Origin of the sequence: Kribbella sp. NPDC051586 (assembly GCF_044453965.1) — a bacterium.
GTDB lineage: Bacteria > Actinomycetota > Actinomycetes > Propionibacteriales > Kribbellaceae > Kribbella.
In genome coordinates, this window is sequence record NZ_JBITDF010000002.1 from 335894 (window position 1) to 564617 (window position 228724).

A 228724-nucleotide genomic window follows, 5' to 3' on the forward strand; every position below is an offset into this window, starting at 1 on the left:
CCGCAGGTGTGGAAGGTGACCGGCGACTCGCTGGCCGGCTCGCAGGCGTGTATCGAGGGCCCGATCACGACCGCGCTCGACGGGCTCGGTCCCGATGACCTGACCGAGGCGCTGCGCCGGGTGCAAGGCGCGGCCGTCGGCAACTTCGGCGCGAAGGACGCGGTCGACGTCGCGCTGCACGACCTCGCGGCGCGTCGGCGGGGTCAGACGCTGCACGGGTTCCTCGGCTCGACCGTCGACGTCGTACGCACCGATGTGACCCTGTCCGTCGGCGATGCGTCGGCGCTGGCGGACGCCGGGCGCGGCAGGATCGCGGACGGGTTCGACGTACTCAAGATCAAGGTCGGCACCGACGCGGTCGGCGACATCGAGCGGGTCCGCCGGGTCCGCGACGCGATCGGGCCGGAGCCGCGGTTGCGGCTGGACGCCAACCAGGGCTGGACGCGGCGCGACGCGGTCACGGTGATCCGGGCCCTGGAGGACGCCGGCTGCGCGATCGAGTTGGTCGAGCAGCCGGTCGCCGCGGCCGACCTCGACGGGATGGCGTGGGTGACCGACCGGGTCAGTACGCCGATCCTCGCCGACGAGTCCGTGTACGGCGTACGCGATCTGGTCGCCGTGATCCGGCAGGGCGCGGCCGACCTGGTGAACGTGAAGCTGGCCAAGTGCGGCGGCCTGGCGACGGCGCGGACACTGCTCGAACTGGCCCGGGAGCACGGGCTGGGCGCGATCGTCGGCTGCATGATGGAGAGCCACGTCGGCGTCGGCGCGGCGGCCGCGCTGGTGTCGGCGTACCCGACGACGACGGTCAACGACCTGGACGCCGCCTGGTGGCTGCGCGAGGCTCCGGTGACCGGCGGGATCCGGTACGACGGCTCGCTGATCCACCTGCCTTCTGCTCCTGGACTCGGCGTGACAGGCTTGAGCGCATGAGGTTAGCCGCTAGCAAGGTCCCGATCAGCACCGTCTGGACCGCGCCGGACGCGCCGCGTGACATCGACGCGCCGGCGACCGCCGCACAACCCGACGTGGCCGGTTGGGCCAAGTCGATGGACACCGAGACCCGGCTGGGCCTGCACGGCCGGACGTTGACGCAACTGCTGTTCGCCGAGCCTGTGCTGGTGCGCACGGAGCGGGACGGCTGGTCCGAGATCCTCGCACCGTGGCAGCCGTCGTCCCAGGACGAGCTCGGGTACCCGGGCTGGGTCCCGTCGAGTCATCTGGGCGAGCTGCCCCAGAGCGCGTCCGACCCGGTCGCCGTCACCGTACCGACCGCGTCGCTGCTGGCCGAGCCTGGTGGCCAGCCGGTGGCGGAGCTGTCGTTTGCCACGGTGCTGGCGTCGGTGGAGCACGCGGACGGGCACACGCGGGTCGCGACGCCCGACGGTGGGTCCGGCTGGCTCGCGGACGGCGCACTGCGGTCTGCGCTGGAGCCGTCGGACGCCGACGAGCGGCTGCGCCTCGGGGGGCTCTTCCTCGGTCTGGAGTACCTGTGGGGCGGTACGTCGGCGCATGGGCTGGACTGCTCCGGGCTGATCCACACGGTCAGCCGGGTCCTCGGCATGCGGACCCCGCGAGACGCCCACGACCAGGCGGACACCCTGCCGAACATCCCCATCGACGAGGCCCAGCCCGGCGACCTCTACTTCTTCGGCCGCCCCGGCCAACAGGTCCACCACGTAGGCTTCGTCTCCCCCGCCGGCATGCTCCACGCCTCCGAAACCGGCAAACGCCTGGAAGACGGCGCGCTCACCGACGAACGCCGCGCCACCCTGGTCACTGCAGCCCGCTTCTGAAGGACCGAGTGGTAACCGGAGCCCCAGCCCGGTGACCTGAGACCTGAAATAGCAGGTCTCAGGTCACAACATCCCGTCTCAGGACTCCTTGTGGTGCAGCTCCGGCTGCTCCGCTGGCTCCTCCGCCTTGATGGTGCGCGACTTGCGGAGGCTCAGGATCGTGGTGATGCCCAGCGTCACGATGATGAAGCCGAGGGAGAACCAGATCGGGATCTCGGGGGCCCAGTCGATGTGGTGGCCGCCGTTGATGAACGGCAACTCGTTCACGTGCATGGCGTGCAGGACCAGCTTCACGCCGATGAAGGCGAGCACGACCGACAGCCCGAGCGACAGGTACACCAGCCGCTTCAGCAGGTCGCCGAGCAAGAAGTACAGCTGGCGCAGACCCATCAGCGCGAAGACGTTCGCGGTGAAGACCAGGAACGGCTCCTGCGTCAGCCCGTAGATCGCCGGGATCGAGTCGAGCGCGAACAGCAGATCAGTGGTGCCGAGGGCAATGATCACGATCGCCATCGGCGTGACGAACCGCTTGCCGTTCTTCTTCAGGCTGAGCTTGACGCCGTTGTACTCGTCGGTGGCGTTCAGCCGCTTCTTCGCGAACCGGATGACGGCGTTCTCCTTGAAGTCGTCATCGTCGTTCTCACCCTGCTTGGCCAGGTGGACCGCGGTGTAGACCAGGAACGCGCCGAAGATGTAGAAGACCCAGGAGAACTGGTTGATCGCCGCCGCGCCGACCGCGATGAAGACGCCGCGGAACACCAGCGCCAGGATGATCCCGACCAGCAGTGCCGTCTGCTGGTACTGCCTCGGCACCGCGAATCTCGACATGATGATCAAGAAGATGAACAGGTTGTCGACGCTCAGGCTGTACTCCGTGAGCCAGCCGGCGAAGAACTCCCCGGCGTACTGCCCGCCGGAGAAGAACCAGACCCCGAGGCCGAAGACCACCGCGAGGCCGATGTAGAACGCGATCGCCCTCGCCGACTCGCGGGTGCTCGGCTCGTGCGGACGACGGCCGATGACGAAGACGTCGAACGCCAGCAGCGCGAGAAGCACGCCGACGGTGATGTACCAGACATAGTCAGCTACGTGCACAGAATCCTCCGGAGCTCAGACGAAAAATCGACTCCGAAGGTCTCTTCCGCCGGACTCGCCGAGCGAGCCTGGCCGGGGGCACCGGGCGCGGGACACAAGCCCTTGACCGTGATGACGATGCCACCGCGAAGGAATACTCCCCTTCTCCACCATCATTGTGACGGGTGAACGTCCCAGTCTCCAAATCCGGAACGCCGTGTCGCCTGTCGAAATGATCACAGCCAGTTCAGGCCATAGTTGCAGCGAGTGATCATCTGCCGGCGGCAGGACGCTTGCTCCGCGGGAGCTTCGCGACGATCGTCTCGTACGACGTGTCGACCAGCTCGAGGATCTCGTCGTCGGGCACCGCTCCCCCGAGCTGCACCGTGTTCCAGCCGGATCGCCCGATGTACGGCATCTTGCTGACGTCGTCCGGGTAGGTGCCCACCAGGTCGTCGGCTTCCTCGCGGTTCGCGCCGCACTTCAGCCCGACCGAACTACCTCCGCCGAGGAACGCGAAGATCTTGTCGCCGACCTTCGCCACGACGTCGCCGTCCCACGGCTCGTCCTGCCACGCGCCGGGCTTGCCCAGGCAGTACTCGAGGAGGTCGTCCCCGCTCATCCGCGCCATCAGCTGTGCGACACAACCTCGACGTTGTTGCCGTCGGGGTCGCGCATGAACACGGCGTAGTACCCCGGGTGGTACTCCGGCCACTCCTTGGGCTCGTGCAGCACCTCCGCACCGAGCTTCCTCACCGCACGGTGCACGGTGTCGACGATCGACCGGTCCGCCGCGGTGAACGCGAGGTGAATCTCCCGCTGCACCCCGCCCGTGGTCTGCTTCCCCAGCCAGAACTTCGGTACGCCGTCCGGGCCGGACATTCCGAGCACATCACCGAAGTCCATGCTCACAGTGATCCCGAGCGGCCCCAGCACCGTCTCGTAGAACTCCCGGGCAGCCCCGAGATCGTCACACTGCAACGACACGTGGTCCAGCATGCTTCCTCCCCTGTTTCTCCGCACCGCACAGTACCGCCGTCGTACGCTGCTCGGCATGGCTTCTGTTGTGGTTGCTGCGGTCCAGGCCGGGTCCACGCTCTTCGACACGCCCGCGACGCTCGCCAAGGCGGAGCGGTACCTCCGGGAGGCTGCCGCCGCCGGGGCGCGGTTGATCGTGCTGCCGGAGGCGTTGCTCGGCGGCTACCCGAAGGGCTTCGACTTCGGAATCACCGTCGGGTCGCGGTCCCCGGAGGGTCGTGAGCTGTTCCGGCGGTACCGCGAAGCCGCGGTACAACTGCACGGACCGGAGATCGCGCGGCTGGCTGAGGTGGCCGCGGAGCTCGAGGTCTACCTGGTCGCGGGCGTGATCGAGCGCGATGGCGGGACGCTCTACTGCACGGCAGTGTTCATCGACCCGCGTGACGGGTTGGTGGCGCATCACCGGAAGCTGATGCCGACCGCGGCCGAGCGATATCTGTGGGGGCAGGGCGACGGGTCGACGATGCCTGCGGTGCAGACAGACCTCGGGGTCCTCGGTGCGGCGATCTGCTGGGAGAACTACATGCCGCTCTTCCGGCAGTCCATGTACGCCAAGGGGGTGCAGATCTGGTGTGCGCCCACGGTCGACGACCGCGATCAGTGGCAGGCGACCATGCGGCACATCGCGCTCGAAGGCCGGTGCTTCGTCATCAGCGCCAACCAGTACCTGACCGACGGCGACACCGTCCTGATCAACGGCGGCAGCACGATCATCTCTCCGCTGGGCAACATCCTCGCCGGCCCGCTGCGCGGCGAGGAAGGCGTCCTCGTCGCGGAACTGGACCTCGACGACCTCGATCGCGGGTACTTCGACTTCGACTCGGTCGGGCACTACGCGCGGCCGGACATCTTCACCCTGACCGTCGACGAGACGCCACGCCACACCGTCGTACGCCGGGGCTGAGAGACCCGGCGTACGACGAGGTGGACTACTTGGCGCCGGCGTTGGTCATCTGGCGGAGCTCCTTCTTCAGCTCGGAGATCTCGTCGCGGTAGCGGGCGGCGACCTCGAACTGGAGCTCGGCGGCGGCGTTGTGCATCTGGTCGGTGAGCTGCTGGATCAGGTCGGCCAGGTCGGACGACGGCAGGCCACCGGCCAGCTCCTTCGCCTTCTCGCCGGCCTTCGCCTTGCCGCCACCGGGGACCGGCGCCTTGCCGCGGGACTGCGTGCGGCCGGAGCCGAGCAGCTCGGCGGTGTCGGCGTCCTCGCGGGCCAGCATGTCGGTGATGTCGGCGATCCGCTTCCGCAGGGGTTGCGGGTCGACGCCGTTCGCCTCGTTGTAGGCGTTCTGCTTCGCGCGGCGGCGGTTGGTCTCGTCGATCGCCTGCTCCATCGACGGGGTGATCTTGTCGGCGTACATGAACACCTGGCCGGATACGTTACGCGCGGCACGGCCGATGGTCTGGATCAGCGATCGGCCCGACCGCAGGAAGCCTTCCTTGTCCGCGTCGAGGATCGCGACCAGCGACACCTCCGGCAGGTCGAGGCCCTCACGGAGCAGGTTGATGCCGACGAGCACGTCGTACTCACCCATGCGCAGCTCACGCAGCAGCTCGACCCGGCGGAGGGTGTCGACCTCGCTGTGCAGGTATCTCGTCCGGATGCCCATCTCGAGCAGGTAGTCGGTGAGGTCCTCGGACATCTTCTTGGTCAGGGTGGTGACCAGGACCCGCTCGTTCCGCTCGACGCGGAGCCGGATCTCGTGGATCAGGTCGTCGATCTGGCCCTTGGTCGGCTTCACGATCACCTCGGGGTCGACCAGACCGGTCGGGCGGATGATCTGCTCGACGAACCCGTCGGACTTGTCCTGCTCGTACTGCCCCGGGGTCGCGGACAGGTAGACGGTCTGGCCGATCCGCTCCAGGAACTCCTCCCAGCGCAGCGGCCGGTTGTCCATCGCCGACGGCAGCCGGAACCCGTGCTCGACCAGGGTCCGCTTGCGCGACATGTCGCCCTCGTACATCCCGCCGATCTGCGGGACGGTCACGTGCGACTCGTCGATGACCAGCAGGAAGTCCTCGGGGAAGTAGTCCAGCAGACAGTGCGGCGCGGTCCCGGGCTCGCGCCCGTCGGTGTGCCGCGAGTAGTTCTCGATGCCCGAGCAGGTCCCGATCTGCCGCATCATCTCGATGTCGTACGTCGTACGCATCCGGAGCCGCTGGGCCTCCAGCAGCTGTCCGTTGCGCTCGAGCTCGGCCAGCCGCTCCTCCAGCTCGGCCTCGATCGAGGTGATCGCCCGCTCCATCCGCTCCGGCGCGGTCACGTAGTGCGTGGCGGCGCCGATGTAGACCTCGTCCTCCTCGCTGATGACCTCGCCCGTCAGCGGGTGCAGCGTCATCACGCGCTCGATCTCGTCGCCGAAGAACTCCACCCGGACGGCGAGCTCCTGGTACACCGGGAACACCTCGAGGGTGTCGCCGCGGACCCGGAACGTGCCACGGGTGCCGGCCAGGTCGTTGCGCGCGTACTGAACGCCGACGAGTTTGCGGAGCAGGCCGTCGCGGTCCATCTCGGCGCCGACCTTCACGTGGATCATCCGGTTCAGGTACTCGTCGGCGGAGCCCAGGCCGTAGATGCAGGACACGGTCGCGACCACGACCACGTCGCGGCGGGTCAGCAGCGACCAGGTCGCGGAGTGGCGGAGGCGCTCGACCTCCTCGTTGATCGAGGAGTCCTTCTCGATGTAGGTGTCCGTCTGCGGGACATACGCCTCGGGCTGGTAGTAGTCGTAGTACGACACGAAGTACTCGACGGCGTTGGCGGGGAAGAACTGGCGCAACTCGTTCGCGAACTGGGCGGCGAGGGTCTTGTTCGGCTGGAGGATCAGCATCGGGCGCTGAACCTTCTCGGCCAGCCAGGCGATCGTCGCGGTCTTGCCCGTGCCGGTGGCGCCGAGCAGCACGACGTCCTGCTCGCCGGCGTTGATCCGCCGCTCGAGGTCCGCGATCGCGGCCGGCTGGTCACCCGCCGGATCGAAATCCGACACCACCTTCAGCGGGGCGACCATACGCTGGAGATCCGAGACCTGTCTCATGCCCTCCACCGTACGGCCCCGCTCCGACAGTTTCTAAAAACCCCAAAAACACACCCACCTCGCTCCGCTCGGCGGGTGGTGGATGGTGCACCCCCACCCGGGGCGGAGGCAGCCGACCCGGGGTGGGGCAGGCCGCCCCGTCGTGTGGGCGGTTACCCCAGGGGGTCAGAAGCTTTTGATGACGCTGTTGTTCATGTAGACGAGTTCGTTGACGCGGCGGGCGTAGACACGGGATTCGAGGGCGGCGTCGGTGGCGGTTACTCGGTCGAACTTGTCCTGGTAGGCGGTGACGAAGCCCTTCATCGCGACCTTCGCGCCGTTCTTGCCGACCCAGACGCCCGTGTACGACAGGGCGTAGCAGGCCTTGATGTTCGGGTTGGCCGGCTTGCAGGCGACGCCGCTGCCGATCCGGACCCCCTGCATGCCGTTCGACTCGACGTCGACCAGGTGCTCGGCGAACGTCTTGGCGTCGTACAGCTCGGTCTGGCGGACCCAGTAGTACCCGTCGATCAGCCCGCGCGCGCTGAACTGCTGCAGGATGTAGTTCTTCCCGCCCTTCGACTTGTCCCAGTCCGGCAGCCACCCCTTGGACGGGATCAACCAGACGCCCCAGCCGACCTCGACACCGGCGTCGTTCGGTCCTTTGGAGTCGTTCGGCGTCGGAGTCGGCGACGGCGTGTACAGCGTGCCGACCGGATCCGGCGTCTGCTGACTCGCCGGCTTGTCCTTACCGCCGCCGTTCACCAGCAGCACCACGCCGGTCGCGACCAGCAGTACGGCGACGATGGCGCCGGCCATGATGATCCACTGCGTCCGGTTCGACTTCGGCGGGTGGTTGGGCCGCGCCGGCCCCGGACCCCAGCCACCGGGCCCACCAGCACCACCGGGACCACCTGGCCCGGACGAGCCCCAGCCACCAGCCGCGGGACCACCCTGGCGACCCGGCTGGCCCTGCTGACCCTGAGGCGCGGAGCCCCAGCCGCCAGGAGCGGGCGCGGGCGGCGGGCCCGGGGGCGGACCGTACTGCTGACTCATAGCGTTCCCTCGCGGTAGTTCCGGTGGTTCGTCACAGGCTGTCGATCACGGACTTCTTCATGATCGCGGCGTCGGCCTCGGCCTTCTGGGCGAAGTCGACGCGGGTCCGGAAGTCCAGGGCGGTGACCACCTTGTCCTTGCGCCGGTACACCTCGACCGTGCCCTTGACCTTCACGTCCCCGCCGGCCTTGTCCTTGGCCGTGGAGGTGTAGTCGATCGCGACGCACTCCACCAAGACGTCCTTGGGGCACGGCAGGTTCCGCACGTTGCCGAGCTGGGCGACCTCTTCCTCGGTCTCGCCCTCGACGATCCCGAGCAGGTAGGCCTGCGCGGTGACGTTCTGCTTCTGGCGGACCCAGAAGAACCCGCGCGGCTCCCCGTCCGGGGCGTACGTCGCGACCTCCTTGCCCTGGGTCTCCTGCGTGTAGAGGCTCCAGCCCGCGACCGGCACGAGCGACACCCCGAACCCGACCGCGATCGCGTTCGGCGGCGGCTGGTACGACGACTTCGGCGCGGTCGGCGTACCTGCCGGCGTACTCGGCGTCGGGTCGGCCTTGTCGTCACCGCCGCCGGACAGCAGCACCAGCGCTACAGCCACCAGCGCGACCACGATCAGGCCGGCACCGACCGGGATCAGCAGCGGCGGGATCCGGAAGCCGCTCTTCTTCTGCGGCGGGGGCCGGCGCAGCGACGGCGGTCCGACCTTGTCACCCCACGCCGACGACGTCTCCGTCGCCGGACCCGGGCCGGGACCGGGTCCCGGTCCCGGTCCGTGCGCGCCACCGTCGCCCCAGGGCGACGGTGGCGGTGGCACCTCGAGGTCCCACGGCGACGGCGGGAGCTGCTCCTCCTGCTCGGCGTCGTCCGGCTCCGGGGGCTGGTTGACCCAGGGGTTGCCGCTGGAACCCTTGTCGCGTTTTCCGCTCACTGACTCTTGACCACCGACAGCAGCATCGCGTCCGAGTCCTTCTGGATCGTCGCCACCTTGTCCTTGCGCCCGTACACCCGGATGATCGTGATCACGCCGTCGTTGCGCTCGATCACGCCGACGAAGCCGACCACCGGGATGCTGCCGTTCTGGCTGCTCGAGATGGCGTTGAAGCTCTGCGTGGTGACGACCTTGACCGGGGTCTTGTCGTCCGGACCAGGCTTGGTCACCCTCGGGTCGTTGGTCTTGACCGAGGACAGGTCCTTGGTCTCGGCGGTCAGCAGCTTGGGCAGCACGGTGTCGGTGGTCTCACCGGCCTCGGCCTTCCAGGCGTTCACCATGAAGTACGCCTCGCCCTGCTTCAGCAGGTACACCCCGTCGAACCCGTCCAGGCTCTTGCGGACGTAGCCCGGCTGGGGCTTCACGTACACGCCCTGGCCGACCTCGATGCCCTCGTCGACGTTGGTCGGCTGGGTGCTCTGGCCGGTGGTCGGCTGGGTGGTCGGTGTCGGGCTCGGGTCGGCCTTCTTGTCGTCGCCGCCCTTGAAGACGAGCGCCAGTACGACGCCGATCACGGCGACCACGGCGAACGCACCACCCGCGATCAGCAGGGTCCTGCTGCCACCGCCCTTGCGCGGCGGCTGCTGGCTGTACTGACTCCATGGCTGCTGGCCGCCGTACTGCGGCTGCTGGCCCGGGTACGCCTGCTGGTACTGCTGCTGGCCGGGGTAGCCCTGCTGCTGCGGGTACTGCTGCTGCCCCGGGAAGGTCCCCTGCTGCGGCTGACCCTGCTGCGGCTGACCAGGGTGACCCGGCTGGCCCGGCTGGGGCCGTGGGGGCTGCTGTTGCTGGGGCGGCTGCTGCGGTGGGTACGGCGCCTGCTGCGGACGGCCGTAGCCGGGCTGAGCCTGTGGCGGCTGCTGCTGCCCGTAGCCGGGCTGCCCTTGCGGCGGCTGCCCGTACCCGGGCTGCTGTCCGTACCCAGGCTGACCACCAGGCTGCTGACCACCCGGCCGGCCCGGCTGACCCGGCTGACCCGGCCGGCCGGCGTGCGGCTGCTGTCCGCCCTGGCCCCCGCCGTACGGCGGTTGCTGGTTGCTCATGCCTGCGTCTCCCCAGTCGTCGCCGCGGTCGGTGCCGCAGTCGGTGCGGCCATCCCGCGAGCGGACTTCGGCACGGATCGCACCGAGTTGCCACAGGCGGAGCAGAAGTCGGAGTGCGGAAGCAACGGCATCTCACAGCGCGAGCAGAACGCCAGGTCGCCCGACGCGTGGTTGGAGCCACCACGAGCGGCCGACTCCAGCGCCGCCTCGAGGAGTCCCTTGTGGAGCACGGTGCGCACCCGGATGATCAGTGCGCCGAGCAGGAGCAGGCCCCAGACCACACCGAGGATCGAGCCGATGGTCGAGCCGTGGCCGCCGACGAAACCGAGCAGGTAGACGCCGCCCTGGAAGAGCGCGTTCACCGCCATCGCTTGGATCAGTCCGGCCACCCAGCGCGGCGTGAACCCGTCGTACCCCTCGCCGAGGCCGGAGAACTCCGCGCCGGCGAGTCCCGTCGCCGAGCCGTACACCAGCGGCTTGATGAAGCCGTGCAGCAGCACGATCGAGATCCACGTCCCGGCACTGCTGCCCGGACCGGCGAAGCCGCCGCTGATCCAGCCCCAGTGCAGCACCAGCGTCTCGAAGCAGGCGTAGCCGACACCGGCCACCACACCGAACGTGAAGCCGTCCATCAGGTCGTCGTACCGCGGCCGCGAGGCCAGGTAGAGCGGGCCGATCTGCCGGATCAGCTCCGATACCACCGGCACGAGCAGAAGCAGGATCAGCAGGTCCCGCCCGGACGGACCGGCGCTGTTGCCGCCGATCGTGTCGAGCGAGAGAGCCAGCTTGTCCTTCCACAGCCAGGTGAAGACAGCCGCGAGTACGCCGGTCAGCACGAAGGCCGCGGCGACCACCGGGATCGGCTCGTCCTCCCAGAGGTTCACGTCGTACAGGTAGATGATGTAGACGATCGGGATGGCGAAGGCCGCGATCATGATCGACACCGGCAGCGCGCCGAGCGCGGCCGTCACCACGGTCAGCAGCAGGGCGATGCCGAGTGCGACCTTGTAGGTGTACGGCTGCTGGCCGGACCCCTGGGGCATGATCGTCGATACCAGTTTGAACGACGCCACCGGCTCATCCGGTCTGGCGGCGTACGCCTTCTTGCGCTCGGCATCCCCGGTACGCATGTCGTTGCCACAGTGGTGGCAGAAATGCGAGACCTCGGGGACGTCAGAGCTGCAGCGCGGACACACCACGCCATCCTCCCTACCTCGGACGTCCGGACCGGCGCGGGGCGCGCCGTCGGTGGCCGGCCGCAGGAGTCACCCCGGGCCGAACCGGGACAGATTCTCGTACAGCCGGTCCCGGATTCATCATTTACCGCGCAAGGGTCACCTTTTCGTGTCCGGACCGTGGCCTGTGAGTTGTTCCCACACCTGGTCGAGCCGGTGGTCCAGGTCGGCGAGATCGCCGGAGTTGTCCACGACGACATCCGCGGCCGCCAGCCGGTCCTCGCGGGACGCCTGGCTCGCGATCCGCTGTTTTGCTTCCGCGTCAGTCATCCCGCGCTGCGAGGTCAGCCGCTGCACCTGGACCTCCACGGGTACGTCGACCACAAGGACGACGTCGAACTGGTCGGCCTGACCGGTCTCCACCAGCAGCGGGATGTCGTGCACCACGATCGCGTCCGCCGGCGATCCGTGCTCGATCTCGGCGGCCCGGGCGCGGACCCGCGGATGGACGATCGCCTCCAGCTTGCGCCGGGCGTCCTCGTCGCCGAACACGATCTTGCCGAGCGCCGGCCGGTCCAGGTCGCCCTCGGCCATCAGCACACCGGGACCGAACGCCGCGACCACCTCCGCCAGCCCGTCGGTCCCCCGCGCAACCACCTCCCGAGCCAGCACGTCGGAGTCGATCACCACGGCACCCCGCTCAGCCAGCCGCGACGACACCGCACTCTTCCCAGCCCCGATCCCGCCAGTCAGTCCCACTCTCAGCACCCCAGCACCTTATCGGCGGGCGCACGGCGTTTCTCCCGATCCCACGCCGTCGCGAGTCCGTGCCGAGTGCCGCGCAGTACGCGTGGGATCGGGAGACACGCCCTACCATGGCTTATGGGGTGGTGGAGGCGGCGTCAGGACGGACCTGAGCTGAGGCACGTCCGGAGGATGGCCGAGGAGGATGTTGTTCAGTTCGGGGAGGAACTGACTCGGTTCGGTGAACTGCTGGAGGGCAGTGCGCTGGACGCGGAGGCCCGGCACGACTACCAGACCGCTCTCGACGCGTACGAGACTGCCGAGCGGCTGGTCGACCGGCTCGAGTCGATCGAGTCGATCAGCGCGATCGTCGACACCCTGACCGCGGGACGCTACGCGCTCGCCTGCGTCCGGGCCCGGGTCGCGGGCGATCCGCTGCCGGAGCGGCGTACGCCGTGCTTCTTCAACCCGCAGCACGGACCGGCCGCGCGGGACGTCGTCTGGACGCCACGCAGCGGCGGGACCCGGAAGGTGCCGGCCTGCGCCCAGGACGCCGCCCGGATCCAGGCGGGCGAGGACCCGCCGGTCCGCATGGTCCGGTACGGCGAGCAGCAGGTCCCCGCGTGGGAGGCCGGCGCCCCGAACGAGCCGTACCGCATCGGCTTCTTCTCCGCGAGCGGCGCCCGCGCCCACGTGATGGAACTCAAAATGCGCCTCAAAGGCGAAGGCCGCGGCCAATGGGGCACCGACCTGGGCAAACCCCGAATCCGCCGCCCCTACGACTGAAGACCAGACCCAAAGAACTGAAAACAAGAGCAAAGAAGAGAACAGAGATTTAGGGTGGCGGCCGGCTCCGGCGATCAGCCGCGACTTTGACCGTTCCCCCGGCGCGCAGCCTCGCCGAGTCGTGGCGAATGGTCCCGATCCCGAACGCCGAGTCGTGGATCAAGGCAGATTCTCAGAACCCCTCTCCACGACTCGGCGATCCTGAGACCCGCCGACTGCCACGACTCGGCGACGGTAGGGCGACCGCGGTCCTGACACACGCCCAGGCACAGCAAACCTGTGCGCGGCCAACGAAGCCGACCACCACCCCAAACCTCTGTTCTTCCTTTTCTTCTCATTCCTTGCTGTTCGGGAACGCGAGAACCCCCGCACCTGGAGGTGCGGGGGTTCTCGTTAGTACAGCCGGAGGAGCGCTCCGGTCAGGGGATCAGCCCTGGCCGGTCAGCTTCTCGCGGAGGGCCTGCAGCGCCTCGTCGGAAGCGAGCGCACCCTCGACGGGGGCGTCGTCCTTCGGGGCAGCGGCCGAGGAGTACGTCGAAGCCTCGCCGGCCTCCACGTCCGCCGTCTTGGCGTCCTCGATCTGCTTCTTGTGGGCCTCCCAGCGCGTGTGGGCCTCGGCGTACTGCCGCTCCCACTCCTCGCGCTGCGCGTCGAAGCCCTCGAGCCACTCGCCCGTCTCCGGGTCGAAGCCCTCCGGGTAGATGTAGTTGCCCTGGTCGTCGTACGTCGCCGTCATGCCGTAGAGCGTCGGGTCGAAGTCGTCCGAGACCGGGTCCAGACCCTCGTTCGCCTGCTTCAGCGACAGCGAGATCCGGCGACGCTCGAGGTCGATGTCGATGATCTTGACCATCGTGTCGTCGTTGACCTGGACGACCTGCTCCGGGATCTCGACGTGACGCTCGGCCAGCTCGGAGATGTGCACCAGACCCTCGATGCCCTCCTCCACGCGGACGAACGCACCGAACGGAACCAGCTTGGTGACCTTGCCGGGCACGATCTGGCCCATCTGGTGGGTCCGGGCGAACTGCTGCCACGGGTCTTCCTGGGTCGCCTTCAGCGACAGCGAGACGCGCTCGCGGTCCATGTCGACGTCCAGCACCTCGACGGTGACCTCCTGGCCGACCTCGACCACCTCGGTCGGGTGGTCGATGTGCTTCCAGGACAGCTCCGAGACGTGCACCAGACCGTCGACGCCACCGAGGTCCACGAAGGCACCGAAGTTGACGATCGAGGAGACGACACCCTTGCGGATCTGGCCCTTCTGCAGCTGGGTGAGGAAGTTCATCCGCACCTCGGACTGCGTCTGCTCCAGCCACGCCCGGCGGGACAGGACCACGTTGTTGCGGTTCTTGTCCAGCTCGATGATCTTGGCCTCGATCTCCTGGCCGACGTACGGCTGGAGGTCGCGGACACGACGCATCTCGACGAGCGAGGCCGGCAGGAAGCCGCGGAGGCCGATGTCCAGGATGAGTCCACCCTTGACGACCTCGATGACGGTGCCGGTGACGACGCCGTCCTCTTCCTTGATCTTCTCGATCGTGCCCCAGGCCTTCTCGTACTGGGCGCGCTTCTTCGAGAGGATCAGACGGCCTTCCTTGTCCTCCTTCTGGAGAACCAGGGCCTCGACGTGATCGCCGACGTTGACGACCTCGTTCGGGTCGACGTCGTGCTTGATCGACAGCTCGCGGGAGGGGATCACGCCTTCGGTCTTGTAACCGATGTCGAGCAGGACCTCGTCCCGGTCGACCTTGACGATGGTGCCCTCGACGATGTCGCCGTCGTTGAAGTACTTGATGGTCTGATCGATCGCCGCGAGGAAGTCTGCCTCCGACCCGATGTCATTGACCGCTACCTGCGGGGTGGTGCGTACTGCGGGGTCGAGGGGTGCCTCGATGCTGGCCGTCATGTGGTGGGTTGCTCCGTGGACTGGTGGTGTCGTGCGGTCGCGTCATGAACCTTTGGATCGCACCAAACCGCGGGATTGCCTGAAGACGACAGATTCACCACCGACTGCTGCGAGTCACGAGCCTGCTCGGTCCGAGGTCGCGCGGGCCCATAGCGCATCTGACAGAATACCGGTCTTCACGAAGGCAGCACAACCTGGGGCACCCGGTCCCTACCGAGCGCCCGTCGGGGTCTCTCGACGTGCCATTGACTTCAGAGTACGACGTCCAGCTCCGGACGGCCTGCGGACAGGTCTCCCGTGTCCGCCATCCGGATGACCAGCCGGTGCGCGGCCGCCGCGATTTCGTGCTGCGCGGACCGGCCCGCCAGGTCGAGGAGCGCCCACAGATCAGCCGCCCGGCCGAGGTCGACGAGCCGCTCGCCCAGCCCGGTCGCCCGCAGGAGCCCGCTCCCCCGGAGTACGTCGAGGACGGCCCGCGCCAGCACCTGGTCCGTGCAGAACCGGAAGAGATTCCCCAGGTCGGCGTACGGCGACCCGCTGTGGGCGAACTCCCAGTCGATCAGTCCGGTGATCCGGACCGTCTCCGGGTCCACCAGCAGGTTCTTCGGGTTGAAGTCGCTGTGCACGAGGCAGAAGCGCTCGACGCCCTCGGCCAGCAGGTCCTCGGCGTAGCCGAACACGCTGTCCAGACCGGTTCGCTGCGCCGGCGTCATCCCGAGATCGAGGCTGTCGACGTACTGGTCCAGGTCACCGCGGAGCGGCTCGATCCCGAGCTCCCCGTCACGGAACAGCCCGAACGAGCGGAACGGCATACCGCTCAGCCGCACGAGCAGCTCCCCCAACTGCTCCCCGACCTTCCGCCGCTCGTCCTCACCGGCGGTGGCCAGGTAGGTCTCCAGGTTCACCCCCGGCAGCCGCTCGGTCAGCAGGTACGGCGGATCGTCCGGCGCACCCTCGCGCTTCACGTCGAGCACCCGCGGCACCGGTAGCAGTCCTCGCACCAGCTGGAGCAGTGCCGCGTCCACAGCAGCCCGACCGGGGTCCTTCACATACAGCTTCAGTACTGCGTCCTCGCCACCCGCACTGACCGCATAGGTCTGGCCCTGGTAACCGCCTGGCAACGGAACAGCACTAGCGGCGAAGTCGCTCATGGTTTCGACACTAGAGTGTGCGGGGTGAACAGGCCGGTACGGGTGGATCTGACCGAGGTGGAGACCTCGCGGGCCAGTCGTACCTACTGGGACTCGGCAGCCGACGAGTACCTGAAGGAGCACGGCGACTTCCTCGGCGACGACCGGTTCATCTGGTCGCCGGAGGGCGTCGACGAGGAGGCTGCCCAGTTGCTCGGCCCGGTCCGCGGCAGGCGGGTCCTCGAGGTCGGCTGCGGCGCGGCCCAGTGCTCCCGGTGGCTGGTCGGCCAGGGCGCGGATGTGGTTGCCTTCGACATCTCTCTCGAGCAGCTCCGGATCGCCCGGGAGCTGGACGCACGGACCGGTACGACGGTCCGCACGGTCGCTGCGGACGCGGTAGCACTGCCGTACCGCGACGGCGCCTTCGACATCGCCTGCTCGGCGTTCGGCGCGCTCCCCTTCGTCGCAGACGTCGGTACGGCGTTCCGCGAGCTCCAGCGCGTACTGAAGCCAGGTGGTCTGCTGGTGTTCTCCGTCACCCACCCGTTCCGCTGGACCATGCCCGACGACCCGTCGCCGGACGGTCTGCGCATCACGCACTCGTACTTCGACCGGACGCCGTACGTCGAGGTCGACGAGTCCGGTACGCCGGTGTACGCCGAGCACCACCGGACGACGGGTGACTGGATCCGCGAGCTGACCGGCGCCGGGTTCGTCGTCGACGATCTGCTCGAGCCGGAATGGCCGGCGGGTCATGACCTGGTCTGGGGCGGTTGGGGTCCCGAGCGCGGGCCGTTTGTGCCTGGGACTGCCATCTGGACCGCACACAAGGATCCGAGCGCATGACCCGGTTCCCCGCGGTGGACGGGCTCCGGGCGATCGCCGCGCTTGCAGTGGTGATCGCGCAGGTCGGCCTGCACACGCATGCGCCGCTCGCCGGAGCCGTGTCCCGGCTGGACGTCGGCTGGGCGATCTTCTGCGCGATCTCCGGCTTCCTGCTCTACCGGCCGCATGTCTTGGCGTGGTTCTCGGCCACCGAACCACCGCTGACCCTGACGTACCTGCGTGGTCGAGCACTGCGCATTCTCCCTGCGCTGCTGCTCACCGTCGTCCTGACGGTCGTCTTGGTCCCACATCCCGCGACCACCTATCTGCGGTGGGCAGTCCTGACGCCGCTCCCCTTCTACTTGCTCCTGCCCGGCCTGGGCAGGCTCCTGACCGGCTACGAGCGGCCGACCCGCCGGAGTGTCCGCTGGCGACTCCTCGTCCTCGTGGCCCTGACCGTCCTCGGACCGGTGTGGATGGCAGCAGTCACAGCCACCGGTCACCCTGAAGCCGGTCTGTGGCTGCCCGGGTATCTCGGCTGGTTCGCAGTCGGTATGGGGCTGGCGCTCTGGCAGGTCGCCCGCGCCACAGGTCGACTCGGCCCGTCATCACTCGACGCGCTGACCAGAGTCCCCGGCACGCTCTGGGGAATCGCCGCAGCGCTCCTCCTGATCGCTGCGACCCCGCTGGCCGGGCCGTACGACCACTCCACTCCTACACCGGCGCAGGCGCTGCTCAAGAGCTTGCTCTACACAGTCGTGGTCGCGTGCGTGCTCTTCCCGATCCTGACGCCGAGCGCGAAGACAGTCCGCGTCCTGGGAGGTCGACCGGCACAGATCGGCGCTCGGCTCTCGTACGGTGTGGTGGCGTACCAGTTCGTCGTACTCGGCCTGATCCACGGGCCGTTCGCAGTACAGCTGCTGGTGACGCTTGTCGCATCGGTCGCGCTGGCGGCGGCGAGCTACCGCCTGGTCGAGCGGCCGGTCATGCGCTTCGGTGTGCGCCGGAAGAACACCGCAGTGGCCAGGACTGCGAGCAGCGCCACCAGTCCGAGCAGCAGTCCGGCGCGGTAGCTCCGAGCCGGCATGAAGCGCGCGGTGACGACCTGCTCGGGGCAGGCCGGCAGCACCCACCCTTGCTGCCACCCGCCGATCCGGATGGGCGTCAGCTTCCGGCCGGTGCTGTCGTACGCCTCCCAGCCGTCGTTGTAGTTCTGCGCGACCGCGAGCACGGACTGCTCGTCCGCATCCGGCACCTCGACAGTCAGCTCGGCCGGGTTCGGGCGCCACACGTCCACACCCTGCACCGGCGTCACGGACACGTCGCCGAACCCAGCCTTCACCAGCGTGGTCTCAACCGGCAGGAGTCCGCCGCCTGCCATCACCTCGACCCGGTGGCTCCCGGACCGCAGCGGCACCGCAGTCGCCCCACAGAGGCGGAACGACACTGGCCGGCGCTGCAGCAGGTCCCGCATGGTCGCTGCGACCTGCGTCGGCGCCGTAACGCCGTCGATCCGGACAGCCGGGCCGTTCCCGCAGTACGACGGGACGCGGCGATCCGGATCGACTGCCTTGCGCAGCTCGTCCGCACCGAGCACGACGACTTCCGTCACCCCGACCGGGCTTCGCTGGGCGTCCTGCAACGGCTTCGTCGCGGTGAAGTCGATCTGGATGGTCCGCACCTGCCGCGCCGCGAACTGGACGTACCCGTCGGTGTCGACCGTGGCCCGGATCGGCACACTGCCATCGAAGTGCAGCATCACCGCGGCCGGCCGGGACGCATCCAGGTACGTGTCGGACTGGAAGCGCAGCCCGCGCACATCTCTTGCCGCGGGCAACTTCAGCGTCAGGCTCGGAGCCGGGTCGTCCGGATCCGCGCGCCAGCCGGTGCCGGAATCGCGGTCGACAGCCGCACCCGGCCGGCCTTCCGGCGCCGGGACCGCTCGCGAGGACGCCGTCGCGGTGATCGCGCCAGGCACCGGCAAGAGCTTCTCGAGCGCGTCGCCGTCCTTCGGCAACGCCGTACCCCGCAGCTCGTACGACGCGGCCCGCGGCAGCTGCACGGTCTGGGAGAGGCCGTTCGGCTCGTCCGCGCCCTGGGCCTGGTCCTGGCTGCACACCGCCCGTACGCCGAGATGGAGACAGCTGGAGCGCCCGGTCTGCACACTCCTCAGCACCACTGCACTCGGCTGCCGATCGACAGCCTGATCATCGGTCGCGATCAGCGGCAGCCCGTCGAGCTTGTCCGCGGCGTCGGCCCGAAGTACAGCGCCCCCACTCCCACCGAGGGCAGTGACCACGGTCGGTACGTCGTCTGCGGTGCCGTCGACTGCCACGAGTCTGGACCGCGGGATCAGCCGCCCCGGTGTGGTCGCACCGACGTCGTAGATCTCCACGCTCGGGTACGCGATGCGAGTCTGCCCGGCAGGGCCGAAGTACGCGACTCGCCCGATGCCGGCGTCGGCCAGGCTCTCGTGGATCGCCAACGCCGGTGTGCCGTCCTCGAGGTCGTTGCGCACGACGACGTACCTGATGCCGTCGTGGTTGAGCTCCTGCCGTAGCGTCTGGTCGCCGACTCCGGAGTCGATGCGGCGCTTCACGTCATCCGTGAGTGCGGCCATCGGTCGCTTGACCAAGGCTGTGAGTGGTTCGGTCGTGCTGGACAGGAGCAGCACACTGCCCGGAGCCGTCTGCTCGTCCAGCCACGCTGCCGCTGCATTCCAATGTGCTGGGATCGCCGAGGACGCGCCGTCCGGTCGCAAGAGGACCACGGGCGCAGCGGCAGCCACAGCCAGGCAGGCGACCACGGCCGGTACGACGCGGCGGTTGACGCCGCGGGACACGGACAGAGTCGTCAGTCTGCGCAGGTAGTGAGCTGCGGCGAGCGCGAGCGGCAGTCCGATCACCACACCCACGACTGGCATCCGGCGCGGGCCTGGCGGCGCAGCGCCGTACTGGAGTAGCAGCGCGAGCGGTACCAACCACCAGATGGACGCAGCCACCACAAAGCCGAGCCAGCCCAGTAGGAGCTTCAGCTTCTGCTGACTGACCAGCCAGACCGCCGGTACGACCAGCGTCGCGACACCCGCAACCGGGTCAGCCCCTCCGATCAGCGCGAACGCTACAGCCGACCAGCTGGCGCGCCACCAGCCAGAGCGCGCCCGTGGCGAGACGAGAGGCAGCAGAACCCACGGAGCCATGGCCATCGGCCACACCTCGATCGGGAGCTCGCCGAACACCCGCGGCACCAGTGCGTAGAGCAGCGCGACGGCGAAGCGTGTCCAGGGGACGCCGTACTGCAGAACGTTGCACAGCTTCCAGATGCCGAAGAAGGCGACGCAGAGGACCAGCGACCACCAGAGGCGTTGGGTGATCCAGTCCGGTACGGACAGCGTGTCCAACAGCCAGTGGAACGGTCCCATCGGCCAGAGGTAGCCGAAGGCGTCGCTCTGCACCTGACCGGAGGCAGTGTGCGGGTCCCACACGTGCAGAGCTCGCGACAGGAACCTGCCGGGCGCCGCCGTCAGCTCGAGCTTGCTGTCCGCGAGGATCTTGCCGGGAGCCTGCTGGAAGCACAGGGCGACCAGAGCCAAGCAGCCCAGTACGAGCCGCGCCCGCCAGACCACCTGCTCCGAACTGCTTGCTTTCAGCCTCCTCACCGGCGGGACATTAACGGATCCGGCGGCTTCCCGGCGGCATCGTTGCCGTACCGTGAGGTCGGCAATCTCACCCCAGAGACCGTATGAGGGCAGGATGACGTCTGGCACCACCCCGGCGAGCGAACCGCAGGCTCCGCGCCGGGCCTTCCTGCGCAGCGCCACAGTGGTCGCCGTCGCGATGGCGATCATGAACGTGGCCGCCTACGGGTTCACGCTGATCGGCTCGCGCCGGCTGATGCCGGAGGAGTTCGGGGCGATCACAGCCCTGCTGGGTCTGCTGCTGATCGGCAACGTCGCCTCGCTCGGACTCCAGGCCGCCGGCGCTCGTCAGCTCGCCACGCACACCGGAGACGGCGCACCCGCACTGGCCGATGCGATGCTGCGCGCAGGCCGCCGGTCAGCTCTCGGTCTCACCGTCCTCTGCCTGCTGCTGACGCCACTGTTCATGTGGTTGCTCCACATCGACTCGGTCGTCGCGATCCTGCTACTCGCTCCGACCCTCGGCGGCCTCACGCTGATGGGCTCGCAGCTCGGCATCCTGCAGGGCAGCCAGCGCTGGACGGAGCTGGCCGCCGTCTACTTCTCCACCGGAGTAGGCCGGCTGGTGCTCGGCGGCGGCGCACTGCTCATCCACCCGTCTCTCGACTGGGCCATGGCCGGCCTCGCGCTCGGCGCCGCCGTACCAGCCTTGCTGGGCCAGTTCTTCCTCCGCGGATCGAGCGGCTCGACCAGCCAGCAGGTCAAGGACGTACTGCGGGAGTCGGTGCACGGGACACACACGCTGCTCGCGTTCTTCGCGCTTGCCAACGCGGACGTGCTCTTCGCCCGCGCCCTGCTCGACGAGAAGGACAGCGGGTACTACGCGGCCGGCCTGATCATCGCCAAGGCGTGTCTGTTCCTGCCGCAGTTCGTCATCGTGCTGGTGTTCCCGTCGCTGGCCAACTCCCCCGGCGACACCGTCCGGCTGCGACGCGCGATCATGGCCGTCGCGGGCCTCGGTGTGTGCGCTGTCGTCGGGACGCTGATCCTGCCCGGCATCGTGGTCGAGGTGATCGGCGGCAAGGAGAAGTACGCCCCGCTCGGCCCGTACACCTGGCTGTTCGCTGTCGCCGGCTCGGCGTACGCCGTACTGCAGCTGGTCGTGTACGCCGCGATCGCGCAACAGGAGAAGCGTGCCGCGCTCGGGATCTGGATCGGGCTGGTCGTACTCGCGGTGGCGGCCGGGATCGTGCTCGGCACCGACATCGCGACCGGTCTGAACGGCGTGAAGGTGCTGGTCGCAATGACCAGCACCTGCGCGCTTCTACTCTCCGTCGGCCTGGCGACCGGACTGCACCGCCAAGCCGGCTAGCTCACCACAGACTGGACTTGGCGAACCGGCGGGCGAAGGTGTTCGCCAGCACGAGCAACACCAGCCCGATCACCGATCTGAACAGCCCGATCGCCGTCGCGTAGCTGAACTGCGGCACCGGCGACGCGAGACCGATCTTGTAGACGTAGGTGTCGATCACCTCGGCGACATCGAGGTTCAGGCTGTTCTGCATCAGCAGCACCTTCTCGAACCCGACGGACAGGATCCGGCCGATGTCCAGGATCAGCAGGATCACCGCCACCGGCACGATCGCCGGCAGGTCGATGTGCCAGATCCGGCGCATCCGCGAGGCGCCGTCCACGATCGCCGCCTCGTGCAACTCCGGCGGCACGCTGGTCAGCGCGGCCAGGTAGATGATCGCGGCGAACCCCATCGTCTGCCACGCGCCGGACCAGACGTAGAGGTGCCGGAACATCCCGGAGTCCCCCATCAGGTTCTGCGGCCCGATGCCGAACAGGCCGATGAGCTTGTTCGTCACTCCGGTGTTCGGGCTGGTCAGCACGACGAGCAGACCCACCACGACCACCGTCGAGATGAAGTGCGGTGCGTAGGTGATCAGCTGCGTGGTCCGGCTGAACCACTTCTTCCGGATCGTGTTCAGGCAGAGCGCGAGGATGATCGGCAGCGGGAACGTCGCCACCAGCTCGTAGACGTGCAGGTACACGGTGTTCTTGATCAGCCGCCAGAACTGGTACGAGTCCACGAAGCGGTCGAAGTACTTCATCCCGACCCACGGGCTGCCCCAGATCCCGGACACCACGTTGTAGTCCTTGAACGCGATGATCACGCCGTACATCGGCCAGTACGCGAAGATCGCCAGCCAGAGCATCGGCAGCGCCAGCATGGCGTACAGCTGCCAGTTCCGGCGCATCCGCAATCCCAGTCCGACCGCGTTCTTCGCCGCCCGCGTCCGCTTGTGGCTCGCCGCCCGGACCGAGGGACGAGCTTGTGTCGAGGTCGTCATGTGCTCATCCCTTCAGGGAGCCGACCATGGCTCCCTTGACGAAGTGCTTCTGCACGAACGGGTAGATCAGCAACGGCGGAATCATGCCGATGACGATCAGCGAGTACTTCAGCTGTTGCTGCAGCTCCTGCATCTGCAACAGCTTGCTGGTGTCCTGCATCTGGGACGGGTCGACCTTCGACTGGATCAGGATCTGGCGCAGCACCACCTGCAACGGGAACAGATGCTCGTTGGTCAGGTAGATGAGCGCGTTGAAGAACGAGTTCCACTGCCCGACCGCGTAGAACAACAGGTTCACCGCGATGATCGGCTTGCTCAACGGGAGGACGACCCGCCAGAAGAAGCTGAAGTCGCTGCAGCCGTCGACCTTCCCGGCCTCGACCAGCTCCTCCGGGATCGTGACCATGAAGTAGGTCCGGGTGATGATCACGTTCCAGACCGCCATCGCGGTCGGCAGGATGATCGCCCAGCGCGTGTTCAGCAGTCCCAACTGGTCGACCACCAGGTACGTCGGGATCAGGCCGCCGTTGAACATCATCGTGAACACGAACGCGCCCATGATGAGTCCCTTGCCCGGCAACCCCTTCCGCGACAGCGGGTACGCCGCCAGCAGGGTGAGGATCGTGGCCACCACGGCCCCGACGACCGCGTAGTACACCGAGTTGCCGAAACTGCTGACGATCGACTTGTAGTCGAAGATCGCCCGGTAGGCATCCAGCGTGAAGCCGACCGGCCAGAGCCACACCTCGCCGGCGGACACCTTCCTGGTGTTGCTGACCGAGGCGCTGAGGACGTACACCAGCGGATACAGGATCGCGAGGCAGAACAGACCGAGCGCGGTGTAGACGCACGCCATCGCGATCTTGTCGCCGCGGGTGTCCTGGATCGACGCGCCGACCGCCAGTCGCTGCTCGTCCGGCGGCAGGGTCCCGGCGCTCATGAGTTGTAGGTCTCGTAAGCGGCCTGCTCCAGCTCCAGGTACGGCTTCACCCCGATCTTCTCGACCCGGCTCTTGTAGTCGTTCCAGGCGCCGTCGTCGTTCGGGTCGAGCTGGCCGGTCAGGAACTTCGCGAAGGACTGGTTCACCTCGCCCTTGAGGTTGGTCCTCAGCTCGGCCTCCTGCGCGGCCTGGTCCTGGTCCAGGGTGACCGGCGGGAACTGCATGTCCTGCGGCTGCTTGTGCGGGAAGTACTTCTCCTTGGTCTGCTCGTACAGCGGCTTCTCGAAGGTCAGGTCCTTCGGGTTCACCCGCTCACCCAGCCGGAAGTCCTGGGACCGGTACATCGGGTTGTCCTGGCTCCAGTTGATGTTCTTCTGCGAGTTCCAGGTCGCGTCGTACCCGTAGACCGCCTGCTTGCCGTTGATCCCGAGCTCACCCTTCTTCGCCCACGCGTAGCCCGGTCCGGCGTACCCGCGCAGGATCGCCTCCAGCTCGTACTGCGCGTCGGCCCACTGCACCAGCAGCTCCGGCTTGGCGCACTTCTTGGTGATCACCAGATGGGCCACCTCGACGCCGACGGTGAGGTAGTCCCAGGCGGCGTACTGGACGCCGTTCGGGCCCTTCAGCGGCGGACAGGCCTCGTACTGGCGCCACCGCGCCTCCGGGTCCTTCTGGTCGATGTCCAGGAAGTTGCCCCAGTAGTTCGTCCGGGCGCCCCCGATCAACGGCTTGCCCGGCGCGTTGCCGTAGCGGTGCAACTGGTCCTCGTCGGCGGTGAAGACGTCCCGGTTGATCAGCCCCTCGCCGTACAGGCTGTTCGCGAACTTCAGGCCCTCGCGCCACTCGTCCTTGTCGAACGCGACGTCGACCTTGCCGTCCTTGACCACCAGCCACGGCTCGCCCGGGTTGTAGATGAACGGGTTCATCAGGAACGGGTCGACCGGAGCGTCCTTGTAGCCCGCGAACGGGATGGTCTTGCCGTTCCCGGCCAGGTTCCCCTTCTTGAAGGCGCGCAGCACCTCGCGGAACTCGTCGGTGGTCTGCGGCATGGCCAGGCCGACCTGCTTGATCCAGTCGGTGTTCAGCCACGCCCGGCCGTCGCTGGCCCGGCAGTGGTAGCAGTCGTTGATACCCGGGAACGAGTAGATCTTCTTGTCCGGGGCCTGGATCAGCTTGCGCGCGTCCGGGTAGTCCTTCATCGCCTGCTGCAGATTCAGCGCGTACCCGTCAATGTACTGGTTCACGTCGGTGAACAGGCCCTGCGCGCCGTACAGGAACAGCTGCGAGCGGGTGAAACCGATCCCGAGGAACGCGTCCGGGATGTCGCCGGCCGCGATCATCGCGTTGACCTTGGTCATCACGTCGTCGTCGGTGCCGCCGATCTGGCTCCACTCGATGTGGATGCCGGTCTTGGACTCCAGCCACTTCGTGAAGGCGTTGGTCTTCCAGTCGCCGATCGTCACGTCCTGCTTGACGACGATCTTGAAGGTGGTCTTCTCGGTGGTGATGGGTTTCAGCGAGCGGGCGACCGGCCCGACGTACCCCTCCGGGTACTGCACGGTGGCCAGCTTCGGGCCGAGCGTGACGCTGGGGGCGCCCCCGCCGGCGCCCGCGGCCGCGCCGGTCGCGCTGCTCTTGTCACTGCACCCACTGAGCAGACCGCCGCCGGCGGTCGCGGCGGTCAGGCCGAGGGCCCCCGCGATCAGTGATCGACGGCTGACTCCAGGGCGTGAGTCGTCGTTCGGCATGGTTCCTCCTGGCGGCTGGTCGGAACGAAGACGAAATATCCGAGAGCGATATCCGATAGGATCTCGGATTCTTTGCCCCGGAGAATGACATAGAAAGCCTTGGTACGGAAGACCTCGCCGAGCACCGAACGATATCGATCAATCACTGTCGGCATCTTGCGCGGCAAGCGCTTACCGCTTGCTCTCGGCCGCTCAACTTTCTTGCGGAAAGAAACCCGCGGGTGCCGTGCCGACGGGTTCTATAGGGTGCTTTGCATGCCGACGCCGAAGTTCATCCTCGACCTGCGCGAGAAGATCGGGCACGACCCGCTGTGGCTGTCCGGCCTGACCGGAGTAGTGCTGAACGACCGCGACGAGGTGCTGCTGGTCCGGCGCGCCGACAACGGCCGCTGGAGCCTGGTCGCCGGCATCCTGGAGCCCGGCGAGCAACCGGCCGTCGGCCTGATCCGCGAGATCCAGGAGGAGACCGCCGTCGAGGCCGAGGTCGAGCGCCTGGTGAGCGTCGAGGCGCTGCCGCCGGCCAGCTATCCCAATGGCGACCAGGTCCAGTTCCTCGACCTGTGCTTCCGCTGCCGCCCGCTCCGCGGCGAGGCCCGCGTCAACGACGACGAGTCCCTCGACGTCCGCTGGTGGCCGCTCGACGCCCTGCCCGACCTGACGGATCGGGAGCTGGTCAGCATCCGCCGCGCCCTCTCCCCCGACCCGATGCCGCTCTACATCACCGGCGAAGACTGACCTGCAGGTCCCGCAGCCAACGCTCACTCATCGCCGGCTCCTTGGTCAGCAACCGCGCCAGCTGCCGCCGTACCTTCGGTGCCCTTCCTGCCGCCACCACCCGAACCGCCTCTGCCAGCGCGATCCGGCTCGCCTCGTCCCGGGGCGGATCCACCACCGCCGGATCCGCCCAGCGGGTACGGCGGAACGACGCGGTCGTCTTGCGCTGGTAGTCGCCGAAGTACGACCAGAGGCGGGCGTCGAGTGAGACGTTCCGGATCGCCGACGACGGGAGCTCCGCGGCGAAATCGGCGTGCTGCTGCCAGCGCCTCGTGTTCGGGCTGGTTTTCGTCCTGGCGGTGATCCCGACGAACCGGAACTGCCGCCGGATCACGTCCCACTGCGCGTGCTCGTCGTCGATCCATCGGCGGAGCACGGCGTACAGGTTCTCGAAGGTCGAGCCCTGGTGAACCAGGTCGACGAAGACCGTCGGCCGTCCGCGCATCAGCCCGGCGGGAGCAAGTCCGTCGGCCGTCAGGTTGGCGCGTAGCTGGCGCAGCTCCGTGCCGCTGAGGTCCTTGCCGTCGGTACCGAACAGCGAGAGCGGCAGCGGGTGCAGCCGGGAGCTCCAGGTCGTGTCGGCCAGCGCCCCGCTCAACAGGTCGAACAGGCTGTCCACCGAGCGACCGACGAAGTACAGGTCACCGTCGCCGCACTGCCCGAGGACCCGGGCGGCGCAGCGGACCAGGTCGTCCAGGAAAGACAGCTCCCAGCTCTGGACGTCGTCAAGCAGAGAGCCGAGTTGATCCGGCCGGATCAGATCCCACCGAAACGGCCGGTTCGAGTCCATCAGTCAGGCGTCAGGTCAGTGCGCGGCCTCGTGCCACGTGCGGCCGACGCCGACCGAGACGTCCAGCGGGACCGCCATGTCGACCGCGCGGCCCATGTCGTGGCGGACGAGCTGCTCGAGGGCCTCGCGCTCACCGGGGGCGATCTCGAAGACGAGCTCGTCGTGGACCTGGAGCAGCATCCGCGACTTGAGGCCGGACTCGCGCAAGGACGCGTCGACCTTCAGCATCGCCATCTTGATCACGTCGGCCGCCGAGCCCTGGATCGGCGCGTTCAGCGCCATCCGCTCGGCCATCTCGCGCCGCTGCCGGTTGTCGCTGGTCAGGTCCGGCAGGTAGCGGCGGCGGCCCAGGATCGTCTCGGTGTAGCCAGTCTTGCCGGCGTCGATCACGATCGACCGCAGGTAGTCCCGCACGCCGCCGAAGCCTTCGAAGTACTCGTCCATCAGGCCCTTGGCCTCGTCGACGCCGATCTTCAGCTGCTGACTCAACCCGTACGCCGACAGGCCGTACGCGAGGCCGTAGTTCATCGCCTTGATCTTGGCGCGCTGCTCCTGCGTCACGGCGGACGTCTCGACCGTGAAGACCCGGGACGCGGTGACGGAGTGGAAGTCCATCCCGGAGTTGAACGCGTCGATCAGGCCCTGGTCCTGGGACACGTGCGCCATGATCCGCATCTCGATCTGGCTGTAGTCCGCCGACATCAGCGACTCGTTGCCCTCGCCGACGACGAACGCCTGCCGGATCCGGCGGCCTTCCTCGGTCCGGATCGGGATGTTCTGCAGGTTCGGGTCGGTGGAGCTGAGCCGCCCGGTCGCCGCGATGGTCTGATTGAAGGTCGTGTGGATCCGGCCGTCGCGAGGGCTGATCGTCTTGAGCAGGCCCTCGACCGTCTGCCGCAGCCGGGTCGCGTCCCGGTGCGCCAGCAGGTACGCCAGGAACGGGTGCTCGGTCTTCTCGAACAACGCCTGCAGCGAGTCCGCGTCGGTGGTGTACCCGGTCTTGGTGCGCTTGGTCTTCGGCATCTGCAGCTCGTCGAACAGCACCACCTGCAGCTGCTTCGGCGACCCGAGATTGATCTCCTTGCCGATCACCTCGTACGCCGAGGTGGCGGCCTCCCGCACACCGGTGGCGAACCGCTCCTCGAGCTGCTCCAGGTACGGCCGGTCGACCGCGATGCCGTCCCGCTCCATGGCGGCGATCACCTGGATCAGCGGCAGCTCGACGTCCGCGAGCAGCGGCGTGCCGGCCTGCTTCTCGAGCTCGGCGTCGAGCGTGTCGGCGAGGTCCGCGATCGCGCGCGCCCGCAGCATCGTGTGGTCCGCGGCCGGGCCGCCCTCGACGTCGTCGAAACTGAGCTGCCCGTTCTCCGCCTCCTCGTTGCGGAGCTCGCGCTTGAGATACCGCACGGTCAGGTCGGCGAGGTCGTACGCCCGCTGATCAGGGCGGACCAGATACGCGCTCAGCTGGGTGTCCGAGCTCAGGCCGCCGAGCGTCCAGCCACGCTCCAGGAAGGCGAGGAGCGGACCGTTCACATCGTGTAACGCCTTCGGCTGCTTCTCGTCGGCGAGCCACGCCTGCCACGCCGACTCGTCGTCCGGCGTCAGCACGGTCGGGTCGAACCAGGCCGCCGCACCGGAGGTGTTCGCCAGCGCGAGCCCGGTCACCTCACCGGTCCCGCCGCCCCAGCTGCCCTGCACGGCGACGCCGACGCGCTCGCCCGTGCTCACGTGCTCCTTGAGCCAGGCAGCCACCTCGCCCGGCTTCAGCTGGGCGCCCTCGAGCTCGAACCCGTGGTCGACGGTCGCGTCGACCTCCTCGTGCTCGGCCACGAGCCGCTCGCGCAGCACCCGGAACTCCAGGCTGTCGAACAGGGTGTGCACCTTGTCGCGGTCCCACGGCGTCCGGGCCAGGTCGTCGACCACGACGTCCAGGCTCAGGTCGCGGACCAGCTCGTTGATCTGCCGGTTCCGGATGACGTCGGCGAGGTGCTCACGCAGCGACTCGCCGGCCTTGCCCTTGATCTCGTTCACCCGGTCGACCACGTCGTTCAGCGAGCCGAACTGGTTCAGCCACTTGGCCGCGGTCTTCGGGCCGACGCCGGGCACACCCGGCAGGTTGTCGCTCTGCTCCCCCACCAGCGCCGCGAGATCCGGATACAGCCGCGGGGGCACGCCGTACTTCTCCTCGACGGCGGCCGGGTCCATCCGGGCGATCTCGGAGACGCCGCGCTTCGGGTACAGCACCGTGACGTCGTCGCTGATCAGCTGGAACGCGTCCCGGTCGCCACTGCTGATCAGCACCTCGAAGCCCTGCTCGGAGGCCTGGGTGGCGAGCGTGGCGATGATGTCGTCGGCCTCCCACCCGTCGATCTCGGTGGTCGGGATCCGGAGCGCCTCCAGCACCTCCTTGACCAGCGAGACCTGTCCCTTGAACTCGTCCGGGGACTTCGAGCGACCCGCCTTGTACTCCGCGTACTGCTCCGAGCGGAAGGTCTTGCGGGACACGTCGAACGCCACGCAGATGTGCGTCGGCTGCTCGTCGCGGAGCATGTTGATGAGCATCGAGGTGAACCCGTACACCGCGTTGGTGTGCTGCCCGGTGGTGGTGGAGAAGTTCTCCACCGGGAGCGCGTAGAACGCCCGGTACGCCAGCGAGTGCCCGTCCAGCAGCAGGATCCGCGGTCGCCCGGTGGCCGGGGTCGCGGGGTCCTTGGTCATCGTCGAGGTGTCGGTATCTGGAGCCACACACAGACTCTAGTGGGTCCCGTGGACAGTTCTGACACACTGCTTCCGTGACAGATGAAACGAACCTCGGCCCGGGTATGGGCATGGAGGGCACACTCCTCCAGCTGATGGGAATCGTTGTCAGCGAAGCGTCCCCCGAGCGGGTGGTCGCGACGATGCCCGTCAAGGGCAACACCCAGCCGTACGGTCTGCTCCACGGCGGCGCGTCCTGCGTGCTGGCCGAGAGCCTCGGCTCGATCGGCTCCGCGCTGCACGCGGCGACGTACGGCAAGGTCGCGGTCGGTGTCGACATCAACGCCACCCATCACCGCGCGGTCCGCGAGGGAGTGGTCACCGGCGTCGCAACCCCGATCTACCTCGGCCGTACGACGACGTCGTACGAGGTGGTCGTCACCGACGAGCGGGCCAAGCGGGTCTGCACCGCGCGGATCACTTGCCAGCTGATTCAGGCTCCGCCGGGGAGCTGACGACAGCACCCCCGACCGCGCCACCGACCGCGCCACCCACCGTGCCACCGACTGGACCCCCGACCGCGCCGCCGAGCTGGGCGCGGCGGGCGAAGGCGGAGCGGCGGGACGAGAGCAGGGCGAGCAGGTTCGGCGCGTGCTCGGCGGCGAGCCGGCGACGCACTGTGTGCGTGTTCGCGAACCGCAGCACGCCGGCCTGGCCGAGACCGAGCCGGGCCAGGAAGCGGTTCGCCTCGCGGGCGATCGCGGGCGCTACCACGGCCAGGTGGGCGCAGCTCTCGTGCTCGGCCCAGGTGACGGCCTCCGCGATCAGGGCCTTGCCGAGACCGTGCCGACGGGCCGAGTCGCTGACGTGCAGGTACTCGACCGTGACCGTGGTGTCGTCGTGCAGCGGGCTGATCGCGGTCCGGCGCAGGTACGCCATACCGTGCACGGCGCCGTCCAGCTCGACCACCAGCAGCCGGCCGAACGGGTCGTCCAGATGCTTGCTGACGGCAACCTCCGCGGCGGCCGCCGACGGTGGGGCCGGCAACCGGGACGGCAGCCCGGCGGTGGTCAGCTCACGCCACAACGCGACCAGGGCGGCGGCGTCACCCACGCGCGCGTCCCTCACCTCGATGGCTGCCACCACAGCGACCTCCTGGGTCCGGTCCACCCCCGAGGTGAACGGACGGGCCGATACGCTCGTCCTCGCGCAACAGTAGGCCCTCGGGGGTCACATGCAAAGCTGACCTAGCTGTCCGGAGGGACGAGTTTGTTCATCGGAATCGGCACCGTCGTGAACGTCGCGACAGTGCTCGTCGGATCGGTACTCGGCGTACTCGTCGGACACCGGCTCAGTCACCGCACCAGGGATCTGGTCACGGACGCGATCGGCCTGGTCACGCTGCTGATCGCGATCTCATCGGCACTCACGGTCGGTGACAAGGCGCTCAGCGACGCGGTCGGCGACAGCGCCCCGGTGCTGATCGTGCTGGGCGCGATGCTGATCGGCGGGATCATCGGCTCGCTGCTGCACATCGAGGAACGGCTGGAAGGTTTCGGCGCGTGGATGCAGCGCCGGTTCGATCGCGGCGAGGGGCAGAGCACGTTCGTCGAAGGGTTCGTGTCGGCGTCGATGGTGTTCTGCGTCGGGCCGCTCACGTTCCTCGGCTCGCTGTCCGACGGCCTCGGGCGCGGCGCGGATCAGCTGTATTTGAAGGCGGTTCTGGACGGGTTCACGTCGATCGCGTTCGCCGCGTCCTTCGGTTGGGGCGTCGCGGCGTCCGCCCTGGTGGTGCTGATCGTCCAGGGTTCGATGACCGCCGTCGGCGCGGTGCTCGGCGACGTACTGCCGGATGCCCACGTCACCGCGCTCGGCGCCACTGGCGGCGTGATGCTGATCGGCGTGGCGCTCAGGCTGCTGAAGCTGAAGCAGGCTGCGGTCGCCGACCTGCTACCGGCGTTGATCGTCGCGCCGCTGCTGGTCCAGTTGCTCGTTGTCATCCGCAACTGAACCAGCAGCAACGATGTCTCAGTCCTCGCCGAGATAGGCCTTGCGGACCGAGTCGTTCACCAGCAGGTCGCTGCCCGAACCCGACAGCACGATCTTCCCGACCTCGAGCACGTACCCGTAGTCGGCCCGCTTCAGCGCCGCCTGCGCGTTCTGCTCGACCAGCAGGATCGTCGTGCCCTGCCGCTGCAACTCGGACACCGTCGACATGATCCGCTTCATCATGATCGGCGACAGACCCATCGACGGCTCGTCCAGCATCAGCAGCTTCGGCCGGCTCATCATCGCCCGGCCCATCGCCAGCATCTGCTGCTCACCGCCGGAGAACGTGCCGGCCGGCTGCTTGCGCCGCTCCCCCAGGATCGGGAACAGCTCGTACGCCGACTGCAGGTCGGTCCGTACCCCGCCCGGGTCCCGCCGCGAGAACGCGCCGAGCATCAGGTTCTCCTCGACCGACAGCCGCGGGAAGATCCGCCGGCCCTCGGGCGAGTGGGCCAGACCCCGGGTGACGATGTCGTGCGCCGCCACGTGGTCGATCCGCTCACCCTGGAACCAGATCTCGCCGCCGGTCGGCCGGAGCAGGCCGGAGATCGTCTTCAGCGTGGTCGTCTTGCCGGCGCCGTTGGTGCCGATCAGCGACACCACCTGCCCCTGCTCCACGCTGAAGCTGATCTTCTTCACCGCAAGGATCTTGCCGTAGGCAACTTCCAGGTCCTTGACCTCGAGCATCGCGCTCATCAGCGGTCCTCCTCGTCGGCCACCGTCGTGTCCTGGACGTGCGCGTCCGTGGCGTCGACCTCGTCCTCGTCGTCCTCACCGGTGCCGATGTAGGCCTCGATCACCCGCGGGTCGGACTGCACCTCGGCCGGTGTGCCTTCGATCAGCGCCTCCCCCTGCACCAGGCAGAGCACCCGATCGCAGAGGTTGAAGATGAACCGCATGTCGTGCTCGATCACGACCACCGACAGGCCCGAGTCCCGGATCTTGAAGATCAGGTCGCTGGCCTGGCGGGTCTCCTGCGGGTTCATACCCGCCGTCGGCTCGTCCAGCAGGATGAGCTTCGGGTCGGTGGCCAGCGCCCGGGCGATCTCGAGCCGGCGCTGGTCGCCGTACGGCATGTTCCGGGCCAGGTGCTCGGTCGACCGGCCGAGGCCGACGAACTCGAGCAGCTCCTGCGCCCGGGCCCGGGTGGCCTCCTCCTCGCGCCGGAACTTCGGCCCGCGCAGCACCGAAGTGAGTGCGCCCGCGCTGGTCCGGCAGTACCGGCCGACCATCACGTTCTCCAGGGCGGTCATGTTCGCGAACAGCCGGATGTTCTGGAACGTCCGGGCCATCCCCGCGCGGACGACCGCCCGCGGCTTCGGCGGCAGCGGCGTCAGCGCGGCGAGCTCCTGGACCGGCACGGCCTCCAGGTCGAGGCTCTCGCCCTTCTTCCGCTTCGGTGCCTTCGGCGCCTTCCGCGGCACACCGGCGAACCGGACCTGCCCGCTGGTCGGCTTGTACAGGCCGGTGAGGCAGTTGAAGAACGTCGTCTTGCCGGCCCCGTTCGGGCCGATCAGACCGACGATCTCGCCCTCGCGGACGGTCAGGTTGACGTCGTTGACCGCCAGCAGACCACCGAACCGCATGGTCACGCCGGAGGCTTCCAGGACCGGCTCGCCGATCGGCCGCTCGACCGCGGACCGGGTTTCGGTCACCGTCATTTCGCCTCCCCGACTGCCAGGCGTTCCTCTTCGACTTCGACGGCCAACCCTTCGTCCTCCTCGTGGAACTCGAGTTGCCGTCGTCTGCTCGCGACCAGACCCTCCGGCCGGAACCGCATCATCAGCACCAGCAGCAGACCGAACATCAGCAGCCGGTACTCCGAGAAGAACCGCAGCTTCTCCGGCAGCAGCTTCAGGATCGTTGCTCCCAGCAACACGCCGGCGATGGTGCCCATACCGCCGAGCACGATCGCGGCGAGCAGGAACGCCGACTCGATAAACTGGTACTGGTCCGGGCTGACCGCGGCGTCCTGGTGGGCCTTGATGGTGCCGGCCAGACCGGCCAGGAACGCACCGACCGCGAACGCGAGCAGCTTCAGCCCGAACACGTTCACGCCCATCGCCTCGGCCGCCTTCTCGTCCTCCCGGATCGCCACCCAGCCACGGCCGATCCGGCTGTTGTTCAGCCGGGCGAAGACCAGGATGACGAAGCCGATCAGGATCAGCAGGAGGAAGTAGTAGTTCGAGAAGCGGCCCAGCTCGATGCCGGCGACCGCATGCTCGTCACCGAAGTTGAACCCGCCGATCTGCAGGTCCGGGATGCCCGGGATGCCGTTCGGTCCGTTGGTCAGGTTCGGGCCGTTGTTGCCGTCCAGGTTGCCCATCGAGAACCGGAAGATCTCACCGAAGCCCAGCGTCACGATGGCCAGGTAGTCACCCGAGACCCGCAGCGTCGGCGTACCGATGATGAGACCCAGCGTCGCGGACACCGCCGCGCCGACCAGCATCACGACCAGGAACGGCGGCTTCCACCCGACAGTGGCGAACGCCGAGTTCGACAGCACCGCGGCCGTGTAGGACCCGGCCCCGAGGAACGCGATGTACCCGAGGTCGAGCAGACCGGCCAGACCGACCACGATGTTCAGGCCCATCGCGGTCGCGCCGAAGATCAGCACCTGGTTCGCGATCGACATGTTCGCGTCCGACCCGTTCTGCGTGAACGGGAAGAGGAACGCCACCACGAACGCGGCCAGCGTCAGCACGTTGCGGTGCCGCTGCCCCACGTGACCGACGAACGTCATCACACCGGTCCGGAACAACGCCGTCGCCACCACGGCGATGAACACCAGACAGAGGATGAACGACCACGCGTCCTGCAGGCCGAGCGCGTACGCCGCGGCGAACAGCACCGCGGCCATCAGCACGGCGATCGTCAGGATCTCCGCCCAGCCCGGCAGCCGCGCCTCACTCATGTCCCGCAACTGCCGCAACGGCAGCAGCCAGCCCGAGACCGCGATCAGCGCCGCGCCGACGAGCGAGATGTACGCGCCCGGGTTGACGTTGATCAGGCCGTCGGACTCGGTGCTGATCGCAACCAGGATCAACACCATGTAGAGCGTCAGACCGGCACCGAGCGTGCGGATGCCCAGCGTGGCGTCCAGCCAGGAGCCCAGCTTCGTCAGCGGGCCCTTCTCGGCCAGCAGCAGCACCAGCGAGAGGACCGCGCCGATGATCGTCAGGACCTGCAGGCCGCCCGGGTAGAAGTTGATCGACAGATCGTTCAGGATCTGGCCGTCGTAGCTCCAGGACAGGAACGATCCGACGATCAGCAGCGCCACCCCGGCCAGGCCCATCGGCCATGCGATCGGCTTGCCCGGCCCCGCGGCGGGCGCATCCGTTGCCTCCGGCACCGGAGTTTTCACATCCGTCATGCGCGGTCCACCACCCTCGCGCCGAGCAGGCCCTGCGGCCTGAAGACCAGAACCAGAATCAGAATGACGAAGGCCCAGACGTCCTTCCAGGTGCTACCACCGAACTGACCCGGGATGTACTGCGTGGCCATCGCCTCGACCACACCGAGCACGAGCCCGCCGACAACCGCGCCGTACACGTTGCCGATGCCGCCGAGCACAGCCGCGGTGAAGGCCTTCAGGCCCGCCAGGAAGCCCATCCGGAAGTCGATGTTGTTGTTCTGCAGACCCTGCGAGACACCCGCGATCGCGGCGAGCACCGCGCCGAGGGCGAACGCGACCACGATGATCCGGTCGACGTTGATACCCATCAGCCGGGCGGTGTCCGGGTCCTGTGACACGGCCTGCATGCCGCGGCCGAGCCGGGTCCGGTTGATGAAGAACCACAGCAGTACGGCGCAGGCCACGAGCGCCGCGACCGTGAAGATCGCGGACCGCTGGATGGTCACGCCGCCGACCTGCAGCGCCGTGCCGGTCACCACGTCGAGCTGCGGGAACGGGATGCGCTGCTTCGCGCTCGGCCACTCGACCTTGTTGATCAGCTCCTTGAAGATGATCCAGCCGATCTCCGCGGCCAGCGCGGACGCGACGGCCGTGGCAGCCACGGTCCGCACGCTGATCTCGACCCGGGCGCCCTTCTTCGCGGCACGACCGGCCAGCACGCCGACCGCCGTACCGACGAGTGCGCCGCCGACGACGGCCGCCACGACGTACAGGGCCGTCACATCCGGGCTGATCAGCCGGACGACGCCCCACACGGCGACCGCTCCGACCGCGCCGCCGATCAGCGGGGCCCGGTCGTTCCACTTGGACACCGGGTGGTCGAGGTTGACCTTGGCCTGCCGCGCGCCGACGACGTAGCCGACGGCGATCGCCAGACCGGCGAACACCACCACGGTCCACCCCGGACGCTCGTAGAACAGCCGGATGAACTCCTGGAGGAACACCGAGATACCGATCGCGGTGATCAGCGGCGCCAGGCGTGGCGCGTTCCGCAGGGGACGGTACGCGACACGTTCCATCAGCACCGCGGTGCCGACCGACGCGATGATGGCGCCGACGATCATCACCGGCAGGATCCACACGCTGGTATGACCGTTGAAGAACAACAGGTACGTCGACAGCGCGCCGAACGCACCGATCATGAAGACCTCGCCGTGGGCGAAGTTGATGAGCTGCACGATGCCGTAGACGACGGTGTAACCCACCGCGATCAGGGCGTACAGCGAGCCCAAGGTCAGCCCGTTGACGAGCTGCTGGAAGAACTGGTCCACGTCGACCTCCCATCTGCCTCAGTTATGACACGCCACGGGGGTGGGAGGATCGCTCCCACCCCCGAGACATGAGGTCGACTTCGCTTACTTGTCTTCGAACGCCTTGGTCTCGACGGTGGTCCACTTGCCGCCGGCAACCTTGTAGACGGTGAGCACCTTGGACGTGGTGTCGCCGTACTGGTCGAAGGAGACCTTGCCGGTCACGCCGTCGAACGAGACCTTGCTCATCGCGTCGACCGTCGCCTGACGCGCGGACTCAACGTCCTTGGCGTCCTTCAGCGAGGTCTTCAGCGCCGCGATGATCGCGTTGGCCGCGTCGAAGGAGTAACCGCCGTACGCCGCGTACGGCTCCTTGTAGTTCTGGGCGTTGTAGTCGGAAACGAACTTCTTCGCCGAGTCCAGCGACTCCACCGGCGCACCGACCGAGGTGGCCAGGTCGTTGTCGGAGGTCTTACCGGCCAGGGTGATGTACTTCGGGTCGAAGATGCCGTCGCCGCCCATCAGCGGGACGTTCAGACCGGCGGCCTTCATCTGCTGCGAGAGCGGACCGGCCTGCGGGTACTCACCACCGTAGTAGACCGCCTGCGGGGCGGACGGCTTGATCGCGGAGATCACGGCCTGGTAGTTCGAGTCGTCCGGGTTGATGGTCTGGGCCGCAACGACCTGACCGCCGAGCTTCTTGAACTCCTCGGTGAAGGTGCCGACCAGACCCTGGCCGTACGCCTTCTTGTCGTGGATCGTGGCGACCTTGGTGATCTTCGCGGTCTCGTACAGGTACCGCGCCGCGAACGGACCCTGGACGGCGTCCGTGGTGCAGGTGCGGAAGTACGTCGGGTACGGCCGCTTCGGCGCGGTCTGCCAGTTGGCGCCCTGGGTCAGGCCCGGGCCGGTGTTGGCCGGCGAGACCTGGACGATGTTCTTCGGCGCGAGCACCGGCTGGACCTGCTGGCTGGTGCTGGTGTTCAGCGTGCCGACCACGCCGATCACGTCGTTGTCGCCGGCGAGGGCGGTCGCGGCGTTCTTGCCGGTGTCCGGCTTCGCCTCGTCGTCCTTGGCCTCGACCTCGAGCTTCCAGCCCGGAATCGCGTTGGAGTCGTTGGCCTGCTTCACGGCCAGCTCGACGGAGTGCTGGATACCCAGACCCAGGGCCGACAAGTCTCCGGACAGCGGCGCGATGACGCCGATCTTGGCAGTCTTCGTCGAGCCCCCGGAGCTCCCCCCGGAGTCATTGCCACTGCGTGAGCCGCAGGCAGTCAGGGCCAACGACGCAACGATCAGCGACGCGCCGACCCTTACTACGGAACGCTGGTGCACTGTTCCTCCCATGTCTGGATAGTCCGGCAAAACCCCGGACTCCCGCGTTTGCCGCGAGCATCCGCAGGTTAGACCTCGCGTGGCTCTCCAGGCGATGTGACAGAGCGTGTGTTGTGAGGTCGTTACAGCGGTAAGCAGCATGGGTCCGAATGGTTGCTGTACCAGCGCTCAGGGCGGTGAGCGGAGAGTGATTCAGTCGCTACTGCCAGCCTCGTCAACGACCAACTGCGCGACCTGCCGCATCGAAACTCTTTTGTCCATTGCGGTTTTCTGGATCCACCGGAACGAGTCCGGCTCGGACAGCCCGAACTTGGTCTGCAGGACCGACTTGGCCCGGTCGACCAGCTTGCGGGTCTCCAGCCGCTCGGCCAGGTCCGCGACCTCCCGCTCCAGCTCGGCGAGCTCCACATACCGGGACGCGGCGATCTCGATCGCGGGCAGCAGGTCGGCCTTGGAGAACGGTTTCACCAGGTACGCCATCGCGCCGGCGTCCCGGGCCCGCTCGACCAGCTCGCGCTGCGAGAACGCGGTCAGCATCAGCACCGGCGCGATCCGCTCCCCCGCGATCTTCTCCGCGGCGCTCAAGCCGTCCAGCTTCGGCATCTTCACATCGAGGATCACCAGGTCCGGCCGCTGCTCCTCCGCCAGCCGGATCGCCTCTTCCCCGTCGCCCGCCTGCCCGACGACGTCGTACCCCTCGTCCGCGAGCATCTCGGCCAGATCCATCCGGATCAAAGCCTCGTCCTCAGCGATCACCACACGCTTAGCAGTCACACCGCACACCTTATCGACCTCACCCCGTCGCCCCCACGAACCCGTCCAACGCCGCGACCGCGTCCTTCCGGCTGACCGCGATCCCGTTCCGCCGTTCGAGCAACTTGTTCGGGGTACTTGGCAACTATCTCGAGCTGCCCGTCGTGTCGGTCACGCCGTTGTCGGACATCCTCAACGCCGGGTCGACTGTCTCCTGCGGTCTGACGTGCGCCGCACCTCATGCTCGGACAGCGCACCGACGGTTTCGTGGCGCCCCAGATTCACGTCCTATCGCCTGCGTGCGCTAGGCTTTTTGCCAGCTGGCCCTGGTACCCCAATTGGCAGAGGGAGCGGATTCAAAACCCGCACAGTGTGGGTTCGAGTCCCACCCAGGGCACACAATCTGTCGGCGGGGGCCGCGCGTGCGGTGGGCTGAGACAGGACGTGGTGGGTGGCCACCTGGTATTTCTTGTCGCCGGTCACGGTTTCTGGTCTCAGGTCCCGCTTCGGTGCACACACCTCACGCCTTTGTTGTTCTTGTTCTGCATGCGTCGAGGCGGGCGGTCAGGTGACCGCCCGCCTCGACGCATTTCTCTCAGTGTTCTTCGGTTGTTCCCGGAGAAGTTCTTCGGTTACGGGTTCTGGCTGCGGTAGGCGGGGGCTATGCCTTCGATGGCGTCGCCCATGCGGTGGACTCGGAGGGCGTTGGTAGAGCCGGGGATGCTGGGCGGGGAGCCGGCGACGATGACCACCAGGTCGCCCTTCTTGAGTTTGCCGAGCTCCAGGAGGCGCTGGTCTACCTGGCGGACCATCTCGTCGGTGTGTTCGACGGTGGGGACGATGTAGGTCTCGACGCCCCACACCACGCTCAGCCAGGAGCTGACCGACGGGACCGGCGTGAAGGCGAGCAGCGGTACCTCGGTGCGGTAGCGGGCCAGCCGCAGCGCGGTGTCGCCGGACTGGGTGAACGCGATCAGGTACTTCGCGTCCAGCCGCTCGGCAACGTCCGCGGCCGCGCGGGCGATGACGCCGCCCTTGGTCTTCGGCTCCCACTCGATCGCCTGGACCCGGCTGAGGCCGTGCTCCTCGGTCGACTCCACGATCCGCGCCATCGTCCTGACGGTCTCGATCGGGAACCGGCCGACGCTGGTCTCACCGGAGAGCATGACCGCGTCCGCACCGTCGAGTACGGCGTTCGCCACGTCGGACGCCTCCGCCCGCGTCGGGCGCGGCGCGGAGATCATCGACTCGAGCATCTGGGTGGCGACGATGACCGGCTTCGCGTTCAGGCGGGCCTGGTCGATGATCAGCTTCTGGACCAGCGGGACCTCCTCGAGCGGGAGTTCCACGCCGAGGTCGCCGCGGGCCACCATGAACCCGTCGAAGGCCTCGATGATCTCGTCCAGGTTGGCGACGGCCTGCGGCTTCTCGATCTTCGCGACGACCGGGACCCGCAGCCCCTCCTCGTCCATGATCTTGTGCACCAGCTGGATGTCGGCGGCGTCGCGAACGAACGACAGCGCGATCATGTCGGCCGGCAGGTGCAGCGCCCAGCGGAGGTCCTCGATGTCCTTCTCGGACAGCGCCGGCACGCTCACCGCGACACCCGGCAGGTTGATGCCCTTGTGGTTCGACACCGGGCCGCCGACGGTGACCCGGCAGACCACGTCGGTCTCGGACACCTCCTCGGCCACCAGCGCGATCCGGCCGTCGTCGATCAGCAGCTGGTCGCCGGGCTTCACGTCGCCGGGCAGGCCGTCGTACGTCGTTCCGCAGATGGTCTGATCGCCCGGCACCTCCCGGGTGGTGATCGTGAAGCGCTCGCCGTAGGTCAGGGTTGCCTTGCCCTCGGCGAATTCGGCCAGCCGGATCTTCGGACCCTGCAGGTCGACGAGGATGCCGACATTGCTACCGGTCTCCGCGGCCGCGGTGCGGATCCGCTGGTAGATGCGCTCATGCTCGGCATGGGCGCCGTGACTCAGGTTGAGTCTTGCGACGTCCATACCTGCTTGGACGAGTTCCAGGATGCGCTCCGGGGCGGCCGTAGCCGGGCCGAGCGTACAAACGATCTTTGCGCGACGCACGTCACAAAACCCTACTCCTGCAAACCACTGGCCCCGCTGGTCCACCCCCGTTACTGGGCAGTTAACAGCTGATGGCGATCGTCCGCGGAGGCTGAATCGTCAAGAACCCAAGGTGGTGTAGGCCCCGACCGTCACATCGCCGCCGGGTTGGGCGGTGACCGTCTGCAGGCCGACCGGCAACCCTTCCTGGTACGTGATGAGGGTGACCTCACCCGGCTTCCGCAACGTGTAGCCGAGGGCGAACGCGTACGCCGCTCCCCCGGTCGTGCCGTTCGTGTACGTCGTGACCGCGCGCTGGTCGACCACCCGGTGCTCGGGACCGACCTGGCGGTGCAGATGACCCGACAGCAGCAACGTCGCGCAGCCGCGCTCGGCGGTGTCGGCGAACGACGACGGGTCGTGCACCACCATGGTCGAGATCCGCTTGTCGTCCGGCTGGTCGCAGGCGACGTCCGCGAGCCGCTCCGACTGCTGCTGGACCGTCTCGTCGCCCGGCGTGTCGGCGCTGCCGAGCCCGGTCTTGGTCGGGTCGCTGTCGCCGAGGAACCGGATCCCCTCCACCTCGACCGGCTTGCTGTCGAGCACGGTGAACCCGGCTTTTCGCATGAAGTCCTCGACGTGCCCGCCGGCGTCGTGGTTGCCGGCCACCGCGACCACCTTGAAGTCCTTGAAGTGCTGCCGCAGCGAGTTGATGCTGAACGCTTCCCAGCTCTGCCCCGACGACGTGTCGTCACCGGCGTCGATCAGCAGCTTGGCGCCGCCGACCTTCGCCACCTCGGACGCGAATCCGTCGATCCCGATGTTGTCGTGCCGGTCCGACACGAGCAGGGCGACCTTCTCCTCCTTGCTCGGCTGGTGGATCTCCGGCGCGACGTCGGAGACCCGCTCCTTGAGCTGCCCGTACAGCTCGGTCGACTTCCGGTACGTCTCGACCAGCGTGCGGATCACCCCGACGCCGCCGGTGGTGGAGAACCCGGCCGCGACCTCGACCTTCTTCAGCCGGTCGTCGAACGACATCTCCGGCAGCAGCTTGAACAACGGCTGCCACTGCGTCGGCGGTACCTCGGCCGGCCGCATCCGTCCCGGACCGTAGATCGACGCGATCGTGATCAGCATCGCGACGAGTACGACGATGGCGCGGTGCTCGAACCGGCGCTCGTGGCGGTGGACCAGGTGCCACAGTTCGCGCCGGCGACGTACCCCGAGCGCTGTCCAGAGGGTCGCGACGACGACCACCACGAGCAGGCCCGAGCCTGCTCCGGCGACCGCGTTGTCGACGGCCATCTGCTGGATGACCTGCTTGATCCGCCCGATCTCACCGTCGGGCTGGGACGCGATCAGGGTGTCGCGGGTGAGCAGCTCGGTGAGGTTGTCGGCGTCGGTCTCCTGGACGTCGATGTTGACGCCGACCTTGCCCGGCGTGTTGGCCGGGATCCGCAATCGTGGCAGTACGGCGCCCAGGTCGAGCGTGGCGTACCCGTCGAAGGTGGGCGACACGGTCGCCGCGTGCGCGCCGATCGTGACCCGCTCGGAGTCGCTCACGAACCCGAACAGGCCGACCACGACCGACGTCACCACAAAGAGCAAGCTGAGCGCGGCCCATGGCGCTATCGCCCTGAGCCGCGCTTTCGTCACCAACCGCCTGACCACACCTACAACCTAGCGAAACTCACACGGCGAGCGGGCGCGCTGTCGGCGGGATCGGGGTGGGCAGGGTCGACGAACCGGTCAGCAGGGTGTCCACGCCGTTGGCACAGGAGCGGCCCTCGGCGATCGCCCAGACGATCAGGGACTGACCGCGCCCGGCGTCACCGCAGGCGAAGACGCCCTCGACCGTGGTCTGGTAGTCCTTGTCCCGCTTGACGTTGCCGCGCTCGTCGAGCTCGACGCCGAGCTGCTCGAGGAAACCCTCGCGCTCCGGGCCGAGGAAGCCCATCGCCAGCAGCACCAGCTGCGTCGGGATGGTCCGCTCGGTCCCCTCGACCGGGTTGAACCGGCCCTCGGAGAACTCGACCTCGACCAGCTTCAGCCCCGAGACGTTGCCCTCGGCATCGGCCTCGAAGTTCACCGTCGAGACGGCGTACACCCGGTCGCCGCCCTCCTCGTGCGCGGAGGCGACCCGGTAGATCATCGGGTACGTCGGCCACGGCTGGTGCCCCGGCCGGTCGTCACCCGGTCGCGGCATGATCTCCAGCTGGGTCACGGTGCGGGCGCCCTGCCGGTGCGCCGTACCCAGGCAGTCGGCGCCGGTGTCGCCGCCGCCGATGATCACCACGTCCTTGCCGGCCGCAACGATCTGGTCGTCGACGGTCTGGCCGAGGGCGACCCGGTTGGCCTGCGGGAGGTACTCCATCGCCTGGTGGATGCCGCCGTACTCGCGGCCCGGCACCGGCAGGTCGCGCGCCGCGGTCGACCCGGTCGCGATCACCACCGCGTCGTACCGCTGCTTGAGCTGGGTCCCGGTCACGTCCACGCCGACGTTCACGCCGGAGCGGAAGACCGTGCCCTCCTCCTTCATCTGCTGGATGCGGCGATCGACCTGCAGCTTCTCCATCTTGAACTCGGGAATGCCGTACCGCAGCAGGCCGCCAGGGGTGTCGGCGCGCTCGTACACCGCGACCGTGTGCCCCGCCCGGGTCAGCTGCTGCGCGGCGGCCAGGCCGGACGGACCGGACCCGACGACCGCGATCGTCTTGCCGGTCAGCCACTCCGGCGGCTGGGGCCGGACGTCACCGGTCTCCCAGGCCTTGTCGATGATCGCGACCTCGACGTTCTTGATCGTCACCGGGTCCTGGTTGATGCCCAGGACGCACGCGGTCTCGCACGGCGCCGGGCAGAGCCGGCCGGTGAACTCCGGGAAGTTGTTGGTCGCGTGCAACCGCTCGATCGCACTCGACCAGTCGTCCCGCCAGACCAGGTCGTTCCACTCCGGGATCAGGTTGCCCAGCGGGCAGCCGTTGTGGCAGAACGGGATGCCGCAGTCCATGCAGCGGCCGGCCTGCTTGGTGATGATCGGCAGCAGCGCCTTACCGGGCCCACCGGGGTAGACCTCTTTCCAGTCCTGCTTGCGTTCCTCCACCGGCCGCCGGTCGGCGACCTCGCGCGGGGTGGTCAGGAATCCCTTGGGATCAGCCATCAGATGGCCTCCATCATCGCTCGCGTGGTGGCGTCCTCGTCCAGCCCGTCGCGCTCGGCGGCCGCCTTGGCCGCCAGCACCCGGGCGTAGTCGCGGGGCATCACCGTGGTGAACCTGGCGGCCGCGGCGGGCCAGTCGGCGAGCAGCTTGGCCGCCCGTTCCGATCCGGTCTCCTCGAAGTGCCTGCGGACCAGGTCGTGAAGCAGTTCGGACTCGTCCGTGGTGACCGGGTGCAGATCCACCAGCTCGGGGTTCACCAGGGCGTGGTCCAGGTCGAGCACGTGGGCCACGCCGCCCGACATGCCCGCCGCGAAGTTCCGTCCGACGGCGCCCAGTACGACGACGCGCCCGCCGGTCATGTACTCGCAGGCGTGATCGCCGACCGACTCCACGATCGCGGTCGCACCCGAGTTCCGGACGCAGAACCGTTGCCCGACGCCACCGCTGATGAACAGTTCACCCGAGGTCGCGCCGTACGCGATCACGTTGCCGGCGATGATCTGGCCGGCCGCGTCGAACCGCGCGCGCCGGTCCGGGCGGATGACCACCCGGCCGCCGGACAGGCCCTTGCCGACGTAGTCGTTGGCGTCACCCTCGAGTCGCAGGGTGACTCCGCTCGGCACGAAGGCGGCGAACGAGTTGCCGGCCGACCCGGTGAAGGTCAGGTCGATGGTGCCGTCGGCCAGGCCGGCCGCTCGGTACCGCTTGGTGATCTCGTGGCCGAGCATCGTGCCGACGGTCCGGTTGACGTTCCGGATCGCGAGCTGTGCCCGGACCGGTTCGCCGTTGTCCAAGGCCGGCCGGCAGATCCGGATCAGCTCGTTGTCGAGCGCCTTGTCCAGGCCGTGGTTCTGCTCGACGACCTGGTGCCGCGACGCGCCTTCCGGCAGCGACGGCACGTGCAGGATCGGCGTCAGGTCGAGACCGTCGGCCTTCCAGTGGTCGACGGCGCGCTGCACGTCCAGCACCTCGGCGTGCCCGATCGCCTCGTCGAGGGTCCGGAATCCCAACTCGGCAAGGTGTTCGCGGACCTCCTCGGCGATGAACTCGAAGAAGTTCACCACGAACTCGGGCTTGCCGGAGAAGCGCTCCCGCAGTACCGGGTTCTGCGTGGCGACGCCGACCGGACAGGTGTCGAGGTGGCAGACCCGCATCATGATGCAGCCCGACACCACCAGCGGCGCGGTCGCGAAACCGAACTCCTCCGCACCGAGCAACGCCGCGATGATGACGTCCCGGCCGGTCTTCAGCTGGCCGTCGGTCTGTACGACGATGCGGTCGCGCAAACCGTTCAGCAGCAGGGTTTGCTGCGTTTCGGCGAGACCCAGCTCCCACGGACCACCTGCGTGCTTCAGCGACGTCAGCGGCGCCGCGCCGGTGCCGCCGTCGTGCCCGGAGATCAGTACGACGTCCGCGTGCGCCTTGGACACGCCCGCGGCGATCGTGCCGACGCCGACCTCCGAGACCAGCTTCACGTGGATCCGTGCGGCCGGGTTCGCGTTCTTCAGGTCGTGGATCAGCTGGGCCAGATCCTCGATCGAGTAGATGTCGTGGTGCGGCGGCGGCGAGATCAGGCCGACGCCGGGCGTCGAGTGCCGGGTGCTCGCCACCCACGGGTACACCTTCGGGCCGGGCAGCTGGCCGCCTTCGCCGGGCTTCGCGCCCTGTGCCATCTTGATCTGGATGTCGTCGGAGTTCGTCAGGTACTCCGCGGTGACGCCGAAGCGCCCCGACGCGACCTGCTTGATCGAGCTCCGCCGCGACGGGTCGTACAGCCGGTCTGGGTCCTCGCCGCCCTCACCGGTGTTCGACTTGCCACCGAGCTGGTTCATCGCGATCGCCAGCGTCTGGTGCGCCTCCATGCTGATCGAGCCGTAGCTCATCGCGCCGGTGGAGAACCGCTTGACGATCTCGCTGACCGGCTCGACCTCGTCGATCGAGATCGGCTCCCGGTCGCTTCCGAAGCCGAACAGACCGCGCAGCGTCATCAGCCGCTCGGACTGCTCGTTCACGCGGGACGTGTACTGCTTGAAGATGTCGTAGCGACCGGTCCGGGTGCTGTGCTGCAGCCGGAAGACCGTGTCCGGGTCGAACAGGTGCGGCTCGCCCTCGCGGCGCCACTGGTACTCGCCGCCGATCTCCAGCTTGCGGTGCGCGGCCAGGATCCCGTCCGCGGGATACGCGCGCAGGTGCCGACGACGTACCTCCTCGGCGATCACGCCGAGCCCGACGCCGCCGAGCTTGGACGCCGTCCCGGTGAAGTACTGGTCGACCAGCTCCGGCGCGAGTCCGTTCGCCTCGAAGATCTGGGCGCCCGTGTACGACGCGACGGTCGAGACACCCATCTTCGACATGACCTTGAGGACGCCCTTGCCGAGCGACTTCACCACGTTGCGGACGGCCTGCTCGGGCTCGATGCCCGGCAGGTAGGTGCCGCGCCGGCACAGGTCCTCGACGGACTCCAGCGCGAGGTACGGGTTGATCGCGGCCGCGCCGTACCCCATCAGGAGTGCGACGTGGTGGACCTCGCGGACGTCGCCCGCCTCGACCACGAGACCGACCTGCGTGCGGGTCTTCTCCCGCACCAGGTGGTGGTGCACCGCCGCGGTCAGCAGCAGCGACGGGATCGGCGCGCTGTCGGCGTTCGAGTGCCGGTCGGACAGCACCAGGATGCGGGCGCCGTCCTTGATCGCGGCGCTCGCCTCGGCGCACACCTCGTCGAGCCGTGCCTTGAGCGCGTCGCCGCCGTTCTCGACGTCGTACACGCCACGCAGGACCGTGGTGGCCAGGCCGGGCATGTCGCCGTCGAGGTTGATGTGCCGGATCTTGGCCAGCTCGTCGTTGGTGATCACCGGGAACGGGATCACCACCTGGCGGCAGGACGCCGGGCTCGGGCTGAGCAGGTTCGACTCGGGGCCGAGCGAGGACGACAGCGAGGTGACGAGCTCCTCGCGGATCGCGTCCAGCGGCGGGTTGGTGACCTGGGCGAACAACTGCGCGAAGTAGTCGAACAGCAGCCGCGGCCGGTCGCTCAGCACCGCGATCGGGGTGTCGGTGCCCATCGAGCCGATCGGCTCGGCGCCGGCCTTCGCCATCGGGGTGAGGATGACGCGCAGCTCTTCCTCGGTGTACCCGAAGACCTGCTGGCGCCGCGTCACCGATGCGTGGCTGTGTACGACGTGCTCGCGCTCGTGGAGGTCCTCGAAGCGGATCAGGCCGCCGTGCAGCCACTCGTCGTACGGGTGCTCGGTGGCGAGGGCGTTCTTCACCTCGGCGTCGGTGATGATCCGGTGCGCGTCGACGTCGACCAGGAAGATCCGGCCCGGCTCGAGCCGGCCCTTCTCGGTCACGGTGGCCGGGTCGATGTCGAGCACGCCGGCCTCGGACGCGAGGACGACGAGGCCGTCCTCGGTCACCCAGTAGCGCGAGGGGCGCAGGCCGTTGCGGTCGAGGACCGCGCCGACCTTCGTGCCGTCGGAGAAGACCACCGAGGCCGGGCCGTCCCACGGCTCCATCAGCGTCGAGTGGAACTCGTAGAACGCGCGCCGCTTCGAGTCCATCGTGGCGGCGTTCTCCCACGCCTCCGGGATCATCATCAGCATGGCGTGCGGCAGCGAGCGGCCGCCGAGGTGGAGGAGCTCGAGGACCTCGTCGAAGGAGGCGGAGTCCGAGGCGCCCGGCGTACAGATCGGGTAGAGCTGCTCGAGGTCGCCCGGGATCAGGTCGCTGGCGAGCAGCGCCTCGCGGGCGCGCATCCAGTTGCGGTTGCCCTGGACGGTGTTGATCTCACCGTTGTGGGCGATGTACCGGTACGGGTGGGCCAGCGGCCAGGACGGGAACGTGTTCGTGGAGAACCGCGAGTGCACGATGCCGATCGCGGAGGCGAGATCGGGGTCGGTCAGCTCGGGGAAGAACTTGTCCAGCTGGTCGGTGGTGAGCATCCCCTTGTAGGTGATGGTCCGGCCGGACAGGGACGGGAAGTAGGTCTCCGTCTCCTTCTCGGCACGCTTCCGCAGCCGGAACGCCATCCGCTCCAGCGCCAGGCCGAGCACCCGGCCGGCCTTCGCGCTGACGAACAGCTGCTTGAACGTCGGCATCACCGAGCGCGCGGTCGCGCCGAGCAGGTCGGGGGTGGTCGGGATGTCCCGCCAGCCGACGACACTCAGCTGCTCCTCGGCGGCCAGCTCCTCGATCCGGTGGATCGCCTTGGCGGCGTCGTCGGGATCGGCCGGCAGGAACGCGATGCCGGTCGCGTAGCTGTGCGGCGCCGGCAGGTCGAACTCGCACACCTTGCGGTAGAAGGCGTCCGGGACCTGGATCAGGATGCCGGCGCCGTCGCCGGAGTCCGGCTCGGCGCCGGACGCGCCTCGATGCTCGAGGTTGCGCAGGGCGGTCAAAGCCTTGGCCACGATGTCGTGGCTCGGTTCACCGGTCAGGGTCGCGACGAAAGCAACACCACAAGCGTCGTGCTCGTGCTGCCCGTCGTAGAGACCCTCGCTCGGGAATGGGGGGCGACCATACATTCAGGGGCTCCCGTCGTCCTACGGTCAAACAACTGGCCGCGGGACAACACTGGCCCAAGCCGGGTGTCCCGAGACTACCTCATGACGCCCACCAGATGGACTTCCCGTCCACCGCCAAACGCCTTGATGACCCACAGTAAGCAAGCGCTCACTACTAGCCTCCCATCTTCCCAGCCCACCGCCCCCACAACCACCCACCCCACCCAAAATTCACCCACTGAGACCGCCTGATCCTGATAGGCCATCCCTATGCCCTGGCAGCCCTCCCCCGACTGGCAACCGCTCACCTCTGGCACCGGCCAGGCCACCGGCGGCGTCTGGCTCACTCCCGACGGCCAGGTGGTCAAACGCCTCGTCCCTGGCGTCGAGGACGAGCGGCACCACGCCTACTGGCAACGCCAGGCCTTGGTCGCCGAGTCCGGCCTCGTGTCAGCTACACCCGGCCTGCACGCACCTACCTTCCTGGGGCTCGACCGCGACGCAACCGGCATCACGCTACGCACTGCGTACACACCGGCGGCGGACTGGACTCCGGAGGCGCTCGCTGAGGCTCTAGGTCGCTTCGCGCGGTCGTCGGTGGCTGAGCCTGCCTGGGGCGCCCGGGGGGTACTGAGGGACCGGCTGGCGACTGTGGAGCGTAGGGGCGGCTGGGAGGTGCTTGAGCGGCACGAGCTGGGATCGACGGCGATCCGCCAGTTGTGGAGCCGGCGGGAGGCCGCCCTGGTCATGCTGGACAGACTTCCGCGCGTGCCGACCCATGGCGACGCATATCCGGCGAACCTGCTCGGCCGCGACGGCGATGACGTCGTCGCCATCGACTGGGAACAGTTCGGCCTGGGCCCGGCCGGCTTCGACCTCGGCTACCTAGCCCTCGCGGTGAACACCCCACTCGACGCACTGCTAGCCACACACGGCGACGACGTACGACGCGGCGCTGTGCTCGTGGCGGCCTACACCGGCGTCTCGCGAGCGGCGTGGTCCCTTGGCCGAGCGGACGCCGGAGATCACGTTGCCCGGTTGGCCAGCTTGTCACCGATCGTTGATGAGGCTGTCAGCCACGCCTCGTGAAACGCCTGGTAGCTCGGGAAGCGGGTGGTGGTGGCTTCGGTGAGTACGGCGTGGAGGGGTGAGGGCGCGTCCGTGAGGAAGATCTGGGCAGTGCGAGCCATCACGTAGGCCGTAGTTCGAGTGTCGATGGGAGCCCCGAGCACATGCTCCTCGGGCGCCATGAAGCGGCTGGAGCCGAACATGCGGCCCATCGTGTTGCGGTAGGGGCCGCGGCGGTACGTGTCGAGGTCCATGACCGTGAGCCGACGACTCGGGAAGTCGTAGAGCATCGCGGAGTCGTAGAAGTCACCTTCGACCCAGCCGCCCGCATCGAGCTCGGCGTGTAGGTCATACAGGCTGTTGAGCGCGGTGAGGATCTCCTGGGTGGGGAGGGCCTTGAAGCGTTCGAGGGCAGGGCCGAGGAGGTCGCCGTCGCGCCACTCGTAGACGAGCACCGGGCCGGCCGGGGATTCGATGAGCGCGTGCAGGGCCGGGAGCGCGGCGTGGGTGACGGAGCGGGCGAGTTCGACGGCGTTGCGGAGGAGAGCTACCCGGCCGTCGAAGTCGAGGTACGGCGTGGGGTTGTCCGGCTCGCCGGCGGTCTTGACGAAGTACCGGGCATCGACGGTCTGTACGCCGTACGAGATGTTTCCGGAGTCCTGGGTGGCGGCGCCGAAGCGGGCGAAGATGGTGCCGAGTTGTTCGAGATAGGCGGCGGGGCGGAGGTCGATCTCGGGCGGGAACACCCGGCTGACGCTAGTCCAACTGAGGAGGATTCATGTCGCTTGCTGACTTTCCCAGGTATCCGTTGTTGTTCGGGCCCAGCCCGGTGCATCCGTTGGAGCGGCTGTCGGCGTACCTGGGTGGGGCGAAGGTCTGGGCGAAGCGGGAGGACTGCAACTCGGGGCTCGCGTACGGCGGGAACAAGACGCGGAAACTGGAGTACCTGATCCCGGACGCGCTGGCGCGGGGCGCGGACACGTTGGTGTCGATCGGCGGGTACCAGTCGAACCACACCCGCCAGGTGGCCGCGGTGGCGGCGAAGGTGGGGCTGAAGGCGGTGCTGGTCCAGGAGAACTGGGTCGACTGGCCGGATGCCCTCAACGACCGGGTCGGCAACATCCTGCTCAGCCGGATCATGGGCGCCGAGGTGCGGCTCGATCCGGCCGGCTTCGGGATCGGGTTCAAGGACAGCTGGAAGCAGGCCCTCGAGGACGTGCAGGCTCGCGGCGGTACGCCGTACGCGATCCCGGCCGGCGCCTCGGACCACCGGCTCGGCGGGCTCGGGTTCGCGCAGTGGGCGGACGAGGTGGAGCAGCAGGAGCGGGAGCTCGGGGTCTTCTTCGACACGATCGTGGTGTGTTCGGTGACCGGGTCGACGCATGCCGGGATGATCGCCGGGTTCGCCGGGCAGGACCGGCCCCGGCGGGTGATCGGGATCGACGCGAGCGCGAAGCTGCAGGAGACCCGCGACCAGGTCGAGCGGATCGCCCGGGCGACGGCCGAGCTGATCGGGCTGGGACGCGACCTGCGCGACGACGAGATCACGGTGCTCGAGGGCTGGGCCGGCGAGCAGTACGGGATCCCGGTGCGGTCCACGCTCGACGCGATCCGGCTGACCGGGCAGCTCGAGGGGATGATCATCGACCCGGTCTACGAGGGCAAGTCGATGGCCGGCCTGATCGACCTGATCCGCACTGGCGAGATCACCAAGGGCTCCACCGTCCTGTACGCCCACCTCGGCGGACAGCCCGCGCTCAACGCCTACAGCGGCCTGTTCACCCAGAGCAGGCCGATCGCTGAGTAGTCACCAGCCGCTGGCGAAGAACCCCTCGAGGCCTGGTAGCGGGTGGGCGGCGGTCGTTGCGTTCGCCACCACGACGACGGCCAGCGCCAGCGCCAGCAGCGGGACGAAGACGCCGTACGCCGCCAGCAGTCGCCTGGTCCGCCGCTCGGCCCGATCCGTCCTCATGAACCCTCGCCACAGCCCGACGGACAGGACGACGAGCACAAGGACCACGATCGAACCCTCGACGGCCATGACCGCGTGGAACTTGACGTAGTCGTCCGTGATCACCGCGAGAGCGGGTGAGTTCTGCCCGTCGGCCAACTGCTGCCTGACCTGGGCCAGCGTGTCGGCCAGCGGACCGCCGGACGCGCTCGGGGCGCCGAACAGCATCGGCAGCAGCGAGCCGAACGGCGCCGCCAGTCCGTGGATGTTGGCCATGACGGCTGCTAGCGAGACCACCGCCAGCGCAGTGGCGAGGACGCCGCCGGCCGCAAGAGCCGCGGCCCGAAGCCCGCCTGCCCTGAGGAACGTCCGCCAGATCAGCACGCCGAGGGCGACGAGTACGACCACCAACGCTCCGGCAAACAGCGCCTTGGCCGCGTGATACCGGAACCAGTAGTCGACCACCCGCTGCAGGCCGGAGTCGAACCTGCCCTCGCCAGAACCCCAGTACGCGATGAACGCGCTGCGGAAGGCCGCGATAAGTCGCGTCTGGCCGCCAAGGTCGGTGGTCGCCGCATTGCGCGCCATCACGGCCGGGGCCATGACGAAGGCGACGATGAGCGCCACCGCGAGAACAGTGAGCTTCTTCGTAGCCGGCTCATGGGAGGTGGTCGACGTCATAGGCCACAAGCTAGGCGGACCCGTCGGGTGCGAGCCATCACGCCGGAGCGACTGTTCAGGTAGCGCCGGCGATACCCCGTCGCCCGTCAGCCGGTCAGCTGGTCTGTTCGGTCAGTAAGCTGCATCGGACACGGTGCCGGGGGTGATCGGTGACTGGCGGTTTGTCCGAAGTCCGGATTCGGCTGTTCGGACCTGTGCAGGTGGTCGTCGGCGGCGTACCCACGACGGTCGGCGGCCCGCGCGTGCGCACGCTGCTCGCGGTCCTGGCGGTGTCGGCCGGAGAGTCCGTCTCTGTCGGCACGCTCGCCGATCGGCTCTGGGGTGACAACCTCCCGGACAAGGTGCGGCAGAGCCTGCACGCGATGGTCTCCCGGCTTCGCCGAGCCGTCGGCGCCGACGTCGTCGAGACGGCCGGCACCAGCTACCGTCTGGCGGTCCCGGTCGAGCAGGTCGACGTACTCCGGTTCGAGCAAGCCTTGCTGGACGCGGACGAGCCGGATGCGATCGCGGCAGCCCTGGCCGCGTGGACCGAGCGGCCCTTCCTGGACACCGACTCGGACTGGTTGACCACGACCGTTCTCCCCCGCCTCGACGAGCTACGGCTCGGAGCGATCGAGCGCCGCGCGGACCTTGTCGATCACCCGTCCACCGAGCTTCTCGCCGAGCTGCGTCAGCTGACCGGCGACTATCCGCTCCGCGAATCGCTGTGGGTCCGCCTGCTCCAGGCACTCGTCCGGGCCGGTCGGTCCGCCGAGGCGCTCGGGCTGTACGACGTGATTCGCAGCCGGCTCGCCGACGAACTCGGGGTCGGCCCAGGCGCACAACTGCGAGCGCTGCACGCCGAACTGCTGGCGACCGACACCGTCCTGCACGTCTCCGCTGACCCGGCGCCGCAAGACGACGGACCCGACGAGCTGCCGGTGCCCAGGTCGCTGCCCGCCGAAGTCGCCGACTTCATCGGTCGCGACGACGAGCTCGCGACCCTCAGCGCGTCCGACGGTCCGCTGATCGCCGCCATCGACGGTATGGCGGGGGTCGGCAAGACCGCGCTGGCGTTGCGTCTGGCGCACCGGCTCGCACCGCAGTACCCCGACGGTCAGGTCTTCATCGACCTGCACGGCCACTCGGAAGAAGCTCATCCGGTCCCGGCCGAGGACGCCCTCGGGCGGCTCCTGCAGGCGTTCGGCGCAGCGCCGCGTGGCCTCCCCGAACACCTGGAGGACCGGGCCGGCCTGCTGCGCAGTCTGCTAGCCCGGCGCCGGGTCCTCATCGTCCTCGACAACGCTGCCAGCGAGGCACAGGTCCGTCCGCTACTGCCCGGAATGCCCGGCAGCGCCGTCATCCTGACCAGCAGACTCCGCCTCACCGGCCTCGACCCGACGGTGGCCGTGTCGCTCGGCACCCTCCCGCAGCCGAGCGCGATCGAGCTCTTCACCCGCATCGCTCGCAGCAGCCAAGCATCGGAGGCTGTGCTCGCCGAGATCACCGAGCTGTGCGGCCGTCTCCCGCTCGCCATCCGGATCTCGGCCGCCCGCCTGCGGACGCACCCGTCCTGGCGACCCGAGGACCTGCTGGAGCGGCTGCAGCACCACGGACACCGGTTGGCCGAACTGACCTCCGGCCCGCGGAGTGTCGCCACCGCGATCGACCTCTCGTACCGCGAACTGGACGAGCAGCTACGCCGCAGCTATCGCCTGCTCGGCCTGCACCCCGGTGCGGAATTCCGGCCGTGGTCGGCCGCGCCACTGCTCGGACTCGACATCGCCACGGCCACAGGTGTGCTCGAACACCTCCTCGAGGTCCACCTGCTCGAGGAGCCCAGCCCAGGGCACTACCGATTCCACGACCTTGTCAGGGACCACGCCGTACAGGCAGCCCACGACGACGAGCCTCCCGCAGGGCGACGTACCGCGTTGGCTCGACTGGTGGAGCACTACTGCCAGTCCGCCTCCGAGGCCGCGGGCCTGCGTGCCCCGGAGCACTCCTTCGCCTCCCACGGACTGCCCCCGATTCTCGGTACGCCAGAGGCCGGCCGGGAGTGGCTCGACGAAGAGCTTCCGACTGCTCTGCTGATTCCATCCGTGGCCGCCTCGGCAGACCACTCGGAATGCCTGGTGCATCTGTCCGCGTCCATCCACTGGTGCACCCGAGACCTCGGCCGGTACGACGTGAAGGCTGATCTGCAGCGCGGAGCGCTTACCGTCGCGCGGGCGGCCGGGGACCTCACCGCGGAGGTCGACGTACTCAACCGACTCGGCGAGGTGCAGCGGCTGCGCGGTGCCTACCGTGAGGCGATCGACGTGCTCTGCCAGGCGCAGTCGACGGCACGGGCCGCCGGCTACCGATCCGGCGAGCTCCGCGCGCTCGAGGGCATCGCCAGCGTCCACGGGCTCCAGGACCACAGGCAGGAAGCCGTCGCCGAACTCACGGCAGCGCTCAGGATCGCGGAAGAGCTCGGCGACGAGTACGCCCAACTCGATCTGCTCAATGCCATCGGCTGGATGCATGTCCGCCGCGGCGACATACCGCTGTCACTGGACTACCGGGAACGGGCCCTCGCCATGGCTGAGCGGATCCGGCCGCGGAGCGTCGGGAAGATCCTGGCGGCGATCGGCCACATCCAGCTGCAGCTCGGCGACACCCAGCGGGCCCTGGACTACTACCAGCGCGCGCTCGAACAGGCGCGGACGACCGCCAACCGGCACAACGAGCTGCGGGTGCTGGACGGACTCGCGCACGTGTACCTCGAGCTGGGCGACCTCGAACAGGCACAGGACTGCCGCGAGCAGACGATGAAGCTGGCGCGCGAGCTGGGGTCACGGAACTGGGAGTTCGAGGCCCATCAGGGCTTCGGCAGGCTGCGGCTGGCGCTGGACGAGCCGGAGGAGGCTCTGGCGGCCCACCAGCGCGCCCTGGAGCTGGCCACGGCGCTCCACCAACCCGTCGACCAGGCTCGGGCTCACGACGGCCTCGGTGACGCCCTGGCCGCGCTCGGGCGGCACGATGAGGCGCGGCGGCGTTGGCAGCACGCGTTCACGATCCTGGACGGCGTCGGGGCGCAGACGACCGACGAGCTCGACACCTCGATCCCCCGGCTCCGCGCGAAGCTCCCCCGCGTCGCCTGCGTGGAGGAGCTCGATCAGCCGATTCCCGGGCCGACGAGGGTGCCGACGAAGTAGGTGAGCGCGGCGGCTGCGGCGCCGAGGAGCAGTTGGCGGAGGCCGGAGTACCACCAGGAGCGGCTGGTGACGCGGGAGACGACCGCGCCGCAGACGAACAGGGCGGTCAGGGAGAGGATCAGCGAGGGTACGACGGTGCCCGCGCCGAACAGGTACGGCGCCAGCGGGATGAAGGCGCCGATCGCGAAGCAGATGAACGACGACCCGGCCGCGACGACCGGGTTCGGGAGGTCGTCGGGGTCGATGCCGAGCTCCTCGCGGACGTGTTCCTCGAGGGCCTGGTCCGGGTCGGCGTGGAACTGCTTGGCGACCTTGCTGGCCAGGTCCGGGTCGAGGCCCTTCTTGCGGTACGTCTCGGCGAGCTCGATCTCCTCGTCGATCGGGTGCCGGTGGATCTCCTTGCGCTCGACCTCGATCTCGGCGTGGGCGAGCTCGCGCTGGGAGGCCACCGAGGTGTACTCCCCCGCGGCCATCGAGAACGCGCCTGCCGCCAGGCCGGCCAGACCTGCCAGCACGATGAACTTCGAGCCCGAGCTGGTGCCGCCGTCCATACCGGCGATCAGGGCGAAGTTCGACACCAGGCCGTCCATCGCGCCGAACACGGCCGGCCGCAGCCAGCCGCCGTTCACATCACGGTGCGTGTGGTCCCCGTGATGCTCACCCGAAACCTCAGACGTCTCAGTCACGAGACCCATCTGAATCGGCGCCGTTCTTCACGTCAACCTTCGGCCCAGGCTCGGCCTCACCGGCCGGCTCCGCCGAGGCGGCGGTGGAGTCACCAGCCCCGACCCCGTTGGAGTCGCCGGTCGAGCCCGCCGTCGCCGTACCAGCAGCTCCGCCCGCGGAGCCGGTGGTTGCGTCGGAGGTGGCGTGCGTCTCGTCCGGCGCGTCAGCGGTGTCCGCCTTCGCTTCGCTCGGCTCGGTGGTGGACTCCGTCTGCTCGGCGTCGGCCGTCTGCTCGCCCTCGGTGGGCTTGCCTGCGGCGGGGCCGGTGCTGATGTCTTCCTGGCCCGGGTGGCGCTTGGCGCTGATGACGAAGGCGGCTACCGCCAGGACGAACAGGATGAGGGCCGTCCAGACGTTCAGGCGGAGGCCGAGGAAGTGGTTGACGGTGTCGATGCGCATGTTCTCGACCCAGGCGCGACCGGCGGTGTAACCGGCGACGTACAGGAAGAATGCGCGGCCGTGGCCCAGCTTGAAGCGGCGGTCGACCACGAGGACCAGGGCGACGACGGCCAGGTTCCAGACCGCCTCGTACAGGAACGTCGGGTGGAACGTGGCGAAGTCGGCGTACCCGGCCGGGCGGTGCTCCGGCGAGATCTCCAGGCCCCACGGCTTCGTGGTCGGGCGGCCGAACAGCTCCTGGTTGAAGTAGTTGCCGAACCGGCCGAACACCTGTGCCAGCGCGATCCCCGGCGCCATCGCGTCCGCGACCGCCAGGAACGGCACCTTCGCCCGCCGGCAGGCGATCCACGCGCCGAGCGCGCCGAACCCGACCGCGCCCCAGATCCCGAGCCCGCCGTGCCAGATCTTCAGCGCGTCGATCGGGTGCCGGCCGGCGCCGAAGTACAGCTCGGCGTCGGTGACGACGTGGTAGATCCGCGCTCCGACCAACCCGAACGGGATCGCCCAGAACATGATGTCGGCCAGCACCGGCGCGGACCCGCCGCGCGCCACCCAGCGGCGGCGGCCGAGCCAGTAACCGACGAAGATGCCGGCCAGGATGCACAACGCGTACGCGCGGATCGGCAGGCCGAAGACGTGCCAGACACCCTGGCTCGGGCTGGGGATGAACGCCGGAACCATCACGGCGGGAATCAGACTAGACATGGCAAGGGGGAACGCTACTCGACCCACCAGACCACTGCCAGGAACGCACGGTCACGATGGGGACTCAGCTCGCTACCGCGTCGACGGCCTGCTGCAGGCCGTCCGAGCTCAACTGGTCGGCCGGCAGCTGCTGGCCGTTGACGTACACGGTCGGCGTGCCGGTCACACCGCGGTCGTCGGCCGCGTTGCCCACAGACTCCAGCCAGCCCGCGTAGGTGTTGTCCTGCAACGCCTGCTGGAACTTCGCGTCGCCGACCCCGAGCTGCTTGCCGAGCTCGATCAGCTGGTCGGTGGTCCACGACTTCGAGAAGTCGCCGTACATCTCGTCGGCGAAGCTCAGCGCCTTGCCGTTCGCGGCCGCGGCGGCGAACGCGTTGGCCAGCCGTGGCGAGGCGTCCGGGTTGACGAACTGCAGCGGCCAGTACGTGAGCGTCGCCTTGCCGTCCTGGACGAGCTTGTCGATGGTCGCCCCGGTCGCGTCCTCGAACTCCGCGCAGTGCGGGCAGCGGAAGTCGAGGTACAGGTCGATGTTGGCCTTCGCGCCGGCCTTGCCGACGGTCACGCCCTTGCCGGATGTGCCCGGCCCGGTGATGACGGTGGGCTCGGGGCGCCCGTTCGAGCTGACCTCGACCTTGGAGTGGCCGCGGTAGTACTGGACTCCGACCCCGCCGGCGAGCGCCAGCACCAGGACGATCACCACGATGATCCCGGGAGAGATCCGGCGCTTGTTCTGCTGCAGCAGCGGATTGGTGTTGCTCACGACGCGGTGACTCCTTGCGGTTCGGATACGACGGCGAACTTACTGACGGGCTGCAGCCACAGCCAGCCGGCCAGCACCAGCAGGCCGACGTCGCGCAGGATCTCCTGCAGGTACTTCGTCTGGCCGGCCGCGACCTGACCGCCACCGCCGAAGCAGCCGCAGTCGATCGACAGCCCGCGTGCCCAGGCCGACGACACCGCGGCGATGAACACGATCATGAAAACACCCGCGGCCGCGGCCGACGCGCGGACACCGAAGCCGACGATCAACAGCAACCCGATCGCGATCTCCAGGAACGGCAGCCCCCAGCCGACCGGCTCCACCAGCGCCGACGGGAGCAACTCGTACGCACGGACCGCCTGCGCGGCCGTCTCCGGATCGGTGACCTTCAGCGCCCCGGCGACCAGCATCACACCACCGAGCACCAGCCGGGCCGCCAGCGAGAACCACGGGAACCACGCCTTCACTGACCTCACTGGTTGTCGGCCACCAGCTTCCCGAAGTCGTGGGACAGGTCGCCGATGGCCGCGTTGGACAGCCAGAGCACGTTCGCCTTGTCGTCCTTGCCGAAGCCGATCACCTGCGCTCCGTGACCGACCTCGTACCCTCCGGAGGGCAGCTTCTGCATCCCTTCCACCGGTACGCCGACCGCCTTCGCCACGTCCTTGATCGACGTCAGCGACCCGGTCAGCCCGGTGAACGACGGGTCGAACCGGTCCAGGTACTTGCGGATCACCGGACCGGTGTCACGCGACGGGTCGGTGGTGATGAACAGCATCTGGATCTGGTCCCGCACCGACTGGTCCAGCTTGGTCAGCGCGGACGCCACGTCGGCCATCACCGTCGGGCACACGTCGGGGCAGTTCGTGTAGCCGAAGAACACCAGCGTGACCGGCTTCTTGGTCGAGGTGACCAGGTTGAACGGGTTGCCGCCGGTGTCGGTCAGGGTGGCCGCGGGCATCGAGTACGGCCGGTCCAGGGTGGCGCCGCGCAACCCGTTCGGGTCCTGGCTGCTGCGAATGATCGCGCCGCCAGGGTTGTCGGCCTTCTGCTCCTTGCCGCCGCAGCCCGCGAGGGCGAGCAGAGCCACCGCGGCCAGCAGAAATGCCCCGCCCCGGAAAGCGAGCACAGCCTTGGTTCGACTCACGGCGGTTCTAACGTCCGGCGGGGGCGCGGGGTTCCCGGCGGACGCCTTCGGCCAGGTCCTCGGCCAGTGCGCGGACACCGGCCGGGCCGCCGTCCGCGAGCGCCTTCACGAACGCCGAACCGACGATGACCGCGTCCGCGAACGCCGCCACACCGGCCGCCTGGTCGCCGTTCGAGACGCCCAGGCCGACGCCGACCGGGATCCCGGTCACGGCCTTGGTGCGCTTCACCAGCGGCGCAGCCAGGTCCGACGGGGTCGCCCGGGCCCCGGTGACACCCATCACGGCGGTCGCGTAGACGAATCCACGGCAGGCCTCGGTCGTCATCCGGATCCGCTCGTCGGTCGACGACGGCGAGACCAGGAACACCTTGTCCAGGTCGTTCTTGTCCGCGGCCGCGAGCCACTCCGCACCCTCGTCCGGGATGAGGTCGGGCGTGATCAGCCCCGCTCCGCCGACGCCGGCGAAGTCGGCCGCGAACCGGTCCACGCCGTACCGCTCGATCGGGTTCCAGTACGTCATCACGAGCACCGGCACGTCGGAGTACGCCGCGAGCTTCTCGACCGTGCTGAGCACGTCCCGCGTCCGCAGCCCGCCGGCGAGCGCGGCCTCGGCGGCGCGCTGGATCGTGACGCCGTCCATCACCGGGTCGCTGTACGGGAAGCCGATCTCCAGGACGTCGCAGCCGCCGTCGACCATCGCCTTGATCGCGTCCACGCCGCCGTCGTACGACGGGAAGCCGGCCGGCAGGTACCCGACCAGGGCCGCCCGGCCCGCGTCGTTCGCCGTCCGGATCGCCGCGCCGGCCTTGCCCAGGGCAACGAGCTCACTCACCGGTGGCCTCTTTCCCGCCGAGGCCGAACCAGGTGGCGGCCGTGTCCATGTCCTTGTCCCCGCGACCGGAGAGGTTCACCAGAATAGTTGCCTCAGGCCCCAGTTCCTTCGCGATGTCCAGCGCGCCGGCGACCGCGTGCGCGGACTCGATGGCCGGGATGATGCCCTCGGTCCGGGACAGCAGCTTGAAGGCCTCCATCGCCTCCGCGTCGGTGATCGGCCGGTACGACGCCCGGCCGGTCTCGGCCAGCCACGCGTGCTCCGGGCCGACGCCCGGGTAGTCCAGCCCGGCGGAGATCGAGTGCGACTCGATCGTCTGGCCGTCCTCGTCCTGCAACAGGAACGACCGCGCGCCGTGCAGTACGCCGACCTGCCCGGCGGTGATCGTCGCCGCGTGCCGACCGGTCTCGAACCCGTCGCCGCCCGGCTCGATGCCGTACAGCTTCACGTCCTCGTCGGGGATGAACGCGGTGAACAGGCCGATCGCGTTCGACCCGCCGCCGACCGACGCGACCGCGGCGTCCGGCAGCTTGCCGAGCAGCTCGAGCGACTGCTCGCGCGCCTCGTCGCCGATGCCGCGGACGAAGTCGCGCACCATCGCCGGGAACGGATGCGAACCGGCCGCCGTGCCGAGGATGTAGTGCGTCTTGTCGACGCTGGCGACCCAGTCCCGCAGGGCGTCGTTGATCGCGTCCTTCAGCGTCCGGCTGCCGGTCTTGACCGAGATCACCTCGGCGCCGAGCAGCCGCATCCGGGCCACGTTCAGCGCCTGGCGCTCGGTGTCGACCTCGCCCATGTAGACCACGCACTCGAGCCCGAGGTACGCGCACGCGGTCGCCGTGGCGACGCCGTGCTGGCCGGCGCCGGTCTCGGCGATCACGCGCGGCTTGCCCATCCGCTTGGTCAGCAGGGCCTGGCCGATGGCGTTGCGGATCTTGTGAGCGCCGGTGTGGTTCAGGTCCTCGCGCTTCAGCAGGATCCGCGCGCCGGCCGCGTCCGACAGCCGGGTCGCGTCGTACAGCAGGCTCGGGGCGCCGATGTACTCGCGCAGCATCCGCTCGAACTCACCGGTGAACTCCGGGTCGGCCATAGCGTCGCGCCAGGCCTGGGTGAGCTCGTCGAGCGGCGCGATCAGCGCCTCCGGCATGAACCTGCCGCCGAAACGGCCGAAGTGCCCGAACTGGTCAGGCAGCACAGTAGACATCCGACAAAACCTTCCGGACCCGGCCCTGACGGCGCGGGAGAGTTTCTGTCCCCGGTGCCGTTTGGACCGGCCGGGATGTACTAGTGCCGCTGCTGGATGGCGGGGTGCGATCCGGCGGCGACGAGGTCGGCGACCGAGGCACGAGGATCGCGGCCGGTCACCAGGGTTTCACCGACGAGGACGACATCGGCCCCGGCGCGCGCGAACTCGATTACATCATGCGGCCCGCGGACGCCGGACTCGGCCACCCGGACCAGCTCGGTCGGGATCGTCGGCGCGACCCGTGCGAAGGTGTCCCGGTCGACCTCGAGCGTCTTCAGGTTGCGGTTGTTCACGCCGATGAGCTGAGCGCCGGCGTCCACCGCACGCCGGGTCTCCTCCTCGTCGTGCACCTCGACCAGCGGGCACAGGCCGATCGAGTGCGCACGCTCGATCAGCGAGACCAGGGCCTCCTGCTCCAGCGCCGCCGCGATCAGCAGCACCATGTCGGCGCCGGCCGCCCGCGCCTCCCAGAGCTGGTACGACGAGATGACGAAGTCCTTGCGCAGCACCGGCACATCGACCCGGCCGCGGACCGCGCGCAGGTCGTCCAGACTGCCGTTGAACCGGCGCTCTTCGGTAAGGACCGAAATCGCCGCGGCGCCACCCAGCTCGTACTCCCCGGCCAGCGCGGCCGGGTCGGTGATCTCGGCCAGCTCGCCCCTGGACGGGCTGGACCGCTTCACCTCGGCGATCACCGCGATCCCGTCACCGCGGAACACGGGCATCGGGTCCTTGGCGTCGGGCTTGCGCTGGGCCTCCTGCTTCAGATCGTCCAGGCTGACCCGCGCCTGGCGCTCCGCAAGGTCCTCGCGGACCCCAGCGAGAATGTCGTCAAGCACAGTCATGTCCGTCCGCCCCTCAGTGGTCGCCGTCAGTCGGGACCCCGAAGCCCAGCAACTGCAGCACCTTGCCGGCCAGCGCGCCGAGCACCGCGATCGCGACGGAGATCCAGAACAGCACCCAGTTCGGCCCCAGCACCATCGCGATGGCGCCGAGCGTGAACGCGACCAGCACGATCACCACCGCGGTCCACGCCGCGGGGCTGTTGCCGTGCAGATCGTGGGGTGCCTCCTCCTCGATCCGGCCAGCTCCTTGATCCGCCACCGTATTGTCCATAGTTGGCGCCACTCCTCCTCGTCGTCCTGTCCTATTGTGGCGGTAGCCCGCCGCGATCAGAGAGTCGGGTCCTCCCCGGCGTCGATCGCCTTCCACTGATCCGCCGGTGAGGCAGCCGGATCACGCTCGTATCGTGCGGTGGGTCGCCGCCACCGCTGCGCCGTCAGTACGGCGATCAGCCCGGCCGCGACCAGCGCGACACCACCGGCCAGCGCGAACCACGGCGCCGGGCCCAGGGACTGCGTGACCTTGTCCGTGATGACATCGCTGAGCTCGGGTCGCAGCCTGCTCAGTTCAGGGCCGTCGGGGCGCACGCCCAGGGCGACGACGACGGCCACAGCCCCGAGCAGCGCCACCAGCCCGCCCAGCACTCGCCGCAACGCCGTACCCGCGAGCTTGGTGACGACCACGGCCACCACCGACGCGAGCGCCAGCGTGACCGGCGCCTTGGTGATCGTGTAGCCGTTGAAATCGACGACAGCCCTGCCGTGGCCCGGATCGGCCGACACCCAGGTCAGGTAGCCCGACAGGCCGAGCAGAGCGAGCGCCACCAGGGCGAGCAGGTCTACGACGCGTTGCGGTTTCATACGTCGCTGAACGTTCCCGCGACGGCGATCGCGTTCAGCACGGCGGCTGCCTTGGTCCGGCACTCCGCGTCCTCCGAGGCCGGGTCGGAGTCGGCCACGATCCCGGCGCCGGCCTGGACATACGCCGTCCCGCCGCGCAGCACCGCGGTCCGGATCGCGATCGCGGTGTCGGCGTCACCGGCGAAGTCGAGGTAGCCGACCACGCCGCCGTACACACCGCGCCGGGTGATCTCGAGCTTGTCGATGATCTCCATCGCGCGCGGTTTCGGTGCCCCGGACAACGTCCCGGCGGGGAACGCCGCGGTGAGTGCGTCGAACGCGGTCCGGCCGGCCGCCAACTGCCCGGTAACCGTCGACTCCAGGTGCATGACGTGGCTGTACCGGCGGACGGTCATGAAGTCGACGACCTCGACGGTGCCCGGCGCGCAGACCCGGCCGACGTCGTTGCGGCCGAGGTCGACCAGCATCAGGTGCTCGGCGCGCTCCTTGGCGTCCGCGCGCAGCTCCTCCTCCAGCGCGTGGTCCTCCTCCGGAGTCGCGCCGCGGCGGCGGGTGCCGGCGATCGGGTGCAGGATCACCTTGTGCTCGGTGACCTTGACCAGGGCCTCCGGGCTGGAGCCGACGATGTCGAAGCCGTCCAGCCGGACCAGATACATGTACGGGCTCGGGTTGGACCGTCGCAGCACCCGGTAGATGTCCAGGGCGCTCGCGGTCGTCTGCAGCTCGAACCGCTGCGAGACCACGATCTGGAACGCCTCGCCGGCCCGGATCTCCTCCTTGGCATGCTCGACCGCCTGCCGGTACTCCGCGCTGGAGCGCTGCCGGTGCGGGTCGGGCTGGGCCTCACGGTTGGCGCGCACGACGTACGACGGGGTGGGCCGGGCGAGGTCGCGCTCCATCGCGTCGAGGCGCCGGACGGCGTCGGCGTACGCCTCGTCGACGCGCTCGTCGGAGTCGTCCCAGTTGACCGCGTTCGCGATCAGCCAGATCTCGCCGGTCTCGTGGTCGAGGGCGGCCAGGTCGGTGGCGAACAGGAACGTCAGCTCGGGCAGGCCGAGGTCGTCGGTCGTTGTGTCCGGCAACCGCTCGAGGCGGCGCACGGCGTCGTACCCGAGGAAGCCGACCATGCCCCCGGTCAGTGGGGGCAGGTCGGGCAACCGCGGGGTGTGCAGGATCTCGAGCGTCTCGCGGAGCGCCTTCAGCGGGTCACCGGTCTGCGGCAGGCCGACGGGCGGGTTGCCGGTCCAGACGGCCTCGCCGTTGCGCTCGGTCAGCGTCGCGGCCGAGCGGACGCCGATGAACGAGTACCGCGACCAGACCCCGCCGTTCTCCGCCGACTCGAGCAGGAACGTGCCTTCGCGCTCGGCGGCGAGCTTGCCGTAGACACCGATCGGCGTCTCCGCGTCGCCGAGCAGCCGGCGCGTGACCGGGATGACCCGGCGGTCCTTCGCGTACTCGCGGAACGTCTCCAGCTCGGGAACCGTCACGCCGCCACCTCGATCTCGCCGTGCTCGAAGCAGCTGCGGGTGCCGGTGTGGCAGGCGGGACCTTCCTGGTCGACGAGGACGAGCAGGGTGTCGGCGTCGCAGTCGACGAGGATCTGCTTGACGTGCTGACGATGGCCGCTGGTCTCGCCCTTGACCCAGTACTCCTGCCGGCTGCGCGACCAGAACGTGCTCCGCCTGGTCTCCGCGGTACGGCGTACCGCCTCGGCGTTCATCCAGCCCACCATCAGGACCTCGCGCGTGTCGTACTGCTGCACCACCGCGGGTATCAACCCGGCCGCGTCGAAGGTCAACTCGTCGATAGTCACCCACCCATTGTCTCCGATCACAGGTGGGCTGCTGACCACGGGCCTGACAGGATGGCGGGATGACGAGTGAGGCGCGGGTCGAGGAAGTGCTGCGGGAACATCCGGTCATCGACGGGCACAACGACCTGCCGATCGCGTTCTACGAGCTGTGCAACTACGACCTGGACGCGCACGACCTGGCCGGCCCGGTGCCCGAGCTGAACACGGACCTGCCGCGGCTGCGGGCCGGACACGTCGGCGCGCAGTTCTGGTCGCTGTGGGTGCCGCAGGACGAGCACGCGGTCCGGCGCACCTTCGAGCAGCTCGACTTCGTGCTGCGACTGGTCGAGCGGTTCCCGGACGACCTGCGGCTCGCGTCGTCGGCCGATGACGTGGAAGCGGCGATCAAGGCCGGCCGGATCGCGTCGCTGATGGGGATGGAGGGCGGTCACTCCATCGGTGAGTCCCTCGGCGTACTGCGGGTGATGCGCGAGCTCGGCGTGCGGTACATGACGCTCACCCACAACCACAACGTGTCCTGGGCGGACTCGGCCACCGGCGAGCCGGTGCTCGGCGGGCTGAACGATTTCGGCGAGCAGGTCGTCCGCGAGATGAACCGGATCGGCATGCTGGTCGACCTCTCGCACGTCTCCGCCGACACGATGCGGCACGCGCTCCGGGTGACCAGCGCGCCGGCGATCTTCAGCCACTCGTCGTCCCGCGCGGTCTGCGACGTACCGAGGAACGCGCCGGACGACGTCCTCGAGACGCTGGCCGGCAACGACGGCGTCTGCATGGTGACGTTCGTCCCGTACTTCGTCTCGCAGGCGTACGTCGACTGGCTCGACGGGATGCGCGCGCTGGCGAAGGAGCAGGGCCTCGAAGGCGAGGAGCACCGCGAGAAGGTCGAGGAGCTGTACGGCGTACCGCGGCCGGACATCACGCTCGCGGACGTGGTCGAGCATGTCGAGCACATCCGCGAGGTGGCCGGCATCGACCACATGGGTGTCGGCGGCGACTACGACGGCTGCCCGGAGTTCCCGGTCGAGCTGCCGGACGTGTCGTCGTACCCGGTGCTGTTCGGCGCGCTGGCCGACCGCGGCTGGAGCGACGAGGACCTCGGGAAGCTTGCCAGCGGCAACATCCTGCGCGTGCTCCGGGCCGCGGACGACGTGGCCGGTTCCTAGGCTTCCCGGTTCTGAGCCCTGATCTCGGGCTGCGGCTCGAGACCGGCGGCCTGGTACGTCGCGACCGCGCCGACGTTGGAGGCCGGCGTACAGGTGTAGATGCTGGACGCGCCGAGCTCCTGCAGGGCGCGCGCGCACGCAAGCACCATCGCTGTCCCGTAGCCGCGGCCCCGGTGCAGGCTGTGCACGCCCATCGGCTCGATGTAGCCCGGACGCCCAACGCCTGCTGACCACACGGTCGCGGCTGCCACGGACTCACCGGTCTTGTTACGCGCGATCAAGCACCGGGCATCGGCGTACGGCACGCCGTCGGCCATCGCGAACCACCGGTCGTCGGTGAACGTCGACCCGTCGAACGAGGCCCGCTGTACGGCGGTCCGCTCGTGCGCATCCTCCGCACCGACGACGTCGACCCGCAGCCCCGGATCCGGCACCGGGCCACTCAGGCTGCGTAGTAGCGGGATCCACGGCCTGTCCGCGTCCCACCCGTCCTTGAAGAGCAGGTCCTGCACGAGCGCCCCCATCGGCGTCTCCACCGCGACCTTGCCGTCGATCAGCACACCGGCGGCCGGCGTACTCACGTCCTCGACGATCCGCCGCGCCAACTCCTCGTCCCGCTGCAGCTCCGGCGCGATCGCCATCCGCAACCAGTCGGGCTCATCGAGCATCCCCACCGCGACGATCTCCCCACCGCGCCGCCAGATCCGCGTAGCCGCCGCCGTCTGCTCCACCCCGAACCGCCAGAACCACCCCAGATCCCCCGGGTGCAGCTGAAACGCTCTCCCCTCCCCCTGCCACCCCCGCAACACCCCAACAACCTCGCCCAGCTCCCCGGCCCCCGCAGTACCCAAAACAATCGCCATCCCCCCATCCCACACCACCCCACCCACGCCCCGCACCGCGGTTCCTTGAGCACCCACCAACCAGAGACTCCGCCGGAACTTGGTTGGTGGGTGCTCAAACAACCTTTTCCACAGGGGGCGAAAGGGGGGTGCGGGGTGGGGTGGGGGTGGGGAGAATGCGGCGATGGATCGGCTCGAGGATGTGGTGCGGGAGCGGCTCCGGTTCGCGGCGCGGAGTCCGGTACGGCGTGGCGTGCTGCGCGAACTCGGACTGGGAGACGCCGACCTCCGGCGCTTGGTACGGCGGAAACGACTGCACCATCATCACGGCCACTACATCGATGGACGTGTCGACGCACACCTCGCGGTGATCGCTTGTGCAGCTGCGGCCTACCCGGGTTCGGCGGTGAGTCATTTCAGCGCGGCTCGGCTGGCCGGACTCCGCGTCTGGACAGACGCCCGGCGTTCATCCGCACCCGCGATCGACGCCACCTGGCTGACCCGTCCACCCACCGCCATGCGCAATCAACGTCGCCCGGACATCGTCGTACGACGAGCTGGCCTGGCAACAGGTGATGTGTCAGACCGCGATCGGCTGTCCGTGACAAGCGTCGCCCGAACCGTTGTCGATCTCGCCCGGGAGCTGCCCCTCCGGGAAGCGATCATCACCGTCGATCACGCGCTGTCCCTCGGTACGCCGGTCACCGAACTGCACTCCGTCGTCGCCCGTCAACAGCACTGGCCCGGGATTCGGAACGCTCGTGCGGAGATCGACTTCGGCGATGCGAGATCCGAATCCGTGCTGGAATCGCTCGCACGCATGGCCTTCGCGACGGCGGGGTTGCCCGCACCGGTGCTTCAGGTCCAGTTCTCCGACGGGTTCGGCTGGATGCCTGAGCGGGTCGACTTCTACTGGCCTCGGTTCCGCACGGTCGCGGAGGCCGACGGACTGGCCAAGTACGAAGCGGACACGCCTGAGGATCGACGGCGCCGGATGCGCAGGAGCCATCGCCGCGATCAGCGCCTCGCCGATCGGGGTGTCGAACTCGTCCATTTCGGCTGGGAAGACGCCGTCGCGACGCACTCCGACCTCTCCCAACGCCTCCGCGCCGCGTTCATCCGCGGTACCTCCCGCACCACCGCCGCTCCCACCTGGCGAGTCGCGCCTCCCACCCCCGCCCAGGTGGCCTGACCTTGGGCACGGGTCAACCATTCTTGCGGCGGACTCGTGGTTGGTGGGTGCTCAAGGTGGGGTGGGGTTTGGGGCTGGGGGGATCGGGCACGGGACGGACTCAAGAGTTCATCGACGGATGGAGTGGCTGTGCTGACCCTGACTGAGAACGCGACGCTGGTGATCAAGAGCATCACCGGGGTCGAAGGCGCGCCGGACGGGGCCGGGGTGCGGATCTCGCAGGAGAACCCGGCGGATCCGGCACTCGCGGTGACCACGACCGAGGCACCGCAGCCGGGTGACCAGGTGGTCGAGGAGGCGGGTGCACGGGTGTTCCTCGAGCACAACGCCGCGAACGCACTCGACGACAAGATCCTGGACGCGGCGGTCGACGACAAGGGCGGTGTCGAGTTCCTGCTGGTGCCGCAGCCCGGCGCCGGTCACGAGAACGGCGCCGCTCCGACCCCCTGAGGACGAGCGACGAGCCGGTCAGGCGCCGACCGCGCCTGATCAGCTGAGCTCTGCGCCGGTCGGGATCATCACCCTCCCTGGGATCCCGGCCGGCGTGTACGTCCGGCCCGGACCGCGCTGCTGGACCGGGCTGCTGGACCGGGCTGTTAGACCGCGCTCCGCTGGGCGATCCAGCTGTCGTGCAGATGCGTATACACGCCTCCGGCGCCGACCAGCTCGGCGTGCGGTCCGCGCTCGACGATCTCGCCGTCGTCGAACACGATCACCTCGTCGGCAGCCTCGGCCGTCGACAGCCGGTGTGCGATCGTCACCGACGTACGACCGGCCATCAGCCGCTCCAGCGCTGCGTTGACCCGCACCTCGGTCCCCGGGTCGACCGCCGACGTGGCCTCGTCGAGGACGAGCAGATCCGGGTCCGCGATGTTCGCGCGGACCAGCGCGACCAGCTGCCGCTCCCCCGCCGACAGCGACTCACCCCGCTGCCCGACCGGCGAGGCGAGCCCGTCCGGCAACGACTCCAGCCAGTCGGTCAGTCCGAGCGACTCGAACGCCGTCACCAGCTCCGCGTCGGTCACCTCGGGCCGGCCGAACCGCACGTTCTCGGCCAGGGACGCGTCGAACAGGTAGCCGTCCTGCGGCACCATCACGACCCGCTCGCGCAGCGACTCGAAGGAAATCTCGCGAGCGTCCACACCGTCGAGCTTGACCGCGCCCGACGTCGGATCCATCAACCGCGTCAGCAGCTTCGCGAACGTCGTCTTCCCCGATCCGGTCTCGCCGACCACCGCGACCCGACGATGCGGCTCGATCCGCACGTCGACGTCGCGCAGTACCAGATCGCCTTCTGGATAAGCGAAATCGACGTCGTCGAACTCGACCATGATCGGCCCGCGCGCCTGCTTCACCCCGCTCTCGCCGGGATCCACGACATCGGCCGGGGTCGCGATCACGCCGAGCACCCGCCGCCAACCGGCGAACGCACTCTGGGCGTCGGTCAGCACCTGCGTCGCGATCTGCACCGGGTCGGAGAACAGCGACACCAGGAACATGAACGCGAGCAACTCGCCCAGCGTCGCCTGCTTGTCCACGCCCAGCAGCACGCCGACCGTGAGCACGCCCGCGTTCGCGAGGCCGGCCGCCAGGCCGCCGATCGAGAACGTCAGACCGGTGATCGCCTGCGCCTTGGTCGCCGTCTTGCGGTAGTCCTCGATCGTCGCGTCGATCCGGTCCTGCGTCCGCTTCTCGATCGCGTACGAGCGGACCACTTGGGCGCCGACGACCGGCTCCGAGATCGCGGACAGCATCTCGCCGACCTTCGCCCGGACCACGCCGTACGCCGCCGACATCGCCCGCTGCAGGTACTTCAGGCTGGCGAACAGCGGGATGAAGCAGAGCAGCACGACCAGAGCGAGCTGCCACGAGTAGAAGAACATCACCACGGTCGCCAGCGCCATCTGCCCGAGGCTGACGATGAAGATGAACCCGCCGAACTGCAGGAACTGCGACACCGTGTCCACGTCCGACGTGACGCGGCTGACCAGCGCGCCGCGCCGCTCGGTGCTCTGCGTCAGCACCGGCAGGTCGTGCACGTGCCGGAACGCCTTGATCCGCATCGTCGCCAGGCCAGACTCGGAGTTCACCGCGAGCCGCACGGTCGTCAGGTACGACGCTCCGGCGGTGAGGATCACGCCGAGAGCGCAGATGAAACACATCCAGGCGACGTACGACATGTCCGGGCCGCCGGCGCCGGACAGTCCCTTGTCGATCGTCTGCTGCACCGCGATCGGTACGACGATCCGCCCGGCCGTCATCGTCAACGCGAGGATCCCGGTCAGCCCCCACCCACGCGCCAGCTCCGGCGAAACCTTCAGCCCGTCCTTGAGGGTCTGCAGACCACCCGCGTTGTCGCCATGGTCAAGCCGACTGGCCTCCGCCGCGCTCACGCCGTTGCTCCTTCGGAATCGAGATCGAGATCCTGCGCCAGTTCCGCCTCTTCCTCGCGGCGCTCGGCGTCCTTCTCGTACGCGTCGACCAGGTCCCGATAGGCCGGAGTGGACGCCTGCAGGTCGGTGTGGGTGCCGTGCGCGAGGATGCGCCCCTCGTCGAGGAACAGAACCTCGTCGGCGAGCGAGATCGTCGCCTTCCGGTACGCGATCACCAGCACGGTCGTCGCCGCGCCGGAGTCGTCCTGCACCGCGGACCGCAGTCCGGCCAGGATGCGCGCCTCGACCTGCGGGTCGACCGCGCTCGTCGCGTCGTCCAGGATCAGCAACCGCGGCCGCCGTACCAGGGCCCGGGCCAGCGCGATCCGCTGCCGCTGCCCGCCGGACAGCGTCGTCCCGCGCTCGCCGACCTTGGTGTCGAGGCCCTCCGGCAGCGACTTCACGAACCCGTCGCCCTGCGCGATCCGCAGCGCGTCCCACACGTCGTCGTCGCTGTACTCCCCGCCCAGCGTGATGTTGCCGCGGATCGTGTCGTCGAACAGGAACGCGGTCTGCGCCACCAGCGCGACCGATCCGGCCAGCTCGTCGCGCGCCAGGTCCCGCAGGTCGATCCCGTCGACCTTCACTGCACCCTGCTCCGGATCGACCAGCCGAGTCAGCAGCGTGGTCATCGTGGACTTGCCGGCGCCGGTCGGTCCGACGACTGCGACCGTCCGACCGGGCTCGATGGTGAAGTCCACCCCGGCGAGCACGTCGCGCTCCGGCAGGTACCCGAACCGGACGCCGGCCACCTGCAGCCGGGCCGCCTTCGTCGACGTCAGCCGCGTCCCGCCGTACTCCATCCCGCCCTTGGCGGTCAGCACGCGCTGCACCCGGTCCCAGCCGACGACCGATCGCGGGAGCTCACCGAGCACCCAGCCGAGCGCCCGGATCGGGAACCCGATCAGCGTGAACAGGAACGCCACCTGCACCACGTCACCGGCGTCGGCGCCGCCGGACCGCACTCGTCCGACACCAACCAGCAGTACGGCGAGCACACCGAGCCGGGGCAGACCGTCGATCACCGGGTCGAACATGCCGCGGGCCTTGTTCACCGCGATGTTCGCGTCCCGGAGCGCGTTGGTCGGACCGCGGAAGCGCTCGGTCTCGGCGGCCTCCCGGCCGAGCGTCTTGACCACGAGCGCGCCGTCGAAGGACTCGTGCGCGACCTCGGAGACATCGGCCCGCAGCTGCTGCGCCCGGGTCGCGAGCGGCTGCAGGTAGCGCTGGAAGATCACATTCGCGACGAACACCAGCGGGAAGACCAGGCAGCCGACCAGCGCCAGCCACACGTCGGCGGCGAACATCGCGATCGTCGCGAACACCAGCATCGCGATCACGCCGATCGCCATCGGCAGCGGCGCGATCACGAACCAGGTCGACTCCACGTCGGCGTTCGCGTTGGACAGCAGCATGCCGGTGGAGTGCTGGTGGTGCCACTCCAGCGGAAGTTTCAGGTACTGCCGGGTCACCCGCCGGCGGTACGTCGCCTGCAGCCGGAACTGCATCACCCCGGCCCCGAGGCGCCGCCCGACCACGCCGATCGCGTTCAGGATCGCGATCCCGAGGAACAGCGAGATCAGCGTCACGATCGCGCCGGTGGTGGTCTCACCCTGCTCGAACGCGGGCCGGATCACGTGATCGGTGGACCAGCCGAGGGCCCAGCCGCCGGCCACGGTCATCCCGCCGTACAGCATGCTGGCGAGCACGGACAGCGCGAAGATGCCCGGCTCCTCCCAGATCGCGACCCGCAGCACCCCGAATCCCCGCCGGGTGACGCTGCCCTTGTCGGGGACTTTCGGGACAGGCAAAACACACTCCAGGCAGGTCAGGTGCATCTGTGGGACACAGGCATGACAACGATTGACATTCTGCCACTCACACCCGACAACTACGATCGGGTATGTGACCGACTACAGCCGGGTAGAACGACTCGCTCTGTGTGACCTGTTCGACCAGTTGGGGCCTGAGCGGCCCACGCTGTGTGAGGGCTGGGACACCTACGACCTCGCGGTCCATCTGTACGTCCGGGAGGCCGATCCGATGGCCGGTCCGGGGATCATGATCGCGGCGCTGGCCGACACCACCGAGCGAAGAATGAAGCGTGCCAAGGAGCGCTACAGCTTCGCCGAGGTGGTCGGCAAGATCCGCAACGGCCCTCCCTCGGTGTCGATCTACGCGCTGCCGAAGATCGGTCACCAGCTGAACACGACCGAGTACTTCGTGCATCACGAGGACGTCCGCCGCGCGCAACCGTCGTACGAGGTCCGCACGCTGCCCGCGGAGCAACAGGCAGGCCTGTGGAAGGCGGTCCGGCTGGCATCGAAGACGATGACCCGGAAGTCGCCGACCGGTCTCGTGCTCAAGCTGCCCGACGGTACGACGTCGGTGGCGAAGCGGCCGACCGACCTGGGTTCGGTGACCGTGACGGGCGAGCCTGCCGAGCTGGTGCTGTTCTGCTTCGGGCGTCAGCAGGTGGCCGACGTACAACTGGACGGCGAGGCGGAGGCCGTGGATCGGCTCCGCAACGCGTCATTCGGGGTGTGATCTACGCCGGGCGCGCTGGATCAGGCTGCTGACGACGGTGGTGAGGATGACCAGCACGATCGCCGCCAGCACGCCCTGCCACGGCTCGTCGAAGAGGGCGTAGCCGAGCAGTCCGATCGCCATGTAGACCGCGGCCCACAGCGACGACGCGGCCAGGTCGACCAGCGCGAACCGCTCCCACGGGTACCCGGCCAGGCCGGCCGCCAGCAGCACGGGCACGCGACCGCCCGGGATCAGCCGCGATGTCAGCAGCACGCCGATCTCGTGCTCGGACAACCTGTCCCGAAGGGCGTCGAGCGACGCGTTGTCGCGCAACCACCCGACCCGCTTGGCCAACCGCTCACCGCCGAAGCGGCACCCTGCGTACACGATCAGGTCGCCGACATACGCCCCGGCCGCGCCGGCGATCAGCACCCCGGCCAGCCCGATCGGATTGCTGTGTGAGGCCAGCACCGCGCCGGCCGACACCGCAGCGCCGGTCGGCAGCACGGGCAGCACCGCCCCGATCAGCACCGCACCCGCCAGCGCGAAGAGATACCAGACGTCGAACTTCGCGTCACCGCTCATGCCGGGACCTCGACCGATTCACCCGGTACCAAGAGCTCCACCTTCACCGCGGGGTCCACCTCGGCCATCGCGGCGCGGAACCTGTCCCCCGGTGGCAGGAACAACTCCGGTTTGACCCAGTCGAAGCCGATCGGCCAGAACGTCCCGAAATGTACCGGTATCGCCGTCGAGGCGCCGACCTGCCGAACCGCCTCGGCCGCGCGCACCGGATCCAGATGCCCCGGTCCGAGCGACGGCCCCCATCCGCCGACCGGCACCAGCGCGAGGTCCACCTGACCGGCCTCGGCCGCCAGGCCGTCGTACAGGTCCGTGTCGCCCGCGAACCAGACACTCGGCGAGCTGTCGATCCGGTAGCCCACCGGTTGCGCGGAGTGCGCCGAGAACGGCAGCCGCCGCGCGTCGTGATGAGCGGTGACAGCGGTGATCTCGAGCGACCCGATCTTGATCTGGTTGCCCGGGGCAACTTCGATGCAGCGGTCGGAGTAGGCCGCGCCGCTGTCGGCGTGGATCAGCTTCGCCGCCCCGCGCGGCACCACCAGCGCGGCGTCCGGAGCGACCATCGGCAGCGAGGTGAGGTGCAAGTGATCGGCGTGCAGGTGCGACACCAGGACCGCGTCGCAGCGCCCGGCCTCGGGTGCCGGGCTGGGACCGCGCCGGCGGCGCAGGTGGGCGATCCGCGACGTCAGCACCGGGTCGGTCAGGAGCCGCGTGCCGTTCGCCTCGATCGTGGTGGTGGCGTGCCCCCACCAGGTGATTCGCACGCTTCAGGCCTCAACCTTCGACTCGACCGGTTCGTCCAGGTCCTTGCGGTGCCCCAGCTTCTCCAGCCAGCTGATCAGCAGTTCGTGGACCGCGTCGGAGCCTACGGGAGGCTCGTTGACGACCCAACGACACGGGTGCACCAGGACCGCGTCGGTCTGCCAGCCGCCGATCCCGCCGTGGCATCCGACCAGCTCCTCGAACGCCGCCACCTCGTGGGTGTAGTCGTCGAGCCGGCTGACCACGACGAGGTCCCCGTTGTGCGCCATCTCGGCCTGCCGGAGGACCGACGCGGCCGCCTGTTCGCCGTACGGCGTCAGCGGGTCCTCGCCCTCGACCCGGCCGGACCGCAGCACGCGGACTCCGGCCCGCCCGATCGCGACCGGTCCCTCGGCGAGCGAGTCGACCACCACGAACCCGATCCCGGGGTGTGTCGCCAGGCCCGGGATGAGCTTCGGGTGGAGCAGCTCGATCTCCTCCAACGGGACTCGGCCGGGCGTGGTGGCGAGGTAGATCAGGGCGAGGTTGCCGGAGGCCGTGACCACCATCTGCTCGTCGGCGGCGACCGGCGGCTCGCAGTCCTTCGGGCCGAGCTGCACCTCGCCGCTGGTCACGTGCAGCGCCTTGCGGGTCACCGAGGCGGCCACGCTGCGGCGCATGGTCAACTCGGTCAGGAACGCGTTCACCGGTCCCCAGCCCTCGGCCTTGCCGACCGCCGCGACCGGCTCCTTGGTGGTGTCGACCAGGTCGTCGACCACCTCGGCGAGGGTCCGGCCGTACCGCTGGAGGAAGGTCGAGCCCTGACTCTGGCCGTGGTCGGACAGCACGACGATCTCGTACGAGTGCGGGAGGATCTCGATGATCCGTTGCAGCGCACCGAGCACCCGGTCCAGGCCTTCGAGGGTCTGCAGCGACTCGGCCCGGGTCGGACCGGCGTGGTGCGCGACCTCGTCGTAGTCGACGAAGTCGCAGTAGATCACCGGCGTGCCCTTGGCCAGCTCGTCGGTGATCAGCGAGACGTTCAGGTCGCGGAGCAGGACGTTGGTGATCGCGCGCAGGAAGATGTACCCGCCGCCGCGCTTCACCCGCGGGACCAGGTGCCGGACGCGTTGGCGGCGGGCCTGGTGCAGCTCCTTGATCATCTCCGCCACGCACAGGACCAGCCCGCGGGCGGCGCCCTGTGGGCTGGAGAAGAACCGGACGTAGCCGCGGCTGCGGCTGTTCGGCAGGGCGGCCCGGCTGAAGACCAGCTCACACCGGTCGGCGTCGCCGGACCAGTTGTTGCTGATGCTGACGCCGCCGTCCGCGAGCAGGCCGCGCCCGGTCGACATCCGGTCCTCGAGCTCCGCCGCGTCCCGGCCCCGGTTGGTGACCATGACCCGGCCGGTCTCCTTCTCGTACCACCGGAACGCCGGGATGTGCTTGGAGCCGCCGTGCAGGATGCCGGCCTGGCTCGCGGGCGTGGTGGCCGGCACGCCGGTGTGCCAGGCGAGCATCGAGTGGTTGCCGTCGCGGATCCAGCCGCCCAGGTTCGGCAGGTTGCCGGCCAGGACCATCCAGTTCAGCAGCGGAGCGGACAGCCCGTCGATCTGGATGATCAGCAGCCCGGTCTTCGGCGCGGCCTGGATCCGGCGGGCGCGGCGGTGCACGACCCGCATCACCTCGGCGACGTACGCGTCGTCGCTGCCCGCGTACGCGATCCAGCCGACGAAGGCGCTCACCGAGGACATCCAGATCGCCACCAGCAGCGGCGCCTCGACCCCGCCGTGCAGGTTCACCCCAGGGTCGACGGTGATGGCGAGGTAGACGACTCCGAACTGTGACAGCAGGCCGCCGATCAGGACCCCGAGCGAGCCGATCAGCACCGCGATCCCGGCCAGGATCCAGCGCATCAGCACCGAGAACACCGCCAGCAGGACGACCAGCCGGAAGATCGGCAGCCGGCCTTCGCTGCTGATCTGCGGCAGCGTCCAGAACGTGATCACCAGCGAGACCAGCGACGCGAGACCGCCGTACAGCATCGCCTGCAGGCCGCGACCGGTACGGCGGAGATCCAGCCACACCGGTCGCCGCCGCCGGTCTTTGTACACCTGTTCTGGTGGTTTCGCCATCGCTTGCTTCGTACTCCCCGTCCGTCTCGCTGTGCACTAAGAGACTACGGGGTCGTGCGGATGCCTCTACTGCAATTCGAGGTAGTCGACTTCCGTGTACAGGTCGCCCTTGGTCAGCCGGATCGTGTTCCAGCCGGCGTTGAGCGTGACGGAGACCGAGCTCTCGTGCCAGTTGTCCCAGCCGGTGACCGGATAGCTGACCGAGCCCGCGTTGTTGCCGTTGACAACGAGACCGTGGCTGGCGGTGGAGGCCGATCCGTTGGCGTACCCGACGTGCAGGGTGTAGCTGCCGGCGACCGGGGCGAAGACGGTGTTCTCCACCCAGGAGTCGGCGTAGTCGATGTACGCGACCACCTTGCCGTCCGAGGCACCGGCCGCGTTGGCGCGGACGCTGCAGTGGTTCAGCGTGCCGCGCTCCGCCTCGTACCGGACCCGGCTCCCACGGACGACCGGGTAGTCGTTCGCCCAGCCGATGTCGGCGACGTACAGATGCCTCTGGTTGCCGACCCAGCCGTGCAGGAAGATCTTGTTCTCGACGACGTCCGCGCCGCCGGGTCCGCAGACGGCGTTGTCGAACGTCGCCGTCGTCATCAGCGGCCGGTACGCCGTTGTCCACGGCCCGCTGAGACTGGTCGAGGTCGCGTACGACGTCAGGTAGTTGCAGTCGGTGTAGCCGCCACCGGAGAAGAACAGCACGTACTGGCTCCCGCGCTGGACGAGGTCCGGCGCCTCGATGACGCCGCTCGACGTGAGCATCGCGGTGTTGCCGCCGACGAGGGTCCGGCCGTTGTCCGCCGTCCGGGTGAGCCAGAGGGTCGACGGTTGGCCGATCGCGTTGCCGTCGTTCTTCCAGATCAGGTAGCGGGTGCCGTCGTTGGCGACGAACGTGTTCGGGTCGATCGCGCCGCCCTGGTCGAGCGGGCAGATGAGCGGCGTCGTACCGACCGGCTGGAACGGGCCGAGCGGCGAGGTGGCGGTCGCGACGCCGATGCACTGGTGGCCGGATGCCTTGTGCCAGGCGGTGTAGGTGAGGGTGTAGGTGCCGTCCGGGTTCGGGTAGACGTCCGGCGCCCAGGTGCGGCCCGGCTGGGCCCAGGCGGCGGACGGGCCGCCGGGCATCGCGTCGCCGCGGATGGTCCACGGTCCGTTGGCGCTCGGGGCGGTCGCGACCGGGACGGTGCCGCGGCCGTTGTTGGTCGAGTACGCGTACCAGGTGCCGTTCTGCTGGAACACGTCCGGATCGGGGAAGTCCTCGCCGACGATCTCGCTCGGGAACACCGCGCCTCCGGCCGCATGAGCGGGCACGGACAGCAACGAAGTCAGGCTGAGTGCGGCCACCAAGGCCGCGAGAAGCCGTCTGGTCATGACACTCCTCAGGTGGGGGCAGATACCTGTTCGAGAGACTTTTCCATCGATTCACCTGAAAATCACCCCCGCCCCTCTTTTCTTTCCTTCCTTCCTTCGATCCCTGGACCTGGAGTCGTCCGGGGTAGAGACTCCGGCTAGTTGTTTTCCGCCTGGTTTGAGGGAGTGTCTCGTGAGTCATTTACCGAGAGTGTCGGGGCGCGGGTTGGTCGCCGCGGTGGCCGCCGTCGCCGCCGTGACCGGTGGTGTGGTCGGACAGTCGGCCGGCGCGCCGACCGCAGTACAGGAGACGGCACTGCAGCAGCGGCTCGACAGCCTGCTGAACGACAGCCGGTACGACGGGTCGCAGGTCACGCTGGTGGTCCGCGACGCGACCACCGGCGAGACGCTGTACGACCGGAACGGTTCGGAGCGGCTGCTGCCCGCGTCGAACACCAAGCTGTTCACCTCGACGGCCGCGATGCACGTGCTCGGCCCGTCGTACCGCTTCCACACCGACGTGCTCGCCACCGCACCCGTCCGCGGTGGGAAGCTGCGCGGTGACCTCTATCTGAAGGGGTACGGCGACCCGACCGCGCTGGAGTCCGATTACGCCGGACTGGCCAAGCAGCTCAAGGCGGACGGCGTCCGGAAGGTCGACGGCGACCTGATCGCCGACGACTCGTACTTCGACCACGTCCGGCTCGGCGACAGCTGGGCCTGGGACGACGAGCCGTTCTACTACAACGCCCAGATCTCCGCGCTGACGCTAGCCCCGAACACCGACTACGACTCCGGTACGGCGATCGTCGAGACCCGTCCGGGGGCCGCGGCCGGCGCCCCGGCGAAGCTGAACCTCGTCCCGGCGAACGGCGTGCTGAAGATCGTCAACACCGCCACCACCGGCGCGGCCGGGACCTCGAACACGATCACCGTCGATCGCGACCACGGCACCAACGTCGTGCGGGTGACCGGCTCGATGCCGCTCGGCTCCGCGGTCGAGCAGGACTGGGTGACGGTCTGGGAGCCCGAGCTGTACGCGGCCGATGTGTTCCGGCGGGCGCTGACCGCGCAGGGCATCTCGGTCAGCGGCCACATCAAGAACGCGGCCACCCCGACCGGCGCGAACCGGCTGGCGCGGGACGAGTCGATGACGGTCGGCGAACTGCTCACGCCGTTCCTCAAGCTCTCCAACAACATGCACGCCGAGACCTTGGTCAAGACGATGGGTGCGGTCGCCGAGGCCGACGGCGGCTGGCCGGCCGGGCTGGACGTGGTGACGAACTACGCGAAGAGCGTCGGCGTCGACACCAGCCGGATCCGGCTGTCCGACGGCTCCGGCCTGTCGCGCAAGGTGAACGTGACCGGTGACGCGGTCACCGACATCCTGATCGCCGCGCGCAAGGAGCCGTGGTTCCAGCAGTGGTACGACGCGCTGCCGATCGCGGGCAACCCGGAGCGGTTCGTCGGCGGCACGCTGCGCAGCCGGATGCTGAACACGCCGGCCGCCAACAACCTGCACGGCAAGACCGGATCGCTGACCGGCGTCACGGCGTTGTCCGGCTACGTGTCCAACGCCGACGGCCGCAAGCTGGTGTTCTCGATGATCAGCAACAACTACCTGGACAGCCCACGCTCGATCGAGGACGCCGTCGGCGTCACGCTCGCCTCCTGGACCGACCAGGGCACTCCCCCGGCGGCGGTCAGTACGTTCAAGACAGCACAGACGACCTGTGACCTGGAACGGGAGAAGGTCTGCTAATCAGTTCGACAGTACGGCGGTCGTTCACCACCATGAGTGCATGACCGCCGTACTGCCATCCTCGTTCACCGTCCGTCCGCCGGCGAAGGAGGATGCTCAGGCGCTCCTCGAGCTGGTGTCGGACTACAACACCTCGGTGGTCGGATTCGCCGACTACACGCTGGACGACGCTGAGGACGAGCTCACCGAGCCCGGGTTCGATCCGGAGACCGACGGCTGGCTCGTGTACGACGGCGACCGCCTGATCGGCTACGGCGCAGTCTTCGGCAAAGGCGACCACCGCCAGGTGGACCTGGATCTGGTCACCACGGACCTCACCGTCGAGACCTATCTGCTCGAACGCATCCTCCGGCGCGCGGCGGAGTTTGCCCGGATGTACGGGCATTCGTCGGTCCAGCTGGACGCAGGCAACTATCAGGCAGATGTCGCGCGCCGGGATCGCCTTGCTGGTTGTGGTTTCGAGCCCGGTACGACGTTCTACCGGATGCGGATCGACCACGCCGGCCCGGTCGCCGTACCGGAGGTGCCGGACGGCGTGACGGTGCGGCGGGGTACTCCGGACGAGGCGAATCAGCGGGCGGGGCACGCCGTACTGAACCAGAGCTTCGATGGGCAGTTCGGGTTCACGCCGCGGCCGTTCGAGGAGTGGCAGGCGGCGCAGGAGAACTTCTCGGCGTTCGACTGGTCGCTGCTGACGTTGCTCGAGCTCGACGGCGAGGTGGTCGCGGTGCGGTCGAGCACGAACCAGTTCGTCGAGGACGAGAACTGCGGGTACATCGGCCGGCTGGGCGTGCTCGACAATGCGCGCGGGAAGGGCCTGGCGAAGTTCCTCCTCCGCGATCAGTTCGCCCTGGACGCGGCGGCGGGCCGGGCCGGCACGATCCTCCACGTCGACACCAACAACCCGACGCCGGCGCTCGGTCTGTACCTGTCGGTCGGCATGCAGGCCGTGCTGGTGATGGAGGTTCTGCGCCGCGAGGTGGCGGCCGCATGAGCCTGCCGGCCGGCCACACGTTCCGTCCGATGGTGCTCGCGGATGCCGAACTGATCGCCGAGCAGTCCGCGGCGTACACGTCCGCGCTGCTGGGTTTCGCCAAACACAGCCCGGAAGACGTCGCCAACTATCTCCGCGACCCCGGCATCAACCTCCCGACCGACGGTTGGGTCGTCCTCGACCCAACCGGCAACTTCGCCGGCTCAGCAACCGCGGTCGCCATCACCGACGGAACCCACCTGAACGTCGACATCCTCAGCAACAACCCAGAGGTCCTGGACTGGCTCCTCACCCAAGCCGAACACCGCGCAGGTGGGCGGCGTGAGGTTGTCGTGCGCGTCGGGGTAATCCGGCAGGACCAACTGCTCCCAGATGTGCTGCGGGCGCGGGGGTTCGCGATTGGTACGTCGGTGCAGCGGATGCGGATCGACTTCGACGGCGTGGTCCAGGCGCCTGCTGTGCCCGAGGGTGTGTTTGTTCGGCGCGGAGCCCCGGACGACGCAACCAAGCGGGCAGCACATGCAGTGCTGATCGAGGCGTTCAAGGACCAACCGGGCACGTTGCCGCGGCCGTTCGAGGAGTGGGCGGCTTCGCGGGAGAGCCGGTCGACGTTCGACTGGTCGATGGTGACGCTGGTCGAGCTGGACGGGCAGGCGGTCGGCGTGACCGAGTGCAACGACAACTTCGTCAGCACCGACAACTGCGGGTACGTCGGCCGCCTGGCGGTCGTACCGTCCGCACGTGGCCGCGGTCTCGCCAAGTTCCTCCTGCGGACCGCCTTCGCCGCTGACTCCGCCGCCGGCCGCTCCGGCACGATCCTCCACGTCGACTCCAGCAACCCGACCCCCGCCGTGGCCCTCTACACCGGCGTCGGCATGCACCCGGACCTGATCAGCGACATCTGGCAGCGAACGATCCAGCCGGCTTGAGGCACCCGCGTCCCTTCAGCACGACACGCTCGCCGATGGTCCCGGCGTACACCGTGCGGTTGCCGAGTGGGCTCCTGAGGTCGAGCTGGAGCGTGGTCGGCGCGGGGCCGGGATTGTTGCACTGATGGCCTTCACTCTGGTCCGGGCCGACGCCGTACCGGTACGCCGCGATCCGGACCGAGCCCGCGTCCTGGGACAGGATCCGGACAACCGTGTTCGGCAGGCACGGCTCGACGGCGACCTCGTCCGGTTCGACCCCGACGGTCAGCACCGTGAGGTGGTCCGGGTCGAGCCGCACCGACGTCACCGCGATCTCGCCGCGGAGCAGGATGACCGTCGTACCGAGCTTGTACCGCTGCGGAGCCGGCCCGTCGACCGTGTAGTGCGGCAACTCGAGGCCGATCGTCGGCTCGGGCTCAGCCTTCGGATAGCCCAACGCGGCGGCGATCCCGGCCACGATCACGATCGCGGCGACCGCAGCGGACACGATGTACCGCCGCCCGCGCCGCTCACGGAGGGCCCTTTCGAGGTCTTCGAACGGAGGCGCCTCATCCGGCGTCCGCGCGTCGACGTACTCGACCAGCAGGTCACGCATCCTCGGTCACCTCGAGCACCGGACCGAGGATCCGCCGAGCCCGAGCCAGCCGGGACCTTACCGCGCCGACCCCGAGTTGCAGCTCCTCGGCGATCTGCTCGACCGGCAACTCCATCACGTCATGTAGTACGGCGACAGCCCGCTGCTGGGGCGTGATCCGGGCCAAAGCGCTCGCCACGTCATCAGCCGGCGCATCGACCGAGTCCGGGCGGCCGGTGACCCGGGCCAGCGCCCGGGTCGCCACCTCCCGGCGACGCAATCGGCCGACCATCGTCCGCACGGCGAGGGAGCGCACCCAGACCTCCGGATCGTCGTACCGGCGGATCGCGTCCCAGCGGCCGAGCAGCTTCACGTACGCGTCCTGGGCCACCAGTTCGGCGTCCACGCGTGATCCCCCGATCGACATCAGTACGCCGATCAGCCGCGGCCAGGTGCCCCGGTACAGGGCCGCCACGTCCGCCCGTGGATCGCTCTCGTCCCGCACGCAGTCAAGTGTCCCGCCGTACCCGGACCGGCGACAGAGGTTGCCTCCGGGAGATCTGAGAGATTACTCTCGAAACATGTCTCTCAGAAATCCGTACGGCGATTTCGAGATCACCGACCCGCAGGCGATGCGTGCGTTGGCGCATCCGGTCCGCCTCGCCGCGCTCAGCTATCTGCAGAAGAACGGCCCGGCCACGGCCACCCAGCTGTCGGAGCACGTCGGCGCCTCCCCGTCGGTGACGAGCTGGCACCTGCGGCATCTGGCCGGCTTCGGCCTGGTCGTCGACGGTCCGCCGCCAAGCGGGTCGGATCGCCGGCAGCGCTGGTGGAACGCCGTCGCCCACGGTTTCCGGTACCAGATCCCGGACACTCCGGAAGGCCTCGAGGCGGGCCGCCTGCTGCGGACCGAGATGATGAACCAGGGACTCGAAATGGCCCAGCACTGGCTGGCCGAGACCGAGCCGGGCCTCGACCCCGAGTGGAGCCGGGTGGCCGGATCCTCGAACACCCTCCTGGTCCTCACGCCCGCCGAGGCCGAGGCGCTCGAATCCGCGATCGAGCAGGTCATGGCGCCGTACGTCCAGCGCCGCGACGCCGGCGAGTCCCCGGACGACGCCCACCCGATCCGCTTCCTGCGCCTGTCCTTGCCCGAAGCAACGGACCCGCAGTGAGCACGCTCTCCGCCACCAGCCTGTGGCGTGATCGGCGGTTCCGGACCTTCTGGTCGGCGCAGGCCGTCTCCGAGTTCGGCGACCGGATCACCGAGCTCGCGCTGCCGCTGATCGCGGTCACCATGCTCGACGCGTCGCCCAGCCAGGTCGGTCTCCTGACCGCCGCTGTCTGGCTACCCAATCTCGCCTCGCTGTTCATCGGCGCCTGGGTCGACCACCGCCGCGACAAGCGGCCGCTGATGATCGCCGCCGACCTGACCCGCGCGGCCCTGCTGCTGTCCCTCCCGGTCGCGTACTGGCTGGACCTGCTCAGCCTCGGTCACCTGTACGCGATCGCAATCCTGGCCGGTACGGCGCACGTCGTGTTCAACACGGCGTACGCGTCGTTCTTCGTCCGGCTCGTCCAGCGGGACCAGTTCCTCGAGGCGAACAGCAAACTCTCGGCAACCCGGTCGATCTCGTTCATGGCCGGACCGGCGGCGGCCGGCGCACTCGTCCAATGGTTGACCGCGCCGGTGGCGATCGTCGTCGACGCGCTCTCGTTCGTCTTCTCGGCGGTCCAGATCAGCCGCGTCGACGTACCTCCCGCCGACGTCGGGCCGGACGAAGCCGCGGAGTCGCTGCTACAGCGCGCCAGAGCGGGAATGCGCTACCTGCTCCGGCATCCGTACCTCCGCCGGAGCCTGGCCTGCTCGACCACGGTGAACTTCTTCAACCTGATGAGCTCGGCCCTCCTGGTGCTGTTCGCGAGCCGCGAGCTGGGGTTGTCGGCCGGCACGATCGGTCTCGCGTTCGGCATCGGGGCGGCCGGCAGCCTGGTCGGCGCGGTCGCCGCGTCCCCGCTCAGCCGCCTCATCGGGGTTGGTCCGCTGATCGCGGTCGGCGCGGTCGTGTTCCCGGGCTCGATCGCCATCGCGGCCCTGGCCGACGGCCCGACCTGGGTGAAGGCCATGGCCCTCGGAGCGGCCGAGTTCGTCGGGGGCTTCGCGGTGATGTGCTTCGACATACCGAACAACGCACTGCAGGCCTCGGTCACCCACGACTACATGCGCAGCCGGGTCTCCGGGGCCTACAGCAGCATCAACTACGGCATCAGGCCGCTCGGCGCGGTCGTCGGAGGGCTTCTCGGCACCTGGATCGGCGTCCGGGAAACCCTCCTCGTCTCCGCCGCCGGCGGCTTCCTCGCCGTACTGTGGCTGATCGGTTCGCCGAACCTCCGCACCCGCGAGCTCGACGGCCTGCAGCCACCTGAGTTCTAGTCGTGCACGCTGCTGTCGACCAGGTCTTCGACGTCGACCTTGGCGACGGTCTTGCGGAGCGGGACCTCCTTGATGAAGATCACGGCGATCAGGCTGACCACCGCACAGGCGGCCGCGATCAGGAAGATCCGCCCGGTGGCATCGCCGTACGCGTGCCGGACCAGCTCGGCCAGCTGCGGCGGCAGGTGACCGACGTCCAGCAGGCTCGTGCTGCCGGAACCGCCCTCCTGCAGCTTGCGCGCCGCCTCGGCTCCGTTCGGGCCGGCGAGCACGCCGGCGACGATCAGGTCCTTCACCCGCGCCGCGAGCACCGCGCCCAGCGCCGAGACGCCGACCGCACCACCCAGGCTGCGGAAGAACGCCACGGTCGCGGAGGATGCACCGATCTGCGTGACGTCGACCGTGTTCTGTACGGCGAGCACCAGGTTCTGCATCGTCATACCCATGCCGAGGCCCATCGCCAGCATGCCGAGTCCGACGTACCAGTACGGCGTGCTGTGGTCGATCGTGCCGAGGATCAGCAGCCCCACGAGGAGCAGAACGCCGCCGGACACGAGGTACCGCTTCCACTTGCCGTAGCGGGTGATCAGCTGACCCGAGCCGGCCGAACCGACGAACGAGCCGAGCATCATCGGGATCGTCAGCAGGCCGGCCTGGGTCGGGCTGTAGCCGCGGGCGATCTGGAAGTACTGGCCGAGGAACAGCGCGCTGCCGAACATCGCGACACCGACCGAGAGGCTGGCGACGATCGCCAGCGCGGTGGTCCGCTCGCGGACGACCTTCAGCGGGACCAGCGGCTCGGCCACCCGGTTCTCGACCAGTACGGCGAGGAAGCCGGCCACCAGCGTGCCGCCGACGAACAGTGCGGACTCCCACGACATCCAGGCGAAGTCGCTACCGGCGAAGCTCACCCACAGCAGCGGCAGGCTGGCCGCGATGCTGATCAGGAGCGCGCCGAGGTAGTCGATCCGGACCTGACGCTTGAGCATCGGCAGGTGCAGGTACTTCTGCAGGATCACCAGGCTGACCACGGCCAGCGGGACGCAGACGTAGAAGCACCAGCGCCAGCCGAGCCACGAGGTGTCGACGATCACGCCGCCGATGAGCGGGCCGCTGACGGTCGCGACCGCCATCACGGCGCCCATGTACCCGGAGTACCGGCCCCGCGACCGGGGTGGGATCGCAGCGCCGATGATCGCCTGGGCCAGGGCCATCAGACCGCCCATCGCGAGGCCCTGCAGGACGCGGGCCCCGATCAGGAACGGCACGTTGTGGGACAGACCGGCCAGCGCTGACCCGACCACGAAGACCGAGATCGCGATCTGGACCAGCAGTTTCTTGCTCACCAGGTCGGAGAGCTTGCCCCAGATCGGCGTGGACACCGTGGTTGCCAGCAGGCTCGCGGTGAGGACCCACGTGTACTGCGTCTGGGAACCCTCGAGGTCGGCGATGATCGTCGGCAGGGCATTGCTGACGATCGTCGAGCTCAACATCGCCGTGAAGAGCGCGGCGAGCAGGCCGATCAGGATCTCGAGGATCTCGCGGTGGGTGAGTTCCGGCGCAGCGGGCGTCTGCTGCCGGGTCTCGGTGACAGTCATCAGTCTCCTGTTGGTTGTGAACGCCTCACGACCGTGTTGGCCTCGGTGATCGCGACCGCGACCCGCTGCATGGTGGCAGCGGCCGCGGTGATCGCGTCGTCGTCGAGGTCCGCCAAAGCGGTCCGCAGTTGCTGGGTGTAGGACGAGTAGAGAGCCTCGAGCTGGGCCTTCCCCCGGGGTGAGAGGCTGACCAGCCCGACCCGGGCATCGGCCGGGTCAGGTCGACGGCTCACCAGTCCGTCGGCCTCCAGCGCGGTCAGCTGCCGGCTCACCACCGACGCGTCGACGCCGAGCTTGGCGGCGATCTCGCCGCCGCGCTGCTCGCCGTCCTTCATCAGCACCTTGAGCACGCTGGCGTCCGAACGGCGCAGGCCGCTGTCGTTGGTCAGGTGCCGATGCTCGATACATCGCACGGCACGCACCAACGAGCTGACCCCTTCGAGCAGCTCCTGGGCGGCCGCATCCCGCTCTACCCCCGGGACGAGGGTTTGCTGAGCTAGTTGCATAACCCAACTATATACTCAGATAGTTGGTTTCCACAACCATATGCCCAGGCTGTGGATAACTGGTTACACGGGGTGAGACCTAACCGAGGTCGGTGTTCAGGCGGGCCAGGAGGCGGCCCAGGTCGGCCAGGTCGGTGGGGTTCCAGCGGTCCAGGATGGCGCGGAACTCGGTCTGGCGCTGGGTGCGCATGGCTTCGTAGCGTTCGGCGCCGGTGGTGGTGAGGCGGAGCAGGCGGGCGCGGCCGTCGTCGGGGTCGCCGACGCGCTCGATCAGGCCGAGGGTCTCCAGTTGGGTGATGCCGCGGCTGACGGTGGACTTGTCGAGGCCGAGGACCTGGGCGACGTCGGAGGCTCGCACGCCGGCGCCGTTGCCGGTGCCCATCTCGATCTGGGAGATCAGCGCGTAGCCGGCGGCGTCCATCTCGGGGTGGACGCGGCGCGCCAGCCGGAGCGAGGCGGAACGCGAACGGCGGAACAGCGCCGACAGCTCCTGCTCGATCGCCGCGACCATCTCCTCGGAGCGCTCCACCTGCATGCTCATCGACGTCCTCGCTTCGCTCCGGGCGCCGATGAGACACGAGTGCTCTGTGTTGTTCTGATGCCCTCGCTCCGCTCGGTCATCGGACCACGATCCCCGCGTCGCGGAGCGCCTTCTTCACGTCGGCGATCCGGAAGTCGCCGAAGTGGAAGACGCTGGCCGCGAGCACCGCGTCCGCCCCCGCCTGGACCGCGGGCGGGAAGTGCTCCGGCGCCCCCGCTCCCCCGCTGGCGATCAGCGGTACGTCGACGACCGCGCGCACGGCCTTGATCAACTCCAGGTCGAACCCTTGCTTGGTCCCGTCGGCGTCCATCGAGTTCAGCAGGATCTCCCCCGCGCCCAGCTCGCACCCGCGCTGCGCCCACTCGATCGCGTCCAGCCCGGCGGACTTCCGGCCGCCGTGCGTGGTCACCTCGAACCCGCTCGGCTGCTCCGCGGACCGCCGTACGTCGAGGGACAGCACGAGCACCTGGTTGCCGAACCGGTGCGCGATCTCGCGGATGACTTCCGGCCGCGCGATCGCGCCGGTGTTGATCCCGACCTTGTCCGCACCGGCCCGCAGCAGCCGGTCCACGTCGCCGACCTCGCGGACTCCGCCGCCCACGGTCAGCGGGATGAACACCTGCTCGGCGGTCCGCCCGACCACGTCGTACGTCGTCTCGCGCGATCCTGACGACGCGGTGATGTCGAGGAACGTGAGCTCGTCGGCACCCTCGGCGTCGTACACCTGCGCCATCTCGACCGGGTCGCCCGCATCACGCAGGTCGGCGAAGTTCACACCCTTGACCACCCGCCCGGCGTCGACGTCCAGACAGGGAATGACTCGTACGGCAAGGCTCACGCGCTCAAGGGTAGCGGGTGCCCGCACAGAGACCGCGCCGAGCCGTCAAGACAGAGAATGGGCAAAGAATTCAAGGAAAGAAGGTTATTCAGAAGTCTCGGTCGAGCTTTTCAGGGTGAGATTTGAAGGAAGGAGCAAAGAAAAGAAGACATTTTGGAGTGGCGGTCGGCTTCGGTGGCCGCGCGCGTTTGCTGTGCCCTGGCCGTGTGCCAGGACAGCGAACGGCCCCTAACTCGCGGCGGATCTCCCAACCCGATCGCCGAGTCGTGGCAGTCGGCCGGCCTCGGGTTCGCCGAGTCGTGAAGACGGGTCCTGAGAATCTGCCGTGATCCACGACTCAGGGCCAGGGTTCGCGGTGTCGGCATGATCGAGCGGTTGGTCCGCGAGGCCGTCGGCTGACTGTCGAAGGCAGCCGCCACCCTAGGTCTCTCTTCTTTGCTCTTTCCTTCAATCTCTTCCTGGAAGAGCCACCCTGGACTTCTGAACAGGCCCCCTTGGTCTTTACTTCCAGGCGCGGCGGCGGCCGTCGGTCGCCTTCATCGGGCGGGTGGACTCCCAGACCCGGCGCCAGCGGGCGGCTTCGGGGCCGGTCTGCGACGGGGAGGCGCCGAGCGCGGCCCGGCGGCGGGCCTCGTACCAGGTGGTCGACTCCTCGTCGAGGAGCGCCGACACCGCGGCCGCGATCCGGGGCGCGAAGTCACGCGCGCTCTCGCCCTCGGCGGCGTACAGCGGGTCGCCGTACCGGACGTGCACCGCCGGGCGGCCGGGGACCGGCCAGCCGCGGCCGCGCGGCATCGCGGCGAACGAGCCCTTGATGCCGACCGGGATCACCGGCACGTCGTGCTCGACGGCGAGGTACGCCGCGCCCATCCGGAACCGCTGGATCCAGCCGTCCGGCGACCGCGTGCCCTCCGGGAACACGACCACGTTCCAGCCGTCGGCGAGCAGGTCGCCCGGGGTCGAGCTCAGGTTGCCGCCGCGCCGCTCGATCGGGAACGTGTTGAACACGATCGCCGACCCGGCCGCCCGCCACCAAGTGTCGAAGAAGTAGTCGGCCGCCGCCGCGAACGCCGTCCGGCGGCGCATCGCGTCCGGCAGCGACAGCAGCAGCAGCGGGGTGTCGAGGTGCGAGGAGTGGTTCGCGACGATGATCGCCGGGCCGTCGAGCTTGAGCAGCGAGTCGAGTCCGCTCACCTGCGGGCTGACCTCGAAGTTCAGGATCGCGTTCAGCGGACCCTTCTGGATCAGGTCCCGGACCGCGATCGCGCCGGGGGTCCGGGCCCACTTCGTCGGGAAGACCGTGGTCTCCTTCGGAATCACGTACGGCTCGGCCGAGCGCGGCACCTGCGGCCGGCGGCCCCACCGCCACCCGCGCGCGACCTGCTTCACGTCACGCGCGGTGTCGCGGCCGAACTTCACCAGGCTGGTACCCATCAGCGCACGTCCGCGAGCAGGTGCGGCGGGTTGTGCAGGTAGGTGATCGACGGCGACCGGCCCACCGAGTGGCTGACCATCTCGAGCGCGTCGGACAGCGTCGACGCGGACCGGAAGCCCATCCGCTCGACGGTCTTGCGGTTCGCGCCGACCCAGACGATGTCGCCGCAGTGGTCCAGCGCGTGCGAGATCCAGTACCACATGTAGAACGGGTGCACGCCGTGGTACGCGTACGACGTCCGGTACAGGTGGATGTACCACGGGTCCTCGGCGTACTGCTTCTCGAACTTCGCCTCGATCGTCGCCGGATCGGTGCTCTCGGCAAGCACTTCCTCGAAGAAGTCGACGTACGACGGGTGGTGCAGCTGGCTGAACTCGTAGTCGACCGGGTGGTACAGGATGACCGCCCCGTCCTTGCGGACGATCGGGTTGCCGCGGTACGAGTTGAAGTAGTACCCCAGGCCCATGCAGGCAGCCAGGATCGGGTTCATCACCGAGTTCACGTTGTACGGGCCGACGAACGGCACGCCCATGATCGCGACATCGGACTGGCCCTGCACCTCGACCAGGTGCTGGCGGTGCACGTTCTCGATGGTCTTCTCGTGCACCGGCTCGATCTTCCCGGCGTGCACGCCGGTCAGGCCGTAGTTCGACCGGGTGTCGGTGAAGATCTTGTGCCGCAGCTTGGCCGGCGCGACGTCGAGCCCGCGCTTGGTGGCCAGGAAGGACGCCTGGTCCTTGATCGACCACTCCCACTCGCGCTTCTGCAGGAACTCCAGCGGCCCGCCGAAGATGTCGTTGTTCAGCGTCGTCTCGATCTGGAACACCTTGACGTGCTCGGTCAGCACCTCGCCCATCCGCCAGGCGGAGTGGTGCATCTTCGACGCCTTGTGGTCCATGAACGACCGCGAGTGGATCATCGTGTGGCTGTTGTGGTGGTGCTTCAGCGACTTGTACGACGCCAGCCCGATCGACGTCGACTTGTGGCCGCCGTCCATCGCCACCAGGTTCACGTTCACGTAGACGAGCAGGTCCGACTCGGCCGCCCGCTTGGAGATCTCGACGTCCTCACCGTGCTTGGTCTGGCCCAGGTGGGTCAGGTTCGCGGTGTCCTCGGCGTCGAAGTTGTAGAGCTTGCCGTCGGGGAAGAACGACCGGAACACCCGCTCGCCGACGATGTCGCGCAGCTCGTTCGGGGTGAGCCGGCGGTGCAGCGCGTTGGCCGAGATCAGCTCGACGTCGTCGACACCGGCCTGCGCGGCCAGCTCCAGCACGGCCTCGATGATGCGCTGCCGGATGTCCGGCTTCTTCATCGGCGGCAGCGGCAGCGAGATGTCGTCGAACGCGATCGTCAGCCGCATGCCCGCCCGCAGCAACTCCGGCAGCGGCTCGGACTCGATCGGGTTGCGCAGCGCGTTCTGGATCGCCTCGTCGACGTCCCGGACCGCCGGCAACGCCTCCGGCGGGTACACCACCCGGGTGCCGAGCGGGAACCGCTCCAGCAGGAAGCCCTCACCGTTGTGCACGAGCAGCGGCGGAGTCCGGTCGTCCACCTCAAGCACGAATCCTGGCCGAGACATGTCAGAACCTCTCTCGTCGTACATTCAGCGCCCTCATGAGGCCCTCACATCGAAAGCAACCTTGACTGTTCCCAGTCGGCCGGCGGAGTGCGCATGATCGAGCGCCTCACGCCAGCGGTACAGCGGATACCGCGCACCGACGATCCCGTCCAGCGGGGCGCGGCCGGCCAGCTCCAGCGCGGTCTCGAACGCCGGGCGGCCGTTCGGCTCCTCGCGCGCGGACGCGTAGGTGCCGGTCACCTCCAGCTCGCGGAACCACACCGGCGACAGGTCGGCGCCACTGGCCGGCATCCCGGACAGCACCACCCGGCCGCCGGCCTTGGTGACCCGGAGCACGGTGTCGATCGAGTCCTTGCTGCCGACCGCGTCGACCGCGACGTCCACGCCGCCGAGCAGGAACTCCCCCGCGCCGAAGTCCGGCTTGAGCCGGAACGCGCCGGTCGACCGCCGTACGCCGCGGAACACCTCGTCGGGCGCGACCACGTCGCTGGCGCCGAACGCCCGCGCGAGTTCACGCTGCTTGGGGTGCTTGGCGACCACGGTGATCCGGCCGGCCTGCGTCAGCTCACGCAGCGCGAGCGTCGCGAACAGCCCGACCGCACCTGCACCACTCACCAAGACCGACTGGCCCGGCTGTACCTTCGCTCGCAGCGCCGCGTGCACGGCGCCGGCAAGCGGCTCGACCAGCACTGCGCGCTCGTTGGTGAGTGCCTCAGGTACGGCGTACAACTGGCTGCGGTGGGCGACCAGCATGTTGCCCCAGCCGCCGCCGGTGTCCTGGCAGAACCCGGTCTGCAGACCCGGCGCCACATGGCCGACCGTGATCCGGTCGCACCGGTTGGTGTTCCCGGTCACGCAGTTCTCACACGGCTCGACGCCGCGCGCCGCGCAGGTGAGGACGGAGTCCATCACCACCCGGGTGCCCTTCGGCAGGTCTTCGCAATCGTCGAGCAGCTCGCCGACGACCTCGTGGCCGGGCACGAACGGCATCGACACCACAGCGGAGAAGTACAGCTTGGTCGAGCCGGTCACCATGCCGAGGTCCGAGCCGCAGATGCCGGACAGGATCGGCCGGATCCGTGCCCAGCCAGGCCGTTCGGCCTTCGGCTCGTTGATGGTGACGAGGCGCAGCGGTGCGGCCGGCCCGGTCAGGATGCCGGGGATGCGGCCGCCGACCGCCTTGGCCGCCAGGAACTTGGCCGGCGACCGGTACATCTCGAGCGCGAGCATCATCGAACGTTCACCCCAGGGAGCTCCAGACGGGACGACGTGGACGGGGTCTTCCAATCGACGATCTGCCAGCGGGCCGCCCGGGCGGCCCGGAACAGCGACACGTCGGGCGAGACCGCGACCGGGTTGCCGACGGTCGTCAGCATCGGCAGATCCGAGTGGCTGTCGGCGTAGGCGTACGACTTGGACAGGTCGATGTTCGTGCCGCGGGCGCGGTGCTTGATCCACGCGGCCCGGGACTCACCGACCAGCGGCGGCCCGGACAGGAAGCCGGTGCAGCGGCCCCGGTCGTCGACGGCCAGCTCGGCGGCGACGATCTCGTCGAACAGCGGCTCCAGCGGCCGGGTCAGTGGCCGCACCGCGCCGGTGATCAGGATCGTCTTGTGCCCGGCCGCGCGGTGCTCGCGGATCCGCCGTACCGCGGCTCCGCTCAGCCGCTCCAGCACGTGCTCGGCGAGGACCTCGTCGACGATTCGGTTCAGTTCCTCCAGGTCCGCGCCCTCGTAGCGGCGGTAGATCGTGCGGAGGAACGTGCCGCGGTCCTTGCGCTCGGCCGAGATCAGCTTCGGCAGCCGGCGCAGCATCGCGCCGATCTCACCGACCCGCTGGTGGCTGTCCAACTCGGGCAGCCGCATCCACAGGTAAGTCTCGATCACGTTCGAGGACAGCAGCGTGCCGTCCATGTCGAAGGCGGCGATGACCTCGGTGTCCTGCGAAGGCTCGACCTTCTTCAGGACACCGGCCGACTCGAGCAGCGCCTTGTTCCGCTTCTTCCGTACGACGTCCAGCCGGCGCATCGACTCGGTGACGCTCGGGCAGTGCAGCTCCTGCAGGTAGTACTGCCAGTCGACGATCGAGGTGTCGCACCAGAACTTCTCCCGGTCGTCACCCTCCAGCGCGTTGTGCAGCGCTAGCACGTTGTCGTCGATGAACTGCAGTTCGGCCTGCGCGTACTCGGAGTACAGATCCATGTAGCGGCGGAGGAAATCGAGCCGGCGCTTCTGCACGTCCAGCTCGCGCGCGTACTTGCGGACTCGTTCGCTCCGCGGCACGGTCGTGATGATCTTGTCGGCGATCTTGTGCGCCTTCTCGCCGTAGCGGAGCATGCTCTCGACCGAGTCGCCGCCGGGGAACTTCCAGACCGGGAGCCGGACCGCGCCACGCTCGCCGAGGTCGAACGGGTGCTTGGAGAAGTACGCGCGGACGCCGGCGTACAACTGCTCGAAGGTCAACGGGTTCCGGGCGCCGGAGCTGACGTGGTAGTACTCCGGCTTGCTCAGCTCGGGCTCGGTCGCCATCACCGCGCAGATCGCGCCGACCACGTGGTCGACCGGGATGATCTCGACGACGGAGTCGGGGCTGGCCGGGAACTCCGGCAGCTCACCGCGGCCGTAGGCCAGGATCAGCGGCTCGGCCATCTTGAAGCCCTCGATCCAGCCCGGATGCGGGGACTGCAGCGCGGACTCGATGATGGCCGGCCGGACGATCGAGGTCGGCAGCTTGCCGGCGAACTCCTCGACCACCCGCTCGCCGAGCGCCTTGGTGAACGTGTAGCAGTCGGTCCAGCCGAGGCTGCGGGCGCGCTCGGTGCCGGTCTCGACCAGCTTCTTCGCGACCCACTCGATCCGGCGCCGCTCGGTATCGGCCGCGGCGGTCAGGTGACCGGCGCGGCGGTGCAGCTTCTCGGCCTCCTTGCGGAACCTGGCCAGCATCGGCGCGGACCGGGACTGCTCCTCGATCCGGGCCTTCATCGCCATCCCGGCCTCGGCCTCGGCCCGCCAGTCGACGAAGTGCTCGACCGACGCCTCCGGGATCGCACCCCGGCGCCGGCCGGCCGTGTAGGCGGTGGAGATGTGGACGTAGTGAACCGGCCGCTGCGTCTCGACGATCCGCTCGAGCAGGCTCTTGGTGCCGAGCACGTTGGTCGTGAACGCCTCGTGGATCGGCGGGTCGAAGCTGACGTCGCCGGCGCAGTGCACGACGATGTCGAGATCCTTCGGCAGCTCCGGTACGTCGGACAGGTCGCCGTCGATGACGTGGATCCGCGCCGCGCTCAGTGCCTCCGCGTCGGCGTACGGCGTGCCCTCGCCGTAGAACGGCTTGAAGATGTCCTTGCGCAGCAGCTGCGCCATCCGGTCGGCGCCGGACAGCGAGCCCTTCGGCCGGACGATCGCGGCCACCGTCGTACCGGGGAGGTCTCCGATGATCCGGTGCAGCAGCGCTTCACCGACGAACCCGGTGACGCCGGTGACCAGGACCTTCTTGTCCTTGAGCTTGTCGGCCAGACTCACTTGTCGCCTCCACGCGTGAGCTCGAGTGCCTCGGTCAGGGTGAACGCGCCGGCGTACAGCGCCTTGCCGACGATCACTCCCTCGACCCCGTCCTTCACCAGCGTGCCCAGGGCCTCGAGATCGTCGAGGCTGGAGACGCCGCCGGACGCGACGATCGGCTTGTCCGTCCGCGCGCACAGGTCGCGGTACAGGTCCAGGTTCGGGCCTTGGAGCATGCCGTCCTTGGTGACGTCGGTGACCACGTACCGCTCGCAGCCGGCTGCTTCGAGCCGCTCGAGCACCTCGTACAGGTCGCCGCCTTCCTTGGTCCAGCCGCGGGCGGCCAGCGTCCGGCCGCGGACGTCGAGCCCGATCGCGATGCGGTCGCCGTACTGCTGGATGATCCGGTCGCACCACTCCGGGTCCTCGAGCGCGGCGGTGCCGATGTTTACCCGGCGGGCACCGGTCGCGAGAGCGGCCGCCAGGGAGTCGTCGTCGCGGATGCCACCGGACAGCTCGACCTGAACGTCCAGCTTGCCGGTGACGTCGGCGAGCAGCTCCCGGTTGCTGCCGCGGCCGAACGCCGCGTCCAGGTCGACCAGGTGGATCCATTCCGCGCCGGCGTCCTGCCAGGCCATCGCGGCGGCCAGCGGATCGCCGTACGAGGTCTCGCTCCCGGCCTCGCCCTGCACCAGCCGAACCGCCTGCCCGTCCGCCACATCGACGGCAGGCAGCAGCAGTAAATGCCCTGACCGGGGCGGTGGGGTGGGGAGAGAATCTGACACCGACATGGCCCACACCCTAGAGGGCGTTGTCGAAGGTTTCGTAACCCGGACGCCCGCTGAGTCGTTCATATCCGATCTGTCTCAGCAATACCAGCAGCGTTACTGGTCCTATCATTACGCTGGTCTGGTGGTGACTGTCGAGCAACTCGAAACCGACCCGCATCCGACGCTGGCCGCCATCCAGCCGATCGGCTGGATCGAAGCGCTGAGCAGCTGGGTCGTCACGTCGCGAGCACTCGTCTTGACCGTCCTGCGCGATCCGGAGACCTTCACGGTCGACGATCCGCGGTTCTCGACGGCACAGGTGGTCGGTCCGTCGATGCTCTCCCTGGACGGCTCTACGCACAAGGCACACCGAGACCCGTTCGAGTCGCCGATCGGCCTGGCCGACACCCGCCGCCGCTTCGTCGGTCCGGTCCAGCAGACCGTCGATGATCTGATGGCTGCCCTCGAAGAACCTGCCGATCTCCGCACCGGCCTCGCGGGCCCCTTGTCCGTCGCGGTGGTCGCGTTGTCGCTCGGCCTGCCGCCTGCCTCGGCCTCGACGGTGCTCGACTGGTACACCGCGATATCCGCGTCCGTGTCCGGTGTCTCGGCCGGCCATCCGGTCACCGCGGAGGGCGCCGCGGCCTTCGGTGAGCTGCACAAGCATGTTGCTGCGGGCATCGACTCGTCGGACTCGTTGATCGCGGTTGCTGCGCACGCGGGCCTCGGTGTGGACGAGGTCGTCGCGAACGCCGCCGTACTCATGTTCGGCGGTATCGAGACCACCGAGGGCATGATCACCAACGCCCTCTGGCACCTCCTGACCAACCGAGACCAGCTCGACCTCGTCCTGGCCGACCCGCCCCTGCTCCCCAACGCGATGGAGGAGTCGCTCCGCCTCGAACCGGCCGCCGCCGTCGTCGACCGCTACGCCACCCGCGACGTCGAGCTCGCCGGCACCCAGATCCGTCGCGGTGACATGGTGACCGTGTCCCTGGCCGGCGCGGGCCGCGATCCCGAGGTGTTCGAGTCGCCCGACAAGTACGACGTACGCCGGGCGAACGCGCGCCGCCATCTCGCCTTCGCCAGCGGACCGCACATCTGCCTCGGCATGCACCTGACCCGGCTGGAGACACTCACCGCCCTGGAAGCAGTCCTTCGCCTCCCCGGCCTTCGCCTGGCCGCGGACTCACCGCCGCCGCGCGGCCTGGTCTTCCGCAAGCCGTCCGCGCTGCGCGTCAGCTGGGACGCGTGAGCACGAGCATCGTCGCCGAGTAGACCGGCATCTGCCGATCGGGATCGCGCTCGGCGTCTGCCGCGAACCGCGCGAATCCCGGATCCACCTCGTCCGCGGGCAGATGCTCGAACGTCGACAACGCCCGCAGACTCAGCCGCTCATAGCTCTCCTGCTGGGTCCTCGGCTCCTCGGCCGTGATCCGTACGACGTCATCACCCGGGACCAGCCCTGCCTCCGTGGCGAGCGTCTGCGCCGCGGCCACCGACACGTACATCGCGGCGTCGACCGCCCGCGCGGACGGGAAGTATTCGTACCAGAACAGATCCGGCATCACGTCCGAGAACTGCGTGCGCAGTAGCGCGACTCCCCCGGGCCGGAGCACCCGGCGGACCTCCCGAAGGCCCTGCAACGGATCGGTCCAGTGGTGGAACGTCAGGAACATCAGCACCGCGTCAACCGATGCCTCAGGCAACGGAATGTGCTCGGCGCTGCCTTTCAGATAGGTCACGCCCGGATGGGGAGCCTGCTCGGCTGCCTCCCGCATCACGTCCGACGGCTCGACGCCGTACACCCGCCCCTGGAACTCCGCCGCCAGGCCGGGACTGAGTCGGCCGGTCCCGCTCCCGAGGTCGAGGACGTCCAGTGGCCGTCGCTGCGGCAGATGGATCGCGAATGCCGAGGTCCAGCGGCGTACCTCGGCCGGTGGCATCCCGCGGCCCGCGACGTACACACTGCCCATCCGACCGTTGTAATCCACCATTCCGAGACCCTATCCCGCGGCTTTCGGCGTCAGCCACCGGAAAAGACGTCGTACGCGAGTCGCAGGATCAAGGCGGACACGACGACCAGGAAGATCACCCGGACGAACCGGCTGCCGCGGGCGACCGCCGTCCGGGCGCCCAGCAGACCGCCGCACATGTTGGCGGCACCCATGATCAGGCCGAGCCCCCACAGCGGTGCGCCGTGCAGGGCGAAGACGAGGATCGCGCCGAGGTTGGTGGCGACGTTCGCGATCTTCGCCTTGGCGCTGGCCTGCAGGAAGTTGTACCCGAGCAGGCCAACCAGCGCGAAGATCAGGAACGACCCCGTCCCCGGCCCGACCGCGCCGTCGTAGAACCCGATCAGTACGCCGACTCCGCTCGCCGCGAGGTAGTGGTCGCGGCCGTCGAACCGCAACGCCGTCCGCGCCCCGAGGGACGGCTTCATCGCCGTGTAGATCGCGACGACGACCAGCAACGCCAGCACGATCGGCTTGAACCACGACATCGGGATCTTCGTCGCCACCAACGCCCCCGTCGCGGCGCCGAGGCCGGCCAGGATCGCGAGCGGCAGGACGGTCTTCCGGTCGGGCCTCACCTTCACCCCGAACGTGACCGCGCTGGTCGTCGTACCGCACAGCGACGAGATCTTGTTGGTCGACAGGATCTGCGCCGGGGAGGCGTTCGGCAGACCGAGCAGCATCGCGGGCAGCTGCAGCAGTCCCCCGCCGCCGACCACGGCGTCGATCCAGCCGGCCGCGAACGCGGCGATCACCAGGAACAGCAACGTCCACAACGAGATATCAGGCACCGCAGTACGTCCTCACGGACCCGATGATCAGGTAAGGGCGTAGTACCACTCAACCTTTACACGGGGGAGTGAGAGGTATGACACCTGATCCGGGAGAATGGCTGGGTGAAGTTCCTACTGCTGATCCACAACAACGTCGAGGCGCTCAAGCAGTTCACCGAGCAGCAGCTGTTCGAGATGTCCGGCGGCCCGGCCGGCCTCGCTGCCGTCGCGCGGGAACTGCTGACCAGTGGAGAGCTGGTCTCGGTCCTGCGGCTCAACGACCCGGGAGAGGAGAAGGACGTCCAACTCGTTGCCGGTACGCCGGTGATCTCGGACCGTCCGCTGCTCGAGACGAAGGAGTTCCTGGCCGGCGCGATGGTGCTGAACTGCGCGTCGCTGGAGCGGGCGCTGGAGATCGCGGCGATCATCCCGCTGGTGGAGTTCCGTCGCGTCGAGCTCCGCGAGATCAACCAGGACCAGGACGACTTCCTGGCTCAGCTCGCCTTCCTCGAGAAATCCGGCGTCGAGGGATCCGGCCTCGAGGGATCCGGCCTCGAGGGATCCGGCGAGTCGTGACCGGTCCCCCGGTGTCAGAGCTCGAGGCGGCGATTCGGGCGGCGGCGCCGCGGGCGTTGGCGGTGCTGGTCCGGCGGTACGACGCGTTCGACCAGTGCGAGGACGCGGTCCAGGAGGCGCTGGTCGACGCGTTCGTGCAGTGGGGCGCGAACGGCGTACCCGAGCAGCCGATCGGCTGGCTGATCAGCGTCGCGTCCCGGCGGATGATGGACGGCTGGCGGCGCGACAACGCGCGGCGGCAGCGCGAGCTGAACGACTTCCTCCGCGCACCGGCGGATCAGTACGACCCCGACGAGTACCACGAGGATGCCGACGACACGATCCGGCTCCTGGTGCTGTGCTGTCACCCGGCGCTGACGCCGGCGTCGCAGATCGCGCTGACGTTGCGCTCGGTCGGCGGCCTCACCACCGCCGAGGTGGCGGCCGCGCTGCTCGTCAGTGAGACCACGGTCGCGCAGCGCATCAGCCGGGCGAAGCGGCTGATCAAGGACGCGCCGTTCGAGCTGCCGACGCCGCAGGAGTACGACGCGCGGCTGAGCGCCGTACTGCAGGTGCTCTACCTGATCTTCAACGAAGGGCACACTGCCAGCGCGGGTGATTCGCTGCAGCGCGTGGACCTCGCCGAGGAGGCGCTCCGGATCACCCGCCTGCTGTGTCAGGCCACCGGTGAGGCGGGCGAGGTCGCCGGGCTCCTGGCGCTGATGATCCTCACGCACGCCCGCCGGGACGCGCGGACCGGGCCTGGCGGCAACCTCATCCCGGCCGACCGGCAGGACCGGTCCCGCTGGTACGCCGACGAGATCGCCCAAGGCACCCGCATCGTCGAGGAGACGCTGCGCTCGGGCGCCGTCGGCCCGTACCAACTGGAGGCGGCGATCGCGGCCGTGCACAGCGAGGCCGACTCGGTCGAGACCACCGACTGGGAACAGATCGCCGGCCTGTACCGGATCCTGGAGAAGGTCGACCCGAGCCCGATGGTGACGCTCGGCGCTGCCGTCGCCGTCGCGATGACCGAGGGTCCGGAGGCCGGCATCGCGATCGTCGAAGGGCTGGCCGAGGACCGGTACGTCGGCCAGCACCACCGCCGCCTCTCGGTCCTCGCGCACCTGCACGAACTCGCCGGCCGTCCGGACCAGGCCCGCGCCAACTACCTCGCGGCCCTGGAGCGCACCCGCAACACGGCCGAGCAGAACTACCTCCGCGACCGCATCGCCCACCTCATCAAGTGACGCGGGCCGCCGGCCTATTCCGGCCGTGGTGACACACTGAGCGCGTTGCGGAACATGTGGCCGGGGTCGACCTCCTGCTTGAGCGCGGCCAGCAGGGCGCGGTGTGACTCCGGGTAGCACAGCTCGATGTCCTCGTCGGTCGGATCGGACAGGAAGTTCACGTAGGCGCCGTTCGGCCGCAAGGTCTGCCAGAACGCGTCGAACTCGCCGGGCTGCGATCCCTGCGCCTCGACCGACCCCATCAGCACCGAGTTGACCATGAACTGCGCGTCCCGGTGCGCGAACGCGGTCGCGTCCGCGGGCATCGCACCGAACGCGCCGCCGAGCGCCCGGATCTCCATCGCCATCGCCGGCAGTTGCTGACGTGCTTCGAGCAGCCGCCCGGTGAGGTCGGGCCACCACATGTCGAACAGGCCGTTGCGGATCCGCGGCTGCCAGTCCGCCGGCATCGACATGTCCGACAACACCTCGGCGTACGGCACCTCGGTGACCTTGTCCGTCAGCAAGGTGCCCAGGTTGCGCAGCGGCTCGAGGACAGCAGGGTCGCCCGCAACGCACACCATGATGGCGACCGGGACCTGACGGTCGGCCATCATCGTCGGCGCGAGCTGCAGCGATGACGTGAGGCTCTCCGGCGCCGTCGCGGCGTACTCCACCCAGCCGTTGAGCACCTGCTCTGTCTGGGTCCACGGGTAGAGCAAGGTGCCGAAGTGGACGGTCGGCTGCCGTACGGCGGTGATGTCGTACGACGTTACGACGCCAAGACTGCCCGCGGCGCCACGCAGGCCCCAGAACAGCTCCGGCTCGTTCGCGGCGTCGACCCGGCGGACCGAACCGTCCGCGGTGACGACCTCGGCCGACACCACGTTGTCGATCGCCAGACCGTACTTGCGAACCATCCACCCGATACCGCCGCCGGCCATCAATCCGCCGACGCCGACGCTCGCCGTATCGCCCGACGAGATCGCCAGCCCGAGCTCCGACAGCCGCGCGGCAACCTCGCCCCAGGTAGCACCGGCGCCGACCCGGACGACATCATTCGGCAGCACCTTGACCTCGCCCATCGGCCGTACGTCGATCACCACGCCACCGTCGTTCGTACCGAACCCGGCCGCGTTGTGCCCACCGCTCCGTATGGCGATCGGCAGGTCCTGCGCCTCGGCGTACCTCAACGCGGCCACCACATCAGCCGGCCCCGCACACCGCACGACCACCTGCGGCCGCCTGTCTGCCGCGACCACCCGCCCGGCCTCGGCGTACCCGGCATCCCCGTCCGCGAGCACCTCCCCTGACACCACGTCCCGAAGCCCGTCGAGCCCCCGGCCAACCACTGCAGATTCCGTCATCACCACTCCCTTGATCCCAGACGCCCCCTCTGGCGTCTCACTGCGGGATCGGAGCCGATCGACGTTCCTCGACACGGTTCAGGAAAGAAATCACAAACCAGCCCCACTCCGTGCGGAGTGGGGCCGGTTGTGGCTCTGCGGTGGGCATTCGGCCCACCAGGTGAGTCAGCCAGGTGATCCAGCCGGGCGTCAGCCGCGGACGGCCGCGACCAGGTGGTCGACCACGTCGGCGACGGGGATGTCGGTGCGGTCGCCGGAGCGGCGGTCCTTGACCTCGATGGTGCCGTCGGCCAGACCCTTGCCGACGACGGCGATCGTCGGGACGCCGATCAGCTCGGCGTCCTTGAACTTCACGCCCGGGGACACCTTCTCGCGGTCGTCGTAGATGACCGACAGGCCGCGCGCCTCGAGCCCGGCGGCGATCTCGGCCGCCTTCTCGAAGACGACGGAATCCTTGCCAGTGGCAACAAGGTGGACGTCGGCCGGCGCGATCTCCCGCGGCCAGACCAGGCCGAGCTCGTCGTGGTTGCCCTCGGCGATCGCCGCCACCGCGCGGGTGACGCCGACGCCGTACGAGCCCATGGTGACCGTGACGAGCTTGCCGTTCTGGTCGAGAACCTTCAGGTCGAGCGCGTCGGCGTACTTGCGGCCGAGCTGGAAGATGTGGCCCATCTCGATGCCGCGCGCCGCCTCCAGCGCACCCGAACCGTCGGGCGCCTGGTCGCCGTCGCGCACCTCCGCGGCCTGGATCGTCCCGTCCGCGGTGAAGTCGCGCCCGTACACCAGGTTGACGACGTGGAAGCCGGACTTGTCCGCGCCCGTCACCCACGCCGAACCCTCGGCCACGCGCGGGTCGAGCAGGTAACGGATGCCGGACGAGTTCTCCTTGCCCAGCACGCCAGGCCCGATGTAACCCTTCGCCAGCGTCGGGTGCTTCTCGAAATCGGCCTCCTCGAAGGCCGCGACCTCGGCCGGCTCCATCTGGGCGCCGAGCCGCTTCTCGTCGATCGCCCGGTCGCCCGGCACGCCGATCGCCAGCGGCTCGCGCGTGCCATCGGGGTGCACGAGCATGACGAGCACGTTCTTCAACGTGTCCGCGGCGGTCCAGTCGCGGCCGTCGGTCCGCCCGTGCTTCGCGTTCAGCGCGTCGACGAGCGTGTCGATCGTCGGGGTGTCCGGCGTGTCCACGACCTCCGCGGCCGGCACGCCGGACGCGTCCACCGCGGCGGCCTGCGGCACGACGACCGCCTCGACGTTCGCGGCGTACCCACCCGGGGAGCGGACGAAGGTGTCCTCGCCGTTCTCCGCGATCGCGAGGAACTCCTCCGACCGCGAGCCGCCCATCGCGCCGGACATCGCCTGCACGATCACGTAGTCGAACCCGAGCCGGTCGAAGATCTTGATGTACGCCCCGCGGTGCTTCTCGTACGACGCGGCGAGGCCGTCGTCGTCGACGTCGAAGGAGTACGAGTCCTTCATCACGAACTCGCGCCCGCGCAGCACACCCGCCCGCGGCCGCGCCTCGTCGCGGTACTTGTTCTGGATCTGGTAGATCGACAGCGGAAGGTCCTTGTACGACGAGTACAGATCCTTCACGACCAGCGTGAACATCTCCTCGTGCGTCGGACCGAGCAGCATGTCGGCGCCCTTGCGGTCCTTCAGGCGGAAGATGTTCGGCCCGTACTCCGTCCAGCGGCCGGTGGCCTCGTACGGCTCGCGGGGCAGCAGCGCCGGGAACACCAGCTCCTGCGCGCCGATCGCGTCCATCTCCTCGCGGACGATCCGCTCGACGTTGCGCAGCACGCGCAGACCCAGCGGCAGCCAGGTGTAGATGCCGGGCGCGGCCCGCCGGATGTACCCGGCGCGGACGAGCAGCTTGTGGCTCGGGACCTCCGCGTCCGCCGGGTCCTCGCGAAGCGTGCGGAGGAACAGCGACGACATACGCAAAATCACGGGAGTCTCCAAGCGTGCAAAAGTAGAAATCGGGACGTCACAGAGAATATCCGCCCGGCGGACATGCTCTCACCACGTTATCCACAGGCCCACACCGGACTCATCCGGACCGGCCCTCACGCGCGGCTTTCAGCGCCCAGCGGATCAGCGGGGCCTGCAGCGGCAGGCGTGCGTACGCGATCGCCCGCGCCGTCCGGGACCCCTTCTTCTGCACGTCGGCGGCCATCTGGACGTTCGCCGGGAAAACCGCGACGAGCAGGGCGGCGCTCGCCAGACCTGCCGATCGCCGCGTGCGCGGGTGCAGCAGACCGGCCGCACAAGCCAGCTCAGCCACTCCTGAGGCGTAAACGAGTTCCCTCTTCCGCGGGAGGGCCCGTGGCACGATCTGCTCGAACGGTTCCGGTTTCAGGAAATGCAGCGATCCGAGCACGCCGAACAGAACGGCCAGGCCGGTGGTGGTCTTGCTCCGCGACATGCGCGGGAGCTTACCCGACGGTAATCACGGCAGTTTCACGTACGGCGCCGCCGCGGCCCGCGCGGCATAAACCAACGCTGGTTTCAGCAACGGCCAGAACGTCGAGGAAACACACGAGTACGCCGGCAGGAATCCGGCGCACCACCCGGTTCGCGGCCCGATCTCGAAGGTGTACGAGGGCACGCCGCGCGTCCCGTACAGCCAGTCGGTGGTCGAACCCGGCGTGAAGTACCCGATCCCGCCGTCCCCGGTCGAGACCGGATAGCCCGTGACCGCGCCCATCTTGTTGCCCAGGGCCACCAATGCGTCCCGGTCCGGCGCGGCCGTGTCGGTGTATCCCCACGGGGCCAGGATGTCATTGCCGTAGCTGTGCAGGGTCAGGAAGACGCCGGTCGTACTCGCGGCGGCCGGCTCGTCCACAGCGCCCTTGGTGTCGGGAAAGATCTTCTCCAGCAGGCCCTGGATCGCAACCGTCTCCGGCTCGGACGCCGCCTTCGCACCCGGATACGTCTCGGCGCAGGGACCACCCTGGTCCGCGTCCCAGTGGAACGACGAGTTCCGGTTCAGATCGACTCCGGGGTACGACGCCGCGCATGCTCCCGCGCTGTCGTCGACGTTCTTCCGTTGCAGCAGCGGCCGCGCCGGGTTCGACGCGACCACGTCGACTCCGTCCGGGTTCGCGATCGGCACCACCCACAGTTCGCGGGTGTCGAGCAGCGCGGTGATCTCGGGGTCGACGCCGTACGACGAGACGAGCAGGTCGATCCACTTGTAGGCGATCTCGCCGGTCGCGAGTTCGCGCGCGTGGATCTGCGCGTGCAGGACGAACTTCGGCTTCTTCCCGGTGCTGTTCAACACGCAGTCGCCGGCCGCGAGTTTCGTGATGCACAGGGCCTGGATGTCGTGGCCGCCCTGGTCGTTCGCCTTCTTCCACGAGTCGCCGATGTCGTACAGCTTCACGAGGTCCGGGTGCGCCGCGGCGACGGCCGCATCGTGCTGCTCGTGTCCGACGGTCGTGTGATACCCGCCGTAGTACGTCACTGCCGCCGACGAGTACGCGGTCGACGAGATCAGGACGAGAGCGGAACTGCACAGAAGAACTGCGAGGCTTCGCACGCTGACCAGCCAACCCGACGGCCGGTCGGGGGGCATCACAGAGAGTGCGCAGTATCAGACCAGTATCAGAACAGAATGGTCGCGAACGTCTCGATCGTCCGGAACCCGACCCGCTCGTACGCCGCTCGCGCCGGCAGGTTGAAGGCATTCACGTACAGCGTCACCACCGGCGCGATCTGCCGGGCCAGCTCGACCACAGCCGCCATCCCCGGCGCCGCCAGCCCGCGACCGCGGTACTCCGGATCCACCCACACGCCCTGGATCTGGCACACGCCCGACCCGACCGACCCGACCTCGGCCTTGAACACGACCCGCCCGTCCTCGATCCGCGCGAACGCACGCCCGACGCGGATCAGCTCGGCCACCCGGGACCGGTAGAAGGTCCCGTCCGGCCCGGTCTGCGGCGGCACACCGACCTCCTCGGTGTACATCGCCACGCACGCCGGATACAGCACCGGCAGCTCGACCGGCTCGACCGCGCGGACCAGCGGATCCGGCGCGATCCGCGGCGAGCCTTCGATCACCATGAACGGCTGGTCGTCGCGCACCTCGCGGGCCGGTCCCCAGTGCGGCTCGAGGATGTTCCACAGCTGATCGACCGCGCGGGCCTGCCCGAGGATCTGGAAACAGTTCCGCCCCCGCCGCAACGCGTACGCCGCGAACGCCCGCAGCGCCGCATCGTCCGCGCCGACCGGCACCATGTTTCCGCCGGCGTGGCACAACGCCTCGAGCGCACCCTTGTCGACGTACCCCCAGACCTCCGCGCCGCGCCGGGGGTCGAGTCCGGACGCCTGCACGAGGCTGTCGACGAACACGTTCACAACCGGATCGCGGGCGATGACCGCACGCGCCGCCGCGAGGTCACGAGGACCGAGAACCCGTACGCCCACGCGCAGAACCTAGCGGATGAACGCTGCGCCCGTATGCAACGGGGCCGGGTCAAGAAACCTCGGCCTCATGCACCCCGCCGTGTCCGCCCTCCTGTCCGGCGGCGATCCGGCGCAACGGTGAGGTCCACGCGATCACGACACCGACGAACCCGCACAGTCCCATCAGCACCATCCCGGTCCGCGGTCCGAACGCGTTGCCGAGCACTCCGCCGACCAGCGAGCCCAGCGTCCACCCGACACCCCAGGACAGCATCCGGCCCGCTGTGTTGACCCGGCCGAGCAGCTTCTCCGGAGTCACCTGCTGCCGGTACGACACCGCGTTGACGACCACCAGCACGTACGCCGAACCCCAGACGAGCAGCGCGAGCGCGGCGACGACCCAATGCGGCGACAGCGGTGACAGCACGCCCAGGAGCGCCGAGACCGGCAGCGCGTACAGCGTGATCGCCGCGGGCGGCATCCGCTTCAGCAAGCGCGGCAGGCTGAGCGCGGCGATCATTCCGCCGATCCCCCATGTCCCCCAGACCAGTCCGAACCGGAGTCCCGACGTACCGACGTGCAGCACGCGGTCGCACCAGACCACGATCAGCGCCATGAAGCCACCGCCGGTGAACGACTGCACACTGCCGACGATCGTCATCGTCCGTACGCCGGCGTGCCGGACGAGGTAGCGCAGGCCGTCACCGATGTCGGCCAGAACCACCCGCGGCCGCAGCGGCGGCTGACCCTCGCGGGACTCGGACATCGCCCGCACGATCCCGCGAACAGCGAACGCGGACGCAGCGAAGCTCAGCGCATCCAGCGTGAGCAGACTGGCCGGATCGAGTACGGCGAGGGTCAGACCGGTCAGCGGCGGGACGAACAGCTCGATCAAGCTCGACGCCGTCCAGACTGCTGAATTGGCCCGCGCAACGCGTGCTCGGCCGACCAGGACCGGCAGTGCGCCGAAGTTCGCACCGTCGAAGAACGTGTAGACGGACTGCACGGTGAACGCGACCACGAGTACCTGCGCGATCGACAGCACGCCGAGCAGATGCGCAACCGGCACCGAGCCGACGAGTGCGGCATTGACGCAGTCCGCGGTGATCATCACGCGCCGACGGTTCCAACGGTCCGCGAGCGCACCTGCGAACAGTCCGGTCAACAGGTACGGCGCCGATTCCAGCGCTGTCACCAGTGCGGTCAGGACGGTCGAACCGCTCAACCGGTAGACGAGCACCGGCAGCGCGATCGCCGTGACCATCGACCCGGTGATCGACAGCGCACGGGCCAGCCAGTATCGCCGGAAGTCCGGGTCGTCGCGCAGCCGCGGGGGCATCACTGTCGTCATGGGCGGCATCCTGCAAGTTCAGGTGCGGTCGAGGTCAATGGCCATCCACATCAATTCGTCGCCGAGATCGCGGCGCGGGGTCCGTTTCGCCTCGGTGAAGCCCTGCGCGCGGTAGAAGCCGATCGCCTGCTCGTTCGCGACCAGGACGTCGAGCAGGAGCTCCGGCGTACCGTCCGGCAGAGCTGCGATCGCGGCGTCGAGGAGCGCCTTGCCGATGCCCTTGCCTTGGTGACCGGGCAGGACGTACAGCTTCCACATCACCCAGGAGTCGTCCTCCTGCCCGAGTCCGGCCATGCCTAGCAGCGCGTCGCCGTCCGCCGCGACCAGGGTGATGCCTTTGCGTATGCCGCGTTCGACGGCCTCTGGGGACCACCACTGGGCCAGTCCGTCGGTGATGAACTCCTCCGGCACCAGTCCGCCGTACGCCACCGGCCAAGTCGTCAGACCGATCTGCCGGATGGCGTCGACGTCGCTGAGCTCGGCCCGGCGTACGGCGATCATCCGTGCACCACTACGAGCTGGCCTTCCGGGTCGACGATCTCGAGCCCGTTGTCGGTCCGGGTCACCTCATACGTGTCGAGGCGGCCGAGGACGTCGTCGAGGTCTTCGGTAGTGCTCAGGTCCAGCCTTACGGCGAACTTGCCGTCCGCCGGGCCGAACCGGACTGGTAATTCCATGCCGACGCCTTCGAAGAAGCGACGCCAGGCCGGCTCTTCGGCACCCGTCAGGTACGGCGTGACCGACCACCGCTCGTCCGGGCGCGCGTCGTGGACCTTGTAGCCGTACAGGTCCTCTGCATGCTCGTCGACCCAGATGACGACCTCGTCGGGTCCGGTCACCGACAGCACCCGTCCGTACGCCTCGTCGAAGACGGTCGCGTCGACGAACCCCACCTGCTCCAGCCGGTCCCTCAGCTCGTCGATCTTGTCCGCCTCGAACGAGAGAGTCGTCTGCCCCGGCTGCCCGCCGGTACTACTGCTGGCCGCGTCGTGCAGCGCGACCATCCCGCGACCGGTCAGCATGTCGACCCAGCCACCACGCTCGGACTCGATCCGCGACCGCAGCCCCAGCGCCTCGAGGAAAGCTCGCATCGCGCCCACGTCCGCCGTGAACCGCAGCGGCCTGATCACTGTGTTGTTCACGTCGTTCATCCCCGCGCCTCCCCATGCTTGTCCAGGTACTCCGCCAGCGCCTGCTCGACCAGCGCCGAGAGACTCGCACCCTCGTCGATCGCCTTGTGCTTCACCCGCCGCACCAACCCAGGCGGCAGATACACGTTGAACTGCACCTTCTTGCCACCGTCATCCACCATGGCTATATTGCTAGCATCCTAGACAACTAACCGTCAATCCCGAACCGCAGGGCGTACGCGAGCACCGTGTGGACCGGCACCAGTGGCTGGCGGATCGCGTTTCACCGGCAGGCGGCGCTGAACGGCGCCCCGTCTGCCGGTGGGATGCGTTCTACATGATCGAGTACATCTAGACCGCGGTCAGGAGGGCGTCGTCGAGGTCTTTCTGCAGACGGGCCTTCGGGCGGGCTCCGACGACGGACCAGATCATTTCGCCCTGGTGGAAGAGGATCAGGGTCGGTAGAGCCATGACGCGGTAGCGGGCGGAGATGGCCGGGTTCTCGTCGGAGTTCAGCTTTACGACGGTCATTTGCTCGCTGCGGTCGGCGGCGATCTGGGCCAGGACCGGGGCGATCTGATGGCAGGGCGGGCACCACTCGGCCCAGAAGTCCACCAGCACGGGCTTGTCGGACCGCAGGACCAGCTCGTCGAAGCTCGCCTCGTCGACGGTGCGCAGTTCACTCATAGTTGCTTCATCCTCCAGCTCTCGGCATCGGTCAGGAGGTCGGTCAGCCGGCCACGCAGGTCCGTCAGCTCGGCAATCCGCCGGTCCACGTCCGCGATCCGGGTCCGGTACGCCGTCAGCGAGGCCGGGCAGACGTCGGCGCGCTCATTGCCGGCCCGCAGGCACTCGATGAACGGGTACGTCTGCTCGGCGGTCAACCCGAGGCTCAGCAATGCCTTCACCTCGCGCACCACGACCACATCGTCCGCTTCGTACGCGCGATACCCGTTCGCCTCACGTCGCGGCTTGAGCAGCCCCTGCGCCTCGTAGTACCGCACCGCCTTCACCGTCACACCGGCCTCGGCCGCCAGATCACTGATCCGCATCCCGCCTCCTTCACCCCGACGCTAAACCTTGCCCCCAGGGTCAAGGTCAAGCCAGGATAATCCGGATCGCCTCAGTGACCGCGGAACGCCTCCTCCAGCCACCAGGACGGCTGGTCCGCCACGACCTTCGCGTCCACGAGGAACGGCGCCGACCGTGGTCCGTTCAGCCAGTCCTTGACCACCGCCAGGTCCTCGACGGTCCGTACGGTCGCAGCCTCGAAGCCGTAGCCCCGCCCGATCGCTGCGATGTCGGTCGGCGGGAACGTCACGGTCTCCAGCGGGTGCCCGTCGGGACCGAAGTGGTGCACCTCGGCGCCGTACGCATCGTCGTTGTACACAACCACCAGCATCGGCAGACCGAGTCGTCTGACGGTGTCCAGCTCCGCAGCGCTCATCAGTGCGCCGCCATCCCCCAGCGCGGCCACCGGCAGCCGATCCGGCTGCGCCAACGCGGCGCCGATCGCGGTCGCAAGCCCCAGCCCGATCGACTGGAACGCCTGGGTGAAGCAGAGGCCGTTCTCGTCCGGCACCGAGAGGTATGCGCTCGGGTAGCCCATGAAGTTGCCGGAGTCGACGGCGACCACCCGTTCGGTCGGCAGGAGGTCGTCGAGCACGATGCTCAGCGTTCGGGGATCGATCCGCTCCGCCGTACTCGTGTCGTCGTACGCGACGTCTCGCCAGCGTACGCTGCCAAGCTCAACGTTCCGATAACCCACGCGCTGCTCGCCGAACGCCTCGAGCACAAGTCTCGCGGTGAGCCCGACATCGCCGGTGACACCCAGCTGGATCTCGCGATGCGCGCCAAGGGCCGACGCGTCGTCGTCGACCTGCACCACGGTCGCGTCCGGTGCGATCAGCTGACCGTGGCGCATCGTCCACATGTTCAGCGCGCATCCCCAACCCACGATGAGGTCGGCGGCGCGGATCAATTCCGCAGTACGCGGTGAGGCGAAGCCGCCCGAGATCCCGAGCGACCAGGGGTTGCCGTGGAACAGGCCGTGCGCGACGGCTGAGGTCGCCAGGAGTGCTCCGGATCGATCCGCTAGTGCTTCGAGGACGTCGCGATGGACGCGAGCTCCACGGCCCGCAACGAACACCGGTCGCTCCGCACGCTGCAGCAGCTCAAGGAGAGCCTCGGTGGCGTCCGGCACCACCGCCTCCGGCGATGGCAGCTCCGCCGGCTGCCGCGCGGCCGTGGGTACCTCCAATGCCTGCACCGGAAGCGGCACGTTCAGCAGTACCGTCCTGCGTTCGCGCACGGCAGTCGCCACCGCGTCTCGCGCCTCGGCAACCGCGGTCTCCGCCGAGGTGATCCGCACGGGCACCGCGCCCACCGCGCGAGCCAGCGCCTCTTGGTCGACGTAGAAGTTCGACCGCGGCTCGAGGACCTCCGCCGCGACGACGACCATCGGCGTACGGCTCTTGGCCGCCTCGGCGATACCGGTCATCGCATTCGTCAGACCGCAGCCCTGATGGACCGTGAGCGCGGCGACCGTCCCGCTCATCCGCGCGTACGCGTCGGCCATCGTCGCAGCGCCGCCCTCATGCCGCGCGGCGACGAAGCGCGCGCCGGCGGCCACCATCGCATTCGTCAGGTGGAAGTTGCCCGACCCGACCACGCCGAACACCTGGCGGACGCCCGCGGCCACGAGCGCCCGACCGACGGCGTCCGCGACGATCATCCGCGTTCGACCAGCGCGAGCACTCGTGCGGGAGCGCCGGAGCCGCCGACGATCGGCAGCGGTCCGGCGATGATGACTGCGCCGGTCGGCGGGAGCTGCGCAAGGTTCTGCAGCTGCGTCAGGCCGTACTTGTCGCTGCCCATCAGGTAGGAGTGGCATGGGAACGGCGGGTCGAACGAGTGCGCCTTCCCGGCATCGGTCCCGACAGTCTCGACCCCCATGCCGAGTACGGGCGACTCCTGCGCGACCCACCGCGCGCACTCCGGCGAGAGGCCTGGCGTGTGCGGGCCGTTCTCGTCGGCGTTGATGAAGGCCTCCTGCGAGTGCGACCGCGCGTCCCAGCCCGTGCGCACGAACAGCCAGCCGCCCGTGGGCAGCGGAACGTTCTCCGCCTCCCAGGCCTTCAGGTGGTCGACCTCGACGAGGAAGTCGGGGTTCTTCTCGACCTCGGCGGTGAAGTCGAGGACGACGGCCGGCGCGATCAGGCGGTTGGCGGGGACCGAGGCGATGTCGGCGAGGTCCTTGCCGGTGACCCAGTGGTTCGGCGCGTCGAAGTGGGTGCCGGTGTGCTCGCCGCTGGTGAAGTTGTTCCAGTACCAGGCCGGCCCGCGGTCGTCGTACCTGCTGATCTCTTCGAGCGCGAACTGCGCCGTCTGCCCGAACTCCGGCGGCAGCTGGATCACCGGCGTGGACGCGGACAGCGGCGACGTCAGATCCACCACCTCGACCGAACCGTCGGCGAGTGCCGCGACGAGTGCCGACAGGAGCGACGAACCGGCCATGCGGACCTCCAGCGAGTGGCGTACTTGACCCAAGGCCAAGTCAGCATAGACCGCATGCTGCTTGCCACCTTCCGCTCACCGGACCTCCCGCCCGGCGGACGGTTGATCGAGCGCACCGCGGTCCGCGGGGTGCTGTTCCGCGGGCCCGAGTTGCTGCTGCTGGCGTCGCGCCACGGCGATTACAAGTTCCCGGGCGGCGGTGTCGAGGCCGGTGAGTCGTACGAGGTGGCGCTACGCCGCGAGTTCCTCGAGGAGTGCGGGTACGACGCGGTTGCGGTCGGAGCCAAGTTGGCGACGACCCGCGAGGAGGTGCCGGCGATCGACGCGGAGTACGACGTGTTTGGGATGACGTCCTACTACTTCGCCTGCTCGGGCGGGACGCTGATGGGTGAGCAGCAGTTGGAGGGGTACGAGGCGGAGCTGGAGCTCACACCGCAGTGGGTGACCGTCGCCGCGGCGTTGACGGCCAACCGACGGGTGCTGGAGAGCGGCGTCGGCGTGATGCGCTGGCTGGTGCGGGAGATCGCCGTACTGGAGTGGCTCAGCGAACGTACTCGCTGACCCACTCCCCCAGGGCCTTTGCGCTCGCATCCACGAGAGCCGGCCAGTCGAGCGCCGCCTCGTCCGCCGAGTCCGAGACGTGCTTCACGACCCGCACAGGTACGCCGTACTCGCGGCACGCGTACACCACGCCGTACGCCTCCATATCCACCAGATGCGCCCGCTCGGCCAGCCGCTGACGCACCACCGGATCGGTCACGAACACGTCCCCCGACGCCAGCACTGTCCCGTCGCCACCATCGATACGCAGCTCGTCCTGCGGATCGAGTCCAATAGCCCGAACCGCCGCCGCGTTCACATCGTGATTGATCACCAGACTCGGCAAGTAGAGCCCAGCCATCCCATCCCGCAGCGCACCGGTCGTCCCAACATTCAGCACCACGAGATCCGAGGTATCCCGCTCCCCCAACGCCCGCCCAACAGCCACCGCTGCCGCCGTCTTCCCCACCCCGGTAACCACCACCGGAATCCCGTCCGGCACATACCGAGCCTCCCCAGCAACAGCACTAACCACCAGGTAGTCGGTCACCGTCAGAGCGTCCCCTTCGGCATCACCCATTCCACTGGCTGCCCAGTGACCTTCGCGATCCGGTCATAGTCGTCGTCGTAGTGCAGAACCGTCAACCCTGCCAATTCAGCGGTTGCGGCGATGATGAGGTCAGGCAGCCGAAACTGCCGATGCTGACTCTTCTTTGCCAGCGACCGATGGACGCTCAGGGCCCGGTCCATGGCCTCGGTGCTCACGTCCGCCCATCGCTGCCCCTGGAGATCGGCCCACAGCCGTTCGTAGGTCTTCGGGTCGGGAGCATTGTTGAGGCACTCGAGCAGGGTCATCTGACAGAAGGCCAGCCGGCCTTCGACCAGCAAGCTGTCGAACCGGTGCTTGACATTGATGTCGCGGCCGCGCAGCACGAAAACAGAAGTGTCCGCCAGGTAGGCGGCTCCAGCCATCACGCGCTGCGCTCATCCCGCGCGTCGATCTCCAGGCGGCTGAAATCACGTCCGCCGCCGTACCGCCAAGCCGCGTCCGAGCCGCTCACGTCCAGGTCGACCTCGTCGAGCGTCGCGATGAGGTCCTTGGCACGTTTCCGCCGGGCCAGCTCATGCAGCGCGGCATTGATTGTCTCGACCTTGCTGTCGGTACCAAGCTCCGCGCGGGCAGCTTCGAGCCACTCGTCGTTCACGTCAACCGAGATGCGCGTCATGGCACAAATCATACACCAATGTATCGTGCGCATTGGTGCACGATTCCTCGGTACTCAGGCACCAACTCTGGAGCAAAGCTGGTGCAGATCAGCTGACGGTGACGGTGGGTTCGCCTGCGTCTCCGGTGGGTTCCATGGATTCGGCGATGCGCATGGCCTCTTCGATCAGGGTTTCGACGATCGCGGACTCCGGGACGGTCTTGATGACCTCGCCCTTGACGAAGATTTGGCCCTTGCCGTTGCCGGAGGCGACGCCGAGGTCGGCTTCGCGGGCCTCGCCGGGGCCGTTCACGACGCAGCCCATGACGGCGACGCGGAGCGGGACCTCCATGCCCTCGAGGCCGGCGGTGACCTGCTCGGCGAGGGTGTAGACGTCCACCTGGGCGCGGCCGCAGGACGGGCAGGAGACGATCTCGAGCTTGCGCTCGCGCAGGTTCAGCGACTGCAGGATCTGCAGGCCGACCTTGACCTCCTCGACCGGCGGCGCGGACAGCGACACCCGGATCGTGTCCCCGATGCCCTTCGACAGCAGCGCGCCGAACGCGACCGACGACTTGATCGTGCCCTGGAACGCCGGCCCGGCCTCGGTCACGCCGAGGTGCAGCGGCCAGTCACCCCGCTCGGCGAGCATCTCGTACGCCTGCACCATCACGACCGGGTCGTTGTGCTTGACCGAGATCTTGAAGTCGTGGAAGTCGTGCTCCTCGAACAGCGACGCCTCCCACACGGCCGACTCGACCAGCGCCTCCGGCGTCGCCTTGCCGTACTTCTCCAGCAGCCGCTTGTCCAGCGAACCCGCGTTCACGCCGATGCGCAGCGACGTGCCGTGGTCCTTCGCCGCCTGCGCGATCTCCTTGACCTGGTCGTCGAACTTGCGGATGTTGCCCGGGTTGACCCGGACCGCGGCGCAGCCGGCCTCGATCGCGGCGAAGACGTAGCCCGGCTGGAAGTGGATGTCGGCGATCACCGGGATCTGCGAGTGCTGCGCGATCTCCGCCAGCGCGTCGGCGTCCTCCTGCCGCGGGCAGGCGACCCGGACGATGTCGCAGCCCGCCGCGGTCAGCTCGGCGATCTGCTGCAGCGTCTTGTTGACGTCGTTGGTCGGCGTCGTCGTCATCGACTGCACCGAGACCGGCGCGTCGCCGCCGACCAGCACGCTGCCGACCTTGATCTGACGGGTCTTGCGGCGCGGTGCGAGGGTCGGTGGCGGCAGCGCGGGCATGCCCAGGTTGATGCTCATGAGTCCTTAACCGTTGGGTGAGGGTCAGCCGTTGAAGAGTTTGATGGGGTTCACGATGTCGGCGATGACGAGCAGCACGCCCATCACCACGATCGCACTGGCCGCGACGTAGGCGATCGGCAGCAGTTTGGCCACGTCGACGTACCCGGGGTCGGGCCGGTGGAACAGCTTGGCGAGGCCGCGCCGGATGCCTTCCCAGATCGCGCCGATCATGTGGCCGCCGTCCAGCGGCAGCAGCGGGATGAAGTTGAACAGGGCAAGGAACAGGTTCAGCGAGGCGAGCAGCAGGATCCCGGTGGCGACCTTCTGGCCGACGCCCAGATCGCTCGACGCGACCTCACCGGCCACCCGGCTCGCGCCGACGACGCTCATCGGGCTGTCCTGGTCGCGCTGGCCGCCGACGATCGACTTCGCCACCCCGACCAGCTTCTCCGGGAAGCGTCCGAGCGCCTGCACGGTGCTGACGGTCAGCTTGCCCATCTGGTCGACCACGAAGCCGAAGCTCTGCTGCTCCACCTTCTCCGTCGGCGAGATGCCGAGGAAGCCGACCGAGACGAGCTTGTCCGAGGTGGCGCTCTCCTGCACCTGGTTCACGATCGTGCTGGTCTGCAGCGTCTTCTGCGCACCGTTGCGCTCGACAACGATCGTGGCCGGCTTGTCGGTGTTCGCCCGGATCAGCGGCGTGAGCTGGTCCCAGCTGCTGATCTGCGTGCCGTTGAAGGAGACGATCTTGTCGCCGACCTGGAATCCGGCGTCCTTGGCCGGGGAGACCTTGTCGGCGTCGGTGCACTGCCGGTTGGCCGAGGCCTGGTCGGCCGGGATCACGCAGTCGGTGACGGTGGAGACCGTGGTCTGCGCGATCGGCGTCCCGTAGAGCATGTACAGCCCGCCGAACAGCACGAACGCGATCACCACGTTCACCAGCGGACCGGACGCCATCACGATCAGCTTCTTCCACCACACCTTCTGGTAGAAGAGCCGGCCGTCGTCCTCGGGCGCGATCGTCTCGTACTCCGCCGAGCGCGCGTTCTCGACCATCGACTGGATCGGGCCGGTGTTGGCCTTGCGGACCTTCGTCGGGTCCTGCCCCTTGCCCGGCGGCAGCATCCCGATGATCCGGACGAACCCACCGGCCGGGATCGCCTTGATGCCGTACTCCGTCTCGCCGCGCTTGGTCGACCAGAGGGTCCGGCCGAAGCCCACGAAGAACTGCGTGACCTTCATCCCGAACGCCTTGGCCGGGAGCATGTGGCCCATCTCGTGCAGCGCGACGGAGATGAGGACCCCGAGGACGAACAGCACGATGCCGACGGTGGTGAGAAGCACGGTCATGCCCTTTAGTTCTCCTGGCTACTGTCGGTGCGGCGGTCTGTACGGCTGGTAGTGATCTCCCGGGCTCGCTGCCGGGCCCACGCGTCCGCGGCGAGCACGTCGTCGACGGACAGTTCCACATACGAGGGTACGTCGTGTTCGGTCACCACCCGGGCGACCGTGTCGACGATCCCCGTAAACGGCAGCCGGCCGGCCCGGAACGCCTCCACGCAGACTTCGTTCGCCGCGTTGAACACCGCAGGCGCCGTACCGCCCCGGGCGCCCGCCTCCCGGGCCAGGCTGACCGACGGGAACTCGGCGTCGTCGACCGGCTGGAACGTCCACGTGCTCGCCTCGGCGAAGTTCCACGGCGGCGAAACGTCCGCTATCCGGTCGGGCCAGCCGAGGGCGAGCGCGATCGGCACCGACATCGTCGGTACGCCGACCTGCGCGATGGTCGCGCCGTCGACGAACTCGACCATCGAATGGATCGCCTGCTGCCGGTGGATCACGACGTCGATCCGGTCCATCGGGATGCCGAAGAGCAGGTGCGCCTCGATCAGCTCCAGACCCTTGTTGACCAGCGTGGCGGAGTTGATCGTGACGACCGGCCCCATCGCGAAGTTGGGGTGGTCGAGGGCCTGCTCGACCGTGACATCGGCCAGCTCGCTCCGCGGACGGCCGAGGAACGGGCCCCCACTCGCGGTCAGCAGCAGCTTGCGGACCTCGTCCGGCGAGCCGCCCCGCAGGCACTGGGCGATGGCACTGTGCTCGGAGTCGACCGGGACGATCTGGCCCGGCTTGGCCAGCCGCGTGACGATCGGCCCGCCGATCACCAGCGACTCCTTGTTGGCCAGCGCCAGCGTGTTCCCGGCGTCCAGCGCGGCCAGCGTGGCGTGCAGCCCGACCGAGCCGTTGATGCCGTTGAGAACCACGTCACACGGCATCGCCGCGAGCTCGCTGGAGGCATCCGGCCCGGTGATGATCTTCGGGATCCGGAACTCGCCCTGCGCGTACCCCTTCCGCTGCGCCTCGGCGTAGAACGCCAACTGCAGGTCCTGCGCGACCGTGGCCTTCGCGACCGCGACGACCTCGACGCCGAACTCGAGCGCCTGCTCCGCCAGCAACGCGACGTTGTCGCCGCCGGCGGACAGCGCAAGCACGTGGAAACGGTCCGGGTTCCGCCCGATGAGGTCCAGCGCCGTGGTACCGATCGAGCCGGTCGAACCGAGGATGACGACGCTGCGTGGATTCACGCCGCCATTGTTCCAGGTGCGGTCACCCCAGGTACAAGCGGAAGGCCAGCGCGCCGAGCCGGATCTCGTCGCCGTTGCCGACCATCGCGGTCTCGATCCGTACGCCGTTCACCTGCGTCCCGTTGGTGGAGCCGAGATCGCGCAGTTCGTAGCTGGTCGCGTCGATCCGCAGCAGCTCCGCGTGGTGCCGGCTGATCTCCTGCCGGTCGAGGATCACGTCGCTGTCCGGCGCCCGGCCGATCCGGACCAGGTCGAGCACCGGTAAGACCTCACCGTCCGGTCCGACGAGCACCGGTTGCGGGCCGGTCTCCAGTGCTGTGGCGATCTCGCCGACGCCGGCGGTGCGGATCGAGAGCGAGACGATCAGGTCGTCCCCTTTGTCCACATGCAGGTTGTGCTGGGCGCCGTACCCCTGCAGGAGCTCGCCGTGCTCGTCGATGACGACCGCGGAGACGTGGTAGTAGCCCGGTGGCAGTTGTGCGTACGCCGCTGCGCCGAGCGACGTGGTGAGCACCACAGCGTCGTACTCGCGGTGGCTGACGTCGGTGATGGTGATGAGGACCGGGTTGTTGGCGGTGAGGTGCGCTTCGGCGCCTGTGTCGCCCGGTGTGAACTCCACGGTCAGCAGAGGCGCGGGACGCAGCTCGTCCAGCCCGACCAGCCGGTCGACAGCGGGCACAGTGCCGGTGGGAATGGCGAGCGGCACGTACTGGCCGTGCGACCGGACCAGGAGGTCGAGCTGTGGCCTCGACACTCCGTTGCGGCGGGCCAGCAGGTACGCGTTCACCATGCCCTTGCCGAAGATGAAGGCCACGTCCCCCACCACGGCGCGCACGAATCCACTGATCGGCTCCATCTGCACCCCCAGTGCATCAGTATCCCGGAATCACGACTCCGGTACGGCGGTGGCCGGTGTGCCGCGTACCGTGGCCCGGTGACGATGCCGACCTCCGTGCTGATGATCGAGAACGACGAGGGCAGCGGTCCGGGCAAGCTGCTCGGCTGGCTCGACGACCGTGGAATCACTCCCGTCGTCGTCCGGGCGTGGGACGGGGAGCCGGTGCCCACGAGCGTGGCCGGCCATGCGGGCCTGATCATGCTCGGCGGCGGGATGCTGCCCGACGAGGACGAGCGGTCGCCGTGGCTGCCGGCGGAGCGCTCGCTGCTGCGTGACGCGCACGACCGGGTGCCGGTGCTCGGGATCTGCCTGGGCGGGCAGTTGCTGGCGCACACGTTCGGCGGCGAGGTGAAGGGGAAGTACGGGCTGCCCGAGAAGGGTGTGACGTCGCTGACAGTCCTGCCTGCCGCCGCGGACGATCCGCTGGTCGGCGGTCTGCCGTCGTCGGTGTGGGCGGTCGAGAGTCACCAGGACCAGATCACGCAACTGCCCGAGGACGCCGTACTGCTGATGTCGAGCGAGCGCTGCCCGAACCAGATGCTGCGCCTGGGTGAACGGAGCTGGGGCGTGCAGTTCCACCCCGAGGTCACGGCTGACCGGGTACGCCGGTGGGACCCGGAGCGGCTGCGGTCGATGGGGTTCGATCCGGATGCCCTGGTCGCGGACGCCGAGCGGTACGCCTCCGAGCTCGAGAAGACGTGGTCCGAGGTCGTCGGGAGATTTTTGTCGTTCTGCTCGGACCGGTAGCGGCGCTACCTTTGGTCGCATGAGTCTGGAGCAGCCGCCGCCCGGTCACCGGGCATCCGACAACGACCGCGAACGTGCCGCCGCCGTGGTCCAGGAAGCACACACCGACGGCCGGCTGGACTTCGAGGAACTGGACGAGCGGCTGACCCAGGTCTACTCGGCCAAGACCCAGCTCGAGCTGCGCAACGCGACCGCCGATCTGCTGCCGGTCGCACACGGCAGTTCGCAGGAGCTCACCCTCCGGGCGAGGCACAGCCAGCAGAAGCGCGAGGGCGCCTGGGTCGTGCCCGAGCGGCTGACGGCGATCGCGGAACACTCGTCGGTCAAACTCGACTTCACCGACGCGGTGGTCCACTGGGCCGACATCCACGTCGACGCGCACGCCATCCACAGCTCGGTCGTGATGGTCATCCCCGAAGGCTGGAGCGTCGACATCGACCAGGTCGACGTCCACCACAGCAGCGCGAAGAACAAAGCCGTGGCACCCCGCCCCGGCGGGGTCCGCCTCCACGTGACCGGCAAGGCCAAACACGCCAGCGTCATCGTCCGCCACCCCCGCAAACGCCACTGGTGGTGGCCCTGGTACCGCAAGTGATGGATTAGCGTTCGGGTATGACCGTGTCCTTGGATCTCGTCGATGTTGACTCTTTGCTTACTGGGGAAGAGGTTGATGTTCGGGCGGCCGCTCGGCGGTTTGCGGATGAGCGGTTACGGCCGGCGTTGCCGGAGTGGTTCGAGACGGCTTCGATTCCGGCGCGGGAGTTGGCCAAGGAGCTGGGGGCGCTCGGGTTCCTGGGGATGCACCTGACGGGATACGGGTGCGCGGGGCTGGGGTCGGTGGCCTACGGGCTTGCCTGCTTGGAGATCGAGGCGGCGGACTCCGGGATGCGGTCGCTGGTCTCCGTGCAGGGATCGCTCGCGATGTACGCGATCTGGAAGTACGGCAGCGACGAGCAGAAGGACGAATGGCTCCCCCGGATGTCGGCCGGTGAGGCGATCGGCTGCTTCGGGCTGACCGAGCCCGACTTCGGCTCGAACCCGGCCGGCATGCGCACCAACGCCCGCCGCGACGGCGACGACTGGGTCCTGAACGGCTCGAAGATGTGGATCACCAACGGTTCGGTCGCCGACGTCGCGGTGGTCTGGGCCCGCACCGACGACGGTGTCCGCGGCTTCGTCGTACCGACGTCGACACCCGGCTTCTCGGCGCCGGAGATCAAGCAGAAGATGTCGCTGCGCGCGTCGGTCACCTCGGAGCTCGTGCTGACCGATGTGCGGCTGCCCGGCTCAGCTTTGTTGCCGGAGGCACGCGGTTTGTCCGGCCCGCTCGGCTGCCTGAACGAGGCCCGCTTCGGCATCATCTTCGGCGCGATGGGCGCGGCCCGGGACTGCCTCGAGACGACGATCGCGTACGCCGGCGAGCGCATCGTGTTCGACAAGCCGCTCACGGCGTACCAGCTGACCCAGGCGAAGCTCGCCGACATGGCCGTCGAGCTGAACAAGGGCATCCTGCTCGCCGTCCACCTAGGCCGCCTGAAGGAGAAGGGCACGCTCCGGCCTGAGCAGGTGTCGGTGGGCAAGCTCAACAACGTCCGCGAGGCGATCGCGATCGCCCGCGAGTGCCGCACGATCCTCGCGGCGAACGGCATCAGCGGCGAGTACCCGATCATGCGGCACGCCAACAACCTCGAATCCGTCCTCACCTACGAGGGCACGTCCGAGGTGCACCAGCTCGTCATCGGCCAGGCGCTGACCGGGCAGTCCGCGTTCCGCTGAGTTCCGCTGAGTTCCGCCGACGCATACCGCCGCCCCTTTATGGGCACGGGGAGTGAGTTCAGTTACTCCGTGTTCGGAAAGGAGCAGGGTATGCGGATCGGGGCCGGGATCGCACTCGTCGTGATCGGCGCTGTCATCGCGTTCGCCGTACGGGACACGTCCGACACGTTCAACCTGACCGCCCTCGGGATCATCATCATGCTCGGCGGCGCCGCCGGGATCTGGCTGTCGTACCGCCTCGCCAACCAGCGGCGGCAGACCGACCGGCCCGTCATCGACCCGGAGGTCGAGCGTCAGTACCGCACCGCCCCGCCGGAGCGCGTCGCCGACGAGCCGATCGACGTCACGCCGACCCACCTCCGCAAGCCAAGCAGGTAGTCGATCTCTTCGGCGCGAGCCGGGTGCACCATGAGTTCATGGACACCAACCGTGAACTGCTCGAACGCCTGTGGTCGCCCGACAGCGAACTCGCGCTCTCGCCGGAGGCCGAGCACGAGACGCGCACGGAGGACTACGTCCTGGAGATGCCGCAGTCCGGCGAACGCATCATCGGGCGGGACCCCATGCGCGCGATGCAGCAGGAGTACCCGAATCCGCCGTCGATCCAGATCCTCCGCATCACCGGCTCCGGCGACAACTTCGTGGTCCTCGGGCGGTCGGACTACGGCGGCGACGTGTACTACGTGGCGAACGTCGTCGAGTTCCGCGACGGCCGGATCGCCCGCGAGACCCGGATCTACGGGGCTCCGTTCGACCCGCCCGCGTGGCGGGCGAAGTACGCTACTTCGCCACCTCAGTAGCCCTGGATTCACGCACCACGGTCACCCGGATCTGCCCCGGGTAGGTCAGCTCCTCCTCGACCTGCTTCGCGATGTCGCGAGCCATCACCTGCGCCGCGATGTCGTCGACCGCGTCCGGCAGCACCATCACCCGGATCTCCCGGCCGGCCTGCATCGCGAACACCTTCTCGACGCCGTCGTGATGCATCGCGATCTCCTCGAGCCGTTCGAGCCGCTGGACGTACGCCTCCAGCGATTCGCGCCGCGCTCCCGGCCGCCCGCCGCTCACCGCATCGGCCGCCTGCGTCAGCACGGCCTCGACGGTGCGGACCTCGACCTCGTTGTGGTGCGCCTCGATGCAATGCACGACATCGTCGTTCTCGCCGTACTTGCGGGCCAGCTCGGCCCCGACGATCGCGTGACTGCCCTCCGACTCGTGTGTGAGCGCCTTGCCGATGTCGTGCAGGAACGCGCCGCGCTTGCACAGCTTCGGATCCAGCCCCAGCTCGGCGGCCATCATCCCGGCGATGTGCGCCGACTCGATCAGGTGCTTGAGCACGTTCTGTCCGTACGACGTGCGATAGCGGAGCAGCCCCATCGTGCGGACGAGCTCTGGGTGCAGGTCCGTGATCCCGACGTCCGCCATCGCGTCCTCGGCGGCCCGTTGGCACAGCTCGGCGACCTCGCCCTTGCTGCGCTCGTAGATCTCCTCGATCCGGCTCGGGTGGATCCGGCCGTCGAGCACCAGCGAGTCGAGCGTCAGCCGCGCCGTCTCCCGGCGGACGGGATCGAAGCAGGACAGCAGCACGGCTTCCGGGGTGTCGTCGATGATCAGGTTCACGCCGGTGGTCTGCTCGAACGACCGGATGTTGCGGCCCTCGCGCCCGATGATCCGGCCCTTCATGTCGTCGCTGGGCAGATGTACGACGGACACGACCGACTCGCTGGTCTGCTCGGACGCCAGCCGCTGCACCGCGCCGGTGATGATCTTGCGGGCCTTGATCTCGCCCTCGTCCTGGGCCTGCCGCTCGATCTCGCGGACGATCGTGTGCGCGTGCCGCTTGGCCTCGTCCTCGATCGACGCGACCAGCTCGGCCCTGGCCTGCTCGGTGGTCAGGTTCGCCACGCCTTCGAGAATCCGGCGGCGCTCGTCCTCGAGGTCCTTGATCTCCTTCTTGCGCTCCTCCAGCTCGGCCAGCTGAGCGGTCAGTTGGGTATGGCGTTCCTCCATCGCGCGGTGCTGCTCATCGGCCCGCTCCTCGCGCTCGGTCAACCGGTGGTCGCGGCGCTCCATCTCCAGACGCTGCTCGCGCAGGTCGTCACGGATCGACTGTGCCTCCGCTTCGGCTTCCCGGCGTACGTCGGACGCCCGCTGCTCGGCATCCCGTCGTACCTCGGACGCGCGGTCCTCGGCACTGCGACGGATCTCCTCGCTGCGTTGCTCGGCCGCCTCCGCACGGGTCCGCAGTACGGCGGCCTCTTCCTCGGCCTGCCGTCGTACCAGCTCGGCGGCGGACTTCGCACCGGCGGTCAGCTGCGCCGCCTCGAGTTGGGCCGCCTCCAGCTGAGCGGTCTCGAGTTGCGCAGCCTTGAGTTGCGCGGACGAATTGTCGGCGGCTTTCCGGCGGGAGAGGGTCAGGCCGATCCAGGCCAGCAGTCCGGCGATCAGCAATCCGATCAGGGCCAAGCCAACCGACATCGCGGTCATCGGCGTATCCCCTCTCCTTCGAGTCCCAGGCGGGACTGTGGCCGTCGGTCGAAGGGACTCGCCACTGGAATCGCTTGAAATCGCTGAAGGGGCCGCTGAGGTTCCGGCGGCTGTTGGGGTACGGCAGTGCCGGTGCCACCTCGGACGAGGCGGTACCGGTGTCTACCGTTTGCGACGGTATCGCTTTGCTCGCGCTGCTCCGCCAACTATGCGGTTGCCGCGGTTGCGGCTGCCCAGCTGTTGTTTGCCTCGCTTGCTCACCGTGAGTCGCCGCTGACAACCCGGAGACCACGATGGCGCCGCTCGCACCCCGGCCTGCTTGCGCTGCTGCCGGGATTTGCGTGCGGTTCCGTCTATCCGACGGCGCTGCATGGCGCCGTCGTCCTTCCTTCAGCTCAGTCGAGCGTGGTTGCGTCTTTTGTGCCGGCTTGTCGGCCGTTTCACCGACCCGCCGATCCTTATATCCGCCACCGTTCCGGTGGATTCATCCCTTCCTGATCCCGAGGCTAAGCGCGGCCCCCCAACCGGTCAAGACGGACACTCCCGCCTCACCCTCCGGATGAGACCACTCTCGGCACTGGACTACTCCACAACGGGCATAAGTACGCAGCCCCAGCCGTCCTGGACCCTCTTGCGCGCCAGGTGCCTTGCAGTCGGTGACGACGGGGCTCGCACGCAGCCGCCAGCCGCCTAACCTGCAGCGCCCGCGGCGGCCGAGCCGGCCGCGGGGGCTGCAGGAGATTTGCCGATCGCTCTACCGCTGCTGACCGGTCGCCGTGCTGCCGGCGCCGGTTCCCTCGGTCGTGGAGCCGGTCGAACGCTCCGGGTTGTCGGCCGGGTCGGGCGTCGGGCCACCGACAACCCTGGCTCCGTCCGCGGCGTTCGCTGTGCCCGTTGCACCAACTGGGCCCGCTGTGCCCGCCTGGCCCGCCGCCTCCGCGGGTCCGTCCGACTGCGCGCTGTCGCTCTCTGCTGTCCCCGCGGTGGTGGACTCGGAGGTGGTGTCGGAGGTGGTCTCAGCCGGTGTGTCTTCGGAGGTCTGCTTGTCGACGAACGTGCCGACCTTCTGCTGGACCGCGTCGACCTTCTCCGCGTACTTCCCGCCGGTCTGCTTGTCGATCAGGTCGCCGGCTTTGTCGACGCCGGCTTTGATCTTGTCCGGGTTCTGCTTGACGACATTCCGGAGCCAGTTCTTCGCCTGTTCCTGGAAATCGTTCATTGCACCCTCCGCGGTGTCTGGGGCGGATCGACGGAAAATCCCAGCCTACGGACCAGTCCAAATACCAGTCCTACCTCGGATAACACACCGTCGCACCGCACCCGTCAACGCCCCTCGCCGCTCATGGGACCCGAAACCACCTCACTCTCCGTCACCGCCCGTTCAAGTGCGCCTTTGCCACGTCCGCCGGGGCGTACACCAGCCACCCGTCGAGCAGTGCCTCCTGGAGCGCCTGCTCCGGCACCTTGTCGAGCTCGACCAGCACGGCGGCGTACCCGTCGAAGTGCGGAATCGTGAAGAATCCGTCCCCGGCCCGCGCGGCCAGCACTGCTTCCTTCTCGGCGAGATCCTCCACCCGGATCGCCAGGATCGGCCCGTCGGGCGGCGTCTCGTCGCCGTACCGCTTCAGGTCCGCCTTGCTGAACGGCCGCTCCCACGCGTACCCCTTGCCGCCGACCGCCCAGGTCCGATGGCCGTGCTTCGTCGTCTCCACGGTCTCCGGCAACTGGCCGACCAATCGCTCCACGTCTTCCAGGCTCACCATGGCGCCGACGCTACTCCCGCAGACATGCGACGGCCGGGCAATCGGCGTGATTGCCCGGCCGTCGGCGTACCTCAGAGGCGGTGGCGACCGCCGCGCTCCTGATGCGGGACGACCTGCGTCGAGGTCGGGAACGTCGGAGCCGGCAGTTGCGCGGCCTCGTACGTTGCCAGGTTCAGCCGGGCGCCCGTCTCGGGAAGCGCCGGCGGCTTGCTGATGTGGTCGTGGCGGAACACCGAGGTGAGGTCACCGAACGTCCGGCGACGCCACTGGCTGATGTTCGGCTCCTGCACACCGGTCAGCTTCTCGAGGAACTGCAGAACAGAGGTGTGGTCGAACTTCTGGCTGCTCACCCATCCACCAGCGGTCCACGGCGAGACCACGATGCACGGCACCCGGAACCCGCCACCGATCGGCAGGTCGAGCGCGTACTCGTCGGGCGTCCCGGCCGGTGCGGTCGGCGGTACGACGTGGTCGAACAAGCCGTCGTTCTCGTCGTAGTTCAGGATGAAGACCGTCTTCTTCCAGACGTCCGGGTTGGCGGCGATCGCTGCGATCTTCGACGCGACGAAGTCAGCCCCGGCGGCTGGCATCTCCTTCGGGTGCTCGGAGACACCGCCGGCGGTCATCAGCCACGACACGGTCGGCAGCTTGTCGTGCAGAGCGTCGTACTCGAACTGGCCGAGCGGCGACACCTTCAGGCCCTTGTCGTACAGCGGCGTACCGGGCGTGGCGTCCTGGAACTGCTTGAAGTGCGGCAGCATGTTGTAGCTGTTCAGACCGACCTGGTCCTGGTACACGTTCCAGCTCACACCGGCCGCTTCGAGGCGCTCGGCGTACGTCGTCCAGCGGTACGCGCCGTTCGGCAACGAGTTCGACGTGATGGGGCCGCCGAAGGTGCCGCCCGGGTCGATCATGCCGGTCTGCCAGTACAGGCGGTTCGGCCAGGTCGGCCCCTGGACGGAGCAGTGGTACTGGTCGCAGATCGTGAACGCGTCGGCGAGCGCGTACTGGAACGGGATGTCGTCGCGGGTGTAGTACCCCATCACGTACGGCCCGTTGGCCTTGTCGGCGGCGCGGTGCGCGGGCAGCCAGCTGTCCATCTTGCCGCCGTTCCAGGCCTGGTGCTGGACCGAGTACGCATGGCTGGTGGACGGGATCGCCTGCGAGTTCGTCGCGTGCGTGTCGAGGTGGAACGGCAGCATGTAGCCGTCCGGGTTCTCCGTGTCGGGCTGGTAGAACACGTTGCGGCCGGTGGACAGCTTGATCGCGTGCGGGTCGTCGAACCCGGCCACGCCCGACAGCGTGCCGAAGTAATGGTCGAAGCTGCGGTTCTCCTGCATGAGCATCACGACGTGCTTGATGTCCCCGAGCCGCGCCGCGCGGGGCGGCGGGGAGGCGAGGGCCTTCTGGACGCTCGCGGGCATCAACGCGGCCGCGGCACCCAGGCTCGCGGTCGCCGCGGCGCCCCCAAGAAACCGGCGCCGAGTGAAGTCAGACATTGGGCGGAACCTCTCGAAGTAGGCGGTGATTCCGTCAAGAACCTTCCGCCCACAAAGTGACCACCAACCGGCACGCGGCCCAACACTGCCCGGCCAGTTCCCGAGCAAGACCTTTAGCAAAGGTAAACAGTTGAAGCTGACCTAACCCCTGTGGCCTGCCGCCCAGAGCCACGGACCGCTGCAGCGGGTGAATCCGGAATGGAGGTAGAACTCGGCTGCCTCTTCGCTGATGGCCGAGACGAAAACCACCTCAGCGCCCAACCCTCCGAGCCAGGAGCGGCACTGGTCGAGCAACGCCGTACCTGTCCCGGCGCTGCGGCTCGCTGGATCGACCACGAGCTCTTCCACGACGCCGTACGGGTCGTGTCCGTAGTCGACGAAGGTCGCGACGAGGAGCCCGCGAATCTCGCCGCCGTCATCGCCTGCGACGAAGGTTCTTGCCTGCTGACGCACCTCGGGCAAGGTCGTGTCGTTGGCCTCATCCCCGTGCAACTCGCGCAACAGCCGTTGGATCCCGGCCCGATCCGCTGCTGTGGCTGCACGCACGACTGGCGGCTCGTGGTTCGGCACCCTATTCAGGCCCGAGACCGGACGAGTCGATGAGCGGGAACTCGTCGTGCGAAGCGTCCAGCTCCTCCTTCACGATGCTCATCGCCATCCCGCCCGGGTACCCCTTACGCGCGAGCATCCCGAGCAGTCGCCGCATCGCCACCTGCCGCTCCAGCGAACGCATCGACCGCAACTTCCGCCGCACCAGCTGTCGCGCCGTCTCTTCTTCCTGCTCCGGCTCCAACTCTTCGAGCGCGTCCCGAGCCAGCTCCTCGTCCACCCCGCGCCGCCGAAGCTCCTGCGCCAACGCGCGCTTCCCCAACCCACGCCCCCGATGCCGCGACTCCACCCACGCATTCGCAAAGGCGGCATCGTCGATCAACCCGACATCCGTGAACCGATCCAGCACCTCGTCGGCCACGTCATCCGGAATCTCCCGCTCAGCCAACACATCAGCCAACTCAGCCCGAGTCCGAGGCTGCCCCGTCAACTTGTCCAGCAAAATCGTCCGAGCCACCGAATACGGATCCGCCGCCTCCTCCATCGCAGGATCCCCAACCCCCGCAGGCTCCTCACTCCCCCGCCGCTTCCTCCCCCGCCCAAACCCCCCACCACCCGTACGCCGCCCCCGACTCCCCCGCCCCGAAGACCCCCCACCCACAACAGCCCCAGCCCCACCACCGACCGCACCCCCACGGGCCGCACTTCCACCCAACGCTCTCCCACCAGAGGCACTCCCGCCGGCTCTACCCCCGCCCGACGCTTGCCCACCGGACACACTTCCGCCGGACACACTTCCGCCAGACGCACCGCCGCCCGACGCCCTCCCGCCCGACGTATCCCCGATGGTCGCACCCTCGCCCAACACACTTCCGCCGGACGCACTCCCGTCGGACGCACCGCCGACCGACGCATTCCCACCGGACATACCCTCACCCGACGCATCCCCGTCTGGCGCAGGAACGCCCAACACACTTCCGCCCGACGCCCGTCCGCCGGACGTATCCCGGCCCGCACACACCGCGGGATCCCCGTCCGCCTCACGACCCGCCGTGACGGGCCCGCTGCCTGCCCCGTCACGGTCCGCGGGCGCAACACGATCCGACGCTACGGACTCGCGGCTCAGCGCGCTCTCGCCGTCACCGTGCCCACGCGCAACACGAGCAGACGCCGACGAACCACCGCCTGCCGCGCTCGTACCCAACCCGCTCTCGCCCACGTCCGCCACGTGATCGGCAGGCACCTCGAGATCGGACGCAACGGGCTCGCCTATGGGCTCACGCCGGCGTGCTCGAGCTGCATCGTCCGTAGCGGACTTCGGCCTCGCGGAGACCGCCGCGCTTGGTGAGGCGCTGGCGGATGGCTTGTCGACGGTGGGTTTGGCACGTTGAGGTTCGGCGGCTGGCCCAGCCGCGTCTGTCCAAGGGGCCAACTGTTCTTGAGACGTACCTACGTCTGCAACAGAGGCCGGCGCATCGTCTGCGAACGCACGCGCCTCAGCCAATCGATCGGCAGCCTGAGTCTCGAACGTACGAGCGGATCGCTCATCCCGCTCACCCCAAGGATCAGCCGAACCCGCACTCGACTCACGCCCTGGAGCCTTCCGGCGTCGTGCCGGCCGGACCTTCTCCTGCTCGTCCTGCTGTTCATCCCACGGGTCGACGGTGCCGGCAGTTCGCCTGATGGATCCCGTACGTCGGCGAGAGCTGCCCCACTCCGACTCGTCCTCACCCACAAAGCCGTCGTCATCACCCCAGGCCTCACCCCGGCCCGCGCCCGCCTTGCGACCATTACGACGCTCCCCACGCCCCAGGCTGCCACCAGAGCCACCAGCCGCCCCAGAACCACCAGCTACGCCAGCATCGCCCTCAGCACCACCAGCACGATCCGCATGGCGGTCGCCTGCATGATCCGCGCCGCGATCGGTGCGGTTGTCGTCAGCATGACCGGTGCCGCGATCGTCGGCGTGACCCGTGCCAGGAGCCATGCGGGAGTCCTTGCCGCTGGAAGGCGTCGAGGCATCGGTGCCTGCGGCCAGGAGTTTGCGGGCCAGGGCCAGGCGTTCGTCGTGGGGCAGAGACAGCGCCGCGGGGGCAGCGTCGTCGGCAGCAGTGGGCTGCCGGGGGACGCTGCCGCCCGCGGAGGGTCGGTCAGAAGTCGACATCGACCTCGGCCGCGGCGGCCTCGCCGGCCGGCTGGTCAAGGGTCGGGCCGATGCCCATCTTCTCCTTGATCTTCTTCTCCAGCTCGTTGGCCAGATCGGGGTTGTCGCGCAGGAAGTTCCGCGCGTTCTCCCGGCCCTGGCCGAGCTGGTCGCTCTCGTAGGTGAACCAGGCGCCGGCCTTGCGGACGAAGCCCTGGTCCACACCGAGGTCGAGCAGGCTGCCCTCGCGGCTGATGCCCTGACCGTAGATGATGTCGAACTCGGCCTGCTTGAACGGCGGGGCCACCTTGTTCTTCACGACCTTGACGCGGGTCCGGTTGCCGACCACGTCGGTACCGTCCTTCAGCGACTCGATCCGGCGCACGTCCAGCCGCACCGACGCGTAGAACTTCAGCGCCTTACCACCGGTCGTCGTCTCCGGGGAGCCGAACATCACGCCGATCTTCTCGCGCAGCTGGTTGATGAAGATCGCGGTCGTGTTCGTCCCGCTGACCGCACCGGTCATCTTCCGCAGCGCCTGGCTCATCAGCCGGGCCTGCAGACCGACGTGGCTGTCGCCCATCTCGCCCTCGATCTCGGCCCGCGGCACCAGCGCGGCCACCGAGTCGATCACGACGATGTCGATCGCGCCGGAGCGCACCAGCATGTCGGCGATCTCCAGCGCCTGCTCACCGGAGTCGGGCTGCGAGACCAGCAGCGCGTCGGTGTCGACGCCCAGCTTCCGCGCGTACTCCGGGTCGAGGGCGTGCTCCGCGTCGATGAACGCCGCGATCCCGCCGGCGCGCTGCGCATTCGCCACCGCGTGCAGGGCGACCGTCGTCTTACCGGAGGATTCCGGGCCGTAGATCTCCACCACGCGACCGCGTGGCAGACCACCGATCCCGAGCGCGATGTCGAGCGAGATCGACCCGGTCGGGATGACCTCGATCGGCGGCCTGTTCTGCTCCCCCAGGCGCATCACCGAACCCTTGCCGCACTGCCGCTCGATCTGCGTCAACGCAGTCGCAAGCGCCTTCTCGCGATCGCTCGCCGCGCGCTCCGCACTCGCCGCTGCACCAGCCATGTGACTGCCACCTGACCCATCTCATAATCGGGGCCGCTTCCCAGCAGCCCGGAGGACTTCTCGTGTCGCCACAGAAGGTATCCATCGCGTCCGACAGTTTTCGTCGCCACTTCGAATCTGTGGACAACTCCGGCCGCCCGGGCACCTTCAGGACACCAAACTATCCCGAACACCTGTTCGAATCGCAAGTGACACGCCGAACCTGCCCCGACAACCATCCTGGACCGCCGACTCCCTACTCTGGCGGTCGTGACAGACCGTCCCGACGTCCCCGATTCCGCTGTCGTCCTCGCGCTCAGCCGGGTCGAGTTCGGCATCGACACCGTACTTGACGCACTCCGCACGCCGGACCCGTTCGGAGTCCGCAGCATCCTGACGGAGTACTCCGCCCAGGAGAAGCCCAACCTCGCCGAGAAGGCCCTGATCCTCGCGATCGATCGGCTGCTGAAGATGACGGTGCCCGGCCACGCCGAGTGGCCGAAGCTGCCGCTCGCCACCCGCTGCGACTGGTGGGTCGACCGGCTGGGCGGATTCGCGGCCGTCGTCGCGGCCCTGCCCCGGCTCAGCGGTGCGGTCGCCGACCGGCTTCCCGTCAAGGACACCCTCGGCGCTGCTGTGCAAGCGATGGTGATCGGCGCGATCTGCCGCGAGTACGGCGTGGAGGCGCACGCCGACCGCACCGCGGTCATCGCGCGCGTGCTGACCGACCGTCCGATCACTCCGGACGAGGTACTCAAGTACGACGACCCGACCGCGGCGGGACAGGACGTGGCGAAGCAGCTAGGCCTCGGGGACGAGTCCGAGGAGGCCGGAGTGCGTCACGGCGTCCGGTTGCTGTGGCGGATCAGCAAACTGTTCGGCGGGCTCGGTGAGGTGTTCGAGGAACGTCCGCGGGGCAGCCTCGGCGCCCGATTCGTCGGGAAGCTGCCAGGCATCGGCGTGGTCGGCGGGTACTTCGACGAGCGCAAAGCGATCCAGAAGGCGGCGTACGAGACGGCGGACCTGCTGACCACCAGCGCGTTCCGGGTCAAACCTGTCTGAAGGACTGGGATCGGCCGCCACAGTACTGGGATGATCTCCGCATGACTGGGATCGTCATCGTACGACCGGACGAGAGCTGGCCCTCGCAGTACGAGAAGACCGCGCACACGATCGGCGGACTGCTCGGCGAACTGGCCCAGCGGATCGACCACATCGGCTCGACCTCGGTGCCCCGCCTGCCGGCCAAGGACATCCTCGACATCCAGGTGACCGTCGGCACCGAGCCGGAGCTGGACGACGTGGCGGAGCGGATGGTCGCCGCGGACTGGGAGCTACGCCCGCCGCGGCGCGACCATCCTGTGCCAGGCCTGCCGACCGACGAGATCCAGTGGGTGAAACGCATGCTGGTCGAGCCGATGTACCGGCGCCGGGTGAATCTCCACATCCGGGTCGCCGGTCACGCCAATCAGCGGTACGCGCTGCTGTTCCGCGACTATTTGCGCAGCCACCCAGAGACCGCACGCGCGTACGCCGTCTTCAAACAGCACGCCGCCGCGCTCCGGCTCGAGATCGGTGACTACTCCGACCTCAAAGACCCGGTCTGCGACCTCATCTATCTGCCGGCCGAGGAATGGGCCGCCCGCACCGGGTGGACCGTCTAGCCTTTGTTGCCTAGGGCATCAGCGTTCGCTGGCCGGCAAGTTCAGGTGCGCCCACACGGCACGCCAGACCACCTTCGCGGCCTCGCCCTCGGCCAGCGCCTCGACGACCGTGCGGCCGCCGAGCTCCTGGACCACCTGGGTCTCTGCCCAGGTCCGTGCGTACGCGGGACCGAGATGGTGATCCATCCGAGCCCAGAACTCCGTCAGTCTCATGCCTGCCCGTCATCGTCCTTCGGTGGCGGTCCCCAACCGCCCTGCTGACCCGGCTGAGGCCCCGATGGACCACCCTGCTGCGGCGGCTGCTGACCGTACGGCGAACCTTGCTGACCAGGCTGCCCCTGGCCGGGCTGTCCCCAACCACCGGGACCCTGCTGCGGCGGCTGTCCTTGCTGCGGCGGCTGCTGCCCAGGCTGCGGACCCCACTGTCCCGGCTGAGACTGCCCAGGGTACTGCGGCTGAGCAGGCTGACCAGGCTGACCAGGCTGACCAGGCTGACCGCCATACGGCGGTTGCCCCTGCCTCGGCTGCCCTGGATACTGCCCCGGCTGACCGCCGTACTGACCTGGCTGGCCCTGCTGCGGAGCGCCGTACTGCCCTGGCTGCCCCGGGTACTGCCCACCGGGACCGGGCTGACCGTACCCCGGCTGGCCCGCGTACTGCCCCGGACCGCCGTACTGACCCGGCTGGCCTGGGTACTGCCCCGGGAACTGCTGTCCGTAGCCCTGCTGCGCCTTCTTCCTGCGGCTCCGCAGCATGAAGAACACGACCGCGCCGATCGCCAGCAGCACCAGCACGATGATCAGAATCAGCGCCCAGGTGGGGAAGGTGCCGCCGGCCTCGGAGGTCAGCGAGATCTTGCCGAGCTTGTCGAGGCTGTCGTACGTCGCGGTGCGGCCGCTGATCTTCGCACCGTCGTCGTGCTCGAGGATCTTGCCCGGCATGGTGATCTTGAAGTTCACCTCCGGCTGGCTGCCCGACGGCACGCTGCCCAGGTTGCCGGCCTTCACCGTCACCATGACCTTGTTGCCGTCCTTGCGGAAGCCGACGCCGTCGCCGCTCGAGCTGCCCATCTTGTCGAACGGCACGCTCTCGAAGGTGCAGTTCGACCCGACGTACTTGTCGTCCTCGAACGAGTTGCAGCTGACCCCTTCGGTGGTCGTCTGCTTGATGCCGCTCTCGATCTGCTGGCGGACCTTGTCGAGGGACTGGCCGCTGGACTGCAGCAGCTGCTTGTCGACCCCGATCTTCATGGTGCCCGAGACCGTCTCGTTCGACCCGACCTTCAGATCGGCGTCGAGCTTGACGCACCCGGTCAGAGCGACCAGGCAGGCCACGACGACGAGCGCTGCACGTACGCGGTTGATCATGGCGCCGATCATTCCAGACGAGGGGGACAACCGGCGCACCGGACGGAAAGCGCCTCCTCACGGTGCGCCACGAACGGCTCGTGAAAACTGTCGGCGGGACCCGGCAAGATGGACGACGTGAAGAAGACCAGCGCGTTGAGCCGGTTCTCGCCCGCGACCCGGGCGTGGTTCGGCGACGTTTTCGAGGCGGCCACCCCGGCCCAGCTCGAGGCGTGGGACGCCATCACCGCGGGCCGGGACGCGCTGGTGGTCGCCCCGACCGGATCGGGCAAGACCCTGGCGGCCTTCCTCTGGGCGCTCGACCGACTGGCCACGACACCGCCGCCCGACGATCCGAAGCTGCGCTGCCGAGTGCTGTACGTGTCACCCCTGAAGGCGCTCGCGGTCGACGTCGAGCGCAACCTCCGTGCCCCGCTCATCGGCATCCGGGAGACCGCGCGCCGGCTCGGTGAGGCGCCGGTCGACGTCGATGTCGCGGTGCGATCGGGCGACACCCCGGCCGCCGACCGACGGCGGTTCGCCACCCGGCCTTCCGACGTACTGATCACCACCCCAGAGTCTTTGTTCCTGCTGCTGACCTCACAGGGCCGCGAGTCGCTGCGCGGAGTCGAGACAGTCATCGTCGACGAGGTGCACGCCGTCGCCGGGACGAAGCGAGGCGCCCATCTGGCGCTCACCCTCGAGCGCCTCGACACCCTCTTGCCGAAGCCTGCGCAGCGGATCGGTCTGTCCGCGACGGTGCGACCGGTAGAAGAGGTTGCCCGATTCCTCGGCGGCGAGCGGCCGGTGACTGTCGTGCAACCCAAGTTCACCAAGCAGTGGGACCTCAGCGTTGTCGTCCCGGTCGAGGACATGGCAGAGCTGGCCGCGACCGAGGTAGAGACCTCTGGATCCGCGGCCGGTCCGCAGCAGCACGCGTCGATCTGGCCGCATGTCGAGGAGCATGTCTTCGACCTGATCGCTCAGCACAAGTCGACGATCGTGTTCTCCAACTCGCGGCGGCTGGCCGAGCGACTGACCGCCCGATTGAACGAGATTGCCGCCGAGCGTGCCGAGCTGGAGCTGCCTGAGTTGGGTTCGCCTGCTCAGCTGATGGCCCAGTCCGGCGGGTCGCTGGCGGCGCCACCGTTGATCGCGCGAGCCCATCACGGTTCGGTCAGTAAAGAACAAAGAGCGCTCATCGAGGCGGATCTGAAGTCGGGCCGCCTGCCGTGCGTCGTGGCGACGAGCAGCCTCGAGCTCGGCATCGACATGGGCGCGGTGGACCTTGTCATCCAGGTCGAGGCGCCGCCGTCGGTCGCGAGCGGATTGCAGCGCGTCGGGCGCGCAGGTCACCAGGTGGGCGCGGTGTCGCGCGGAGTTCTGTTCCCGAAGTTCCGTGGCGACCTGATCGACACGGCCGTTGTTGTGCAGCGGATGCGCGACGGTCTGATCGAGAGCCTGCACATCCCGGCCAATCCCCTCGATGTGCTGGCGCAGCAGATCGTGTCGATCGTCGCCCTCGACTCGGTGGACGTCGACGAGCTGTTCGCTCTGGTACGCCGCTGCGCGCCGTTCGCCTCCTTGCCGCGATCGGCGTACGACGGGGTGCTCGACATGCTGTCTGGTCGATACCCGTCGGACGAGTTCGCTGAGCTACGGCCGCGGATCGTGTTCGACCGGGTGAGTGGAGAGATCTCCGGTCGGCCGGGCGCGCAGCGGCTTGCGGTGACGAGCGGCGGGACGATCCCGGATCGCGGATTGTTCGGGGTCTTCCTGGTCGGCGAGTCGACCAATCATCGTGTCGGCGAGCTCGACGAGGAGATGGTGTACGAGTCGCGCGTCGGCGACGTCTTCACTCTCGGGGCGTCGAGCTGGCGGATCGAGGACATCACCCACGACCGGGTGCTCGTCTCCCCCGCCCCGGGTCAGCCAGGCAGGTTGCCGTTCTGGAAGGGCGATGCTGTCGGGCGACCGGCGGAGCTCGGCGCGGCGACCGGCGCGTTCGTCCGCAGGATGGCGTCGTTGCCTGCCGGCAAAGCGATCGAGCGTGCGCGGACCGCCGGCCTCGACGAGTACGCCGCCAACAACCTCGTGTCATATCTCGCCGAGCAGCGGGAGGCGACCAGCCGGGTGCCGGACGACGTGACGATCGTGGTGGAGCGATTCCGCGACGAGCTGGGCGATTGGCGCGTCTGCGTTCACTCGCCGTACGGCGGTCAGGTGCACGGCCCGTGGGCGCTTGCGATTGCTGCTCGGCTCCGCGATCGGTACGGGATGGACGCGCAGTCGGTCTCGGGCGACGACGGGATCGTGCTGCGGTTGCCGGAGACCGACGAGGCGCCGCCGGGCGCGGAGCTCGTGCTGTTCGATCCGGCCGACATCGAGGACCTGGTGACGACCGAGGTCGGTGGCTCGGCGTTGTTCGCGGCACGGTTCCGGGAGTGCGCCGCGCGGGCGTTGTTGCTGCCGCGGCGCAATCCGGGCCGGCGGTCGCCGCTGTGGCAGCAGCGACAGCGGGCGTCGCAACTGCTGAGTGTGGCGAGCAAGTTCGGGTCGTTCCCGATCGTGCTCGAGACGCTGCGCGAGGTGCTGCAGGACGTCTACGACCTGCCTGCGTTGAAGGATCTGCTGACCGGGATCAGCGAGCGCCGGATCTCGATCGTCGAGGTGGAGACATCCGAAGCGTCACCATTCGCGAAGTCGCTGCTATTCGGCTATGTGGGCGCCTTCATGTACGAAGGCGACTCGCCGCTCGCGGAGAAGCGTGCGGCCGCGCTCGCACTGGATCAGAGTTTGCTGGCCGAGCTGCTGGGGCGGACCGAGCTGCGGGAGTTGCTTGACGCCGAGGTCGTGCTGCGCACCGAAGCTGAGCTGCAACGGCTCGCCGAGGATCGACGAGCCCGTGACGCAGAAGGGCTGTTCGACGTACTGCGGATGATCGGCCCGCTGTCGTTGCCGGAGGCATCGCAGCGGTGCGTCGACGGTTCGGATGCCGAGTCCTGGCTGACGTCGTTGGCGGCCGCTCGCCGCGTGGTGCGGGTTCGGATCGCGGGCGAGCACCGGTGGGCAGTTGTCGAGGACGTCGCGCGGTTGCGGGACGCGCTCGGCGTGCCGCTGCCGCCCGGGGTCGCGGAGGCGCACGCAGAGCCGGTCGCAGATCCGCTCGGCGATCTGGTGTCTCGGTACGCGCGGACGCACGGTCCGTTCCGCGCGATCGACCTCGCGACGCACCTAGGGATCGGCGTCGCCGTTGTCAGCGAGGCACTCCGACGCCTAGGTGCGGCCGGACGAGTCGTCGAAGGCGAGTTCTTACCGGGCGGGATCGCACTCGAGTGGTGTGACAGCGAGGTACTGCGGCTGCTGCGGCGGCGATCCCTCGCAGCATTGCGCAAGGAGGTCGAGCCGGTCGATCCGTCCGCGCTGGCGCGATTCCTACCAGCCTGGCAAGGAATCACGAGCAGCCGCGGCCGTGGGTACGACGTACTGCTCGGAGCGGTCGAGCAACTCGCTGGATGTGCGGTGCCGGCGTCGGCGCTGGAGTCGATCGTGCTGCCCTCGCGAGTGCCTGGGTATCAGCCGTCGATGCTGGACGAGCTGACGGCGACCGGTGAAGTGGTGTGGGCGGGATCGGGTTCGCTGCCCGGGACGGACGGATGGGTGTCGCTTCATCTGGCCGACAACTGCGATCTGACGCTGCCTGATCCTGATCCGGCGCTCGAGCTGAGCGAGACTCACCAGGCCGTCCTCGACGCGTTGTCGGGCGGCGGTGCGTTCTTCTTCCGGCAGTTGAGCGATGCAGTCGGAGCCGCGTCGGGGGTCGTGGAGGACGACACCTTGGTGAGCGTTCTCTGGGACCTCGTCTGGGCCGGATACCTGACCAACGACACTCTGACGCCGGTCCGATCGCTTGTCGGCGGCGGGCGGGGCAGCCATCGCACGCGACGTGCGACTCCACGCGCACGGCCGGGACGACCGGCTCGCCCCGGACGCCCGGCCATGCCGTCGCGGAGTGGTCCTCCAACCGCCGGCGGGCGATGGTCGTTGCTTCCGGCCCGTAGTTCGGATGCGACCCGGCGGGCGCACGCCGCGGCCGAGACCCTGCTGGATCGCTACGGGATCGTCACACGAGGGTCGGTGATCACCGAGCGGACGCCCGGCGGGTTCGCCGCCGTTTACAAGGTGCTGAGCGCTTTTGAGGAGTCAGGGCGATGCAGACGCGGCTACTTCGTCGCGGGGCTCGGGGCTGCACAGTTCGCGCTGCCTGGAGCCGTCGATCGGCTGCGCGCGCTCGCGGAGCTGCGGACTGCTTCGGCGGGGCCTGAAGGTCCATTCGGTCCTGCCGGGCGATTCGGGCCGGGTGGTGGCCGCCCGGGCGGCGGTGGTCGTGGCCGCAAGGACGAGGAGCTGACTGCGCGTGCCGTGGTACTCGCGGCCTCCGACCCAGCGAATCCGTACGGTGCTGCTTTGCCGTGGCCCGAGCGGGAGAGCGCAGGCGGTCATCGCCCGGGCCGGAAGGCTGGTGCCCTGGTGGTCATGGTCGACGGACAGCTGATTGTGTACGTCGAGCGTGGCGGGCGGACTGTGCTGAGCTTCACCGAGGACTCTGACCTGCTCCAGCCGGCGGTCGATGCACTGGCGTTGTCGATCCGGGACGGTCAGCTCGGCAAGCTGAGTGTCGAGACTGCCGATGGTGAGCAGGTCAGGCACACGGCATTCGGCGATGCCTTGGCGAAGGCCGGCTTCCACGCGACGCCGCGCGGCCTCCGTCTGCGGGCCTGACGTTCGGAGCGATCGGCCATGCCTGAAGGAGACACCGTCTGGCGAGCCTGCAAGCGGCTGAACCAGTCGCTCGCCGGGCAGGAGCTCGTCCGCACAGATTTCCGCGTGCCTTCGCTCGCGACGACCGACCTGAGCGGGCGGACGATGCTCGAGGTCGTTGCACGCGGCAAGCACATCCTGATGCGGATCTCGGGTGGCCTGACGCTGCACAGTCATTTCCGCATGGATGGCAGCTGGCATCTGTACCGGCCGGGTGAGCGCTGGCACGGCGGGCCTGATCATCAGATCCGGGTGGTCCTCGAAACGGCACCGTGGACAGCAGTCGGTTATCGGCTGCCGGTGCTCGACCTCATCGCGACCGACGACGAGGACAGCGTGGTCGGTCATCTCGGGCCCGATCTGCTCTCGCCTTCGTTCGACCGGGCGGTTGCGATCGCGAACCTCGAATCCGATCCGGACAGGACGGTCAGCGAAGCGCTGCTCGACCAGCGGAACCTGGCCGGCATCGGCAACTTCTATCGCATCGAGGTCTGCTTCCTGCTCGGTCTGCATCCATGGCGCCCGATCTCGGCCGTCGACGTCCCGGCCGCTGTCGACCTCAGCCGAAAGCTGATGAAGGCGAATGTCCGCAACGGCACCCAGGTCAGCACCGGCGTCGACCGGCCAGGACAGCGTTCATGGGTGTTCGAACGCGCGGGCAAGCCGTGTCACCGCTGCGGCGCGACGATCCTGACCGCGCAGCTCGGCGAACCGACCCGCGAGCGGGTTACCTACTGGTGCCCGGCCTGCCAACCAGAGCTCTGACCGGCCAGAACTGGCCTGTGGACAACGCCGTCGGCGAGCACGAACACGGATATCTTCCCTGACGTATCGAACAAATGTTCGATCGAAAGGAGAAGTTGATGTGCGACCGGTGCGGAGGCGTGAGCCACGAGGAGTACTCGCGGCAGATCGAGGCAAACATCCGAACCTTTGGCTGGACGATGCAGTACGTCGAAGGCGACGGCGACCGCAATCCAGCCTTCGGGTACACGCTGGGCCTCAGCCTGTACCGGCATCCGGAGATCATCGTCTTCGATCCGGAGCCGTGCTGGGCTTATCTGGGGCTGAAACCGCTCGCGTGGGCGGTCATGGGCGGCGCAGTGTTCGACGAGGGCGACGACCTGTCCGGGTTCTTTCCGCCTCCAGAAACGGCCGAGCTCCTACGGTTCCCCGATTCGGCTCACCACCTGTACACGGCGAACCAGATGTTCCGGCAGCCAAGCGACCCACCGCTGCCTGCGCTGCAGCTTGTCTGGCCGACGCGCACGGCTTTGATCCGGGCGCCCAAGAGCAACCCGACGCCAGACGGGAATAGCCGGTGAGCTGGGGCTCAGGCCGCAGCCACAACCTGCGGCTCGATGGTCGGGTGCGCGAGCACCAGCGCCTCTTCGCGGGCCAGATCCTCGCTCACCTCGGCGAAGACCGTCGACAGCGGCACATCGAGTGCCGTGCAGATAGCTGCCAGCAGCTCACTCGAGGCTTCCTTCTGACCGCGCTCGACCTCGGAGAGATACCCGAGGCTTACGCGAGCGTCAGCGGACACCTCGCGGAGAGTGCGCCCCTGGCGCAGCCGCTTACGCCGCAGGACGTCGCCCAGCAGGCCACGAACCAGCACCATGAGGTTTCTCCCTTCCGCCTGTCCGGCCGTGTCTACTCGCACGGTAGCTCGACCGTAGGAACCAACGGTACCTGTTGCTGGGTCACTACCCCTCGCAATGTCCACCTTCGGTGCGCCGTGCCAGTCTGCCTTACCTGTCCCCATGCTGGTCCCAACACCCCCATCAGTCGAGTTCTTCCGCCACAACGGCGGCTCCGAGTTCGAGAACGGCCTGCACGCTTCGCCGGCGGACGGCTGTCCGGTCGCCGGTCAGCTGTAGCTTCCGCACCTGCACGGATCCCGGACCGGCCGCGGCGACGTACACCGTGCCTGCCTCGATACCCGCCTGCGGGTCCGGACCAGCCACACCGGTCGTCGCGAGCCCGTAGTCCGCCCCTAGACGCTCCCGCACGCCGCTGGCCAATGCGGCAGCCGTGTCCGGGTGCACCGGCCCCACAGCAGCCAGCAGATCCGCGGACACACCAGCCAGCGTCGCCTTCAGGTCAGTCGCATACACGACCACACCACCCCGATACACAGCCGACACCCCCGGCACATCAGTCAGAACCGCCCCGACCATCCCACCTGTCAACGACTCAGCCGTAGCAATCGTCACGCGCCGCTCCAGCAACAGCCCCACCAACCGCCCAACAGCCCCTTCAACCCCGTCCCCAGCCACCCGCTCACCTCCCTTACTCCCGATCAGTACCCCGTACTCAACACCCCACCACCGCGACACGACCCACCCGCCCACCACCATGACTCGCACAGAACCTCATGCCCACCACCCCATGCCCAGCGATGGCCCGTCAGGCCTCCCCCACCGCGCTGCGGCCAGCGACCGCAAGCTGCTGCTGCCATCCCCTGACGCAATCCCCTGGCGCAATCCCGCGGTGCAGTCCTCCAGGCGCGACCCGTGGGCGCCGCACCGCGATCTGTGAGCGCGCTCCCTAGGCGCCGGCCGGTGACGTCGGTCAAGCAGGACCCAGTCGCGAGCGTTGCCACCCATCTCCGGGGCGAGCTGCCGGCCACATTCCCGGCGCAAACTGCCAGCGGGCCCCCGGAGCGAACTGTTGGCGCTCCCCGCCCGTGAGCCGGTGGCGCCAGTCGGTGATGCGCTGCGCTGGCGACCGCGGTTTGTGATGAGGTTCGGAGGGGCGCGCGGTGTTGTTCAACAACGCGTGGATGCTGCAGGTGTGCGGACTGCGACTACGACTCGGTCAGCCAGGCGAGCATCTGACCGCGCAGCCAGCAGCGGCCGACGGCTTCGGCGTGCAGCGTCGAATGGTTGAACACCGCGAGGCCGATGATGCTGTGACCTGAGGCGTGGCGGTCACCGAAGGTCGGGATCGCCGGCGCGACGCCGACACCTTCGACCGACACCCACGCGATCGGCCGCTCCGTCGCAGCCTCGTCGAGCCGCTGCAGGAACCGCAGGCGACTCTCAAGCACCAGGTCTGACAGCGCCCACGTGGTGATGGCGACGGGCAGGGCATCCACTGGTACCCGGGCGAGAGCATCGGGCAGCACCTCGACAGCCTCGTCTTGCATCAAGAAAGGAGGCGCCATCGCCGCCAGCTCCAGCTCCCGTTCGAGCCGTGCGATCCGCTCCGGTTGATCGGGCGGCAGGCAAGCCCGCAGCCACCGCGCCTCATCCGCGTCGGTCGTGTCGATCGGCTCGAGGTCGACACCAATTCGCGCAACGACTTCGGGCATCGCCTGCATCGGCAACGGAAGATCCCCGACAACCGCCGCCGACGACTGCACAGGAGACGACGGATCACCCAGCGATTGACCGTTGCCGTACGTGATCCCGACCCGATCGACGTTCAGATTGAACCCAGCCGAGCAACCCACATCGATCAGCCCGACCGAACTCGCGCCAACCCTCCGCGCCACCTCGGCAACCGCCGGATACAACACCGCATGGTTGCCGGCCACATTCGCCCGCACCTTCCGCCGTGCGACAACATCCACCACAGCCTCGGTCATCCCCACCAACGTGCCAATCGCCGCATTCGCAGCCGCGTCGGCCCGCACAACCGCATCGGCTTGGCCAAGAGCATCGGCGCGCGCAGGTGCGGTGGCATCCGTACGTGCGATGGCATCCGTACGTGCGCTGGCATCCGAAGGCGCGCTGGCGTCCGTAGGTGCGCTGGTCGGGGCGGGGCCAGGTGGGGTTGTGTGCCTAGAAGCGGCGGCTGCGGCTGTGTAGGCGGTGGCGAGGGGTTGGGCGTGGCCGGTTAGCGCGAGGTTGTGGAGGGCGGCGAGGACCAAGGCTGGGTGGCGCTTGCGGGCGGGGAGGGTCTCGATGGCGCCGAGAGCGTCGTCGGACTCGCTCAGTGCAAGGGCGATGCGCTCGTACAGGGGTGAGATCTTGGCGGCGTCCACCTCCGCGAACCGGCGGTACGTCTGTGCGAGCTTGCGGTCCTTGCCTGTCGTTCCCGCAGTTCCAGCAGTCGGCCTCGGCACCCGATCGAGTCTAGCCATCCACCCGATCGCCAGGCATCACATCCGATCCGGCAACCGGGAGTCGCGGATCGCGTGCTCGTCCCCAGGCCACCCGGCGCTCGACGGCCCGTCCCGCGCCGTCGCGACGCTGGGCTCCGTCGCGACGCTGGCGCTGGCGCGGGAAGTCGCGTGAGGCCTTCGCGTGACGTCGTGTGCGGCCGGCGCGGGAGGTCGCGTGAAGCTCCGCGGGAAGTCGCATGAGGCCGGCGCGGGACGTCGCGTGAGACCCTCGCGGGACGTCGCATGAGGCCGGCGCGGGACGTCGCGTGAGGCCCTCGCGTGACGTCGCGTGGGGCCGGCGCGGGATGTCGCGTGGGGAGCCGCGTCGTACCGTCGCGCAGCGTGGCCGGCTTCAGCCGCCTCGGGGGCGCACCAGGCGTTGGCGGCGGGTGCTTGCGGGGGTTTACGGGAGGGGGCGTTTGGCGGCGGAGCGGAGGCGGAGGGCTCGGCCTACGTAGTCGAGGCCGGTGACGATGGTTACCAGGACTGCGGCGGCCATGATGATCATCGCGGTCCAGTGGACGATTGCCACCTCCTGCCACGGGAGGAGGTACAGGCCGAGGCCGATTGCTTGGAGGACCGTTTTGAGTTTGCCGCCTCGGCTGGCGGGCATTACGCCGTGGCGGATGACCCAGAAGCGGAGGGCCGTGACGCCCCACTCGCGGACCATCACGACGATGGTCACCCACCACGGGAGTTCGCCGAGGTACGAGAGGCCGAGGAAGGCGGCGCCCGTGAGGGCCTTGTCGGCGATGGGGTCGGCGATCTTGCCGAAGTTGGTGACCAGGTTCCAGCGGCGGGCGATGTCGCCGTCGAAGCGGTCGGTGACGATCGCGACCACGAACGCGGCGGTGGCGAGCAGCCGGTTGCTGTCGGTGTGACCGCCTTCGCGGAGGAGGAGCCAGACGAACAGGGGTACGAGGACCAGCCGCAGGACCGTGAGCGCGTTCGGCACGTTCCAGGCGCTGGGCGCGTGGAGGTGGCCGCCGGCTGCTCGCGGTGCCGGGTTCGTTGGCGGGTTGGTCACGCGGTCAGGTTAGCTGCCGGACGGGCGTCCGGGGTGCTCACGAGCGCGGCGAACTCGGCGATCAGGTCGACACCGTCGCTCGCCACCACCTTCGCGGAGACCAGATCGCCGACCCGTACCCCATCCGGGAGCCCGGTGACGGTCGTCGACCCATCCACCTCGGGCCCCTGGTGCGCGGCCCGCCCCTCGCCAGTCCACCCAGCCCCAGCCAGCACAACCTCGTCCGACGCGGCTCCATCCAACTCGGCGCCGTCCAACGCGACCACCGCAACGCCCTTCGGCGCAGCTCCGTCTACGGTGGCGCGGCCCCCGACGGTGGCGGACGGGTCGTCGCTGTCCAGGTCGGCGCTGTACAGATCGTCGCTGTCCAGGTCGGCGTCGGTGTCGAGGGGGGCGGTGGATTCGATGAGGACTTCGAGGAGTTCGCCGATGCGGGATTCGGCTCGGGCTGAGGTCAGGTCTTCGGCTAGGCGGGTTACTCGGTCGAGGCGGGCGGCGATGGTGTCTTCGTCGAGTTTGCCGTCGTACGTCTCGGCCTCGGTGCCGTCCTCGTCGGAGTACCCGAAGACGCCGATCGCGTCGAGGCCCGCGCGGGACAGGAAGTCGCAGAGGATGTCAACGTCTTCCTCGGTCTCGCCCGGGAAGCCGACGATGACGTTGCTGCGGATGCCGGCGGTCGGGGCGCTGGCGCGGACCTGGGCGATGAGTTCGAGGAAGCGCTCCGAGTCGCCGAAGCGGCGCATCCGGCGGAGAAGCGGGCCCGAGGCGTGCTGGAAGGAGAGGTCGAAGTACGGAACGACTCCTGGGGTGGCGGTCATCGCGTTGATCAGGGTCGGGCGCATCTCGGCGGGCTGCAGGTACGAGACGCGGACGCGGATGATGCCCGGCACCTGGGCGATCTCGCCGACGAGGGTCTCGAGCAGGCGGAGGTCGCCGAGGTCCTTGCCGTACGAGGTGGAGTTCTCGGAGACGAGGAAGAGTTCGCGTACGCCGTTGTCGGCGAGCCATTCGGCTTCACGCAGTACTTCGGCGGGGCGGCGCGACATGAACGCGCCGCGGAACATCGGGATCGCGCAGAACGCGCAACGGCGGTCACAGCCGGAGGCGAGCTTCAGCGGTGCCATCGGGCCGCCGTCGAGGCGTCGCCGCATCACGCGGGGGCCGCTCGCCGGGGCGGTCGCGAGATCGGGGGCGTCGATCTTCAGCTCTTCCGGTGCACCGGTGACGAAGCGTCCCTTGAGTCCGGCTTGCTCGCTGGACCGGGCAAGCGCGGAAGCGTCCGTGGGCCGCAGCTGCTCGGGGATGTGCGAGCCGACACCCGCCGCGCCTGCAGCTGGCCGTCGGCCGGCCTCCGCGAGGCGGTCCGCGGAGGCCTGCTCGCCTTGCCCGGCTGGCCGGCCTGCGGCGATCGCCCCACCCGCGCCAGTCGGCTGACCGTGGGTCGTCTGGTCTGCCTGGGTCCTCTGGTCCGGCGCGGTGGCGTGATCCGCAGCGGTTGGTTGGTCGCCGTGGCCGGGGAGGGAGGGGGCGGGGGTTGAGTGGCGGTCTGCGGGTGCCAGTGGGAGGAGTTTGCGGCGGTCGCGCGGTACGTGCGACTGGTGCTTGTTGCCGGCGAGGATCGCGCGGAGGCGGTCGGAGATGTCGGTGTAGTCGTCGAAGCTGAGGACGGCGTCCGTCTCGGGGAGGGCTTCGGCGAGTTGCTCGCCGTACCGCTCGGCGAGGCAGCCGACTGCGACGACGGCCTGCGTACGGCCGGACTCCTTGTAGTCGGCGGCCGCGAGAAGCGTGTCGACGGAGTCCTTCTTGGCGGCTTCGACGAAGCCGCAGGTGTTCACCACCACGGTGTCCGCCTCGGCGGCGTCGTCGACCAGTCGGAAGCCACCGGCTTCGAGCCGGCCGGCCAGTTCCTCGGAGTCGACATCGTTGCGGGCACAGCCCAGCGTGACCAGGGCGACGGTGGTGGGTGGCGTAGTCATCACCACGAGTATGACGCGCCGTACAGTCCCCGGCCTAACTCACCAGCGCATCTCACAGCCCACCGCGAGGCGCAAGGCCCGGCCAGGGCGAGGCCGGGAGCGAGCGCAGCGGCGGGCGGGACGGCCAGAGCGGCGGCTACAGCGGCGGCCACGGCGGCGGGCGGGGCGGCCGCAGGGGCAGGCCGGCTAGGAGCCGGGGGTGGTTTTGGTGAGGGTGCCGTTGGGGTGGGCGGTGAATTTGGTGAGTTTGGTGTCCAGGCGTTTGCCGTTGAGGACGACGATCAGGTTGCCGGGGCTGGTGACTGTTACGCGGATGTCGCCGGAGCTGGTTACCGACTGGGCGATGCCGGGGCTCAGACGGCCCTGGAACAGGCGTCGGTTCTTCTTGTCGCGGACGGTCAGGTAGGTGCCGTCGCCCTTGGCTGTGAGCGTCAGCGCGGTCTTCAGGACCGGCGGCTTGGCGGTTGTCGGCTTCTTGGTGGGCTGGACGGTCGGCTGCACCGGGGCCTTGGGGGTCGGCGTGGTGATCGTCGCCGTGGTGACCGCGGTCTTGGATGCGTTCGCCTCGATGTCGTTGGGCAGGGTGAACAGCCGCACCATCCCCCAGCCCATCAAGATGACCAGGATCGCGCCGACCACGATCGCCCAGCGCGGGCGGGCCGGGCGGAGCGTCGGGCCCTTGGAGGCGGCGCGCTCCTCGCGGCGGGACTTCTCCTCCTCGACGGCCTGCTCGGCGTCGAAGGCGGCGATCAGCGGTGCGGGGTCGGCCTTGACCACGCGGGCGATGGAGCGGATGTGTCCACGGGCGTAGAAATTCCCACCGCAGCGGGAGAAATCGTCGGCCTCCATGGCGATCAGCAGCCCGGTTCTGATCCGGGTCGCAGCGCTCAGCTGCTCGATCGTCATGTCGGCCCGCTCGCGGGCCGCCGTGAGATCGCTGCCGATGCTCACTTCCTCACCATCCTCTCGTTCGTCCGACCACCTGTGCGGACTGCCGACGTCACCGGGCGGACCGCCGACATCAAGTCAACGGCCTTGATACTGCGGGGTCACGCTCGACTCAGAGTTGTTCCCTGACCGGACACCTGGCGTCTGCCAGCATGTGCAGCGCCTGCACCACTTCCCCGTTCGACGGCCGAGCCGTCAACCCGAACGGTATCGCGAGTGAGGATCCCGTCAGTCGACGGTTGGCATCAGTTGTCTTGCGGGTCGAACTCGGCATCGCGCCGAGGATCGGCCCGGGATCCTGCAGATGTACGGCGATCCGCCCGTCGTCGAGCGGATGCCGGCGCTGCAGCACCGTCACCTCTTCGATGTCCTCCCACCGGGTGCCGATCCATTCGTTGCCGATCCGCAGCCGGATGCCGACGTCGTCGGCGACCAGCATCTCCCCCACCGTCAGAGCGCGGGCACAGACGAACGCGAGACCGGCGAAGGCCGCCGCGGCGAGCCAGCGCAGGATGCCGGTCGGACTCGTGGATGCGGACGCGGCGAACCCGATCGCGACCAGGGCGGCGCCGACGGCGAGGCCGCCGTGCACCTTCTGGGATCCCCGGACGGTGAACGGCACGGGCTCGGGGTCGACGTCGAAACGGTCCTGCCTGGGCAGTGCGCTCGCGGCGGTCACGATGTCACTCTCCTCGGAGGGTGGTGATGAAGTCCTCTAGGTCGTCAGGCTTGACCAGGACGTCCCTGGCCTTCGAACCTTCACTGGGACCGACGACACCGCGGCTCTCCAGGATGTCCATCAGCCGGCCGGCCTTGGCGAAACCGACGCGGAGCTTACGCTGCAACATCGACGTCGAGCCGAACTGGGTGGAAACGATCAGCTCGGCGGCCTGCACCACCAGGTCGAGATCGTCGCCGATCTCGTCGTCGAGATCCTTGCTCGGACCGGCCGCGACGGTGACGTCCTCACGGTACGTCGGCTCGAGCTGCGTCTTGCAGTGCTCGACCACGCCGCGGATCTCGGCCTCGTCGACCCAGGAGCCCTGGATACGCATCGGCTTGCTCGCACCCATCGGCAGGAACAGGCCGTCGCCCTGACCGACCAGCTTCTCCGCGCCCGGCTGGTCGAGGATGACCCGGCTGTCGGCCAGCGAGGACGTTGCGAACGCCAGCCGCGACGGCACGTTGGCCTTGATCAGGCCGGTGACGACGTCCACCGACGGCCGCTGGGTGGCGAGCACCAGGTGGATGCCGGCGGCCCGCGCCAGCTGGGTGATCCGGACGATCGAGTCCTCGACGTCGCGCGGGGCGACCATCATCAGGTCGGCCAGCTCATCGACGATCACCAGCAGGTACGGGTACGGCGTGAGCACACGCTCGGACCCCGGCAGGGGCTTCACCTTGCCGCCGCGGACCGCCTTGTTGAAGTCGTCGACGTGCCGGAACCCGAAAGCGGCCAGGTCGTCGTACCGCATGTCCATCTCGCGGACGACCCACTGCAGCGCCTCGGCCGCCTTCTTGGCGTTGGTGATGATCGGCGTGATCAGGTGCGGGATGCCCTCGTAGTTGTTCAGCTCGACCCGCTTGGGGTCGACCAGGATCATCCGCACCTCGTCGGGCGTGGCGCGCATCAGGATCGACGTGATCAGCGAGTTGACGAACGACGACTTACCCGAGCCGGTCGCGCCGGCGACCAGCAGGTGCGGCATCTTCGCCATGTTCGCGACGACGAAGCCGCCTTCGACGTCCTTGCCCAGGCCGGCCACCATCGGGTGATGGTCGTTGCGGGCCGTCGCGCTGCGGACCACGTCGCCGAGGCTGACGGTCTCCTTGTCGGTGTTCGGGATCTCGATGCCGATCGCGGACTTGCCCGGGATCGGCGACAGGATCCGCACGTCGGCCGACGCCACCGCGTAGGCGATGTTCTTCGACAGGGCGGTGACCTTCTCGACCTTGACCGCCGAGCCGAGCTCGACTTCGTACCGCGTGACGGTCGGGCCGCGCGTGTAGCCGGTGACCTGCGCGTCGATACCGAACTGCTCGAACACCTCAGTCAGCCGGTCGACGACCTGGTCGGACGCCTTGGTCCGCGCCTTGTGCACCGAGCCGGGCTTGAGCATCTGCCCGTCCGGCAGCGTGTACGTGATGTCACCCGACAGCCTCAGCTGCTCGACGCGCTGCGGCAGCGGCGTGTGCGGCGGCGGCTCGGGCGGCGGCGCCGACGGCTTGCTCGAAGCGGCAGGCGCCTCGAAGGCCGGCTCAGCGGAGGCCTCAGCGGAGTCGACGTCATACGCGTCTTCCTCCACCGGCTGGGCCTTCGGCTTGCGTCCTCGCTTGGAGATCTCGCGGCCCTCGAGCACCGGTGAGTCGTACGGCTTGACCGTCGGCTCGCCGTCCTCGTCGAGCTCGGCCTTGGCCCGCCGCTGCTTGCGCGTCAGCCGGACCGTGTCGTCGGTCGGCGCTGCGATGACGGACGGAGCGTCCTCGGGCAGCGCCGTCCGGCCCATCAGTACGTCGAATGCCGCGCGGAACCGCAGGGGGATCGCGTAGATAGGCGTCCCCGTGATCACCAGGGCGCCGAAGATCGAGAGCAGGACCAGCAGCGGCGCAGCGACGTACTGCGTGAGCAGGTCCGACAGGAACGACGAGATGAAGTATCCGATCGCGCCGCCGGCAGCACTCAGCGGCCCGTCGGCCGGGTTGCTCGGCCGGGGCAGACCGTTGGCGATGTGGATCAGGCCGAGTACGCCGAGGCAGACGGCCGTCCACCCGATCACCTGACGGCCGGCGGGGCCGTTGTGGTCCGGGTGACGCAGCGTGCGGACAGCGACGAGCAGCAGCAACAGCGGCAGGGGCCAACCGAGCATGCCGATGCTGCCGCCGACGACCGTGCGTACGCCGTTGCCGACCGCGCCCGGCAGGTCCCACCAGATCGCCGCGGCCACGACGACCGCGAGGCCGATCAGGAACAGGCCGGCGCCGTCACGGCGGTGCTCCGGCTCCAGGTCGCGGGCGCTGTGGCCGATGCCGCGCACCATGCTGCCGAGCAGGTGGGCGATGCCGATCCAGACCTTCACCACCCCGCGGCACAGAGCGAGCATGGCGGCCGCGAACGGGCCCGGTCCGCTGTTCTTGGGCGTGCTGGTCCGCGCGGGGGAGGATCCTCCGCGCTTCGTGCTTTGCCCTCGCTTCTGGGCGCCGGACGAACGGGAGCGTCCACCAGCAGCCGAACGAGCCGTGCTCGGCCGTTTGGCTGCCGACTTCTGCGCCCGCGCCGGGGAAGACGTGCGGGTCGCCATATTGATCAGGCTACCCCGATAACCCCTTGAGTCCCACGTGTCACACGCCGATCACGCTGTCCCATCCATAGCGTCACAGCGTGACCACACGCCTCCGGAGGCGGAGCAGATGCCAGACGACGACATACCAGGCGAGCGCAGCGAGGCCGCCGGAGACGAGGCCCGACAACACCAGGCGGATGGCCGTCTCACCGCTCAATTCATCGTCCGCACGGCCGAGTTCGGCGACGGCCCCGGTGGCGGCGAGCACAAGTGCGCCAAAGACCACGACATACCTTGCCCAAGGGGCGACGAGGTTACCGGGAGTGACCGAAGGCGTCGTACGCCGGTACCAGCGGTAGAGCCAGACCGCCAGGACGAGGCAACCGCCGATCGTGCTGACGTACTGGAGGATGCGGTTGACGTCCCAGGCCGGCGTCACGGCGGCGCGGAACACGCCAGGGAAGTGACGGACGAAGTACCCGTCTCCGTGGGTGAACGAATCCCAGACGACGTGCGTGACCGCGCCGATCACGGCCGAAACCAACGTCCACAACAGGCTGGGGCGGACCGACGACGGCAGCCGCGCGGCGAGTGCCGGTGGAGCGAGGGCGACGAGGGGTCGCCTCAAGAGCAGGTTGTAGACCGCGAGTAGCACGAGCGCGATCAGCGGATCCAGCCACAACGCCGACGTGAACTCGTGGGTGAGGGTCAGGGTGAAGTTGCCGTTGATGTGCTGCGTGGCGAACCGGTAGATCGGGCCGACGTACAGCAGATCTGGCGCCACCGCGCCGGCGACCAGGGCCGAGGTGACGAAGGGCCGACGGACCAGCGGGAGGACTGCCGCGGGGTGGGCGAGGGTGAACGGCACGGCGGCAGCCTAGAAGTGCTGGAGGTCGTGTTATGCGCCCGTAGTGCCGTCGAGTTGCTCCCGCAAAAGGTCGGCGTGACCACAGTGGCGGCCGTACTCGCCGATCAGGTGGATGTAGATCATCCGGAGCGTCGACTCGGTACCGCCGAAGGTGAAGCGGTCATCCAGCGAATGGTCCGCAGCAGCCTCGTCGGAGAGCTTCCACTCCTCGATCAGACCCTCGTACGCCGCCTGCGCATCGGCCGGATCGATCAGCTCGAAGTCCGCGTCCTTGCCGAGCTCGGGCGCGAACAGCGGATCCGCCGGCTCGTCGGCGAAGTGGATGCGGAACCAGATCCGCTCGACCTTGGTGAGGTGCCGGATCAGTCCGAGCAGCGAGAGGTTGGACGGCGGCGAGGGCCGCTCGGCCAGCTGCTCTGCGGTCAGCCCGGCGCATTTGAGCAGCAGCGTGGTGCGGTAGGAATCCAGATAGCCCTGCAGCAGCTCGCGTTCAGGTGCGGTCAGCGAACCGTCCGGTCGCTCGACAGCAGGTGCTCTCCACACCGCGGCATCCAACGTCATGGCGCCAGTCCAACACGGCAGCAGCGCCGACAGCGAATTGGTTAGTCGTTCACCGGCGGAGCCCAGCCGGGTCGCGGGATCAGACAGAACGGGTGACCAGCTGGATCCTCGTAGACCGTCTCGGCGAGTCGCCGGGCGCCGAGTGCCAGCACCTGCGGTCCGGCCGCCTCGACGTCGTCGACCATGACATCCAGATGCATCTGCTGCGGTCGCTCCGGGTCCGGCCACTGCGGGCGCCGATGGTCGACGGCGCGCTGGAAGCCCAGACCCGAAGTGTGGTCGTTGTCGGCGACAACCACCCAGTCCTCGCTCTGGTAGGTGATGGGCTTGCCGAGCAGCGCCGAGTAGAACCGCGCCAGTTCCAGCGGCTCCGGGCAGTCGATCGCGAGGTGGTGCAGTCGTCCGATCATGTGCACAGTCTGCGCCGTCTCAAGATATGTTCGCCAGTCCCGGAATGTGAGATAGCCACTGGCGGTCGCCGTATCCCGTTCGTTACCGTGTTCGGCAGGTCATGAGTGTCAGCGACAAGCCCCGGCTAGCTGGCCGGCAACCCTCCTCCGCGGTGGGGTGCCCCGGGTGAAGACCAGGCCGTGCGGATACCCCGCTCGGCAAGTGCGGACTTCCCGGGAGCAGCAGCATGTCGATCCTCTCCATCCTCGAGCCTGCCAGTACGACGACGCCGCGACTCACCGTGGCGCACCGGAGTACCGGCAGCATCCCCGCCACGGTCGGTTCGGACCTCCTGGTCCCGCTGGCCGACGGCCGGGTCACCGACTACGCGAACTTCGACCACGGAGCGAGCGCGCCGTGCCTGGAGTCCGTCCGGGCCAGCGTGGAGGCGGCGCTGCCGTCGTACGCGTCGGTGCACCGTGGCAACGGGTACGCCTCACGCATCACCACCCAGTGGTACGAGCGTGCTCGCCAAGAGGTGCATGCCTTCGTCGGAGCGCGCGAGGACGACCAGGTGATCTTCACCCGGCAGACCACCGACGCGCTCAACCTGCTGGCTCGTGCGGTGCCGGCGGACGCGACTGTGATCGTGTTCGAGTCCGAGCACCACGCCGCTCTCCTGCCCTGGCCGGCCGAGCGGACCGTTCGCCTGGCCGCGCCGTCCAGCTCCACCGAGGCCGTGACCGCGGTCGCCGACGCACTCCGCGAAGCGCCTGACGGCCCGCGGCTCGTCGTGATCACCGGCGCGTCCAACGTCACCGGCGAGATCTTCCCGATCGCGGAGATCGCCAAGGTGGCCAAGGCGCACGGCGCACGGGTTTGTCTCGACGCGGCACAGCTGGCGCCGCACCGTCCGGTCGACATCTCCACCCTGGATGTCGACTGGGTCGCGCTGTCCGGTCACAAGCTCTACGCGCCGTACGGTGCCGGCGCGCTGATCGGTCGCTCCGACTGGCTCGACGCCGCCGACCCGTACCTGTACGGCGGCGGGGCGACGCACGCGGTCACCGACGACACCGTGGTGTGGGCGACCGGCCCGGCGCGGCACGAGGGCGGCTCCCCCAACGTCATCGGCGCCATCGCGCTGGCGAGCGCCTGTGCCGCGATCAGCAAGCACCGCGACGCGATCGAGCAGCACGAGCGCAGCCTGCTCACCCGCCTCCGGACGGGGCTCGCTCAGATCGACGGAGTCACGACGTACTCGATCTTCGCCGAGGACGCGGACCGTGTCGGCACCGTCTGCTTCACCGTCGCCGGTCTGACCTCGACGCTCGTCTCGGCGGCGCTGAGCGCGGAGTACGGCGTCGGCGTACGGGACGGCAAGTTCTGCGCCCACCCGCTCGTCGGCCACCTCCTCGCCGACTCCCCCGAGCACGGTACGGCGGTCCGCGCGAGCCTCGGCCTCGGGACCACCCGCGAGCACGTGGACCGGCTCGTCAGCGCAGTACGCACGCTGGCCACCAGTGGTCCGCGGGCGGAGTACACGGAGACCGCGCACGGCTGTCAGCCGTCCGACGATCCCCGCGACCTCCAAGCTCCCCGGATCTGGTAGTCCAGCAGCCTCCTACTGCTCAGGAGGTACGAGACCTACATGGTGAGCAGCGAACGCCAGTAGGTCCGCCCATTCGGCCGCGACCATCGCGGCAGGTTTGCCGAAGCCATGGCCGGTGTTGACCTCCACCCGAGTCAAGACGGGCTGCGGACCGGCCTGGGCATGCTGCAGCGTCGCCATGAACTTGTGGCTGTGCAACGGAACCACCCGGTCATCGTGGTCGCCGGTGACCACGAGCGTCGCCGGGTATGACGTGCCGTCGCTGACGCGATGCAACGGCGAGTAAGCCAACAGGTCCTCGAACTGCTCCGGATCGTCGGGCAGACCGAAGTCGGACGCCCACGCCGCACCCACGGTGAACTTGTGGAACCGCAGCATGTCCAGCACCCCGACACCGGGCAGTGCGACCGCGAACAGGTCCGGCCGCTGGGTCATCACCGCTCCGACGAGCAGTCCGCCGTTGCTGCGACCATGGATGGCCAGCTGCTCCGGTGTGGTGACGCCGGTGTCGCGTAGGTGCTCACCGACCGCGATGAAGTCGTCGAACACGTTCTGCTTGTTCTTCAGCCGTCCCGCGTCGTGCCACTCGGTGCCGTACTCGCCACCGCCACGCAGGTTGGCGATGGCCAGCACTCCGCCGGCCGCGAGCCACGCCGGCCAGCCGGGTCGGTAGTCCGCCTGGACCGGGATGCGGAAGCCGCCGTACCCATACATCAGCGTCGGACGCGGTGCGGAGAAGTCGAGGTCGGCTCGGGTGATCAGGAAGTACGGCACGTCGCGACCGGGTGCGATCCGGCGCGTCACGGTGACCTGTGGCGGTGTGAAGCCACCGGCGCCGCGGACCAGCTCCGGCAGTGCACGTACGCCGCCTGATCCGGTCAAGACGACGTACGAAAGCGTGGGGTCCGTTGTCGTCGACAGGCCGATGAACAGCTCGTCGTACTCCGGACCGGCGTGCAGGTCGACCACTCCCCCGCCAGGTACGTCGACCACGCGCTGACCAGAGCCATCCAACCCGTACAGCGTCAGCACTGGCTGCGCGTCGACAAGCGTCAGCGTGGCCAGACCGTTCGCCGTACCGCGGACTGCCTGCAGCGTTGCCTCGCCCTCCGGAATGAGGTCGGTGAACTCACCGTCCAGAGCGGAGAGGACTACACGCCCACGAGAGGCGTCGCGGTCGGTGCGCAGTACGAGCTGGTCGCCGGACATGCGTACGAAGGCAATCTCGTCGGCAAACGTGTCCACCACCTTCGCCGGCTCGCCCAGGCCGTCCGACGTGATCGGGTAGACCCAGAGGCGGGTCGCGGGATCTGTCCCCTCGGTGATGTGGACGACGAGGTACCGGTCGTCCTCGGAGACCTCCGGTGAGATGAAGATCTGGTCCTCACCGGGGAAGCTCAGCACCAACTCGTCCTCGGACTGCGGTGTGCCCACCTTGTGCAGCGTCAGCCGCCCACCGGTCAGCGACTTGGTCTCGGTCCCCTCGCTTCGCCCACTCGACGGGTAGTGCAGATAGAGGTACGCCGAGCTGTCCGGCAACCAGACTGCCTCGCAGAACTTCGCTTCGGACACCACATCGTCGACCTGCGTACCGGTGGCGATGTCGAGCAGCCGGAACGTCGTCCAGTCGCTGCCGGACTCGTTGATGCCGTAGGCGAAGTACTTGCCGTCCGGGCTGACGGTGAACGTGCCGAGCGAGTCGGTGCCGTCCTCGGAGAGAGTGTTCGGGTCGATGAGGACACGGCCGCCGGCGAGCAGTTCGTCGAGCGACTCGGCGACGTAGATGACGTCCTGGGCCTGCGTGCCGTCGTTGCGGCCGACGAAGTACCAGCCTGCCTTCTTCGCGGGTACGCCGGCGCGTGGACGCGCGAGGATCGCGGCCATCGTGGTCTTGAACCACTCGCGCTCCGGATAGCCGGAGAGCTCGGCCTGGGTGAACTCGTTCTGCCTCTGGACCCAGTCCTGCGTGTCAGGCGAGTCAGGATCTTCCAGCCAGCGGTACGGGTCAGCGATCTCCCGCCCGTGCAGGGTCTCGACCACGTCGTCGCGGCGGCTCTCGGGATATGCGGTCATGTGGCCAAACCTAACCCGATGCCGGCGTCGTACTCACCCACTCCGGTGGGCGGCATCCCGCACAGGCACCGGAGCCGGGCAAGTACGACGGGCCTCGCTCAGTGGCGGGCCGGGGTGAGGTCCTTGGTCCACAACACCTCGCCGAACAGGTTGCGCAGCGAGACCGTGAACACGCCGGTGCGCGGATCGATCCGGGTGTGGCCGAAGAACTGGTTCCCGCTGGCCGGCGACTGGCTCGGGAAGTCCGCCGCCTTCACGAACACCGCCTCCGGGCCGAAGGTCGGGTCGAGAGCGTTCGGGCCGAAGGCGCCCGCGTTGATCGGTCCGGCGACGATCTCCCAGAACGGATCGAAGTCGGTGAACGCCGCCCGGGACGGGTCGTAGTGGTGCGCCGCGGCGTAGTGCACATCGGCGGTCAGCCAGATCGCGTTCCGGACCTTCTGCTTCTTGAACTGGCTCAGCACCCAGGCGATCTCGTGCTCGCGGCCGCCGGGAGCGCCCGGCAGACCGTTCGCGACCGCCTCGATCAGGTCGCCGTCCGGCACGAGTAGGCCGAGCGGCATGTCGCTGGCGATCACCTTCCACGTCGCCCGCGACGCCGCGACCTCACGCACCAGCCAGGCGGCCTGCTCGGCGCCGAGCATCGCGACCGGACCGACCGTCGACGGCACGGGGTTCGCCCCGCGGTACGTGCGCATGTCCAGGCAGAAGACGTCGAGCAGCGGGCCGTAGCTCACCTTGCGGTAGATCCGGTCACGCCCGGACACGTGCTCCATCGGCAGGTACTCGAGGAACGCCTTCTTCGCCCGCGACGCGAGTACGTCGACCCGCTTCTCGGTGTACCGGTCGTCGGTGAGGATCTCGCCCGGGTACCAGTTGTTCAGCGTCTCGTGGTCGTCCCACTGCGCGACCAGCGGTACGTCGGCGTACAGCGAGCGGACGTTGCCGTCGAGCAGGTTGTACTTGTACCGGCCGCGGTACTCGGCCAGGGTCTCGGCGACCTTCGACACCTCCTCGGTCACCACGTTCTTCCAAACGGTGCCGTCGGCAACCTTCAGCTCGGCGGCGAGCGGACCGTCGGCGTAGATGTTGTCGCCGGAGTGCAGGAAGAAGTCCGGCCGGGTGTCGTGCATCGCCTTGTACGCGATCATCCCGCCGAGCTCCGGGTTGATGCCGTACCCCTGACCGGCGGTGTCGCCGGTGAACACGAACGAGACCGGCCGGTTGCGCCCCGGCGTGGTGAACGAGCCGTCGAGCGTCTGACCGATCCGGCCTGCTGCGTCCTCGAAGCCGAGCCGGTAGTCGTACCGCTGCCCCGGCCGCAGACCGCGCAGCGGCAGGCGCGCGGTGAAGTCGTCGTCGGCCGAGGTCTTCGGGCCGCGCAGGTGGATCGCCCTGTCGAAGCGGCCGTGGCTGGTCAGCTGCACGACGAGCCGGCCGGGCCGGTCGGTGCGCGACCAGACGACGGCCGAGGACGGCGTCACGTCGGCACTCGCGATCCCCGACGGCAGCGTGGGCCGGTCGCGACGGACGAGGTTCGGTACGGCGGATGCACCGGACATGCCCGGTACGGCGAGGGACGCACCGGCGACGGTCGATGCGGCCAGGAGCTGGCGGCGACTCAGTTTCATGACCCGAAGGTGCGCCCCGCTGATGACGCCCAGGTGAAAGCCGGGCGAACTGGGCGTCAAATCACCCGGCGCCACGACGCCAGCTTGTGTGCGGCTATCCGACGTGGTTCCGTTAAGCCCACGCACCACTCGTGACTTTCTCGTGACGCTGCCCCTGGACCTGGTAGCGCATCGACCGATGCACAACCGGAACCGGGGTTTCTCATGTCACAGCTGCTTGCCGAAGACCATGACCCATTACGGGCGCAACACAAGTACACGCACCTCTACACCGATCTGCTGCGGACAGTTCGAGAGCTAGGTCTGCTCAAGCGCCGGCGGAAGTACTACCTCACCCGCATCGGCCTGGTCCTCGCCGCCTTCGTGGCGGTGTGGGTCGGCGTCGGCCTGCTCGGCAACTCGTGGTTCCAGCTCCTGATGGCCGGCGCGCTGGCGCTCGTGCTGACCCAGGTCGCGTTCCTGAGCCACGACAGCGCGCACCGGCAGATCTTCGACTCCGCCAAGTGGAACGACTGGACCGCGCGCCTGCTGGCCGGCGGAGTGGTCGGCATCAGTGCGAGCTGGTGGCGGTCGAAGCACAACCGGCACCATTCCGGACCGAACCAGCTGAAGCGGGACCCGGACATCGACATCGGCGTCGTCGCCTTCACCCCGGAGCACGTCGCCCGGCGGACCGGCTTCCAGGCCTGGCTGACCCGCCGCCAGGGCTGGCTGTTCTTCCCGCTGCTGACGCTCGAGGGCCTGAGTCTGTACGTCGCGAGCATCCAGCACCTGTTCCGCCGGACGGCGACCAAGATGGAGCGGATCGAGGCCGCGATCGTGGTCACCCGGGTCGCCGGGTACCTGACCGTCCTGTTCCTGCTCCTGCCGCTCGGCAAGGCCGGGGCGTTCCTCGGGTTGCAGCTGGCCGTCTTCGGTGTCTGCCTCGGCGGCTCGTTCGCGCCGAACCACAAGGGCATGCCGCTCGTCCCGGCGTCGATGCGGCTGGACTTCCTCCGCCGCCAGGTGCTGATGTCGCGCAACATCCGCGGCGGGGTCTTCACCGACTTCGCGATGGGTGGACTCAACTACCAGATCGAGCACCACCTCTTCCCGAGCATGCCGCGTCCGACGCTGCGGCGGGTCCAGCCGATCGTCCGCGAGTACTGCGAACTGCACGGGGTGAAGTACACCGAGGTGAGCCTGTTCGCGTCGTACCGGATCGTCGTCGACTACCTGAACAACGTCGGCCTGCGCGCGCGCGATCCGTTCCAGTGCCCACTCGTCGCCACGTACCGGGGGTAGCACTTTGCCAAGCAGACCTCGCCGGGCCATCTGGCCGCTCGCCCGGCGTCATGCCCTGACCTCACCCTGGCCGTCGTGAGCGCGCAACAGCAGTACGTCAGCATGTACACGGACCTGCTCCGGACCGTGCGCGAGCTTGGCCTGTTCCGGCGACGGCAGGGCTACTACCTGACCCGGATCGGCATCGTCGGCGGCGCCCTGCTCGGCGTCGTCGCCGGCATGATTCTGCTCGGCAACTCATGGCATCAACTCTGGCTCGCGGGTGCGCTGGCGCTCGTGCTGGTGCAGGTGGCCTTCCTCAGCCACGACAGCGCCCACCGGCAAATCTTCCACTCGAACGCGCGCAACGACTGGACGGCGCGCATCCTGGCCGGCTGCATCCTCGGCATGAGTGCCAGTTGGTGGCGCAGCAAGCACAACAAGCACCACGCCGCGCCGAACCAGGCGGACCGTGATCCCGATGTGCAGCTCAAGGTGCTCGCGTTCACGCCGCAGGCGGTCGTCGACCGCGGGCCGTTGGGCCGGTGGTTCGCCGCGCGGCAAGGCTGGCTCTTCTTCCCGCTCCTCACCCTCGAGGGCGTCGGTCTGCACGCGTCCAGCCTCAAGCACCTGCTTCGCCGCGATGCGACCCGCGCCGACCGCGTCGACGCCGCGGTGGTCGCCTCGCGCATCACGGCGTACGTCGCTGCGCTCTACGTCCTGCTGCCGCCCGGGAAGGCGACCGCGTTCCTGGGCCTGCAGCTCGCGGTGTTCGGGGTCTGCCTCGGCGCCGCGTTCGCCCCGAACCACAAGGGCATGCCGATCGTCCCGGCCGGAAGCAAGATCGACTTCCTCCGCCGGCAGGTGCTGATGTCCCGCAACGTCCGCGGCGGCATCCTCACCGACTTCGCGATGGGCGGGCTCAACTACCAGATCGAGCACCACCTGTTCCCGAGCATTCCCCGGCCGACGCTGCGGCGCGTCCAGCCGATCGTCCGCGAGTACTGCGAACTCCACGGCATCACGTACGCCGAAGTCGGCCTGTTCGCGTCGTACCGGATCGTCGTCGACTACCTCAACAACGTCGGCCTGCGCGCCCGCGACCCGTTCGACTGCCCGCTGGCGGCCGAGCTCAGATCAAGCGGGCGGAATCTCGCCTGAGCCGCGGATCGTCAGCTTCACCGGGACGCGGACCGTGCGGCCGGGGCGGTGGGGCTCCGGGAGGCGCTCGGTCATCAGCTGGATCGCGGTCCGCGCCATCACGTCGGCCGACTGTGCGACCGCGGTCAGGCCCGGGCTGAGCAGATCGCCGAGCGCGAGGTCGTCGAACGACACCAGCGCGACCTGATCGCGGCGGCCGGCCAGACCACGCAGTACCTCGGCCGTCGTCATGTTGTTGGCCGACAGCAACGCGGTCGCGGGCTCGGCGCGATCGAGGACGGCGGACAGCGTGATGCCGATGCCCTCGGTCGTCGGTTCGGACAGGTGGACCAGGTCCTCGTCGACGTCGATGCGGTGACGGGCCATCGCTGCCCGGTAGGCGACCACGCGCTCGCGGGCGGTGAAGATCCGCTCGTCGTCGCCGAGGTACGCGATCCGGCGGTGCCCCTGCCGGACCAGGTGGTCGATCGCCTGGTCGATACCGCCGGCGTTGTCGGCGAGGACGGCGTCGGCCTCGATGCCGTGGGCCGGGCGGTCGATCGTGACGACCGCCATCCCGGCGTCGACGTGCGGCGCGAGGTACTCCTGCGTCTCACCGATCGGGGCCATGATGAGGGCGTCCGGACGGCGGGCGACGAACTCGAGGCAGACGTCCTTCTCCCGCTCCGGGTCCTCGTCGGTCAGCCCGATCATCACCACGGAGCCGGACGACCGCGCCCAGAGCTCGACCGCGCGGCCGAGCGAGGCGAAGAACGGGTCGCCGATGTCGCGGATCACCACGGCGATCGTCCCGGTCTTGCCGCGGCGCAGCATCCGGGCGCTCTCGTTCGGCGTGTAGTTCAGGTCCTTGATCGCGGCCTGGACCTTCGCCGTCAGCTCGGGGCTGACGTTCGGCTCTTCGTTCACCACCCGGGAGACGGTCTTCAGTGCGACCCCCGCCCGGGCGGCGACCTCCTTCATCGTGGGCCGGCGTTGCCCCGTCCCGTTCACCCCGCTGACGCTCATCGCCGGCCCACCCTTCGTATGCTCGCGCAGAGGCTACACCGAGTAGTCAGCTTTCGACCACGACGGGAATGATCATCGGGCGGCGGCGGTGGGTGTCACTGACCCATTTGCCGACCACCCGGCGGATCACCTGTTGCAGCTGGTACATGTCGTCGACACCGCCGCCGATCGCCTTCTCGATCTCGGCCTCGATCTTCGGCTTCAGGTCGTCGAAGACAGTGTCGTCCTCGGCGAACCCGCGTGCCTGGATCTCCGGACCGGCGGTCAGCTTGCCGGTGACCGAGTCCATCACGGCGATGACCGAGATGAACCCCTCGTCACCGAGGATCCGGCGGTCCTTCAGCGAGGTCTCGGTGATGTCGCCGACGGTCGAGCCGTCGACGAACACGTACCCGCAGTCCACCTTGCCCGCCACCACGGCCTTGCGGTCGATCAGGTCGACCACCACACCGTCCTCGACGACGACCACGTTCTCCCGCGGTACGCCGGTCTGCACCGCCAGGTCGGCGTTCGCGTGCAGGTGCCGCACCTCGCCGTGCACCGGCATCACGTTGCGCGGCTTCACGATGTTGTAGCAGTACAGCAGCTCGCCGGCGCTGGCGTGACCGGACACGTGCACGAGCGCGTTGCCCTTGTGGATCACGTTCGCACCGTGGCGGATCAGGCCGTTGATCACCCGGTACACCGAGTTCTCGTTGCCGGGGATCAGCGACGACGCCAGTACGACGGTGTCGCCCGGCTGGAGGTGTACGACGTTGTGGTCGTTGGCCGCGATCCGGGACAGCGCCGACATCGGCTCGCCCTGCGAACCGGTCGACACCAGCACGACCCGCTCCGGCGGGTAGTCGTCCAGCTCACGCATGTCGATCAGCGTGTCGCCGGGCACGGTCAGGAAGCCGAGGTCCCGGGCCACGCCCATGTTGCGGACCATCGAGCGACCGACGTACGCGACCTTGCGGTTGTGCTTCACGGCCGCGTCCATCACCTGCTGCACGCGGTGCACGTGCGAGGCGAAGCAGGCGACGATGATCCGCTGGTTCTTCGCGTTGGTGAAGACCCGGTCGAGCACCGGCGCGATGTCGCGCTCGTGCGTGGTGAATCCGGGCACCTCGGAGTTGGTGGAGTCGACCATGAACAGGTCGACGCCCTCCTCGCCGAGCCGCGCGAACGCGCGCAGGTCGGTGATCCGGTTGTCCAGCGGCAACTGGTCCATCTTGAAGTCGCCGGTGTGCAGCACGACGCCGGCCGGGGTCTTGATCGCGACCGCGAGCGCGTCCGGGATCGAGTGGTTGACCGCGACGAACTCGCAGATGAACGGGCCGATCTGCAGGGTCTCGCCCTCGGCCACGATCTGCTGCGGCACGTTGCGGTGCCGGTGCTCCTTCAGCTTGCCCTCGAGCAGCGCGAGCGTGAGCTGCGATCCCACCACCGGGATGTCGCCCCGCTCACGCAGCAGGTAGGGCAACCCGCCGATGTGGTCCTCGTGGCCGTGCGTCAGAACGACCGCGACGACGTCGTTCAACCGGTCCCGGATCGGCTCGAAGTCCGGCAGGATCAGGTCCACGCCGGGCTGGTTCTCGTCCGGGAAGAGGACGCCGCAGTCCACGATCAGCAGCTTGCCGTCGTACTCGAACACGGTCATGTTCCGGCCGACCTCGCCGAGGCCGCCGAGCGGGATCACCCGCAAAGCGCCCGGAGTCAGAGGTCCGGGCGCGTCGAGATCTGGATGGGGATGGCTCATGCAATCAGTCCTGCCGTCTTGAGGTCGGTGGTGAGCCAGTCCACTTGCTCGGCGGTCGCCTCAACCAGCGGCAACCGGAGTGTCGCGTGCTCGATGACGCCGGCCAGCTTGAGCGCGGCCTTCACCATGATGGCGCCCTGGGTCTTGGTCATGATCGTCTCGACGGCGGGCACCAGCCGTCGATCAATCTCCTGTGCGGTGGCGAGGTCGCCGGCCACCACGGCGTCGATCAGCTGCCGGTACTCCCGGCTCGCGACGTGGGCGACCACGCTCGCGATACCTACCTCGCCGATCGCCAGCGAAGCGAGATTCAGCTCGTCGGCACCGCAGTAGTAGAACAGATCGGTGTTCGCGAGCACCTTGGTGGTCCCGGCGATGTCGCCCTTGGCGTCCTTCACCGCGACGATCCGAGGGTGCTCGGCGAGCGCGATCAGCGTCTCGCTCTTGATCTCCACCCCGGCCCGGCCGGGGATGTCGTACAGCATGTTCGGCAGGCCGGTAGCGTCGGCGACCGCGGTGAAGTGCGCGCGCAGTCCGTCCTGCGGAGGCTTGTTGTAGTACGGCGTGACGACGAGCAGGCCGTCTGCGCCGGCGGCCTCGGCCCGCTTGGCGCACTCGATCGTGTGTGCGGTGTCGTTGGTGCCGACACCGGCGACGATCTTGGCGCTGTCGCCGAGAGCCTCGCGGACCGCCTCGATCAGCTGGACCTTCTCCTGGTCGGAGGTGGTCGGCGCCTCGCCGGTGGTCCCGTTCAGCACCAGGGCGTCGTTGCCGCCGTCCACCAGGTGCTTGGCGACTTTCTGGGCGGCGCCGAGGTCGAGGGACCCGTCGGGCCGGAACGGCGTGATCATCGCGGTCGTCAGACGGCCGAACGGCAGTGCCGTCGACGGGCCCGACGAGGACGTGGATTCTGGCGAGGACATGGCCCTCAGATTACCGCTCTCAAGCCATGGAGAAATGGGTAGGCCTGGTGGCTGTCCGCTCGGGGGTCCGGGCAGCCACCAGGCTCACTCGTCCTATCGGGGCCGGCCCAGTAGTCGTTACAGCTTCTTTGAAAAAAGTCCGGAAAAACTTCTGGAAATACTCTGTGTGATCGAATGACCGCATTCCGTCCAACTGTTGTGACTTCCGATGCATTAGTCTCACCGGCGTGTCGACACCTGCTGCCGCTCCCGCCGCCCGTCAAAGCCTGATTATGGTCTGCGCCACAATGGCGTCCGCGATGCCGTTGATCACCCTTGTGCTGTGGTTCGTTCTCGCCACCGACGGGATCGGCGACTTCCCCGCGACCTGGGCGCCGCTCGTGGTGCTGGCCGCGGCCGTCGGCGCCTATTCGATCTGCGAACTGGCCGGCTTCCGCACTCCCCCGCTGGAGTACTCCAACCGGACGGCGGCGGAGATCGAAGCGGATTCGTGGCGGCGTTTCACCACTTCCACCTTCACGCGATTCGCGGTGTGTGAGGCGGTGTTTCTGGTGTCGGTCGCATTGGCGTTCGTGGTGGAGAGCTTCTGGGTGGTGCTGATCGGCGCGGTGCTCGCGTTGCCGCTGTTCTTTCTGGAGGCGTGGCCGGGCGTGCGCAATCAGCGCAGGTTCGCGGCCGCGCTCGAGTCGCGCGGCGTGCCGTCGTACCTGGGCGGTCGCCTTCAGGACTGAGCCGCGATCCAGATCTGGGTTGCGTCGAAGACGTTGCGCAGAGCGGGGAGGGCGCCGGGGAGGAGTAATACGCCAGCGACCAGCAGAACTGGGGCGACCACCAGGCGCTCGACCCAGCTGTCGGTACTGAAGCGGAGGGGGCGCGGGAGACGGAGTTCGTACCAGGTCTCGCCGCGGATCGGTAGCGGCCAGAGCCAGGGGCAGCCGGAGCGGGTGAGGCTGTCGCCGAGACAGTGCACGAACATCCCGACGGTGACGGCGACACCGATCCAGCTGCCGATCTGTGTCAGACCGGCTTGTACTGCGTCAGCTGCCGCCGTGCCGGGCAACGGTGTGAGCGGATCGGCTGTGCCGACGACGGACCAGCCGGCTGCGGCAAGGACCGCGAGGATGATCCAGTCTCCCAGGGCGTCGGCAGCCAGCACGAGACCGGTCACCGCGACGGCCAGCACCGCCCACTTGCCGCGGTCACCGAGGCTGGCGGCGAGGAAGCCGAGCAGTACGGCCGCGGCGAGCGTGTGGGTCGCGTGCCGGTGCTTGCCGGTGCTGTCCTCGTCACGCGGGCCCTTGGTCAGGTTGTAGAGCACGCCGGAGAACGCCCGTACCGCTCCTGAGACCAACTCGGTCACCGGACCGAGCAACCGCGAGGCGCTGGCGCCCGGGTGGTCCAGGTCCGGCAGCAACGCATACCCGGCCGTGGCCGCCGCGAACGGCACCACCTCCGCCACCGACGTCAGCCCGACCAGCGGCGCCACCGCCAGCCCGGCACACCACCCCGACAACGCATGCGACCGCCCCATCATCCGAAGCCTCACTCCCCTCACGTCCCCCCAATCCAACCCCACCAGCCCCGTCAGCCCCGTCAGCCCCGTCAGCCACGCGGACCCCACCCGGAGAGCCGCGTCACGTGGCGCACCAGGCGGGGTGAAGATACGGAGGAGGCATTGCGGACGCGCGGACCGCCCACGGCGGCCGGGTCTGCCGAAGAGACGCGAGGGCCGGGTCTGCCGAAGAGAGCGCGAGGGGCGATTCCGCGAGGATGCGGCTCAGCGCGGATCCGGCGGTGCGTCGGGTCAGGCTCAGCAGGTGCCGTTCTGCACCGGAAAGTGGACGACGACCACACCACCGGTGGCGTAGTTGGCGACATCGGCACTCACCTGCCGGCCCTCCGGCGACGACCTCGCCGCGGTCATCGCCGCAGCGTCAGCGAACTCGGCCTCGAAGACCGCGAAGTACGGCGTCTGGCCCTGCGTCGCTGCCACCTCGAAGCTGTAGCGCCACGCGAGCAGGCCCGGCATGCGCGCGACCAGCGGGAGATGGTTGCTCACGTAGTAGTCGCGGAAGTGGTCGGGATCGGCGGGCTCGGGATACAGGACCAACAGCTTGTGCATGACAACCTCCATTCAGCGGCGAGCGACCCCGTCGGTCGCACAACCCGATAGTGATCGCCTCACGAAGCCCCTTCCCAAGCGCTTCGGAAAACGAATCGATGGCGGCTACGATAGTGTGTCTGATATCGAAGCAGCAAGAGGGGACGGAACGACGGATGGCGACACCCAGGCCAGGACGGGCGGTCCGAGGCTCGAGCACCGGACGGCCACTGATGGCCGCCCTCGACCTGTTCGGCCGTAGGTGGAACCTGCGGATCGTCTGGGAACTGCGAGACGGGCCGGTCGGGTTCCGTGCGTTGCAGGAGCGCTGCGACAACATGTCCTCCAGCGTGCTGCGGCAACGGCTGACCGAACTGGTCGACGCCGCCCTCGTCGAGCAGCATCCGGACACCACCTACGCCCTCACCGAGCTGGGTCACGGCGTCCACCGCGCACTGCGCCCACTCGGCCGCTGGTCCGCAGAGTGGGCCGCAACCCTCTCCGCCGCCAGCCCCGAAGACCCCCGCTAGATATCGAAGCGCCGGCGTCATCCGGAGTGTGCGTCGAGCGAGGCGCCGTCGCAGGGACAACTCCATCGGAACCACCCTTCACGGCAGACGCGGCAGCCCAGCTCGCCACAACACACCTTCCTCCGTACCTCACACCCCCCTCCGCTCACCTTCCGTCGTACGCCCACACCCGCCCGCTCGGCCTCCGCCGCACGAGCCGCAGGTCGTACGCGAAGGAGGTCGTACGCGAAGGAGGTCGTACACGGAGGAGGTCGTACACGGAGGAGGTCGTACACGGAGGAGGTCGTACGCGGAGGAGTGTGAAAGTACGGCGGGAGATCCGGAGGAGGTGCGTCGTACCGCCACTCACCTTCCGCCGTACATCCCCACCCGCGCCGCGCGACCTCCCGCCGTACGACTGCACTTCTTCGCCCCATCCGCTGGCCCCCCGCCCTGAGCTCCCAGGTGCCGGCTCCTCGGTTCGCTGCCTACCGGCTGGCCGCTTTGCATAATCATGCAGGAGGGTGCATACTTTTCCTGTGTCCAAGGTGCTTACTTCTTTGCCGGTCGGTGAGCGGGTCGGGATTGCCTTCTCTGGGGGTCTCGACACGTCGGTTGCGGTTGCGTGGATGCGGGACAAAGGTGCGATCCCGTGCACGTACACCGCTGATCTCGGGCAGGCCGACGAGCCTGACATCGAGTCGGTGCCGGGCCGTGCCACGGCGTACGGCGCGGAGATCACCCGACTGGTGGACTGCCGGACGGCGATGGTCGAGGAAGGGCTCGCGGCGCTGGCCTGCGGGGCGTTCCATATCCGGTCGGGCGGGCGGACGTACTTCAACACCACCCCGATCGGGCGGGCCGTGACCGGCACGCTGCTGGTCCGGGCGATGCTCGACGACGACGTCCAGATCTGGGGCGACGGGTCGACCTTCAAGGGCAACGACATCGAGCGGTTCTACCGCTACGGCCTGCTGGCGAATCCGCAGCTGCGGATCTACAAGCCGTGGCTGGACGCCCAGTTCGTGCACGAGCTCGGTGGGCGGAAAGAGATGTCCGAGTGGCTGGTCACGCACGGCCTGCCGTACCGGGACAGCACCGAGAAGGCGTACTCCACCGACGCGAACATCTGGGGCGCCACCCACGAGGCGAAGACGCTCGAGCACCTCGACACCGGGCTCGAGACCGTCGAACCGATCATGGGCGTGAAGCACTGGGACCCGTCGGTCGCGATCGAGACCGAGGACGTCACGATCGGGTTCGAGCAGGGCCGGCCGGTGACGATCAACGGCAAGGAGTTCGGCTCCGCGGTCGACCTGGTGCTGGAGGCCAACGCGATCGGCGGCCGGCACGGTCTGGGCATGTCCGACCAGATCGAGAACCGCGTCATCGAGGCGAAGAGCCGGGGCATCTACGAGGCGCCCGGGATGGCGCTGCTGCACGCGGCGTACGAGCGGCTGGTCAACGCGATCCACAACGAGGACACCCTCGCCAGCTACCACACCGAGGGCCGCAAGCTCGGCCGGCTGATGTACGAAGGTCGTTGGCTGGACCCACAATCGCTGATGATCCGGGAGTCGCTGCAGCGCTGGGTCGGCACGGCGGTCACCGGATCCGTGACGTTGCGGCTGCGGCGGGGTGAGGACTACTCGATCCTCGACACCACCGGCCCCGCGCTCAGCTACCACCCGGACAAGCTGTCGATGGAGCGGATCGAGGACTCGGCGTTCGGCCCGGTCGACCGGATCGGTCAGCTGACCATGCGGAACCTCGACATCGCCGACTCCCGCTCGAAGCTGGAGCAGTACGCCGGCCTCGGCATGTTCGGCAGCTCCAACCCGGCGCTCGCGTCCTCCACCGACCTCATCGGCGAGCTCCCGACGGGTGGCGCCGAAGCCATCGCCTCCCGCGGCGAGGCGACGGAAGAGGACGAGCTCCTCGACCGCGCCGCGATGGAGTCGGGCACCGACTGATCACCGAGTCGTGGCGAACGGCTCGACACCCGATCGCCGAGTCGTGGATCGTGGTTGCTCAGCGCGACCGCAATCCACGACTCGGCGGCGAGCAGGGTCAGGCGTCGAAGTCGACCGTCAGAGTCGGCGTCGTCGGGTGGGACTGGCAGGTGAGGACGTAGCCCGCGCGGATCTCGTCCGGCTCCAGGGCCCAGTTGGTGTCCATCGTGACGGCACCGTCGAGGACCTTGGCCCGGCAGGTGCCGCAGACGCCGCCCTTGCAGGCGAAGGGGGCGTCGGAGCGTACGGCGAGGGTCGCGTCCAGCACCGCCTTCGAGTGCTCGCCCAACGGGAACGTCGACCGGCGGCCGTCGAGGATGATCGTGACCTGGGCGGCGTCCTCGTCCGCCGTCGACTCCTCGACCGGGGCCTTCGGGGCTTCGTCGCCGACGTGGAAGAGCTCGGCGTGGACGTGTTCGCGCGGCACACCTTCGCCCAGCAACAGTTCCTGGGCGCCGACGACCATCGCGTACGGCCCGCACAGGAACCACTCGTCGACGGAGTCCAGCGGCAGGATCGTCGCGAACATCCGCTTCAGCCGGTCCGCGTCGATGCGTCCGCTGAACAGCTCGACCTCGGTCGTCTCGCGGGACAGCACATGCACGAGGTGCAGGCGTTCGGCGTACCGGTCCTTGAGGTCGGCCAGCTCGTCGGCGAACATCACCGAGCCGGCGGTCCGGTTGCCGTAGAGCAGCGTGACGCGGCCGGCCGGCTCGACGGCGAGGATCGTCGCGACGAGCGACAGCACCGGGGTGATGCCGCTGCCCGCGGCGACGAACGCGTAGTGCTTCGTCTGGGCCGGATCGAGGGTCGTCCCGAAGCGGCCGAGGGGCGTCATCACCTCGAGTTCGTCGCCGACCTTCAGCTCCTGCGCGGCGTACGCCGAGAACTCGCCGCCCGGGATCCGCTTCACGCCGATCCGCAGGACGCCGGAATCGGCCGGGGAGCAGATGGAATAGCTCCGGCGGACCTCCTCGCCGCGACGGCGGATCGTGAGGTGCTGGCCGGCGGTGAACTCGTACTCCCCCGCCAGGTCGGACGGGACGGCGAAGGTGATCGCGACCGAGTCCTCGGTGATCGGGTCGATCGCGGCCACCTTCAGCGGGTGGAAGGTGGCGCGGCGGCGGGGGGCCACGGTCGTCATCTAGATCGCCTTGAAGTGGTCGAAGGGCTCGCGGCAGGTGTTGCAGCGCCACAGAGACTTGCAGGAGGTGGAGCCGAAGTGGCTGAGCTCGCTTGTGTCGGGTGATCCGCACAAGGGACAGCGAATGCTCAACTGCAGCAGGACCGGCCCGTCGGCCCGGGACCGCGAAGAGACAGGTGGGGCGACGCCGTACTCGGTCAGCTTGGTCTTGCCGGCGTCCGACATCCAGTCGGTGGTCCACGCTGGGGAGAGGACGGTTTCCACTCGGCCGTCGACGCCCAGGTGGTTGAGAGTCAGCTCCACCTCGTGGCGGATCAGGTCCATCGCGGGGCAGCCGGAGTACGTGGGCGTGATCGTGACGACGACCTCATCGCCCTCGTGGCGGACGCCGCGGAGTACGCCGAGGTCGGCGATGGTCAGCACCGGGACCTCAGGATCCGCGACCTCGCCGACCGCTTCGAGGATCGCCGCGTCGGTCACCATGTCGCACCTGGATGGGATCGCGCGACGTGCTGAAGCTCGGCGAGCAGGTAGCCCATGTGTTCGGTGTGCCGGCCGGCGCGACCGCCGGTGTGCTGGTACGACGAAGTAGGCCGCTCGCAGGTGGACTCGTCGACGACGGCCAGCACCCGAGAGGTCCAGGCTTCGTGCAGAGTTGACGGGTCGACTGCGACGTCCAACTGCTGCACCAACCGATCCGACTCGAACATCTCGGCCGTGTAGGGCCACAGTGCGTCCAGGCCGGCCTGCATACGACGGTGGCTCTCGTCGGTCCCGTCCCCCAGGCGCAGCACCCACTGCGTCGCGTGGTCGACGTGGTACGCGACCTCCTTGACGGCCTTGCCCGCCACCCCGGCCAGCGTCTCGTCGGCGCAGGACCGCAGCTCGTCGTACAACAACTGCTGGTACGTCGCGAAGTACAGCAACCGCGCCATCGCGAACGCGAAGTCGCCGTTGGGCAGCTCGCACAGCTGCAGGTTCAGGAACTCGCGCTCGTCGCGGAAGTACGCCAGCTCGTCCTCGGTGCGGCCGTCCATCGAACCGGCGTACTGCAGCAGCGATCGCGCCTGCCCCAGCTGATCCAGCCCGATGTTGCCGAGGGCAACGTCCTCCTCGAGCTGCGGCGCGGCCGCGATCCACTCGGCGGTGCGCTGCGCAGAGATGAGTGCATCATCACCGAGCCGGAGCGTGTAGACGGACAGGTCGTTCACAGGTGCTCGACACCTTCCGGGACCTGGTAGAACGTCGGGTGCCGGTAGACCTTGTCGCCGGCCGGGTCGAAGAACTCGTCCTTCTCATCAGGCGAGGACGCCGTGATGTCGGACGCCCGCACCACCCAGATCGACACGCCTTCCTGCCGGCGCGTGTAGACGTCGCGCGCGTTCCGCAACGCCATCGTCGCATCCGGCGCGTGCAGGCTGCCGACATGCGTGTGCGACAACCCGCGACGCGACCGAACGAAGACCTCCCAGAGTGGCTCGATGCTGTGCTTGATGATGAACTCGCTCCGCTCGTTCATGCGGCCCGCACCGCCTTCTTCGCCGCGTACGCCGCAGCTGCCTCGCGCACCCAGGCGCCGTCCTCATGCGCCTTCACACGATGCGACAGCCGCTGCTGGTTGCACGGCCCGTTGCCCTTCACCACGTCGTACAGCTCGGTGTAGTCCGGCTCGCTGAACCGGTAGTGCCCGTCCTCGTACACCAACGCGTCGTCAGGGACCCGCAGCCCGAGCACGTCGGCCTGCGGAACGGTCATGTCGACGAATCGCTGCCGCAGCTCGTCGTTGCTGTGCCGCTTGATCCCCCACGCCATCGACTGCTCGGAGTGCGTCGACGCGGTGTCCGGCGGGCCGAACATCATCAGCGACGGCCACCACCACCGGTCCAGGGCGTCCTGCGCCATCGCCTTCTGCGCGTCGGTCCCGTTGCACAGCGTGTAGAGGATCTCGAACCCCTGCCGCTGGTGGAACGACTCCTCCTTGCACACCCGCACCATCGCCCGCGCGTACGGACCGTAGGAGCAGCGGCAGAGCGGGACCTGGTTGACGATCGCGGCGCCGTCGACGAGCCAGCCGATCGCGCCGATGTCTGCCCAGGTCAGCGTCGGGTAGTTGAAGATGCTGGAGTACTTCTGCCGGCCGCTGTGCAGCAGATCGAGCAGATCCGCGCGGTCCACCCCGAGCGTCTCGGCCGCGGCGTACAGATAGAGCCCGTGGCCGGCCTCGTCCTGCACCTTGGCCATCAGGATCGCCTTGCGGCGCAGCGACGGCGCGCGACTGATCCAGTTGCCCTCGGGCTGCATGCCGATGATCTCGGAGTGCGCGTGCTGCGCGATCTGCCGGATCAGAGTCTTGCGGTACCCGTCCGGCATCGCGTCCCGCGGCTCGATCCGGCCGTCGGCGTCGATGGTCGCCTGGAAGTCCATACCGACAGCATATGTGACACTTTTTCTCAGAATCAACAACAGGTGTCACAAAGGTGGTGCTGGACCCACCCGGGGGGTGGGTTCAGCGCTCTGGGGAGGACGGCCGGGCGTCGCGAGGATTGAGTCAACAGCTCAACCCTTACACAGTTTTCCGGAGGACCCCGTGACCATCACAGCCACCCTCCCGGCCGCCGATCATCGCGGACCGGTCACCGGTAAGGAACGTGCGCTTGCCCCCGACCTGATCCGCGGCGCCATGCTGCTGCTGATCGGCCTGGCCAACAGCGCCAACTTCGCCTTCGCCGGCCAGCCGGGCGTCGAGAGCGCGCCGCACGGCGTCGAACGCATCCTGAACTTCCTCAAGCTCACCTTCGTCGACGCCAGGGCCTACCCGGTCTTCGCGGTGATGTTCGGCTACGGCTTGGTCCAGCTGGCCCGCCGCCAGCGAGCCTCGGGCGCCACCACCGGCGCGGTACGGCGAATCCTGCTCAAGCGCAACGCCTGGCTGGTCGCGTTCGGCCTGGCGCACGCGACGCTGCTGTACTTCGGCGACTTCCTCGGCGCCTACGGCATCGTCGGCATGATCTGCACCCTGTTCCTGATCAACCGCGGCGACAAGTTCCACCGGATCGCGCTGGTCATCTGGGCGTTCATGATCGTCGAGCTCCTCGTCGTCGCAAGCCTGGCCGCGCTCGCGGTCGTCAACAGCTCCGGCCCCGCGCACGCGCTGACCAACTCGCCGAATCCGTCGCTGGCCGCCACGTCGTACTTCGCCGGCATGGCCGACCGGCTGCACGAGTACCCGATGCACGCCGCCAGCGTGCTGGGCTTCATCGTCATCGTCTGGCTCGGTATCTGGGCCGCCCGCAAGCAGATCCTGGAGAACCCGGCCGCTCACAAGTCCCTGCTCGCCCGCGTGGCCGTCGGCGGTCTCGGCATCACCGTCCTCGGCGGACTGCCGCTCGCACTGGTCGGAGCCGGCTGGGTGCACGTCGACAAGAGCGCGGTGGACGCGCTGGGCCTGCTGTCCCACATGTCCGGCATGTTCGGCGGCCCCGGGTACGTCGCTCTGTTCGGTCTGCTCGTCCTGCGGATCCGCCAGCTGTCACTGCCGGTCCGGGCGATCTCCGCACTCGGTCAGCGGTCGCTGTCGGGCTACCTGTTCCAGTCGGTGTCGTGGATGGTGCTGCTGGCGCCGTTCACGCTGGACCTCCGGTTCGGGAGTACGGCGTACACCGCGGCGCTGGTCGCGATCGGGGTCTGGATCGTCTCCGTCGTCGGCGCCTACGCGATGAGCAAGCGCTCCTACCGCGGGCCGGCCGAGACCCTGCTGCGCCGGCTCGTGTACTGACTTGCGAGGATTGCGGTTATGAGTGACTTCGGCGTACCGGAACCCGCCAACCTCTCGGATCTCTCGAACTCCGAGCTCGACAGCCCGGTGGCCGAGACGAGTGTTCGGCTCGCGCTGCCGGCCGAGGCGAACGAGATCGGCGAGATCCAGGTCGCGGCCTGGCGGTCGGCGTACGCCGGACTTCTGCCGGCCGACGTCCTCGCCGATCTCAACCCCGCCCAGTTCGCGGCGCAGTGGCGGGCCGCGCTGCTCGCGCCGGGCGAGGCCCGCAACCGGGTGATGGTCGCGCTGGCCGGCCGTACGCTTGTCGGCTTCGCGGCCATCACGCCGTCGGACGACCCGGACGCGGACCCGCGGCGCGACGCCGTGATCGCCGAGCTCGCGGTCCAGCCGGACGCGACCCGGGCCGGTCACGGCTCCCGGCTGCTGAACGCCGTCGTCGACACGATCCGCGCCGACGGCTTCGGCCGGCTGACCGTCTGGGTCAACTCCACCGACGACGTCCTGCGCGCCTTCTACACCGAGGCCGGCTGGGCGCCGGACGGCGCGCATCGCGAGCTCGATCTGTACGGCGACGAGTCGGTCCGGATCAAGCAGATCCGGCTGCACACGGACCCAGGGACCGAGTAGCTCGCTGTAGCAGTACACCGAACGGCGACCGGCCGGGGGTGGTGCTCGACCGGGTGGCACGGATATGACAGATTGTCACGATCCGATCACGTAACGCCATCCGCTGGAGTCCTGCATGAAGTACCTGACCCTGGCCGTCGGCCTGGGCATTTCCGTCGCCGCCGTTCTCGTCGTCCCGGGGTCCGGTGCGACCGCCTCGATGCAGACGGCGACCGTCGTCGACAAGCCGCATCAGGTCGCGAACAAGTACCTCGAGCAGAAACCCCAGTGGGTCCAGTGCGGTGATACCGAGTTCCGCACGTACTGCGCGAAGATCACCGTCCCGCGGGACTGGGCCAACCAGTACACCGGGAACGATCTCCAGATCGCCGTCAGCAAAGTCGCTCCTGCCAAGGGCAAACCGAGCCGCGTCGTGTTCGGCAACCCCGGCGGTCCGGGTGGCGCCGGCCTCGGGATGGCGCCGTACCTCGCGAGCCAGGCGCCGCTGGCCAAGGATCACCTCACCGTCGGCTTCGATCCACGGGGCACCGGCGGCAGCACCAACATCAGCTGTGACGGCACCCCCGGCTACACGATGGACCCGCGCGACCGCGATCCCGCGAACCAGAACCTGATCGCGGAGGCGTCCGCGATGTCCCAGCCGTACTGCGACCGGCAGTCCCGTGGCCTGCTCCCCTACATCACCACCGCGCAGACGGTGCAGGACATGGACCTGATCCGGCAACTCCTCGGCTTCGACAAGATCGACTACGTCGGGTACTCCGGCGGCACCTGGCTCGGGGCGTACTACCAGACTTACTTCCCCGGGCACGTCGGCCGCTTCGTGCTGGATTCGAACACGGACTTCACCAAGACCTGGTTCGACACCTTCATCAGCCAGCCGCAGGCGTTCGAGCGCCGGTTCCGTGAGGACTTCGCGCCGTGGGCGGCGAAGTACGACGACCAGCTGCACCTCGGATCGTCACCCGGCGCAGTCGTCCGGACCTACGAGCACCTGCGGCGGGCGCTGAAGGAGCGGCCGGCGGTCGAGGAGTTCCTGGACGCGGCGGTCCAGGTCACCTACGACCAGAACACGCTGGACCTGATGGTCTCCAACGATATGTATACAAAGCTCGACTTTTATTCTCTCGCTGTTGATCTCGCATTTATCCGGGACCTTTCCGCGGAACAGGCAAAAGGCGGCCCACAGGCCGCCCAGCACCGGGTGGACGCGCTGTCGATGGCTCGGCAGCAGCAGCTCGTGCAGCGGGCCAATCGCGCGCCGGTGGGTCTGCGCACGTTCGGCGCGGACGATGCCGAGGACGCGACCTTCACCGCCATCACCTGCAACGACAGCGCCTGGCCGCAGGGCCGCGAGGCCGGCGCGCAGCTGGCAGCGCGCCTCGGTCCGCACTTCCCGCTGATCGGCTGGACGATGACCGAGAACCCGTGCTTCTACTGGAACCGGCCGAACCTGACTATGCCCACGCCGACTGGCAAAGGCTTGCCCACAACGCTGATGGTGCAGTCCGTCCACGACCCGGCGACCAACTACGGCCTCGCGGTCTCGGCCCACAGCAGGTACGCCGGCTCGCGGCTGCTGACCGTCACCAACGAGGGCGACCACGGTGTGTACGGCGGCGTCAACCGTTGCGCGGACAGGATCGTCAACACGTTCCTCACCACCGGGAAGGCCCCGGCCAAGGACGTCAGTTGCATCGGCGAAGGTATCCCGGCGCCCGACACGATGGAGCCCGGTCCCGGCGAGGCCGGCGCGGGCTACAGCCACGAAACTCCTTTACGGAAGATCGCCGGATTCACAAAAGCAGTTTCCGGATATCTGCGCTGAGCGAGGTATTGACCGATGCGGAATTGCCTACGCACGGGCAGATTCCGGTCACCATCGGCGAATTCCGGCCGTAGCTTTCGTTGTCAGGACATATTTGTCAGGGCGATGTCAGGGTTGCGTCCCTGTCTGACGGAGCGTGATAACGGCAACCTGGAGTCTGCGCGGAGGAACCCGACGTCGACCGGGAGGGCTCGATGGGCGGTGACCATCGCGGACGTGGCTTCGGCCGGCTGTGAGGTGGGGGGACTGCCTGGGGGGTCAGACAGAAAGGCACAGCCGGCCGGGTCACGCATCGCGTCTGCCCGCGCCTCCAGATCCCTCGCGGGGCACCGTCGATCCCCCAGGTCGTGGTGCCTCGCGAGGCATGTCCGGACTACATGAGCGTCGGTTCTCCGGCGGTGGCACCGGACGGCGGATACCCCGGCGGCGGATAGCCGTCGGCGACCGCGGCCAGTGGCACTGCCCGCCCGGCTGACCAGGCGGTCCGGAACGATCTTCGTTCCAGCGCCGCTTCGACCGCGGCTCGCGTGGCCTCGCAGTCGGCCTTCTCGATCTCCGGCACGGGCGCGCGGATGACCTCCCGCACCCCGTCGGCAGCCCCCAGCAGGAACGCGGCGTACTCGCTCCGCTCACGTTGCTGCGCGACTGCCGCCAACTCCTCGAGCACACTGGCCGACCGCCACCGGTCACCCAGATCGCGATGCTCGGCGAGGCTCTCGTCCAGCAGGTGTACGGCGCGCTCGGTGAAGCCACGCCGGCGTTCGATGAGGCCGAGCTGGTTCAGCGACCAGGCCACGCCCTCGCGGTACCCGAGGCGCTGCGACAGCGCGAGGCTCTCCTGCAGCAGGTCCTCGGCCTCGACCAGCTTGCCGTCGTACTGCGCGATCGCGCCGAGGCTGATCAGCGACCAGGCGAGGCCTTCGCCGTCGCCGACGATCCGGAAGGCGTCCCGGGCCCGCCGGCAGCGGCGCGCCCCGATCTCCAGGTCACCGCGGAGCCAGGCGACGAAGCCGAGGTGGTTGTGCGCCCAGGCCATCCCCGCGCGGTCGCCAAGGCTCTCGTACAGGTCGTAGCTCTCGCAGTGCAGGTCTTCCGCGGCGCCGTAGTCGCCGCGTTCGCGGGCTACTCCCCCGAGCCGCTGCAGCACGAGCGCGGTACCAGCCGCGTCGCCCAGCTCCTTGTACTGACGCAGGGCGGTCTGCAGACGGTCGGTGGCGGCGTCGTACTCGCACTGGAGGAACGCCAGCGTCCCAGCGCCCAGATTCGCCTTCGCACAGGCCGAAGACAGATCGGCCATGACCTCGGGCGGCATCGAGTCGCCGAGCGCCAGCGCGCGCTCCAGCCACTGACTGCCCTCGGCGTAGTGGCCGTGCATCGAGCAGAACAGCCAGAGTCCCGCGGACAGGCGCAGCGCTTCGACGGTCGAGCCGGTTCGCAGCGACCACGCCATCGCGGCTCGTACGTTGTCCAGCTCGTTCTCCAAGCGATCGAGCCATTGTTCCTGCTCCGGACCGCGCAGGTGTCCCTCGGCCTCCTCGGCCAGACTGATGTAGAACTGCGCGTGCCGCGCGGCCGCCTCGTCCGTCCGGCCCACCGCGATCAGCCGGTCGGCGGCGAACTCCCGGATCACCGCGAGCATGTAGTACCGCGTGACGCCACGCCGCCGGGTCACGCGGATCAAGGACTTGTCGACGAGCCGCCCGGTCAGGTCGAGCGCCTCGGCACGCTCCAACGGACCGGGCGATGCCTGACCGGACATGACCGTCGCTGCGGCGTTCAACGTCCAGCCGCCGACGAATACCGACAGCTGCGCGAACACGTCCCGCTCGGCCGGTGTGAGCAGAGCATGGCTCCACTCGATCGCGCCGTACATCGACTGCTGGCGTGGCGACGCGGTCCTCGACCCGCCGGCGAGGATGCCGAACGACGTCTCGAGTTCGGAGGCCAGCTCCTCGATGGTCATCACGTTCGTCCGCGCGGCGGCCAGTTCGATCGCGAGCGGCATGCCCTCCAGCCGCCGTACGACGCGTGCGACCTGGTCGAGCTGCCCGTCCGTGTCGTAACCGCGCGCGGTCGCCCGCTCGACGAAGAGCCGCACCGCCTCGGACGAGTCCAGCTGGCTCTCGTCGTGCGGCAACGACAGCGCGGGCACGACGTACACGCTCTCGCCCGGCAGTCGCAGGAGCTCGCGGCTGGACGCGAGGATGGACAGGTTCGGGCAGTACTCCAGCAAGGCGGCGGAGACCTGGCCGACCGTCGCCACCACGTGTGAGCAGTTGTCGAAGACGAGCAGCATGGTGCTGCGCCCGATCTGCTCGGCGATCTCCTCGACCAGCCGCGTGCTCACCAACGGATGCAGACCGACCGCCGCGGCGACCGCCGGTACGACGCCGGCGGGATCGGTCAGCGCCGCGAGCGGAACCCAGCAGACGCCGTCCTGGAAGCTGTCCGCGACCTCGCCCGCCACCGCCAGCGTGAGTCTCGTCTTGCCGACACCGCCCGGTCCGGTCAAGGTAAGCAAACGCGTGATTCGCTGCCCCAGCAGGCGACTCGTCGCGGTCAGCTCGGTCGTGCGCCCGATCAGCTCGTTGGTCGGTGCGGGCGGTTGGCGCATCGGCGTACGAGTCGTGTCCGCCTCTTTGCGGGCGGCGGCGGTGAGTCGCGAGCGGTCCGGGTCGCCCAGTCGCAGGGCGTCCGCGAGCAGGCGCAGCGTGTGCGCCCGCGGCGCACGCCTGCGCCCGCGCTCCAACGCCGCGATCGCGTCGACGCTCAGACCGGCCCGCTCGGCCAATGCCTCCTGCGACAGCCCGGCTTCACGCCGGTGCCGACGCAACAGGCCACCGAACCCGGCCCCCTGTACGTCGTCCGAGCCGCGGCGAGACCCTTCTGATGGCACAGGACGGCCCCACCCAGTCTCCGACCTTTACGTGGCGGCTGCCACGTACCCTCCTGAAAATATCCCGTTCCGCACTCGGTTGTCAGTGCCCAGGACCCTTCACAGCTAACTCACAGGTAACTCATGAGGTCCTGTCGTGCTGTGAGATGGCGGCCCGCATGGTCGCGCGGGCCCGCTTCCGGTCCCCTGCCGCGTCGTACGCCGTCGACAGCCGGAACCACACGCGCCAGTCGTCCGGCGCCGCTTCCGCCTCGGCCTTGTACTTCCCGAACGCCTCGTCCGCGGCGGCCCGGTCGATCCGCCCGGACGGCCGCCGCGGCAGGTCGTCGACCGGCAAACCGCCGGTCGCCTCCAGCTCACGGGCCAGTACTTCGGTCTGCCGCCCGAACTGCAGCTCCCGCCAGACCAGGTACGCGCCGAGCAACGGGATGACCAGCACGGCGATCCCCAGCACGATCGCGACCGGATCACCCGTCCCGATCAGCAACACCCCTCGCCAACCGAGCAGAACGGCGTACGCACCGAAGACGACGGCCAGCACGATCGCCGTCCGCTTAGCGGTCATTTAGGCGAGGTCCATGAAGTGTTCGAGGCCTACGGTGAGGCCGGGGGTGGTGCCGATGCGGCGGACGCCGAGGAGGACGCCGGCCATGAACGAGGTGCGGGCCATCGAGTCGTGGCGGATGGTGAGCGTCTCGCCCTCGTCGCCGAGCAGCACCTCCTGGTGCGCGATCAGGCCGCGGAGCCGCACGCCGTGCACGCGGATCCCGTCGACGTCCGCGCCGCGGGCGCCGTCGAGGGCGGTCGTGGTCGCGTCCGGGATCGGCGCGGATCCGGCCTCGCGGCGCGCGGCCGCGACGAGCTCCGCCGTCCGCCGGGCCGTGCCGGACGGGGCGTCGACCTTGTCGGGGTGATGCAGCTCGACGATCTCGACCGACTCGTAGTACGGCGCTGCCTTCGCGGCGAACTGCATCATCAGGACGGCGCCGATGGAGAAGTTCGGCGCGATCAGCACGCCGGTGGACGGGCTGTCCGCGAGCTGCGAGCGCAGCGTCGCCAGCCGCTCGTCGTCGAACCCGGTGGTGCCGACGACCGCGTTGATGCCGTGCTCGATGCACCAGGCCAGGTTGCCCATCACGACCTCGGGCCGGGTGAAGTCGACCACGACCTCGGCACCGGCCTTGGCCAGCTCCTCGAGCTCGTCGCCCTGGTCGAGCCGCGCGACCAGCTCACAGTCGTCGGCCTCCTCGACCGCGAGGCACGTCTGAGCGCCCATCCTGCCTTTGGCCCCCAGGACACCGACCTTGATCATGCGCACCCTTCCCGTCCGGCCTGTCCGGATTTGTGGGCACCAGGATCTCATCCGGGGGTGAGCGCGTCCCGCTCGGCCTTGGGCACCCAGATCTGCAGCCCGATCGTCTGCCGCGCCGGGGCGAGCTGCTCGTAGTCGGCGTGGAAATCGAGCCCGCAGGTCCGCAGCGCGGCGATCTCGGAGTCAGAGATCGAGCGGTTCAGGATGATCAGCGGCGGCCGCTCCGGGTGGCCCTTGCGGCAGACCTCCTCGATGCCGGCCGCGGTCCGGGCGCGCTCCGCCGGCGCGATCCACGCCTCGCCGAGCGGCTTGCCGCCGAGGATCAGCACCAGGCCGGCCATCTTGTCGAACGCCAGCATCGGCCGCCCGCCGGGCTCGGTGTACGGGCGCAGGTCGGCGACCAACTTGCCGTAGTTCTCCTCGGCGGCGGGCGACAGGTAGACGCCCTTGAGGGCGGGAAGCTTCGACGCGGCGGTCAACTGAGAGTGCCCGACCGAGCGGTACGGGTAGCGGAACAGGCCGGTGTAGGCGATCGTGGCGGTCGCGACGAGCGACCCGACCAGGACGAGTCCGAGCGTTACCCGCGCCACGATCGGCGTCGCCCAGATCCCGGTCAGTACCGCGATCATGACCGCGGCCCAGGCGGCGAAGGCGTTGAAACCGATCGTGTAGAGCGGTGTGTTCGTCCCGAACGCCTGTACCAGCGGCAGCAGCACGAGCACGCCGAGGATCACCCAGGTCCGCGTGTTCTCGCGGCTCAGCCGCGAACACTCCGTCACCCCGAACCTGTGCGCGATCACCGCACCGGCCGCGGCCACGACGGCCACCAACACAGCTGCCAGGAGCGTCACCGCGTACGTCGGGGTGTGCTGCGAGCCGCCCAGTGCGCCGTCGTCGACGACAACTTGCCGTACCGACACGACCAAGCCGGCGAGGGCCAGGACGGCCGCGGCGATGCGGAGCCAGCGCCAGCGGGCGATCACCGCGAGCGCGGTCGCGAACAGCAGCAGGCCGTGGGCGCGCAAGGTCTGCCCGAGCAGTTTGATGCTGCTCGACCAGTAGAACTGCAGCAGCTCGGACGGCGAGTACGACGTACCCGCGATGAACTTGTTGACGGTCAGGATGCCCGGGACCGCGACGTTCAGGTGGACCACGAACAGCTGTACGACGAGCGCCGTGGCCGCGAGCCCGCCGAGGGCGAAAAGGATGCCTCGGGCAACGGCCCGCCGGCCCTCGCCGGCCAGTACGACCACCGCGGCGACCACGATCAGCCCGATCACCACGACCGAGGTCCACTTCGCCAGGATCATCACGCCGATCACCAGGCCGGCGACGACCGGCACCCAGAACGGCACCGGGTCGCCGCGATCGACGGCTGTCGCCATCCACAGCACGCAGGACACCAAGGTCAGCGCGCCGAGCAGCACGACATCGTTGTAGCCGGGCGACTGCGGCAGCCAGGCGTAACACATCCCGCCGGCCGCCAGGATGACCGCCATCCCGGCCAGCTCCCACAGCTTCGTCGCCGGCATCCCCGGCCGCCGCCCGCGCAACCAGCGCATGAAGGTGTACCCGAAGAGCAGATGGACGACGACCACCGTGAACAGCCGGAACAACCGTAATCGGTCGATGTTGTACCCGAACCACTCGAAGATCGGGCCGTACAGGTACTGCACCCCGGTCAACGCCAGCGGATTGCTGTCCCACCATCGATAGGACAGCAGGTAGTAGCCCTCGTCGGTGATGTCGAAGCCCTCGTTGGCGGCCCGGCCCGCGGTCAGGATCCACCACGCCGCCAGCCCGCCGGCCACCACGATCACCCCGACGAGCAGCACCATTCGCTTGCGCGCCGAGGAAACACCCACGGCCGCCACCCTAGGCCATCACTCCACAGCTATCTCCCAGGTACCGCTCAGGCCAGTGAATATGCGGATTGCGCGTCCTCAGCGAAATGGCAGGAGACGGTCTGTCCGGAAGCGATCTGCCGGAGCTCCGGTACGTCGGTGATGCACTTGGCCTCGGCCCGCAGACAACGGGTGTGGAAGCGGCAGCCGGACGGGGGCATCACCGGCGACGGTGGGTCACCGGCCAGCACGATCCGCTCCCGGCCTTGGCGGGCCAGCCCGGGCTCCGCGGACAGCAGCGCCTGCGTGTACGGGTGCGCCGGTACGTCGTACACCTGCTGGTGCTCGCCCAGCTCGGCGACCTTGCCGAGGTACATCACCGCGACCCGGTCGGAGACGTGGCGGACCACGGACAGGTCGTGGGCGACGAAGATGATGCTGAGACCAAGCTCACGCTGCAGCCGCATCAACAGGTTCACCACCTGGGCCTGGACCGACAGGTCGAGCGCCGACACCGGCTCGTCGCAGAGCAGTACGTCGGGATTGAGCGCGATCGCCCGCGCGATCCCGATCCGCTGCCGCTGGCCGCCGGAGAACTGGTGCGGGAACTTCGTCTCGTCCTCGGGACGCAGACCGACCAGCTCGAGCAGCTCGCTGACCTTGGCCCGGACGTCGACGCCCTTGCCGACGTCCGGATGGACCAGGAACGGCTCGCCCACGATCTCGCCGACCCGCATGCGCGGGTTCAGGCTCGAGTACGGGTCCTGGAACACCACCTGGACGTTGCGTCGCCAGCGCCGCAGCTCGCCGCCCTTCAGCTTGCTGACGTCCACGCCGTTGTAGGAGATCTGCCCCGAGGTCGGCTTCTCCAGGGCGGCGAGCAACCGGACGAGCGTGGACTTCCCGCAGCCGGACTCGCCGACGATGCCGAGCGACTCGCCCTTGCGCAGCGTCAGGTCGACGCCGTCGACGGCACGGACCAGGGTCCTGGCGCTGAAGCTCAGCGCCGGGCTGATGTCGTAGTGCTTCACGACATCAGTTGCCACCAGCAACTCGTTCATACGGCCTGCCTCTCGGAGAGCGCGGTGCGACGGATGCACGCGGCATCACGCCCGGGCGCGACGGTCAGCAGGGGCGGTACTTCGCCGGCACACTCGTCGATCGCGATCGGGCAGCGGGTCCGGAACGCGCAGCCGGACGGGATCGCCCGCAGCGACGGCGGCGTACCGGGGATCGTCGGCAGCTCCTGTCCTTTCAGGTCCGCCGACGGCATCGAGCCCAGGAGCCCCTCGGTGTAAGGGTGAACGGGATGCTCCAGCGCCTCGGCCGTCGCGGCGCGCTCGACGACGTGCCCGGCGTACATCACCACGACGTTGTCGGCGACGTCCGAGACCACTCCGAGGTCGTGGGTGATCAGCACGACACCCATCTGCCGCTCGGCCTGCAGCTCCGCGATCAGCTCGAGGATCTGCGCCTGCACGGTCACGTCGAGCGCCGTGGTCGGCTCGTCGGCGATCAGTACGTCGGGGTCGAGTGCGAGCGCCATCGCGAGCATCACGCGCTGTCGCATGCCGCCGGAGAACTCGTGCGGGTAGTCGCGCACCCGGTTCGCCGCCGCCGGGATCCGGACCTGGTCGAGCATCTCCGCAGCCTTTTTGAGAGCGTCCCGCTTCGACATCCCGCGGTGCACGCGGTAGCACTCGGCGATCTGGGTTCCGACCGATTGGACCGGGTTCAGCGCGGACAACGAGTCCTGGAACACCATCGTGATCCGGTCCCCGACGATCCGCCGCCGTTCCTTGGTCGTCATCTGGATCAGGTCGGCGCCGCGGTACTCCGCCGTACCTTTCAGGATCCGGCCGGGCGGCATCTCCAGGATCCCGGTCAGCGCCTGGGTCGAGACGCTCTTGCCCGACCCCGACTCGCCCAGGATCGCCAGCGTCTCGCCGGCCCGCACCTGCCAGGACACGCCGTCCACGGCCCGCACCGGACCGCGTGGAGTGTCGAACTCGACGGTGAGGTCGTCGACCTTGAGCAGTACTTCGCCAGTCATGTGCACGGTCATCGGGCCTCCCGGTCCGGACTGAGGAGTGCAGGGAGCGAAGCGACCGGAGCGACGAGGGAAGACCGGGAGGCAAAGCCCGATGATCCGCCGAGCCGGAGGCGAGGAATATGCACAGTCATCGCAGAAGTTTCGGGTCCAGGGCGTCCCGGATGGAGTCGCCGATGATCATGAACGAGATCGTCATGGTGGAGATGAACAACGCCGGCCAGATGAACAGGTGCGGCGTGTCGCGGTACGACGCAGCCACGCCGAACTGCGAGCCCCAGGAGATCGCCGGCGGCTGCAACCCGACGCCGAGGAAGGTCAGCGCGGCCTCCAGGCCGACCATGCCGCCGATGCCGAGCGTGGTCATCGCCAGCAGCGGCGCCATCGCGTTCGGGAACACGTGTTTGCGCAGGATCCGCATCGGCGGCACCCCGATCGACCGGGCCGCCAGCACGTACTCGCGGTTGCGGACCGAGAACACCGTGGCCCGCATCAGCCGCATCCCGCCCGGCCAGCCGATCAGGAAGATGACGCCGACGATGATCCAGATGCTCCTGTTCTGCACCGAGTTCAGGATCACGATCAGCACGACCATGCCGGGGATCGAGAACAGCACGTCGGCCGTCCGCGAGATCAGCCCGTCGACGAAGCCAGGGAAGTACCCGGCCAGCAGACCGAGCGAACCGGCCAGCACGAACACGCCGAAGCTCGCGCAGATGCTGACCAGGACCGACGGCCGGGCGCCGTAGATCACGTTGGCGAAGTAGTCGCAGCCCTGGATGTCGAAGCCGAACGGATGGCCGGGGCCGCGGCCCTGCCTGCTCTTGGCCAGCTCGCAGAACCGCGGATCGGCGGAGGTGAACAACTTCGGCACCGCCGCCATCGCGAAGAACGTCAGCAGCAGCAGGCTGCACAGCACGAACTGCGGCTTACGCAGCAGCGCTCGCAGCAGCTCGCGGTTGGACAATGCGCGGCCGTCGCCGAGCTCCTGCGTCTCGGCGCCGACGGCCGCGGTGATCTGTTGGACGTCAGACATTGCGCACCCTCGGATCCAGGACGCCGTACAGCACGTCGACCAGCAGGTTGATCACGATGAACGAGATGAAGGCCAGCGTGGACAGCAGCACCACGACCCCGCCCTCCTTCAGCTTGATCGCCTGGAACATGAACTGACCGAGTCCGGGCAGATTGAAGATGCTCTCGGTGATGATCGCCCCGCCGAACATGCCGGCCAGGTCGAGCCCGATGAACGTGATCACCGGAAGCAGCGCGTTCGGCAGGATGTGCCGCCACAGCACCCGCTGCTCCCCCAGTCCCTTGGCCCGCGCGGTCTTCACGTAGTCGGCGTTGACCGATTCCACGATCGACGTCCGCAGCAGCCGGGCCAGGCCGGCGAAACCGAGGACGCCGATCACCAGCGCAGGCAGGAGATACGAGCGGGGGAACCCCTCGAGCACGCCCGACACCGGGAACCACTTCAGCTCGACGCCGAACAGGTACTGCGCGGCGAAGTACGCCACCAGCCCGGGTACCGCGAGCAGCACCAATGTTGTCAGCAGCAACGACCGGTCGACCCAGCCGTTGCGCTTGAAGCCGGCGTAGATGCCGAAGAACAGCCCGAGGGTCCACTGGAACACGTTCGCCAGCAGCGTCAGCTTCAGCGTGACCGGGATCCGCAGCCGGAGCTGCTCGGCGATGTCGGCGCCGGCGAACGTCGAGCCGAAGTGCCCGGTGAGGATGTCCTTCATGCTCAGCAGGTACTGGACGATGAAGGGGTCGTCGAGGTGGAACTGGGCCCGTTTGGCCGCCAGCACGGCCGCCGGGATCGGCTTGTCGCCGGCCAGTTCCCGCAGGGGGTCTCCGGGCATCGCGAAGACGAGCGCGTAGACCCCCAGCGTGACGACCAGTCCGATCGGGATCGCCGCGAGAACGCGGCGAAGGACGAAACGAATCACTTGAAAGTCGCCCAGAGCGCCGAGACGCCGACGTACTTCGACACGCGCGGCTCGATCTTGGCCGAGTGCAGGTACGCGTTCGACTTGGTGTACAGCGGGATCAGCGGCATGTCCTCGAGCGCGATGTCCTCGGCCTGCTGGTACAGCTTGATCGCCTTGTCCGGGTCCGGCTCGGCGTCGCCCTTGGCCAGGACGGCGTCCAGCGCCGGATTGCTGTAGCCGGCGAAGTTGGCGTCACCGTTGGACTTGAACATCGGCGTCAGGTAGTCCTCGATCGACGGGTAGTCGTGGCCCCAGCCGCCGAACCGCAGACCGTCCAGCTTGCGGCTGTCGGCCAGCTCGGTGATCTCCGAGCCCTGCTTGCCGGTGTACTTCACCTGGAGGCCGAGGTTCTGCCGGAGCATGTTGCCGATCGCCTCGGCGAAGATCTGGCCGGTCGCGGACGTGGTGCTGTAGCTGATGTTGACCACACCGGAGAAGCCGCCCGCTTCCTGCAGCAGCTGCTTGGCCTTGGCGGCGTCGAAGTCGCAGTACTTGCAGGCGTCGGCGCGGTAGCCGTTGATGTCCGGCGCGATCAGGCCCTTGGCCGGGTCGGACAGGCCGACCAGATCGGCGAAGGCCTTGCGGTCGATCGCCTCCGAGAACGCGTGCCGCAGCTTCGGGTTCTTGTACCGCGCGTCCCACGCCGGGAACACCAGGTAGTTCGCGCCGGAGCTCACGCTGGTCACCCACTGGTCGGGCGCGTCGGTCTTGAAGCTCTTGACCTTGGTCGAGGGCACATCGGTGAAGTCGACGTTGCCGGCCAGGAACTCGTTGTACGCCGTGTCCGCGTTCGGGATGAACCGGTACGTGATCGAGTCGGCCTCCGGCTTCTCCGGACCCTTGTAGCCGTCCCACTTGGCCAGCTTGAGGTCGTCACCGGCGTTCCAGTCTGCGGCCAGTTTGTACGGACCGTTGCCGATCGGCTTGCGCTTGTAGGCGTCCGGGTTCTTCCGGACCTCCTCCGGCAGCGGGGCCAGGCCCAGGTACTGCAGGGTCAGCCCGAACTGCGAGAACGGCACCTTGAGCTTCACCGTGAAGGTCAGGTTGTCGACCTGCTTCAGGCCGCTCAGCGTCTTCACCACGGTCGGCTTCGGCGTGGCGCCGTCCGGGGTCGGCGGGTTCAGCGCCTCGTACCCCTCGACCTTGGAGAAGAAGCCGTTGTTCTTCCAGGCGTTCGAGCCCTCGGCGGTCATGTTCCAGCTGTCCACGTAGTCCTTCGCGGTCAGCGGCTGGCCGTTCTGGAAGGTGTTGCCGGGCTTCAGCTTGATCGTCCAGGTCTGGCTGGTCTTGTCCGGCGTGACCGAGTCGGCCATCACGTTCAGCAGTTTGCCGGTGTTCGGGTCGGTGGTCACGAGCGGCGCGAAGATCGCCATCGAGACCCCGATCCCAGCGGTGCCGTTGTCGTTCAGCGGGTTGATGTAGTCCAGCGGGTCGGCGGCGATCGCGATGATCTCGCTCTTGCTGCCGGAGCCGCTGCCACCGCTGCTGCTCTTGCCGTCTCCACACGAGGCGAGCACCAGCGTCAAGCCGAGCACCGCCCCCACTACCCCAGTCAGACGTCGCACGGTCAAACCAACTTCCTCGGCGGGAGGGCCGCTAGGCGGGCGGATCACGTCATGGTGGCTGGTCGAAACTGCGCATGTCAACGTTGTCAGGCACAAAGCGGCGGCGCGTAACGCAGGCGTTACGTTGCCAAGACCTCAGATGACCAGCCCTAACTTACGGAGCGAGGCCTCACTTAATCAGATCAGTCCGGTAGAGTCATCAGATGACAGGCCAGATCACACCAATTTGGCCATGTGCTCACAAATGCTCAGTTCAGCACTGCACCGAGTATTCGAACGCCTGCACGCAGTGGTCACTCACTCCTGCTGGGCCGCGAAGAGCCGGGCGAAGCGGCCGGTTTGCCGGGCCATCAGTTCGGGGTAGGTTCCCTGCTGCACCACCGTGCCGCCGTCGACGACATAGATGCGATCCATCTCACGAAGCGTCCACGCGCGGTGCGAAACCACGATCGTGATGCGTTCTTCCTTGGTACGACGGAGCTCCGCGAAGATCTCGCGCTCCGCCTCCGCGTCGATCGCCGAGGTGGGTTCGTCGAGGATCCAGACGCCGGCGTCCCGCAGCCGGATCCGCGCCAGCGCCAGTCGTTGCCATTGGCCACCAGATATCCCGGTCCCGCCCCACTGCTGACCCAGCCGGGTGCCGAGCTGCAGGCCGGCGGCGAACGTGTCCGCGAGGGCGGCGTGCACCGCATGATCGCTCACGGGATCCGGCGAACCGAGCGCGACGGCATCGCGGAGCGTGAACTCGAAGCGGCCGAACTCCTGGACCAGCAGGCCGAAGTACCCGAGCCGCTCGGCCTCGGTCAAATGCGCCGCGTCCTTGCCGTCGATCAGCACCTGTCCGCGGTCCGGGCTCAGACTGCCGACGAGCAGGTTGATCGCGGTCGACTTCCCCGCGCCGTTCACGCCGACCAGCGCGACGAGTTCGCCGCGGCGGGCCTCGATGCAGACATCGTGCAGCACGGGCACGTCGTCGTACCTGAAGCTGACGTGCTCGAGGGCGACGGACTCGACCTGCGGTACGACGGTCTGGCGCGCGGCAGGTGGCACGCTGCGGACGAAACGCCCGTAGATCATGGCTTGTGGGGCCGCGGTGACGATGCTGCCGAACGCGTACCCGCACTGACGGATCGCGTTGAGACCCGTGATCGTACCGGCAATCGCCGCTGCGGCCGCTCCCCCGGTCGCGCCACCGACCACGAGCGCGATCAAAGCCCCTCCGAACAGCACGACGGTGACCAGCGCGGCGGCCAGTTCGAAGTTCATCGCCGTCCTGATCATCCGGTCGAGGACGTGGGTCGCCTGCGTGCGGCTGTCGGCGATGAGGTCGGCAACCTTCCAGCCCGATCCGAGCACGGCCAGCTCGGTGCCCGAGCGCTGCTGGATCAGCTGTTCGGTCGCGTACGCCGCCGCGCGCTCGTGCTCGCCGACGCGCGGCCACCCCTTCGCCTCCATCCGGGAGATCAGCGTGAACGCCAGCACCGTGGGCACCAACGCGGCGAGCACCAGCAGCCCGGACAGCAGGTTGATCGACGCGATCGTGACGCACAGCAGCACCGAGGTGACCGCTGCGCTCAGCACCTGCACAGGCCGGCCGGCCATGTCACTCATCGGCTGCGTCGCCGTCTGACTGGCCTCCAGGTCCCGGACCACCTCGGGCTCGGCCAACCGACTCGGACTCAGCCGCGCCGCCACGCGGGCAAGCTCGACGCGATAGTCGAGCCGCAGGCGCAACATCATCCGCTGACTGGCGATGTTGGCCACCTGCGTGAGCGGGTACATCGCGCCGACCACGAGAGTCAGCCCCAACAGCGGTGTCCAGGTCCCGCCGCCGTCGACCAGCGCGCGGATCAGCACAACCTGGGCACCCGGCAGAACCGCGAGGACCAGTTGCAACAGCGAGTAGGTCGTCAGCCAGCCGGGAGCGACCCGGACGGCATCGAGCAATGAATCGCGGGCAGTACGAAACGCATCCAGCACGAGGATCCTCTTTCACGCAGACAGGCCGGAGCCGCGCCGGGGATCCGGCGCTGCTCACCGCAGCCGTCAAATGCGTGTCATCCCAGAATCGGGCCCCGCCCGTTCAGATGGGATCCAGTGGCAGATCACGTGGTGACGTGGACGACCCTATCGGGGCGGAAGGAGCTGTGCCACCAGAGCATCCGCGGTCCACTGCTCCCAGCGCGACGGCGACCAGCCTCGGTGCGCGGTGAAGAACTGGTACATCTCCGGGCTTTGCAGGGCGAGCGCCACATCGGTCGCCATCGCGAGGCCGAGCCCGTCGCGCAGCGGTGTCTTGGCCGCGAGTGCCGCGATCATCCGCTCCATCACGACAGCGCGTTGCTCGTTGTTGGTCATCCAGAGCTCGTGGATCTCGGGATCGCCCGGGGCGGCGTGCGCGACGACCTGCAGCACCGGCGCGACGCGCTCGTAGATCTCCCGGGCGATCCGCGCCTGCTCGTGCAGTTGCGCGACCGGATCGGGATCGTCGATGGCCGCCAGGATCCGCGGCCGCTCGAGCGTCGGCACCGGCTCGTCATCGCCTGCGATCGCGACGTCGAGCAGCTCGCTGAGCAGTGCGCGTTTGGTGCGGAAGGTGAAGTACAGCGTCTGCACCGCCATCCCGGCCTCGTCGGCGATCGCCTGCATCGACGTGGCGGAGTACCCCCGGCCGGCGAACAGGGTCTGCGCGGCCGCCCGCATCCGCTGCCGGTTGGCCCGCGCCTTCTCCGCTCTCGTGCTCACGCCCGCAGACTACCAGTTGACTAGAGCAAGCCTCTAGTGATTCGCTAGTGGGACACTCTAGTGAATCGGAGCTGCGATGACCGAGACTCTGCCGGTGCCGACCGGCCTGCGCCGTCAACTGCGCACCACCGCACGACTGACCGCGTTCATCGGCGGGCCGGTGTTCTGGCTGGGGACGCTGCTGCACCCGGCCCGCGACGGCTGGAGCATCGCGAACGTCGGCGAGCGCTACGGGCTCACCCACGACATCCAGGCGGCAGGCCTGGCGCTGCAGATCGTCTGCCTGGCCAGCATGATTGCGCTGGGCAACCAAATCGCCCGGCGGCGCGACCTCGGCGCCTGGTACGCCGCCCTGGTCGGCACGCTGCTCTGGTTCGCGCTGATCATCTTCGACGGCTCGCACAACCCGGTGCGGGCGGAGTACGCGCCGAGCATGGTGCACGAGCCCGTCGACCTCGACACACCCGCCGCACTGATCGTGTTCCCGGCGTTGCTCGTCTTCCCGCTGAGTTATCTCTGGCTCGGCTGGACGCTGCGGCAGCGGCTGACCGGCGTACTGCTCGGGGTCGGAGCGCTCGCGTACACGATCGGCGGTCTGTTCATCTTCACCGCGGGTCCGAAGTTCGGCCTGATCCAGATCTTCGAAGTCGCCGGCGCGACCTTGTACGCCGTCGGCTACGTCCTCCTCGGCCGGCGCGCATGAACCTCATCGAGTCCCTGCTGTCACCGACCGGTCGTGCCGATCCGTTCCCGCGGTACGCCGAGGCGCATCGTCTCGGGCCTGTCCTGCCCATCACCGATACCGCCTTCCTGGTCGTCGGCTACGCGGCGGTCAACGAAGTACTGCGGAACCCGGGCTTCGGGATCCCGGCCGATCCGTCGAGCCAACCGTCGCTCGAGCTGATGCAGCGATCGATCCTGCGAGCCAACCCTCCCGACCACGGGCGGATGCGGTCGCTGATCTCACAGGTGTTCACGCCCCGCCGCGTCGCCGCTCTGCAGCCCGCCATCGAGACCGCGGTCGACGACCTGCTCGACGGTCTGCCGGCGGAAGTGGACTTCATGGACCGGTTCGCCTTCCAGCTGCCGGTGACAGTGATCTGCGAGCTCCTCGGCGTACCGGCCTCCGAACGGCAGCGCTTCCGCCCGCTCGCGTCCGATCTCACGGCAGCGTTGGAGCTCACCGATGCTTCGGACGCCTCTGCCGATGCGGCTGCGCAGGAGCTGGGCCAGTACTTCGCCCAGCTCATCCGAGATCCCTCGGCCGACGGGCTGGTCAGCGCCCTCGTCGCCGCATGCGATGCGGGTGACGGACGGCTCTCGGACGAGGAACTGCTCGCCAACCTGATCCTTCTCCTGGTCGCCGGCTTCGAGACCACCACGGACCTGCTCGGCAACGGCTTGGCGATCCTGCTCGACCAGCCGGACCTTACCCCGGCCGTTCGCTCCGATCCGGGAGCCTTCGTCGAGGAGGTGCTGCGGTACGACTCCCCCGTGCAGGTCACGACCCGGGTCGCACGCACGGAAGGTCTGTCGGCCGGCGGTGTGTCGATGCCCGTCGGCAGCGACCTCATCCTGCTGCTCGGAGCCGCGAACCGTGACCCGGCACGCTTCCCGGAGCCCGACCAGTTCGATCCGGCGCGGACCGGCAACAAGCCGCTGAGCTTCGGCGCCGGCGCGCACATCTGCCTGGGCAACAGCCTCGCGCGACTGGAAGCGACAGTGGCATTCACACACCTGACTGAACGCTTCCCATCAATCACCCCCGCCAGCCGACCCACCCGTCGCGACCGCCTCGTCCTCCGCGGCTACCAGACCCTGCCGATCCAGCTGCAACTCGACAGGAGGTATGCGCCGGTTGCCGACCGGCGCACGCCTGAGCAGGCCCGGAATCCATCCCGATCACCCGACACCTCCTGTCGAGATGCAGATCCTAGACGGTGAAGGCGGTGGAGTCCTCGTCGAACGGGCCCATGACGGTGAGGGCGGGGGTGCCGGCGTACAGGTCAGCGGCGAGAGCGGTCACGTCGTCCAGGGTGACCGAGTCGATCCGGTGCAGGATGTCGTCGACCGTGGGCAGCTCGCCGTAGACAAGCTCGGCCTTCGCGATGCGGGTCATCTTCGCACCGGTGTCCTCGAGGCCCATCACCACCGAGCCGCGCATCTGGCCCTTGCCGCGGAGCAGCTCGTCCGGTGTGATGTTGCCGTTAGCAATCGATTCGAGCTCGCCGCGGATCACGTCGAGCACCTCGGGCGCCTTCTTCGGCAGGCAGCCGGCGTACACGCCGACCATGCCGGAGTCGGCGTACGCCGAGCCGAACGTGAACACGGAGTACGCCAGGCCGCGCTTCTCGCGTACTTCCTGGAACAGCCGCGACGACATCCCGCCGCCGACGATCCCGTGCAGCACGCCGGCGATGTAGCGGCGCTCGTCGCTGCGGACCAGGCCGGGCATGCCGAGCACCAGATGTGCCTGCTCGACGTCGCGGTGGTGCACCTGCACCCCGCCGTACGTCGGGACGCGCTTGCCGGGAGCGCGTCGTATGGCACCGGGCTCGGACTCGGCGGTGACCCAGTGACGCTCGAATGCCTTGCGGACCAGGCGGACGACCTCGGTGTGATCGACGTTGCCGGCCACCGAGACCACGATGTTGGACGGCTTGTAGCGGCGCCGGTACCAGCCGACGATCTGCTGGCGGGACAGTCCGGCAAGCGATTCCGGCGTACCGGTGATCGACCGGCCGAGCGGGGACCTGCCCCACAGTTGCTCGGCGAACAGGTCGTGGATGTGGTCCGACGTCTCGTCGGCGTGCATCGCGATCTCTTCGTCGATGACGTCGCGTTCGCTCTCCACGTCCGCGCTGGCCAGCGTGGCGGAGGTGATCATGTCGCAGATGACGTCGACCGCGAGCGGCAGGTCGGAGTCGAGCACCCGCGCGTAGTAGCAGGTGTACTCCTTGCCGGTGAAGGCGTTCATCTCACCGCCGACCGCGTCGATCGCGGCGGAGATCTCCAGCGCGTCACGGCGCTCGGTGCCCTTGAACAGCAGGTGCTCGAGGAAGTGTGTGGCGCCGGCCAACTGCTCCGGTTCGTCCCGGGAGCCGACGCCGACCCAGAGTCCGAACGTGACCGAGCGGAAGCCTGGGACGGATTGGGACAGCACACGAAGCCCGGAGGGCAGGACGGTCCGTTTCACCGGACCGCCCTCCTCCGGGCTCAGCAGTGTGCTGGTGATCGCACGGGTCACTCGGCGGAAGACTCGGCCTTCTTCTCGTCGGCCTTGTCGTCACCCTCGATGACCGGGATCAGCGAGAGCTTGCCGCGGTCGTCGATCTCGGCGATCTCGACCTGGAGCTTCTGGCCGACCGAGAGCACGTCCTCGACCGCCTCGACCCGCTTGCCACCGGCCAGCGGACGCAGCTTGCTGATGTGCAGCAGGCCGTCCTTGCCCGGCAGCAGGCTGATGAACGCACCGAAGTTGGTCGTCTTCACGACCGTGCCCAGGTAGCGCTCACCCTTCTCCGGCATGGTCGGGTTCGCGATCGCGTTGATCGCGGCCCGCGCCGCCTCGGCCGACGGGCCGTCGGTCGCGCCGATGTAGACGGTGCCGTCGTCCTCGATCGAGATGTCGGCGCCGGTGTCCTCGGTGATCTGGTTGATCATCTTGCCCTTCGGGCCGATGACCTCGCCGATCTTGTCGACCGGCACCTTCACCGAGATGACCCGCGGCGCGAACTCGCTCATCTCACCCGGCGCGTCGATGGCCTTGGCCATCACGTCCAGGATCGTCAGGCGGGCGCCCTTGGCCTGGGTCAGCGCACCGGCCAGCACGCTGGCCGGGATTCCGTCCAGCTTGGTGTCCAACTGCAGGGCGGTGACGAAGTCCTTCGTGCCGGCGACCTTGAAGTCCATGTCGCCGAACGCGTCCTCCGCGCCCAGGATGTCGGTGAGTGCGACGTACTGCGTCTCGCCGTCGACCTCACCGGAGATGAGGCCCATCGCGATACCGGCGACCGGCGCCTTCAGCGGCACACCGGCCGACAGCAGCGACAGCGTCGAGGCGCAGACCGAGCCCATCGAGGTGGAGCCGTTCGACCCGAGGGCCTCGGACACCTGACGCAGCGCGTACGGGAAGTCCTCGCGCGACGGCAGCACCGGCACCAGGGCCCGCTCGGCCAGCGCGCCGTGACCGATCTCGCGGCGCTTCGGCGAACCCACCCGGCCGGTCTCACCGGTCGAGTACGGCGGGAAGTTGTAGTTGTGCATGTAGCGCTTGCGCGTCTCCGGGGAGAGCGTGTCCAGCTGCTGCTCCATCCGGAGCATGTTCAGCGTGGTGACACCCATGATCTGGGTCTCGCCGCGCTCGAACAGCGCCGAACCGTGAACCCGCGGGAGCACCCGCACCTGCGCCTTGAGCGGCCGGATGTCGGCCAGCCCGCGGCCGTCCATGCGGACCTTCTCGGTCAGCACGCGCTGCCGGACCAGCTTCTTGGTCAGCGAGCGGAAGGCTGCGGACAGCTCCTTCTCGCGGCCCTCGAAGTCGGCGGCCAGCTTGTCCACCGTGGCGGCCTTGACCGCGTCGGTGGCGTCCTCGCGCTCGTGCTTGCCGGCGATGGTCAGCGCCTGGGCCAGCTCGTCGCTCGCGGCGGCCTCGACCGCGGCGAACGCGTCGTCGGCGTAGTCCGGGAAGACCGGGAACTCGCCGGTCGGCTTCGCGGCCCGCGCGGCCAGATCGGCCTGCGCCTCGACCAGGGTCTTGATGAACGCCTTGGAGGCCTCGAGGCCCTCGGCGACGATCTCCTCGGTCGGCGCCTGCACACCGGAGGCGACCTTCTCGAAGGTGCCCGGGGTCGACTCGGCCTCGACCATCATGATCGCGACGTCACCGGTGTCGGTCACGCGACCGGCCACCACCATGTCGAAGACGGCGTCCTCGAGCTCGGTGTGGGTCGGGAACGCCACCCACTGGCCCTCGATCAGCGCGACGCGGACGCCGCCGATCGGGCCGGAGAACGGCAGGCCGGCCAGCTGGGTCGACATCGAGGCCGCGTTGATCGCGAGCACGTCGTACAGCTTGTCCGGGTTGAGCGCCAGGACGGTGATGACGACCTGGATCTCGTTACGCAGGCCGGACACGAACGACGGCCGCAGCGGGCGGTCGATCAGCCGGCAGGTCAGGATCGCCTCTTCGGACGGGCGACCCTCGCGGCGGAAGAACGAGCCCGGGATGCGGCCCGCGGCGTACATCCGCTCCTCGACGTCGACCGTCAACGGGAAGAAGTCGAACTGGTCCTTGGGCTTCTTGCTGGCCGTGGTGGCCGACAGCACCATCGTGTCGCCGTCGAGGTAGGCGGCGGCGGAGCCGGCGGCCTGCTGGGCCAGACGGCCCGTCTCGAAGCGGATGGTGCGGGTGCCGAAGCTGCCGTTGTCGATGACGGCCTCAGCGAATTCGGCGCCCTCCATGGGCGCGCTTGTGGATCCCGACACGGGATACCCCTCTCTCACAGTGTGACGACTGCGAGGCGCGAGCTGCCGGGGTGCCGGTCTTCGATCGAGGCCCGCGGATGTCGAGTTGCTACCTGCATCCGAAAGCCACTACCGAGGACCGGTCGTCCTCCCGCTACGCGCTTCGCGTCGCCTCGTACGTCTTGCTTCTGTATTCAGTTGTAGACCCGCGCCCGGTGGTGTCAGGACGCGGATACGCCAGGAGCGGCCACCCGGGTTTCGGGGGCCGCTCCTCGCGACGTCATCGGCGAAGGCCGAGCCGCTCGATCAAGGACCGGTAGCGGTTGATGTCCTTCTTCGCCAGGTAGTTCAGCAGCCGGCGGCGCTGGCCGACGAGCAGCAGCAGGCCACGACGGCTGTGGTGGTCGTGCTTGTGCTCTTTGAGGTGCTCGGTGAGGTGTGCGATGCGGTGCGTCAGCAGCGCGACCTGGACCTCGGGGGACCCGGTGTCACCCTCGGTCAGGGCGTACTCACCCATGATCTTCTTCTTCGTTGCGGCATCAACAGATGACACAGGTTTCCTCTCGATTTCCGTTGCGCGGCGCACCGGGGCATTCTTCACCCGAGCACTCTCGGTCCGCGGCCGTTCAGACGGCAGCAGCCAGCGTATCAGTCCGTGGACGCGTCACCCTAATCCCCCGCCAGCAGGCCACGGGCGCCGTCGACGTCGGCCTTCATCTGCACGAGCAGGTCGTCGATGGTGTCGAAACGGATCTGCGTGCCGCGCAGCCGGGCCACGAAGTCGATCGCCACTTTCGCGCCGTACAGCTCGAGGTCGTCGCGGTCGAGCACGTACGACTCGACGCGGCGGTCCACACCGTCGAAGGTCGGGTTGCTGCCGACGCTGATCGCCGCGGGCAGCGGGTCCGGGTACGCCGGAGCGCCGGGGGCCGGTGTCAGCACGGTCAGCCAGCCGGCGTACACGCCGTCCTGCGGCACCGCGGCGCCCGGATCGGCGGGGATGTTGGCGGTCGGGTAGCCGAGCTCGCGGCCGCGCTTGTCGCCCTCGACGACCACGCCGGCGACCCGGAACGGCCGGCCGAGAGCCTCCGCGGCCGCCTCGACGTCACCGTCGGCGAGCTGTTGGCGTACGTACGTCGACGACCAGGGCTGCTGCTCCCCTGCGAGGCTGAGCCCCTCGACCTGGAAGCCGTACTGCGCACCCGCCTCGACGAGCGTGTCGACGTGCCCGGCCGCCTTGTGGCCGAAGCGGAAGTTCTCGCCGACGACGACCGCCTTCGCGTGCAGCGTGTCGACCAGGACCCGCTCGATGAACTCCTCCGGCGGCCAGCCCGACACCTCCTTGGTGAACGGCAGGATGAGCACCGCGTCCGCGCCGTGGCGGCCGAGCAGCTCGGCGCGCTGCTCGGGCTCGCTGAGCATCAGCGGCGCATGGTCAGGCCGCAGCACCCGCATCGGGTGCGGGTCGAAGGTGAGCGCGACCACCGGCAGGCCGCCCAGCTCGGCCGCCCGCGCCTTGGCGTGCGCGAGCACCTCCTGGTGGCCGCGGTGCACGCCGTCGAAGTTGCCGATGGTGACGACCGTCGGCCCGAAATCCGGGCTCACCTGGTCCAATCCGTGCCAGACACGCATGGCAGCAGGATTCCATGCCCGGCCGTAGTTGCGCGCACCAGGTCGCAGATCACCCCTTGTAATCGTGTGGTGACTCAACTTAGGGTGGGCCGCGCACTGTGAGCCCTGGGGAGGTCTCGTGAAGTTACGTCGTCTGCTTGCTGCCTGCACGGCACTGGTTCTGCTCGCCGGCCTTCCGGTTGCCAACGCCTCGGCCGCTCCGCGCTTCACCAACTACGTCGCGCTCGGCGACTCGTACACGTCGGCGCCGTTCGTGCCGCTGCCGGACCTGTTGTCGCTCGGCTGCGTCCGGTCGTACAACAACTACCCGAAGCTGCTCGCGGCCGCGCTGCACGTTCGTCTCACCGACGTCAGCTGCGGCGGCGCCGACACGACCAACATGACCCAGCCGCAGAGCACTGTGCTCGGCACCGCGGCGCCGCAGTTCGACGCGCTCACGCCGGACACGGACCTCGTCACGCTCGGCATCGGCGGGAACGACTTCGGCGTGTTCGGCAGCATCATCGACACCTGCCCCGGCCTGCGGGCGTCCGACCCGACCGGCGCGCCGTGCAAGGCGCACTTCACCGTCGACGGGGTGGACACGCTGCGGGCGAAGATCGCCCAGACCCAGACCCGGATCGCGGTCGTTGTCCAGGGCATCAAAGCCCGGTCGCCGAAGGCGAAGATCCTGCTGATCGGCTACCCGAAGATCGCCCCGGAGCACGGCACCTGCCCGTCGGTTCTTCCGTTCGCGGACGGTGACTACAGCTACTTGTACTCGATCGAGGAGGCGCTGAACGCGGCCGTCTCCACCGCGGCCGCGGCGGGCGGAGCGACGTACGTCGACACGTTCCGGCCGTCGACCGGGCACGACGCCTGCGCGCCGGACGGGCAGGCGTGGATCCAGGGCAAGGACATCAACCTGCTCCGGGCCTTCAACTACCACCCGCGCTACGAGGGTGAGGCCGGGATGGCGTCCCTCACCTACAAGACGCTGACCGGCGCACCTGCCACGGTGACCACGACCGAGCAGTCCGCTTGGGCTGCCAAGGCGCGGACCCTGGCGAAGCAGGCGGCCTCCCAAAAGACCATCACTTCACCCCAGGCCCTCGAGGCCTCCCTGAACCGCGTACGGACCAGCGCGCAACGCTGACCCTTTCCAATCCGTACCGCGGACTCCGGGCCGGGCCACCTCACGCGTGGCTCGGCCCGGTGGTTTCTTCCAGCAGTTCGGTCAAGGCCTGGCCCAGCGGCAGATTCACCCGCTGGGTCGCGTACGGGTCTCCGCGGGTCAGGCCCTGGTTGATGATCAGCACCGGCGTACCGGACTTGGCGGCGTGGCGGACGAAGCGGAAGCCGGACATGACAGTGAGGGACGAGCCCAGGACGAGGACGGCGTTCGCCTCGTCGATGAGCCGGTAGCAGCGCTCGACGCGGGTCCGCGGCACGTTCTCGCCGAAGAACACCACGTCCGGTTTGAGGATGCCGCCGCAGTTCGTGCAGTCGACCAGCCGGAACGCGCCGACGGCTTCGGCCGGGAGCTCCGCATCGCCGTCGGGGTTGATCCGGGTCACCTCGGCCTCGAAGTCCGGGTTCGCGTCCTTCAGCCGGCGGTCGAGTACTTCGCGCGCGGACGTCGCACCGCAACTGAGGCAGATGACGCGGTCGAGGTTGCCGTGCAGCTCGATCACGTCACGCGCGCCGGCGGCCTGATGGAGGCCGTCCACGTTCTGGGTGATGACGCCGCTGAGGTAGCCGCGGGCCTGGAGCGCAGCGACCGCGCGGTGGCCGTCGTTCGGGGCGGCGCGGGCGATGGTGCGCCAGCCGAGGTGGCTGCGTGCCCAGTACCGCCGACGGCCGGACTCGCCGGCCACGAAGTCGCCGTACGTCATCGGGGTATGGGTGCGCAGACTGCCGGTCTCGCCGCGGTAGTCCGGGATCCCGGACTCGGTGGAGAGGCCTGCGCCGCTCAGTACGACGACTCCGCCGCCGGCCACCGTTTGCGCGACCGGGCCGATATCCGTCGTCCCTGGCTCCAATGCCAGCACCTCGGGCCCAGGGGCCCATGCCAAGGTCGGACGAGAACGCACCACTCCAGCCTACGTGCTCAGTCGATGCGGGGCGGTCCGGCTTTGAGGCGGCGCTCGGCGGTCTGACGGACGACGTCGCGATCCATCGACGACCAGTCCGCGTCGATCCACCAGTTCGCACCGGCGTCGGCCCAGGGACGCACCGTGGCGGCCGGATCCGGGTCGTCGGCAGTGGTCATGCCTTCGGCGACCACGTCGTACCCGTCCATGGTCAGGCCGTGTGCGGCGCGCTCCTCCCGGATCCAGGCGACGCCGTCGGCCAGGAGCGCGGGAGTCAGCTCGCCCGCCTGCTCGCCGGGCGGGAGGATCGGCGCGTAGTTCGGCAGCCAGCCGTCCTGCAGGGCGGCGCGACGCATCGACTTCGGGCGCGGCCAGGCGCCGACGATCCAGGTCGGGATCCGCGGCTGCTGCACCGGAGGTGGCGGTGCGGGCGGCATCAGGTCGGCGACCTTCCTGGACCGGTAGTGCCGGCCCGAGAACTCGAACGGCTCGTCACGCCACAGGTGCTGCAGCATCTCCAGCGACTCGTCCATCAGCTCCGCCCGGATCTTGCGGCCAGGGTCGTCCTCGAACAGCCAGAACCGCTCGTCGCCCGTCACCCCGAGCCCGACCGCCAGCGTGACCCGGCCGTTGCTCAGGTTGTCCACGGTCGACGCCTGGCCGGCGACGTCCCACGGTTTCCGTCGCGGCAGCGGGGTGAGCATCGTCCCCAGCCGGATCCGCTCGGTCGTCATCGCGGCCGTGCCGAGCATCACCCAGGCATCGATCCCCCAGATCGACTCCCACACGAAGAACCCGTCCCACCCGTGCTCCTCGGCCATCGCCGCCAGTTCGGCCGCGTCCCGAGCATCTCCGTACGCCATCACGAATCCGTATTTCATGTCTCAGCACGCTACGCGGCCGCACCGACAAGAACCGTCGTAACTGAGTGACCACTTCGGATAACCATCCGCCAATCGTTTGCATCGTAGACGTGAGTTCGTCCCCACCGGGGCGGCTCGGGTTCGAATCCAAATCACTCAAGGGGAAGTCATGCAGATATCCGTACTCCGGCCGGCCGCCGTCCTGACGTCGGTGGTGCTCGCCGGCTCGGTGGTCGCCGGGATCACGCCCGCGGCAGCAGAGTCGTCGAGTTGTGTGGCGACCGAACTGCCGTTGCCGGCCGGTACGCCGAGCAACGTGTTCGCCGACGTCACCGCGTCGGACTCGTCCGGCCGGTACCAGCTCGGGTCCCTCCAGGACGAGCAGGGAAACCAGACGTCGCTGTTCTGGACCGACCGCGGCGCGCCGGTGGTACTCGCGCCGCTCCCGGGGACCAACTCTCCGATCGATGTGAACGACAAGGGCACCGTCCTCGGGACAACGCGGGACGCCGACGGCAAGACGCAGCCGTGGCTGTACTCGCACGGCGTCGTCCGGAAGCTGCCGGTGCCTGCTCACCTGACCGGCATTGCGCCGCGGGCGATCAACGACCGGGGCGATGTCGTCGGTTACGGCCAGGACCCTGTCACCGCTGACAGCGTGCCGCTCGTGTGGCCGGGTGGCGGCAATCCACAGCGGTTGCGCGCGAGCGGGTCCGCGGATGCCGTCGACATCAACGAGGCCGGAGTCGTCGTCGGGAGCACCTGGACCGATGCCGGCGAGACTGCGCTGGTGTGGAAGGGGTGGGACGACAAGCCGGTGGCGGTGACCGGTGAGGCCGGAGCGGACATCGGGCTGACAAAGATCCGCGGCAACTGGTTCGTCGGCATCCAGACGCTGAGCGATGGCAGTGTGATCGGCGCTCGCTGGAACCTGCGCTCCACCAAGGGCGTCAGCTTCCCGGACATCCTGGACGGCGTGAACAGCTCCGGCGATGTCGCCCACCGGACGGCCGACGGCACGACCGTGGTGTCACGCCCGGACGGGACGCAGTACGCGATCGACACGGTCGGGTTCAACAGCGTCCGCTACCTGTACGACCGCGGCCAGTCCCTGGACGCGGCCGGCAGCCGCGACTACGGCTTCAGCCGAGCGATCCTCTGGTCCGGCTGCTCCAACTGACGATTCACGGTCGCGGTCTTCGTCAGCTGACGAAGACCGCGGTGGGTTTGGCCAGCGGGCCGTGCGGTTCGTAGAGAGCAAGGAAGGCGCCGGCGGGGTCGAACATGGCGGTCTGGCCCGGCTCGAGGTTGAGGCCGGAGAGGGGGCGGCCGGTGCGGATGGCTGCCGCCTGGGCCTCGTCGGCGTCGTACCGCGGGAAGGTGCCGGCGGCAACATCCGCGATCGGCAGCCAGTCGAAGGACTCGCCCAGCGACTCCAACGAGTGGGCCTGCGACAGGTCGAAGGACCCGACCCGGGTACGGCGCAGCGCCGTCAGGTGACCGCCGGCACCGAGCTCGGCGCCGAGGTCGCGGGCGAGGGCGCGGATGTAGGTCCCGCTGGAGCAGTCGACCGAGACGTCGACGTCGATCGAGTCGGCGCCGACCCGGACGTCGAGGATGTCGTAGCGGGAGACTGTGACAGCGCGGGCCTTGAGCGCGACCTCCTCCCCCGCCCGGACGCGTTCGTACGCGCGTTTGCCGCCGACCTTGATCGCGGACACCTTCGACGGCACCTGCGAGATCTCGCCGCGGAAACCCGCCACCGCGGTCGAGATCGCCTCGGCGGTCACCCCGTCGACGGGGTACGTCGCCAGGATCTCGCCCTCGGCGTCGTCCGTGGTCGTGGTCGCGCCGAGCCGGATCGTCGCGTCGTACGACTTGTCGGCCAGTTGGAGATGGCCGAGCAGCCGGGTGGCCCGGTTCAGGCCGACGACGAGAACGCCGGTCGCCATCGGGTCCAGGGTGCCGGCGTGGCCGACCTTCCTGGTGCCGGCGAGCCGGCGGATCCGGGCGACGACGGTGTGCGAGGTCATCCCTCCCGGCTTGTCGACGACCACGATGCCGTCGGACGCCGGTGTGAAAGTACCGGTCAACGCAGTACTCAGTCCTCGTCGTCCTCTTCGTCGGACTTGTGCTTGTACGGATCCGCCTCGCCGGCCGGCTTGGCGCCCGCGGCGGCCTTGGCCACCTCGGCGTCGGCCATCCGCGCCCTCTCCAGCAGCTCCTCGATCTGCCCGGCATTCTCCGGTACGGCGTCCAGGAAGAAGGCCACGCTCGGGGCGTGACGCAACCCGAGCGCCTTGCCGACCTCGCTCCGGATCAGGCCGCGGGCGGACTCCAGCGCGGCCGCGGTGGACGCGCGGGCCTGCTCGTCGCCGTACACCGTGTAGAAGACGCTGGCCTCGCGCAGGTCGCCGGTCAGCCGGGCGTCCGTCACCGTGACGAACCCCAGTCTCGGGTCCTTGACCCGGCGCTCGAGCAGCTCCGCGACGAGCACCTGGATCCGGTCGGCCAGCTGCTTCGCCCTTGCTTCACCCATCAGGGCTCACTCCCTCATTCATGAGTACGTCCGGGGAGAACACCGTCTCCCCGGACGTTACTCCGACGGCCCGGACCTTCCGGCCCGGGCCGTCACCGAACTGTCAGCTGCGCGGCTTCTCGCGAAGCTCGAACGCCTCGACGACGTCGCCGATCTTGATGTCGTTGAAGTTGTTGATGGTCAGACCGCACTCGAAGCCCTCGCGGACCTCGGACGCGTCGTCCTTGAACCTCTTCAGCGACGACAACTCGGTGTTGTCGACGACCACAGCGCCGTCCCGGATCAACCGGACCTTCGCGTTGCGCCTCAGCAGGCCGCTGGTCACCCAGCAACCGGCGATGTTGCCCACCTTCGAGGAGCGGAAGATCTCGCGGATCTCCGCCTGGCCGAGAGTGACCTCCTCGTAGATCGGCTTGAGCATGCCCTTCAGGGCGGCCTCGATGTCGTCGATCGCCGAGTAGATGACCGAGTAGTACCGGACGTCCACGCCCTCGCGCTCGGCCAGGTCACCGGCCTTGCCCGCCGGCCGCACGTTGAAGCCGATGATGACGGCGTTCGACGCGATGGCCAGGTTGACGTCGTTCTCGTTGATCGCACCGACACCGCGGTCGATGATCCGCAGGTTCACCTCGTCGCCGACCTCGATCCGGACCAGGGCGTCTTCCAGCGCCTCGACCGAACCGGACACGTCGCCCTTGAGGATCAGCAGCAGCTCCTGGGCCTCGCCCTTCTCCATCGAGGCCATGAAGTCCTCGAGGGTACGGCGGACGCGACGCTTGGCGTTCGCGGCCGCACGGGCACGGGCTTCCCGCTTCTCGGCGATCTGCCGGGCCCGGCGGTCGTCGTCGACGACCAGGAACTTGTCGCCCGCACCTGGCACGGCGGTCAGACCGAGCACCAGGACCGGACGCGACGGGGTCGCCTCCTCGACGTTGTTGCCGTGCTCGTCGAGCATGGCCCGGACCCGGCCGTACGCCGGACCGACCACCATCGAGTCGCCGACCCGGAGCGTGCCGCGCTGCACCAGCACGGTAGCCACCGGACCACGGCCCTTGTCGAGGTTCGCCTCGATCGCGATGCCCTCGGCGTGCATCTTCGGGTTCGCCCGCAGGTCCAGCGCCGCGTCCGCGGTCAGCACGACGCCCTCGAGCAGGCCGTCGATGTTGATCCGGGACTTCGCCGAGACGTCGACGAACATCGTGTCGCCGCCGTACTCCTCGGGCACCAGGCCGTACTCGGTCAGCTGACCGCGCACCTTGGCCGGGTCCGCGCTCGGGACGTCGATCTTGTTCACCGCGACCACGATCGGGACGTTCGCCGCCCGGGCGTGGTTCAGCGCCTCGATCGTCTGCGGCATCACGCCGTCGTCGGCCGCGACCACCAGGATGACGATGTCGGTGGCCTGCGCACCACGGGCACGCATGGCGGTGAACGCCTCGTGACCCGGGGTGTCGACGAACGTGATGGCCCGCTGCTGGCCGTCGACCTCGGTCGTCACCTGGTACGCACCGATGTGCTGGGTGATACCGCCGGCCTCGTCGGCCACGACGTTCGCCATCCGGATCGCGTCCAGCAGCTTGGTCTTACCGTGATCGACGTGACCCATGACGGTCACCACCGGCGGCCGCGACGCCAGGTCGTCCTCGTCGCCTTCGTCGTTCCCGAAGTCGATGTCGAACGACTGCAACAGCTCGCGGTCCTCGTCCTCCGGAGACACGATCTGGACGTCGTAGTTCAACTCGGTGCCGAGCAGTTCCAGCACCTCTTCGTTGACCGACTGGGTTGCGGTCACCATCTCGCCGAGGTGGAACAGCACCTGGACGAGCGACGCCGGGTCGACGCCGACCTTCTCGGCGAAGTCCGTCAGCGAGGCGCCACGAGCAAGGCGCACGACCTCGCCGTCACCGTGCTTGACGCGCACGCCGCCGACGGCCGGAGCCTGCATGTTGTCGAATTCCTGGCGCTTGGCGCGCTTCGACTTGCGGCCACGGCGCGCCGGACCACCCGGACGCCCGAACGCGCCCTGTGTCCCGCCACGACCGCGGTTGCCCGGACCCGGACGGCCACCGCCGCCACCGGGCGGGCCGCTGGGGCCGCCGCCACCCGGACGGAAGCCACCGCCGGCGCCACCGCCACCACCGCGCGGACCGGCACCCGGACCGCCGCCGGGACGACCGCCGCCGCCTCCGCCGCGACCACCGCCACCGCCGCCGCCGGGACCGCTCGGGCGGCCGGTGAACGTGCCGGCCGAGGACTTCGGCATCATCGCCGGGTTGGGGCGCGGAGCGCCGGGCACGCCACTCGGGCGCGGCCGGTCGTTACCACCGCGGTCGCGGTCGTTGCCGCCACGGCCCTGCGGCGGGCGCGGAGCCATACCGGCCGGGCTCGGAGCCTGCCGGTCGGAGCCGCCGCCCTGACCCGGACGCGCGCCACCGCGCTGCATGCCCTGGGTCGAGCTGAACGGGTTGTTGCCCGGACGCGGAGCACCCGGGCGCGGGCCGCCACCCTGGCCACCCTGACGGGGCGCGCCGGGACGCGGTGCACCCGGACGGGGAGCACCCGGACGCGGGCCGCCACCCTGGCCACCCGGACCGGCCGGACGCGGGCCGGAGCCCGAGCCACCCGGACGCGGAGAGCCCGGCGTGGCCGGACGCGGGCCAGGACGGCTCGCGGTGTCGCCACCCGAACGCCGGGCGGCCGGAGCCTCCGGAGCCGGGGTCGCCGCAGCAGCCGGAGCCTCGAACGACGGGGCCGCCGGGGATGCCGGAGCATCCGGGGTCTCGACCTTCGCCGCCGGGGCGGACTCGACCGGAGCGGCCTCGGCCGGCGTCTGGCGCGGCCCCGGCTTCGGGCCCGGACGCGGACCCGGACGGGCGCCCGGAGCCGGAGCGGCCTTCGCCGGCGCCGACTCGGCGGCCGGTGCGGACTCGACCACCGGCGCGGCCTCGGCCTTGGTCACCGGAGCTTCGGCGACCGGGGCAGGGGCCGACTCGGCGACGGGCGCGGGGCGCTCCGCCGGAGCCTTCGGGGTGGCCGGCTGTGCTGGTTTCTGGGCCGGCGCGGCAGGTGCGACCGGTGCGGTCGCCTGCGGCGCGGCAGACGTGCTGGCAGCGGCCTTCTTGGCCGTGCGCTTCTTCGGCGGGTTCTTCTCGAACTCCTCCGCCAACCGTCGTACGACGGGTGCCTCGATCGTCGAGGACGCCGATCGGACGAACTCTCCCATGTCGTTCAGCCTGGTCAGAACGACCTTGCTGGTAACTCCGAGCTCTTTCGCGAGCTCGTAGACCCGGACCTTTGCCACTACTCTCCCTCTGGTCCGAGCCTGGGGCGCGGACCGTTAGTTGACGTACATGCTCATCGCATTGCACTCATCGTTCGACACTCATCGAGTGGTCATGAGTCGATGACCCGCCTTCATGTCGTCACGACGGCACGGTCGCACCGTCGTGGGCGGCCGGGTGGCCGCCGTTCTGCGTTGCATTACTTCTTACATATCACGCTGCGCGACGTACTCCCGCAGCCCGGTCACGTCGAGCGGCCCCGGGACCTTGAAGGCCCGTGGGAACGCCTTGCGCCGGACGGCGAGGTCGAAGCACTCGGTCGCCGGGTGCAGGTGCGCTCCGCGGCCGGGTGCCCGACGATCGGGATCCGGGAGAACCGTGAGACTTCCTGGTCCTTCGGAAACCGTCATCCGCAGCAGGTCAGCCGGACTGGACCGCTTCCGGCACCCGATGCAGGTGCGCTCCCGGGCCTTGCCAGGGCGCGCGTCCGCACTCTTTGTCACTGGTACCTCAGGGTGTGGTTGCGACTCAGTCGACCGACCGAGAGATCAGTCTACCTTCTCCGGCTCAGGCGTCACATCGGTATCCGGCCGGATGTCGATCCGCCAGCCGGTGAGCCGGGCGGCGAGGCGGGCATTCTGCCCTTCCTTGCCGATCGCGAGCGACAGCTGGTAGTCGGGTACGACGACGCGTGCGGCACGGGCCGCGGCGTCGACGACCTCTACAGACGTAACCTGCGCCGGGGACAGCGCATTCCCGACGAAGGTCGCCGGGTCGTCGCTGTGGTCGATGATGTCGATCTTCTCACCGTGCAGCTCGTGCATGATGTTGCGCACCCGCTGACCCATCGGCCCGATACAGGCGCCCTTGCCGTTCACCGACGGGTTCAGGGTCCGGACGGCGATCTTTGTCCGGTGCCCGGCCTCGCGCGCGATCGCGGTGATCTCGACGGTGCCGTCGGCGATCTCCGGCACCTCCAGCGCGAACAGCTTCTTGACCAGGTTCGGGTGGGTCCGGCTGACGGTGATCTGCGGGCCCTTGAACCCCTTCCGCACGCCGACGACGTACACCCGCAGGCGCGAGCCGTGCTCGTACTTCTCCCCCGGCACCTGCTCCGGCGCGGGCAGCACGGCCTCGATCTTGCCGAGGTCGACCATCACCGAGCGCGGGTCGCGGCCCTGCTGGACGACACCGGAGACGATGTCGCCCTCCTTGCCGGAGAACTCGCCGTACCGGACCTCGTCCTCGGCGTCGCGCAGCCGCTGCAGGATGATCTGCTTGGCCGTGGTGGCCGCGATCCGGCCGAAGTCGGCCGGGGTGTCGTCGTACTCGCGGGCCGGCGTGCCGTCCTCGGAGAGCTCGCGCGCGTACACCGTCACGTGACCGGTCTTGCGGTCGAGCTCGACCCGGGCGTGCTGCTGGGCCCCCTCGGTCCGGTGGTACGCGACCAGCAGCGCCGCTTCGATCGCCTCGACGACGACCTCGAGGGCGATGTCCTTCTCCCGTTCGAGCGACCGCAGTACGGCCATGTCGATGTCCATGTCAGTTCTCCTCCACCGTGCCGTCGGCAGGTGTTTCTGGTTCGTCGTTGCCGGCAGCCCGGTTGAACTCGATCTGGACCTTGGCCTTGGCCACGTCGGCGTACGCGACCGTCCGCGCCTTGCCGTTCACGTCCAGCTCGGCCGCCTCGTCGGAGGCGGACCTGATCCGGCCGGTCACCTTGCTGCCTGTGTGCAGCGTGACGGCGACCAGGCGCTTCACGTTGCGGCGCCAGTGCCGGGGCAGGGTCAACGGGCGGTCGACGCCGGGGCTCGAGACCTCCAGCGTGTACGCGCCGTCGCCCATGATGTCGTCGGCGTCGAGCGCCTTGGAGATGGCCCGGGTGACGTCCGCGACGTCGTCGAGGCTGATCCCGCCGTCGCGGTCGACGAGGACACGCAGCAGCCGGCGGCGGCCGGCCGGTGTCACGTCCGCGGCCTCCAGGTCACAGCCGAACTGCTCGACGATCGGCCGCAGGAAGTTCTCGAGGCTCGTGGTGTCCGTGTGGTCTGGCTTTCGGCTCACAGGTTGACCTGCCTCTCTCTCCAGTTGTGCACCCGTTCCGGCCCCTGGCGATCGCGCCAAGGGCAGTAGCCCACCATATCCGGCCGGTCGCTGTATCCGGGTCACCGGCTCGTCCCAGGCAGGTGTCGGCGCGTCACCGGGTATCGTTCCGCCGTGCCTGATCGCCGCCTGACCCGACGTGCCGTTGTCGTGACCGCCGCCCTCGTTCCCGGCGCGGTCGCGTTGACCGGCTGCAAGGACGACGCTGCCGCGGGGTCCGGCACGCCGGGCGTCGTGAACGGTGCACCGTCGTCGCAGAGCCCGGCCGAGGAGACTCCGACCGTGGACCCGGCGATCGTCGCGGCGCTCACTACGGCGGCGATCCAGGTGACCCAATTGTCCCAGCTCTACGCAAACGTGAGCCGCAAGTTCCCCGCCCTGCGGGCCCAGCTCGCGGCCGGGGCGAAGTACCACGTGAGTCACCTGGCGAAGCTCAACGAGACCGACGGCGTGGCGGCCAGGGCCCCCAAGGCGATCGCGGCGCCCGCCACCCCCGTGGCCGCACTGACGATGCTGGCCCATCAGGAGGGCGTCGCGGCGGCCATACACGCGGCGGGGGCCGCCAAACTGTCCGGCCAGCCGGCCCGCCTGCTCGCCGAGATCGCCGCCGCCGAGACCCAGCTGAGCTCCACACTGACGCCGAAGAAGAAGGGCAAATCGTGAATCAGGTCGAGGCCCTGCAGGCAGCGCTCGCGGGTGAGCATGCGGCGTTGTACGGCGTCGGCGTGGCCGGCGGGAAGCTCAGCGGCGCCCGGTTCCGGGAAGCGACCGACACCTTCAGCCGGCACCGCGACAACCGCGACCACCTGAGCGCGCTGCTCGTCGCCGCCGGCGAGACCCCGGTCGCGGCCGAGGCGGCGTACGACCTGCCGCAGGCTGTCGTCAACGCGGCCACGGCGACGGCGCTGATCCTCCTGATCGAACGCCGTATCGCCGCGGTGTACGGCGACCTCGTCGAGGCCGCCGAACAACCCGCCGTCCGGACGTGGGCGATCGCGAGCCTGCTCGGCACCGCGACCAGCCAGCTCACCTGGGGCGGCGCGCCACTGGCGTTCCCCGGCGCGACGGCCTAACGGCGGCGACGCCAGGGCCCCGTGATCGCGTACGTGATCCCGGGGTTGTAGACGTTGAAGAACATCGTCCGGCCGTCGGCGGAGAAGCCGACCCCGGACAACTCCCCGTACGACGGCTCCTCGGGCGTGCCGAGGTTGACCCGGTTGCGGGCGAACTTGAACACCTCGCCGTCCTCGGTGGTGCCGAGGATGTGCTGCTCGCCGAGACCGTCCTCACACAGCATCAGACCGCCGTACGGCGACATCGTGATGTTGTCCGGGGCATCGAACTCCGGGTCGTCGGAGCCCGGCTTCGGGCGGGTGAAGATCACCTCGAGGCGCAGCGTCCGCTCGCGCGGGTCGAGCCGCCAGACCTGACCGTCGTGGTCCACCTTCGGCCCGAGCTCGGTCCGCGCGAACGACGAGACGAAGTACACGCACCGGTCCAGGTCGCCCCACCAGCAGCCCTCGAGCTTGTAGCCGCCGGTGATCGGCTTGGCGTAGTCCTGCGCGCGGACGGACTCCGTCGTGGCCAGCGGATCCGGGACCGTCACCCACTGCACGTCGTGGAACTCGGTGCCGGCCTCCTGGACGACGGACAGGTCCGGCAGACCGGGGATGTGCATCGCCTGCAGCTCGCCACCGGCCCGGAGCGTCCCCCAGCCGCCGCGTGGCCGGTTGGGCAGGAAGCGGTAGAAGCCGCCGAGCGGTGCGACGAACGCGTCCTCGGTCTCGTACACGATCCCGGTGCGCGGATCGATCGCGACCGCCTCGTGCTGGAACCGGCCCATCGCGGTCAGCGCGACCGGGCCGACGTTGCGGCGGTCGTCGTACGGGTCGACCTCGAAGATGAAGCCGTGGTCCTTGGTGTAGCCGCTCTCACCGGCCTTGAGCTCGGTCTCCTCGCAGGTCAGCCAGGTGCGCCAGGGCGTGTGGCCGCCGGAGCAGTTGATCGCCGTACCGCCGAGGCTGACGAACTCCTTCGTGGTCGCGTTGTGCCGGTCCACGACCAGGGTGCTCGTGCCGCCGGCGCCGGCCGGGTCGTAGGTCCGCTCGGCTGGCGCGACCACCTTGATCGCCGAGGTGGGGCTGCACTCGTGGTTGCGGACCAAGCGGGAGCCGCCGTTGCGATCCGGGAAGACGCCCATCCCGTCGAACCGGCTCGGGGTCTTCAGCCCGTCGGGGCGCACGGTGCCCTCCCGGGACAGGATCCGGTAGCTGAAGCCACGCGGCAGGTCGAGCATGCCGTCCGGGTCCTCGACGAGCGGGCCGTAGCCGATCTTCGGACCGGACGTGCCGAGCGCGGGCTGTGCGGTGTACAGCGCGTCGACCGAGCCGGCCACGCTGACCGCGACACCGGCAGCTGCCGCGCGGCCGACGAACTGACGTCTGGACAGGGAGTTGGACATGGGGGCGGCCTCCTAGCTCGATGACAAGCAGTGGTGACCAGTGAACGTACGGTAAACATCAACCGAACGGCAAGTGAACGAGTGTCACTCGTTCACAGCGTGGTGACAGCGCGGTTCACAGCGTGGTTCACAGTGAGCGGACCCAGTTCTCCAGCAGGGCGGCGCCGGCGTCGCCGGACTTCTCGGGGTGGAACTGGGTCGCGGTCAGCGGCCCGTTCTCGACGGCGGCGACGAAGCGGTCTCCGCCGTACGTCGTCCACGTGACCAGCGGGGACACCGACTCGCGGGTGTCGACGAGCTCCCAGCGGCGGACGCCGTACGAGTGGACGAAGTAGAAGCGGTCCTTCTCGATGCCGTCGAACAGGGTGCTGCCGGACGGTACGTCGACTGTGTTCCAGCCCATGTGCGGGACCGGCTGGGCCTCCTCGGGCCGCAGCCGCTCGACCGTGCCGGGCCATTGCTCGCAGCCCTCGGTCTCGACACCGTGCTCGATGCCGCGAGCGAAGAGGATCTGCATGCCCACGCAGATGCCGAGGACGGGCCGGCCGCCGGTGAGCCGCCGGTCCACCACAACGTCGCCGCGGACCGCCTTCAGACCGGTCATGCACGCCTCGAAGGCGCCGACGCCGGGCACCAGCAGGCCGTCGGCGTTGCAGGCCTCATCGAAGTCCGAGGTCACCGTCACGCTGGCGCCGACACGTTGGAGTGCCCGCTCCCCCGATCGGATGTTCCCCGAGCCGTAGTCGAGCAGGACAACCTTCTTGCTCACAGTGCCGACCTCACAGGGCGCCCTTGGTCGACGGGATCCCCGGCTGCCGCGGGTCGAGCTCGGCGGCGGCCCGCAGCGCGCGGGCGAACGCCTTGAACTGGGCCTCGACGATGTGGTGCGGGTCGCGACCGGACAGCACGCGGATGTGGATGCAGATCGCGGCGTTGAACGCGAGCGTCTCGAACACGTGCTGGGTCAGCGAGCCGGCATAGTCGCCGCCGATGATCGCGTAGACCTGGCTGTCCGGCTCGCCGGTGTGCACGCAGTACGGCCGGCCGGACAGGTCGACCGTGCAGTGCACCAGCGCCTCGTCCAGCGGGACGGTGGCGTCGCCGAAGCGCCGGATGCCGCGCTTGTCGCCAAGGGCCTCCTTCAGGGCCTGGCCGATGCCGATGGCGGTGTCCTCGACGGTGTGGTGCGCGTCGATCTCCAGATCGCCGACCGTGTTCACGTGCAGGTCGAGCAGCGCGTGCTTGGCCAGCGCGTTGAGCATGTGGTCGTAGAACCCAACACCCGTTGAGATGTCGGCCCGACCGGTGCCGTCGAGGTCGAGCTCGACCAGGACCTTGGACTCGCTGGTCTCGCGATCGATCCGCGCAGTGCGGCTCATGATTGCCTTCCCGTGTCTGTCTTGAGGATGCGCTCCAGAGAAGCACGGAACGCGGCCATCTCCTCGCCGGTGCCGATCGAGACCCGCAGCCAGCCGTCCGGACCGGTCTCGCGGATCAGCACGCCGTCGTCCAGCAACGCCTGCCAGACCGCGTGCCGATCGGCGAACGTGCCGAAGAGCACGAAGTTCGCGTCGGAGTCGACCGCCCGCAGGCCCTGGGCGCGCAGCCAGTCGACGGTCTCGTCGCGCTCGACGCGGAGCTGCTCGACCCGGCCGAGCAGCTCGTCGGAGTGCCGCAGCGCGGCGCGTGCGACCGCCTGCGTGACGGCGGACAGGTGGTACGGCAGGCGGACGATCCGCAGCGCGTCGACGAACTGCTTGCTCGCGGCAAGGTATCCGACCCGCCCGCCGGCCATCGCGAACGCCTTCGACATCGTCCGCGCGACAGCGAGATTCGGGTACGACGGCAGCAGCGACACCGCACTCGGAGTCCCGGCCCGGCGGAACTCGGCGTACGCCTCGTCGACCACGAGCACCGAACCCAGCGCGGCGGTCCGGGCCGCGATCGCCTCCACCACCTCGATCGGCAGCGCCGTACCGGTCGGGTTGTTGGGCGAGGCGAGCAGCACGACCGACGGGTGATGCCGGGAGATCGCCGCCAGCGCCTTGCTCTGGTCGAGGGTGAAGTCCTCGGCCCGGCGCCCGGCGACCCAGGCAGTGTTCGTGTCCCGCGCGTACTCCGGATACATCGAGTACGTCGGCGCGAAGGACAGCGCCGTCCGCCCGGGGCCGCCGAAAGCCTGCAGGATGTGGAGCATGACCTCGTTGGACCCGTTCGCCGCCCAGATCTGCTCGGGGGCGAGATGCGCGCCGGACTCACGGGCCAGGTACGCCGCGAGGTCCGCGCGCAGGTCGAGGAACTCGCGGTCCGGGTAGCGGTTCATCCCGCGCGCGGCGACCGCCACGGCAGCCGCGATGTCAGCGACCGTTTCCTCGCTGGCCGGGTACGGGTTCTCGTTGACGTTCAGCAGCACGGGTACGTCGAGCTGCGGGGCGCCGTACGGCTCGAAGCTCTTCAGCTCGTCGCGGATCGGCAACCCGTCGAAGCGGCCCATCAGTTGTCTCCGGGGAATCGGGCTGAAACGGCGGCGCCGTGGGCCGGCAGGTCCTCGGCGTGGGCGAGCGCGAGCACGTGGCCGGCGACCTCGTGCAGCGCGTCGCGGGAGTAGTTGACGACGTGGACCGCCTTCAGGAAGCTGCGCACCGACAGGCCGGACGAGTGGCAGGCACAACCGGCCGTCGGGAGGACGTGGTTGGACCCGGCGCAGTAGTCGCCGAGGGAGACCGGCGACCAGCCGCCGACGAAGATCGCGCCGGCGTTGGAGATCAGGCCGGCCCGCTCCTCGGCGTCTGCGGTCTGGATCTCCAGGTGCTCGGCGGCGTACGCATCGACGACGGCGGTGCCCTGGTCGAGGTCGTCGACCAGCACGACGGCCGACTGCTGCCCGGCCAGGGCCTCGGTGACGCGGTCGCGGTGTTTGGTCTGCGCGACCTGGATCGGCAGCTCCGCCTCGACCTGTGCCGCCAGGGCTTCGGACGGCGTCACCAGAACGCCGGCGGCCATCGGGTCGTGCTCGGCCTGGCTGATCAGGTCGGCGGCCACGTGCTTCGGGTCGGCGGTGTCGTCGGCGAGGATCGCGATCTCGGTCGGGCCGGCCTCGGAGTCGATGCCGACCTCACCCAGCAGCGCGCGCTTGGCGGCGACGACGTAGATGTTGCCCGGTCCCGTGATCAGGTTGACCTTGCGGCAACCGTCGAACCCGTAGGCGAACCCGGCGATCGCCTGGGCGCCGCCCATCGCATACACCTCGTCGATGCCCAGCAACGCGCAGACCGCGAGCACCGTCGGGTGCGGCAGGCCGCCGAACTCCTTCTGTGGCGGGGATGCGACAGCCAACGATGGCACGCCGGCCACCTGCGCCGGGACGACGTTCATCACGACCGACGACGCCAGCGGTGCGCGGCCGCCCGGGACGTAGAGGCCCACCCGCTGGACCGGGACGAACCGCTGGGTCACCCGCCCGCCCGGTGCGGGCTCGGAGGCGATGTCGGGCGTGAGCTCGTCGTGGCTGACCTCGCGGACGCGGCGGATCGACTCCTCGACGGCGCTGCGCACCTGCGGGTCGAGCTCCTCGAGCGCGGTCTTCAGCGCCTCGGCCGGGACCCGGATGTCCTCGACCCGCACATGGTCGAACTTCTCGCCGAAGTCCCGGATCGCCTCGAGGCCGCGATGGCGGACGTCCAGGCAGATGGGTCGGACGACGTCGAGGGCTGCCTCGACGTCGAACACGGCTCGGGGGACCAGGGCATTCACTGTGGCCGAGAGGTCCAGGACCTCTCCGGCTGCCACTCGGCCCCGCAGGTCGACGCGGCGAATCATGCCGTCAGTCTAGTTGGGCGCCGCCTCCCGGCCCGACCGGTATCCACAACCCGGCCGGACCAGGAGGCGCGCCGGCGGTCAGCCGAACCGGATCGCGTCCGTCACGGTCTGCTCGGTCTGGTTGCCGTCACCATCGACCACCTTGGCCCGCAGCGACACCGAGGCACCCGCCGGCGCGCGGAACTGCGCGACGTACCGGCCCGGACCCTTGCGGACGAGCTTGACCGGCTTCCAGTCTGTCGCGGCGCCACCGGCGTACTCGACGGTGAACTTGTCGATCCGCGGCAACGAGGTTCCGGTCTGGTGGTCGATCACGACCGGCACCGACAGGATCGGTGTCCGGGGCGTCAGGTTGTGGTCGTCGACCACTGGCCGGTACCCGATCCCGAGGACGGGCAGCAGGACCTCCGAACTGGTACCCGACGACCGGAAGGTCCAGGTGTGCTCGACCTTGGTGCTGAACGGCGACACCGAGTGCCGGTCGAGCGTGCTCACCAGCTTGTAGGTAGCCGGCTCCGCGGGCAGATCGAACGGGTTGGCCCAGCCGAAGCGGTCGTCGTAGTCCGCGATCAGGATGCCGTCGCGGTACAGCTTGGTGCTCTGCGCGTCCGCCGCGACATCGGCTCCGCCCCAGCCGCCGCCTGCGTCGGCGAGCGGGAACACGACGATCCCGAGGGCATCGGCGCTGCGGAACGCCAGCCCGGCTGTCGGGGCGAAAGCAGCGACGTTGAAGCTCTCCCGGTAGTGCTGCCCGGCCTGGTACGGCGCTGCTGTCCGGCCGACGCTCGTCAGCGACACATCTGGAGCCCCCGCCTCGAACTCGTCCACCGTGGTACTGACCTCGCTCCGCAGACTGTTGGCAGGCCCCGGATCGTGGAACAGCTGGCGCTTGACCGGCAGGTCGTACGCGATCAGTTCCGCGAACCCGTAGCCCCACCCCGTGCTGACCAGGCCTCTACGGCCGGAGGTGGCGTTGAAGGTCTGGTCCACCCGGGCCATCTTCGCCGGGTCCAGCGTCCGCCGTACCCCGGTCGGGAACCGGCCGGCCAGCTGGTCGAGCTGGGTGAAGACGTACGGCGAGTTGTCGAACGTCCCGTCCGCGTTCCGCCGGGCCCAGGTGGTGCTCAGGTCACCGGAGACGCCGTCCGCCGGCGGGCCGACCTGGGCGGTGAACACAGCCGTCGGATCGTCGAAGCCGTACCGCAGGCCGAAGGCCCAATCGTCCGGCATCGTCAGCCCGGCCGCTCCGACAACCAGTGCCGCGTCCGGCCGTGGCACCGAGACCTGGATGGGCCGGGTGCTCCGAGCGTCCATGACGACAGTGGTGTCGCCGGTCAGGTGCAGCATCGGCTGGACCAGGTGATAGACAGCCGGCTCGTCATGCCCGGGCCGCGCGACCTCGAGTGAGGTGCTCAGCATGTAGTCGTCCTTGGGCAGCCGGACCTTCGCGGTCCCGCTGGGGTCCTCGAGCTCGGTCGGCCAGTCGTCGCGGGTGAACGCCGATGTGCCGGCGGCCGGCGCCGGCTTTCCGTCGGGGCCGATCGACTTGACCGTCAGGGTGTAGTGCTCGGTCTCCTTGTAGATCGCGATCGTCGTGCTGACGGTGTGGCCGGCCGCCGACGCGACGACGCGGCCGCTGTAGTAGCCCGTGGGGCCGGCGTTGTCGGTCGCCAGCGTGACCGGAACCTGGGCCGTACCGCCTGCCGGGACGGTCAGGCTGTCGGCGCCGAGCTGTACGGCGCCGGCCGGTGCGGGATTGCCGTTCGGGTCCTGCAAGGTAGCGGCCAGGCTCAGCTCGACCGGGGTCTTGCCGTCGTTGCGGTAGGTGAGGTTCTTGGTCACCGGTTGGTCGTCGTCGTGCGGGAACGACGCCGTACCGAAGGACAGCGTGTTCGTCGCCGGGACGGCCGGCGCCGAGATGGCGTTCGCGACGTCGACGCGGCCGTTGCCCTGCTCGAAGGTCGACTGGCCGTCGAGCTGCTTGGCGGTCGCGGCGAGCTGCGCCTTCAGCCTCGTCGCGGTCCAGTCCGGGTGTTCCTGGGCGAGGATCGCGGCAGCTCCGGCGACGTGGGGCGTCGCCATCGACGTACCGCTCAGCTGCGTGTAGTAGTCATTGACCGGTGTGCCGATCTGGCCGTCCTTGGCGCGGGCGGCGACGATCCCGACGCCGGGTGCGGTCAGATCCGGCTTGACCGCACCGTCCAGCCGCGGTCCACGGCTGGAGAAGCCGGCCAGCTTGTCCTGCTTGTCGACGGCACCGACCGTCAGGGCGGCGTCCGCGCTGCCCGGTGACTCGATCGTCTGTACGCCGTCCTGCCCGGAGTTGCCCGCGGCGATGACGAACAGCGCACCGGTCTGAGCCGTGAGCCGGTTGACGGCCTCCTCCACCGGGTCGATCTCGGGGCCGTCAGCACCGCCGATGCTCACGTTGATCACCTTCGCCTTGACCTCGGTGGCGGCCCACTCCATCCCTGCGATCATGCTCGACTCGGAGCATCCGCTGACCTCGCACACCTTCGCGTCGTACAGCCGGGCGCCAGGAGCGACGCCCTTGTACTTGCCGCCGGACGCGGCCGCGCTGCCAGCGATGATGCTGGCCACATGCGTGCCGTGGCCGAGCTGGTCGCCGTCCGGGTCCTGGGAGAAGTTCCGCGCACCGGCCAGGACCGGCTCGAGGTCGGGATGGGTCGGGTCGATGCCGCTGTCGACCACTGCCACCGGCACACCCGCGCCGGTGTACCCGGCCTGCCAGGCGATCGGCGCGCCGATCTGCGGCACGGACTGGTCCAGGGTCGGCTTCAGCTTGCTGTCGAGCCAGACCTTCTTGATACCCGCCATGCGGCTCTCGGCGAGGAAGGTCGTCGTACTGCGCTTGCCGACCTTGACGGCGGACGCGCCGATGGCCGGCAGTCGCCGGGTCAGCGCGGCACCGGCCAATGCCCTGGCTTTCTTATTGGCGGCGTACGTGACGATGAGCGGGATCTGCTGGGTCTTCCGGTCGTCCAGACCCTGCCGGATCAGCCCGGCGACGTCGAAGAGCTCCCGGTCCAGCTTGCCGCTCGCGACGTCGTGCGCCACGTCCGACGGGATCACGAAGAGCTGGTCCTTGCCGAGCCGCTGCTCGAACTGCACCTTCCGTCCGGCGCCGGGCGTGATCCGCACGTCACCGCCGGCGCCGATGGTGACCCGGTCACCGGTCAGCAGCGTCACCTGCCCCGGTGGCAGCGCGGATCGTTTCGGTGTTGTCGTTGTTGCCGTCGGCGACGACCGGGGCACCTCCCCGGCTGCCGCGGGCGGCACGGTCACCAGGCCGGCCAGGAGCCCTGCCACTACCACGCCGGCCCGGACCGTCGATCTATGTCGGTTCTGCATGCGTCCTCCAAGGTCGCGACTTTCGTCACCGTCAGGGACGCGCGGACGGCCGAATCGCTGCGTTGCCGTGCCCGGCCGTGTTCCGGAGCGATGTCCATTACGCTCGACTGCATGGACTCCCGCCTGCCGCTGCTCACTGTCGACACGGTGATCTTCCCCGGGCTGGTGCTCCCGATCCCGGTGACCGACGTCCAGGGCCGAGCGGTGATCCGCGACCTGGTCGAGAACGGCGGCGAGCTGGTGTGCGGGGCACTCGCCGTCCGGGACGGGTACGAGCTGGGCGAGCGGGTCTTCCGGTCGCTGTACGGGACCGGCTGCGCGGCGACGATCTCCGAGATCACGCTGGACGCGGACGACGACGGGCCGGTCGAGGTGACCCTGACCGGGAACCGGCGGTTCAAGGTCTCGGAGCTGGACGGCAGCGGCGACTACCTGACCGCGGACGTCGAGTGGCTGGACGACGAGCTCGGCGACGATCCCCTCGGTACGGCGATGGTCGCGGTCAAGCGCTTCCGGAAGTACGCCGAGGCAGTGAGCGAGATCAGCCGCCCCGGCCTGCACCTCGGCGAGCTGCCCGACGACCCGGGCACCCTTTCGTACCTGATGTCCGCCGCGATGAAGCTGATGACGCCAGACCGCCAGAAGCTCCTCGAGGCCCCCGACGTCACCACCCGCCTGGCCCAACTGGTCGGCCTGATCGACAGCGAACTCTCCGCCATCACCGCCCTTCCCTCCCTGCCCGCCTTCGACCTGATCACCTGGTCCGCCCTCTCCCCCAACTGACGCTTCGAAGTCTTTCCAACTGAAGCGGACCGGCCGCCTCCCTACCTAAACTGCGGGCTGAGGTGTGTTCCGGGAGGAGTGGCGATGTATGTGCTGATCACCGGTGGGACGAACGGGATCGGATTGGCAGGGGCTCGGGGGCTGGTGGAGCGGGGAGCCCGGGTCGGGCTGGTGGCTCGCGACCGGGCGAAGGCGGAGCAGGTCGCCGGTGAACTGGGTGGGGCGGATGTTTTCGAGGCGGATCTGACCTCGCAGGCGTCGATCCGGGAGATGGTGCGGGACGTCTCGGGGCGGGCGCCGGCGATCGACGTACTGGTGAACAACGCCGGCGCGATCTACGGCAGCCACCAGGTGTCGGCGGAGGGCATCGAGCTCACCTGGGCGTTGAACGTCGTCGCGCCGTACCTGATCACCACCCTGCTCGCCGGCCACCTCTCCCCCGACGCGCGGGTGATCGGCACGGCGTCGGACGAGCACGAGAAGGCGAAGCGGATCGACTTCGACGACCTGAACGGCGAGCGCTACTTCTCGGCCTCGGCCAAGCTGACCGGCGGCTCCCTGCGGCGGTACGGCGAGACCAAGCTGGCACTGATCCTGCTCAGTGCGGAGCTGGCGCGGCGGGTGCCGTTGATCCGCACGTACACGTTCGAGCCCGGACTGGTCGCGACCGGCTTCAACCACAACAACGGGCGCCTGATGAAGCTCATGATGGCGATGACCAAACCGTTCGCCCGGACGCCGGAGCAAGGTGCCGAGACCCTCGTCTGGCTCGCGACGTCGCCCGAGGTCGCCGACGACTCCGGCCTGTACTACTCCCGCGAGCGCCGAGCCGACCCTTCACCGGCCGCCCAGGACAGAGCCACCGCCGCACGCCTGTGGGAGACGCTGGAGCGGCAGACGACGCTACCGAAGTGAATCCCATCGCGGTATGGGGCTGGTATGGTCATGGTATGAGCAAACAGATCACGGTCAGGCTGCCGGACGACCTGGTCGACTTCATGGACGAGCTCGTCGCCACCGACAAGGCGACGAGCCGGGCGTCCGTGGTCGCCCGGGCGATGGAGCGTGAGCGCCGCCGCGAACTGGCCGCCCGCGACCTCGCCATCCTGACCGAGCACGGCGGGTACGACGACCTGGACGGCCTCGCCACCGCCGCTTCCGGCACCGTGCTCACCGATCTCGACTGATGCGGCCGCTGCACATCGCGCGGCTGGACAAGCCGCGACCGGTCGTGGTCCTGACCCGCGAGCTGATCCGCCCACGCCTCACCAACGTGACGGTCGCGCCGATCACCAGCACGATCCGCGGCCTGTCCACCGAGGTTCTCGTCGGCCCGGACAACGGCCTCGACCACCCGAGCGCCATCTCCTGCGACAACATCCAGACCATTCCCAAGGCGCAGCTCGGCCGGCTCATCGGCCACCTCCACCCCGACCAGGAGCCGCTCCTGGCCGAGGCGATCAACCTCGCGTTCGATCTGGAGCTCTGACCAGAGACCCTCGTCGTACGGGAATCAGCCCAGCTTGGAGACGTCCCGGACGGCGCCGCGGTCGGCGCTGGTCGCCATCGCGGCGTACGCACGGAGGGCCGCGGAAACCTTGCGCTCGCGGTTCTTCGGCGCGTAGACGCCGTTGAGCGCGTCGCGGCGGGCGGTCAGCTCGGCCTCGTCGACCAGCAGCTCGATGGAGCGGTTCGGGATGTCGATGCGGATCCGGTCGCCGTCGTGGACCAGCGCGATCGTTCCGCCCGCCGCCGCCTCGGGTGAGGCGTGGCCGATCGAGAGCCCCGACGTACCGCCGGAGAAACGGCCGTCGGTGATCAGCGCACAGACCTTACCGAGACCGCGGCCCTTCAGGTACGAGGTCGGGTACAGCATCTCCTGCATGCCCGGGCCGCCCTTCGGGCCCTCGTACCGGATCACGACCACGTCGCCCGGCAGGATCTGCTTGGCCAGGATCTTCTCGACGGCCTGTTCCTGCGACTCGCACACCACCGCGGGACCCTCGAAAGTCCAGATCGACTCGTCCACGCCGGCCGTCTTCACGACGCAGCCGTCGACGGCCAGGTTGCCCTTCAGTACTGCGAGGCCGCCGTCCTTCGAGTACGCGTGCTCGAGGTCGCGGATGCACCCACCGGCTGCGTCGGTGTCGAGGGTGTCCCACCGCTCCGACTGCGAGAAGGCAGTTGCCGACCGCACGCACCCCGGCGCTGCATGCCACAGCTCGACCGCCTCCGGCGACGGCGATCCACCGCGCAGGTCCCACGTCTTCAGCCACTCGTCGATCGAGTCGCTGTGCACGGTGTGGATGTCCTCGTTCAGCAGGCCGGCGCGGTGCAGCTCGCCGAGGATGGCCGGGATGCCGCCGGCGCGGTGCACGTCCTCCATGTAGTACGTGCCGCCGGGGGCGACGTTCGGCGCGACCTTGGCCAGGCACGGGACCCGGCGCGAGACCGCGTTGATGTCGTCGAGGTCGAAGCCGACCTCGGCCTCCTGGGCGGCCGCGAGCAGGTGCAGGATCGTGTTCGTCGATCCGCCCATCGCGATGTCCAGGGCCATCGCGTTCCCGAAGGCCTCCTTGGTCGCGATGTTCCGCGGCAGCACGGTGGCGTCGTCGTTGTCGTAGTACCGCTTGGTGATCTGTACGACGGTCTCGCCGGCTTTCTCGTACAGCGCGCGGCGGGCGGTGTGGGTGGCAAGGACGGACCCGTTGCCCGGCAGCGAGAGGCCGATCGCCTCGGTCAGGCAGTTCATCGAGTTCGCGGTGAACATGCCGGAACACGAACCGCAGGTCGGGCAGGCGTTCTCCTCGATCCGCAGGATGTCGGCGTCGGAGACGTTCTCGTTGACGGCCTCGGACATCGCGTCGATCAGGTCGAGCTTGCGGACCGTTCCGTCGACCAGCGTGGCCCGGCCGGCCTCCATCGGGCCGCCGGAGACGAACACGGTCGGGATGTTCAGCCGGAGCGCGGCATTCAGCATGCCTGGGGTGATCTTGTCGCAGTTCGAGATGCAGACCAGCGCGTCCGCGCAGTGCGCCTCGACCATGTACTCCACCGAGTCGGCGATCAGGTCCCGCGACGGCAGGCTGTAGAGCATGCCGCCGTGGCCCATCGCGATCCCGTCGTCGACGGCGATCGTGTTGAACTCGCGCGCGATGCCGCCGGCCGCATGAATGGCCTCGGAGACGATCCGGCCGACCGGCGCCAGGTGGGTGTGGCCGGGGACGAACTCGGTGAAGCTGTTCGCCACCGCGATGATCGGCTTCCCGAAGTCCTCGCGGGCTACCCCGGAGGCCTGCATGAGCGCGCGGGCGCCCGCCATGTTGCGGCCGTGGGTGACGGTACGGGACCTCAGAGCAGGCACGACGACATCTCCTCGCAGTAGAAACGACGCTCTTGATGTTGCCACGCCCGTCCGGATGGCGGTACGCGGGTCCCGGATTGTGGCGGGGTGATTCTGTCGGAGGTCGGATCTAGCCTGAAGGCATGGCAGGGATGGAGCACCACACGCGACCGGTGCACCCCGCCCTGCGCCCGTATGTCGGTGACCTCATCGGCTACGCGTCGTACGGGTATCCACCCGAGCTGCACCGCGGCCTGCCGTCGCGGTTCATGACGCTGGTGATCACGCTGGACGAGCCGCTGGGCGTCGCGTGGCCCGGCAGCCCGGTGGACAAGTACGACGCCCTCGTCGGCGGCCTGCACTCCACCGCCGTGCACATCGGCGAGACCGCCAGCCGGGCCGGCGTCCAGATCTCGCTCACTCCCCCGGCCGCCCGCGAGCTTCTCGGTCTGCCACCCGGCCGGCTGGCCTCGATCGTGGTCGGCCTCGACGAGCTGTTCGGCAGGACGGCGCGCGAGCTGACCGAGCAGCTGCGGGAGGAGCCGGGCTGGGAGACGCGGTTCGACCTGATCGAGGGCCTGTTGCTGCAGCAGCTCGGCCGGCGCAACGCGGGCACGGCCCGGCCCGAGGTCAGCTGGGCCTGGCAGCGACTCTGCGAGTCGGGCGGCGCGATCGGCATCCAGGAGCTGGCGGCAGAGGTCGGTTGGAGCCGGCGGCATCTCACCGATCGGTTCACGGCGGAGCTCGGCCTGGCGCCGAAGGTCGCGGCGCGGGTACTGCGTTTCGAGCGCGTCACCGGACACCTGCGCCGGCATCCGGCGACCCGCCTGGCCGACCTGTCGGCCGCGGCCGGGTTCTCCGATCAGGCGCATCTGACCCGGGAGTTCCAGGCCATCGCGGGCTGCTCGCCGCGGCAGTGGATGACCGAAGAACTCCCAAACCTTCAAGACTTCGTCCCCGCCGGTGCCCGAGTCTCGAAGGTATGAACACTGCGACAGACAAGAATGTGATCGGCGTCTGGCCCGGGCTGCACTACCGGGACGGGCAGGCCGCGTTGAGGTTCCTCACCGAAGGTCTCGGCTTCACCGTCGCCGCGTCGTACCAAGGCGTCGCCGAGGGCTCGATCGCCCACGCCGAGCTGTCCTGGCCGACCGGCGGCGGAATCATGCTCGGCTCGGCCGACGCGAAGGCCGAGCCGGACGAGTTCACCGCACTCACCGATCAGCGCCAATCGATCTATCTCGTCCACGACGACCCCGACGGACTGATCGGTCGTGCGATCGGCGCGGGCGCGGTCGTCGTCCGCGGGCTGGAGGAGACCGACTACGGATCGCGTGGGTTCACCGTGCGAGATTTCGAGGGCAACCTGTGGAGCGTCGGCACGTACGCGGGAGAGATCGCCCAGTAATCCACAGGCTGCGGCGATCGGGTCGGCATCCGTCGGTGGATCTCATTACACTCGCCGGAGTGAGCGAGACAACCGGACTGCCCGATTCCGAAGCCCTGCAAATACTGCGGCGGGTCTTCGGGTACGACGCCTTTCGCGGTCAGCAGGCCGAGATCATCGACACCGTGGTCGCGGGCGGCGACGCGCTGGTGCTGATGCCGACCGGCGGCGGCAAGTCGCTGTGCTACCAGATCCCCGCGCTGGTCCGCTCCGGCGTCGGTGTGGTGATCTCGCCGCTGATCGCGCTCATGCAGGACCAGGTCGATGCGCTCACCGCTCTCGGCGTGCGGGCCGGATTCCTCAACTCCACGCAGGACTTCGATCAGCGGCGTGAGGTCGAGCAGGCGTTCCTGTCCGGCGAGCTCGACCTGCTGTACCTCGCGCCCGAGCGGCTGCGGGTCGAGGCGACCGTGCGGCTGCTCGACCAGGGCAAGATCGCGTTGTTCGCGATCGACGAGGCGCACTGCGTGTCCCAGTGGGGCCACGACTTCCGGCCCGACTACCTGATGCTGTCCGAGTTGCACGAGCGGTGGCCCGACGTGCCGCGGATCGCGTTGACCGCGACGGCGACCGAGGCCACCCATCAGGAGATCGCGACCCGGCTGAACCTGTCGGAGGCCAAACACTTCGTCGCGAGCTTCGACCGGCCCAACATCCAGTACCGGATCGTCCCGAAGGACAACCCGCAGCGCCAGCTGCTCGATCTGCTCCGCACCGAGCACGCCGGCGACGCGGGCATCGTGTACTGCCTGTCGCGCAACAGCGTCGAGAAGACCGCGGCCTTCCTCACCCAGAACGGCATCGAAGCGGTGCCGTACCACGCCGGCCTCGACAGCCGGACCCGCGCCGAGAACCAGTCGCGCTTCCTCCGCGAGGACGGCCTGGTCGTGGTCGCGACGATCGCGTTCGGGATGGGGATCGACAAGCCGGACGTCCGGTTCGTCGCGCATCTCGACCTGCCGAAGTCGGTCGAGGGCTACTACCAGGAGACCGGTCGCGCCGGGCGGGACGGGTTGCCGTCGACGGCCTGGCTCGCGTACGGCCTGCAGGACGTCGTGCAGCAGCGCAAGATGATCGACACGTCCGAGGGTGATCTCGCGCATCGACGGCGGCTGGGGTCACACCTCGACGCGATGCTCGCGTTGTGCGAGACCGTGCAGTGCCGGCGGTCGCAGCTACTCGCGTACTTCGGACAGCACGGCGACACCTGCGGGAACTGCGACACCTGTCTGACACCGCCCGAGTCGTGGGACGGGACGATCGCGGCGCAGAAGCTGCTCTCGACGGTGTATCGGCTGCAGCACGAGCGCGGGCAGAAGTTCGGCGCCGGGCAACTGGTCGACATCCTGCTCGGCAAGGAGACCGACAAGGTCAAGCAGTTCAGGCACAACGAGCTGACGGTGTTCGGCATCGGCACCGACTTGAAGGACACCGAGTGGCGCGGGGTGGTCCGGCAGTTGCTGGCGCTGCGGTTGCTCGCGGTCGAGGGTGACTACGGCACGCTCGTGCTGACCGAGGAGAGCGGCGAAGTGCTCGGCCGGCGGCGTGAGGTGATGATGCGTCGCGAGCCCGAGCGGGTCCGCTCGTCGTCCAGGTCGTCCGGCGGGAAGAAGGCGGCGGTCGACCTCGCACCGGAGGCGGCACCGGTCTTCGAGCGGTTGCGTGCGTGGCGCGGGGCGGTCGCCAAGGAGCAGGGCGTCCCGGCGTACGTGATCTTCCACGACGCGACGCTGCGGCAGATCGCCACCGACCTGCCGTCGTCGTTGACCGAGCTGGGCAAGATCAGCGGCGTCGGCGAGAACAAGCTGGCCAAGTACGGTGAAGGCGTGCTGGAGACTCTGGCTGCGGACTGATGTCGAATCCGGGCGGTTCTCTTCGACGCGAAGGCAGAGACGGTGCGGATCAGCCGCACCCTCGGAGCCAAGGAGAACGCTCATGTCTTCAGCAGTGTTGTTGATGTCGATGTCCGCCGACGGCTACATCGCCGGCCCGAACGACCGCCCGGGGAATCCTGGCGGCGACGACTTCATGCGGCTGCACGAGTGGTACCTGGACGAGAACGGGGACGTCGGCCGGCCCGCGGGCGAAGCCGCCGTGATCTGGGACGAGTTGAACGCGACCGGTGCGGTCGTGGTCGGCCGTCGGACGGGCGAGCAGGTCGACTTCTACGGCGGCGACCACCACGGTGCGCCGATCTTCGTCGTCACCAGCGACCCGGCGGCGACCTCGAAGTACGAGAATGTCACGTTCGTCGGCGACGTCGAGACCGCGATCGCGCAGGCGAAGGCAGCGGCCGGCGACAAGGACGTGCTGGTCCACGGCGCGGTCACCGGTCAGAAGGCGCTCGCGGCCGGCGTGCTCGACGAGCTGCAGATCGACCAGGTGCCGGTGCTCTTCGGCGGCGGGTTGCGGCTGTTCGACGTACTGCCCGAGCGCATCGACCTCGAGATCGTTCGCGTGATCGACACCCCGCAGGCCACCCACATCCGCTACCGCGTCCGCCGCTGACCCTGCTGTGGCGCGGCGGCCTCGACTACGACGAGACCGCGCGCCACCTGCCCGTCGGTCGGCGGCGGACACGTGCTGGTCTGATCAGACCTCGGAGATGTAGAGGCGGTTCCCGTCCTGGTCGCGGAGGCTGAACATCGGCGGGATGCCGGGCCACTCGAGCAGCTCATCGGTGTCGACGCCGGCGTCGACGAAGTGCTGGTGCGCGGCCTTGGCGTCCGGACTGCCCATCCTGATGCCGGTGTCGACCCCGGCCGGGTTTCCGTCCGACGCCGGCACGAGCGCGATGGTGGCGGCCGAACCCGCCGGGGCGACGACCAGCCAGCGGCCGCCGAACTGCGGCAGCGGGGCGTCCATCAACACCTCGAACCCCAGTGTCTCGGTGTAGAACGCGACCGCGCGGTCCTGGTCGGTCACCGGTACGCCGACGGTCCGGATCTCGCTGATGTGACTCATCTCGGTTCTCCTTGTCGTGAAGGGTGCCTTCACTCAGGAGGTAGATGCCGATCCCGGCTTTTCGACATCCCCCGCCCAAGAATCTTCCAGCCCGTAGATGACGAGGAACTGGTCGGGCTCGTCGAGCACGGCCAGCACCTCGTAGTCGACGGTCAGTCGCCCGAACTCCGGATGGTCGAGGTGCTTCTCGCCCGAGACGTGCCGCCGCACCTCCCGCCGGGACCAGCGAGCGGCGAAGTCGGGGCTCACCTCCAGCAACTCGTCGACCAGCGCGCGGAAGCCGGGGTCGTCGACGAGGTGGCCCGCGGCGCCGCGGAGATGGGCGACGGTGTCGTCCGCGACCTCCGACCAGTTCGGGAAGATCTCCCGGGACCGCGGGTCGCAGAACACGTAGCGGGCGTTGTTGGGCCGCGTCGCGGACCGCTCCCCCGCCTGCGGCAACCGGCCCGGAAACAGCCGCGGGGCGGACTCGTTCCAGGCGAGCACATCGCCGATCCGTCCGAGCACGAGCGCGGCCGTCGGCGGTTTGAGCAGCTCCATCGCGCGCAGCGCCGATCGCGACACGGTCTCCCGCGCGGTCGGCGTGGGTTCGCCCGCCAGCGCCCGCAGATGCCGGGCCTCCTCCGCGCTGAGCCGCAGGATCCGGATCAGGGCCTCGATCACGCTCGCCGACGGGTGCGCGGCCTGGCCCTGTTCGAGCCGGGCGTAGTACCCGGCGCTCAGCCCGGCCAGCTGTGCGATCTCCTCCCGGCGGAGTCCCGGCGTACGGCGCGGCGGACCTGCGATCAGGCCTGCGTCGGCAGGTGTGATCCGGGCGCGTCGTTCGCGCAGGAACGCACCCAGTTCGAGCTGCCGCGTCGGGTGTCTGGTCATTTGTTCCTTCCCTGACTGCACCTGACAGGTGTACCCGTCCTCGTCCGGCATCGACCACGGTAGTCGTATGTCCGTCCGTCGTTCCGCACTGATCCCGTCCGCGCTGTCGTTCTTCCTCGTCACCTTGAATGCGTCCATGGTCACGACGGCGCTGCCCGTCATCGGCCGCGATCTCGGCGCCGGTGGTGCGCTGGCCTGGGTGCTGACCGGGTACTCGCTGGTGTTCGCGATCTGCCTTCTCCCCGCCGGTGTCTGGGTCGACCGGGTCGGTGCTCCACGCGCATTCACGGCCGGGGTCACGGTGTTCGCGGGCACATCGGTGGCCGGCGCGCTCGCCGGGAGTCTCGGCGTACTGCTCGGCGCCCGGGCGATTCAGGGCGCCGCCGCGGCGGTCGTTCTCCCCGCCGGTCTGTCCATGCTCAACGGTGCGGTGCCTGATGCGGCCGCGAGAGGGCGAGCTGTTGGCCGATGGGCGGCGGCGGGTGCCGTCGCGCTCGTGGTCGGGTCGCCGGTGGGTGGTGCGATGACGTCGTGGTTCGGGTGGCAGAGCACGTTCTGGCTGAACGTTCCGGTCAGCTTGATCGTGCTCGGTACTGCGATGGGCCTCCGCGGGCAGGCAGCTGCCGGCCGTACGGCGGGCGTGATCGGATTGCTCCGCTCGAGGCCTGTCGTCGTCAGCACGGTCACTGGGTTCGCGCTCAACTTCGCGTCGTACGGCGCGATCTTCGTCGTCACGTTCCTGCTGCAGGAGGAGCTCGGGCGGTCGGCGTGGTCAACCGGACTCGTCTTCGTCCCGATGACGTTGCTGATCATCCCGGCGAATCTGGCCGCCGGGCAGCTCGCCGGTCGGCTGGGCGTCGCCCAGACCTTGCTCCTCGGCCAGACACTGATGGCCGCGGGTCTGCTGGGCCTGTGCTTCAGCGGTACGACGACCTGGCAACTGACCGCGTGGCTGCTCCCGATCGGCGCCGGAGCCGGACTCGTCGCACCGGCCGCGACCACGCTGATGCTCGACGGCGTACCGGCCGAGCGCGGCGGGTTGGGTTCGGGCCTGCTCAATGCGTCCCGCCAACTCGGCAGCGCCGCCGCACCAGCCCTCTTCGGCGCACTGCTGGTCCCGGCCCACTTCATGCTCGGCTTCCGCCTGAGCACAGTCCTGGCCCTCGCGGTCATCGCAGCGCCGGCCATCCTGCACACCCGCCTCGCCGCGAGGCAGATGCGACAGGTGCAGGGATGAGCAGAAGCCCCGGACGCCCAAGTGCGGGCAGGTCCGGGGCTTCTGTGTGGAGCTGACTACTTCGCGACCACCCGCAGGCTGAACTCGGCCTGGCCGTCGCCCGTCGAGCGGGTGACGATGCCGGCCGAGCGGAGTGCGGCCAGGTCCTTCTCCTCGGCGAATCGCCGGCTGAGCGAGCCGATCGACTCGAAGTCGACGTACCCGATCATCACTGCGCCCTTGGTGTCGGGCAGCGCCTGCTTGAAGTTCTCGGACTGGCCGAGGTTGCCGTCCTTCAGCACCTGCTGCGCGTACTCCTGGCTGGTCGAGACCACCAGCGTGTCGTTGTCCTTGGCGGTCTCGATCGGGATGTTGGCCGACGAACGCTGACGCAGCAGCGTGGTCAGCTTCTGCACCACCGGCTCCGCCTTCGCCGGGTCGGTCTCCATCCGGGCGGCGATCTTCGGCCCGTTCGCGGTGTCCTTGTCGATCGCGACCGCGAGGTTCTTGCCCGCCAGGCTCTTCAGGTCGTCCGGGAGCGCCAGGCCGGTCTCCTCGGCGATCCGGTCGAGCATCGGCTTGAGGTTCTCGCCGCCGGCCTTCTGGACCTGCTGCCACGCGGTGTCGATGAGGTTCTCGCCACCGGAGATCGCGATCGCGCCGGCCGTGGTGTCCGGCAGCTTCGAGACCAGGTCACCGGCATCCGCGGCCGAGTTGACCTTGATGCTCTTGTCGCCCTGACCGATCCCCTTCAGCTCGACGTACGACGCGTCGAACCGCAGCGCGACCGCCGTCGTGGCATCGCCGAGGCCGGCCAGCTGACCGGAGTCGACCTTGCCGGTGATCGACGCGATCCCCTTCACGTCGGCCCAGCCGGACAGGAAGCCCTGCTCGCCGAGCTTGTCCATGTCCGCGCTGAACTTGGCGTTCTTCGTCAGCGGGTTGTCCTTCGCCGTGGCGACGGCCGAGTCGACGGTCGCCTGGTCGTCGGACAGCAGCATGTAGCCGTTGCTGAACGCGCGTCCGGGCTTCTTGTCCTCGTTCGCGAGCAGCTTGTCCATGCCCTTGTTCGCGGCGTCCTGGTTCTTCACCTGGACCGCGACCACCACGTCCGGCTCGGTCTTGCCGTCGGCAGGCGGGAGCGCGGCGATGCCGGCCCGGTCACCCAGCCACGGCTTGATGTCCTTGTCGTAGTCGACGTTCGCGAGGTCGTCACCGGAGGACTTCTTGATCTGGTCGAACAGCTTCTGCCGCAGATCGTCCTTGTCACCGGTGAGGCCGAGCTTGTCCTTCACCGACGGGAACTTCATCATGAACCGGATCGCGGCGACCTTCTGGCCGGCCGACGGGTTCAGGTCGACCCGCGCGTAGGCGACCGCGGTGCCGGGCAGGACATCGGCCGGCTGCTTGCCGCCGGCAAGCTTGCCGTAGGCAAAGATTCCGCCGCCGGCCACGACCAGGACCATCGCCAGCGCGGCGACGATCGGGATCAGCTTGCCGCGCTTCTTCTTCGGCTCCGGCTGCCACTGCTGATCGCCGTACCCCGGCCCCTGCGGCGGCTGACCGCCGACGTGCATCTGCTCGTACGAAGCCTGCCCCGGCTGCCCGTACTGGCCCTGCGGCTGGCCACCCTGCTGCGGACCGCCGTACTGCTGGCCCTGTGGACCGTGCGGCGCCTGCTGCGGGTGCATCGGCTGCTGCTGCGGGTAACCCTGCGGCCCCGGCTGCTGCCCGTACTGCGGCGGCTGCTGCGGACCGGGCCGCTGTCCCTGCGGCTGGCCGTAGGGACCCTGCGGCTGACCGTGCTGCGGAGCCGAGGGCCGGCCCTGCTGCGGCCATTGGTTCTGGCCTGGGTGCTGACGCGGCCCCTGGCCCTGGGGCGGACCGTACTGCGGACCGCCGGCGCCTGGGTACTGCGGCTTGGGGGGTTGGTTCTGGTCGGACATAAGCTCCCTCGCTGGCTCCGGTGGCCTCACCCGCCGGACCTGCAAAGGCTAGTGGACCGGTGGCGCAGGGTCTGACGCAGGAGGTTGCGAACTGGTTGCAACCGGCGGAATCGGGTCCGCGCGCCAGGTCATGGCCGCGATGACGGCACACGCGAGCGCGGCGCCGACGAGCCAGGCGACCGCCGGGGTCCAGGTATGCAGCTCGAGTGGTGCGG

208 protein-coding genes, 1 tRNA gene, 1 pseudogene and 1 riboswitch (2 of these 211 cut by a window edge) are annotated in these 228724 nt (G+C 68.9%); of the genes and pseudogenes, 61 read left to right on the forward strand and 149 right to left on the reverse strand.

Features of this window, described 5'->3' with window-relative positions; all coding sequences use genetic code 11:
* Both ACIA58_RS12055 and ACIA58_RS12060 read left to right on the forward strand, forming a co-directional pair.
* On the forward strand, positions 1-933 hold the 3' portion of the coding sequence (locus tag ACIA58_RS12055) for a mandelate racemase/muconate lactonizing enzyme family protein (RefSeq protein ID WP_396403653.1). It extends 132 nt beyond the left edge of the window; the window shows 933 of its 1065 coding nt (coding positions 133-1065); the start codon falls outside the window, past its left edge; the stop codon is at positions 931-933.
* On the forward strand, positions 930-1796 hold the full coding sequence (locus ACIA58_RS12060) for an NlpC/P60 family protein (protein WP_396403654.1): 867 nt from the start codon (positions 930-932) through the stop codon (positions 1794-1796). The genes ACIA58_RS12055 and ACIA58_RS12060 overlap by 4 nt, the downstream gene beginning before the upstream one ends.
* 78 nt (positions 1797-1874) lie before the next feature.
* Here ACIA58_RS12060 and ACIA58_RS12065 read toward each other — a convergent pair whose 3' ends face one another.
* From ACIA58_RS12065 to ACIA58_RS12075, 3 genes are all read right to left on the reverse strand, one after another.
* The gene (locus tag ACIA58_RS12065; RefSeq protein ID WP_396403655.1) at positions 1875-2891 is read right to left on the reverse strand and encodes a TerC family protein; all 1017 of its coding nucleotides are present in this window, start codon (positions 2889-2891) and stop codon (positions 1875-1877) included.
* Between the two features lie 250 nt (positions 2892-3141).
* Positions 3142-3492 (reverse strand): MmcQ/YjbR family DNA-binding protein, encoded by a 351-nt coding sequence (locus tag ACIA58_RS12070; protein WP_396403656.1) that lies wholly within the window; start codon positions 3490-3492, stop codon positions 3142-3144.
* Positions 3493-3500: 8 nt separating this feature from the next.
* Positions 3501-3869 carry a VOC family protein gene (locus tag ACIA58_RS12075; protein WP_396403657.1) on the reverse strand — a complete coding sequence of 123 codons (369 nt, stop codon included), beginning with the start codon at positions 3867-3869 and terminating at the stop codon, positions 3501-3503.
* Positions 3870-3924: 55 nt separating this feature from the next.
* Here ACIA58_RS12075 and ACIA58_RS12080 point away from each other — a divergent pair, with 55 nt between their 5' ends.
* Entirely contained in the window at positions 3925-4812 is an 888-nt protein-coding gene (locus ACIA58_RS12080) for a nitrilase-related carbon-nitrogen hydrolase (protein ID WP_396403658.1), read from the forward strand.
* 25 nt (positions 4813-4837) lie between these two features.
* On the opposite strand, the gene uvrB is transcribed toward ACIA58_RS12080, so the two are convergent.
* The 6 genes from uvrB to coaE form a co-directional block, all read right to left on the reverse strand.
* The gene (uvrB, locus tag ACIA58_RS12085) at positions 4838-6943 is read right to left on the reverse strand and encodes an excinuclease ABC subunit UvrB (RefSeq protein WP_396403659.1); all 2106 of its coding nucleotides are present in this window, start codon (positions 6941-6943) and stop codon (positions 4838-4840) included.
* A gap of 165 nt (positions 6944-7108) precedes the next feature.
* On the reverse strand, positions 7109-7978 hold the full coding sequence (locus ACIA58_RS12090) for a hypothetical protein (RefSeq protein WP_396403660.1): 870 nt from the start codon (positions 7976-7978) through the stop codon (positions 7109-7111).
* A gap of 31 nt (positions 7979-8009) precedes the next feature.
* The gene (locus ACIA58_RS12095; protein WP_396403661.1) at positions 8010-8906 is read right to left on the reverse strand and encodes a hypothetical protein; all 897 of its coding nucleotides are present in this window, start codon (positions 8904-8906) and stop codon (positions 8010-8012) included.
* Positions 8903-10009, reverse strand: coding sequence for a hypothetical protein (locus ACIA58_RS12100; RefSeq protein WP_396403662.1), 1107 nt, complete (start codon positions 10007-10009; stop codon positions 8903-8905). The genes ACIA58_RS12095 and ACIA58_RS12100 overlap by 4 nt, the downstream gene beginning before the upstream one ends.
* On the reverse strand, positions 10006-11139 hold the full coding sequence (locus ACIA58_RS12105; RefSeq protein ID WP_396403663.1) for a PrsW family glutamic-type intramembrane protease: 1134 nt from the start codon (positions 11137-11139) through the stop codon (positions 10006-10008). Before ACIA58_RS12105 ends, ACIA58_RS12100 begins: the two co-directional genes overlap by 4 nt.
* Positions 11140-11343: 204 nt before the next feature.
* The gene (gene coaE / locus ACIA58_RS12110; protein WP_396403664.1) at positions 11344-11952 is read right to left on the reverse strand and encodes a dephospho-CoA kinase; all 609 of its coding nucleotides are present in this window, start codon (positions 11950-11952) and stop codon (positions 11344-11346) included.
* Positions 11953-12120: 168 nt separating this feature from the next.
* On the opposite strand from coaE, the gene ACIA58_RS12115 reads away from it, so the two are divergent.
* Complete coding sequence (locus tag ACIA58_RS12115) at positions 12121-12714, forward strand: hypothetical protein (RefSeq protein ID WP_396403665.1); 594 nt, start codon at positions 12121-12123, stop codon at positions 12712-12714.
* A 427-nt stretch (positions 12715-13141) separates the two neighbouring features.
* Here the strand turns inward: ACIA58_RS12115 and rpsA are convergent, their stop codons facing one another.
* Together rpsA and ACIA58_RS12125 are read right to left on the reverse strand one after the other, a co-directional pair.
* Positions 13142-14620 carry a 30S ribosomal protein S1 gene (rpsA, locus tag ACIA58_RS12120; protein WP_133998133.1) on the reverse strand — a complete coding sequence of 493 codons (1479 nt, stop codon included), beginning with the start codon at positions 14618-14620 and terminating at the stop codon, positions 13142-13144.
* Positions 14621-14871: 251 nt separating this feature from the next.
* The gene (locus tag ACIA58_RS12125) at positions 14872-15771 is read right to left on the reverse strand and encodes a phosphotransferase family protein (protein WP_396403666.1); all 900 of its coding nucleotides are present in this window, start codon (positions 15769-15771) and stop codon (positions 14872-14874) included.
* Positions 15772-15795: 24 nt separating this feature from the next.
* Between ACIA58_RS12125 and ACIA58_RS12130 the strand changes: the two genes are divergently transcribed.
* Positions 15796-16596 (forward strand): class I SAM-dependent methyltransferase, encoded by an 801-nt coding sequence (locus ACIA58_RS12130; protein WP_396403667.1) that lies wholly within the window; start codon positions 15796-15798, stop codon positions 16594-16596.
* Positions 16593-17648 carry an acyltransferase gene (locus ACIA58_RS12135; RefSeq protein ID WP_396403668.1) on the forward strand — a complete coding sequence of 352 codons (1056 nt, stop codon included), beginning with the start codon at positions 16593-16595 and terminating at the stop codon, positions 17646-17648. Before ACIA58_RS12130 ends, ACIA58_RS12135 begins: the two co-directional genes overlap by 4 nt.
* Here the strand turns inward: ACIA58_RS12135 and ACIA58_RS12140 are convergent.
* The gene (locus tag ACIA58_RS12140; RefSeq protein ID WP_396403669.1) at positions 17537-20233 is read right to left on the reverse strand and encodes an alpha-(1->3)-arabinofuranosyltransferase family protein; all 2697 of its coding nucleotides are present in this window, start codon (positions 20231-20233) and stop codon (positions 17537-17539) included. The genes ACIA58_RS12135 and ACIA58_RS12140 overlap by 112 nt on opposite strands.
* A 94-nt stretch (positions 20234-20327) precedes the next feature.
* Between ACIA58_RS12140 and ACIA58_RS12145 the strand changes: the two genes are divergently transcribed.
* Positions 20328-21584 (forward strand): oligosaccharide flippase family protein, encoded by a 1257-nt coding sequence (locus ACIA58_RS12145; protein WP_396403670.1) that lies wholly within the window; start codon positions 20328-20330, stop codon positions 21582-21584.
* A gap of 1 nt (position 21585) precedes the next feature.
* Here ACIA58_RS12145 and ACIA58_RS12150 read toward each other — a convergent pair whose 3' ends face one another.
* The 3 genes from ACIA58_RS12150 to ACIA58_RS12160 are packed head-to-tail and all read right to left on the reverse strand — an operon-like array spanning position 21586 to position 25257.
* Positions 21586-22569, reverse strand: a complete 984-nt coding sequence (locus tag ACIA58_RS12150) for an ABC transporter permease (protein WP_396403671.1) — start codon at positions 22567-22569, stop codon at positions 21586-21588.
* A 4-nt stretch (positions 22570-22573) separates the two neighbouring features.
* Positions 22574-23509: a carbohydrate ABC transporter permease gene (locus ACIA58_RS12155; RefSeq protein WP_396403672.1), complete on the reverse strand. Its 936-nt coding sequence runs from the start codon at positions 23507-23509 to the stop codon at positions 22574-22576.
* Positions 23506-25257 (reverse strand): hypothetical protein, encoded by a 1752-nt coding sequence (locus tag ACIA58_RS12160; RefSeq protein WP_396403673.1) that lies wholly within the window; start codon positions 25255-25257, stop codon positions 23506-23508. The genes ACIA58_RS12155 and ACIA58_RS12160 overlap by 4 nt, the downstream gene beginning before the upstream one ends.
* 255 nt (positions 25258-25512) lie before the next feature.
* On the opposite strand from ACIA58_RS12160, the gene ACIA58_RS12165 reads away from it, so the two are divergent.
* Positions 25513-25992 carry an NUDIX hydrolase gene (locus tag ACIA58_RS12165; protein WP_396403674.1) on the forward strand — a complete coding sequence of 160 codons (480 nt, stop codon included), beginning with the start codon at positions 25513-25515 and terminating at the stop codon, positions 25990-25992.
* Here ACIA58_RS12165 and ACIA58_RS12170 read toward each other — a convergent pair.
* Positions 25976-26821: a hypothetical protein gene (locus ACIA58_RS12170; RefSeq protein ID WP_396403675.1), complete on the reverse strand. Its 846-nt coding sequence runs from the start codon at positions 26819-26821 to the stop codon at positions 25976-25978. The two genes, ACIA58_RS12165 and ACIA58_RS12170, sit on opposite strands and share 17 nt — an antisense overlap.
* A gap of 15 nt (positions 26822-26836) precedes the next feature.
* Complete coding sequence (polA, locus tag ACIA58_RS12175; protein WP_396404970.1) at positions 26837-29539, reverse strand: DNA polymerase I; 2703 nt, start codon at positions 29537-29539, stop codon at positions 26837-26839.
* 104 nt (positions 29540-29643) lie between these two features.
* Between polA and ACIA58_RS12180 the strand changes: the two genes are divergently transcribed.
* A complete protein-coding gene (locus ACIA58_RS12180; protein ID WP_396404971.1) occupies positions 29644-30033 on the forward strand; it encodes a hotdog fold thioesterase in 390 nt (129 codons plus the stop codon).
* On the opposite strand, the gene ACIA58_RS12185 is transcribed toward ACIA58_RS12180, so the two are convergent.
* Positions 29996-30661, reverse strand: coding sequence for a GNAT family N-acetyltransferase (locus ACIA58_RS12185; RefSeq protein ID WP_396403676.1), 666 nt, complete (start codon positions 30659-30661; stop codon positions 29996-29998). The genes ACIA58_RS12180 and ACIA58_RS12185 overlap by 38 nt on opposite strands.
* Before the next feature lie 126 nt (positions 30662-30787).
* On the opposite strand from ACIA58_RS12185, the gene ACIA58_RS12190 reads away from it, so the two are divergent.
* Positions 30788-31528, forward strand: coding sequence for a DUF554 domain-containing protein (locus ACIA58_RS12190; protein ID WP_396403677.1), 741 nt, complete (start codon positions 30788-30790; stop codon positions 31526-31528).
* An 18-nt stretch (positions 31529-31546) separates the two neighbouring features.
* Here ACIA58_RS12190 and ACIA58_RS12195 read toward each other — a convergent pair whose 3' ends face one another.
* From ACIA58_RS12195 to ACIA58_RS12225, 7 genes and pseudogenes are all read right to left on the reverse strand, one after another.
* Entirely contained in the window at positions 31547-32263 is a 717-nt protein-coding gene (locus ACIA58_RS12195; protein WP_396403678.1) for an ABC transporter ATP-binding protein, read from the reverse strand.
* Entirely contained in the window at positions 32263-33228 is a 966-nt protein-coding gene (locus tag ACIA58_RS12200; protein ID WP_396403679.1) for an ABC transporter ATP-binding protein, read from the reverse strand. Before ACIA58_RS12200 ends, ACIA58_RS12195 begins: the two co-directional genes overlap by 1 nt.
* Positions 33225-34940 carry a branched-chain amino acid ABC transporter permease gene (locus tag ACIA58_RS12205; RefSeq protein WP_396403680.1) on the reverse strand — a complete coding sequence of 572 codons (1716 nt, stop codon included), beginning with the start codon at positions 34938-34940 and terminating at the stop codon, positions 33225-33227. The genes ACIA58_RS12200 and ACIA58_RS12205 overlap by 4 nt, the downstream gene beginning before the upstream one ends.
* Positions 34937-35926, reverse strand: a complete 990-nt coding sequence (locus tag ACIA58_RS12210) for a branched-chain amino acid ABC transporter permease (RefSeq protein WP_396404972.1) — start codon at positions 35924-35926, stop codon at positions 34937-34939. Before ACIA58_RS12210 ends, ACIA58_RS12205 begins: the two co-directional genes overlap by 4 nt.
* Positions 35900-36253 (reverse strand): annotated as a pseudogene (locus ACIA58_RS12215) (branched-chain amino acid ABC transporter permease); the annotation flags it as partial. The gene ACIA58_RS12210 and the pseudogene ACIA58_RS12215, both read right to left, overlap by 27 nt.
* A gap of 84 nt (positions 36254-36337) precedes the next feature.
* On the reverse strand, positions 36338-37579 hold the full coding sequence (locus ACIA58_RS12220; RefSeq protein WP_396403681.1) for a branched-chain amino acid ABC transporter substrate-binding protein: 1242 nt from the start codon (positions 37577-37579) through the stop codon (positions 36338-36340).
* 180 nt (positions 37580-37759) lie between these two features.
* Complete coding sequence (locus ACIA58_RS12225) at positions 37760-38350, reverse strand: ANTAR domain-containing response regulator (RefSeq protein ID WP_396403682.1); 591 nt, start codon at positions 38348-38350, stop codon at positions 37760-37762.
* A 293-nt stretch (positions 38351-38643) separates the two neighbouring features.
* Between ACIA58_RS12225 and ACIA58_RS12230 the strand changes: the two genes are divergently transcribed.
* Positions 38644-38717: transfer RNA gene (locus ACIA58_RS12230), tRNA-Leu, on the forward strand.
* A gap of 235 nt (positions 38718-38952) precedes the next feature.
* Here the strand turns inward: ACIA58_RS12230 and pyk are convergent.
* The 4 genes from pyk to gltB all read right to left on the reverse strand — a co-directional run bounded on the left by pyk (position 38953) and on the right by gltB (position 48063).
* A complete protein-coding gene (gene pyk / locus ACIA58_RS12235) occupies positions 38953-40404 on the reverse strand; it encodes a pyruvate kinase (RefSeq protein WP_396403683.1) in 1452 nt (483 codons plus the stop codon).
* 99 nt (positions 40405-40503) lie between these two features.
* Complete coding sequence (locus ACIA58_RS12240) at positions 40504-41982, reverse strand: metallophosphoesterase (protein WP_396403684.1); 1479 nt, start codon at positions 41980-41982, stop codon at positions 40504-40506.
* Positions 41983-42073: 91 nt separating this feature from the next.
* Positions 42074-43540, reverse strand: a complete 1467-nt coding sequence (locus ACIA58_RS12245) for a glutamate synthase subunit beta (RefSeq protein ID WP_396403685.1) — start codon at positions 43538-43540, stop codon at positions 42074-42076.
* Positions 43540-48063: a glutamate synthase large subunit gene (gltB, locus tag ACIA58_RS12250; protein ID WP_396403686.1), complete on the reverse strand. Its 4524-nt coding sequence runs from the start codon at positions 48061-48063 to the stop codon at positions 43540-43542. The genes ACIA58_RS12245 and gltB overlap by 1 nt, the downstream gene beginning before the upstream one ends.
* A gap of 249 nt (positions 48064-48312) precedes the next feature.
* Here gltB and ACIA58_RS12255 point away from each other — a divergent pair, with 249 nt between their 5' ends.
* Positions 48313-49131: a phosphotransferase family protein gene (locus ACIA58_RS12255; protein ID WP_396403687.1), complete on the forward strand. Its 819-nt coding sequence runs from the start codon at positions 48313-48315 to the stop codon at positions 49129-49131.
* Here the strand turns inward: ACIA58_RS12255 and ACIA58_RS12260 are convergent.
* Positions 49068-49856, reverse strand: coding sequence for a hypothetical protein (locus tag ACIA58_RS12260; protein ID WP_396403688.1), 789 nt, complete (start codon positions 49854-49856; stop codon positions 49068-49070). The two genes, ACIA58_RS12255 and ACIA58_RS12260, sit on opposite strands and share 64 nt — an antisense overlap.
* A gap of 32 nt (positions 49857-49888) precedes the next feature.
* Here ACIA58_RS12260 and ACIA58_RS12265 point away from each other — a divergent pair, with 32 nt between their 5' ends.
* A complete protein-coding gene (locus ACIA58_RS12265; protein WP_396403689.1) occupies positions 49889-50917 on the forward strand; it encodes a 1-aminocyclopropane-1-carboxylate deaminase in 1029 nt (342 codons plus the stop codon).
* On the opposite strand, the gene ACIA58_RS12270 is transcribed toward ACIA58_RS12265, so the two are convergent.
* Positions 50918-51742: a hypothetical protein gene (locus tag ACIA58_RS12270; RefSeq protein ID WP_396403690.1), complete on the reverse strand. Its 825-nt coding sequence runs from the start codon at positions 51740-51742 to the stop codon at positions 50918-50920. It lies immediately after the preceding gene.
* A 149-nt stretch (positions 51743-51891) separates the two neighbouring features.
* Here ACIA58_RS12270 and ACIA58_RS12275 point away from each other — a divergent pair, with 149 nt between their 5' ends.
* Positions 51892-54921 carry a tetratricopeptide repeat protein gene (locus tag ACIA58_RS12275; RefSeq protein ID WP_396403691.1) on the forward strand — a complete coding sequence of 1010 codons (3030 nt, stop codon included), beginning with the start codon at positions 51892-51894 and terminating at the stop codon, positions 54919-54921.
* On the opposite strand, the gene ACIA58_RS12280 is transcribed toward ACIA58_RS12275, so the two are convergent.
* From ACIA58_RS12280 to hisI, 12 genes are all read right to left on the reverse strand, one after another.
* Complete coding sequence (locus ACIA58_RS12280) at positions 54882-55607, reverse strand: VIT1/CCC1 transporter family protein (protein ID WP_396403692.1); 726 nt, start codon at positions 55605-55607, stop codon at positions 54882-54884. The two genes, ACIA58_RS12275 and ACIA58_RS12280, sit on opposite strands and share 40 nt — an antisense overlap.
* Entirely contained in the window at positions 55600-56751 is a 1152-nt protein-coding gene (gene lgt, locus ACIA58_RS12285; RefSeq protein ID WP_396403693.1) for a prolipoprotein diacylglyceryl transferase, read from the reverse strand. Before lgt ends, ACIA58_RS12280 begins: the two co-directional genes overlap by 8 nt.
* A 64-nt stretch (positions 56752-56815) precedes the next feature.
* Positions 56816-57511 carry a DsbA family protein gene (locus tag ACIA58_RS12290; protein WP_396403694.1) on the reverse strand — a complete coding sequence of 232 codons (696 nt, stop codon included), beginning with the start codon at positions 57509-57511 and terminating at the stop codon, positions 56816-56818.
* On the reverse strand, positions 57508-57987 hold the full coding sequence (locus ACIA58_RS12295) for a DoxX family protein (protein ID WP_396403695.1): 480 nt from the start codon (positions 57985-57987) through the stop codon (positions 57508-57510). Before ACIA58_RS12295 ends, ACIA58_RS12290 begins: the two co-directional genes overlap by 4 nt.
* The gene (locus ACIA58_RS12300; protein WP_396403696.1) at positions 57984-58658 is read right to left on the reverse strand and encodes an SCO family protein; all 675 of its coding nucleotides are present in this window, start codon (positions 58656-58658) and stop codon (positions 57984-57986) included. Before ACIA58_RS12300 ends, ACIA58_RS12295 begins: the two co-directional genes overlap by 4 nt.
* 7 nt (positions 58659-58665) lie before the next feature.
* Positions 58666-59490, reverse strand: a complete 825-nt coding sequence (gene trpA, locus ACIA58_RS12305) for a tryptophan synthase subunit alpha (protein WP_396403697.1) — start codon at positions 59488-59490, stop codon at positions 58666-58668.
* The gene (trpB, locus tag ACIA58_RS12310) at positions 59483-60694 is read right to left on the reverse strand and encodes a tryptophan synthase subunit beta (RefSeq protein ID WP_396403698.1); all 1212 of its coding nucleotides are present in this window, start codon (positions 60692-60694) and stop codon (positions 59483-59485) included. Before trpB ends, trpA begins: the two co-directional genes overlap by 8 nt.
* A gap of 80 nt (positions 60695-60774) precedes the next feature.
* Entirely contained in the window at positions 60775-61581 is an 807-nt protein-coding gene (trpC, locus tag ACIA58_RS12315) for an indole-3-glycerol phosphate synthase TrpC (RefSeq protein ID WP_396403699.1), read from the reverse strand.
* A gap of 13 nt (positions 61582-61594) precedes the next feature.
* Complete coding sequence (locus ACIA58_RS12320) at positions 61595-61852, reverse strand: HGxxPAAW family protein (protein WP_396403700.1); 258 nt, start codon at positions 61850-61852, stop codon at positions 61595-61597.
* 56 nt (positions 61853-61908) lie between these two features.
* Positions 61909-62439 carry a Trp biosynthesis-associated membrane protein gene (locus tag ACIA58_RS12325; protein WP_396403701.1) on the reverse strand — a complete coding sequence of 177 codons (531 nt, stop codon included), beginning with the start codon at positions 62437-62439 and terminating at the stop codon, positions 61909-61911.
* Positions 62436-63926, reverse strand: coding sequence for an anthranilate synthase component I (locus ACIA58_RS12330; RefSeq protein WP_396403702.1), 1491 nt, complete (start codon positions 63924-63926; stop codon positions 62436-62438). Before ACIA58_RS12330 ends, ACIA58_RS12325 begins: the two co-directional genes overlap by 4 nt.
* Positions 63923-64252 (reverse strand): phosphoribosyl-AMP cyclohydrolase, encoded by a 330-nt coding sequence (hisI, locus tag ACIA58_RS12335; protein ID WP_396403703.1) that lies wholly within the window; start codon positions 64250-64252, stop codon positions 63923-63925. The genes ACIA58_RS12330 and hisI overlap by 4 nt, the downstream gene beginning before the upstream one ends.
* 59 nt (positions 64253-64311) lie before the next feature.
* Here hisI and ACIA58_RS12340 point away from each other — a divergent pair, with 59 nt between their 5' ends.
* Entirely contained in the window at positions 64312-65418 is a 1107-nt protein-coding gene (locus ACIA58_RS12340; protein WP_396403704.1) for a dipeptidase, read from the forward strand.
* On the opposite strand, the gene ACIA58_RS12345 is transcribed toward ACIA58_RS12340, so the two are convergent.
* Positions 65415-66281, reverse strand: a complete 867-nt coding sequence (locus ACIA58_RS12345) for a GNAT family N-acetyltransferase (RefSeq protein WP_396403705.1) — start codon at positions 66279-66281, stop codon at positions 65415-65417. The two genes, ACIA58_RS12340 and ACIA58_RS12345, sit on opposite strands and share 4 nt — an antisense overlap.
* Before the next feature lie 163 nt (positions 66282-66444).
* On the opposite strand from ACIA58_RS12345, the gene ACIA58_RS12350 reads away from it, so the two are divergent.
* On the forward strand, positions 66445-67452 hold the full coding sequence (locus tag ACIA58_RS12350; protein WP_396403706.1) for a hypothetical protein: 1008 nt from the start codon (positions 66445-66447) through the stop codon (positions 67450-67452).
* Positions 67453-67581: 129 nt separating this feature from the next.
* Entirely contained in the window at positions 67582-67902 is a 321-nt protein-coding gene (locus ACIA58_RS12355; RefSeq protein ID WP_396403707.1) for a Fe-S cluster assembly protein HesB, read from the forward strand.
* 146 nt (positions 67903-68048) lie between these two features.
* Here the strand turns inward: ACIA58_RS12355 and ACIA58_RS12360 are convergent, their stop codons facing one another.
* Positions 68049-69845 carry an ABC transporter ATP-binding protein gene (locus tag ACIA58_RS12360; protein WP_396403708.1) on the reverse strand — a complete coding sequence of 599 codons (1797 nt, stop codon included), beginning with the start codon at positions 69843-69845 and terminating at the stop codon, positions 68049-68051.
* Positions 69842-71695 carry an ABC transporter ATP-binding protein gene (locus ACIA58_RS12365; RefSeq protein ID WP_396403709.1) on the reverse strand — a complete coding sequence of 618 codons (1854 nt, stop codon included), beginning with the start codon at positions 71693-71695 and terminating at the stop codon, positions 69842-69844. The genes ACIA58_RS12360 and ACIA58_RS12365 overlap by 4 nt, the downstream gene beginning before the upstream one ends.
* A 94-nt stretch (positions 71696-71789) precedes the next feature.
* Between ACIA58_RS12365 and ACIA58_RS12370 the strand changes: the two genes are divergently transcribed.
* On the forward strand, positions 71790-72431 hold the full coding sequence (locus tag ACIA58_RS12370) for a TIGR03085 family metal-binding protein (RefSeq protein WP_396403710.1): 642 nt from the start codon (positions 71790-71792) through the stop codon (positions 72429-72431).
* Here the strand turns inward: ACIA58_RS12370 and ACIA58_RS12375 are convergent.
* The 4 genes from ACIA58_RS12375 to ACIA58_RS12390 form a co-directional block, all read right to left on the reverse strand.
* On the reverse strand, positions 72417-72998 hold the full coding sequence (locus ACIA58_RS12375; protein ID WP_396403711.1) for a DedA family protein: 582 nt from the start codon (positions 72996-72998) through the stop codon (positions 72417-72419). The genes ACIA58_RS12370 and ACIA58_RS12375 overlap by 15 nt on opposite strands.
* Positions 72995-73759 (reverse strand): MBL fold metallo-hydrolase, encoded by a 765-nt coding sequence (locus ACIA58_RS12380; RefSeq protein WP_396403712.1) that lies wholly within the window; start codon positions 73757-73759, stop codon positions 72995-72997. Before ACIA58_RS12380 ends, ACIA58_RS12375 begins: the two co-directional genes overlap by 4 nt.
* A 3-nt stretch (positions 73760-73762) precedes the next feature.
* A complete protein-coding gene (locus ACIA58_RS12385; RefSeq protein WP_396403713.1) occupies positions 73763-75868 on the reverse strand; it encodes an alkaline phosphatase family protein in 2106 nt (701 codons plus the stop codon).
* Positions 75869-75934: 66 nt separating this feature from the next.
* Positions 75935-77233 (reverse strand): family 43 glycosylhydrolase, encoded by a 1299-nt coding sequence (locus ACIA58_RS12390; protein WP_396403714.1) that lies wholly within the window; start codon positions 77231-77233, stop codon positions 75935-75937.
* A gap of 172 nt (positions 77234-77405) precedes the next feature.
* On the opposite strand from ACIA58_RS12390, the gene dacB reads away from it, so the two are divergent.
* From dacB to ACIA58_RS12405, 3 genes are read left to right on the forward strand one after another with little or no spacing between them, the layout of a single operon-like run.
* Positions 77406-78974 (forward strand): D-alanyl-D-alanine carboxypeptidase/D-alanyl-D-alanine-endopeptidase, encoded by a 1569-nt coding sequence (gene dacB, locus ACIA58_RS12395; protein WP_396403715.1) that lies wholly within the window; start codon positions 77406-77408, stop codon positions 78972-78974.
* Between the two features lie 40 nt (positions 78975-79014).
* Positions 79015-79968, forward strand: a complete 954-nt coding sequence (locus tag ACIA58_RS12400) for a GNAT family N-acetyltransferase (protein WP_396403716.1) — start codon at positions 79015-79017, stop codon at positions 79966-79968.
* Entirely contained in the window at positions 79965-80897 is a 933-nt protein-coding gene (locus ACIA58_RS12405) for a GNAT family N-acetyltransferase (protein ID WP_396403717.1), read from the forward strand. The genes ACIA58_RS12400 and ACIA58_RS12405 overlap by 4 nt, the downstream gene beginning before the upstream one ends.
* Here the strand turns inward: ACIA58_RS12405 and ACIA58_RS12410 are convergent.
* Positions 80860-81492, reverse strand: coding sequence for a hypothetical protein (locus tag ACIA58_RS12410; RefSeq protein WP_396403718.1), 633 nt, complete (start codon positions 81490-81492; stop codon positions 80860-80862). The genes ACIA58_RS12405 and ACIA58_RS12410 overlap by 38 nt on opposite strands.
* Positions 81485-81976 (reverse strand): RNA polymerase sigma factor, encoded by a 492-nt coding sequence (locus tag ACIA58_RS12415; protein WP_396403719.1) that lies wholly within the window; start codon positions 81974-81976, stop codon positions 81485-81487. The genes ACIA58_RS12410 and ACIA58_RS12415 overlap by 8 nt, the downstream gene beginning before the upstream one ends.
* 76 nt (positions 81977-82052) lie before the next feature.
* On the opposite strand from ACIA58_RS12415, the gene ACIA58_RS12420 reads away from it, so the two are divergent.
* Both ACIA58_RS12420 and ACIA58_RS12425 read left to right on the forward strand, forming a co-directional pair.
* On the forward strand, positions 82053-82646 hold the full coding sequence (locus tag ACIA58_RS12420) for an ArsR/SmtB family transcription factor (protein WP_396403720.1): 594 nt from the start codon (positions 82053-82055) through the stop codon (positions 82644-82646).
* The gene (locus tag ACIA58_RS12425; protein ID WP_396403721.1) at positions 82643-83905 is read left to right on the forward strand and encodes an MFS transporter; all 1263 of its coding nucleotides are present in this window, start codon (positions 82643-82645) and stop codon (positions 83903-83905) included. The genes ACIA58_RS12420 and ACIA58_RS12425 overlap by 4 nt, the downstream gene beginning before the upstream one ends.
* Here the strand turns inward: ACIA58_RS12425 and ACIA58_RS12430 are convergent.
* From ACIA58_RS12430 to priA, 9 genes are all read right to left on the reverse strand, one after another.
* The gene (locus ACIA58_RS12430; protein WP_396403722.1) at positions 83902-85503 is read right to left on the reverse strand and encodes an MDR family MFS transporter; all 1602 of its coding nucleotides are present in this window, start codon (positions 85501-85503) and stop codon (positions 83902-83904) included. The genes ACIA58_RS12425 and ACIA58_RS12430 overlap by 4 nt on opposite strands.
* Positions 85503-86009: a MarR family winged helix-turn-helix transcriptional regulator gene (locus ACIA58_RS12435; RefSeq protein ID WP_396403723.1), complete on the reverse strand. Its 507-nt coding sequence runs from the start codon at positions 86007-86009 to the stop codon at positions 85503-85505. The genes ACIA58_RS12430 and ACIA58_RS12435 overlap by 1 nt, the downstream gene beginning before the upstream one ends.
* A 79-nt stretch (positions 86010-86088) precedes the next feature.
* Positions 86089-86550 carry a MarR family winged helix-turn-helix transcriptional regulator gene (locus tag ACIA58_RS12440; RefSeq protein ID WP_396403724.1) on the reverse strand — a complete coding sequence of 154 codons (462 nt, stop codon included), beginning with the start codon at positions 86548-86550 and terminating at the stop codon, positions 86089-86091.
* Between the two features lie 76 nt (positions 86551-86626).
* Positions 86627-87388: an imidazole glycerol phosphate synthase subunit HisF gene (gene hisF, locus ACIA58_RS12445; protein ID WP_396403725.1), complete on the reverse strand. Its 762-nt coding sequence runs from the start codon at positions 87386-87388 to the stop codon at positions 86627-86629.
* A gap of 501 nt (positions 87389-87889) precedes the next feature.
* Entirely contained in the window at positions 87890-88822 is a 933-nt protein-coding gene (locus ACIA58_RS12450; protein WP_396403726.1) for a lysophospholipid acyltransferase family protein, read from the reverse strand.
* Entirely contained in the window at positions 88822-90402 is a 1581-nt protein-coding gene (locus ACIA58_RS12455) for a lactate racemase domain-containing protein (protein WP_396403727.1), read from the reverse strand. The genes ACIA58_RS12450 and ACIA58_RS12455 overlap by 1 nt, the downstream gene beginning before the upstream one ends.
* Before the next feature lie 33 nt (positions 90403-90435).
* Complete coding sequence (locus ACIA58_RS12460; protein ID WP_396403728.1) at positions 90436-91635, reverse strand: zinc-binding dehydrogenase; 1200 nt, start codon at positions 91633-91635, stop codon at positions 90436-90438.
* On the reverse strand, positions 91632-93923 hold the full coding sequence (locus ACIA58_RS12465; protein ID WP_396403729.1) for an HAD-IB family hydrolase: 2292 nt from the start codon (positions 93921-93923) through the stop codon (positions 91632-91634). Before ACIA58_RS12465 ends, ACIA58_RS12460 begins: the two co-directional genes overlap by 4 nt.
* On the reverse strand, positions 93920-94693 hold the full coding sequence (gene priA / locus ACIA58_RS12470) for a bifunctional 1-(5-phosphoribosyl)-5-((5-phosphoribosylamino)methylideneamino)imidazole-4-carboxamide isomerase/phosphoribosylanthranilate isomerase PriA (RefSeq protein WP_396403730.1): 774 nt from the start codon (positions 94691-94693) through the stop codon (positions 93920-93922). Before priA ends, ACIA58_RS12465 begins: the two co-directional genes overlap by 4 nt.
* A 121-nt stretch (positions 94694-94814) precedes the next feature.
* On the opposite strand from priA, the gene ACIA58_RS12475 reads away from it, so the two are divergent.
* A complete protein-coding gene (locus ACIA58_RS12475) occupies positions 94815-95927 on the forward strand; it encodes a cytochrome P450 (RefSeq protein ID WP_396403731.1) in 1113 nt (370 codons plus the stop codon).
* Here ACIA58_RS12475 and ACIA58_RS12480 read toward each other — a convergent pair.
* Together ACIA58_RS12480 and ACIA58_RS12485 are read right to left on the reverse strand one after the other, a co-directional pair.
* Positions 95911-96669 carry a class I SAM-dependent methyltransferase gene (locus tag ACIA58_RS12480; RefSeq protein ID WP_396403732.1) on the reverse strand — a complete coding sequence of 253 codons (759 nt, stop codon included), beginning with the start codon at positions 96667-96669 and terminating at the stop codon, positions 95911-95913. The two genes, ACIA58_RS12475 and ACIA58_RS12480, sit on opposite strands and share 17 nt — an antisense overlap.
* A 29-nt stretch (positions 96670-96698) precedes the next feature.
* On the reverse strand, positions 96699-97478 hold the full coding sequence (locus ACIA58_RS12485; protein WP_396403733.1) for a sulfite exporter TauE/SafE family protein: 780 nt from the start codon (positions 97476-97478) through the stop codon (positions 96699-96701).
* Between the two features lie 105 nt (positions 97479-97583).
* On the opposite strand from ACIA58_RS12485, the gene ACIA58_RS12490 reads away from it, so the two are divergent.
* Entirely contained in the window at positions 97584-98036 is a 453-nt protein-coding gene (locus tag ACIA58_RS12490; RefSeq protein ID WP_396403734.1) for a YciI family protein, read from the forward strand.
* A complete protein-coding gene (locus tag ACIA58_RS12495) occupies positions 98033-99265 on the forward strand; it encodes an RNA polymerase sigma factor (protein WP_396403735.1) in 1233 nt (410 codons plus the stop codon). Before ACIA58_RS12490 ends, ACIA58_RS12495 begins: the two co-directional genes overlap by 4 nt.
* Positions 99266-99279: 14 nt before the next feature.
* Here ACIA58_RS12495 and ACIA58_RS12500 read toward each other — a convergent pair whose 3' ends face one another.
* From ACIA58_RS12500 to ACIA58_RS12560, 13 genes are all read right to left on the reverse strand, one after another.
* Positions 99280-100611 carry an FAD-binding oxidoreductase gene (locus ACIA58_RS12500; protein WP_396403736.1) on the reverse strand — a complete coding sequence of 444 codons (1332 nt, stop codon included), beginning with the start codon at positions 100609-100611 and terminating at the stop codon, positions 99280-99282.
* Between the two features lie 189 nt (positions 100612-100800).
* The gene (locus ACIA58_RS12505) at positions 100801-102564 is read right to left on the reverse strand and encodes a proline--tRNA ligase (RefSeq protein ID WP_396403737.1); all 1764 of its coding nucleotides are present in this window, start codon (positions 102562-102564) and stop codon (positions 100801-100803) included.
* Between the two features lie 100 nt (positions 102565-102664).
* On the reverse strand, positions 102665-103039 hold the full coding sequence (locus tag ACIA58_RS12510) for a DoxX family protein (protein ID WP_396403738.1): 375 nt from the start codon (positions 103037-103039) through the stop codon (positions 102665-102667).
* Positions 103040-103063: 24 nt separating this feature from the next.
* Positions 103064-104155: a M14 family zinc carboxypeptidase gene (locus ACIA58_RS12515; RefSeq protein WP_396403739.1), complete on the reverse strand. Its 1092-nt coding sequence runs from the start codon at positions 104153-104155 to the stop codon at positions 103064-103066.
* Positions 104156-104220: 65 nt separating this feature from the next.
* The gene (locus tag ACIA58_RS12520) at positions 104221-105045 is read right to left on the reverse strand and encodes a GNAT family N-acetyltransferase (protein ID WP_396403740.1); all 825 of its coding nucleotides are present in this window, start codon (positions 105043-105045) and stop codon (positions 104221-104223) included.
* A 49-nt stretch (positions 105046-105094) separates the two neighbouring features.
* On the reverse strand, positions 105095-106375 hold the full coding sequence (locus ACIA58_RS12525) for an MFS transporter (protein WP_396403741.1): 1281 nt from the start codon (positions 106373-106375) through the stop codon (positions 105095-105097).
* A gap of 18 nt (positions 106376-106393) precedes the next feature.
* A complete protein-coding gene (locus tag ACIA58_RS12530) occupies positions 106394-106876 on the reverse strand; it encodes a GNAT family N-acetyltransferase (RefSeq protein WP_396403742.1) in 483 nt (160 codons plus the stop codon).
* A complete protein-coding gene (locus ACIA58_RS12535) occupies positions 106873-107526 on the reverse strand; it encodes a VOC family protein (RefSeq protein WP_396403743.1) in 654 nt (217 codons plus the stop codon). The genes ACIA58_RS12530 and ACIA58_RS12535 overlap by 4 nt, the downstream gene beginning before the upstream one ends.
* A complete protein-coding gene (locus tag ACIA58_RS12540) occupies positions 107523-107687 on the reverse strand; it encodes a CopG family transcriptional regulator (RefSeq protein ID WP_396403744.1) in 165 nt (54 codons plus the stop codon). Before ACIA58_RS12540 ends, ACIA58_RS12535 begins: the two co-directional genes overlap by 4 nt.
* 169 nt (positions 107688-107856) lie before the next feature.
* Positions 107857-108192: a thioredoxin gene (gene trxA / locus ACIA58_RS12545; RefSeq protein WP_396403745.1), complete on the reverse strand. Its 336-nt coding sequence runs from the start codon at positions 108190-108192 to the stop codon at positions 107857-107859.
* On the reverse strand, positions 108189-108557 hold the full coding sequence (locus ACIA58_RS12550; RefSeq protein ID WP_396403746.1) for a MerR family transcriptional regulator: 369 nt from the start codon (positions 108555-108557) through the stop codon (positions 108189-108191). The genes trxA and ACIA58_RS12550 overlap by 4 nt, the downstream gene beginning before the upstream one ends.
* A gap of 71 nt (positions 108558-108628) precedes the next feature.
* Positions 108629-110239: a thiamine pyrophosphate-binding protein gene (locus ACIA58_RS12555; RefSeq protein ID WP_396403747.1), complete on the reverse strand. Its 1611-nt coding sequence runs from the start codon at positions 110237-110239 to the stop codon at positions 108629-108631.
* Positions 110236-111021 (reverse strand): cyclase family protein, encoded by a 786-nt coding sequence (locus ACIA58_RS12560; RefSeq protein WP_396403748.1) that lies wholly within the window; start codon positions 111019-111021, stop codon positions 110236-110238. The genes ACIA58_RS12555 and ACIA58_RS12560 overlap by 4 nt, the downstream gene beginning before the upstream one ends.
* 54 nt (positions 111022-111075) lie before the next feature.
* Here ACIA58_RS12560 and ACIA58_RS12565 point away from each other — a divergent pair, with 54 nt between their 5' ends.
* Positions 111076-111582 (forward strand): NUDIX domain-containing protein, encoded by a 507-nt coding sequence (locus ACIA58_RS12565; protein WP_396403749.1) that lies wholly within the window; start codon positions 111076-111078, stop codon positions 111580-111582.
* Here the strand turns inward: ACIA58_RS12565 and ACIA58_RS12570 are convergent.
* From ACIA58_RS12570 to ACIA58_RS12600, 7 genes are all read right to left on the reverse strand, one after another.
* Positions 111563-112111, reverse strand: coding sequence for a nucleosidase (locus ACIA58_RS12570; protein ID WP_396403750.1), 549 nt, complete (start codon positions 112109-112111; stop codon positions 111563-111565). The two genes, ACIA58_RS12565 and ACIA58_RS12570, sit on opposite strands and share 20 nt — an antisense overlap.
* A gap of 2 nt (positions 112112-112113) precedes the next feature.
* Positions 112114-112533 (reverse strand): PIN domain nuclease, encoded by a 420-nt coding sequence (locus ACIA58_RS12575; RefSeq protein ID WP_396403751.1) that lies wholly within the window; start codon positions 112531-112533, stop codon positions 112114-112116.
* The gene (locus ACIA58_RS12580; RefSeq protein ID WP_396403752.1) at positions 112533-112787 is read right to left on the reverse strand and encodes a DUF2191 domain-containing protein; all 255 of its coding nucleotides are present in this window, start codon (positions 112785-112787) and stop codon (positions 112533-112535) included. The genes ACIA58_RS12575 and ACIA58_RS12580 overlap by 1 nt, the downstream gene beginning before the upstream one ends.
* Positions 112788-112875: 88 nt before the next feature.
* On the reverse strand, positions 112876-114027 hold the full coding sequence (gene ispG, locus ACIA58_RS12585) for a flavodoxin-dependent (E)-4-hydroxy-3-methylbut-2-enyl-diphosphate synthase (protein ID WP_396403753.1): 1152 nt from the start codon (positions 114025-114027) through the stop codon (positions 112876-112878).
* Between the two features lie 24 nt (positions 114028-114051).
* Entirely contained in the window at positions 114052-115359 is a 1308-nt protein-coding gene (locus ACIA58_RS12590; protein ID WP_396403754.1) for a M50 family metallopeptidase, read from the reverse strand.
* Between the two features lie 5 nt (positions 115360-115364).
* The gene (gene dxr / locus ACIA58_RS12595) at positions 115365-116594 is read right to left on the reverse strand and encodes a 1-deoxy-D-xylulose-5-phosphate reductoisomerase (protein ID WP_396403755.1); all 1230 of its coding nucleotides are present in this window, start codon (positions 116592-116594) and stop codon (positions 115365-115367) included.
* A gap of 22 nt (positions 116595-116616) precedes the next feature.
* On the reverse strand, positions 116617-117450 hold the full coding sequence (locus ACIA58_RS12600; protein WP_396403756.1) for an FHA domain-containing protein: 834 nt from the start codon (positions 117448-117450) through the stop codon (positions 116617-116619).
* 84 nt (positions 117451-117534) lie between these two features.
* On the opposite strand from ACIA58_RS12600, the gene ACIA58_RS12605 reads away from it, so the two are divergent.
* The 5 genes from ACIA58_RS12605 to ACIA58_RS12625 all read left to right on the forward strand — a co-directional run bounded on the left by ACIA58_RS12605 (position 117535) and on the right by ACIA58_RS12625 (position 120815).
* Positions 117535-118239 (forward strand): type 1 glutamine amidotransferase, encoded by a 705-nt coding sequence (locus ACIA58_RS12605; RefSeq protein ID WP_396404973.1) that lies wholly within the window; start codon positions 117535-117537, stop codon positions 118237-118239.
* Positions 118240-118258: 19 nt separating this feature from the next.
* Positions 118259-118834, forward strand: a complete 576-nt coding sequence (locus tag ACIA58_RS12610; protein ID WP_396403757.1) for a DUF1707 domain-containing protein — start codon at positions 118259-118261, stop codon at positions 118832-118834.
* A 17-nt stretch (positions 118835-118851) separates the two neighbouring features.
* Positions 118852-120015, forward strand: coding sequence for an acyl-CoA dehydrogenase family protein (locus ACIA58_RS12615; RefSeq protein WP_396403758.1), 1164 nt, complete (start codon positions 118852-118854; stop codon positions 120013-120015).
* A 90-nt stretch (positions 120016-120105) separates the two neighbouring features.
* On the forward strand, positions 120106-120393 hold the full coding sequence (locus ACIA58_RS12620) for a DUF6458 family protein (protein ID WP_396403759.1): 288 nt from the start codon (positions 120106-120108) through the stop codon (positions 120391-120393).
* A gap of 38 nt (positions 120394-120431) precedes the next feature.
* Positions 120432-120815, forward strand: a complete 384-nt coding sequence (locus ACIA58_RS12625; protein WP_396403760.1) for a nuclear transport factor 2 family protein — start codon at positions 120432-120434, stop codon at positions 120813-120815.
* Here ACIA58_RS12625 and rny read toward each other — a convergent pair.
* From rny to recA, 7 genes are all read right to left on the reverse strand, one after another.
* A complete protein-coding gene (rny, locus tag ACIA58_RS12630) occupies positions 120796-122502 on the reverse strand; it encodes a ribonuclease Y (protein ID WP_396403761.1) in 1707 nt (568 codons plus the stop codon). The two genes, ACIA58_RS12625 and rny, sit on opposite strands and share 20 nt — an antisense overlap.
* A 754-nt stretch (positions 122503-123256) precedes the next feature.
* Complete coding sequence (locus tag ACIA58_RS12635) at positions 123257-123721, reverse strand: antitoxin (RefSeq protein ID WP_396403762.1); 465 nt, start codon at positions 123719-123721, stop codon at positions 123257-123259.
* A 151-nt stretch (positions 123722-123872) separates the two neighbouring features.
* The gene (locus tag ACIA58_RS12640) at positions 123873-124265 is read right to left on the reverse strand and encodes an MmcQ/YjbR family DNA-binding protein (protein WP_396403763.1); all 393 of its coding nucleotides are present in this window, start codon (positions 124263-124265) and stop codon (positions 123873-123875) included.
* Between the two features lie 71 nt (positions 124266-124336).
* Positions 124337-125764: an alkaline phosphatase family protein gene (locus ACIA58_RS12645; RefSeq protein WP_396403764.1), complete on the reverse strand. Its 1428-nt coding sequence runs from the start codon at positions 125762-125764 to the stop codon at positions 124337-124339.
* A 141-nt stretch (positions 125765-125905) separates the two neighbouring features.
* Positions 125906-126310: a GNAT family N-acetyltransferase gene (locus ACIA58_RS12650; protein WP_396403765.1), complete on the reverse strand. Its 405-nt coding sequence runs from the start codon at positions 126308-126310 to the stop codon at positions 125906-125908.
* A gap of 25 nt (positions 126311-126335) precedes the next feature.
* Complete coding sequence (locus ACIA58_RS12655) at positions 126336-127241, reverse strand: regulatory protein RecX (RefSeq protein WP_396403766.1); 906 nt, start codon at positions 127239-127241, stop codon at positions 126336-126338.
* Between the two features lie 1222 nt (positions 127242-128463).
* Positions 128464-129540, reverse strand: a complete 1077-nt coding sequence (gene recA / locus ACIA58_RS12660) for a recombinase RecA (protein ID WP_396403767.1) — start codon at positions 129538-129540, stop codon at positions 128464-128466.
* Between the two features lie 249 nt (positions 129541-129789).
* On the opposite strand from recA, the gene ACIA58_RS12665 reads away from it, so the two are divergent.
* Both ACIA58_RS12665 and ACIA58_RS12670 read left to right on the forward strand, forming a co-directional pair.
* Positions 129790-130581, forward strand: coding sequence for a hypothetical protein (locus ACIA58_RS12665; protein ID WP_396403768.1), 792 nt, complete (start codon positions 129790-129792; stop codon positions 130579-130581).
* A 41-nt stretch (positions 130582-130622) separates the two neighbouring features.
* Positions 130623-131183, forward strand: coding sequence for a GrpB family protein (locus ACIA58_RS12670; RefSeq protein WP_396403769.1), 561 nt, complete (start codon positions 130623-130625; stop codon positions 131181-131183).
* An 18-nt stretch (positions 131184-131201) separates the two neighbouring features.
* On the opposite strand, the gene ACIA58_RS12675 is transcribed toward ACIA58_RS12670, so the two are convergent.
* Together ACIA58_RS12675 and ACIA58_RS12680 are read right to left on the reverse strand one after the other, a co-directional pair.
* Positions 131202-131396, reverse strand: a complete 195-nt coding sequence (locus ACIA58_RS12675) for a DUF3046 domain-containing protein (RefSeq protein ID WP_134098478.1) — start codon at positions 131394-131396, stop codon at positions 131202-131204.
* On the reverse strand, positions 131393-132550 hold the full coding sequence (locus tag ACIA58_RS12680; RefSeq protein ID WP_396403770.1) for an LppM family (lipo)protein: 1158 nt from the start codon (positions 132548-132550) through the stop codon (positions 131393-131395). Before ACIA58_RS12680 ends, ACIA58_RS12675 begins: the two co-directional genes overlap by 4 nt.
* Before the next feature lie 108 nt (positions 132551-132658).
* On the opposite strand from ACIA58_RS12680, the gene ACIA58_RS12685 reads away from it, so the two are divergent.
* The 3 genes from ACIA58_RS12685 (at position 132659) to ACIA58_RS12695 (ending at position 138675) form a co-directional block, all read left to right on the forward strand.
* Positions 132659-137311 (forward strand): ATP-dependent helicase, encoded by a 4653-nt coding sequence (locus tag ACIA58_RS12685; RefSeq protein WP_396403771.1) that lies wholly within the window; start codon positions 132659-132661, stop codon positions 137309-137311.
* A gap of 18 nt (positions 137312-137329) precedes the next feature.
* A complete protein-coding gene (locus ACIA58_RS12690) occupies positions 137330-138115 on the forward strand; it encodes an Fpg/Nei family DNA glycosylase (protein WP_396403772.1) in 786 nt (261 codons plus the stop codon).
* Positions 138116-138234: 119 nt separating this feature from the next.
* Positions 138235-138675, forward strand: coding sequence for a DUF4262 domain-containing protein (locus ACIA58_RS12695; protein ID WP_396403773.1), 441 nt, complete (start codon positions 138235-138237; stop codon positions 138673-138675).
* A gap of 8 nt (positions 138676-138683) precedes the next feature.
* Here the strand turns inward: ACIA58_RS12695 and ACIA58_RS12700 are convergent, their stop codons facing one another.
* The 11 genes from ACIA58_RS12700 to ACIA58_RS12750 all read right to left on the reverse strand — a co-directional run bounded on the left by ACIA58_RS12700 (position 138684) and on the right by ACIA58_RS12750 (position 150532).
* Positions 138684-138971 carry a helix-turn-helix domain-containing protein gene (locus ACIA58_RS12700; RefSeq protein WP_396403774.1) on the reverse strand — a complete coding sequence of 96 codons (288 nt, stop codon included), beginning with the start codon at positions 138969-138971 and terminating at the stop codon, positions 138684-138686.
* 163 nt (positions 138972-139134) lie between these two features.
* The gene (locus ACIA58_RS12705; protein WP_396403775.1) at positions 139135-139629 is read right to left on the reverse strand and encodes a CinA family protein; all 495 of its coding nucleotides are present in this window, start codon (positions 139627-139629) and stop codon (positions 139135-139137) included.
* Positions 139630-140159: 530 nt separating this feature from the next.
* Positions 140160-141422 (reverse strand): DUF2332 domain-containing protein, encoded by a 1263-nt coding sequence (locus tag ACIA58_RS12710; protein WP_396403776.1) that lies wholly within the window; start codon positions 141420-141422, stop codon positions 140160-140162.
* 442 nt (positions 141423-141864) lie between these two features.
* Positions 141865-142488, reverse strand: coding sequence for a CDP-diacylglycerol--glycerol-3-phosphate 3-phosphatidyltransferase (gene pgsA, locus ACIA58_RS12715; RefSeq protein WP_396403777.1), 624 nt, complete (start codon positions 142486-142488; stop codon positions 141865-141867).
* Positions 142485-144464, reverse strand: a complete 1980-nt coding sequence (locus ACIA58_RS12720) for a radical SAM protein (protein WP_396403778.1) — start codon at positions 144462-144464, stop codon at positions 142485-142487. The genes pgsA and ACIA58_RS12720 overlap by 4 nt, the downstream gene beginning before the upstream one ends.
* A 186-nt stretch (positions 144465-144650) precedes the next feature.
* Complete coding sequence (locus ACIA58_RS12725) at positions 144651-145415, reverse strand: RodZ domain-containing protein (RefSeq protein WP_396403779.1); 765 nt, start codon at positions 145413-145415, stop codon at positions 144651-144653.
* Positions 145416-145524: 109 nt separating this feature from the next.
* Positions 145525-146091, reverse strand: coding sequence for a hypothetical protein (locus ACIA58_RS12730; RefSeq protein WP_396403780.1), 567 nt, complete (start codon positions 146089-146091; stop codon positions 145525-145527).
* A 4-nt stretch (positions 146092-146095) separates the two neighbouring features.
* Positions 146096-148711 carry a DNA translocase FtsK 4TM domain-containing protein gene (locus ACIA58_RS12735; RefSeq protein WP_396403781.1) on the reverse strand — a complete coding sequence of 872 codons (2616 nt, stop codon included), beginning with the start codon at positions 148709-148711 and terminating at the stop codon, positions 146096-146098.
* A 73-nt stretch (positions 148712-148784) separates the two neighbouring features.
* Entirely contained in the window at positions 148785-149561 is a 777-nt protein-coding gene (locus ACIA58_RS12740) for a DUF4184 family protein (protein ID WP_396403782.1), read from the reverse strand.
* A 30-nt stretch (positions 149562-149591) separates the two neighbouring features.
* Complete coding sequence (locus ACIA58_RS12745) at positions 149592-150122, reverse strand: DinB family protein (protein ID WP_396403783.1); 531 nt, start codon at positions 150120-150122, stop codon at positions 149592-149594.
* Positions 150123-150163: 41 nt separating this feature from the next.
* On the reverse strand, positions 150164-150532 hold the full coding sequence (locus ACIA58_RS12750; RefSeq protein WP_396403784.1) for a VOC family protein: 369 nt from the start codon (positions 150530-150532) through the stop codon (positions 150164-150166).
* A 97-nt stretch (positions 150533-150629) separates the two neighbouring features.
* Positions 150630-150743: riboswitch (SAM riboswitch) on the forward strand.
* 16 nt (positions 150744-150759) lie between these two features.
* Here ACIA58_RS12750 and ACIA58_RS12755 point away from each other — a divergent pair.
* The gene (locus ACIA58_RS12755; RefSeq protein ID WP_396403785.1) at positions 150760-152124 is read left to right on the forward strand and encodes an aminotransferase class V-fold PLP-dependent enzyme; all 1365 of its coding nucleotides are present in this window, start codon (positions 150760-150762) and stop codon (positions 152122-152124) included.
* A 12-nt stretch (positions 152125-152136) separates the two neighbouring features.
* Here the strand turns inward: ACIA58_RS12755 and ACIA58_RS12760 are convergent, their stop codons facing one another.
* Both ACIA58_RS12760 and ACIA58_RS12765 read right to left on the reverse strand, forming a co-directional pair.
* Positions 152137-154197 carry a prolyl oligopeptidase family protein gene (locus ACIA58_RS12760; protein ID WP_396403786.1) on the reverse strand — a complete coding sequence of 687 codons (2061 nt, stop codon included), beginning with the start codon at positions 154195-154197 and terminating at the stop codon, positions 152137-152139.
* A gap of 98 nt (positions 154198-154295) precedes the next feature.
* On the reverse strand, positions 154296-155828 hold the full coding sequence (locus ACIA58_RS12765; protein WP_396403787.1) for an alkaline phosphatase D family protein: 1533 nt from the start codon (positions 155826-155828) through the stop codon (positions 154296-154298).
* A 204-nt stretch (positions 155829-156032) separates the two neighbouring features.
* Between ACIA58_RS12765 and ACIA58_RS12770 the strand changes: the two genes are divergently transcribed.
* Both ACIA58_RS12770 and ACIA58_RS12775 read left to right on the forward strand, forming a co-directional pair.
* Positions 156033-157112, forward strand: coding sequence for a fatty acid desaturase family protein (locus ACIA58_RS12770; protein WP_396403788.1), 1080 nt, complete (start codon positions 156033-156035; stop codon positions 157110-157112).
* A gap of 75 nt (positions 157113-157187) precedes the next feature.
* Entirely contained in the window at positions 157188-158252 is a 1065-nt protein-coding gene (locus tag ACIA58_RS12775; RefSeq protein ID WP_396403789.1) for a fatty acid desaturase family protein, read from the forward strand.
* Here ACIA58_RS12775 and ACIA58_RS12780 read toward each other — a convergent pair.
* From ACIA58_RS12780 to dapA, 3 genes are read right to left on the reverse strand one after another with little or no spacing between them, the layout of a single operon-like run.
* Positions 158229-159257 (reverse strand): LacI family DNA-binding transcriptional regulator, encoded by a 1029-nt coding sequence (locus ACIA58_RS12780; RefSeq protein ID WP_396403790.1) that lies wholly within the window; start codon positions 159255-159257, stop codon positions 158229-158231. The two genes, ACIA58_RS12775 and ACIA58_RS12780, sit on opposite strands and share 24 nt — an antisense overlap.
* Positions 159258-159303: 46 nt before the next feature.
* Positions 159304-160998 carry a ribonuclease J gene (locus ACIA58_RS12785; protein ID WP_396403791.1) on the reverse strand — a complete coding sequence of 565 codons (1695 nt, stop codon included), beginning with the start codon at positions 160996-160998 and terminating at the stop codon, positions 159304-159306.
* Positions 160995-161921, reverse strand: a complete 927-nt coding sequence (dapA, locus tag ACIA58_RS12790; RefSeq protein WP_396403792.1) for a 4-hydroxy-tetrahydrodipicolinate synthase — start codon at positions 161919-161921, stop codon at positions 160995-160997. Before dapA ends, ACIA58_RS12785 begins: the two co-directional genes overlap by 4 nt.
* 227 nt (positions 161922-162148) lie before the next feature.
* Here dapA and ACIA58_RS12795 point away from each other — a divergent pair, with 227 nt between their 5' ends.
* On the forward strand, positions 162149-162652 hold the full coding sequence (locus tag ACIA58_RS12795) for a hypothetical protein (RefSeq protein ID WP_396403793.1): 504 nt from the start codon (positions 162149-162151) through the stop codon (positions 162650-162652).
* On the opposite strand, the gene ACIA58_RS12800 is transcribed toward ACIA58_RS12795, so the two are convergent.
* Together ACIA58_RS12800 and ACIA58_RS12805 are read right to left on the reverse strand one after the other, a co-directional pair.
* Entirely contained in the window at positions 162643-163452 is an 810-nt protein-coding gene (locus ACIA58_RS12800) for a metal-dependent hydrolase (protein ID WP_396403794.1), read from the reverse strand. The two genes, ACIA58_RS12795 and ACIA58_RS12800, sit on opposite strands and share 10 nt — an antisense overlap.
* Positions 163453-163731: 279 nt before the next feature.
* On the reverse strand, positions 163732-164043 hold the full coding sequence (locus ACIA58_RS12805; RefSeq protein ID WP_396403795.1) for an EthD family reductase: 312 nt from the start codon (positions 164041-164043) through the stop codon (positions 163732-163734).
* A 155-nt stretch (positions 164044-164198) separates the two neighbouring features.
* Here ACIA58_RS12805 and ACIA58_RS12810 point away from each other — a divergent pair, with 155 nt between their 5' ends.
* Both ACIA58_RS12810 and argG read left to right on the forward strand, forming a co-directional pair.
* The gene (locus tag ACIA58_RS12810) at positions 164199-164552 is read left to right on the forward strand and encodes a winged helix-turn-helix transcriptional regulator (RefSeq protein ID WP_396403796.1); all 354 of its coding nucleotides are present in this window, start codon (positions 164199-164201) and stop codon (positions 164550-164552) included.
* A gap of 518 nt (positions 164553-165070) precedes the next feature.
* Positions 165071-166504: an argininosuccinate synthase gene (gene argG, locus ACIA58_RS12815; protein ID WP_396403797.1), complete on the forward strand. Its 1434-nt coding sequence runs from the start codon at positions 165071-165073 to the stop codon at positions 166502-166504.
* Positions 166505-166601: 97 nt separating this feature from the next.
* Here argG and paaE read toward each other — a convergent pair whose 3' ends face one another.
* From paaE to paaA, 5 genes are read right to left on the reverse strand one after another with little or no spacing between them, the layout of a single operon-like run.
* Entirely contained in the window at positions 166602-167687 is a 1086-nt protein-coding gene (paaE, locus tag ACIA58_RS12820; protein ID WP_396403798.1) for a 1,2-phenylacetyl-CoA epoxidase subunit PaaE, read from the reverse strand.
* Entirely contained in the window at positions 167688-168170 is a 483-nt protein-coding gene (gene paaD / locus ACIA58_RS12825) for a 1,2-phenylacetyl-CoA epoxidase subunit PaaD (RefSeq protein WP_396403799.1), read from the reverse strand. It lies immediately after the preceding gene.
* Positions 168164-168898 (reverse strand): 1,2-phenylacetyl-CoA epoxidase subunit PaaC, encoded by a 735-nt coding sequence (paaC, locus tag ACIA58_RS12830; RefSeq protein ID WP_396403800.1) that lies wholly within the window; start codon positions 168896-168898, stop codon positions 168164-168166. Before paaC ends, paaD begins: the two co-directional genes overlap by 7 nt.
* Complete coding sequence (gene paaB, locus ACIA58_RS12835; protein ID WP_396403801.1) at positions 168895-169206, reverse strand: 1,2-phenylacetyl-CoA epoxidase subunit PaaB; 312 nt, start codon at positions 169204-169206, stop codon at positions 168895-168897. Before paaB ends, paaC begins: the two co-directional genes overlap by 4 nt.
* Positions 169203-170111, reverse strand: coding sequence for a 1,2-phenylacetyl-CoA epoxidase subunit PaaA (gene paaA, locus ACIA58_RS12840; protein WP_396403802.1), 909 nt, complete (start codon positions 170109-170111; stop codon positions 169203-169205). Before paaA ends, paaB begins: the two co-directional genes overlap by 4 nt.
* Before the next feature lie 163 nt (positions 170112-170274).
* On the opposite strand from paaA, the gene ACIA58_RS12845 reads away from it, so the two are divergent.
* The 3 genes from ACIA58_RS12845 (at position 170275) to ACIA58_RS12855 (ending at position 173920) form a co-directional block, all read left to right on the forward strand.
* The gene (locus ACIA58_RS12845; RefSeq protein ID WP_396403803.1) at positions 170275-171462 is read left to right on the forward strand and encodes a DUF418 domain-containing protein; all 1188 of its coding nucleotides are present in this window, start codon (positions 170275-170277) and stop codon (positions 171460-171462) included.
* A gap of 18 nt (positions 171463-171480) precedes the next feature.
* On the forward strand, positions 171481-172092 hold the full coding sequence (locus ACIA58_RS12850) for a GNAT family N-acetyltransferase (protein ID WP_396403804.1): 612 nt from the start codon (positions 171481-171483) through the stop codon (positions 172090-172092).
* A gap of 115 nt (positions 172093-172207) precedes the next feature.
* Complete coding sequence (locus tag ACIA58_RS12855) at positions 172208-173920, forward strand: alpha/beta hydrolase (protein ID WP_396403805.1); 1713 nt, start codon at positions 172208-172210, stop codon at positions 173918-173920.
* 373 nt (positions 173921-174293) lie between these two features.
* On the opposite strand, the gene ACIA58_RS12860 is transcribed toward ACIA58_RS12855, so the two are convergent.
* The 11 genes from ACIA58_RS12860 to ACIA58_RS12910 all read right to left on the reverse strand — a co-directional run bounded on the left by ACIA58_RS12860 (position 174294) and on the right by ACIA58_RS12910 (position 188329).
* Positions 174294-176816: an ATP-binding protein gene (locus ACIA58_RS12860; protein WP_396403806.1), complete on the reverse strand. Its 2523-nt coding sequence runs from the start codon at positions 176814-176816 to the stop codon at positions 174294-174296.
* A gap of 121 nt (positions 176817-176937) precedes the next feature.
* Positions 176938-177381 (reverse strand): hypothetical protein, encoded by a 444-nt coding sequence (locus ACIA58_RS12865; RefSeq protein ID WP_396403807.1) that lies wholly within the window; start codon positions 177379-177381, stop codon positions 176938-176940.
* Positions 177382-178128: a 4-hydroxy-tetrahydrodipicolinate reductase gene (gene dapB, locus ACIA58_RS12870; protein ID WP_396403808.1), complete on the reverse strand. Its 747-nt coding sequence runs from the start codon at positions 178126-178128 to the stop codon at positions 177382-177384.
* A 47-nt stretch (positions 178129-178175) separates the two neighbouring features.
* The gene (locus ACIA58_RS12875) at positions 178176-179993 is read right to left on the reverse strand and encodes a hypothetical protein (protein WP_396403809.1); all 1818 of its coding nucleotides are present in this window, start codon (positions 179991-179993) and stop codon (positions 178176-178178) included.
* Between the two features lie 47 nt (positions 179994-180040).
* Positions 180041-181033, reverse strand: a complete 993-nt coding sequence (locus ACIA58_RS12880) for an ABC transporter ATP-binding protein (RefSeq protein ID WP_396403810.1) — start codon at positions 181031-181033, stop codon at positions 180041-180043.
* Positions 181030-182037: an ABC transporter ATP-binding protein gene (locus tag ACIA58_RS12885; protein ID WP_396403811.1), complete on the reverse strand. Its 1008-nt coding sequence runs from the start codon at positions 182035-182037 to the stop codon at positions 181030-181032. The genes ACIA58_RS12880 and ACIA58_RS12885 overlap by 4 nt, the downstream gene beginning before the upstream one ends.
* Before the next feature lie 115 nt (positions 182038-182152).
* A complete protein-coding gene (locus ACIA58_RS12890) occupies positions 182153-183058 on the reverse strand; it encodes an ABC transporter permease (protein ID WP_396403812.1) in 906 nt (301 codons plus the stop codon).
* Positions 183051-183977, reverse strand: coding sequence for an ABC transporter permease (locus ACIA58_RS12895; protein WP_396403813.1), 927 nt, complete (start codon positions 183975-183977; stop codon positions 183051-183053). The genes ACIA58_RS12890 and ACIA58_RS12895 overlap by 8 nt, the downstream gene beginning before the upstream one ends.
* Positions 183974-185584 (reverse strand): ABC transporter substrate-binding protein, encoded by a 1611-nt coding sequence (locus ACIA58_RS12900; protein WP_396403814.1) that lies wholly within the window; start codon positions 185582-185584, stop codon positions 183974-183976. Before ACIA58_RS12900 ends, ACIA58_RS12895 begins: the two co-directional genes overlap by 4 nt.
* Positions 185585-185881: 297 nt before the next feature.
* The gene (locus ACIA58_RS12905; RefSeq protein ID WP_396403815.1) at positions 185882-187564 is read right to left on the reverse strand and encodes an ATP-binding cassette domain-containing protein; all 1683 of its coding nucleotides are present in this window, start codon (positions 187562-187564) and stop codon (positions 185882-185884) included.
* A gap of 147 nt (positions 187565-187711) precedes the next feature.
* Entirely contained in the window at positions 187712-188329 is a 618-nt protein-coding gene (locus tag ACIA58_RS12910; RefSeq protein WP_396403816.1) for a TetR/AcrR family transcriptional regulator, read from the reverse strand.
* A 76-nt stretch (positions 188330-188405) separates the two neighbouring features.
* On the opposite strand from ACIA58_RS12910, the gene ACIA58_RS12915 reads away from it, so the two are divergent.
* Both ACIA58_RS12915 and ACIA58_RS12920 read left to right on the forward strand, forming a co-directional pair.
* Positions 188406-189032: a hypothetical protein gene (locus ACIA58_RS12915; protein WP_396403817.1), complete on the forward strand. Its 627-nt coding sequence runs from the start codon at positions 188406-188408 to the stop codon at positions 189030-189032.
* Positions 189029-190273 (forward strand): cytochrome P450, encoded by a 1245-nt coding sequence (locus tag ACIA58_RS12920; protein ID WP_396403818.1) that lies wholly within the window; start codon positions 189029-189031, stop codon positions 190271-190273. The genes ACIA58_RS12915 and ACIA58_RS12920 overlap by 4 nt, the downstream gene beginning before the upstream one ends.
* On the opposite strand, the gene ACIA58_RS12925 is transcribed toward ACIA58_RS12920, so the two are convergent.
* From ACIA58_RS12925 to ACIA58_RS12940, 4 genes are all read right to left on the reverse strand, one after another.
* Positions 190263-191576 carry a M16 family metallopeptidase gene (locus ACIA58_RS12925; protein ID WP_396403819.1) on the reverse strand — a complete coding sequence of 438 codons (1314 nt, stop codon included), beginning with the start codon at positions 191574-191576 and terminating at the stop codon, positions 190263-190265. The genes ACIA58_RS12920 and ACIA58_RS12925 overlap by 11 nt on opposite strands.
* Complete coding sequence (locus tag ACIA58_RS12930; protein ID WP_396403820.1) at positions 191573-193792, reverse strand: polyribonucleotide nucleotidyltransferase; 2220 nt, start codon at positions 193790-193792, stop codon at positions 191573-191575. The genes ACIA58_RS12925 and ACIA58_RS12930 overlap by 4 nt, the downstream gene beginning before the upstream one ends.
* Before the next feature lie 283 nt (positions 193793-194075).
* Positions 194076-194348, reverse strand: a complete 273-nt coding sequence (gene rpsO / locus ACIA58_RS12935; protein WP_130379758.1) for a 30S ribosomal protein S15 — start codon at positions 194346-194348, stop codon at positions 194076-194078.
* Between the two features lie 116 nt (positions 194349-194464).
* Positions 194465-195427, reverse strand: a complete 963-nt coding sequence (locus ACIA58_RS12940; RefSeq protein WP_396403821.1) for a bifunctional riboflavin kinase/FAD synthetase — start codon at positions 195425-195427, stop codon at positions 194465-194467.
* Between the two features lie 118 nt (positions 195428-195545).
* On the opposite strand from ACIA58_RS12940, the gene ACIA58_RS12945 reads away from it, so the two are divergent.
* On the forward strand, positions 195546-196562 hold the full coding sequence (locus ACIA58_RS12945) for an SGNH/GDSL hydrolase family protein (protein WP_396403822.1): 1017 nt from the start codon (positions 195546-195548) through the stop codon (positions 196560-196562).
* A 40-nt stretch (positions 196563-196602) separates the two neighbouring features.
* On the opposite strand, the gene ACIA58_RS12950 is transcribed toward ACIA58_RS12945, so the two are convergent.
* Together ACIA58_RS12950 and ACIA58_RS12955 are read right to left on the reverse strand one after the other, a co-directional pair.
* Positions 196603-197499 (reverse strand): NAD-dependent protein deacetylase, encoded by an 897-nt coding sequence (locus ACIA58_RS12950; protein WP_396403823.1) that lies wholly within the window; start codon positions 197497-197499, stop codon positions 196603-196605.
* A 17-nt stretch (positions 197500-197516) separates the two neighbouring features.
* Positions 197517-198380 (reverse strand): LLM class flavin-dependent oxidoreductase, encoded by an 864-nt coding sequence (locus ACIA58_RS12955; protein ID WP_396403824.1) that lies wholly within the window; start codon positions 198378-198380, stop codon positions 197517-197519.
* 151 nt (positions 198381-198531) lie between these two features.
* Here ACIA58_RS12955 and ACIA58_RS12960 point away from each other — a divergent pair, with 151 nt between their 5' ends.
* The gene (locus ACIA58_RS12960; RefSeq protein WP_396403825.1) at positions 198532-199542 is read left to right on the forward strand and encodes a hypothetical protein; all 1011 of its coding nucleotides are present in this window, start codon (positions 198532-198534) and stop codon (positions 199540-199542) included.
* Between the two features lie 22 nt (positions 199543-199564).
* On the opposite strand, the gene truB is transcribed toward ACIA58_RS12960, so the two are convergent.
* The 6 genes from truB to rimP form a co-directional block, all read right to left on the reverse strand.
* Positions 199565-200455, reverse strand: a complete 891-nt coding sequence (gene truB / locus ACIA58_RS12965) for a tRNA pseudouridine(55) synthase TruB (protein ID WP_396403826.1) — start codon at positions 200453-200455, stop codon at positions 199565-199567.
* A gap of 8 nt (positions 200456-200463) precedes the next feature.
* On the reverse strand, positions 200464-200901 hold the full coding sequence (rbfA, locus tag ACIA58_RS12970) for a 30S ribosome-binding factor RbfA (protein WP_396403827.1): 438 nt from the start codon (positions 200899-200901) through the stop codon (positions 200464-200466).
* Positions 200902-201004: 103 nt separating this feature from the next.
* Entirely contained in the window at positions 201005-204202 is a 3198-nt protein-coding gene (gene infB, locus ACIA58_RS12975) for a translation initiation factor IF-2 (RefSeq protein ID WP_396403828.1), read from the reverse strand.
* A gap of 186 nt (positions 204203-204388) precedes the next feature.
* On the reverse strand, positions 204389-204685 hold the full coding sequence (locus ACIA58_RS12980) for a YlxR family protein (RefSeq protein ID WP_396403829.1): 297 nt from the start codon (positions 204683-204685) through the stop codon (positions 204389-204391).
* A 45-nt stretch (positions 204686-204730) separates the two neighbouring features.
* Positions 204731-205723, reverse strand: a complete 993-nt coding sequence (nusA, locus tag ACIA58_RS12985; protein ID WP_396403830.1) for a transcription termination factor NusA — start codon at positions 205721-205723, stop codon at positions 204731-204733.
* A gap of 1 nt (position 205724) precedes the next feature.
* Positions 205725-206246 carry a ribosome maturation factor RimP gene (rimP, locus tag ACIA58_RS12990; RefSeq protein ID WP_396403831.1) on the reverse strand — a complete coding sequence of 174 codons (522 nt, stop codon included), beginning with the start codon at positions 206244-206246 and terminating at the stop codon, positions 205725-205727.
* A gap of 153 nt (positions 206247-206399) precedes the next feature.
* On the opposite strand from rimP, the gene ACIA58_RS12995 reads away from it, so the two are divergent.
* Both ACIA58_RS12995 and ACIA58_RS13000 read left to right on the forward strand, forming a co-directional pair.
* Positions 206400-206948, forward strand: coding sequence for a cell division protein FtsK (locus ACIA58_RS12995; RefSeq protein ID WP_396403832.1), 549 nt, complete (start codon positions 206400-206402; stop codon positions 206946-206948).
* The gene (locus tag ACIA58_RS13000) at positions 206945-207358 is read left to right on the forward strand and encodes a ferritin-like domain-containing protein (RefSeq protein WP_396403833.1); all 414 of its coding nucleotides are present in this window, start codon (positions 206945-206947) and stop codon (positions 207356-207358) included. The genes ACIA58_RS12995 and ACIA58_RS13000 overlap by 4 nt, the downstream gene beginning before the upstream one ends.
* On the opposite strand, the gene ACIA58_RS13005 is transcribed toward ACIA58_RS13000, so the two are convergent.
* From ACIA58_RS13005 to ACIA58_RS13030, 6 genes are all read right to left on the reverse strand, one after another.
* A complete protein-coding gene (locus ACIA58_RS13005) occupies positions 207355-208746 on the reverse strand; it encodes an alkaline phosphatase PhoX (protein ID WP_396403834.1) in 1392 nt (463 codons plus the stop codon). The two genes, ACIA58_RS13000 and ACIA58_RS13005, sit on opposite strands and share 4 nt — an antisense overlap.
* 127 nt (positions 208747-208873) lie before the next feature.
* Positions 208874-209515: an imidazole glycerol phosphate synthase subunit HisH gene (gene hisH / locus ACIA58_RS13010; RefSeq protein ID WP_396403835.1), complete on the reverse strand. Its 642-nt coding sequence runs from the start codon at positions 209513-209515 to the stop codon at positions 208874-208876.
* Positions 209516-209525: 10 nt separating this feature from the next.
* Positions 209526-210125 (reverse strand): imidazoleglycerol-phosphate dehydratase HisB, encoded by a 600-nt coding sequence (gene hisB / locus ACIA58_RS13015; protein ID WP_396403836.1) that lies wholly within the window; start codon positions 210123-210125, stop codon positions 209526-209528.
* Complete coding sequence (locus ACIA58_RS13020) at positions 210122-211240, reverse strand: histidinol-phosphate transaminase (protein ID WP_396403837.1); 1119 nt, start codon at positions 211238-211240, stop codon at positions 210122-210124. The genes hisB and ACIA58_RS13020 overlap by 4 nt, the downstream gene beginning before the upstream one ends.
* A complete protein-coding gene (gene hisD / locus ACIA58_RS13025) occupies positions 211240-212565 on the reverse strand; it encodes a histidinol dehydrogenase (RefSeq protein ID WP_396403838.1) in 1326 nt (441 codons plus the stop codon). Before hisD ends, ACIA58_RS13020 begins: the two co-directional genes overlap by 1 nt.
* 78 nt (positions 212566-212643) lie before the next feature.
* Complete coding sequence (locus ACIA58_RS13030; protein WP_396403839.1) at positions 212644-215937, reverse strand: S8 family serine peptidase; 3294 nt, start codon at positions 215935-215937, stop codon at positions 212644-212646.
* 111 nt (positions 215938-216048) lie between these two features.
* Here ACIA58_RS13030 and ACIA58_RS13035 point away from each other — a divergent pair, with 111 nt between their 5' ends.
* The 4 genes from ACIA58_RS13035 (at position 216049) to ACIA58_RS13050 (ending at position 218209) form a co-directional block, all read left to right on the forward strand.
* Positions 216049-216720, forward strand: coding sequence for an LON peptidase substrate-binding domain-containing protein (locus tag ACIA58_RS13035; RefSeq protein WP_396403840.1), 672 nt, complete (start codon positions 216049-216051; stop codon positions 216718-216720).
* A gap of 84 nt (positions 216721-216804) precedes the next feature.
* Positions 216805-217635 (forward strand): SDR family NAD(P)-dependent oxidoreductase, encoded by an 831-nt coding sequence (locus ACIA58_RS13040; protein WP_396403841.1) that lies wholly within the window; start codon positions 216805-216807, stop codon positions 217633-217635.
* Between the two features lie 35 nt (positions 217636-217670).
* Positions 217671-217907: a ribbon-helix-helix domain-containing protein gene (locus ACIA58_RS13045; RefSeq protein WP_396403842.1), complete on the forward strand. Its 237-nt coding sequence runs from the start codon at positions 217671-217673 to the stop codon at positions 217905-217907.
* Positions 217907-218209 (forward strand): type II toxin-antitoxin system PemK/MazF family toxin, encoded by a 303-nt coding sequence (locus ACIA58_RS13050; protein WP_396403843.1) that lies wholly within the window; start codon positions 217907-217909, stop codon positions 218207-218209. Before ACIA58_RS13045 ends, ACIA58_RS13050 begins: the two co-directional genes overlap by 1 nt.
* Before the next feature lie 24 nt (positions 218210-218233).
* Here the strand turns inward: ACIA58_RS13050 and ilvD are convergent, their stop codons facing one another.
* Complete coding sequence (gene ilvD / locus ACIA58_RS13055) at positions 218234-220084, reverse strand: dihydroxy-acid dehydratase (protein WP_396403844.1); 1851 nt, start codon at positions 220082-220084, stop codon at positions 218234-218236.
* Between the two features lie 122 nt (positions 220085-220206).
* Here ilvD and ACIA58_RS13060 point away from each other — a divergent pair, with 122 nt between their 5' ends.
* From ACIA58_RS13060 to ACIA58_RS13075, 4 genes are all read left to right on the forward strand, one after another.
* The gene (locus ACIA58_RS13060) at positions 220207-221049 is read left to right on the forward strand and encodes a helix-turn-helix domain-containing protein (protein WP_396403845.1); all 843 of its coding nucleotides are present in this window, start codon (positions 220207-220209) and stop codon (positions 221047-221049) included.
* A complete protein-coding gene (locus ACIA58_RS13065; protein ID WP_396403846.1) occupies positions 221046-221471 on the forward strand; it encodes a VOC family protein in 426 nt (141 codons plus the stop codon). The genes ACIA58_RS13060 and ACIA58_RS13065 overlap by 4 nt, the downstream gene beginning before the upstream one ends.
* A gap of 59 nt (positions 221472-221530) precedes the next feature.
* Positions 221531-223363 carry a DNA helicase RecQ gene (gene recQ, locus ACIA58_RS13070; protein WP_396403847.1) on the forward strand — a complete coding sequence of 611 codons (1833 nt, stop codon included), beginning with the start codon at positions 221531-221533 and terminating at the stop codon, positions 223361-223363.
* An 82-nt stretch (positions 223364-223445) separates the two neighbouring features.
* Positions 223446-224018: a dihydrofolate reductase family protein gene (locus ACIA58_RS13075; protein ID WP_396403848.1), complete on the forward strand. Its 573-nt coding sequence runs from the start codon at positions 223446-223448 to the stop codon at positions 224016-224018.
* A gap of 84 nt (positions 224019-224102) precedes the next feature.
* Here the strand turns inward: ACIA58_RS13075 and ACIA58_RS13080 are convergent, their stop codons facing one another.
* Together ACIA58_RS13080 and ACIA58_RS13085 are read right to left on the reverse strand one after the other, a co-directional pair.
* Positions 224103-224474 (reverse strand): VOC family protein, encoded by a 372-nt coding sequence (locus ACIA58_RS13080; protein WP_396403849.1) that lies wholly within the window; start codon positions 224472-224474, stop codon positions 224103-224105.
* Between the two features lie 33 nt (positions 224475-224507).
* Positions 224508-225347, reverse strand: a complete 840-nt coding sequence (locus ACIA58_RS13085) for a helix-turn-helix transcriptional regulator (RefSeq protein WP_396403850.1) — start codon at positions 225345-225347, stop codon at positions 224508-224510.
* Between the two features lie 67 nt (positions 225348-225414).
* Between ACIA58_RS13085 and ACIA58_RS13090 the strand changes: the two genes are divergently transcribed.
* Positions 225415-226584: an MFS transporter gene (locus ACIA58_RS13090; protein WP_396403851.1), complete on the forward strand. Its 1170-nt coding sequence runs from the start codon at positions 225415-225417 to the stop codon at positions 226582-226584.
* A gap of 56 nt (positions 226585-226640) precedes the next feature.
* Here ACIA58_RS13090 and ACIA58_RS13095 read toward each other — a convergent pair whose 3' ends face one another.
* Both ACIA58_RS13095 and ACIA58_RS13100 read right to left on the reverse strand, forming a co-directional pair.
* Complete coding sequence (locus ACIA58_RS13095) at positions 226641-228509, reverse strand: DUF3352 domain-containing protein (RefSeq protein WP_396403852.1); 1869 nt, start codon at positions 228507-228509, stop codon at positions 226641-226643.
* A gap of 48 nt (positions 228510-228557) precedes the next feature.
* Positions 228558-228724 carry the 3' end of a hypothetical protein gene (locus ACIA58_RS13100; protein ID WP_396403853.1) on the reverse strand. 460 nt of this gene lie beyond the right edge of the window, so only the last 167 of its 627 coding nucleotides appear in the window; its start codon lies off the right edge, out of view; its stop codon occupies positions 228558-228560.

What these genes read in the sequence shown, in the direction of transcription:
- ACIA58_RS12060 (WP_396403654.1), top strand. Translation starts at nt 930, where the DNA reads ATGAGGTTAGCCGCTAGCAAGGTCCCGATCAGCACCGTCTGGACCGCG.
- ACIA58_RS12070 (WP_396403656.1), bottom strand. Translation starts at nt 3,492, where the DNA reads ATGAGCGGGGACGACCTCCTCGAGTACTGCCTGGGCAAGCCCGGCGCG.
- ACIA58_RS12075 (WP_396403657.1), bottom strand. Translation starts at nt 3,869, where the DNA reads ATGCTGGACCACGTGTCGTTGCAGTGTGACGATCTCGGGGCTGCCCGG.
- ACIA58_RS12080 (WP_396403658.1), top strand. Translation starts at nt 3,925, where the DNA reads ATGGCTTCTGTTGTGGTTGCTGCGGTCCAGGCCGGGTCCACGCTCTTC.
- uvrB (WP_396403659.1), bottom strand. Translation starts at nt 6,943, where the DNA reads ATGAGACAGGTCTCGGATCTCCAGCGTATGGTCGCCCCGCTGAAGGTG.
- ACIA58_RS12090 (WP_396403660.1), bottom strand. Translation starts at nt 7,978, where the DNA reads ATGAGTCAGCAGTACGGTCCGCCCCCGGGCCCGCCGCCCGCGCCCGCT.
- ACIA58_RS12100 (WP_396403662.1), bottom strand. Translation starts at nt 10,009, where the DNA reads ATGAGCAACCAGCAACCGCCGTACGGCGGGGGCCAGGGCGGACAGCAG.
- ACIA58_RS12105 (WP_396403663.1), bottom strand. Translation starts at nt 11,139, where the DNA reads ATGCGTACCGGGGATGCCGAGCGCAAGAAGGCGTACGCCGCCAGACCG.
- ACIA58_RS12115 (WP_396403665.1), top strand. Translation starts at nt 12,121, where the DNA reads ATGGCCGAGGAGGATGTTGTTCAGTTCGGGGAGGAACTGACTCGGTTC.
- rpsA (WP_133998133.1), bottom strand. Translation starts at nt 14,620, where the DNA reads ATGACGGCCAGCATCGAGGCACCCCTCGACCCCGCAGTACGCACCACC.
- ACIA58_RS12125 (WP_396403666.1), bottom strand. Translation starts at nt 15,771, where the DNA reads ATGAGCGACTTCGCCGCTAGTGCTGTTCCGTTGCCAGGCGGTTACCAG.
- ACIA58_RS12135 (WP_396403668.1), top strand. Translation starts at nt 16,593, where the DNA reads ATGACCCGGTTCCCCGCGGTGGACGGGCTCCGGGCGATCGCCGCGCTT.
- ACIA58_RS12145 (WP_396403670.1), top strand. Translation starts at nt 20,328, where the DNA reads ATGACGTCTGGCACCACCCCGGCGAGCGAACCGCAGGCTCCGCGCCGG.
- ACIA58_RS12150 (WP_396403671.1), bottom strand. Translation starts at nt 22,569, where the DNA reads ATGACGACCTCGACACAAGCTCGTCCCTCGGTCCGGGCGGCGAGCCAC.
- ACIA58_RS12155 (WP_396403672.1), bottom strand. Translation starts at nt 23,509, where the DNA reads ATGAGCGCCGGGACCCTGCCGCCGGACGAGCAGCGACTGGCGGTCGGC.
- ACIA58_RS12160 (WP_396403673.1), bottom strand. Translation starts at nt 25,257, where the DNA reads ATGCCGAACGACGACTCACGCCCTGGAGTCAGCCGTCGATCACTGATC.
- ACIA58_RS12165 (WP_396403674.1), top strand. Translation starts at nt 25,513, where the DNA reads ATGCCGACGCCGAAGTTCATCCTCGACCTGCGCGAGAAGATCGGGCAC.
- ACIA58_RS12170 (WP_396403675.1), bottom strand. Translation starts at nt 26,821, where the DNA reads ATGGACTCGAACCGGCCGTTTCGGTGGGATCTGATCCGGCCGGATCAA.
- polA (WP_396404970.1), bottom strand. Translation starts at nt 29,539, where the DNA reads ATGACCAAGGACCCCGCGACCCCGGCCACCGGGCGACCGCGGATCCTG.
- ACIA58_RS12180 (WP_396404971.1), top strand. Translation starts at nt 29,644, where the DNA reads ATGGGCATGGAGGGCACACTCCTCCAGCTGATGGGAATCGTTGTCAGC.
- ACIA58_RS12195 (WP_396403678.1), bottom strand. Translation starts at nt 32,263, where the DNA reads ATGAGCGCGATGCTCGAGGTCAAGGACCTGGAAGTTGCCTACGGCAAG.
- ACIA58_RS12200 (WP_396403679.1), bottom strand. Translation starts at nt 33,228, where the DNA reads ATGACGGTGACCGAAACCCGGTCCGCGGTCGAGCGGCCGATCGGCGAG.
- ACIA58_RS12205 (WP_396403680.1), bottom strand. Translation starts at nt 34,940, where the DNA reads ATGACGGATGTGAAAACTCCGGTGCCGGAGGCAACGGATGCGCCCGCC.
- ACIA58_RS12220 (WP_396403681.1), bottom strand. Translation starts at nt 37,579, where the DNA reads ATGGGAGGAACAGTGCACCAGCGTTCCGTAGTAAGGGTCGGCGCGTCG.
- ACIA58_RS12245 (WP_396403685.1), bottom strand. Translation starts at nt 43,540, where the DNA reads ATGGCTGATCCCAAGGGATTCCTGACCACCCCGCGCGAGGTCGCCGAC.
- gltB (WP_396403686.1), bottom strand. Translation starts at nt 48,063, where the DNA reads ATGTATGGTCGCCCCCCATTCCCGAGCGAGGGTCTCTACGACGGGCAG.
- ACIA58_RS12255 (WP_396403687.1), top strand. Translation starts at nt 48,313, where the DNA reads ATGCCCTGGCAGCCCTCCCCCGACTGGCAACCGCTCACCTCTGGCACC.
- ACIA58_RS12265 (WP_396403689.1), top strand. Translation starts at nt 49,889, where the DNA reads ATGTCGCTTGCTGACTTTCCCAGGTATCCGTTGTTGTTCGGGCCCAGC.
- ACIA58_RS12270 (WP_396403690.1), bottom strand. Translation starts at nt 51,742, where the DNA reads ATGACGTCGACCACCTCCCATGAGCCGGCTACGAAGAAGCTCACTGTT.
- lgt (WP_396403693.1), bottom strand. Translation starts at nt 56,751, where the DNA reads ATGTCTAGTCTGATTCCCGCCGTGATGGTTCCGGCGTTCATCCCCAGC.
- trpB (WP_396403698.1), bottom strand. Translation starts at nt 60,694, where the DNA reads ATGTCTACTGTGCTGCCTGACCAGTTCGGGCACTTCGGCCGTTTCGGC.
- trpC (WP_396403699.1), bottom strand. Translation starts at nt 61,581, where the DNA reads ATGACTGTGCTTGACGACATTCTCGCTGGGGTCCGCGAGGACCTTGCG.
- ACIA58_RS12320 (WP_396403700.1), bottom strand. Translation starts at nt 61,852, where the DNA reads ATGGACAATACGGTGGCGGATCAAGGAGCTGGCCGGATCGAGGAGGAG.
- ACIA58_RS12325 (WP_396403701.1), bottom strand. Translation starts at nt 62,439, where the DNA reads ATGAAACCGCAACGCGTCGTAGACCTGCTCGCCCTGGTGGCGCTCGCT.
- ACIA58_RS12340 (WP_396403704.1), top strand. Translation starts at nt 64,312, where the DNA reads ATGACGAGTGAGGCGCGGGTCGAGGAAGTGCTGCGGGAACATCCGGTC.
- ACIA58_RS12345 (WP_396403705.1), bottom strand. Translation starts at nt 66,281, where the DNA reads ATGGCGATTGTTTTGGGTACTGCGGGGGCCGGGGAGCTGGGCGAGGTT.
- ACIA58_RS12350 (WP_396403706.1), top strand. Translation starts at nt 66,445, where the DNA reads ATGGATCGGCTCGAGGATGTGGTGCGGGAGCGGCTCCGGTTCGCGGCG.
- ACIA58_RS12375 (WP_396403711.1), bottom strand. Translation starts at nt 72,998, where the DNA reads ATGAGCGGTGACGCGAAGTTCGACGTCTGGTATCTCTTCGCGCTGGCG.
- ACIA58_RS12385 (WP_396403713.1), bottom strand. Translation starts at nt 75,868, where the DNA reads ATGGCGAAACCACCAGAACAGGTGTACAAAGACCGGCGGCGGCGACCG.
- ACIA58_RS12390 (WP_396403714.1), bottom strand. Translation starts at nt 77,233, where the DNA reads ATGACCAGACGGCTTCTCGCGGCCTTGGTGGCCGCACTCAGCCTGACT.
- ACIA58_RS12400 (WP_396403716.1), top strand. Translation starts at nt 79,015, where the DNA reads ATGACCGCCGTACTGCCATCCTCGTTCACCGTCCGTCCGCCGGCGAAG.
- ACIA58_RS12405 (WP_396403717.1), top strand. Translation starts at nt 79,965, where the DNA reads ATGAGCCTGCCGGCCGGCCACACGTTCCGTCCGATGGTGCTCGCGGAT.
- ACIA58_RS12410 (WP_396403718.1), bottom strand. Translation starts at nt 81,492, where the DNA reads ATGCGTGACCTGCTGGTCGAGTACGTCGACGCGCGGACGCCGGATGAG.
- ACIA58_RS12420 (WP_396403720.1), top strand. Translation starts at nt 82,053, where the DNA reads ATGTCTCTCAGAAATCCGTACGGCGATTTCGAGATCACCGACCCGCAG.
- ACIA58_RS12430 (WP_396403722.1), bottom strand. Translation starts at nt 85,503, where the DNA reads ATGACTGTCACCGAGACCCGGCAGCAGACGCCCGCTGCGCCGGAACTC.
- ACIA58_RS12435 (WP_396403723.1), bottom strand. Translation starts at nt 86,009, where the DNA reads ATGCAACTAGCTCAGCAAACCCTCGTCCCGGGGGTAGAGCGGGATGCG.
- ACIA58_RS12440 (WP_396403724.1), bottom strand. Translation starts at nt 86,550, where the DNA reads ATGAGCATGCAGGTGGAGCGCTCCGAGGAGATGGTCGCGGCGATCGAG.
- ACIA58_RS12450 (WP_396403726.1), bottom strand. Translation starts at nt 88,822, where the DNA reads ATGGGTACCAGCCTGGTGAAGTTCGGCCGCGACACCGCGCGTGACGTG.
- ACIA58_RS12455 (WP_396403727.1), bottom strand. Translation starts at nt 90,402, where the DNA reads ATGTCTCGGCCAGGATTCGTGCTTGAGGTGGACGACCGGACTCCGCCG.
- ACIA58_RS12460 (WP_396403728.1), bottom strand. Translation starts at nt 91,635, where the DNA reads ATGATGCTCGCGCTCGAGATGTACCGGTCGCCGGCCAAGTTCCTGGCG.
- priA (WP_396403730.1), bottom strand. Translation starts at nt 94,693, where the DNA reads ATGTCGGTGTCAGATTCTCTCCCCACCCCACCGCCCCGGTCAGGGCAT.
- ACIA58_RS12480 (WP_396403732.1), bottom strand. Translation starts at nt 96,669, where the DNA reads ATGGTGGATTACAACGGTCGGATGGGCAGTGTGTACGTCGCGGGCCGC.
- ACIA58_RS12500 (WP_396403736.1), bottom strand. Translation starts at nt 100,611, where the DNA reads ATGACGGAATCTGCAGTGGTTGGCCGGGGGCTCGACGGGCTTCGGGAC.
- ACIA58_RS12510 (WP_396403738.1), bottom strand. Translation starts at nt 103,039, where the DNA reads ATGTCGCGGAGCAAGACCACCACCGGCCTGGCCGTTCTGTTCGGCGTG.
- ACIA58_RS12525 (WP_396403741.1), bottom strand. Translation starts at nt 106,375, where the DNA reads ATGACGACAGTGATGCCCCCGCGGCTGCGCGACGACCCGGACTTCCGG.
- ACIA58_RS12530 (WP_396403742.1), bottom strand. Translation starts at nt 106,876, where the DNA reads ATGATCGCCGTACGCCGGGCCGAGCTCAGCGACGTCGACGCCATCCGG.
- ACIA58_RS12535 (WP_396403743.1), bottom strand. Translation starts at nt 107,526, where the DNA reads ATGAACGACGTGAACAACACAGTGATCAGGCCGCTGCGGTTCACGGCG.
- ACIA58_RS12540 (WP_396403744.1), bottom strand. Translation starts at nt 107,687, where the DNA reads ATGGTGGATGACGGTGGCAAGAAGGTGCAGTTCAACGTGTATCTGCCG.
- trxA (WP_396403745.1), bottom strand. Translation starts at nt 108,192, where the DNA reads ATGAGTGAACTGCGCACCGTCGACGAGGCGAGCTTCGACGAGCTGGTC.
- ACIA58_RS12550 (WP_396403746.1), bottom strand. Translation starts at nt 108,557, where the DNA reads ATGCGGATCAGTGATCTGGCGGCCGAGGCCGGTGTGACGGTGAAGGCG.
- ACIA58_RS12555 (WP_396403747.1), bottom strand. Translation starts at nt 110,239, where the DNA reads ATGATCGTCGCGGACGCCGTCGGTCGGGCGCTCGTGGCCGCGGGCGTC.
- ACIA58_RS12560 (WP_396403748.1), bottom strand. Translation starts at nt 111,021, where the DNA reads ATGGCCGGTTCGTCGCTCCTGTCGGCACTCGTCGCGGCACTCGCCGAC.
- ACIA58_RS12565 (WP_396403749.1), top strand. Translation starts at nt 111,076, where the DNA reads ATGCTGCTTGCCACCTTCCGCTCACCGGACCTCCCGCCCGGCGGACGG.
- ACIA58_RS12575 (WP_396403751.1), bottom strand. Translation starts at nt 112,533, where the DNA reads ATGGCTGGAGCCGCCTACCTGGCGGACACTTCTGTTTTCGTGCTGCGC.
- ACIA58_RS12580 (WP_396403752.1), bottom strand. Translation starts at nt 112,787, where the DNA reads ATGACGCGCATCTCGGTTGACGTGAACGACGAGTGGCTCGAAGCTGCC.
- ispG (WP_396403753.1), bottom strand. Translation starts at nt 114,027, where the DNA reads ATGAGCATCAACCTGGGCATGCCCGCGCTGCCGCCACCGACCCTCGCA.
- ACIA58_RS12590 (WP_396403754.1), bottom strand. Translation starts at nt 115,359, where the DNA reads ATGACCGTGCTTCTCACCACCGTCGGCATCGTGCTGTTCGTCCTCGGG.
- ACIA58_RS12600 (WP_396403756.1), bottom strand. Translation starts at nt 117,450, where the DNA reads ATGGAGCCGATCAGTGGATTCGTGCGCGCCGTGGTGGGGGACGTGGCC.
- ACIA58_RS12605 (WP_396404973.1), top strand. Translation starts at nt 117,535, where the DNA reads ATGCCGACCTCCGTGCTGATGATCGAGAACGACGAGGGCAGCGGTCCG.
- ACIA58_RS12610 (WP_396403757.1), top strand. Translation starts at nt 118,259, where the DNA reads ATGAGTCTGGAGCAGCCGCCGCCCGGTCACCGGGCATCCGACAACGAC.
- ACIA58_RS12615 (WP_396403758.1), top strand. Translation starts at nt 118,852, where the DNA reads ATGACCGTGTCCTTGGATCTCGTCGATGTTGACTCTTTGCTTACTGGG.
- ACIA58_RS12620 (WP_396403759.1), top strand. Translation starts at nt 120,106, where the DNA reads ATGCGGATCGGGGCCGGGATCGCACTCGTCGTGATCGGCGCTGTCATC.
- ACIA58_RS12625 (WP_396403760.1), top strand. Translation starts at nt 120,432, where the DNA reads ATGGACACCAACCGTGAACTGCTCGAACGCCTGTGGTCGCCCGACAGC.
- rny (WP_396403761.1), bottom strand. Translation starts at nt 122,502, where the DNA reads ATGACCGCGATGTCGGTTGGCTTGGCCCTGATCGGATTGCTGATCGCC.
- ACIA58_RS12635 (WP_396403762.1), bottom strand. Translation starts at nt 123,721, where the DNA reads ATGAACGATTTCCAGGAACAGGCGAAGAACTGGCTCCGGAATGTCGTC.
- ACIA58_RS12640 (WP_396403763.1), bottom strand. Translation starts at nt 124,265, where the DNA reads ATGGTGAGCCTGGAAGACGTGGAGCGATTGGTCGGCCAGTTGCCGGAG.
- ACIA58_RS12645 (WP_396403764.1), bottom strand. Translation starts at nt 125,764, where the DNA reads ATGTCTGACTTCACTCGGCGCCGGTTTCTTGGGGGCGCCGCGGCGACC.
- ACIA58_RS12655 (WP_396403766.1), bottom strand. Translation starts at nt 127,241, where the DNA reads ATGTCCGGTGGGAATGCGTCGGTCGGCGGTGCGTCCGACGGGAGTGCG.
- recA (WP_396403767.1), bottom strand. Translation starts at nt 129,540, where the DNA reads ATGGCTGGTGCAGCGGCGAGTGCGGAGCGCGCGGCGAGCGATCGCGAG.
- ACIA58_RS12670 (WP_396403769.1), top strand. Translation starts at nt 130,623, where the DNA reads ATGACTGGGATCGTCATCGTACGACCGGACGAGAGCTGGCCCTCGCAG.
- ACIA58_RS12675 (WP_134098478.1), bottom strand. Translation starts at nt 131,396, where the DNA reads ATGAGACTGACGGAGTTCTGGGCTCGGATGGATCACCATCTCGGTCCC.
- ACIA58_RS12680 (WP_396403770.1), bottom strand. Translation starts at nt 132,550, where the DNA reads ATGATCAACCGCGTACGTGCAGCGCTCGTCGTCGTGGCCTGCCTGGTC.
- ACIA58_RS12685 (WP_396403771.1), top strand. Translation starts at nt 132,659, where the DNA reads ATGGACGACGTGAAGAAGACCAGCGCGTTGAGCCGGTTCTCGCCCGCG.
- ACIA58_RS12690 (WP_396403772.1), top strand. Translation starts at nt 137,330, where the DNA reads ATGCCTGAAGGAGACACCGTCTGGCGAGCCTGCAAGCGGCTGAACCAG.
- ACIA58_RS12700 (WP_396403774.1), bottom strand. Translation starts at nt 138,971, where the DNA reads ATGGTGCTGGTTCGTGGCCTGCTGGGCGACGTCCTGCGGCGTAAGCGG.
- ACIA58_RS12720 (WP_396403778.1), bottom strand. Translation starts at nt 144,464, where the DNA reads ATGACTACGCCACCCACCACCGTCGCCCTGGTCACGCTGGGCTGTGCC.
- ACIA58_RS12735 (WP_396403781.1), bottom strand. Translation starts at nt 148,711, where the DNA reads ATGGCGACCCGCACGTCTTCCCCGGCGCGGGCGCAGAAGTCGGCAGCC.
- ACIA58_RS12745 (WP_396403783.1), bottom strand. Translation starts at nt 150,122, where the DNA reads ATGACGTTGGATGCCGCGGTGTGGAGAGCACCTGCTGTCGAGCGACCG.
- ACIA58_RS12750 (WP_396403784.1), bottom strand. Translation starts at nt 150,532, where the DNA reads ATGATCGGACGACTGCACCACCTCGCGATCGACTGCCCGGAGCCGCTG.
- ACIA58_RS12755 (WP_396403785.1), top strand. Translation starts at nt 150,760, where the DNA reads ATGTCGATCCTCTCCATCCTCGAGCCTGCCAGTACGACGACGCCGCGA.
- ACIA58_RS12760 (WP_396403786.1), bottom strand. Translation starts at nt 154,197, where the DNA reads ATGACCGCATATCCCGAGAGCCGCCGCGACGACGTGGTCGAGACCCTG.
- ACIA58_RS12765 (WP_396403787.1), bottom strand. Translation starts at nt 155,828, where the DNA reads ATGAAACTGAGTCGCCGCCAGCTCCTGGCCGCATCGACCGTCGCCGGT.
- ACIA58_RS12770 (WP_396403788.1), top strand. Translation starts at nt 156,033, where the DNA reads ATGTCACAGCTGCTTGCCGAAGACCATGACCCATTACGGGCGCAACAC.
- ACIA58_RS12780 (WP_396403790.1), bottom strand. Translation starts at nt 159,257, where the DNA reads ATGAGCGTCAGCGGGGTGAACGGGACGGGGCAACGCCGGCCCACGATG.
- ACIA58_RS12785 (WP_396403791.1), bottom strand. Translation starts at nt 160,998, where the DNA reads ATGAGCCATCCCCATCCAGATCTCGACGCGCCCGGACCTCTGACTCCG.
- dapA (WP_396403792.1), bottom strand. Translation starts at nt 161,921, where the DNA reads ATGTCCTCGCCAGAATCCACGTCCTCGTCGGGCCCGTCGACGGCACTG.
- ACIA58_RS12800 (WP_396403794.1), bottom strand. Translation starts at nt 163,452, where the DNA reads ATGGGGCGGTCGCATGCGTTGTCGGGGTGGTGTGCCGGGCTGGCGGTG.
- ACIA58_RS12805 (WP_396403795.1), bottom strand. Translation starts at nt 164,043, where the DNA reads ATGCACAAGCTGTTGGTCCTGTATCCCGAGCCCGCCGATCCCGACCAC.
- ACIA58_RS12810 (WP_396403796.1), top strand. Translation starts at nt 164,199, where the DNA reads ATGGCGACACCCAGGCCAGGACGGGCGGTCCGAGGCTCGAGCACCGGA.
- paaE (WP_396403798.1), bottom strand. Translation starts at nt 167,687, where the DNA reads ATGACGACCGTGGCCCCCCGCCGCCGCGCCACCTTCCACCCGCTGAAG.
- paaD (WP_396403799.1), bottom strand. Translation starts at nt 168,170, where the DNA reads ATGGTGACCGACGCGGCGATCCTCGAAGCGGTCGGCGAGGTCGCGGAT.
- paaB (WP_396403801.1), bottom strand. Translation starts at nt 169,206, where the DNA reads ATGAACGAGCGGAGCGAGTTCATCATCAAGCACAGCATCGAGCCACTC.
- paaA (WP_396403802.1), bottom strand. Translation starts at nt 170,111, where the DNA reads ATGGACTTCCAGGCGACCATCGACGCCGACGGCCGGATCGAGCCGCGG.
- ACIA58_RS12850 (WP_396403804.1), top strand. Translation starts at nt 171,481, where the DNA reads ATGAGTGACTTCGGCGTACCGGAACCCGCCAACCTCTCGGATCTCTCG.
- ACIA58_RS12855 (WP_396403805.1), top strand. Translation starts at nt 172,208, where the DNA reads ATGAAGTACCTGACCCTGGCCGTCGGCCTGGGCATTTCCGTCGCCGCC.
- ACIA58_RS12865 (WP_396403807.1), bottom strand. Translation starts at nt 177,381, where the DNA reads ATGACCGCTAAGCGGACGGCGATCGTGCTGGCCGTCGTCTTCGGTGCG.
- dapB (WP_396403808.1), bottom strand. Translation starts at nt 178,128, where the DNA reads ATGATCAAGGTCGGTGTCCTGGGGGCCAAAGGCAGGATGGGCGCTCAG.
- ACIA58_RS12880 (WP_396403810.1), bottom strand. Translation starts at nt 181,033, where the DNA reads ATGAACGAGTTGCTGGTGGCAACTGATGTCGTGAAGCACTACGACATC.
- ACIA58_RS12885 (WP_396403811.1), bottom strand. Translation starts at nt 182,037, where the DNA reads ATGACCGTGCACATGACTGGCGAAGTACTGCTCAAGGTCGACGACCTC.
- ACIA58_RS12890 (WP_396403812.1), bottom strand. Translation starts at nt 183,058, where the DNA reads ATGTCTGACGTCCAACAGATCACCGCGGCCGTCGGCGCCGAGACGCAG.
- ACIA58_RS12915 (WP_396403817.1), top strand. Translation starts at nt 188,406, where the DNA reads ATGACCGAGACTCTGCCGGTGCCGACCGGCCTGCGCCGTCAACTGCGC.
- ACIA58_RS12920 (WP_396403818.1), top strand. Translation starts at nt 189,029, where the DNA reads ATGAACCTCATCGAGTCCCTGCTGTCACCGACCGGTCGTGCCGATCCG.
- ACIA58_RS12930 (WP_396403820.1), bottom strand. Translation starts at nt 193,792, where the DNA reads ATGGAGGGCGCCGAATTCGCTGAGGCCGTCATCGACAACGGCAGCTTC.
- ACIA58_RS12940 (WP_396403821.1), bottom strand. Translation starts at nt 195,427, where the DNA reads ATGCGTGTCTGGCACGGATTGGACCAGGTGAGCCCGGATTTCGGGCCG.
- ACIA58_RS12955 (WP_396403824.1), bottom strand. Translation starts at nt 198,380, where the DNA reads ATGAAATACGGATTCGTGATGGCGTACGGAGATGCTCGGGACGCGGCC.
- ACIA58_RS12960 (WP_396403825.1), top strand. Translation starts at nt 198,532, where the DNA reads ATGCAGATATCCGTACTCCGGCCGGCCGCCGTCCTGACGTCGGTGGTG.
- rbfA (WP_396403827.1), bottom strand. Translation starts at nt 200,901, where the DNA reads ATGGGTGAAGCAAGGGCGAAGCAGCTGGCCGACCGGATCCAGGTGCTC.
- nusA (WP_396403830.1), bottom strand. Translation starts at nt 205,723, where the DNA reads ATGGACATCGACATGGCCGTACTGCGGTCGCTCGAACGGGAGAAGGAC.
- ACIA58_RS13005 (WP_396403834.1), bottom strand. Translation starts at nt 208,746, where the DNA reads ATGTCCAACTCCCTGTCCAGACGTCAGTTCGTCGGCCGCGCGGCAGCT.
- hisB (WP_396403836.1), bottom strand. Translation starts at nt 210,125, where the DNA reads ATGAGCCGCACTGCGCGGATCGATCGCGAGACCAGCGAGTCCAAGGTC.
- ACIA58_RS13020 (WP_396403837.1), bottom strand. Translation starts at nt 211,240, where the DNA reads ATGGGCCGCTTCGACGGGTTGCCGATCCGCGACGAGCTGAAGAGCTTC.
- hisD (WP_396403838.1), bottom strand. Translation starts at nt 212,565, where the DNA reads ATGATTCGCCGCGTCGACCTGCGGGGCCGAGTGGCAGCCGGAGAGGTC.
- ACIA58_RS13030 (WP_396403839.1), bottom strand. Translation starts at nt 215,937, where the DNA reads ATGCAGAACCGACATAGATCGACGGTCCGGGCCGGCGTGGTAGTGGCA.
- ACIA58_RS13035 (WP_396403840.1), top strand. Translation starts at nt 216,049, where the DNA reads ATGGACTCCCGCCTGCCGCTGCTCACTGTCGACACGGTGATCTTCCCC.
- ACIA58_RS13040 (WP_396403841.1), top strand. Translation starts at nt 216,805, where the DNA reads ATGTATGTGCTGATCACCGGTGGGACGAACGGGATCGGATTGGCAGGG.
- ACIA58_RS13045 (WP_396403842.1), top strand. Translation starts at nt 217,671, where the DNA reads ATGAGCAAACAGATCACGGTCAGGCTGCCGGACGACCTGGTCGACTTC.
- ACIA58_RS13050 (WP_396403843.1), top strand. Translation starts at nt 217,907, where the DNA reads ATGCGGCCGCTGCACATCGCGCGGCTGGACAAGCCGCGACCGGTCGTG.
- ACIA58_RS13060 (WP_396403845.1), top strand. Translation starts at nt 220,207, where the DNA reads ATGGCAGGGATGGAGCACCACACGCGACCGGTGCACCCCGCCCTGCGC.
- ACIA58_RS13065 (WP_396403846.1), top strand. Translation starts at nt 221,046, where the DNA reads ATGAACACTGCGACAGACAAGAATGTGATCGGCGTCTGGCCCGGGCTG.
- ACIA58_RS13075 (WP_396403848.1), top strand. Translation starts at nt 223,446, where the DNA reads ATGTCTTCAGCAGTGTTGTTGATGTCGATGTCCGCCGACGGCTACATC.
- ACIA58_RS13080 (WP_396403849.1), bottom strand. Translation starts at nt 224,474, where the DNA reads ATGAGTCACATCAGCGAGATCCGGACCGTCGGCGTACCGGTGACCGAC.
- ACIA58_RS13085 (WP_396403850.1), bottom strand. Translation starts at nt 225,347, where the DNA reads ATGACCAGACACCCGACGCGGCAGCTCGAACTGGGTGCGTTCCTGCGC.
- ACIA58_RS13090 (WP_396403851.1), top strand. Translation starts at nt 225,415, where the DNA reads ATGTCCGTCCGTCGTTCCGCACTGATCCCGTCCGCGCTGTCGTTCTTC.
- ACIA58_RS13095 (WP_396403852.1), bottom strand. Translation starts at nt 228,509, where the DNA reads ATGTCCGACCAGAACCAACCCCCCAAGCCGCAGTACCCAGGCGCCGGC.